237 protein-coding genes, 4 tRNA genes and 4 pseudogenes (2 of these 245 running past the window's edge) are annotated in these 224652 nt (G+C 68.3%); 88 read left to right on the forward strand and 157 right to left on the reverse strand.

The window, feature by feature from the left end; genetic code table 11:
• Both ACWESM_RS17725 and ACWESM_RS17730 read left to right on the forward strand, forming a co-directional pair.
• Window positions 1–1998: the 3' portion of a heavy metal translocating P-type ATPase gene (locus tag ACWESM_RS17725; protein WP_452492638.1), read on the forward strand. The gene continues 249 nt to the left of window position 1, outside the view; only the last 1998 of its 2247 coding nucleotides appear in the window; its start codon lies off the left edge, out of view; it ends in the stop codon at window positions 1996–1998.
• Window positions 1999–2016: 18 nt separating this feature from the next.
• Window positions 2017–3111, forward strand: coding sequence for a threonine aldolase family protein (locus tag ACWESM_RS17730; RefSeq protein WP_452492640.1), 1095 nt, complete (start codon window positions 2017–2019; stop codon window positions 3109–3111).
• 123 nt (window positions 3112–3234) lie between these two features.
• Here the strand turns inward: ACWESM_RS17730 and ACWESM_RS17735 are convergent, their stop codons facing one another.
• Window positions 3235–3579 (reverse strand): hypothetical protein, encoded by a 345-nt coding sequence (locus ACWESM_RS17735; RefSeq protein ID WP_452492642.1) that lies wholly within the window; start codon window positions 3577–3579, stop codon window positions 3235–3237.
• Window positions 3580–3684: 105 nt separating this feature from the next.
• A complete protein-coding gene (locus tag ACWESM_RS17740) occupies window positions 3685–4548 on the reverse strand; it encodes an SDR family NAD(P)-dependent oxidoreductase (RefSeq protein WP_452492644.1) in 864 nt (287 codons plus the stop codon).
• 85 nt (window positions 4549–4633) lie between these two features.
• Here ACWESM_RS17740 and ACWESM_RS17745 point away from each other — a divergent pair, with 85 nt between their 5' ends.
• From ACWESM_RS17745 to ACWESM_RS17755, 3 genes are all read left to right on the forward strand, one after another.
• Window positions 4634–5455 carry a helix-turn-helix domain-containing protein gene (locus tag ACWESM_RS17745; protein WP_452492646.1) on the forward strand — a complete coding sequence of 274 codons (822 nt, stop codon included), beginning with the start codon at window positions 4634–4636 and terminating at the stop codon, window positions 5453–5455.
• Window positions 5456–5607: 152 nt separating this feature from the next.
• Window positions 5608–6132, forward strand: a complete 525-nt coding sequence (locus ACWESM_RS17750; protein WP_452492648.1) for a helix-turn-helix domain-containing protein — start codon at window positions 5608–5610, stop codon at window positions 6130–6132.
• A 12-nt stretch (window positions 6133–6144) separates the two neighbouring features.
• Complete coding sequence (locus ACWESM_RS17755; protein ID WP_364432816.1) at window positions 6145–6717, forward strand: PIN domain-containing protein; 573 nt, start codon at window positions 6145–6147, stop codon at window positions 6715–6717.
• 520 nt (window positions 6718–7237) lie between these two features.
• On the opposite strand, the gene ACWESM_RS17760 is transcribed toward ACWESM_RS17755, so the two are convergent.
• Window positions 7238–7702 (reverse strand): DNA-directed RNA polymerase subunit beta, encoded by a 465-nt coding sequence (locus tag ACWESM_RS17760; RefSeq protein WP_452492650.1) that lies wholly within the window; start codon window positions 7700–7702, stop codon window positions 7238–7240.
• 157 nt (window positions 7703–7859) lie between these two features.
• Between ACWESM_RS17760 and ACWESM_RS17765 the strand changes: the two genes are divergently transcribed.
• Window positions 7860–8972: a helix-turn-helix domain-containing protein gene (locus tag ACWESM_RS17765; RefSeq protein WP_364432810.1), complete on the forward strand. Its 1113-nt coding sequence runs from the start codon at window positions 7860–7862 to the stop codon at window positions 8970–8972.
• Window positions 8973–9011: 39 nt separating this feature from the next.
• Here ACWESM_RS17765 and ACWESM_RS17770 read toward each other — a convergent pair whose 3' ends face one another.
• The 11 genes from ACWESM_RS17770 to ACWESM_RS17820 all read right to left on the reverse strand — a co-directional run bounded on the left by ACWESM_RS17770 (window position 9012) and on the right by ACWESM_RS17820 (window position 23060).
• Entirely contained in the window at window positions 9012–10205 is a 1194-nt protein-coding gene (locus tag ACWESM_RS17770) for a glycosyltransferase (RefSeq protein ID WP_452492653.1), read from the reverse strand.
• A 259-nt stretch (window positions 10206–10464) separates the two neighbouring features.
• A complete protein-coding gene (locus tag ACWESM_RS17775; protein ID WP_355073231.1) occupies window positions 10465–11559 on the reverse strand; it encodes a glycosyltransferase in 1095 nt (364 codons plus the stop codon).
• A complete protein-coding gene (locus tag ACWESM_RS17780; RefSeq protein WP_452492655.1) occupies window positions 11556–12923 on the reverse strand; it encodes a glutamate-1-semialdehyde 2,1-aminomutase in 1368 nt (455 codons plus the stop codon). Before ACWESM_RS17780 ends, ACWESM_RS17775 begins: the two co-directional genes overlap by 4 nt.
• 160 nt (window positions 12924–13083) lie before the next feature.
• Complete coding sequence (locus ACWESM_RS17785) at window positions 13084–14448, reverse strand: GNAT family N-acetyltransferase (RefSeq protein ID WP_452492657.1); 1365 nt, start codon at window positions 14446–14448, stop codon at window positions 13084–13086.
• Window positions 14445–15803 (reverse strand): glycosyl hydrolase family 28-related protein, encoded by a 1359-nt coding sequence (locus ACWESM_RS17790; protein WP_452492659.1) that lies wholly within the window; start codon window positions 15801–15803, stop codon window positions 14445–14447. The genes ACWESM_RS17785 and ACWESM_RS17790 overlap by 4 nt, the downstream gene beginning before the upstream one ends.
• On the reverse strand, window positions 15800–17065 hold the full coding sequence (locus tag ACWESM_RS17795; protein ID WP_452492661.1) for a Wzz/FepE/Etk N-terminal domain-containing protein: 1266 nt from the start codon (window positions 17063–17065) through the stop codon (window positions 15800–15802). The genes ACWESM_RS17790 and ACWESM_RS17795 overlap by 4 nt, the downstream gene beginning before the upstream one ends.
• A gap of 11 nt (window positions 17066–17076) precedes the next feature.
• A complete protein-coding gene (locus ACWESM_RS17800; protein WP_364432790.1) occupies window positions 17077–18342 on the reverse strand; it encodes a hypothetical protein in 1266 nt (421 codons plus the stop codon).
• Between the two features lie 83 nt (window positions 18343–18425).
• Window positions 18426–19442 carry a CgeB family protein gene (locus ACWESM_RS17805; RefSeq protein WP_452492663.1) on the reverse strand — a complete coding sequence of 339 codons (1017 nt, stop codon included), beginning with the start codon at window positions 19440–19442 and terminating at the stop codon, window positions 18426–18428.
• On the reverse strand, window positions 19439–20710 hold the full coding sequence (locus ACWESM_RS17810; protein WP_452492868.1) for a lipopolysaccharide biosynthesis protein: 1272 nt from the start codon (window positions 20708–20710) through the stop codon (window positions 19439–19441). The genes ACWESM_RS17805 and ACWESM_RS17810 overlap by 4 nt, the downstream gene beginning before the upstream one ends.
• A gap of 146 nt (window positions 20711–20856) precedes the next feature.
• Window positions 20857–21987 carry a glycosyltransferase family 4 protein gene (locus ACWESM_RS17815; protein ID WP_452492665.1) on the reverse strand — a complete coding sequence of 377 codons (1131 nt, stop codon included), beginning with the start codon at window positions 21985–21987 and terminating at the stop codon, window positions 20857–20859.
• A complete protein-coding gene (locus ACWESM_RS17820) occupies window positions 21984–23060 on the reverse strand; it encodes a glycosyltransferase family 4 protein (RefSeq protein ID WP_452492870.1) in 1077 nt (358 codons plus the stop codon). Before ACWESM_RS17820 ends, ACWESM_RS17815 begins: the two co-directional genes overlap by 4 nt.
• A gap of 260 nt (window positions 23061–23320) precedes the next feature.
• Here ACWESM_RS17820 and ACWESM_RS17825 point away from each other — a divergent pair, with 260 nt between their 5' ends.
• A complete protein-coding gene (locus ACWESM_RS17825; protein WP_355073243.1) occupies window positions 23321–24139 on the forward strand; it encodes a glycosyltransferase family 2 protein in 819 nt (272 codons plus the stop codon).
• Window positions 24140–24321: 182 nt separating this feature from the next.
• Here ACWESM_RS17825 and ACWESM_RS17830 read toward each other — a convergent pair whose 3' ends face one another.
• Window positions 24322–25488: a class I SAM-dependent methyltransferase gene (locus tag ACWESM_RS17830; protein ID WP_452492666.1), complete on the reverse strand. Its 1167-nt coding sequence runs from the start codon at window positions 25486–25488 to the stop codon at window positions 24322–24324.
• A 14-nt stretch (window positions 25489–25502) separates the two neighbouring features.
• Between ACWESM_RS17830 and rfbC the strand changes: the two genes are divergently transcribed.
• Window positions 25503–26066 (forward strand): dTDP-4-dehydrorhamnose 3,5-epimerase, encoded by a 564-nt coding sequence (gene rfbC / locus ACWESM_RS17835; RefSeq protein ID WP_355073246.1) that lies wholly within the window; start codon window positions 25503–25505, stop codon window positions 26064–26066.
• Here the strand turns inward: rfbC and ACWESM_RS17840 are convergent.
• Genes ACWESM_RS17840 through ACWESM_RS17855 form a run of 4 tightly spaced genes read right to left on the reverse strand, consistent with a single transcriptional unit; the run spans window position 26044 to window position 29784 of the window.
• Entirely contained in the window at window positions 26044–27078 is a 1035-nt protein-coding gene (locus tag ACWESM_RS17840) for an NAD-dependent epimerase/dehydratase family protein (protein WP_364432983.1), read from the reverse strand. The genes rfbC and ACWESM_RS17840 overlap by 23 nt on opposite strands.
• A gap of 5 nt (window positions 27079–27083) precedes the next feature.
• Complete coding sequence (locus ACWESM_RS17845; RefSeq protein ID WP_364432774.1) at window positions 27084–27752, reverse strand: PIG-L deacetylase family protein; 669 nt, start codon at window positions 27750–27752, stop codon at window positions 27084–27086.
• The gene (locus ACWESM_RS17850) at window positions 27731–28504 is read right to left on the reverse strand and encodes a glycosyltransferase family protein (protein WP_355073250.1); all 774 of its coding nucleotides are present in this window, start codon (window positions 28502–28504) and stop codon (window positions 27731–27733) included. Before ACWESM_RS17850 ends, ACWESM_RS17845 begins: the two co-directional genes overlap by 22 nt.
• Window positions 28501–29784 carry a methyltransferase domain-containing protein gene (locus ACWESM_RS17855; RefSeq protein WP_452492668.1) on the reverse strand — a complete coding sequence of 428 codons (1284 nt, stop codon included), beginning with the start codon at window positions 29782–29784 and terminating at the stop codon, window positions 28501–28503. The genes ACWESM_RS17850 and ACWESM_RS17855 overlap by 4 nt, the downstream gene beginning before the upstream one ends.
• 451 nt (window positions 29785–30235) lie before the next feature.
• Between ACWESM_RS17855 and ACWESM_RS17860 the strand changes: the two genes are divergently transcribed.
• The 3 genes from ACWESM_RS17860 to ACWESM_RS17870 all read left to right on the forward strand — a co-directional run bounded on the left by ACWESM_RS17860 (window position 30236) and on the right by ACWESM_RS17870 (window position 33199).
• Window positions 30236–31753, forward strand: a complete 1518-nt coding sequence (locus ACWESM_RS17860; protein ID WP_355073254.1) for a sugar transferase — start codon at window positions 30236–30238, stop codon at window positions 31751–31753.
• A gap of 169 nt (window positions 31754–31922) precedes the next feature.
• Window positions 31923–32750 carry an alpha/beta fold hydrolase gene (locus ACWESM_RS17865; RefSeq protein ID WP_452492670.1) on the forward strand — a complete coding sequence of 276 codons (828 nt, stop codon included), beginning with the start codon at window positions 31923–31925 and terminating at the stop codon, window positions 32748–32750.
• A gap of 41 nt (window positions 32751–32791) precedes the next feature.
• A complete protein-coding gene (locus ACWESM_RS17870; RefSeq protein ID WP_364432763.1) occupies window positions 32792–33199 on the forward strand; it encodes a hypothetical protein in 408 nt (135 codons plus the stop codon).
• A 31-nt stretch (window positions 33200–33230) separates the two neighbouring features.
• Here ACWESM_RS17870 and ACWESM_RS17875 read toward each other — a convergent pair whose 3' ends face one another.
• Together ACWESM_RS17875 and ACWESM_RS17880 are read right to left on the reverse strand one after the other, a co-directional pair.
• Window positions 33231–33974, reverse strand: coding sequence for a lysophospholipid acyltransferase family protein (locus tag ACWESM_RS17875; RefSeq protein ID WP_364432760.1), 744 nt, complete (start codon window positions 33972–33974; stop codon window positions 33231–33233).
• An 11-nt stretch (window positions 33975–33985) separates the two neighbouring features.
• Complete coding sequence (locus tag ACWESM_RS17880) at window positions 33986–34735, reverse strand: lysophospholipid acyltransferase family protein (protein WP_355073260.1); 750 nt, start codon at window positions 34733–34735, stop codon at window positions 33986–33988.
• 76 nt (window positions 34736–34811) lie between these two features.
• Between ACWESM_RS17880 and ACWESM_RS17885 the strand changes: the two genes are divergently transcribed.
• Together ACWESM_RS17885 and ACWESM_RS17890 are read left to right on the forward strand one after the other, a co-directional pair.
• Complete coding sequence (locus ACWESM_RS17885) at window positions 34812–35774, forward strand: hypothetical protein (protein WP_364432757.1); 963 nt, start codon at window positions 34812–34814, stop codon at window positions 35772–35774.
• Window positions 35775–35816: 42 nt separating this feature from the next.
• The gene (locus tag ACWESM_RS17890; RefSeq protein ID WP_452492672.1) at window positions 35817–37355 is read left to right on the forward strand and encodes a Rieske 2Fe-2S domain-containing protein; all 1539 of its coding nucleotides are present in this window, start codon (window positions 35817–35819) and stop codon (window positions 37353–37355) included.
• Between the two features lie 54 nt (window positions 37356–37409).
• Here the strand turns inward: ACWESM_RS17890 and ACWESM_RS17895 are convergent, their stop codons facing one another.
• From ACWESM_RS17895 to serS, 6 genes are all read right to left on the reverse strand, one after another.
• On the reverse strand, window positions 37410–37751 hold the full coding sequence (locus ACWESM_RS17895; RefSeq protein WP_039794242.1) for a BP74-related protein: 342 nt from the start codon (window positions 37749–37751) through the stop codon (window positions 37410–37412).
• 164 nt (window positions 37752–37915) lie between these two features.
• On the reverse strand, window positions 37916–38941 hold the full coding sequence (locus ACWESM_RS17900; RefSeq protein ID WP_452492673.1) for a TlpA family protein disulfide reductase: 1026 nt from the start codon (window positions 38939–38941) through the stop codon (window positions 37916–37918).
• 54 nt (window positions 38942–38995) lie between these two features.
• Window positions 38996–39937, reverse strand: coding sequence for a DMT family transporter (locus tag ACWESM_RS17905; protein ID WP_355073267.1), 942 nt, complete (start codon window positions 39935–39937; stop codon window positions 38996–38998).
• Between the two features lie 81 nt (window positions 39938–40018).
• Window positions 40019–41362: an MFS transporter gene (locus tag ACWESM_RS17910; RefSeq protein ID WP_452492675.1), complete on the reverse strand. Its 1344-nt coding sequence runs from the start codon at window positions 41360–41362 to the stop codon at window positions 40019–40021.
• Window positions 41363–41547: 185 nt separating this feature from the next.
• The gene (locus ACWESM_RS17915; RefSeq protein ID WP_355073270.1) at window positions 41548–43335 is read right to left on the reverse strand and encodes a putative bifunctional diguanylate cyclase/phosphodiesterase; all 1788 of its coding nucleotides are present in this window, start codon (window positions 43333–43335) and stop codon (window positions 41548–41550) included.
• A 175-nt stretch (window positions 43336–43510) separates the two neighbouring features.
• The gene (gene serS, locus ACWESM_RS17920; RefSeq protein WP_355073272.1) at window positions 43511–44773 is read right to left on the reverse strand and encodes a serine--tRNA ligase; all 1263 of its coding nucleotides are present in this window, start codon (window positions 44771–44773) and stop codon (window positions 43511–43513) included.
• A gap of 92 nt (window positions 44774–44865) precedes the next feature.
• Between serS and ACWESM_RS17925 the strand changes: the two genes are divergently transcribed.
• From ACWESM_RS17925 to ACWESM_RS17950, 6 genes are all read left to right on the forward strand, one after another.
• Window positions 44866–46566 carry an aldehyde dehydrogenase family protein gene (locus ACWESM_RS17925; protein ID WP_364432741.1) on the forward strand — a complete coding sequence of 567 codons (1701 nt, stop codon included), beginning with the start codon at window positions 44866–44868 and terminating at the stop codon, window positions 46564–46566.
• A 76-nt stretch (window positions 46567–46642) separates the two neighbouring features.
• Window positions 46643–47782, forward strand: coding sequence for a septum formation family protein (locus ACWESM_RS17930; protein ID WP_452492677.1), 1140 nt, complete (start codon window positions 46643–46645; stop codon window positions 47780–47782).
• Window positions 47783–47792: 10 nt separating this feature from the next.
• Window positions 47793–48143: a metallopeptidase family protein gene (locus ACWESM_RS17935; RefSeq protein ID WP_355073276.1), complete on the forward strand. Its 351-nt coding sequence runs from the start codon at window positions 47793–47795 to the stop codon at window positions 48141–48143.
• Between the two features lie 164 nt (window positions 48144–48307).
• Window positions 48308–48619 carry a PE domain-containing protein gene (locus ACWESM_RS17940; protein WP_159849106.1) on the forward strand — a complete coding sequence of 104 codons (312 nt, stop codon included), beginning with the start codon at window positions 48308–48310 and terminating at the stop codon, window positions 48617–48619.
• Window positions 48620–48671: 52 nt separating this feature from the next.
• Complete coding sequence (locus ACWESM_RS17945; RefSeq protein ID WP_355073278.1) at window positions 48672–49844, forward strand: PPE family protein; 1173 nt, start codon at window positions 48672–48674, stop codon at window positions 49842–49844.
• A complete protein-coding gene (locus ACWESM_RS17950; RefSeq protein ID WP_364432732.1) occupies window positions 49841–50668 on the forward strand; it encodes an ESX secretion-associated protein EspG in 828 nt (275 codons plus the stop codon). Before ACWESM_RS17945 ends, ACWESM_RS17950 begins: the two co-directional genes overlap by 4 nt.
• Before the next feature lie 18 nt (window positions 50669–50686).
• Here ACWESM_RS17950 and ACWESM_RS17955 read toward each other — a convergent pair whose 3' ends face one another.
• From ACWESM_RS17955 to ACWESM_RS17965, 3 genes are all read right to left on the reverse strand, one after another.
• Window positions 50687–51355, reverse strand: a complete 669-nt coding sequence (locus ACWESM_RS17955; protein ID WP_355073282.1) for a histidine phosphatase family protein — start codon at window positions 51353–51355, stop codon at window positions 50687–50689.
• A complete protein-coding gene (gene pheA, locus ACWESM_RS17960) occupies window positions 51352–52266 on the reverse strand; it encodes a prephenate dehydratase (RefSeq protein ID WP_355073283.1) in 915 nt (304 codons plus the stop codon). Before pheA ends, ACWESM_RS17955 begins: the two co-directional genes overlap by 4 nt.
• A gap of 95 nt (window positions 52267–52361) precedes the next feature.
• The gene (locus ACWESM_RS17965) at window positions 52362–52775 is read right to left on the reverse strand and encodes a hypothetical protein (RefSeq protein WP_364432725.1); all 414 of its coding nucleotides are present in this window, start codon (window positions 52773–52775) and stop codon (window positions 52362–52364) included.
• 148 nt (window positions 52776–52923) lie between these two features.
• Between ACWESM_RS17965 and ACWESM_RS17970 the strand changes: the two genes are divergently transcribed.
• Entirely contained in the window at window positions 52924–53691 is a 768-nt protein-coding gene (locus ACWESM_RS17970) for a DUF2470 domain-containing protein (RefSeq protein ID WP_397278754.1), read from the forward strand.
• Here ACWESM_RS17970 and ACWESM_RS17975 read toward each other — a convergent pair.
• Window positions 53669–53947 (reverse strand): hypothetical protein, encoded by a 279-nt coding sequence (locus ACWESM_RS17975; protein ID WP_452492680.1) that lies wholly within the window; start codon window positions 53945–53947, stop codon window positions 53669–53671. The genes ACWESM_RS17970 and ACWESM_RS17975 overlap by 23 nt on opposite strands.
• A gap of 443 nt (window positions 53948–54390) precedes the next feature.
• Between ACWESM_RS17975 and ACWESM_RS17980 the strand changes: the two genes are divergently transcribed.
• From ACWESM_RS17980 to ACWESM_RS17995, 4 genes are all read left to right on the forward strand, one after another.
• Window positions 54391–55185 (forward strand): CPBP family intramembrane glutamic endopeptidase, encoded by a 795-nt coding sequence (locus ACWESM_RS17980; RefSeq protein ID WP_355073288.1) that lies wholly within the window; start codon window positions 54391–54393, stop codon window positions 55183–55185.
• 214 nt (window positions 55186–55399) lie between these two features.
• On the forward strand, window positions 55400–56680 hold the full coding sequence (locus ACWESM_RS17985) for an LCP family protein (RefSeq protein WP_452492872.1): 1281 nt from the start codon (window positions 55400–55402) through the stop codon (window positions 56678–56680).
• 10 nt (window positions 56681–56690) lie between these two features.
• On the forward strand, window positions 56691–57242 hold the full coding sequence (locus ACWESM_RS17990; RefSeq protein WP_355073291.1) for a ferritin: 552 nt from the start codon (window positions 56691–56693) through the stop codon (window positions 57240–57242).
• A gap of 71 nt (window positions 57243–57313) precedes the next feature.
• Complete coding sequence (locus ACWESM_RS17995; RefSeq protein WP_355073293.1) at window positions 57314–57862, forward strand: ferritin; 549 nt, start codon at window positions 57314–57316, stop codon at window positions 57860–57862.
• Between the two features lie 230 nt (window positions 57863–58092).
• Here the strand turns inward: ACWESM_RS17995 and ACWESM_RS18000 are convergent, their stop codons facing one another.
• From ACWESM_RS18000 to ACWESM_RS18015, 4 genes are all read right to left on the reverse strand, one after another.
• Entirely contained in the window at window positions 58093–59013 is a 921-nt protein-coding gene (locus ACWESM_RS18000) for a DUF5926 family protein (protein WP_355073295.1), read from the reverse strand.
• 391 nt (window positions 59014–59404) lie between these two features.
• Window positions 59405–60172 carry a glycerophosphodiester phosphodiesterase gene (locus tag ACWESM_RS18005; RefSeq protein WP_355073296.1) on the reverse strand — a complete coding sequence of 256 codons (768 nt, stop codon included), beginning with the start codon at window positions 60170–60172 and terminating at the stop codon, window positions 59405–59407.
• Window positions 60169–61203 carry a DUF4328 domain-containing protein gene (locus tag ACWESM_RS18010; RefSeq protein ID WP_355073297.1) on the reverse strand — a complete coding sequence of 345 codons (1035 nt, stop codon included), beginning with the start codon at window positions 61201–61203 and terminating at the stop codon, window positions 60169–60171. The genes ACWESM_RS18005 and ACWESM_RS18010 overlap by 4 nt, the downstream gene beginning before the upstream one ends.
• Before the next feature lie 20 nt (window positions 61204–61223).
• The gene (locus ACWESM_RS18015; RefSeq protein WP_379249755.1) at window positions 61224–61595 is read right to left on the reverse strand and encodes a rhodanese-like domain-containing protein; all 372 of its coding nucleotides are present in this window, start codon (window positions 61593–61595) and stop codon (window positions 61224–61226) included.
• A gap of 517 nt (window positions 61596–62112) precedes the next feature.
• Here ACWESM_RS18015 and ACWESM_RS18020 point away from each other — a divergent pair.
• Window positions 62113–62724, forward strand: coding sequence for a hypothetical protein (locus tag ACWESM_RS18020; RefSeq protein WP_364434023.1), 612 nt, complete (start codon window positions 62113–62115; stop codon window positions 62722–62724).
• A gap of 58 nt (window positions 62725–62782) precedes the next feature.
• Here ACWESM_RS18020 and msrA read toward each other — a convergent pair whose 3' ends face one another.
• On the reverse strand, window positions 62783–63463 hold the full coding sequence (msrA, locus tag ACWESM_RS18025) for a peptide-methionine (S)-S-oxide reductase MsrA (RefSeq protein ID WP_364434026.1): 681 nt from the start codon (window positions 63461–63463) through the stop codon (window positions 62783–62785).
• 189 nt (window positions 63464–63652) lie between these two features.
• Here msrA and ACWESM_RS18030 point away from each other — a divergent pair, with 189 nt between their 5' ends.
• The 3 genes from ACWESM_RS18030 (at window position 63653) to ACWESM_RS18040 (ending at window position 66185) form a co-directional block, all read left to right on the forward strand.
• A complete protein-coding gene (locus ACWESM_RS18030) occupies window positions 63653–64276 on the forward strand; it encodes a superoxide dismutase (protein WP_039794275.1) in 624 nt (207 codons plus the stop codon).
• A gap of 310 nt (window positions 64277–64586) precedes the next feature.
• Entirely contained in the window at window positions 64587–65114 is a 528-nt protein-coding gene (locus ACWESM_RS18035; RefSeq protein ID WP_355073302.1) for a peptidase, read from the forward strand.
• 294 nt (window positions 65115–65408) lie between these two features.
• Entirely contained in the window at window positions 65409–66185 is a 777-nt protein-coding gene (locus ACWESM_RS18040) for a TMEM165/GDT1 family protein (RefSeq protein WP_364434031.1), read from the forward strand.
• A gap of 322 nt (window positions 66186–66507) precedes the next feature.
• Here the strand turns inward: ACWESM_RS18040 and ACWESM_RS18045 are convergent.
• Window positions 66508–66936: pseudogene (locus ACWESM_RS18045) on the reverse strand (TetR/AcrR family transcriptional regulator); the annotation flags it as partial.
• Between ACWESM_RS18045 and ACWESM_RS18050 the strand changes: the two are divergent.
• Window positions 66911–67678 (forward strand): SDR family NAD(P)-dependent oxidoreductase, encoded by a 768-nt coding sequence (locus ACWESM_RS18050; protein WP_355073304.1) that lies wholly within the window; start codon window positions 66911–66913, stop codon window positions 67676–67678. The pseudogene ACWESM_RS18045 and the gene ACWESM_RS18050 overlap by 26 nt on opposite strands.
• A 57-nt stretch (window positions 67679–67735) precedes the next feature.
• Here the strand turns inward: ACWESM_RS18050 and ACWESM_RS18055 are convergent, their stop codons facing one another.
• From ACWESM_RS18055 to ACWESM_RS18065, 3 genes are all read right to left on the reverse strand, one after another.
• The gene (locus ACWESM_RS18055; RefSeq protein ID WP_355073305.1) at window positions 67736–68554 is read right to left on the reverse strand and encodes a class I SAM-dependent methyltransferase; all 819 of its coding nucleotides are present in this window, start codon (window positions 68552–68554) and stop codon (window positions 67736–67738) included.
• Window positions 68555–68726: 172 nt separating this feature from the next.
• A complete protein-coding gene (gene htpG / locus ACWESM_RS18060) occupies window positions 68727–70685 on the reverse strand; it encodes a molecular chaperone HtpG (RefSeq protein ID WP_452492685.1) in 1959 nt (652 codons plus the stop codon).
• 27 nt (window positions 70686–70712) lie between these two features.
• Window positions 70713–72320 (reverse strand): TM0106 family RecB-like putative nuclease, encoded by a 1608-nt coding sequence (locus ACWESM_RS18065; protein ID WP_355073760.1) that lies wholly within the window; start codon window positions 72318–72320, stop codon window positions 70713–70715.
• Window positions 72321–73033: 713 nt separating this feature from the next.
• On the opposite strand from ACWESM_RS18065, the gene ACWESM_RS18070 reads away from it, so the two are divergent.
• The 9 genes from ACWESM_RS18070 to rraA all read left to right on the forward strand — a co-directional run bounded on the left by ACWESM_RS18070 (window position 73034) and on the right by rraA (window position 78469).
• On the forward strand, window positions 73034–73678 hold the full coding sequence (locus tag ACWESM_RS18070; RefSeq protein ID WP_355073309.1) for a DUF6474 family protein: 645 nt from the start codon (window positions 73034–73036) through the stop codon (window positions 73676–73678).
• 14 nt (window positions 73679–73692) lie between these two features.
• Window positions 73693–74229 carry a hypothetical protein gene (locus tag ACWESM_RS18075; RefSeq protein ID WP_452492687.1) on the forward strand — a complete coding sequence of 179 codons (537 nt, stop codon included), beginning with the start codon at window positions 73693–73695 and terminating at the stop codon, window positions 74227–74229.
• 39 nt (window positions 74230–74268) lie between these two features.
• Window positions 74269–74925: a YcnI family protein gene (locus tag ACWESM_RS18080; protein WP_364434040.1), complete on the forward strand. Its 657-nt coding sequence runs from the start codon at window positions 74269–74271 to the stop codon at window positions 74923–74925.
• Window positions 74922–75461, forward strand: a complete 540-nt coding sequence (locus ACWESM_RS18085) for a copper resistance CopC family protein (protein ID WP_452492689.1) — start codon at window positions 74922–74924, stop codon at window positions 75459–75461. The genes ACWESM_RS18080 and ACWESM_RS18085 overlap by 4 nt, the downstream gene beginning before the upstream one ends.
• A 50-nt stretch (window positions 75462–75511) precedes the next feature.
• Window positions 75512–76420 (forward strand): CopD family protein, encoded by a 909-nt coding sequence (locus ACWESM_RS18090; RefSeq protein WP_397278865.1) that lies wholly within the window; start codon window positions 75512–75514, stop codon window positions 76418–76420.
• Window positions 76421–76519: 99 nt separating this feature from the next.
• Window positions 76520–76975 carry an SRPBCC family protein gene (locus tag ACWESM_RS18095; RefSeq protein ID WP_355073317.1) on the forward strand — a complete coding sequence of 152 codons (456 nt, stop codon included), beginning with the start codon at window positions 76520–76522 and terminating at the stop codon, window positions 76973–76975.
• Window positions 76976–77049: 74 nt separating this feature from the next.
• On the forward strand, window positions 77050–77424 hold the full coding sequence (locus tag ACWESM_RS18100; RefSeq protein WP_397278776.1) for a DUF5313 family protein: 375 nt from the start codon (window positions 77050–77052) through the stop codon (window positions 77422–77424).
• A 50-nt stretch (window positions 77425–77474) separates the two neighbouring features.
• Window positions 77475–77840, forward strand: coding sequence for a DUF5313 family protein (locus tag ACWESM_RS18105; RefSeq protein ID WP_355073320.1), 366 nt, complete (start codon window positions 77475–77477; stop codon window positions 77838–77840).
• Between the two features lie 140 nt (window positions 77841–77980).
• Window positions 77981–78469, forward strand: coding sequence for a ribonuclease E activity regulator RraA (gene rraA / locus ACWESM_RS18110; protein WP_364434054.1), 489 nt, complete (start codon window positions 77981–77983; stop codon window positions 78467–78469).
• A 52-nt stretch (window positions 78470–78521) separates the two neighbouring features.
• Here rraA and ACWESM_RS18115 read toward each other — a convergent pair whose 3' ends face one another.
• Window positions 78522–78740 (reverse strand): RNA-binding S4 domain-containing protein, encoded by a 219-nt coding sequence (locus tag ACWESM_RS18115; protein ID WP_039794186.1) that lies wholly within the window; start codon window positions 78738–78740, stop codon window positions 78522–78524.
• A gap of 302 nt (window positions 78741–79042) precedes the next feature.
• Between ACWESM_RS18115 and lysX the strand changes: the two genes are divergently transcribed.
• Window positions 79043–82366, forward strand: coding sequence for a bifunctional lysylphosphatidylglycerol synthetase/lysine--tRNA ligase LysX (gene lysX / locus ACWESM_RS18120; RefSeq protein ID WP_364434058.1), 3324 nt, complete (start codon window positions 79043–79045; stop codon window positions 82364–82366).
• A gap of 100 nt (window positions 82367–82466) precedes the next feature.
• Complete coding sequence (locus ACWESM_RS18125) at window positions 82467–82679, forward strand: hypothetical protein (RefSeq protein ID WP_355073325.1); 213 nt, start codon at window positions 82467–82469, stop codon at window positions 82677–82679.
• A gap of 136 nt (window positions 82680–82815) precedes the next feature.
• Here the strand turns inward: ACWESM_RS18125 and ACWESM_RS18130 are convergent, their stop codons facing one another.
• On the reverse strand, window positions 82816–83394 hold the full coding sequence (locus ACWESM_RS18130) for a Uma2 family endonuclease (protein WP_356963275.1): 579 nt from the start codon (window positions 83392–83394) through the stop codon (window positions 82816–82818).
• A gap of 88 nt (window positions 83395–83482) precedes the next feature.
• Between ACWESM_RS18130 and ACWESM_RS18135 the strand changes: the two genes are divergently transcribed.
• Both ACWESM_RS18135 and ACWESM_RS18140 read left to right on the forward strand, forming a co-directional pair.
• A complete protein-coding gene (locus ACWESM_RS18135) occupies window positions 83483–84097 on the forward strand; it encodes a histidine phosphatase family protein (protein WP_364434063.1) in 615 nt (204 codons plus the stop codon).
• Between the two features lie 228 nt (window positions 84098–84325).
• A complete protein-coding gene (locus ACWESM_RS18140) occupies window positions 84326–84679 on the forward strand; it encodes a hypothetical protein (protein ID WP_452492692.1) in 354 nt (117 codons plus the stop codon).
• Between the two features lie 69 nt (window positions 84680–84748).
• On the opposite strand, the gene ACWESM_RS18145 is transcribed toward ACWESM_RS18140, so the two are convergent.
• From ACWESM_RS18145 to aroQ, 4 genes are all read right to left on the reverse strand, one after another.
• On the reverse strand, window positions 84749–85648 hold the full coding sequence (locus ACWESM_RS18145; RefSeq protein ID WP_355073331.1) for a cutinase family protein: 900 nt from the start codon (window positions 85646–85648) through the stop codon (window positions 84749–84751).
• A 319-nt stretch (window positions 85649–85967) separates the two neighbouring features.
• Window positions 85968–87437 (reverse strand): glutamate synthase subunit beta, encoded by a 1470-nt coding sequence (locus ACWESM_RS18150; RefSeq protein WP_355073333.1) that lies wholly within the window; start codon window positions 87435–87437, stop codon window positions 85968–85970.
• Window positions 87430–92082, reverse strand: coding sequence for a glutamate synthase large subunit (gltB, locus tag ACWESM_RS18155; protein ID WP_355073334.1), 4653 nt, complete (start codon window positions 92080–92082; stop codon window positions 87430–87432). The genes ACWESM_RS18150 and gltB overlap by 8 nt, the downstream gene beginning before the upstream one ends.
• A 739-nt stretch (window positions 92083–92821) precedes the next feature.
• The gene (gene aroQ, locus ACWESM_RS18160) at window positions 92822–93397 is read right to left on the reverse strand and encodes a gamma subclass chorismate mutase AroQ (protein WP_452492694.1); all 576 of its coding nucleotides are present in this window, start codon (window positions 93395–93397) and stop codon (window positions 92822–92824) included.
• Window positions 93398–93578: 181 nt separating this feature from the next.
• Between aroQ and ACWESM_RS18165 the strand changes: the two genes are divergently transcribed.
• Window positions 93579–95282 (forward strand): DUF4407 domain-containing protein, encoded by a 1704-nt coding sequence (locus tag ACWESM_RS18165; RefSeq protein ID WP_355073337.1) that lies wholly within the window; start codon window positions 93579–93581, stop codon window positions 95280–95282.
• 91 nt (window positions 95283–95373) lie between these two features.
• On the forward strand, window positions 95374–96924 hold the full coding sequence (locus tag ACWESM_RS18170) for an adenylate/guanylate cyclase domain-containing protein (protein WP_364434078.1): 1551 nt from the start codon (window positions 95374–95376) through the stop codon (window positions 96922–96924).
• A gap of 134 nt (window positions 96925–97058) precedes the next feature.
• On the opposite strand, the gene ACWESM_RS18175 is transcribed toward ACWESM_RS18170, so the two are convergent.
• The 3 genes from ACWESM_RS18175 to ACWESM_RS18185 form a co-directional block, all read right to left on the reverse strand.
• Window positions 97059–97643, reverse strand: a complete 585-nt coding sequence (locus ACWESM_RS18175) for an isochorismatase family protein (RefSeq protein WP_364434081.1) — start codon at window positions 97641–97643, stop codon at window positions 97059–97061.
• Window positions 97640–98929: an MFS transporter gene (locus tag ACWESM_RS18180; RefSeq protein WP_452492697.1), complete on the reverse strand. Its 1290-nt coding sequence runs from the start codon at window positions 98927–98929 to the stop codon at window positions 97640–97642. The genes ACWESM_RS18175 and ACWESM_RS18180 overlap by 4 nt, the downstream gene beginning before the upstream one ends.
• A 383-nt stretch (window positions 98930–99312) precedes the next feature.
• The gene (locus ACWESM_RS18185; protein WP_364434087.1) at window positions 99313–100851 is read right to left on the reverse strand and encodes an MFS transporter; all 1539 of its coding nucleotides are present in this window, start codon (window positions 100849–100851) and stop codon (window positions 99313–99315) included.
• An 84-nt stretch (window positions 100852–100935) separates the two neighbouring features.
• Here ACWESM_RS18185 and ACWESM_RS18190 point away from each other — a divergent pair, with 84 nt between their 5' ends.
• The 6 genes from ACWESM_RS18190 to add all read left to right on the forward strand — a co-directional run bounded on the left by ACWESM_RS18190 (window position 100936) and on the right by add (window position 106846).
• Window positions 100936–101475, forward strand: a complete 540-nt coding sequence (locus ACWESM_RS18190; protein ID WP_452492699.1) for a TetR/AcrR family transcriptional regulator — start codon at window positions 100936–100938, stop codon at window positions 101473–101475.
• A 91-nt stretch (window positions 101476–101566) separates the two neighbouring features.
• Window positions 101567–102364: a hypothetical protein gene (locus tag ACWESM_RS18195; protein ID WP_452492700.1), complete on the forward strand. Its 798-nt coding sequence runs from the start codon at window positions 101567–101569 to the stop codon at window positions 102362–102364.
• Window positions 102361–103410, forward strand: coding sequence for a DUF4129 domain-containing protein (locus ACWESM_RS18200; RefSeq protein WP_452492702.1), 1050 nt, complete (start codon window positions 102361–102363; stop codon window positions 103408–103410). Before ACWESM_RS18195 ends, ACWESM_RS18200 begins: the two co-directional genes overlap by 4 nt.
• Before the next feature lie 67 nt (window positions 103411–103477).
• On the forward strand, window positions 103478–104455 hold the full coding sequence (locus ACWESM_RS18205) for an AAA family ATPase (RefSeq protein WP_397278793.1): 978 nt from the start codon (window positions 103478–103480) through the stop codon (window positions 104453–104455).
• 3 nt (window positions 104456–104458) lie between these two features.
• Window positions 104459–105754: a DUF58 domain-containing protein gene (locus ACWESM_RS18210; protein ID WP_452492703.1), complete on the forward strand. Its 1296-nt coding sequence runs from the start codon at window positions 104459–104461 to the stop codon at window positions 105752–105754.
• Between the two features lie 72 nt (window positions 105755–105826).
• Window positions 105827–106846 carry an adenosine deaminase gene (gene add, locus ACWESM_RS18215; protein ID WP_364434103.1) on the forward strand — a complete coding sequence of 340 codons (1020 nt, stop codon included), beginning with the start codon at window positions 105827–105829 and terminating at the stop codon, window positions 106844–106846.
• Here add and ACWESM_RS18220 read toward each other — a convergent pair.
• Complete coding sequence (locus ACWESM_RS18220) at window positions 106825–107625, reverse strand: RDD family protein (protein WP_397278797.1); 801 nt, start codon at window positions 107623–107625, stop codon at window positions 106825–106827. The genes add and ACWESM_RS18220 overlap by 22 nt on opposite strands.
• Window positions 107626–107668: 43 nt before the next feature.
• Between ACWESM_RS18220 and ACWESM_RS18225 the strand changes: the two genes are divergently transcribed.
• Window positions 107669–108694 (forward strand): stage II sporulation protein M, encoded by a 1026-nt coding sequence (locus ACWESM_RS18225; RefSeq protein WP_364434108.1) that lies wholly within the window; start codon window positions 107669–107671, stop codon window positions 108692–108694.
• A gap of 807 nt (window positions 108695–109501) precedes the next feature.
• Here the strand turns inward: ACWESM_RS18225 and ACWESM_RS18230 are convergent.
• Entirely contained in the window at window positions 109502–110917 is a 1416-nt protein-coding gene (locus tag ACWESM_RS18230; RefSeq protein ID WP_452492706.1) for a hypothetical protein, read from the reverse strand.
• A gap of 109 nt (window positions 110918–111026) precedes the next feature.
• Here ACWESM_RS18230 and ACWESM_RS18235 point away from each other — a divergent pair, with 109 nt between their 5' ends.
• The gene (locus ACWESM_RS18235) at window positions 111027–111665 is read left to right on the forward strand and encodes a class I SAM-dependent methyltransferase (protein ID WP_364434114.1); all 639 of its coding nucleotides are present in this window, start codon (window positions 111027–111029) and stop codon (window positions 111663–111665) included.
• On the opposite strand, the gene ACWESM_RS18240 is transcribed toward ACWESM_RS18235, so the two are convergent.
• From ACWESM_RS18240 to ACWESM_RS18255, 4 genes are read right to left on the reverse strand one after another with little or no spacing between them, the layout of a single operon-like run.
• Window positions 111666–112433: an SDR family NAD(P)-dependent oxidoreductase gene (locus ACWESM_RS18240; RefSeq protein WP_356963256.1), complete on the reverse strand. Its 768-nt coding sequence runs from the start codon at window positions 112431–112433 to the stop codon at window positions 111666–111668. It abuts the gene before it with no gap.
• 31 nt (window positions 112434–112464) lie between these two features.
• Window positions 112465–113439, reverse strand: a complete 975-nt coding sequence (locus ACWESM_RS18245) for a Rossmann-fold NAD(P)-binding domain-containing protein (RefSeq protein WP_364434118.1) — start codon at window positions 113437–113439, stop codon at window positions 112465–112467.
• Window positions 113436–114875 (reverse strand): pyridoxal phosphate-dependent aminotransferase, encoded by a 1440-nt coding sequence (locus ACWESM_RS18250; protein ID WP_397278805.1) that lies wholly within the window; start codon window positions 114873–114875, stop codon window positions 113436–113438. The genes ACWESM_RS18245 and ACWESM_RS18250 overlap by 4 nt, the downstream gene beginning before the upstream one ends.
• Entirely contained in the window at window positions 114872–115921 is a 1050-nt protein-coding gene (locus ACWESM_RS18255) for a helix-turn-helix transcriptional regulator (RefSeq protein WP_355073368.1), read from the reverse strand. The genes ACWESM_RS18250 and ACWESM_RS18255 overlap by 4 nt, the downstream gene beginning before the upstream one ends.
• 664 nt (window positions 115922–116585) lie before the next feature.
• Between ACWESM_RS18255 and ACWESM_RS18260 the strand changes: the two genes are divergently transcribed.
• The 3 genes from ACWESM_RS18260 to ACWESM_RS18270 all read left to right on the forward strand — a co-directional run bounded on the left by ACWESM_RS18260 (window position 116586) and on the right by ACWESM_RS18270 (window position 118479).
• Window positions 116586–116915, forward strand: a complete 330-nt coding sequence (locus tag ACWESM_RS18260) for a hypothetical protein (protein ID WP_397076931.1) — start codon at window positions 116586–116588, stop codon at window positions 116913–116915.
• A gap of 89 nt (window positions 116916–117004) precedes the next feature.
• Window positions 117005–117907, forward strand: a complete 903-nt coding sequence (locus ACWESM_RS18265) for a hypothetical protein (protein ID WP_452492708.1) — start codon at window positions 117005–117007, stop codon at window positions 117905–117907.
• Between the two features lie 143 nt (window positions 117908–118050).
• Complete coding sequence (locus ACWESM_RS18270; protein WP_355073374.1) at window positions 118051–118479, forward strand: ester cyclase; 429 nt, start codon at window positions 118051–118053, stop codon at window positions 118477–118479.
• 234 nt (window positions 118480–118713) lie between these two features.
• Here the strand turns inward: ACWESM_RS18270 and ACWESM_RS18275 are convergent, their stop codons facing one another.
• The 5 genes from ACWESM_RS18275 to ACWESM_RS18295 all read right to left on the reverse strand — a co-directional run bounded on the left by ACWESM_RS18275 (window position 118714) and on the right by ACWESM_RS18295 (window position 121046).
• Window positions 118714–119220 carry a hypothetical protein gene (locus ACWESM_RS18275; RefSeq protein WP_452492710.1) on the reverse strand — a complete coding sequence of 169 codons (507 nt, stop codon included), beginning with the start codon at window positions 119218–119220 and terminating at the stop codon, window positions 118714–118716.
• 341 nt (window positions 119221–119561) lie between these two features.
• Window positions 119562–119771: a hypothetical protein gene (locus ACWESM_RS18280; protein WP_452492712.1), complete on the reverse strand. Its 210-nt coding sequence runs from the start codon at window positions 119769–119771 to the stop codon at window positions 119562–119564.
• A 9-nt stretch (window positions 119772–119780) separates the two neighbouring features.
• On the reverse strand, window positions 119781–119981 hold the full coding sequence (locus tag ACWESM_RS18285; protein WP_452492714.1) for a hypothetical protein: 201 nt from the start codon (window positions 119979–119981) through the stop codon (window positions 119781–119783).
• 17 nt (window positions 119982–119998) lie between these two features.
• Window positions 119999–120850: a hypothetical protein gene (locus ACWESM_RS18290; protein WP_452492716.1), complete on the reverse strand. Its 852-nt coding sequence runs from the start codon at window positions 120848–120850 to the stop codon at window positions 119999–120001.
• Window positions 120851–120963: 113 nt separating this feature from the next.
• Window positions 120964–121046, reverse strand: a tRNA-Leu gene (locus ACWESM_RS18295).
• Window positions 121047–121271: 225 nt separating this feature from the next.
• Here ACWESM_RS18295 and ACWESM_RS18300 point away from each other — a divergent pair.
• From ACWESM_RS18300 to ACWESM_RS18335, 8 genes are all read left to right on the forward strand, one after another.
• Window positions 121272–122672, forward strand: coding sequence for a DUF3662 and FHA domain-containing protein (locus ACWESM_RS18300; protein WP_397278815.1), 1401 nt, complete (start codon window positions 121272–121274; stop codon window positions 122670–122672).
• A 205-nt stretch (window positions 122673–122877) separates the two neighbouring features.
• Window positions 122878–123345 (forward strand): FHA domain-containing protein FhaB/FipA, encoded by a 468-nt coding sequence (locus ACWESM_RS18305; protein WP_014980860.1) that lies wholly within the window; start codon window positions 122878–122880, stop codon window positions 123343–123345.
• Complete coding sequence (locus ACWESM_RS18310; RefSeq protein WP_355073380.1) at window positions 123342–124856, forward strand: PP2C family protein-serine/threonine phosphatase; 1515 nt, start codon at window positions 123342–123344, stop codon at window positions 124854–124856. The genes ACWESM_RS18305 and ACWESM_RS18310 overlap by 4 nt, the downstream gene beginning before the upstream one ends.
• Entirely contained in the window at window positions 124856–126340 is a 1485-nt protein-coding gene (locus ACWESM_RS18315; RefSeq protein WP_355073382.1) for an FtsW/RodA/SpoVE family cell cycle protein, read from the forward strand. Before ACWESM_RS18310 ends, ACWESM_RS18315 begins: the two co-directional genes overlap by 1 nt.
• Window positions 126337–127803, forward strand: a complete 1467-nt coding sequence (locus ACWESM_RS18320; RefSeq protein ID WP_355073384.1) for a peptidoglycan D,D-transpeptidase FtsI family protein — start codon at window positions 126337–126339, stop codon at window positions 127801–127803. Before ACWESM_RS18315 ends, ACWESM_RS18320 begins: the two co-directional genes overlap by 4 nt.
• A gap of 37 nt (window positions 127804–127840) precedes the next feature.
• Window positions 127841–129361, forward strand: coding sequence for a protein kinase domain-containing protein (locus ACWESM_RS18325; protein ID WP_364434152.1), 1521 nt, complete (start codon window positions 127841–127843; stop codon window positions 129359–129361).
• A complete protein-coding gene (pknB, locus tag ACWESM_RS18330) occupies window positions 129358–131259 on the forward strand; it encodes a Stk1 family PASTA domain-containing Ser/Thr kinase (RefSeq protein WP_355073387.1) in 1902 nt (633 codons plus the stop codon). Before ACWESM_RS18325 ends, pknB begins: the two co-directional genes overlap by 4 nt.
• A 107-nt stretch (window positions 131260–131366) precedes the next feature.
• Window positions 131367–131786: a CBS domain-containing protein gene (locus ACWESM_RS18335; protein WP_355073389.1), complete on the forward strand. Its 420-nt coding sequence runs from the start codon at window positions 131367–131369 to the stop codon at window positions 131784–131786.
• Window positions 131787–131996: 210 nt separating this feature from the next.
• Here ACWESM_RS18335 and ACWESM_RS18340 read toward each other — a convergent pair whose 3' ends face one another.
• Entirely contained in the window at window positions 131997–132677 is a 681-nt protein-coding gene (locus ACWESM_RS18340) for a RibD family protein (RefSeq protein ID WP_355073390.1), read from the reverse strand.
• A complete protein-coding gene (locus ACWESM_RS18345) occupies window positions 132674–133318 on the reverse strand; it encodes an aminodeoxychorismate/anthranilate synthase component II (RefSeq protein ID WP_355073392.1) in 645 nt (214 codons plus the stop codon). Before ACWESM_RS18345 ends, ACWESM_RS18340 begins: the two co-directional genes overlap by 4 nt.
• A 97-nt stretch (window positions 133319–133415) precedes the next feature.
• On the opposite strand from ACWESM_RS18345, the gene crgA reads away from it, so the two are divergent.
• Together crgA and ACWESM_RS18355 are read left to right on the forward strand one after the other, a co-directional pair.
• The gene (gene crgA, locus ACWESM_RS18350) at window positions 133416–133679 is read left to right on the forward strand and encodes a cell division protein CrgA (protein WP_039803465.1); all 264 of its coding nucleotides are present in this window, start codon (window positions 133416–133418) and stop codon (window positions 133677–133679) included.
• Window positions 133680–133768: 89 nt separating this feature from the next.
• Entirely contained in the window at window positions 133769–134254 is a 486-nt protein-coding gene (locus ACWESM_RS18355; protein WP_452492719.1) for a PH domain-containing protein, read from the forward strand.
• Between the two features lie 66 nt (window positions 134255–134320).
• On the opposite strand, the gene ACWESM_RS18360 is transcribed toward ACWESM_RS18355, so the two are convergent.
• Entirely contained in the window at window positions 134321–135193 is an 873-nt protein-coding gene (locus tag ACWESM_RS18360) for a rhomboid family intramembrane serine protease (protein ID WP_356963241.1), read from the reverse strand.
• Window positions 135194–135197: 4 nt separating this feature from the next.
• Window positions 135198–135725 (reverse strand): peptidylprolyl isomerase, encoded by a 528-nt coding sequence (locus tag ACWESM_RS18365; RefSeq protein WP_356963240.1) that lies wholly within the window; start codon window positions 135723–135725, stop codon window positions 135198–135200.
• A 106-nt stretch (window positions 135726–135831) separates the two neighbouring features.
• Here ACWESM_RS18365 and ACWESM_RS18370 point away from each other — a divergent pair, with 106 nt between their 5' ends.
• Window positions 135832–136044 carry a hypothetical protein gene (locus ACWESM_RS18370; protein WP_355073399.1) on the forward strand — a complete coding sequence of 71 codons (213 nt, stop codon included), beginning with the start codon at window positions 135832–135834 and terminating at the stop codon, window positions 136042–136044.
• Window positions 136045–136059: 15 nt separating this feature from the next.
• Here ACWESM_RS18370 and ACWESM_RS18375 read toward each other — a convergent pair whose 3' ends face one another.
• From ACWESM_RS18375 to ACWESM_RS18385, 3 genes are all read right to left on the reverse strand, one after another.
• On the reverse strand, window positions 136060–136908 hold the full coding sequence (locus ACWESM_RS18375) for an ABC transporter permease (RefSeq protein WP_355073401.1): 849 nt from the start codon (window positions 136906–136908) through the stop codon (window positions 136060–136062).
• Entirely contained in the window at window positions 136905–137906 is a 1002-nt protein-coding gene (locus ACWESM_RS18380; RefSeq protein ID WP_355073403.1) for an ATP-binding cassette domain-containing protein, read from the reverse strand. The genes ACWESM_RS18375 and ACWESM_RS18380 overlap by 4 nt, the downstream gene beginning before the upstream one ends.
• A gap of 820 nt (window positions 137907–138726) precedes the next feature.
• Window positions 138727–139677, reverse strand: a complete 951-nt coding sequence (locus ACWESM_RS18385) for an acyl-CoA dehydrogenase family protein (RefSeq protein ID WP_452492722.1) — start codon at window positions 139675–139677, stop codon at window positions 138727–138729.
• A gap of 224 nt (window positions 139678–139901) precedes the next feature.
• On the opposite strand from ACWESM_RS18385, the gene ACWESM_RS18390 reads away from it, so the two are divergent.
• Both ACWESM_RS18390 and ACWESM_RS18395 read left to right on the forward strand, forming a co-directional pair.
• Entirely contained in the window at window positions 139902–140606 is a 705-nt protein-coding gene (locus ACWESM_RS18390; RefSeq protein ID WP_397278824.1) for a YoaK family protein, read from the forward strand.
• A 44-nt stretch (window positions 140607–140650) separates the two neighbouring features.
• The gene (locus ACWESM_RS18395; RefSeq protein WP_364434175.1) at window positions 140651–141835 is read left to right on the forward strand and encodes a hypothetical protein; all 1185 of its coding nucleotides are present in this window, start codon (window positions 140651–140653) and stop codon (window positions 141833–141835) included.
• Window positions 141836–141869: 34 nt separating this feature from the next.
• Here ACWESM_RS18395 and ACWESM_RS18400 read toward each other — a convergent pair whose 3' ends face one another.
• The 3 genes from ACWESM_RS18400 to ACWESM_RS18410 form a co-directional block, all read right to left on the reverse strand.
• Window positions 141870–142391, reverse strand: coding sequence for a C40 family peptidase (locus ACWESM_RS18400; protein WP_397077020.1), 522 nt, complete (start codon window positions 142389–142391; stop codon window positions 141870–141872).
• 621 nt (window positions 142392–143012) lie between these two features.
• Window positions 143013–143804: a hypothetical protein gene (locus ACWESM_RS18405; protein WP_355073410.1), complete on the reverse strand. Its 792-nt coding sequence runs from the start codon at window positions 143802–143804 to the stop codon at window positions 143013–143015.
• Complete coding sequence (locus tag ACWESM_RS18410; RefSeq protein ID WP_355073412.1) at window positions 143804–144649, reverse strand: ParA family protein; 846 nt, start codon at window positions 144647–144649, stop codon at window positions 143804–143806. The genes ACWESM_RS18405 and ACWESM_RS18410 overlap by 1 nt, the downstream gene beginning before the upstream one ends.
• Window positions 144650–145084: 435 nt before the next feature.
• Here ACWESM_RS18410 and ACWESM_RS18415 point away from each other — a divergent pair, with 435 nt between their 5' ends.
• From ACWESM_RS18415 to ACWESM_RS18435, 5 genes are all read left to right on the forward strand, one after another.
• The gene (locus ACWESM_RS18415; protein WP_452492724.1) at window positions 145085–146260 is read left to right on the forward strand and encodes a helix-turn-helix domain-containing protein; all 1176 of its coding nucleotides are present in this window, start codon (window positions 145085–145087) and stop codon (window positions 146258–146260) included.
• A 218-nt stretch (window positions 146261–146478) separates the two neighbouring features.
• Window positions 146479–146739 carry a hypothetical protein gene (locus tag ACWESM_RS18420; RefSeq protein WP_452492726.1) on the forward strand — a complete coding sequence of 87 codons (261 nt, stop codon included), beginning with the start codon at window positions 146479–146481 and terminating at the stop codon, window positions 146737–146739.
• Entirely contained in the window at window positions 146736–146987 is a 252-nt protein-coding gene (locus ACWESM_RS18425; protein WP_452492728.1) for a hypothetical protein, read from the forward strand. Before ACWESM_RS18420 ends, ACWESM_RS18425 begins: the two co-directional genes overlap by 4 nt.
• Window positions 146984–147208 (forward strand): hypothetical protein, encoded by a 225-nt coding sequence (locus ACWESM_RS18430; RefSeq protein WP_452492729.1) that lies wholly within the window; start codon window positions 146984–146986, stop codon window positions 147206–147208. The genes ACWESM_RS18425 and ACWESM_RS18430 overlap by 4 nt, the downstream gene beginning before the upstream one ends.
• A gap of 254 nt (window positions 147209–147462) precedes the next feature.
• On the forward strand, window positions 147463–147645 hold the full coding sequence (locus ACWESM_RS18435) for a hypothetical protein (protein ID WP_452492731.1): 183 nt from the start codon (window positions 147463–147465) through the stop codon (window positions 147643–147645).
• Between the two features lie 69 nt (window positions 147646–147714).
• Here the strand turns inward: ACWESM_RS18435 and ACWESM_RS18440 are convergent, their stop codons facing one another.
• From ACWESM_RS18440 to ACWESM_RS18515, 16 genes are read right to left on the reverse strand one after another with little or no spacing between them, the layout of a single operon-like run.
• Window positions 147715–148995: a hypothetical protein gene (locus ACWESM_RS18440; RefSeq protein ID WP_452492733.1), complete on the reverse strand. Its 1281-nt coding sequence runs from the start codon at window positions 148993–148995 to the stop codon at window positions 147715–147717.
• A gap of 3 nt (window positions 148996–148998) precedes the next feature.
• A complete protein-coding gene (locus ACWESM_RS18445) occupies window positions 148999–149340 on the reverse strand; it encodes a phage tail fiber protein (protein ID WP_452492734.1) in 342 nt (113 codons plus the stop codon).
• Window positions 149341–149356: 16 nt separating this feature from the next.
• Window positions 149357–149677: an LtfC-like domain-containing protein gene (locus tag ACWESM_RS18450; protein ID WP_452492736.1), complete on the reverse strand. Its 321-nt coding sequence runs from the start codon at window positions 149675–149677 to the stop codon at window positions 149357–149359.
• A gap of 10 nt (window positions 149678–149687) precedes the next feature.
• Window positions 149688–150512: a hypothetical protein gene (locus tag ACWESM_RS18455; RefSeq protein WP_452492738.1), complete on the reverse strand. Its 825-nt coding sequence runs from the start codon at window positions 150510–150512 to the stop codon at window positions 149688–149690.
• A complete protein-coding gene (locus ACWESM_RS18460) occupies window positions 150509–150883 on the reverse strand; it encodes a putative phage holin (RefSeq protein WP_452492740.1) in 375 nt (124 codons plus the stop codon). The genes ACWESM_RS18455 and ACWESM_RS18460 overlap by 4 nt, the downstream gene beginning before the upstream one ends.
• Window positions 150880–151086: a DUF7620 family protein gene (locus ACWESM_RS18465; protein ID WP_452492741.1), complete on the reverse strand. Its 207-nt coding sequence runs from the start codon at window positions 151084–151086 to the stop codon at window positions 150880–150882. The genes ACWESM_RS18460 and ACWESM_RS18465 overlap by 4 nt, the downstream gene beginning before the upstream one ends.
• Window positions 151064–151372 (reverse strand): hypothetical protein, encoded by a 309-nt coding sequence (locus tag ACWESM_RS18470; protein ID WP_452492743.1) that lies wholly within the window; start codon window positions 151370–151372, stop codon window positions 151064–151066. The genes ACWESM_RS18465 and ACWESM_RS18470 overlap by 23 nt, the downstream gene beginning before the upstream one ends.
• Window positions 151369–151638, reverse strand: coding sequence for a hypothetical protein (locus ACWESM_RS18475; RefSeq protein ID WP_452492745.1), 270 nt, complete (start codon window positions 151636–151638; stop codon window positions 151369–151371). Before ACWESM_RS18475 ends, ACWESM_RS18470 begins: the two co-directional genes overlap by 4 nt.
• Complete coding sequence (locus ACWESM_RS18480) at window positions 151638–151826, reverse strand: hypothetical protein (RefSeq protein WP_452492746.1); 189 nt, start codon at window positions 151824–151826, stop codon at window positions 151638–151640. The genes ACWESM_RS18475 and ACWESM_RS18480 overlap by 1 nt, the downstream gene beginning before the upstream one ends.
• A complete protein-coding gene (locus ACWESM_RS18485; protein WP_452492748.1) occupies window positions 151823–152719 on the reverse strand; it encodes a glycoside hydrolase family 25 protein in 897 nt (298 codons plus the stop codon). Before ACWESM_RS18485 ends, ACWESM_RS18480 begins: the two co-directional genes overlap by 4 nt.
• Entirely contained in the window at window positions 152716–153321 is a 606-nt protein-coding gene (locus ACWESM_RS18490; RefSeq protein ID WP_452492749.1) for a C39 family peptidase, read from the reverse strand. The genes ACWESM_RS18485 and ACWESM_RS18490 overlap by 4 nt, the downstream gene beginning before the upstream one ends.
• Complete coding sequence (locus ACWESM_RS18495; RefSeq protein ID WP_452492751.1) at window positions 153318–154019, reverse strand: phage gene 29 protein family protein; 702 nt, start codon at window positions 154017–154019, stop codon at window positions 153318–153320. The genes ACWESM_RS18490 and ACWESM_RS18495 overlap by 4 nt, the downstream gene beginning before the upstream one ends.
• Window positions 154016–154258, reverse strand: coding sequence for a hypothetical protein (locus ACWESM_RS18500; protein ID WP_452492753.1), 243 nt, complete (start codon window positions 154256–154258; stop codon window positions 154016–154018). The genes ACWESM_RS18495 and ACWESM_RS18500 overlap by 4 nt, the downstream gene beginning before the upstream one ends.
• A gap of 39 nt (window positions 154259–154297) precedes the next feature.
• Complete coding sequence (locus tag ACWESM_RS18505; protein ID WP_452492755.1) at window positions 154298–155986, reverse strand: Gp37-like protein; 1689 nt, start codon at window positions 155984–155986, stop codon at window positions 154298–154300.
• Between the two features lies 1 nt (window position 155987).
• Complete coding sequence (locus ACWESM_RS18510; RefSeq protein ID WP_452492757.1) at window positions 155988–156959, reverse strand: hypothetical protein; 972 nt, start codon at window positions 156957–156959, stop codon at window positions 155988–155990.
• A gap of 7 nt (window positions 156960–156966) precedes the next feature.
• Window positions 156967–160179 (reverse strand): phage tail protein, encoded by a 3213-nt coding sequence (locus ACWESM_RS18515; protein ID WP_452492759.1) that lies wholly within the window; start codon window positions 160177–160179, stop codon window positions 156967–156969.
• Between ACWESM_RS18515 and ACWESM_RS18520 the strand changes: the two genes are divergently transcribed.
• Window positions 160133–160645: a hypothetical protein gene (locus ACWESM_RS18520; protein WP_452492760.1), complete on the forward strand. Its 513-nt coding sequence runs from the start codon at window positions 160133–160135 to the stop codon at window positions 160643–160645. The two genes, ACWESM_RS18515 and ACWESM_RS18520, sit on opposite strands and share 47 nt — an antisense overlap.
• A gap of 405 nt (window positions 160646–161050) precedes the next feature.
• Here the strand turns inward: ACWESM_RS18520 and ACWESM_RS18525 are convergent, their stop codons facing one another.
• The 18 genes from ACWESM_RS18525 to ACWESM_RS18610 form a co-directional block, all read right to left on the reverse strand.
• Window positions 161051–161395, reverse strand: coding sequence for a hypothetical protein (locus tag ACWESM_RS18525; RefSeq protein WP_452492762.1), 345 nt, complete (start codon window positions 161393–161395; stop codon window positions 161051–161053).
• A 35-nt stretch (window positions 161396–161430) separates the two neighbouring features.
• Window positions 161431–161784: a hypothetical protein gene (locus tag ACWESM_RS18530; protein WP_452492764.1), complete on the reverse strand. Its 354-nt coding sequence runs from the start codon at window positions 161782–161784 to the stop codon at window positions 161431–161433.
• Entirely contained in the window at window positions 161781–162140 is a 360-nt protein-coding gene (locus ACWESM_RS18535) for a hypothetical protein (RefSeq protein ID WP_452492766.1), read from the reverse strand. The genes ACWESM_RS18530 and ACWESM_RS18535 overlap by 4 nt, the downstream gene beginning before the upstream one ends.
• An 89-nt stretch (window positions 162141–162229) precedes the next feature.
• Window positions 162230–163036, reverse strand: coding sequence for a hypothetical protein (locus ACWESM_RS18540; RefSeq protein WP_452492767.1), 807 nt, complete (start codon window positions 163034–163036; stop codon window positions 162230–162232).
• Window positions 163037–163106: 70 nt separating this feature from the next.
• On the reverse strand, window positions 163107–163517 hold the full coding sequence (locus ACWESM_RS18545; protein WP_452492769.1) for a hypothetical protein: 411 nt from the start codon (window positions 163515–163517) through the stop codon (window positions 163107–163109).
• Window positions 163514–163777, reverse strand: coding sequence for a hypothetical protein (locus ACWESM_RS18550; protein WP_452492771.1), 264 nt, complete (start codon window positions 163775–163777; stop codon window positions 163514–163516). The genes ACWESM_RS18545 and ACWESM_RS18550 overlap by 4 nt, the downstream gene beginning before the upstream one ends.
• 2 nt (window positions 163778–163779) lie before the next feature.
• Window positions 163780–164091 carry a hypothetical protein gene (locus tag ACWESM_RS18555; protein ID WP_452492773.1) on the reverse strand — a complete coding sequence of 104 codons (312 nt, stop codon included), beginning with the start codon at window positions 164089–164091 and terminating at the stop codon, window positions 163780–163782.
• Window positions 164088–164450, reverse strand: coding sequence for a hypothetical protein (locus ACWESM_RS18560; protein ID WP_452492774.1), 363 nt, complete (start codon window positions 164448–164450; stop codon window positions 164088–164090). The genes ACWESM_RS18555 and ACWESM_RS18560 overlap by 4 nt, the downstream gene beginning before the upstream one ends.
• A complete protein-coding gene (locus ACWESM_RS18565) occupies window positions 164450–164947 on the reverse strand; it encodes a hypothetical protein (RefSeq protein WP_452492776.1) in 498 nt (165 codons plus the stop codon). The genes ACWESM_RS18560 and ACWESM_RS18565 overlap by 1 nt, the downstream gene beginning before the upstream one ends.
• The gene (locus ACWESM_RS18570) at window positions 164944–165876 is read right to left on the reverse strand and encodes a phage major capsid protein (RefSeq protein WP_452492778.1); all 933 of its coding nucleotides are present in this window, start codon (window positions 165874–165876) and stop codon (window positions 164944–164946) included. The genes ACWESM_RS18565 and ACWESM_RS18570 overlap by 4 nt, the downstream gene beginning before the upstream one ends.
• Window positions 165877–165904: 28 nt before the next feature.
• Window positions 165905–166354: a hypothetical protein gene (locus tag ACWESM_RS18575; protein ID WP_452492780.1), complete on the reverse strand. Its 450-nt coding sequence runs from the start codon at window positions 166352–166354 to the stop codon at window positions 165905–165907.
• Complete coding sequence (locus tag ACWESM_RS18580; protein WP_452492782.1) at window positions 166354–167835, reverse strand: phage protease; 1482 nt, start codon at window positions 167833–167835, stop codon at window positions 166354–166356. The genes ACWESM_RS18575 and ACWESM_RS18580 overlap by 1 nt, the downstream gene beginning before the upstream one ends.
• The gene (locus ACWESM_RS18585; protein WP_452492875.1) at window positions 167832–169172 is read right to left on the reverse strand and encodes a phage portal protein family protein; all 1341 of its coding nucleotides are present in this window, start codon (window positions 169170–169172) and stop codon (window positions 167832–167834) included. Before ACWESM_RS18585 ends, ACWESM_RS18580 begins: the two co-directional genes overlap by 4 nt.
• A 43-nt stretch (window positions 169173–169215) precedes the next feature.
• Window positions 169216–170808, reverse strand: a complete 1593-nt coding sequence (locus ACWESM_RS18590) for a hypothetical protein (RefSeq protein WP_452492784.1) — start codon at window positions 170806–170808, stop codon at window positions 169216–169218.
• Window positions 170786–171097, reverse strand: a complete 312-nt coding sequence (locus ACWESM_RS18595) for a hypothetical protein (RefSeq protein ID WP_452492877.1) — start codon at window positions 171095–171097, stop codon at window positions 170786–170788. The genes ACWESM_RS18590 and ACWESM_RS18595 overlap by 23 nt, the downstream gene beginning before the upstream one ends.
• A 127-nt stretch (window positions 171098–171224) precedes the next feature.
• A complete protein-coding gene (locus ACWESM_RS18600; RefSeq protein ID WP_452492786.1) occupies window positions 171225–171461 on the reverse strand; it encodes a hypothetical protein in 237 nt (78 codons plus the stop codon).
• Between the two features lie 122 nt (window positions 171462–171583).
• Complete coding sequence (locus tag ACWESM_RS18605; RefSeq protein ID WP_452492787.1) at window positions 171584–171787, reverse strand: hypothetical protein; 204 nt, start codon at window positions 171785–171787, stop codon at window positions 171584–171586.
• Between the two features lie 599 nt (window positions 171788–172386).
• A complete protein-coding gene (locus tag ACWESM_RS18610; RefSeq protein ID WP_452492789.1) occupies window positions 172387–172569 on the reverse strand; it encodes a hypothetical protein in 183 nt (60 codons plus the stop codon).
• Window positions 172570–172695: 126 nt separating this feature from the next.
• Between ACWESM_RS18610 and ACWESM_RS18615 the strand changes: the two genes are divergently transcribed.
• On the forward strand, window positions 172696–173043 hold the full coding sequence (locus tag ACWESM_RS18615; RefSeq protein ID WP_452492791.1) for a hypothetical protein: 348 nt from the start codon (window positions 172696–172698) through the stop codon (window positions 173041–173043).
• Between the two features lie 54 nt (window positions 173044–173097).
• Here ACWESM_RS18615 and ACWESM_RS18620 read toward each other — a convergent pair whose 3' ends face one another.
• The 33 genes from ACWESM_RS18620 to ACWESM_RS18780 form a co-directional block, all read right to left on the reverse strand.
• Complete coding sequence (locus ACWESM_RS18620) at window positions 173098–173547, reverse strand: hypothetical protein (protein WP_452492793.1); 450 nt, start codon at window positions 173545–173547, stop codon at window positions 173098–173100.
• Window positions 173544–174020, reverse strand: coding sequence for a DUF6221 family protein (locus ACWESM_RS18625; RefSeq protein ID WP_452492795.1), 477 nt, complete (start codon window positions 174018–174020; stop codon window positions 173544–173546). The genes ACWESM_RS18620 and ACWESM_RS18625 overlap by 4 nt, the downstream gene beginning before the upstream one ends.
• Window positions 174017–175063, reverse strand: coding sequence for a hypothetical protein (locus tag ACWESM_RS18630; RefSeq protein ID WP_452492797.1), 1047 nt, complete (start codon window positions 175061–175063; stop codon window positions 174017–174019). The genes ACWESM_RS18625 and ACWESM_RS18630 overlap by 4 nt, the downstream gene beginning before the upstream one ends.
• Window positions 175064–175313: 250 nt before the next feature.
• Window positions 175314–175685, reverse strand: coding sequence for a hypothetical protein (locus ACWESM_RS18635; protein ID WP_452492799.1), 372 nt, complete (start codon window positions 175683–175685; stop codon window positions 175314–175316).
• On the reverse strand, window positions 175682–175975 hold the full coding sequence (locus ACWESM_RS18640; protein ID WP_452492801.1) for a hypothetical protein: 294 nt from the start codon (window positions 175973–175975) through the stop codon (window positions 175682–175684). Before ACWESM_RS18640 ends, ACWESM_RS18635 begins: the two co-directional genes overlap by 4 nt.
• Window positions 175956–176249: a hypothetical protein gene (locus ACWESM_RS18645; protein WP_452492803.1), complete on the reverse strand. Its 294-nt coding sequence runs from the start codon at window positions 176247–176249 to the stop codon at window positions 175956–175958. Before ACWESM_RS18645 ends, ACWESM_RS18640 begins: the two co-directional genes overlap by 20 nt.
• The gene (locus ACWESM_RS18650) at window positions 176242–176982 is read right to left on the reverse strand and encodes a DUF3089 domain-containing protein (protein ID WP_452492804.1); all 741 of its coding nucleotides are present in this window, start codon (window positions 176980–176982) and stop codon (window positions 176242–176244) included. Before ACWESM_RS18650 ends, ACWESM_RS18645 begins: the two co-directional genes overlap by 8 nt.
• A complete protein-coding gene (locus tag ACWESM_RS18655) occupies window positions 176975–177238 on the reverse strand; it encodes a hypothetical protein (protein WP_452492806.1) in 264 nt (87 codons plus the stop codon). The genes ACWESM_RS18650 and ACWESM_RS18655 overlap by 8 nt, the downstream gene beginning before the upstream one ends.
• Window positions 177231–177434 carry a hypothetical protein gene (locus ACWESM_RS18660; RefSeq protein ID WP_452492808.1) on the reverse strand — a complete coding sequence of 68 codons (204 nt, stop codon included), beginning with the start codon at window positions 177432–177434 and terminating at the stop codon, window positions 177231–177233. Before ACWESM_RS18660 ends, ACWESM_RS18655 begins: the two co-directional genes overlap by 8 nt.
• The gene (locus tag ACWESM_RS18665; RefSeq protein WP_452492810.1) at window positions 177427–178212 is read right to left on the reverse strand and encodes a hypothetical protein; all 786 of its coding nucleotides are present in this window, start codon (window positions 178210–178212) and stop codon (window positions 177427–177429) included. Before ACWESM_RS18665 ends, ACWESM_RS18660 begins: the two co-directional genes overlap by 8 nt.
• The gene (locus ACWESM_RS18670; RefSeq protein WP_452492812.1) at window positions 178209–178880 is read right to left on the reverse strand and encodes a hypothetical protein; all 672 of its coding nucleotides are present in this window, start codon (window positions 178878–178880) and stop codon (window positions 178209–178211) included. Before ACWESM_RS18670 ends, ACWESM_RS18665 begins: the two co-directional genes overlap by 4 nt.
• Window positions 178880–179203: a hypothetical protein gene (locus tag ACWESM_RS18675; protein ID WP_452492814.1), complete on the reverse strand. Its 324-nt coding sequence runs from the start codon at window positions 179201–179203 to the stop codon at window positions 178880–178882. Before ACWESM_RS18675 ends, ACWESM_RS18670 begins: the two co-directional genes overlap by 1 nt.
• Window positions 179200–179694, reverse strand: a complete 495-nt coding sequence (locus ACWESM_RS18680) for a hypothetical protein (protein ID WP_452492816.1) — start codon at window positions 179692–179694, stop codon at window positions 179200–179202. Before ACWESM_RS18680 ends, ACWESM_RS18675 begins: the two co-directional genes overlap by 4 nt.
• Window positions 179691–179918: a hypothetical protein gene (locus ACWESM_RS18685; protein WP_452492818.1), complete on the reverse strand. Its 228-nt coding sequence runs from the start codon at window positions 179916–179918 to the stop codon at window positions 179691–179693. The genes ACWESM_RS18680 and ACWESM_RS18685 overlap by 4 nt, the downstream gene beginning before the upstream one ends.
• A 322-nt stretch (window positions 179919–180240) precedes the next feature.
• On the reverse strand, window positions 180241–180591 hold the full coding sequence (locus ACWESM_RS18690; RefSeq protein WP_452492819.1) for a helix-turn-helix domain-containing protein: 351 nt from the start codon (window positions 180589–180591) through the stop codon (window positions 180241–180243).
• 42 nt (window positions 180592–180633) lie between these two features.
• On the reverse strand, window positions 180634–180969 hold the full coding sequence (locus ACWESM_RS18695; protein ID WP_452492821.1) for a hypothetical protein: 336 nt from the start codon (window positions 180967–180969) through the stop codon (window positions 180634–180636).
• Window positions 180966–181226, reverse strand: a complete 261-nt coding sequence (locus tag ACWESM_RS18700) for a hypothetical protein (RefSeq protein ID WP_452492823.1) — start codon at window positions 181224–181226, stop codon at window positions 180966–180968. Before ACWESM_RS18700 ends, ACWESM_RS18695 begins: the two co-directional genes overlap by 4 nt.
• Window positions 181223–181972 carry a hypothetical protein gene (locus tag ACWESM_RS18705; protein ID WP_452492824.1) on the reverse strand — a complete coding sequence of 250 codons (750 nt, stop codon included), beginning with the start codon at window positions 181970–181972 and terminating at the stop codon, window positions 181223–181225. The genes ACWESM_RS18700 and ACWESM_RS18705 overlap by 4 nt, the downstream gene beginning before the upstream one ends.
• A complete protein-coding gene (locus ACWESM_RS18710) occupies window positions 181969–182295 on the reverse strand; it encodes a hypothetical protein (RefSeq protein ID WP_452492826.1) in 327 nt (108 codons plus the stop codon). The genes ACWESM_RS18705 and ACWESM_RS18710 overlap by 4 nt, the downstream gene beginning before the upstream one ends.
• A complete protein-coding gene (locus ACWESM_RS18715) occupies window positions 182292–183473 on the reverse strand; it encodes a hypothetical protein (RefSeq protein ID WP_452492827.1) in 1182 nt (393 codons plus the stop codon). Before ACWESM_RS18715 ends, ACWESM_RS18710 begins: the two co-directional genes overlap by 4 nt.
• Window positions 183470–184285: a PD-(D/E)XK nuclease-like domain-containing protein gene (locus ACWESM_RS18720; RefSeq protein ID WP_452492829.1), complete on the reverse strand. Its 816-nt coding sequence runs from the start codon at window positions 184283–184285 to the stop codon at window positions 183470–183472. Before ACWESM_RS18720 ends, ACWESM_RS18715 begins: the two co-directional genes overlap by 4 nt.
• The gene (locus ACWESM_RS18725) at window positions 184282–184752 is read right to left on the reverse strand and encodes a WhiB family transcriptional regulator (RefSeq protein ID WP_452492879.1); all 471 of its coding nucleotides are present in this window, start codon (window positions 184750–184752) and stop codon (window positions 184282–184284) included. Before ACWESM_RS18725 ends, ACWESM_RS18720 begins: the two co-directional genes overlap by 4 nt.
• Before the next feature lie 68 nt (window positions 184753–184820).
• Complete coding sequence (locus ACWESM_RS18730) at window positions 184821–185096, reverse strand: hypothetical protein (protein WP_452492881.1); 276 nt, start codon at window positions 185094–185096, stop codon at window positions 184821–184823.
• Window positions 185096–185329 carry a hypothetical protein gene (locus ACWESM_RS18735; protein ID WP_452492831.1) on the reverse strand — a complete coding sequence of 78 codons (234 nt, stop codon included), beginning with the start codon at window positions 185327–185329 and terminating at the stop codon, window positions 185096–185098. The genes ACWESM_RS18730 and ACWESM_RS18735 overlap by 1 nt, the downstream gene beginning before the upstream one ends.
• The gene (locus tag ACWESM_RS18740) at window positions 185326–185580 is read right to left on the reverse strand and encodes a hypothetical protein (RefSeq protein WP_452492833.1); all 255 of its coding nucleotides are present in this window, start codon (window positions 185578–185580) and stop codon (window positions 185326–185328) included. The genes ACWESM_RS18735 and ACWESM_RS18740 overlap by 4 nt, the downstream gene beginning before the upstream one ends.
• A complete protein-coding gene (locus tag ACWESM_RS18745) occupies window positions 185577–185849 on the reverse strand; it encodes a hypothetical protein (RefSeq protein WP_452492835.1) in 273 nt (90 codons plus the stop codon). The genes ACWESM_RS18740 and ACWESM_RS18745 overlap by 4 nt, the downstream gene beginning before the upstream one ends.
• Window positions 185846–186079 carry a hypothetical protein gene (locus tag ACWESM_RS18750; RefSeq protein WP_452492837.1) on the reverse strand — a complete coding sequence of 78 codons (234 nt, stop codon included), beginning with the start codon at window positions 186077–186079 and terminating at the stop codon, window positions 185846–185848. Before ACWESM_RS18750 ends, ACWESM_RS18745 begins: the two co-directional genes overlap by 4 nt.
• Window positions 186072–186380 (reverse strand): hypothetical protein, encoded by a 309-nt coding sequence (locus ACWESM_RS18755; protein ID WP_452492838.1) that lies wholly within the window; start codon window positions 186378–186380, stop codon window positions 186072–186074. The genes ACWESM_RS18750 and ACWESM_RS18755 overlap by 8 nt, the downstream gene beginning before the upstream one ends.
• On the reverse strand, window positions 186377–186793 hold the full coding sequence (locus tag ACWESM_RS18760; protein ID WP_452492840.1) for a hypothetical protein: 417 nt from the start codon (window positions 186791–186793) through the stop codon (window positions 186377–186379). Before ACWESM_RS18760 ends, ACWESM_RS18755 begins: the two co-directional genes overlap by 4 nt.
• Window positions 186790–187458, reverse strand: coding sequence for a hypothetical protein (locus tag ACWESM_RS18765; protein ID WP_452492842.1), 669 nt, complete (start codon window positions 187456–187458; stop codon window positions 186790–186792). The genes ACWESM_RS18760 and ACWESM_RS18765 overlap by 4 nt, the downstream gene beginning before the upstream one ends.
• A 186-nt stretch (window positions 187459–187644) precedes the next feature.
• Complete coding sequence (locus ACWESM_RS18770) at window positions 187645–187833, reverse strand: hypothetical protein (protein ID WP_452492844.1); 189 nt, start codon at window positions 187831–187833, stop codon at window positions 187645–187647.
• A gap of 129 nt (window positions 187834–187962) precedes the next feature.
• Window positions 187963–188268: a hypothetical protein gene (locus ACWESM_RS18775; RefSeq protein ID WP_452492846.1), complete on the reverse strand. Its 306-nt coding sequence runs from the start codon at window positions 188266–188268 to the stop codon at window positions 187963–187965.
• On the reverse strand, window positions 188265–188486 hold the full coding sequence (locus ACWESM_RS18780) for a helix-turn-helix domain-containing protein (protein WP_452492847.1): 222 nt from the start codon (window positions 188484–188486) through the stop codon (window positions 188265–188267). The genes ACWESM_RS18775 and ACWESM_RS18780 overlap by 4 nt, the downstream gene beginning before the upstream one ends.
• Before the next feature lie 376 nt (window positions 188487–188862).
• Here ACWESM_RS18780 and ACWESM_RS18785 point away from each other — a divergent pair, with 376 nt between their 5' ends.
• Window positions 188863–189147: a helix-turn-helix domain-containing protein gene (locus tag ACWESM_RS18785; protein ID WP_452492849.1), complete on the forward strand. Its 285-nt coding sequence runs from the start codon at window positions 188863–188865 to the stop codon at window positions 189145–189147.
• A 403-nt stretch (window positions 189148–189550) separates the two neighbouring features.
• On the opposite strand, the gene ACWESM_RS18790 is transcribed toward ACWESM_RS18785, so the two are convergent.
• The 4 genes and pseudogenes from ACWESM_RS18790 to ACWESM_RS18805 all read right to left on the reverse strand — a co-directional run.
• Window positions 189551–190048 (reverse strand): hypothetical protein, encoded by a 498-nt coding sequence (locus tag ACWESM_RS18790; RefSeq protein WP_452492851.1) that lies wholly within the window; start codon window positions 190046–190048, stop codon window positions 189551–189553.
• A 31-nt stretch (window positions 190049–190079) separates the two neighbouring features.
• The gene (locus ACWESM_RS18795) at window positions 190080–191606 is read right to left on the reverse strand and encodes a tyrosine-type recombinase/integrase (protein ID WP_452492853.1); all 1527 of its coding nucleotides are present in this window, start codon (window positions 191604–191606) and stop codon (window positions 190080–190082) included.
• A gap of 143 nt (window positions 191607–191749) precedes the next feature.
• Window positions 191750–191822: transfer RNA gene (locus ACWESM_RS18800), tRNA-Ala, on the reverse strand.
• A gap of 68 nt (window positions 191823–191890) precedes the next feature.
• Window positions 191891–192127 (reverse strand): annotated as a pseudogene (locus ACWESM_RS18805) (hypothetical protein); the annotation flags it as partial.
• Between the two features lie 201 nt (window positions 192128–192328).
• On the opposite strand from ACWESM_RS18805, the gene ACWESM_RS18810 reads away from it, so the two are divergent.
• A tRNA-Ala gene (locus ACWESM_RS18810) sits at window positions 192329–192401 on the forward strand.
• A gap of 62 nt (window positions 192402–192463) precedes the next feature.
• On the opposite strand, the gene ACWESM_RS18815 is transcribed toward ACWESM_RS18810, so the two are convergent.
• Window positions 192464–192724 (reverse strand): LppP/LprE family lipoprotein, encoded by a 261-nt coding sequence (locus ACWESM_RS18815; RefSeq protein ID WP_355073414.1) that lies wholly within the window; start codon window positions 192722–192724, stop codon window positions 192464–192466.
• Between the two features lie 895 nt (window positions 192725–193619).
• Here ACWESM_RS18815 and ACWESM_RS18820 point away from each other — a divergent pair.
• On the forward strand, window positions 193620–193835 hold the full coding sequence (locus ACWESM_RS18820) for a hypothetical protein (RefSeq protein ID WP_355073416.1): 216 nt from the start codon (window positions 193620–193622) through the stop codon (window positions 193833–193835).
• Window positions 193836–193989: 154 nt separating this feature from the next.
• Window positions 193990–194181, forward strand: a complete 192-nt coding sequence (locus ACWESM_RS18825; protein ID WP_452492855.1) for a hypothetical protein — start codon at window positions 193990–193992, stop codon at window positions 194179–194181.
• A 190-nt stretch (window positions 194182–194371) separates the two neighbouring features.
• Here ACWESM_RS18825 and ACWESM_RS18830 read toward each other — a convergent pair.
• The 9 genes and pseudogenes from ACWESM_RS18830 to dnaA form a co-directional block, all read right to left on the reverse strand.
• Window positions 194372–194445: transfer RNA gene (locus ACWESM_RS18830), tRNA-Ile, on the reverse strand.
• A 222-nt stretch (window positions 194446–194667) separates the two neighbouring features.
• The gene (locus ACWESM_RS18835; protein ID WP_364434370.1) at window positions 194668–195852 is read right to left on the reverse strand and encodes a DUF3566 domain-containing protein; all 1185 of its coding nucleotides are present in this window, start codon (window positions 195850–195852) and stop codon (window positions 194668–194670) included.
• A 39-nt stretch (window positions 195853–195891) separates the two neighbouring features.
• On the reverse strand, window positions 195892–198408 hold the full coding sequence (gene gyrA / locus ACWESM_RS18840; RefSeq protein WP_355073421.1) for a DNA gyrase subunit A: 2517 nt from the start codon (window positions 198406–198408) through the stop codon (window positions 195892–195894).
• Window positions 198409–198478: 70 nt separating this feature from the next.
• Window positions 198479–200524, reverse strand: coding sequence for a DNA topoisomerase (ATP-hydrolyzing) subunit B (gene gyrB / locus ACWESM_RS18845; protein ID WP_356963234.1), 2046 nt, complete (start codon window positions 200522–200524; stop codon window positions 198479–198481).
• 311 nt (window positions 200525–200835) lie between these two features.
• A pseudogene (locus ACWESM_RS18850) lies at window positions 200836–201746 on the reverse strand (alpha/beta fold hydrolase).
• A gap of 128 nt (window positions 201747–201874) precedes the next feature.
• Complete coding sequence (locus ACWESM_RS18855; protein ID WP_355073426.1) at window positions 201875–202444, reverse strand: DUF721 family protein; 570 nt, start codon at window positions 202442–202444, stop codon at window positions 201875–201877.
• Window positions 202445–202908: 464 nt separating this feature from the next.
• Window positions 202909–204075, reverse strand: a pseudogene (gene recF / locus ACWESM_RS18860) (DNA replication/repair protein RecF); the annotation flags it as partial.
• 243 nt (window positions 204076–204318) lie between these two features.
• Window positions 204319–205494: a DNA polymerase III subunit beta gene (gene dnaN, locus ACWESM_RS18865; protein ID WP_355073428.1), complete on the reverse strand. Its 1176-nt coding sequence runs from the start codon at window positions 205492–205494 to the stop codon at window positions 204319–204321.
• An 884-nt stretch (window positions 205495–206378) separates the two neighbouring features.
• On the reverse strand, window positions 206379–208307 hold the full coding sequence (gene dnaA, locus ACWESM_RS18870) for a chromosomal replication initiator protein DnaA (protein WP_452492858.1): 1929 nt from the start codon (window positions 208305–208307) through the stop codon (window positions 206379–206381).
• A 635-nt stretch (window positions 208308–208942) separates the two neighbouring features.
• On the opposite strand from dnaA, the gene rpmH reads away from it, so the two are divergent.
• The 9 genes from rpmH (at window position 208943) to ACWESM_RS18915 (ending at window position 216893) form a co-directional block, all read left to right on the forward strand.
• A complete protein-coding gene (rpmH, locus tag ACWESM_RS18875) occupies window positions 208943–209086 on the forward strand; it encodes a 50S ribosomal protein L34 (protein WP_006550910.1) in 144 nt (47 codons plus the stop codon).
• 21 nt (window positions 209087–209107) lie between these two features.
• On the forward strand, window positions 209108–209539 hold the full coding sequence (rnpA, locus tag ACWESM_RS18880) for a ribonuclease P protein component (RefSeq protein WP_355073434.1): 432 nt from the start codon (window positions 209108–209110) through the stop codon (window positions 209537–209539).
• Entirely contained in the window at window positions 209536–209934 is a 399-nt protein-coding gene (yidD, locus tag ACWESM_RS18885) for a membrane protein insertion efficiency factor YidD (protein ID WP_355073436.1), read from the forward strand. Before rnpA ends, yidD begins: the two co-directional genes overlap by 4 nt.
• Before the next feature lie 4 nt (window positions 209935–209938).
• Window positions 209939–211018: a membrane protein insertase YidC gene (gene yidC, locus ACWESM_RS18890; protein WP_355073438.1), complete on the forward strand. Its 1080-nt coding sequence runs from the start codon at window positions 209939–209941 to the stop codon at window positions 211016–211018.
• Between the two features lie 114 nt (window positions 211019–211132).
• The gene (locus ACWESM_RS18895; protein WP_355073440.1) at window positions 211133–211684 is read left to right on the forward strand and encodes a Jag family protein; all 552 of its coding nucleotides are present in this window, start codon (window positions 211133–211135) and stop codon (window positions 211682–211684) included.
• 142 nt (window positions 211685–211826) lie between these two features.
• Window positions 211827–212618 (forward strand): 16S rRNA (guanine(527)-N(7))-methyltransferase RsmG, encoded by a 792-nt coding sequence (gene rsmG, locus ACWESM_RS18900; RefSeq protein WP_355073442.1) that lies wholly within the window; start codon window positions 211827–211829, stop codon window positions 212616–212618.
• A 1254-nt stretch (window positions 212619–213872) separates the two neighbouring features.
• Entirely contained in the window at window positions 213873–214829 is a 957-nt protein-coding gene (locus tag ACWESM_RS18905; RefSeq protein ID WP_379250117.1) for a ParA family protein, read from the forward strand.
• A gap of 70 nt (window positions 214830–214899) precedes the next feature.
• Entirely contained in the window at window positions 214900–215913 is a 1014-nt protein-coding gene (locus ACWESM_RS18910; protein ID WP_355073445.1) for a ParB/RepB/Spo0J family partition protein, read from the forward strand.
• A 251-nt stretch (window positions 215914–216164) separates the two neighbouring features.
• Window positions 216165–216893 carry a GNAT family N-acetyltransferase gene (locus tag ACWESM_RS18915; protein ID WP_355073763.1) on the forward strand — a complete coding sequence of 243 codons (729 nt, stop codon included), beginning with the start codon at window positions 216165–216167 and terminating at the stop codon, window positions 216891–216893.
• Window positions 216894–216964: 71 nt separating this feature from the next.
• Here the strand turns inward: ACWESM_RS18915 and ACWESM_RS18920 are convergent, their stop codons facing one another.
• The 6 genes from ACWESM_RS18920 to ACWESM_RS18945 form a co-directional block, all read right to left on the reverse strand.
• A complete protein-coding gene (locus tag ACWESM_RS18920) occupies window positions 216965–218158 on the reverse strand; it encodes an N-acetylmuramoyl-L-alanine amidase (RefSeq protein ID WP_355073447.1) in 1194 nt (397 codons plus the stop codon).
• Between the two features lie 147 nt (window positions 218159–218305).
• On the reverse strand, window positions 218306–218638 hold the full coding sequence (trxA, locus tag ACWESM_RS18925) for a thioredoxin (RefSeq protein WP_039803419.1): 333 nt from the start codon (window positions 218636–218638) through the stop codon (window positions 218306–218308).
• Between the two features lie 56 nt (window positions 218639–218694).
• Window positions 218695–219705, reverse strand: a complete 1011-nt coding sequence (gene trxB, locus ACWESM_RS18930; protein ID WP_364434350.1) for a thioredoxin-disulfide reductase — start codon at window positions 219703–219705, stop codon at window positions 218695–218697.
• 109 nt (window positions 219706–219814) lie between these two features.
• Window positions 219815–220588, reverse strand: a complete 774-nt coding sequence (locus ACWESM_RS18935) for a hypothetical protein (protein WP_452492862.1) — start codon at window positions 220586–220588, stop codon at window positions 219815–219817.
• Window positions 220589–220690: 102 nt separating this feature from the next.
• The gene (sigM, locus tag ACWESM_RS18940; protein ID WP_355073765.1) at window positions 220691–221272 is read right to left on the reverse strand and encodes an RNA polymerase sigma factor SigM; all 582 of its coding nucleotides are present in this window, start codon (window positions 221270–221272) and stop codon (window positions 220691–220693) included.
• A gap of 291 nt (window positions 221273–221563) precedes the next feature.
• Window positions 221564–224652 carry the 3' portion of a lipid II flippase MurJ gene (locus tag ACWESM_RS18945; protein WP_397281366.1) on the reverse strand. The gene runs 778 nt beyond the window's last position, so only the last 3089 of its 3867 coding nucleotides appear in the window; the start codon falls outside the window, past its right edge — the gene reads right to left on this strand; it ends in the stop codon at window positions 221564–221566.

Raw genomic sequence — 224652 nt, forward strand, 5'->3', positions numbered from 1 at the left:
GAAATCGCCGCCGAGGAAGATCCCGCGGCGAGCCTGCGCACCCGACTGCTGATCTCCGTGGCGCTGTCGGTGCCGGTGATCGCCATGGCGATGATCCCGGCCTTGCAGTTCACCAACTGGCAGTGGCTGTCACTGACCTTGGCCGCGCCGGTCGTGGTGTGGGGCGCGCTGCCGTTCCACCGCGCGGCGTGGACCAATCTGCGCCACGGCGCCGCGACCATGGACACCCTGATCTCGATGGGAACGCTGGCCGCACTGGGCTGGTCGCTGTACGCCTTGTTCTGGGGCACCGCGGGCAGGCCGGGCATGACGCACCCGTTCGAGTTCACCATCTCCCGGATGGACGGCACCGGCAGCATCTACCTGGAGGCCGCGGCGGGAGTCACCACGTTCATCCTGGCCGGACGCTTCTTCGAGGCGCGCGCCAAACGGCGGGCGGGTGCGGCGCTGCGTGCCCTGCTCGAGCTGGGGGCCAAGGAGGTCTCGGTTCTGCGCAACGGAACCGAGCTGCGCATTCCGGTGGAGCAGCTGACGGTCGGCGACCGGTTCGTGGTGCGGCCGGGCGAGAAGATCGCCACCGACGGCGTCGTGGTGGAAGGTTCCTCGGCCGTCGACGCCTCGATGCTCACCGGTGAGTCGGTGCCGGTGGAGGTCGGCACGGATGACGCCGTGGTCGGCGCGACCGTCAACGTGGGCGGCCGGATCGTGGTGCGCGCCACCAGGATCGGTTCCGACACCCAGCTGGCGCAGATGGCGAAGCTCGTCGAGGACGCGCAGACCGGTAAGGCGCAGGCGCAACGGCTGGCCGACCGGATCTCCGGGATCTTCGTGCCGATCGTCATCGCGCTGTCGGTCGCGACGCTCGGATTCTGGCTCGGCACCGGCGGTTCGGTGGCCGCGGCGTTCACCGCCGCGGTGGCGGTGCTGATCATCGCCTGCCCGTGCGCGCTCGGACTGGCCACGCCGACCGCGCTGATGGTCGGCACGGGACGCGGCGCGCAGCTGGGCATCCTGATCAAGGGTCCCGAGGTGCTGGAGTCGACCCGGCGGGTGGACACGATCGTGCTGGACAAGACCGGCACCGTCACCGCGGGCAAGATGACGCTGCTCGATGTCGTCGCGGCCGAGGGTGAGCAGGTCGAACGGATTCTGGAACTGGCCGGGGCGCTGGAGGATTCCTCCGAGCACCCGATCGCCCAGGCCATCGCCAAGGGCGCCCGCGAGCGGGTGGGTGAGCTGAAGCCGGTCGAGGATTTCGCGAACGTCGAGGGCCTGGGCGTGCAGGGCACGATAGACGGGCACGCGGTGGTCGTCGGCCGCGCGCGGCTGCTCGCCGACTGGTCACAGCATCTCGACGACGACCTGACCCGGGCGATGCGCGCGGCCGAAGCCGAAGGAAAGACCGCCGTCGCGGTCGGCTGGGACGGCGAGGCGCGCGGCGTGCTCGTGGTGGCCGACGCGGTGAAACCCACCTCGGCCGAGGCGGTTTCCCAGCTGCGCGCCCTCGGGCTCACCCCGATCATGCTGACCGGCGACAACCGGGCCGCCGCCGACGCGATCGCCGCGCAAGTCGGCATCGACGAGGTGATCGCGGAGGTGCTGCCGCAGGACAAGGTCGACACCGTCAAGCGGTTGCAGGCCGAGGGCAAAGTGGTCGCGATGGTCGGCGACGGTGTGAACGACGCCGCGGCACTGGCCCAGGCCGACCTGGGCCTGGCCATGGGCACCGGCACCGACGTGGCCATCGAGGCAGGCGATCTGACCTTGGTCCGCGGCGACCTGCGGGCGGCGGCGGACGCGATCCGCCTGTCCCGCCGCACCCTCACGACGATCAAAGGCAACCTGTTCTGGGCCTTCGCCTACAACGTGGCCGCGATCCCGCTGGCCATGGCGGGATTGCTGAACCCGATGCTCGCGGGCGCCGCGATGGCGTTCTCCTCGGTCTTCGTGGTCAGCAACAGCCTGCGGTTGCGTGGCTTCCGCTCGACAGCCCGATAACACGGAACCGGAGGACCGGTGAGCGACAACGCTACCGAGAGCGAGCCGCTCCGCGGATTCGCCAGCGACAACAACGCCTCCGTGCACCCGGAGATCATGGCGGCGCTGGCCGCGGCCAACGAGGGACATCAGCCGGCCTACGGCGAGGACGTCCACACCGCCCGGCTACGCGAGCTGATCAAAGGGCATTTCGGCGAGCGTGCCGAGGTCTATCCGGTCTTCAACGGCAGCGGCGCGAATGTGGTCGGGTTGCAGGCGATGTGCGACCGGTGGAGCGCCGTGATCTGCCCGGAGTCCGCGCACATCCACCTGGACGAGTGCGGCGCACCCGAGAAGGTGGCCGGGCTGAAAGTGATTCCGGTGCCCACTCCGGACGGCAAGCTGACGCCGGAGTTGCTCGACCGGTACGCATGGGGCTTCGGCGATCAGCACCATGCCCAGCCCAAGGTCGTCTCCATCACCCAGAGCACCGAACTCGGCACCCTCTACACGCCCGGTGAGATCGCGGCGATCGGCGCGCTGGCGCGTGAGCGCGGCATGCTGCTGCACGTGGACGGCGCCCGGCTGGCCAACGCGGCCGCCGCGCTCGACCTGCCGCCGCGCGCGTTCACCACTGACGCCGGGGTGGACGTGCTGTCGTTCGGCGGCACCAAGAACGGCCTGATGCTCGGTGAGGCGATCGTGGTGCTCGACCCGGACGCGGTGCGCGGCGTGCCGTACCTGCGCAAGGCCGCGTTGCAGCTGGCCTCGAAGATGCGGTACGTGTCGGCGCAGTTCGTCGCGCTGCTGGAAGGTGACCTGTGGCTACGCAACGCGCGGCACGCCAACGCGATGGCGGCCCGGCTGGCCACGGCCGTCGCCCGGGTGCCGGGTGTCGAGATCGTACGGCCGGTCCAGGCCAACGCCGTCTTCGCCATACTGCCTCGGGAGGTCACCGAGCGGCTGCGGAAACGCTTCCGCTTCCACGCCTGGGACGAGCGCACCGGCGAGGTTCGTTGGATGTGTTCGTTCGACACCACCGAGGCCGACGTGGACGCCTTCGCGACGGCGATCGCCCAGGAAATGGCCGCTCAGGACGCGTTCCCGGAAACCGCGGGCAACCGAGCACGATGATGAAACACCGGACGGGACGGCACACGTAGTGTCGTCCCGTCCGGGCATCCGCCAGGAGGTCTCATGCGCATAACGCCATGGGCGAGCATACCTCTGGCACACCGAATTCCGAAACGAAAAAGCTCAGCCGCGCAGCGTGGTGACCGTGACCAGCGACGGTTGGATGAATGCCCCGTAGACCTCGATCGACACCCCGCCGGTCGGGGTTTCGGCGGCCCATTGGGCGTGCTCGGTGATCCCCTCGCCGAGAAGCGCTTTCGCTCCGGGCGACCATGCGACGGCCACCTGGCTCAGCACCGGTCCGAGGTTCAGGTTCGCGATCGCCGCGGATTCACCGTTGTCGAAGTAGACCTCCGTGCCACCGGGGAACGGATTCACCGCGACCGCCGAGGCACTCGCCCCGCCGAACGCCGCTGCCGAACCTCCCGCTACGAGCGCGACCAAGACCGTCATGGCCCGTCGACGCATCCGAATCCCCTTTTCGTGTAAACGCACTGACCATGCGGCCAGTCATGTCACCCTTGCCGAGCAGGCAGCGTTCGGCAATTCGATGTGAGGCCAATCACATATACCCTATGACGTGCGCACCGCGGCATCGAATGCCCGCACATTGTCGGCAGCCCATTCGGCGAAAGTTCGCGCCCGCCCGAGTATCCGCCGCACGTCGTCGGTGACGATCGCGTTGTGTCCCGCACGCACATAGGCTTGCCCCGCGAGCGCACCGTCCGCGAATTCGGCGGACATTCCGGACGCGAGCATGTGTTGCCGCGCTTCGGTTTCCGGAATGTCGGCAACCTCCACCGTTCGGCCGGTCACGGTAGCCAAAGTGGCGGCCAAATCGTGCGTGGTGAGCAATTCCGGCCCGGTGAGGGTGTAGATCCGGCCCGCGTGCTCGGCGGAGACCAGCGCTTCGGCGGCGACACCGGCGACGTCACGAGGATCGATCACACCCTGTGCGGCGGAGCCGGTCATATTCGGCACCGGCTGCCCGGCACGAATCGCGGCGGCCCAGCTCAGGGTGTTGGAGGCAAAAGAGCTGGGGCGCAGAATAGTCCAGTCGACTCCGCTCTCGCGTGCGGCTTGCTCACCGGGCAAATGCCACGTTCCGACCCGGCCGAGTCCGGCATCGCCGGTGCCGATGGCGGAAAGTTTGACGATCCTGGCAACTTTCGCGTCCCGCGCGGTGGCGATGAGTGCCCGGTCGGCCTCCACATATTCCGGGCCCAGCACGCCGACGACGAACGCGGCCTCCGCACCGGCCATCGCGTTCGCCATGGACGCGAGGTCGGTGTAATCGCCGCGCACCACTTCGACGCCTGCGGGAACCTCCGCCCGGTCCGGGTTTCGGGTGACGGCGCGAACCGATATCCCCCGCTCGCTCAACTGCCGGACGATTTCACTGCCGATGGTGCCGGTCGCACCCGTGATCACGATCATGTGGACCACCGTGCCGGGCGTTCGCGCAGGTCTCTAGGAAATTCCGGCACACCTGGCGCGGCAGCGACTGCCTACAGTGGATCCGGTGATCACCCTGCCGCGCGTCGTGACCGCCGATCTGGTCGAGACGTCCGAACCCGCACCGGAGTCGCTGCGGCCGTGGCTGGTCGAACTCGGCCGCATCCCCACCGTGCTCGACCTCTCCGAGCCGTTCGCGCACATTCCACAGACGGCCACCACGATCGTGCTGCGCGCCGAACACGGAGATGCCGGAGCCACCCGCGTCGCGCTCGTCGTCGGCCCGCAGACGAAAGCCAGCTACTCGCGCGCGAGCAAACCCGCAGGTTGCGTGCGCTTACGACTCGCGCCCGGTGCCGTCCCCGCCCTGCTCGGAGTCCCTGCGGCGGACCTCACCGATCGCGTAGCGCGACTGGACGACCTACCCGGCCCGGTCGCGCACCTCGCCGCCGAGCTGATCGAACTCGAGCACGACGAGGTCGTGCCGTACCTGGAGAACGAACTGCCGCGCCGCATTCCCGACGATCCGGCCCAGCGCGCCCACCGCCGACTGCTCGCCACCGCCGTAGCCACCATCGCCGCCGCCCACCCGCTCCCCGTCCCGGAACTCGCCACACGCCTCTCCGTCAGCGAACGCCAGCTCCGCAACCTGTTCACCACCGGAATCGGCGTCTCCCCGAAACACTTCGCCCGCATCGACCGCGTCCGGCGCGTCTTGTCCCGAGCCGAAGACACACCATGGGCCGACCTCGCGGCAGGCACCGGCTACTACGACCAGTCCCACATGACAGCCGATTTCCGCAGCCTGATGGGCGTGCCGCCGACGTCGTTCCTCCGAGGTGAGGTACCCGCCCCGTCCCCGTGCCGCGCACTCACCCGCTTCCGTTGATCGAGGCGGCACCGAACACGGCGGCAGTACGAGCGTTGCCGAGCTGTGTCCATCGCCTCTCTCGACATCGCACGGAAGCCGTGCGATGCTTATTCGAAAGATTCGAAATATCTTGCGGAATTTTCGCTTGATGTGCGAATGGAGGCGCAGACATGACTACGGCGATCGAAGCGCGGACGTTCGTGCCGGAACACACTGAAACATTGCCTTCGCTGCTGGACTTCCTGATCGCGCACGCCATCTCGCAGGGTGCGGATCCCTCGGTGCGCTATGCACTGGTCGGTGCGAGCGAAAGCGATCGGATAGAGCTCCCACCCGAAGTACACGAGGCACTGGTGCAGGTGGTCACGGCGATGCAGGCGGGTAAAGCCGTAACTGTCGCGCCGCGCAGCATGACACTGACCTCGCAGCAAGCAGCCGACCTGCTGGGCGTCAGCCGGCCGACGGTCATCAAGCTGATCGAGCGCGGTGAACTGCCTGCCGAGCGCATCGGTTCCCGTCACCGTCTGCGGCTGGACGACGTACTGGAGTACCAGGAAGCGCGCAAGGTACGGCAGTACGAGGCGATCGCAGCGAGCACCGTCGATATCGACGCCGAGGACGATCCCGACGCGGTGCGAGCGCGGCTGAAGGAGGCACGCCGTGCTGTGGCGGCGCGGCGACGAGCGCAGAGCTGAGAGAATCACCGTGTGTTCGCGGTAGTGCTCGACACCTGTGTGCTCTATCCCAGCTTGCAGCGGGACTTCCTGCTGTCGCTCGCCGTGGAGAGCTTGTACCGGCCGCTATGGTCGGATCGGATCCTCGAAGAGGTCGAGTACACCGAAACGGCCAAACTTGTTGAGCGGGGCGAGGTTCAAGGCGAAGCCGAGCGGCGGGCACAGCGTCTCGTCGAAACGATGCGAGCAGCGTTCGACGATGCCTTGGTGCGGAACTGGGAACCCCATGAGGGAACCTTCGGGCTTCCCGATCCCGACGACGAGCACGTGCTCGCCGCCGCCCTGGTCGGTGGAGCGGGCGCGATCGTCACCAGCAATGTGAAGGATTTCCCGGATACGCGGGTGCCCAGGCATATCCAGGTGATCGAACCAGCGCTCTTCGCGGCAAACACAGTCTCGACTGCTCCCGAGACAGCACTTCGCGCATTGACGAGCCTGAGCCGCCGCTACCGCAACCCGCCCCAATCGATCGATGAGCTGCTGAACATTCTCGAGAAACGCTACGACATGACCGAAGCTGTGGAAATGATGCGCTACGTCGGCTGATCTCACCGGCTCGCGCTCACTCGTTGCCGCTAGCAGGGCACGAACGATCGCAATACAAGCGTTCACAAGGGAGGCGGGGCAAGCCGTGTGCGCCGTCCGGGAGGATCTCCACCGCGTCGGGGTAATGGGTGTGCCGCCATTCCCGTGCGAAGGTGATCGCCGCCGTGGCGCATGCGGCGAAATCCATTCGCAGTCCGTGTAGAAATACGCTCACGTGAACGTCGTTCGATGGGTTCATGGATGAATCGCCACACATCACGCACCTGGTCCCGGTGTGGACGTCGCGCACTCGCTCACGACTCCGGCTGCGTTCGTTTCGGTGCGGCGGAAGTATCGGTAGTCCTCGCGGCTGGCTATCACCGCCGCGACGAGCGTCGCGCACGATGAGTAGTCGCATTCGTAGTGCAGTTCCAGCGCCTTTCTGGCATTCGCGCGACTGGATACCGGCCAGTGTGGGTTGTCATGTGCGCGCCGGAACCGCGACTCATCGACGCGGAGGAGCCGCCTCGTGCGCAATTCGTCATCCGACATGAGTTGTCCCCGACCTGTGCCGAGTACGCGGCATCTGGTCCGCCCAGGCCCGGACGGCTTCGACTACGAACCTGCCTGACGGGCGGAAGGCGGTGCGCGGCGGCACTATCCAGTGCCTGATCGCGCCTACCGCAGCGGTTGGCGAAGGCAGCGCGATCGTCGCTCCCGTCCGCGCGACCGCCACGTCCAGCCGGAACAGTTCGGCGAACAACCGCACGTCATCGGGCAGATCAGGCTGGATGAGGAAGGTCCAGCGCCCCGAACGCGGATGTCCCACAATCGGTCCCAACGGGACGCTTCTGTTGTGCATGTGCGCCTTCACCGCCTGCCCCAGGCGAGTGGGCATCGTCATCGCCCACACCGACCCGGCCCGCACCACGATCCGCCCGAGTTCCGGCGGGTCGACCACAGCGGGCAGACCGCACTCCTGCCGATAGAACAAGCATCGCGACAACGGTGTATCTCCGCGCGTTTCCATTCGGTACCCCCACTCCCATACGATTCGGACCCGCCTCTACCAGGCGGTACGTAGTAGTCTCGGATCGATCGGTGGGGCGCGGAATCGATTTACAGTCCACAAGAGTCCACAGAATCGGGGGTGCGTCGGCTCCATGGAGAATCCTGGATTTTTGCTCCGCACTGCGCGGCTGAGCCGGGGGGTCAGCCTGGCCGCGCTCGCGGCGAAGACCAACTACAGCAAGTCGCTGCTCGGCATGTTGGAGAACGGGCAGCGCGATGTGAAGCAAGAGCACATCATTGGCTACTCACGGGCACTGAATATTCCGATTGGTGCCCTCATGACGCCATCACCGGACCCGATCCGAGTCGCGCACGAATGGCTGGTGGCGGATCCTGTACCCAAGGCGCGTGCCTCGACTGGTCGGCGCGTCGGAGAATCGCTGGCGACCGAAATGGAACACCGTGTGGTCCAGCTTCGGCATCTGGACGACAGTGTCGGTGGCGAGGACTTGTTCCCCTTGGTATTGCAGGAGTTCGAAAGCGCACGGGAAGTCATCACGGAATGCAGCTATTCCGAACGAGTGGGCAAGCGGCTGTTGACAGTCGCGGGTGAGCTCGCACAACTCGCCGGGTGGGTGGCCGGCGACGCAGGTAGATATGACGACGCCCAGCGGCTGTACCTGAGCGGCGCATCGGCCGCCGATGATGCCGGAGACCGCGTATTGACGGCGCAACTTTTATCCAGCCTCAGCTATCAGATCGCCAATATCGGCAATCCCAGTGAGGCCGCGCTGCTCGCACGTACCGCCGTCAAGGGAGCGATAGATGCACCTCCGGTGGTCCGGTCCTTGCTGACCGATCGCTTGGCGTGGGCATGCGCACGGTCGCGTGATCGCGAAGGAGCCGAACGAGCGCTCGATGCGGTCGACGAGTCGTATGAGCGCAGGTCATCGGACATTCCTGAGCCGGAGTGGGTGTATTGGATGGACCGTACCGAGATAGACGTGATGGCAGGCAGGTGCTTCGTCGAGCTGGGCGAACCAGCCAAAGCGAGCCCACTGTTGTCCCGCGCGATCGGGCAACTCTCGGCCGACCGAACCCGCGAAGTGGCCCTCTACCGCACCTGGCTCGCGGAGTCTTTCCTGAGGAAGCGTGAACTGGACGCAGCGCGCGCAACCATCCGGCAGGCGGAGAAGGCTGCCGCCACCGCGCACTCGGCACGGCTGGATCGGCGGATTGCCGAAGTGCGGGGAATGCTGACCTGAATGAGCACTCGCGGAATCGCGCTGGCTACGAGCCGAAACTCAATTGATCCCGTCGATCAGCAGTTTCGCAGCCACCGCCGCCCCGTCCGAGCGGATCATGCCGCCCACTTCGTTCGCGCGCGCTCGGGTGGTAGACGCCAAGGCGATGTCGAGAGCGGCGGACAATGACGCTGCGTCGGGGTCGGCTTCCGCACACGCCGCGCCGATGCCGAGGTCGACCACCCGGCGCGCCCAGTACGGCTGGTCCATCATCTGGGGTACCACCACTTGTGGGACGCCCGCCCGGGCGGCGGCGGTCGTCGTGCCCGCGCCGCCGTGGTGGATGACGGCGGCGACCCGGCCGAACAGCGCTTGATGGTTGACCTCGTCGATGGCCATGCAGTCGGGCAGGTCATCGATCAGGGCCAGCTCGGCCCAGCCACTGGAAAGGAGGACTCGGCGGTCGTGGGCGCGGATCGCTTCGATCGCGGCCCGCGCGATCCCGCCGCGCATCGGCATACTGCCGAACCCGACATACACCGGGGGTGTGCCCGCGTCCAGGAACGCCGACAAGTCGGTGGGCAAGGCGCGTTCGTCGGGGACGATCCAGGCACCCGTCTGCACCACGTTCAGTTGCGGCGATTGCGGCCATGGACCCAGCACCGGGTCCGCGGCCAGCCACGGACTCTCGGTGATGACGTGGTCGCGTACGTCGGTGACCGGCCCTAGCCCGAGCGCCGCCCGGCCGGTATCGAGCGCGTGGCCGAACTGTGCGTTCCAACCGTGGCTGTCGATTTCCCACAGCAGCTGGTTCGCGATCGCCTCGGGCGCGGGTCGATCGCCCGGCAGCGGCATCGGCGGGTGATGTGGCGAGGGCAGACTGGTCGGCTGGTAGCTCACATACTGGTAGTGGATGCCGAGCTTCTCGGCGACGGACCGGGCCGCGACCTGGGTCACGCCGGCCGCGACCACAACGTCGCATTCTGCGGCCGCTGTGGCGATCGTGTCGAATTGGATTCTGGGCCAGGCCGTCACAAATCGCGACAGCTCAGCCCGCGACGGTCTCCCGGCTCGGGAACCGGCCTTCAGCGGCCCCAGCGGCACTATCGGCACCCCCAGGTCAGCGCAACGCGGGGCGATATCCGGTGGCGCGCACACCCGCACCCGCGCTCCGAATTCCCGCAACCACAGCGCGAGCCCCAACATCGGCTCGCTGTCGCCGCGCGACCCACTCGCCGTCAACAGCACCCGCACGGGTCACCGACGCTCTACAGCTGGACGCACACTGATGCGCCTGGCCCGAACGAAGTCGACGATGCCGCCCATACCGACCATCATCGACCCGGAACACGTTGCCCCCCTGCGCTTCCGTTCCCATCCCGGAGAACCTGTGATACGTCACGGCAGCCGTTGCTACGACCGGCTCGACGAGTGAGCAGACGCGCTCGACCATGCGGCCAGGCAGATCACGCTCGCCGAGCAAACAGCGTTCGGCACTTCGCTGGGCGGCCGCTTACTGAGCGACGCACGCGGCCATCCGTGCCCGAAACGCGGTTGGTGCGAACGTTTCCGCGTGGGCGCGGACGATGCGCGGGTCGTAGCGGGCGGCGTCGAAGTCGGCCATCGCCGCGGCCAGGCGGGTGACGACGTCGGGATCGGCGCCCGGAGCGATGTGTTCGCCGGTCGTGCCCGGTCGTACCGTGTCGAGCGCGCCGCCCGCGCCGATGGCGATCACCGGGGTACCGCAGGCCATGGCTTCGACCGGGACGATGCCGAAGTCTTCCACGCCGGGCATGAGCAGGGCGCGGCAGCGTTGGTACATGTCCCGCAGGACGTCGGTAGAGGTGGCGCCCAGAAAAGTTGTCTCGGGTCCGGCGAGGGCTTCGAGCTGAGGCCGGAAACGACCGGCGCCCAGCACGACCAGCCGCACGCCGGCGAGTTGCGCGGCTCGTATGGCGAGATCAGCGCGTTTGTAGGGAACGAGGCGACCGGCGCAGAGAAAGAAGTCCTCCCGGGCACGTGTGGGATCGGGGGTGAAACGGTCGACATCGACGGGGGGATTGATCACGGTGGCGGTCAGGCCCCACCAGTCGCGGATCCGGTCGGCGACGGCGGTCGAGTTGGCGATCACCTGGGTCAGGCGCGGCGCGGCTCGCAGTTCGGTGCGGCGGGCCAGTGCGCCCAGGGCGCCGAGGGCGAACTGGCCGGTCCGTCCGCCGGCTTCGCGGATGCGGAACTCTCGATCCCAGGCCCATCGCGCGGGGCTGTGCACATAGGCGATCACGGGCGCGTCGGTGGCCAACGCGGCCTGAGTGGCGAACGAGTGGTGGCTGACGACCACGGCGTCATAGCCCCGCAACGGCATACGACGCAGGGAACGGGGGACGAACGGCAGCAGAGGGGCGTGCCGACCGCGGGTCACCGTGTGGGCGCGGGAGAGCCAGGTGTCGTGGACATGCCGGACGGGCAGGCGGATTCCGTCCGGCGTGACGATCGGGGCGTAGATGTCCGCACCGGGCCAGGTGCGGGCGAATTCGCCCACGACGGCTTCGGATCCGCCGAATTCGGTGAACCGTTCGTGGACGATGGCGATGCGGGGTGTGGTCATCGAGATGTGCTCGTTTCGATCTGCCGCGGCGCGGCGGTGCGGCGAATCGCGGGAGCGACCGATCGTCCGCGCAGCAGTCCATCGACGGTGCCGCGTTCGAGGGCGGTCCGGTACACCTCGGCCGCGGCCGCGCAAGCCGACAGGGTGGCGGCGATCGCGTCGTGGTCGTGTGCCGCCGAGGTGACGAAGGATTGCCCGAGTACTCCGCGTTGCAGCAGTTCTTGCAGGAACAACGTGCGGAACGCCTGGCATGGGTTCCCGTGGGAATCGAGGGTTTCGAAGATCAGGCAGGAGGAGCGACCGCGGACCCGGAGGTGGTCGCCGATCCCGAGTTCGGTTACCAGCGCGGTGAACCCGGTCGCCAGTGCGGCGCCGGCCGCTTCCATTCGAGCGATCGGATCGCCGGTCCGGTAGGCCGCGGCGACCGCGCGGAAGGCCGCCAGCCCGCTGGTTTCCGGCCCGTGCGTGGTGGACAGCAGAAACACGCGGTCGGCGTCGGTGCGCAGACCGCCCCGTTCCAGGTACTCGCGCCGTCCGGCGAGGGCCGATATGGGGAATCCGTTACCCATGGCCTTGCCCCAGCAGGACAGGTCGGGAGTTACGCCGTAGACGGACTGTGCGCCGCCTGCGGCCCAGCGAAATCCGGTGATCATCTCGTCGAACACCAGCAGGGTGCCGTGCCGATCGCACAGGGCGCGCACGGCTTGGAGATAGCCTGGCTCGGGTTCCGCGGTCGCGGTGGCCGGCTCCATGACGACCGCGGCCACGGTGTCGCCCGCCAGGACCGCGGCGAGGGCGTCGACGTCGTTGTAGGGAAACCGGACGGTTTCGGCGCCGACCTGAGCGGGGATGCCCGCCGACATCGGTGTCGTCGCGATGAACCAGTCGTCGACCGAGAAGAACGGCTGCTCGCAGACGGCGAGCCGCTGGCGACCGGACACGGCCCTGGCCAGCCGGACGGCGGCGGTGGTGGCATCGGAGCCGTTCTTGGCGAACTTGACCATGTCCGCACCGGGGACCAGGTCCAGGAAGTCCTCGGCCGCGAGCAGTTCCAGCTCGGTCGGCCTGCTGAAGTTCACTCCGTCGGCGATCGTGGTCGTCACGGCGTCGAGAACCGGTGCAAAGGCATGGCCGAGGGTGACCGAACGCAGTCCCATCCCGTATTCGACGTACTGGTTGCCGTCGGCATCCCAGACTCGGCATCCGTTGCCACGCACCAATATCGGCGCCATCTGCTCGGGGTATTGATCGGCTCCGCGGGCGTAGGTGTGCGCGCCGCCCGGCACCAGCTCGTGCAGCCGACGCTGCAGCGCATTGCTGCGGGCGAACCCGTGGTGCGGTGGGAGGTCGGGGGGCAGAGTCATCTGGTGCTCCGTATGCGGTGCGGGCAGGATACCGGCGGAAGCCGGCACAGCAGAGCGGTGCCGGTGAAGTGCCGGACGGGGATACGCTCCGGCGGCGAGGAGGTCGCGGGACGGCCGGAGGTGTTGTGGTCGTGCGCCGGGGCGCGCCCGGTCGCCGAACTCACGGGACCGGCTCCTCACGGACCGGCGCGTCATCCGGGACAGCCGTGCGGGCCGGATGACTGTACGCCCAGAGGTCGTGATCGCCGCGAGGTCCGAAGACATCGAGGTGCCCGCGCATCCGCCCCTCCTCGGCGAACCCGGCCGCGGCGACCGCAGCCGCTGCGGCGACGTCGGACACGGGGATCGCGATGGCGACGCGGAGAATCTCGAGCCGTTCGGTCGCATGGCGCACCAGTAGGCGGAGCACGCTCGCGCGGGTTTCCGGGCGAGCCGACGCGTCGGTCCAGACGCTGAGCCGGATATTGCGATCGAACATGTCCAGCCCGTGCAGCCGGGCTTCCCCGACGAAGCGGCCGTCGTCGAGTATCGTCAGCGTCAGCCCAGGCCCGGAACGCAGGCCTGCCCTGGCTCCGGCGAGTTCGGCCAGCCAGTGGCGCAGGGATTGTCGGCGCAGCCACGCGGCGGGTGACATGTGCGGATCGCGTGCCAGCGTCGCCCGGTTGCGGATACGGGCCGCGCGGCGCTGCCGGAAATCGGAGACACGGCGTGACCGCACCAGCACCCCGCCGCGGTCATCGGAGTCGGTGAGGGCGACGGCGGCGCTGCCCCGCAACCACCTGAACACCCGGCGCAATCGGGAAAGCTGGTACCGCAGACGCGCGGCTGCGATGCTCACGCGGGGCGGCCCGTGCGGGACAGCGGGGGCGGCGGGCAGTTGCGTCGTCGTCGGGTGGAGGCGCTGCCGGGCCAGGTAGACGGCGGTGAACCCGAGGTCGGGCCGATCGGGGCGGGTCACCGCCCACAGCTCGTGGTCGCGGCGTGCGCCACCGGCATCGAAATAGGTGGTCATCCGGGCTTCGTACCGCAGGCCCGCCGTGGCCGCGACCTTGGCCGCGGCGACGTTGCCGGGTGCGATCGGTGCGGTGATTCGCATGAGGCCGAGACTGTCGAAACCGAAGTCCGTCATCATGGTCAAGGCAAGAGCGCCGATACCGCCGCGCGCGACGGCGGAGCTGATCCAGATGCCGAGTTCGGCGCTGCCCGCCGCCGCATCGATGGAGGCCAGTTCGATCTGTCCGGCGAACCGCCCGGCCACCTCGATGACCATGCTCACCCGCCGCCCAGCGCGTGCCTCGGCCCAGTTGTCCAGGCATTCCCGCACCCAATGGCGGGCAGTGTGGCGGTCGGGCCAGTCCTGCTCCGAGCTGACCCAGTAGCGCTCCATGATCGCGCGATCATGGAGCCGGATCCGCCGCCACTCAGCGAAATCGTCGAAGCGCGGCGGCCGCAACCGCACCGGCGATCCGGGTGGACCGGTGATGGTCGGCTGCGCTTCGATACGGCGGTACTGTCGTCGGGTCATCCGCCGGGGCGCTTCCTGCCGAGCGCGACCGTGCCCAGCTTTCCGTCGTCGGAGACCGTGAGCCGCCAGTAGCCGCCGTCGGGCGCCTTGAGCACTGGACCGTTGTCGGCGTGCTCGCAAACCCAGGTTCCGTCGGCGGTCACCGCGGCGCGGACGGCCCCGTCGCTGCTCTGTGCCTGGAACACGTCCGCGCCGTGCGGTCCCGCTTGGGACACCACGGTGCCGGTGAACCGCGGAGTGCGCATGCCCTTGCGGCCGATGACATTCCAGCCGCCCGGAAACGTCTCGACGGGAATGTCGTCGGTGATCCCCGAGATCAATCCGAGCGCAGTGCCTTCCGGACAGCCGACCGGATCCACGCGCACCGGGATGCCCGGCGGCTGCGACTCCGCGTCGAAGATCACGTTCGCCAGATACGGCTGTCGGCAGTAGTTCAGTTCCAGCCCGACCGAACGGGCCGCGACCTTCGCGTTGACCATGCCGAACTGCGCGGGCCCGCCGCGCCCGTTCTCGCCGACCGACACGGCGACGTCGGCTCCTTCGAACCACACGTTGGTCAGCCACCAGTCGTTGGCGGCGCCGTCGACCCGCAGGTGCCGGTGGGTGGTGAGCGGGTGCTGGTCGGAGACGAATTCGACGTTGGTGAGCGCCAGCCCGGCGTTGTGGTCGTTGCCGGTGCCGAGGACGCCGGTGTGATTACTGGTGAACTTCGAGGAGGTGACGTAGTTCTGGATACAGGATGTGGTCAGTCCGATCCCGAAGTTGTTGATGTCGCAGTTGATGAAGGCGGTGCCGCCGGTGTTGTCGCGCAACACGACTCCGCGCTGGGTCAGGTATCGGGGATGGTTGCCGCTGAGGTGGTTGCCGCGCAGTACCACCGCGTCGAACGAGCAGCGAAAGCATTCCGACAGGTCGACCGCCGTCGAGCCGGGACCTGTCGTGTAGATGCCCAGCCTGGCGAAACGGACCCGGCTGCGCTTGCGCAGCCGCACCAGAGTGCCCTCGCCCGCGTAGACGATCGTGGTGACGTCGGCGCCGTCACCGAGAATCGTGGCGTAGTCCGGCAGATCGGGCATCGACTCGACCCGGTAGTGCCCGGCGGGCAGGTAGAGCACCAGCGGCTCGTCCGGGTCCTTGGCCACGGCTGCGGCCAAAGCCTTGGTGTCGTCGGCGATACCGTCTCCGACGGCTCCGAAGTCCCGGACGTTACGTGCCGCGGGCGCATCGGTGGTCGGCGACCGGAACTGCGGGTCGTCCGGCTCGGCTGTGGTGCAGGCGGCGGTGATCGGAAGTACCGCCGCCGCACCCAAAGTCGCGGCGAGCAAGCGGCGCCGCCGGAGAATGTCGTCGCTCATACCCTCAACCATCCCACCAGTCGGTCCGCCGCCGATCCGGGCGCGTGGTAGCCGACCACGCCGGTCGGCCCGGACGTGCCGAACGCGGTCAGGGCGGTACGCAGCCGCGGTTCGGTGAGTCTGCCGAGATCGGCGACGCCGAGAATGGCATCGGACAACGGCGCGACGGCGACCGCGTCGGCGGCACGACTGACCGGTGCGGTCTCGATGATCACGCGGTAATAGCGCTCGCGCAGATCGGCGATGAGATGGGCGAAGTGTTCCGAGGCGATCAGGTCGGACGTATCCGGCTCGATGTGCCCGATCGGCAGCACCGCGACCCCGGTCCCGCCCCAGTCCTCGGTGATCGCCCGGTCCAGCGGTACACCGCCGCGCAGCAGCGTCGTCAGGCCTGGACCGGGCACCGTGCCGGAGCTTCCGTCGCCGGAGGTGTCGGCGTCGACGAGGATCACCGGATGACCGGCATCGGCGAAGGCCAGCGCCAGGGTGTTCGCCACCTTTGATAGTGATCGGTCGGTAAGGCTGGTGCATTCGATGATCTGGGCGCCCCGCAGGTGATTACGCAGTCGCCGGGCCGCCTCGGAGGTGGATTCTCCGTGGTCGAAGGCGGCGACCACCGGGACCGGCGCGACCTCGGCGAGGTTGCTACTGGTGCGAATACGCCGGTCGGTGCGTTCGCGCAGAAATGCGGCCGCGAAGCCGAGCAGCAGTCCACCGAACAAGCCCATGGCGACGAACCGGCTCGTGCCGGGGCCTGCCGGAGCGGCCGGTAACCGGGCACGGTCGACGACCGAGACGCGGGCGGCGGGAGCAGCGCCTGTTTCGATCGATTCGAGACTGTCGACCAGAGCCCGGAACTGAGCGACCGTGGCGTCGGTGAGATCACGCGCCCGCTGCGCGGTGGGCGCGGAGACCGCGATCTCCAGGATCGTGCTTGCGGGCGGCGACGAGGCGGTGATCCGCCCGCGGAACTCGTCCGGCGATTCCGTCAGCCCTTGGTCGTGGACGACCCGCTCCGCGACCGCGGCGCTGGTGGCCAGTTCGAGATAGGACCGCACGCGCTGCTGGGCCGCCAGACCGCCCTGGTAGGAGTCGTTGACCGAGGTGCCGGTGGCCATCGAGACGTACATCGTGCTGCTGGCCACGTACGTCACGGCGCGGGAGGAGGCGTACCAGACGCCGGCCACCGTGACGGTCAGCGCGATGGCGGCGATCAGCATCCACCGCCGCCGGACGATATGCCAGATATCGATCAAACCCATGAACTGCGACCTCATGTCTTGGTAACTGCTGAAGCGTGCGCCGGTGACGGGAGCGGCGTCGGACGGCGGCGGAATTCCGTGACGATCAGATGGACGAACCAGGCGAGCACGGCCGACTGGGCGAACTTGCCGAGATTCTCGAAACTGCCGAGAATCCCGCGTTCGAACAGGGTGGAGGCGCCGGTGATCGCGAGCCCCAGCACCAGGACCGGGAAGAACCGCGAATACAGTGAGCGCTCCCACGCGAGCAACAGCCCGAAGGTGAACACGACGGCGACGAGCACGCCGACCTCACCGCCGAGCAGATAGCCTTCGTTCACGTTGCCCTCCGCGAGGGACACCGACACGGTGCTCATATCCACCGACGCGCCACGCACGTCGATCGCCCAGGCCGTACCGGATTGGAGCTTCTCGATACCGAGTACCTGCGCCGGGATCAGGCTCAGGCTCGCGTGGTGGAGAACCTCGCCGGGCGACAGCCAGCCCCCTGGACCGACGAAGTACGCGTCGGTGGCGGCTTCGAGCAGGTCGAAGCGCCGCAGGATACTCAGGAACGGCCGGACGTTCTCCGGGTAGCGGGAGTCGACGAGGGCCGCGTCGAGCGCGGCCGTGCCGGAGTTCTTGAACGACTGCAGCCAGCCGAATCCGGCGACGCCGAGCACGCCGATCAGCACCACGCCGATCGTGGTGCGCCGGTTCCAGCCGAGCATCGAAAACCGCACGGCCAGCGCGAGTGCGGCGGCGAGGATCGGTGTCTTGGACTGCACGGCCGACGACCAGTACAGCTCGCCCGCGAACAGCGCGCCGAGCGCCAGCGCCGTGGTCTGCGGCCGTGCAGGCCGGAGGAAGACGATCATTCCGAGCGCCGCGATCCCGGCGAACGTGGCGACGAAGCTGAGCAGGGGGTTGCCGCTGCTGACCTCACCGGCCGCGCCCAGCGATCCGGTGGCCACCGATGCCGCCCGGCCCAACAGTCCGAGCCCGTAGAGCACGATCAGCGTGGGCATCACGTCGGGGTCTTCGACCGCGGCCGGGACGGTGCTCCGGGGGTGCCGCCGCCGCCAGAGCGCGTAACCGATCACCAGTAGCGCGTAACACCACAAGCCGAACACCACGTGGTCGAGCACCAGACCGATCCCGCGGTCGTATCCCAGTCCGGCCAGCCGGGGGTCGGAGATGTTGTCGCCGTAGTGCGGATCGGGCAGCACCGCGAGCAGCACCAGCGGCCGCGCCACGTAGGACAGCGACCAGAACAGGGCCTGCGCGATGAAGAACACGCGGGCGATGCCGGGAACCCACAGCGCCGCCGCCGCAACCGTGACCAGTGCAGCCGCGACGGCGGCTATATCGGTGTAGGCGTTCAGTTCCCGACCTCCGCGGCGAGGCCGACGATCTGCCGGGCGCGATCCACGTAACGATGCCCCTCGGCGGTGATCCGCCGGTGCCCGGCCGCCGCGACCTCGGCCGCGCGCTCCGGGTGGGCGGCCACCCAATCGAGAATCGAGACCAGTTCGTCAGTGCCGTCGAACAGGAAGCACTCGACGGTGTCGCGCAATAGCGCGGCGTGTTCGCCGGTGCGTTCACCGACGAACAATCCACCGGCCGCGGGCACCTCGAAGGTACGGCAGGTGTGGGTGTCGCGGTTGCCGGAGTTGAGCAGCACCAGATTGGCTGTCACCTCGGCGACCGCCGCGGAGTATTCCGGACCGTACACCGCGCCGCCGACGACGGCGCGGGTGGCGCGCAACTCAGGAACCCGGCGCCAGCCGGGGCCGCGGACCAGCAGGCGCGGTCCGTAGCGGCGTGCCAGCGACACCAGTTCGGCGCGTCGGTCGGGTCGGCACACTCCGATGAAACCGACCAGATGATCACCTGTGCCTCGGCGCGCCGCCGGATGATGCCAGGCCGGGTCGTAGGCGCTGAGCACGAAGCCCGCGGCACGGGCGCCACGCGCCAGCAACTCCGGCACGTTGTGCTGTTTGGTGGTGACGATGAGGTCCCAGCCGGGTTCGGCGGCCAGGTAGGCATCGGTCAGGTTCTCGGGATTGGACACGTCGTCAGGGCTGTAGTGCACATGCAACGCGGCGGGCACGTCGAGCAGTCGCTGCTGGTCCAGATGGATTCCCTTGAACACGAACAGCATCTCGGGCCGGAATGCGGCAGCGTTTCGTTCGATCTCGGCGTGTACCCGTTCGACTGTGCGCCGGTCGCGTCGGCCGGTCGCCTTCGCGTACACCCACGGCGGCGACAGCCTGGCCGGAAGAGTCACCGGTGTGGAGTCGACCACGAGCACGTCGTGGCCGGCCTGACGGAAGCCGTCGGCCAGCGAACGCGCGTTGCTGCCGAGCCAGTCGTCGCCGACGAACAGAATTCTCATGGTCGGATTTCCTTCCGGGGCACGATCGGCAGCGGCACGGTGTCGGCTTCGGCCCGATCCCGGCGCGTCAGGAAGCGCACCCGCAGCAAATGCCAGGTGGCGACGGTGATTTCGGCCACCAGCAGGCCGTAGACCAGGGTGTGCACCGAGCGGGTCCGCACGGTCAGCACCAGTGCGCCCGCGGCGACGAGAGTCCCCAGCAGCGCGCCGATCAGGACGCCGGTGGTGTCCTGGCGCACCGGCAGGATGGCCGTGGTGATGAAGGAGGTGACCGTCGTGGCGGGCAGAATCAGCACCTCGATCCGCAACAGGCCGGTGGACGCGGCGAACTCGGTACCGAAGACCAGCCGGATGAGCAGTGGCGCGGCCAGCCAGATGCCGACCGAAGCGAGTGCGGCGACGGCGACGGTCACGGCCAGCGCTTGCAGGCTGTGCCGCCAGAACCCGTGGTCGTCGCCGCGCCGGGCCATCCGTGGCAGCAGCGCGAAGCCGATGGCGTCGAGCAGGGATTGGACCGCGCGCACCAGGCGGTCGCCCGCCGAGTACAGCCCCAGCGAGATGGCGTCGAGCACGGTCGAATACAGCGTCGCCGCGCCCTGACCGTAGCCGGTGACCAGCAACCGGGAGACGAACACCGGAACGCTGCGGCGCAGCACGACGCCGTAGTAGCGAGGACGAGCAGGCGACCCGTACCGGCGCCAGGCGTCCCACCATGTCAACGCCACCGTCGGCACGGAGGACAGCAGTAAGCACAGCAGGGCGATGTGCGAGTTCGGCAGCTGGGGAAGCAAGCCGACCAGCAGCCCGAGATAGCACAGTCGGCCGACGGTCTGATACGCGGTGGAGGTGCCGAATCGTCCCTCACCGATCAGCAGCCAGTCCTCCGACAGGGACCAGAAGCCACCGACGAACAGCCCGAGCAGCACCATCTGCGCTGCTTCCGGCACGCGCACCGCCGAGGCTACGGCGAGCGCGGCACCGAACAGCGTCGCCGTGGTGAGCCGGATGGCCAGATAGTCGCCGCGCAGCTGGTTGATCTCCCGCAAGCGGGTGTCTTTGCGCGCGTTGATCTCCGGCACGCGGGCGGACAGGAACTGCGTGACTCCCAGATCCACGACAAGCGAACCGATGAAGTAGGCCGACATGCCGATGGCGAGCAGGCCGAGGCCGTTGGCGCCGAGCACCCGGGCGATCAACGGCACGGTCACGACCGTGACGATGTACTGACCGTATCTGCCGAAGCTCACCAGGGCGATATCGCCGAGCACCTCGAACCGGCTCGGCTTGCTGTGCGCGCCACCACCTCCCGGCCCGCGCGCCCCGTCGGCGCGCCGGTGCACCCCGCGGGGGCGCGGGGGCAGTTCGACGCGGGGGAAGACGTCGGTGGTGAGCGTGGCCAGGTAATCGGGTTCGGTCACGGCGGCGCCACCTCGTCGAGGAAGCGGGTGACCACATGTGCCGTGGCGCGGATGTCGAAGTCGCGCGCGCGGTCGGCGCCCGCGGCGGCGATCCGGGCGCGTGCGACCGGATCGCCGAGCAGTTCGGTGAGAGCCGCGGTGAGGGCGGCTTCGTCACCGGCAGGAACCAATCGGCCGGTACGCCCGTTGTCGATGATCTCGGCCGGGCCGCCGGGCACCGTAGCGATCACCGCGCAGCCCGCGGCCATACCCTCCACGACCACCTGCCCGAACGGCTCGGGCAGCACCGAGCAGTGCACGAGCACGTCGGCCTCGGCGAGGTAGCGGTCGGGGTCGTCGACGTGACCGGTGAAGGTCACGGCCAGACCGAGTTCGTCGGCGAGTCGTTCCAAGTACTGCCGAAACGGCTGTTCGTCGAAGAACGTGCCGCCGACGAGGTACACCGCAGCAGGCCGGGTCGGCACCGCCGCCAGGGCCCGCAGGAATACGTCCTGGCCTTTCCAGGGGCTCAACCGTCCCACGACGACAACGACCGCGTCGGCGGCCGCGCGGCCGCGCGGCGACGGCGGCGCGGCAGGCAGGGCGACGCCCGGATAGGCGACGGCCGCCGGGACACGCGCGGGCAGCGTGGCACGGGTGCCGTGACTGTTGGCGAGCAGTCCCCGGCAGACCAGGGCGGCCAGCAGCCGGATCGTGGTGGCCGGGAGCAAGCCGAAGTAGTCCCGGGACACCCGGTCGTGGACCTGCCAGACGAGCGGCACCCGCGCGCGGCGGGCCGCGACCGCCCCCAGCACGAGCGCTTTGCTGCTCTCCGCGACCAATACCCGAGCGCGCAGCTCGCGGACCGCGCCACCGACCGTCCAGCCCAGCCGCAGCAGCGCGAGAAACCCGGTGATCAGCCGCAACGGGCCGGATGCGGTGGTCATCGCCCGGCTGTCGAATCGGCCTGTCACGACACGAGTCTCGATCCCCGCGTCGCGGGCACGAGCCATCACCGGGCCGTCCTCGGTGCACACCAGCGCCACTTCGGTGCCCTGCGTCCGCAGTGTGCGCAGCAGCCGCAGGGTGGCCAATTCGGCTCCGGAGGGCGCGGCGGTATGGCCGAGGAAGACGGCGGGTCCGCTCATACGAGCTCCCGGTACAGCGCCGCGTGCCGCCGGGCGGCGACATGCCAGCTGAAAGTCTCCGCGTGGGCGCGGCATTGCGCCGGTGTGGGCCGACAGCCCGCGATCGCCGCGCTGATCCGAGCCGCGAGCGCGGTGGGGTCGCCGGGCGGCACGATCAGCGACGGATCCAGGCCCTGCACGGCGTCGGGCAAACCACCGCACCGGGTGACCACCGGCGCCCGGCCCGCGGCGAGCGACTCGAGGGCGATCAGGCCGAATCCCTCCAGGGCTACGGTCGGCACCACCGTGAGTGCGGCGGAGGTATAGCGGGCGGCCAACTCATGGTCGGGAATCCGGCCGGTGAACTCGACGCTGCCGTCGAGCCCACCCTCGGTGGCTCCGCGCCGGAGATCCGCCTCGGCGCTGCCGGTTCCGACGATGACCAGACGAGCCTCCGGGTGTTCGGCGAGCACCCCGGGCCAAGCGCGCAGCAACACATCGATCCCCATCCGGCGCTCCAGCCGACGCACACAGAGCACGACCGGCGCAGACGCGGGGACCGGGGCGGGGCGGAACCGGGTGAGATCGACCCCGGGCGCGATCACCTCGATGCGATCGGGCGCGATGCGGTAATCGTCACACAGCACGTTGCGGAAGTGTTCCGAGAGCACAACGAAACGATCCGCGCAAACGTATCGCATACGCTCGATGAGGTATTTGGCGAAGGCTGCGACGGGATGCTGTCCGTGCATTCGACTTTCCGCCGCCCACGGGCCGTGGAAATGAACGACGAGTGGTAGCCGGCGACCACGCCGGTCCCTGGCGGCCGGGCCGTAGAGGCAGAAGTGGCGATCCACCACCGTGCCGGGGTCCAATGCGTCGCGAGCGCAGAACGCGGTGCGAGCGCGGCGCAGGGTCGACCCCCCGACCGGCCCCCAGGATCGCGCCCCGGCATGCGTCCGGTCGGGCAGGCCGAATGCGGCGGCCGACATCGAAATCCCTGGTATATCCGATAAAGCGCCGTGTAAGTCCGTGAAATATCGGCCCAGCCCGCCGGGCGCGGCGCCGAACCATTCCGATCCGGTCATGTGCACCTTCACCGCGTCGGAGGCACTCGTCATGACCCGATCCCTTCGTCCCGTTCGCCGCACCGTGAAGTCGTCTGCCGAACTCGTTCACGGCCGGAAAGTATAAGGCTGCACGCCGGATTCATCCTGGTCGCGCAGAGGTGCGGTAACTGATATCCAGCACTGGGAATTCCGAATGCAGATGCCAACTCGCGGTGAAATGTGGCATAGTTTCGGCAATTACGAGGCAATGTCCGATCGCGATTCTGGCAAAGGGGCGGCTTGGGATGCGGAAACTGTCGGTGTGCGTGCCGGCCTACAACGCGGAACGAACTCTGTCCGCGACCCTGGACTCGGTGCTGGCCCAAGATCTCGATTTCGAAGTCGTGATCCTCGACAACGCGAGCACCGACCGCACCGGTGACATCGCGCGAGCGCGGCGCGATCCGCGCGTGCGTGTGCTGCGCAACGATCGGGTACTGCCGATCGGCGCCAATTGGGATCGGGCGATCCGGGAATCCACCGGGGACCTCGTGAAGGTGGTCTGCGCCGACGACATCCTGCGTCCCGGCGCCCTCACCGCGCAGTCGGCGGAGTTCGACGACGACGCGATCGCGTTGTGCGCGGGCAGGTTCGACGTGATCGACGAGTCCGGCGACATGCTCGAGACGGGACTTGGGCTGCCGCAGCTGGTCGGCAGGCACGGCAGCCGCCATCTGGCCCGGATGATCGTGCGTCGCGGACCGGCCGACTTCGGCCCGACCGCGGCCGCCATGTTCCGGCGTACCGACTACGACGCCGTCGGCGGACTGCGCGGCGACCTGGTGTTTCCGATGGATGTGGACCTGTTCGCCCGCGTCGGCAGCCGCGGCGCTTTCGTCGGGCTCGGCGACATCGTTGCCGCGTGGCGGAACTCCTCGTTCAATCTGTGCAGTCGCACCTCGACCCGTAGCAAGCTCACCGAGCAGCTGCGATTCCATCATCGCCTGGGCGCCGATCACCCGGATCTCGTGCGTCCGGCCGACGTGCTGGCCGGTGATCTGCGTCTGGTCCGGGCGTTGGGGACGCGGCTGCGGGTGCGAGCGCGGGCCACGGTAGGCCGCTGAGCACGATCGCGGTCGCTTCTGTCCGGTAGGGTCCACTGTCGATCACACCGTCGAGCTCGTGCCGTCGACAGCGGCGGTGCCGCCGCACATCGGCAAGTCAGCCACGATCATCAGCGCAGTGGCCGGTGCGACCGAGTCAGCCGGCCAGTGCAGCCGGTGTCGGCGCATCCGAGGGGTGGTGTTCATCGGTACGGCTGTCCTTCGCTCGTGAACTGCTGGCCGGGGGCGGCCCAGGGGGTGTGGCGGTCGTCCACACCCCCTTTTCTGGGTCCGCGGGGATCGTCGAGGAACCAGCGACCGTCGAGTTCCGGAAGTCCGGACGACACTTCACCCAGCAGGTCGGGCAGCGTCAACAGCACCCGGTCGGGTGCTGCCTCGATCAGCTCCCGTGGGCTGATGATCGGGATGTCGGTGCCGGGCATTCGGCGTCCCCGCTTGGCGGGCGCGACGTCGGCGACGCCTGCGACAAGCCCCTGGTGCGCACCAGCCAGCGACAGCAGGGCAACCGCCCGGGACGCCGCCCCGTAGGCATAGACTCGCTGCCCGGCCGCGGCCGCATCGATCAGCCAGGTCCGCAGCGCGCGCACGTGATCGTCCACGAACCGCTGTAGCAGGCGCAGCGATTCCGGGGTGATGATCTCGCGTTCGCGGGACAGGATCTCGCGCACGGTGCGGTCGGGCGCTGCGGGCCCGCGTCGAGCTGCCACCAGCACCGTCCCGCCGTAGAGGTCGAACTCCCACGCGGTGGTCACGCTCATGCCCGCGCCGGTGAGCGCCAGGCTCAGCGCATGCAGGGAGTAGTACGCGAAATGCCCGTGGCGCAACGCGTTCCACTGCCGCTGTGCCACGATGGCGGCGAGCGAGTGGTACTGCAACAGCAACAATCCGCCCGGGGCGACGGCCGCGGCGCGGGCGGCGAAGGCTGCACGCTGGTCGGGTTCGTGCATGATGCCGAAACAGTCCAGGACCAGCTCCGCCTGCGCGGCGTCGGCTTCCGCGCAACCACGCTCGGCCAGCAACGGCAGCCACGAACCACCGTGCGGGCTGCCGAATTCGATGACTGTGTTGCCGCGCAGCAGGCCGGCCGCGTCGACCCGCGCAATCGCGTCAGCGGCCTGATCACGGAGAGCCTGCGGCTCCACTCCGCGGGGTTCGGACCCCACGGTGTCGTCTTCGGCGAGTTGTGCCAGCTCGCATCGCGCACACCGCACCATCCGCAGCTGATGCGTGGTCTCCGCCGGCGTCACCGGTCGTGCCGCGGGCGGGAAATCATCGGCCGCGGGCACCGTCCCGAGATCCAGGACGGTGTGCAGAACGGCGCCGGAGCAGGCGCGGCAGCGACCGGTCATGACACGATGCCGGTGTGCGTATCGAGCAGACCGACCTGGCCGACGTGGTGGTGCTGATCCCAGCGCCCGTCCGGGACGACCGGGGCCTTTTCACCCGGACCTTCGATGCCGCCGAATTCGACTCTCACCTGGGGATTCCAGGAATTTCCGCCAGTTTTGTGCAGGACTCGCAGTCCCGGTCGCGCCGGGGGGTGGTGCGCGGCATGCACGGCCGATCCGGGCGCGGCGAGGCCAAGCTGGTCCGCTGCGCACACGGCGCGGTGCACGACGTCCTGGTCGATATCCGGCCGTCGTCGCCGACGTTCGGCCGGACGCAGGCGTTCCGGCTCGACGACGAGGAGTTCCGGCACCTGTACGTGCCGCCGGGATTCCTGCACGGATTCCAAGCGCTCACCGACACCGCCGACGTGTGCTACCGCATCGATCGGCCGCACGATCCCGCCGAAGATCTCGGCGTCGCCTTCGATGATCCGGACTTGGCGATCGCCTGGCCGCTGCCGGTGACGGTGATGTCGGATCGCGACGCGAACGCGGGACGATGGGAGCATCTGCGGGCTACCCTGTCGCCGGCGCGGTGACCGCACACAGCCGCGGGTCCAGCGCGCCGGACGCGCGCAGCCGCTGGAGCCACGTGAGTCGCGTGAATCGCTGGAAGAAGGCGTCCTGGGTGAGGCCGCGTTCGGTGTACTCACGGTAGAGTTCGGCGGCGCCGTCGGGCACCGACCACCGCGCCTCGAACCCGAGCACCGCGCGAGCGGCGGAGAAGTCGACCCGGTAGGAGCGTGGGTCGGCCCCGGTCTCACCGGTGACCAGCAGCCGCGACCCCGGCACGGTGGCCACCACCGACTCGGCGATCTCGGCAACGGTGAGGTTGTTTCGCTCGGTCCCGATGTTGAACGCCCGGCCGGCGACGGCCGACGCCGGTGCGGTGAGGCAGCGTTCGAAGGCTGCCGCGATGTCGCGGGCGTGGACCAGCGGCCGCCAGGGCGTGCCGTCGGAGAGCACCTTGACCACACCGGTGAGGACGGCGTGACCGACGAGATTGTTGAGCACGATGTCAGCGCGGGGGCGAGGCGAGAATCCGAACGCGGTGGCGTTGCGCAGGAACACCGGAACGAAGTGGTCGTCGGCCAGCGCCGCGACGTCGTCTTCGACCCGCACCTTCGACTCGGCGTACGGGGTGATCGGCCGCAGCGGCGCCGACTCGGTCACCAGCTCGTCTCCGGCGGCCCCGTACACCGAGCAGGTGGAGGCGTACAGGAACCGTGACACACCGGCTTCTTTCGCGAGCCGAGCCAGACGCACCGAGGCGCGATGGTTGATCTCGTGGGTGACTTCCGGCGCGAGCGCGCCCAAAGGATCATTGGACAGCGCGGCGAGATGGACGACCGCATCGATGCCGCGAAGGTCTTCGATCCCCACCGATCGCAGATCGAGGCGCAGGCCCACCGGGTCACCGGCGAACTCGCCGAGCAGGCAGTCGGCGAACCACCCGGTGTCGAGCCCGATGACCTCGTGCCCGGCGGCCCGCAGTATCGGGACCATGACGGTGCCCAGGTATCCCTGATGCCCGGTGACCAGGACTCGCATCGTTGTCACTGCTTCTCCCATCGAATGACGGCCTTGTCCACCACGAAGGCTTCGGCGTACTCGGTGCGGCACTGCACGCCGCGGATCCGCGCGGAGGCGAGGAACGCGGTTTCGTCGAACCAGTCGCGACCGGTCTGGGACGGGTAATGCCGGTGCAGCAGTTGCGATTTCCGCTGGACCAGCTCCGCGTCGACCGGGTGGAACACGGTCGGCGCCGGTGTGTCGACCTCCGCCTTGAGGATCTCGTAGCCGAGGATCAGGTGGTCGCGGAACTCGGTCGGCACCAGCTCCGCGAGCGTGCGGTGATCTTGGTGCGCGTCGCCCGGTTGCGGGGCGAACACCAGGTCCGGTTCACCCGCCCGGCGAAACTCCGCTACGGCCGTCTTGATCCGATCCCAGTGCGCCGGTGCTCGTCCGTCCGGGACGTCGAGCACCGTCAACTCCGGTGTCCGTCCGGCGCAGAAGGCGGTGAGCGCCGCCCGTTCCTCCTCTTCGCGCTCGGTGCCCGCACCGGAGAGGACCAGCGCGCGCACCCGCATACCCGGATGGTCGCGGGTCAGCGACAACAGCGTGGCGCCCATGCCGATCGGGATGTCGTCGCAGTGCGCGCCGAGCAGGGCGATCTCGGCGGGCCGCGGGGGAAGCAGCGCGATCACGGCTCCCACACCATCCATGGCCGGTGTCCGCTGCGGTAGGCCGCGTCGAGTTCGGCGCGCTCCTTGAATGTATCCGCCGGCTTCCAGAATCCGTCGTGGCGGTAACCGAACAACCGGCCCTGGCCTGCGAGCGCTCCGCAAGCGTCCTCCACCAGATCTCCGCCGGGTGGCAGCAGGTCGAAGATCTCCCGGCCGAGCACGAAATAGCCGCCGTTCTCCCACAATGGCATATTCGCCACGGGAACGATGTCCTTGACCTCACCGGTAGGGCTGAGGTCCACGCAGTGGAACGACGATTGCGGCGGCACCACCATGAGAGATGCCGCCGCCCCCGAAGCGTGGAACTGGGTGATCATCTCGTCCAGGGGAGCGTCGGTGAGGACGTCGGCGTAGTTGGCCAGGAAGTGCTCGTCGTCGCCGAGATGCTCGCGCACCCGGCGCAGGCGCTCCCCGATGGCCGACTCCACGCCCGTATCGACCAAGGTGATCGTCCAGTCATCGATGTCGCTGCCGAGCAACTCGACCCGGCCGTTGCGGATCACGAAGTCGTTGGACGCCGACTCCCGGTAGGTGAGGAAGAAATTCTTGATGTGTTCGGCGCCGTATCCGAGGCACAAAATGAATTCGGTGTGGCCGTAGTGCGCGTAGTACCGCATCACATGCCAGAGCAAGGGGCGCGGGCCGACGAGTTGCAGCGGCTTGGGCACCATGTCATCGCTACCTCCGCGCATGCGCATGCCGTAGCCACCGCAGAACAAGACGACTTTCATCGGCGCCGGTTTCCTTTCGACTCGGCTCCGGCCTGCACCGTGCGGGCCGGGAACGCCGGGTCGATCACGTGCAGCTCGGGCAAGGGATAGGCGAGCCGACCGCCCCACTCGGCGACATGCCGCAACTGTGCGGTGATCTCGGACTCGAGATTCCAAGGCAGCACCACGATCACGTCCGGGCGATCGGCGTCGAGCCGGGCCGGCGGGTGGATCGGGATTCGCGTTCCCGGTGTGAATCTGCCGTGTTTGTAGGGGTTGCGGTCGACGGTGTACTCGAGCAGGTCAGGTCGGATCCCGCAGTAGTTGAGCAGTGTGTTGCCCTTGCCCGGTGCACCGTATCCGGCGACGCGTTTGCGCTGGTGCCTGCAGTCGAGCAGGAACCGAAGCAACTCGTGCCGCACCGACTCGGCACGCTCCCGCAGCGATGTGTAGCCGACCACCGAGTGCAGTCCGGCCGCGCGCTCGAGGTCGAGCACCACCCGCACCCGGTCGCTCACCGCCTCCGCGGCGGCATCGGGGCGCACCCACAGCCGGATCGATCCGCCGTGCGTCGGTAGCCGATCGACATCTACCACGGTCAATCCGGCGACAGCGAGCGCACGCTGCGCCGACAGCACGGTGTAGTACTGGAAATGCTCGTGGTAGATGGTGTCGAACTGACCGAACTCGACCAAGTTCAGCGCATGGTGGACTTCGATGGTCAGCATGCCGTCATCCGCCAGCAGGATGCGCAGCGCACGAGTGAACCCGCGCAGATCCGGGATGTGGGCGTAGACGTTGTTCGCGATCACCAGATCCGCGGGGCCGTGTTCGGCACGGACGCGGCGTGCGGAATCCTCGTCGAGGAAGACGGTTTCGGTGGGCACGCCCGACTCGCGAGCCGCCGCTCCGACGTTGGCCGATGGCTCGATGCCCAGGCATCGGATGTCGCGGTCGACGACGTGGCGCAATAGGTAGCCGTCGTTGCTGGCGACCTCTACCACGAAGGAGTTCCTGCCCAGCCCCAGCCGTGCGGTCGCGGTGTCGACGAACTCGCCCGCGTGCCGGACCCAGCTGTCGGAGTAGGAGGAGAAGTAGGCGTATTCGGTGAAGGTGTCCTCCGGCGTGATCAGCGCCGGAATCTGCAGTAGCAGGCAGTCGGCGCACACCCGGAGGTGCAAGGGATAGGTCGGCTCGGGCAGGTCGAGTTGATCGGCGGTGAGGAACGATTCGCACGGCGGTGTGGCGCCGAGGTCCAGAATGCTGGACAGCCTGTCGGAGTCACAGAGTCGACAGCGCACAGATCCGATCCTTTGCTCGAAACGCCCCGGCCCGCCGGAACGCCTGTCGCGGCACACGGAAGCAGAAGCTGCCCGGCGTATCACGAGATGCGCGCGACGAGAACGTCATTCGTGGTACCGACCGCACCTGTTGCGACCTTCAGCGTACCGACGGCAATATCGGCCGGGTTACACATCCGCGTTACTAACTGTGATATAGGGCACATTTCATATTCGCACTCGTGGTGTTATTCCAAACGCGCATCACAATGGGTCGCTGGGCGGATTCGCATCAGTTAACATCCCGATCACGCTGCCTCGCGCACACCTTCTGACCGGCGAGAAATGTTGTGACACTTGCCGATCAAGTGCCGAGGAAGCGCTCGGTAGAGGCGGTCGGGACGCTGCCGGGACAGCCGGTCCTCGGATCGGGTAGCAATTCCACCGTTGCCCCAGGAGGGGTGTTCTCTTGATGAAATCCAAGGCTGTCCCGGAATGGCATGGGACCGCCGAAATCCCACGATCCTTCACGGTTACCCCGGTTACCGTCTCGACCCGTAAGGCCTGGCGATCGGAGTACGTACGCCGCCTCGCCATCACCGATTTCGCCGCCGTATCCATCGCTGTGGGGAGTGCGCAACTGATCCGTTTCAATGAGGGCGGCGCTCCGCCGCTGGCCTGGGAAGGGCCGTACCGGGTCGGCTACACGATGGTATCCGGGGCGCTGGTCGCGGGCTGGTTCGCGATCCTCGGTAGTGCGGGCAGCCGTGCGCCGCAGCTGGTCGGCAGCGGTGTCGAGGAATTCCGGCGGCTGATGTCGGCGACGATGCACCTGTTCGGCGTACTGGCATTCACGTCACTGGCACTCGAAATCAAGTTCGCCCGAGGGTATCTCGCGATCGCCTTTCCGGCGGGCGTACTCGCGGTGGTCGGCGGACGACTGTGGTGGCGCCACCAGCTTGCCAGGGCACGCCGCCGGGGACGCTATCGTTCGGCCGTACTCGTGGTCGGTACGGCCGAAGCGGCCGCGGCGATATCCGCGGCGTTCGCCACAGACCCGGGCGCCGGGTACAACGTTGTCGGCGCCTGCGTGCCGGGTGGGCAATCAGGAGATGCGCCGCTGGCGTTCACCGGCGGCACGGTCGCGGTCGTCGGCGACGACAGCGCCGTGCTGCGGGCGGTCCTGCACACCCACGCCGACACCGTCGCCATCGGTCCGACCCGGCATCTCGGTCCGACCGAGTTGCGCAGGCTCGCCTGGGAACTGGATGCGCTGGGAGTCGAGTTCATGCTGGCGCCAGGGGCGGTCGACATCGCCATATCCCGGCTCACCAATCGGCAGGTCGCGGGAATGCCGATGATGCACATCGCCGAACCGCAGTACGAGCGGGCTCGGTCGGTCAGCAAAACGGCCTTCGACATCGTCTTCGCGACGATGTGCCTGCTACTGCTGCTGCCGGTGTTCCTCGTGATCGCGATCGCGGTGAAGACCACCAGCCGCGGCCCGGTCTTCTACCTGTCCGAACGCATCGGCCGATACGGCCTGCCCTTCCGCATGATCAAGTTTCGCAGTATGCACGACGATGCCGACCGATATGCCGAAGCTTTGATCGCACAGCAAGGTGCAAATCCGGTCTTCTTCAAGATGAAGATCGATCCCCGCGTCACGCCGGTCGGACGATTCCTGCGCAAGTACAGTCTCGACGAGCTGCCGCAGTTCCTCAACGTGCTGCGCGGCGACATGAGCGTGGTCGGGCCGCGACCGCAGGTGCGGCGGGAAGTCGACACCTACGACCACATGATGCGCCGACGCCTGCTCGTGAAGCCGGGGCTGACCGGCTTGTGGCAGGTCAGTGGCCGGTCGGACCTTCCGCTCGAAGACGCCGTGCGACTCGATCTGTCCTACGTGGAGAACGTGTCCATGCGGATGGACCTGCGGCTGATCGCGCGCACGGTCGGTGTGGTGGCCCGGGGTGACGGAGCGTACTGAGGCCCTGCGGACCGGGCGGTAGTCGGATGTTCCGACCGCCGCTCGCGTAGGGCGGTCGAGAACGCGCCCGATCTGGGCTGAGCACAACCGCCGCCGCGAAACACGGTGTCAGTGGCCGTATCAGGCGGGTGTCAGGGTGGTGTCAGGCCGGACACCGAGAGTCGTTGCCATGACGAAGAACAGCAACCAGGCCCCCGCTTCGAAGTGGACCGGCACGGTGCCGGTGGACGATACCGCCCTGGCGGTCACCGACACCGGCGGTCCCGGTATCCCCGTGATCTACTGCAATGGCCAGTTCGCCACTCAGGGCTACTGGCGGCGGGTCATCGCCGAACTCGGCCCCGGCTACCGACACATCACCTTCGACGAGCGCGCCCGCGGCAAATCCCGGCGTTCGGCGGACTATTCCTTCGACGCCGCCGTCCGGGACGTCGATGCGGTCTCGGCGGCCAGAGGGGTGCACCGGGCGCTGTTGGTGGGCTGGTCCTATGGGGCAGTCGTCGCGGCGCACTGGGCCGACCGGAATCCGGACCGTGCGATGGGCGCGGTGCTGGTCGACGGCGCGTTCCCGTACGACTGGCTCGACGAGGCCATGGAGCAGCGGATCCGCAAGCTGTTCAAGCGGCTGAGCTGGTTCACGCCGCTGCTGCGCCCGACCGGTCTGACCCCGCGGATGACCGCCGAACAGATGGCCGAGAGCAACATCGAGCTCGGCAAGCTCTCCCGCGAGCGCGAATTGGGTCCCCTGCTGGACCGCAGCACTGTTCCGGTGCGGTATGTGGTTGCTTCGGGGACGTCGTTCGGAAGCCGTGGCGACGAGCAAGAGCGAATCCGCACCAGCCTCGACGGCGTGTGCGCCCGCAATCCGAACATCCGGATCGGCGCGAAGGTCGCCGGCAACCACGGCGCGATCCTGCGCAAGGACTTCCGCGCCATCGCCGATGCCGTCCGCCAGACCGCACCGGCCGGAGACCAGCACGGCTCGCCGAGCCACTGACCGGCCCGCCGACCCCCCACATTTCGAAGGAGCACACCACCATGTCCATCACCCTGACCGACCAGGACAAGGCCACCGTCCGCACCGCCGCCTACGGCGCCGTATCGCTCATGGCCGCCGCCGACGCCACCGGCTCGCCCCACAAGGCCGCCACGCACGGCAGCATCGCCCTGTCGTCGGCAACCGGCCTGGTCGGGCACGTACTCGCCGCGAAGTCCAAGGACATCACCCTGAACGGCAAGAACGTCGCCGAACTCGCCGACCATGTGCTGCCTGCCCTGACCGCGGCGATGAGGCTGCTCGCGAATCAGGACCCGGCCGAGGCCGACAACTTCCGCAGCACCGTCCTCGTCGCCATCGACGCAGCCGCCGGATCCCACAAGGGCGCGCCCAGCCCCGTCCCGGCCGAGATGGTCCGCAAGATCACCGCAGCGCTCGACGCGGCCTGATCGAGTGCCGCCCTACGACGTGGCGGCGCCGTCACCGCGCCTTCGCGCGCCGCCGCCTCTCCATCTCCTCGCGTTCCAGCACAGCCGCCTCCGCGAGAGTCGGGGCGGTTCCACCGAGCCGTGCGGGGACCCAGCTGGCGCCTTCCACCATCGGATAGTCGCGTTGAGCGAGGTCCAAAAGCTCACCCATCCGCGTCCGCAAGGTGGCGGTGAGTTTCTCGGCCGGTTCATCGGGTGGGATCGGTGCGCCGATCCGGATGGTGACCGGAAAATTATGGCGGCCCAACTGCTTGGGGATGTCCTTGGTCCAGATCCGATGAGCGCCCCAGATGACCAGGGGCACGATCGGGACCCCGGCTTCGACCGCCATGCGCGCCGCACCGGACTTGAATTCCTTCAACTCGAAGCTGCGGCTGATCGTCGCCTCGGGATAGACCACGACCACCTCGCCCTCGCGCAAAGCGGTCACCGCGCGGGCGTACGACTCGGCTCCGGCCGTGCGATCGACGCCGATCGCCTTGCAGTGCTTCATGAGAAAGCCGACGATGCCGTGTTCCAGTTCGGCCTTCATCATGAACCGGACGTTGCGGCCGGACTTGCGCCCGACCAGTCCGACTTCCATGAAATCCAGATAAGCCGTGTGATTCACCGCCAGCACCGCGCCGCCGGAACGCGGAATGTGCTGCCTGCCCTGGATATCGAGGCGCAGACCCTGCGCGAAGAAGATGGCGCGGGCCAATCCGGTGAGAATGTCGTAAACCGGTTCGCGCGCCATCACACCTCCCGCTACTGCCCCGCCGCGTTCTTGCGCGCGGCCTTCGCCTCGGCTTCGGCGGCGTCCATCGCGTCCGCCTCTTCCAGGGTAGGAGCGCTGCCGCCGAGCCGGGCCGGAACCCAGTACGCGCCGGGCTCGTGCACATAGTCCTTCTGCAGGTCGGCCAGCATTTCCCGCATGGTCGAGCGGAGCTTGGCGGTGAGTTCGGCGGCGGGCTCGAACGGCTGGATCGGCTCGCCGACCGCGATCGAGATGGGCGTGTTGGTGCGACCGAGGCGCTTCGGGAACCCCTTCGTCCAGACCCGCTGCGCGCCCCAGATGACGATCGGAATGATCGGCACCTCCGCCTCGATGGCCATGCGCGCCGCGCCGGACTTGAATTCCTTGATCTCGAAACTGCGGCTGATCGTCGCCTCGGGGTACACCCCGACCAGCTCGCCACGGCGCAGATAGTCCACAGCGGCCTTGTAGGAATCCGCCCCCGCCGAACGGTCGACGGGGATGTGCTTGAGCGCGCGCATGATCGGGCCGGAGATCTTGTCGTCGAAGACCTCCTTCTTGGCCATGAACCGGACGTAGCGCTTCGGGGTGCGCACCGGCAGGCCCGCGTAGGTGAAGTCCATGTAGCCGGTGTGGTTCACCGCCAGCACGGCGCCACCTCGGGCGGGAATGTGTTCATCGCCCTTGACGGTGAACTTCAGACCTTCGATGAAGAAGACGGTACGGGCGAGGCCGATGATCGTCCGGTAGACGGGTTCCACAAGTCCGCTAGCGTAGTCGCTGCTCGTCCCCATCGGCAGTTCGCCGCCGCCGCGCGCCGCGCCGGAGCGAGGACGCATGAGCAGCCCCGACCGCACGTCCGGAGAGAAGAGGATCGTCGAAGTGGAACGCGCCCGATCGGTACCGCGCGAGTACGACCGCAGTGCAGCACGCGAGCGGAACCGGGCCGGGCGAGCGACCCGCGCCGCGCTGGCCTGCGGCTCCGCCCTGATCGCTGCGATCGCACTGACCGGATGCGATTCCGTCGTCGGCATTCCGGAGGAGACCCCGCCGCAGGCGGCCGTTCGCACGACACCGCCGGCCGCCGTCCCGGCCACGCCCCCGCCGAGCACCTCCGCGCTTCCGCCGGTTCCCGCCGACGCTCCGCCGGTCGGCGCGGTCGCGGGGGTGCCTGCCGCCGCCCCGGCGATGCGGCGCTGGGCGGCCGACCTGCGCTCGCACACCATCGCCGAGATGCAGGACAAGTGCTGGACCATCGCGCCCAGGAACGTCGCCGAGATGTACGGAGACCAGCAGGCCGTCCTCACCGCGTTGGCCCAGCCCGGCACGGCGGGCGAGGACGCCGTCGTCTGGAAGAGCCCGACCACCACCGTCGCCGTCCAGCGCGCCGAGATCGAGACCGGCTACGCCTGCCCGCGCGTCGCGACGGCCGGTGCGGAGATCGCCTACAACGACGCCGACGCCCGGCACACCGTGCGCCGGTACCTCTCCCGCTTCGTCGGCACTCCGCTCGACCCCGCCGACAAAGAAGGCGACTACCCTCTGATCTGTAAGGCGTCCCCGGCGTCCTGGGATCCCAAGGGCACCGGGCGTCCGAGCCCCGCGCCGCTGGCGAACAACCAGGGCGTGCTCACCGGGGCCGCCGAGTTCGCCGACCAGCAGATCCGGTCGGAGCAGGTGAACACCGACTACATCGCGGTGCTCGTGCCGGTGACGAACTCCTCCGGTGTGACGCAGACCCGCACCTTCACCTTGCGCTCCGGGACGGACGGCTACTGCATCGGCGATGTCTCGCCGTAACTACTACCCTGGTTGGCTGGTAAACAGCAGGAGGAGCAGCTAGTGCAGATCACCAGCGTCGGACACGCCGGATTCCACATCCGCACCGCGGCCGGGTCGATCCTTTGCGATCCCTGGGTGAACCCCGCGTACTTCGGTTCCTGGTTCCCGTTCCCCGACAACACCCAGCTGGACTGGGACGAGCTGGGCGCATGCGACTTCCTCTACGTCTCGCACCTGCACCGCGACCATTTCGACGCGAAGACGCTGGCCGAGCACGTGAACAAGGACGCGACCGTGCTGCTGCCGGACTATCCCGTGCCGGATCTGCGCCGGGAGCTCGAGCAGCTGGGCTTCCACAAGTTCTTCGAGACCGAGGACTCGGTCAAGCACACGGTGACCGGCCCCGGCGGGGACCTGGACGTCATGGTCATCGCGCTGCGCGCGCCCGCCGACGGCCCGATCGGCGACTCCGGGCTCGTGGTCTCCGACGGCGAGACCACCTGCTTCAACATGAACGACGCCCGCCCGGTCGACATGGACGTGCTGCAGGACGCCTTCGGCCATGTCGACATCCACCTGCTGCAGTACTCGGGCGCGATCTGGTACCCGATGGTCTACGACATCCCGGCCCGCACCAAGTCGAACTTCGGCAAGCAGAAGCGTCAGCGCGGCATGGACCGGGCCCGCAGCTACATCGAGCAGGTCGGCGCGACTTGGGTGGTGCCGTCGGCGGGTCCGCCGGTGTTCCTGGACGACGAGTTGCGCTACCTCAACGACGATCGCGGTGACGAAGGCAACATCTTCCCCGACCAGAAGGTGTTCCTGGAGCAGATGGAGATCCACGGCAACGGGGGCGGGATCCTGATGATCCCCGGCTCGGTCGCCGACGTGCGCGGCGCCGAGCTGACCCTGACCCACCCGAGCGACCCCGCCGAGATCTACGACAACAAGGCCGAGTACATCGAACGGATGGCCCAGCGCCTCGCCCCGGTACTGGAGGCCGAGAAGGCGACCTGGGAGCGCGGCGATGGCTCGCTGCTGGAGCCGCTGCGCAAAGTGTTCGAGCCGATCATGGCCCAGAGCGACGTGATCTGCGACGGCATCGGCTACCCGGTCGGCTTGGTGATCGGCGAGGAGACCGTCGTGCTGGACTTCCCCAAGCGCACGGTGCGCGAGCCGATCGAAGGCGAGGGGCGCTACCGCTACGGCTTCCGCATCGCACCGGAGCTGGTGCGCACGGTGCTGCGCGACCGGGAGCCCGACTGGGTGAACACCATCTTCCTGTCCACCCGCTTCCAGGCCTGGCGCATCGGCGGATACAACGAGTTCCTCTACACCTTCTTCAAGTGCCTCACCGACGAGCGGATCGCCTACGCCGACGGCTGGTTCTCCGAGGCGCACGACGACTCCGCCTCCACCGAACTCAGCGGCTGGGAGGTGCAGCGGCGGTGCCCGCACCTGAAGGCGGACCTGTCGAAGTTCGGCGTGGTCGAAGGCAACACGCTGACCTGCAACCTGCACGGCTGGCAGTGGGACCTGGAGTCGGGACGGTGCAAGACGTCCAAGGGCCACGAATTGCGCTCGCGCAAGTTGGACTGAATCCGAGACTTCCGGCCGGCGTTCACACGCCGGCCGGAAGCGTTTGCCAACCGATTACCGGTCGGCGACCTCGCGGGTCAGCTTCGACGACCACGGACACCAGAAGCAGCCCGGCAGAAACGCGCCGCACGCCTCGTCCAGGTGATCGTTCACGTACATGATGCTGGCGTCGCAGACTTCGATCGCCATGGTGAAGAAGGTGATGGTGTCGGGGTCCAGATGGAAGTCCCAACCCGGGTTGTAGGGGGCGGGCATCTTCCGGATCCGGCCCATGACGTGGACGGACATCTGCTCGTCACCCGACAGGATGCGGCGTGCTTCGGCGATCCGCTGCTCGTTGGTGAGCTGGATGATGAACTCTTTGCCGGAGTAGTCGGTGAATGCGAAGAGCGCCATGTCTTCCCCTCTTGTCGATGGGTCGTGTTGGTTGGATGGCGAATTCCGCACCGGTGCGGTTCGATCCTATCGGCGCATCACCGTAGATTTGCTAGAAATTTGCTAACCAGTAGATAACCGGGCTCGGGTCGGTCTCGGCGGCAGAAAAGAGGTACGCCCCGAAACTAACGCGCGGCCCCGGCCGGGATCTTGTCGCGCGCCGGCTTGCGCGGCGCTGCCCGCACCGTGCTGATCAACTCGCGGATCGCGATGCCCCCTCTGGCCACCGGCGCGGCGACACGTCCCTCGGGATCGATCAGCACGGCGGACGGCGTACCGCGCACCCGGTAACGCAGGGCCGCCTCGTTGCCCTGCTGCACGAGCGAGGGAATGTCGCCCAACCCGTGCTCGGCTCCCCACGCGGCCTGCTCGGCGGCATCGCCGTTGCCGACCGCGACGATCGCGAGGGCGTCACCGGTTCGCGCACGCCAGCGGGGCAGTTCCCGGGCCAGCGCCGCGCACAGCTCGCAGCCGGGGTGCACGAAGACCAGCAGCACCGACCTCGCCGAGGCCAAGAGATCCTCGAGCGTGGACTTCGTTCCTTCGGGGCCGAACAGTTCGAACTCCGGCGCCACCGCACCGACGGGCAAGCCCTCAGCACCCAGCGTGGACAACGCCTGCTCGTCCACTCGGCGGCGCAGGACACGCAGCTGGCCGGTCAACCAGGCCAGCACCGCGACCACTGCGGCGACAACCGCGCAGCCGACCGCGTTGTCGGCGGGCAGGCCCATCGGAACGCGCGGATGTGTCTGCGCGCCGATGCCGACAACCACGGCGAGCGCCGCGAGAAGAGCATTGCGCACCAGCGTCCTCGGTCCGATCGGCGCCGCGCTCGCAGCACCGAAACAGGAACAGGAAGGATGCTCGCCTCGCCGCAGCAAGCGCGTGATCGCCACGGTGAACACGGCGAGCAGCAGCAGCGCCGCCAGCGCCGCCGGGCCGCAAACCCATGGAAACAGCACACCGACCGCGATCATCGCCTCGGCGATCGGCAACCCCCAGGCCACCGCGGGCACCCAGCGCAGCGGCACCCCGAAATCGCTCACCGCCTGCCGTGCCGCGCCGCGATCCGTCAGCTTGCCCCAGGCCGACAGCGCGAAGACGACAGTCAGTCCCAGCCGCGAAACCCACACCCCGTATTCGATCAGCATGAGCGCACCCTCCCACATTCATGCACTTCGAACCTGAATGTCGGGCGAGTGTCCTCAGGACTGCGACCGAGTCGCGATGGCGACGGCGACCAACGTCAGCACACAGCCGACGATCGCGGTGGCGGACAAGCCCGCGCTGGTCGGCGTGAGCACGTCGAGGACAACGGAGGCCAGCAACTGTCCCGCCACCGAGGTGAGCCCGAGCAGCAGCACGCCGATCCACCGCACCGCCATGGCGGCGAGGGCGATGAAGGCGACGCCGATGAAACCGCCGGTGTAGAGCCAAGGCTCGGTCGGGAATGCGGCTGGGCCGCCCGAAGTCGCGATGACCACGGCCTCGATGACGAGCAGCGCGGCCAGGCCGACGCAGAAATTGACCATCGCCGCCGACATGGCTCCGCCGACCGCGCCCACCTTGCCGTTCACCGCTTGCTGCCAGGCCAGGCCGATGCCCGCCAGCGCGGGCAGCGCGATCAACAACACGGTCGGCGTGCCGCGCAGCGCGTCGGGCACGGAGAGACCGCCGGTAGCGCGGTGGTGCCCGAATCCGGCTACCAGCACCGCCGCCACCCCGAGCGCCGCACCCACGAGACGCACCACGGTGACGGGCGTCCGCCCACTCGGACCGAGCCCGAGCCGGTCGACGGCCAGGCTGCTGAGCAACTGCCCCGCGACGGTCGCGACGGTGAACGCGGTGACGCCGATCGCGGCGACCGTCAGCCCCTGGCACGCGACGAAGAACGCGCCGCACAGCCCGCCGAGCAACTGCCACGGCCGCAGCCCACCCTCGGCCAGAGCCAGCCGCACCCGCCGCCCACCGTCCCGCAGCCGCCCGCTCACCGCGAACGCCACCCCCAACACAACCAGTCCCACCCCGAAACTGATCGTGGCCGCGGCGATCCCATCCTCCAACCGCGCCCCCAACGCGCCATTGATCCGCCCCTGCACCGCCACCCCGGCACCGATCCCGAACCCCGCAAACAGCCCCAACCGCACTCCCGCACGCTACCCAATCGTCGAGCGGCACATCACCGCGGCATTTCGCGAGAAGCGCTCTCGATCGTGTGCCGCCCGTGGTCAGTGGCGGGGTGGGAGCCAGCCGGGAATGAGGGCGGCGATGGCGAGGATGGAGGCGCCGAGGATGGCCAAGAGGGTGGACATGGCGGCGTGGAGGGTCAGGAGGGCGGCGAATCCGAAGACCGCTAGGGCGATCACCTCGCCCAGGAGACCGGAGACCGAGGTGACGGTCGCTCGGGCGGGACCCTCGATGGCGTCTTGGAGGCGGGCGGCCGCCACGATGCCCGCGTTGTAGACGATGCCGTAGGAGATTCCGATCGACGCGAAGCCGAGGGTGGTCAGCAAGTACACCGCGTTCGGACGACCGGTCGCGAGACCGGCTATCAGCGCGCCGCCGAGGAAGAGCACGCCCGCGACACCCACCGCGAGAGACATCGTCCGGCCCGACATTCCTTCGGTGCGCCCCGCCAGCACCGACCCGGTCAGCGAACCGAGCACAGTGAGGCCGACCAGCAGTGGCACGACGGCCGTCGATACGCCCGCCTCCTCCGCCAGCAAGGCGAAATACTCGTCGAACGCCGTGATCCCGAACAGCAGCGCCTCCAGCAGCACGCCGTAGCGCACCATCCGCACGCGAAGGGCCTCGCCCACACCGGCCTTCAGCATGGTGAGGTAGCGCGCGAACGTTCCCGATCTCCTCGTGACGTCCGCCTGATCATCCCGAGTCTCGTCATAGCCCTCGATCACCGAGACCGACCCGCGTACATCCGCATTCGAACCCGCGGAGCCGCCCGTCTCACCGGCCACCACGGAAGGTGACGCGAAAGATGCCGACTCGTCCTCTTCGAGATCATCGACGTTCGCCGCGGACACCGCCTTCGGCGCGGTGGGCAGCGAGAGCGCGACCAGCGTGTGCACGGCGGCCAGACCGACACTGGCCCAGCCGACCAGGGCATAGCCACCGATGAGATATAGCGGCGTCGCGGCGACGATCGCGATGACGACGGCGGTTTCCGCACCGGCCCGGCTGTAACCGAGGATGCGCGGATATGTCGACGACGCACCGCGGGCGGCGAGATCGTCGTACAGCAACGCTTCGAAGGTGCCGGAGGCCAGAGCGCCCGAGGTACCCCACAGCACGAACCCGGCGGCGAAGCCCGTGAAGGAGGGCGCCGCCGTCCACAGCGCGAAGCCCGCCGTCAGCAGGACACCGCTGAGCACGAGCAGTCCGCGCCGCGAAACCGTGTCGGCCCACGCACCGGAGGGCACTTCGAGCAGGAACGAGGTCATCGACCAGATGGCGAACAGCAAGGAGATCTGCCCGGTGCTCATGCCATGGTCGGCGAACAGCAGGGCATACAGCGCGTACAGCGGAATCAGTTCACCGGTGCTCTTGAAGAGCACCGCCCGAACCGTCAGCGAGCGCAGACTGAAAGTACGCGCGCTACCCGTTCGACGGGCGCGCGGCGATCCAGCGAATCAATAGGCGTAGACGAGCAACCGCATGCCGATCAGCATGGCCATCCCTGCCTCGCGGCGCAAGGGAATTACCGCTCGGGCGCGTCGAAGAGAATCGGCCGCCACGCGAATCAGGGCAACGGCACCCAGCCGTTCGCCGGAACCGAATCTCCGTCGCCCAGCTCCCGGTCGGTGACGCCTTGGCCGATCCGGCCCTTGTTCTCGTTGAGGTCGCTGATCAGCTCCGAGACCGGATGCGAATCGCTGTAGTGATACCCCTGCGCGAGCGCGAAGCCCAGTTCGGTGAGCACGGCGGCCTGATATTCGGTCTCCACGCCCTCGGCGATGACCTGCAGGTCCAGCGCGTTGGAGAGCGCGGCGATCACGCCGAGCAAGGGCGGCGCGGGCGAATCCGAGCGGATCGCGGCGACGAAGGACTGATCGACCTTGAGAATGTCGCTCGGCAGCGTGGCCAGTCGGCTGAGCGAGGAGTATCCCGTGCCGAAGTCGTCGATGGCGATGCGCACGCCACGGTCGCGCAGGGTGTGCAGATTCTCGATCGCGGTCTGGGATTCGGCGGCCAGCTCACTCTCGGTCACTTCGAGCACCAACTGGTCGGCGGGCCACCCCGTGGCGGCGAGGATGCCCGCCACCCGGTCGGCGTAACCGGTCTCGGCCAGCTCCAGCCCGCTGACGTTCACGTTCAGTGTGAGATCCAGTTGGGCGAAGGTTTCCTGCAATCGGGCGGCGTCCGCGCAGGCCCGGCGCAGCACCAGTTCGTCCAGATCGGCGATGAGGTCGTATTCCTCGGCGACGCGGATCAAGCCCTCGGTGGTGACATCCGGTTGCGCGCTCGACGACCAGCGCAGCAGCGCCTCCACACCGACCGCCTTGCCGCCGCCTTCGGTCAGGCTGACGATCGGCTGGTAGTGCACGTCGAGGGCGCCCCGGTCGATCGCCTCGCGCAGTTCCACCGCCAGCGGCAGCTGCCGCGAGGACTCCAGCACCGTCCGGTTGCGTCCGGCCTGCTTGGCCCGGTATAGGCCGACGTCAGCGCGGCTGACCAGCAGCGACCCCGATTCGCCCGGCTGCCAGGAGGTCACGCCGGCCGAGCAGCCGGTGGTCACCGCGGCGCGCAGCTGTTCGGTGAGCAGGATCGCGGCCTGCTCGGTGGTGTTCGGCAGCAGCAAGGCGAACGCGTCCCCGCCGTAACGCGCCAGGCGCTGATCGGGAGCCAAAAGTTTCGACCAGGTGTCGGCCACCCGCTGCAGGACGGCGTCACCGGCGCGGTGCCCGAGATGGTCGTTGATCTTCTGGAAACGGTCCAGGTCGACCAGCACCAGCGCGAGTCCGTGCCCGGACCTGGTGGCCTGCTGGATCGCGGTGTTCAGCGCCCGGTCGAAGCCGCGCCGGTTGAGCAGGCCGGTGAGCACGTCGATGTCGGCTTCGGACGCCATCCTGGTCAGGATCCCGACGACGACGCCGACACCGAAGGTCACGCCGGCCGGGATCAGGCCCGACCACCACGGCAACCCGGGCGTCACCGGCCGCGCGGGCAGCACCCACAGGCACAGCGCCAAGGCGAACGCGATATGGGCGGCGGCCTGCGACCAGGCGAAGAACAGGGCGGCGTCGCACGCGATGAAGACGTAGAACGCCGCGAGGCTGATCGCGCCCACCGTGTTCGGGAACGAATGCACCGCGATCGTCACCAACACCGTCGCGATCGCGACATAGACGTGATGGATCGAATGCGGCAGCCGCGGACCCCATGCGAGCAGCGTGAGACCGAGCACCAGCGCCACCGCTGCCGCCCCGCCTACCAGCGGACGATTACCCTCTTCACCAGGGGCGATGGCGGTGATCAGCAGACCGAGCACCCCGCCCATGACGTAGAACGCCCCGGTGGTCCGAGCCATGACCATAGCCGTCGCCAACGCAGACGCGGCCCGCACCCGGGTTCGGGTATCGCCGCGAGACCCGATTCCTCGCACGACGAATAGCCTAGACATAAGGAATCCCCCTGGTTGCCACATCCCGGGAATACGGCATGGCGAACCAGTAGCTATTTACCTGAACGTCATTCGTCCGTTGTCAATTCGTCGGTCGGAGCACGTCGGTACCGACGAACGGGACCAGGGCGGACGGCACCCGGACCGACCCGTCGGCTTGCTGGTGGTTCTCCAGAATGGCCACGATCCAGCGGGTGGTGGCGAGCGTGCCGTTCAAGGTCGCGGCGATCTGCGGCCTTCCGTTCTCGTCTCGATAGCGGACGGCCAGCCGCCGCGCCTGGTAGGTGGTGCAGTTGGAGGTCGAGGTGAGCTCCCGGTAGGTCTGCTGCGTGGGCACCCACGCCTCGCAGTCGAACTTGCGCGCGGCGGAGCTGCCGAGATCACCGGCCGCGACGTCGATCACCCGGTAGGGCACCTCGATCGCCGCGAGCATCTCCTGTTCCCAGGCGAGCAGACGCTGATGTTCGGCGTCGGCCTGGTCGGGCGTGGTGAAGACGAACATCTCCACCTTGTCGAACTGGTGCACCCGGATGATGCCGCGGGTGTCCTTGCCGTAGCTGCCCGCCTCCCGGCGGAAACACGACGACCAGCCCGCATAGCGCTTGGGGCCGTCGCTCAAGTCGAGGATCTCGTCCGAGTGGTAACCCGCCAGCGGCACCTCCGAGGTGCCGACCAAGTAGAGGTCGTCGTCGGCGAGGTGGTAGACCTCCGCCGCGTGCTGGCCGAGGAACCCCGTGCCCGCCATGACCTCCGGGCGTACCAGCACCGGCGGAATCATCATGGTGAAGCCGTTGGCCACCGCCTTCTGCGCGGCCAGCTGCAGCATTCCCAGCTGGAGCAGCGCGCCGTAGCCGGTCAGGAAGTAGAACCGGGCGCCGGAGACCTTCGCGCCGCGCTCCATGTCGATCAGGCCGAGCGACTCGCCGAGTTCCAGGTGGTCCTTCGGCTCGAAGTCGAACTCCCGCGGCGTGCCGACCGTTTGCAGCACGACGAAATCGGCCTCGCCACCCGCGGGCGCGCCGTCCTGCACCACATTGGAGATGGCGCGGTGCGCGGTGTCCAGATCCACGTCGGCGGCGTGCTGGGCGGCCTCGGCCTCTTTGACCTTGACCGACATCTCCGACGCCTGCGCCAGCAGCGCGGACCGCTCGTCCTTGCTCGCCTTACCGATCAGCTTGCCCATCGCCTTGTGCTCGGCGCGCAGGTTGTCCGCGGTGGCCACCGCGGCACGCCGCGCCGCGTCCGCCTCGAGCAGCGCGTCGACGAGAACGGGGTCTTCGCCGCGGGCGCGCTGCGAGGCGCGGACCGCGTCCGGGTTGTCCCGCAGGAATCGGAGGTCGATCATGGGCCACCAGCCTAGTAGTCGGTGTGTTGCGCTTTCACGCCGATATCCCAGGATGCGGACCATCCACCCCGGATCGCGCGCATAGTGGGTTTGTGGGCACCCCATTCGACGAGACGGCCATCGACAACGCGCTGGCCGATCTCGCGGCGGGCGAGAAAGTGTGGGCCGCGACGTCGCTGCGCCGCCGCCGCTTGCTGCTCGACGAGATCCACGCCAGGACCGGCCGCCTCGCGGAGGACTGGGTGCGCGCGGCGTGCGTCGTCAAGGATCTCGGCGAGCACTCCGCGCTGGTCGGTGAGGAGTGGATGTCCGGGCCGCTCACGCTGCTGCAAGCCACGGCCGCGCTGTCGGCGACCCTGGCCGCGCTGGAGACCGGGCGAAGCCCGCTGGCGGGCATCACGCTGCGGGAGGCGCCGGGCGGGCGGCTGGCGGTGCCGGTATTCCCGTTCGGCGTCTACGATCGCTTGCTGCTCAACGGTTTCCGCGGCGAGGTGTGGCTGCGTCCCGGCGTCGACGCCGACGCCGCCCGTCGGCGAGCCGGACTCGCCCAGCTCGATCCCACCGCGACCGGCGGGATCGGCGCCGTGCTCGGCGCGGGCAACATCACCTCGATTCCGCCGCTGGACGCGCTGTACGAGCTGTTCGCGCACAACCGGGTGGTCGCGCTGAAGCTCAACCCGATCACCGACCCGCTGTTCACCGTGTTCGAGATGGTGTTCGAACCGCTGCTGGAGATCGGCGCGCTGCGAATTCTCACCGGCGGCGCGCAGCAGGGCGGCTACCTGGTGCGTCATCCGGACGTCGCGCACGTGCACATGACCGGCAGCGCGCAGACCCACGACGCCATCGTGTGGGGTCCCGGCGCCGAGGGCGCGGAACGCAAGCAGCACAACCGGCCACTGCTGGACAAGCCGATCAGCAGCGAACTGGGCGGCGTCTCGCCGACCATCGTGGTGCCCGGCGACTGGTCCGACGCCGATCTGCGCTACCAAGCCGAGCACGTGGCCACCCAACGGCTGCACAACGGCGGCTACAACTGCGTGGCCGCGCAGGCGGTGGTGATCGGCGCCGAGTGGGACCGCAAGGACGAGTTCCTCGCCGAACTCCGCCTGGCCATGGAGCGGGCGCCACAGCGCACGGCCTACTACCCGGGCAGCGACGCGCGGGTCGCCGACGCGCTGGCCTCGTACCCGGAGGCCGAGCGTCTCGGCGCGGGGCGGGTGCTGGTCGGCGGACTGCCGCGCACCGGCTCGCCGCTGCTGCGCACGGAGTACTTCTCCCCCGTGCTCGGCGTGGTGGAGTTGCCCTACACGGGCGGCGAGTTCTTGCAACGCGCGGTGGACTTCGCCAACGCCGAGCTGACCGGCACGCTCGGCGCGAACGTGATCGCCGATCCGACGACCATCCGCAGGCTCGGTGTCGCCTTCGACCGCGCGATCGAACGGCTGCGCTACGGCGCGATCGCGGTGAACAGCTGGACCGGTCTGGCCTTCCTCGCGCCGCGTGCCGCCTGGGGAGCCTTCCCTGGGCACACCCTCGACGACGTGCAGAGCGGTATCGGCGTGGTGCACAACGCCCTGCTGCTCGACGATGTGGAGCGCACCGTGGTGCACGGCCCGTTCCGGCCGGTGCCGCGCTCGCTGCTGGGCGGCGAACTCGCCCTCTCTCCGAAGCCGCCGTGGTTCGTCGGCAACGCCACCGCAGCGACCACCGGGCGCAGGCTCACCGAGTTCTACGCCGACGCCAACCCCGCCCGATTGCCCGGCGTCTTCCTCTCGGCCCTGCGCGGCTGAATCGCTCGTGGCCCGTGCCGCGCCGATCGGGGCAGGTCGTGGCACCGCGGCACCGACACTGCCATGATGGACCGCGATGTCCTCCGCACGCATGTCCCGGTCCCCGCAGGCGCCCAAGCGCGGCGCTTCGTCGCGCGCCGACTCGGTACGGCGCTCGTTCGACTCGGCCAGAGCCGCCCTCGCCGACGGCGAGCTGCGCGATCTGCATCTGTCGGCCCACACCTTGCGCTGGGGCCTGCTCGCGGTGGCCGTCGGCGCCGTGGTGGCGGCCCTGGTGACGCTGTTCGTCACCGGCTTCGACAACGAGAAGGGCCTGGAGGCGCACAATCCCGGCGCCCCGGCGCAGCCGGTGCTGGAGAAGGAGTTCGGCACCGCGGCGAAGGGCGACTGCCTGAGCTGGACCAAGCCGGACCGATCGGACCTGGCCAAGGTGAACTGCTCGAGCAAGCACATGTTCGAGGTCGCGGCCGACATCGACATGAGCAGGTATCCGGGCAAGGAGTTCGGTCCCGGCTCGCGGTTCCCGGACTCGCTGCGACTGACCGAGTTGAAAGAGGAGCACTGCGTGCCCGCGGTGCAGAAGTACATGTCGGGCCGGTTCGATCCGCGCGGCAGGTACATCGTCGGGCTGATGTATCCGAGCCCGGACGGCTGGCAGCACGGTGACCGCACCCTGCGCTGCGGCCTGCAGATCGCGGCCAGCGTCGGCACCCCGCCGTCGGTCGGCAGCGCCACCGAGCACGATCAGTCCAAGGTGTACGAGGCGGGCGTGTGCCTCGGCATCAACCAGAACCTGCCCACCGATCCGGTGGACTGCGCCCAGCCGCACGCCGTGGAGATCGTCTCCACCGTCGATCTGGCCGCCCACTTCAACGGAGGCCCGCCCGCGAAGGACGACCAGGACAAGTTCGTCGAGGAGGAGTGCACCCGCACGTCGACCGACTACCTGGGCGGGCCGGACGTCATCCGGAACAAGACGCTCACGCTGTTCTTCGACTACATCGATGCCCGCAGTTGGATGGCGGGCAGCCGCAAGCTGGACTGCATGATCGGCAAGGGAGCCGATCGGGAGGGCTTCGCGCCGATCACCGGGTCGGCCAAGGGCGAGATCCTGATCAACGGCCAGGCTCCGGTGCCGCCGCCGAACAACGGACGTTCCACGCCCGCACCGCTGCCGGGCGCCGCGCCCCTGCCGCCGCAGCCTCAGCCCAGGTAGCCGAGCGCCGATGCCCGTGACGATGTCCGCCGACCGGTTCGAGGAATTGGTCGGCGACGCACTGGATCTCATCCCGCCCGAGCTGACCCGCGCGATCGACAACGTGGTCGTACTGATCGAGCCGCGCGATCCGGAGAATCCACACCTGCTCGGTCTGTATCACGGCATCGCCCTCACCGAGCGTGACAGTCATTACGGCGGAGCGCTTCCCGACACCGTGACCATCTACCGCGAGGCGATCCTCGAACACTGCGCCGACGAATCCGAAGTGGTGGAAGAGGTGGCGATCACCGTGATCCACGAGATCGCACACTATTTCGGCATTGACGAAGACCGCCTGCATCAGCTGGGATGGGGATAGTCTGAACCGAGCTGTATTGCGCACCACCAGCGGTGGGTGTGTAATCGGCACGGAGATCGAAAAATTGGGGATTCGATGGAACCGATCGCGTTGCTGTCGCGTCCTATCACTCGAAGGGGGAATTCTCGTGGTTCCGCCCCACAGCCACTAGAAGGAGTCGAGTCATGGTTGGACATGTACTGATCGCACCCGAAGCCATTCTCGCCGCCGCGGCCGAACTCGACCTCGTCGCCGAACGTCTGGCCGCCGCCGCGGCGATCACCGCGCCCGCGACGCACGTGCTGCCCTCCGGGGCGGAGGAAGTCTCCTTCCTCAGCGCGAGCCATTTCAATCAGGGGGCGATGTCGCACGATCGCGCGATCGCGCAGGCGATTCTGGAGTGCCACCACGCCGCGGCGACGCTGCGCATGCAGCTGGCCCAGCATGTCGCGGGCGACGTGGTCCGCGCCGCCGGCATCAGCGCCATCCAGGTGTAGTTCCGCAAGCGAGATCCATCAGCAACGCTTTTAAGCAGGGGAGAAGTCAGACATGGTTGCAGGAGTCACCGGGGTGATCTGGGCGGCGCGCCCGTCGGAGATCAATTCGGCCACACTTCACGCGGGCGCGCACGCGATTCCGATCTCGGCCGCCGCCACCGCATGGGGCGGGCTCACCGCCGCCTGGATCGACGCGACGACGACGGTCGCCAGGGTTATGGCCGAACTCGGCGTCGGAATGCAGGGCATCAACGGCATCGCCGCGTTGGGCAAGCTCACCGGCTTCCTCGGCTGGTCCGAGCAGCAGGGCGTGCAGGCGGCCGCGATGGGCGCCAAGGCCGCGGCGAACGCCACCGCCTACACCGTCGCCGCGCTGGCGATGCCGAGCCCGCCCGAGATCGCGGCCGTCAACACCGCTTTGGCCGCGTCGGCGAACCCGCCCGGCGTGTTGAGCGGTGCGTTCGAAGCCGCCGAAGTCGCCAGGAACGCGATGGACATCCGTGCCGCGCTGGTCATGGAGACCTATGAGGCCGCGACCAGCGCCATGGTCGCCACGCCCGCCGAATTCCTGTTACCGCCGGCGATCGCCAAGGGCGCGGGGACGGCAAGTCCCGAGCAAGCGGCGGACACGACCACCGAGGTCCCGGCCGATCCGATCCAGGCTGCTGTGGCCGCCACCCAGGCATTCCTGAGCAACCCTGGGGTGGCGAGCGCTGCCACCCAGGCCGCTCAGGCCGTCGGCTCGATCGCCACCACCGGTGTCTCCACCGTCGGAAATGTCGCGGGCAGCGCGATCGCGGCCGCCACCACCAGCTCCGCGCCCTCCTTCTCCGGCATGGCTCCCATGGCCATGGGTATCGGTGCGGCAGCCACCGCTACCGGTGCGGCGACGCGTGCCGTGTCGTTCTCCGGTCTCGGATCGGCGGCGGGCATCAGCAGCGGCTCGCTCAAGCTTCCGGAAGGCTGGGGCTCCAACGGCACGATCGGTGGCAGCACGGCTCCGGTGCAGGAGAGCGTCGCGGTCAAGGGCGTCGAGGCGGCGCCGGTCCGGCCCGCCAACACCGGCAACGGCAACCCCTTGCTCGGTAACCAGGCGCGCAGCGACGAGGACGACGAGACCGAACACGACGGCCGGGACTACCTGCGGTCGACCGAGCACTTCAACGACGGCCGCTTCACCGCCGATGGGGTCATCGGCGGTGACCTCAGCGGGACGGTTAGGTGACCGTACTCGGTGCGGGCCGCAGCCCGTCGACGCTCGACGCGGTCGTCCTGTCGCTCGACGAAATGCAGTTCCTCGTAGAGAAACTGCAGATCGAGGTCCCCGTCGTCCTGAACGCGAGGGCACGGTACGACAATCTGACCGACCACAAAGCGGCGATGGACGCGGCCGCCGAGTCGCTCGCCCAGCGGGAACTCCTGATCGACGATGTGCTGCATCGGGATCTGGAGAATCGGCTGCGCGCGCTGCACCGGCCCCACTGGATCATCGCGCTGCGGTTGGTCGTCGATGGTTGGGTGAGCCGCTTCTGTCTGGCGAAGGGCGTCGACCTCCCGGTCGTCGCCCTTCGGGGACAGGACTCCTACGTCATCGATGAGGCGGGAAACGACTTGCCCGGAACGGTTCTCGCGGCACTCGGCTATGCCGAGCCGCTCGAGCTGTACGGCATGAACGCCCCGACCGAAGAGCTGGCCACGATCTTCGGCGACACCGGCGACGCCGCGGCCACCGCGGAACGGCTGGCGAAGGTGGGCAACCCGGCCCAGGACGCGAAGACCTTGGCCGCGGCTCTGGTCGAGATCCACTCGTATGCCGAGATCGTCGGTGTGATCTACGGCGATGGCACCCGAGACGCGGCCGACAACCACATCGCCGTCTTCAACACGCGCGCGGGCCGATTCATCGCGACCGCGAGCACGTCCGACGACGGCGTGAAGTGGACCTCGCTCAGCAGCGGGACTCCCGCGCGACTGCGCACGGCCGTGCAGGATCTGATCAACTTCCTACCGGAACGAGAAGAGTTCCCGCGGAATCCGAAGCTGTCCTGAAGCACCGAACGAGCGTCGCTAACCCATGGGATCGTCCGAAGTCGGTGCGACCTCGTAGCCGAACGGCGGCGTGAATCGTCCCCACCGAATGCACTCCCACCTGCCGTCCGGCATCGGTACCAGCTCGATGGTCTCGGTGTTGTCCAAGTGGTTGTTCGTGGTGAACGGCGGACGCACGTCCGAAAGCGTGCGGCCGACGAGCCGCATGGCCGCACCGTGACTGACTACCATCACGTCCCCGGGCGCGGCAACGTCCGGTGTCAGATACGTATTCCGCAGCTCCTCGATCGCGGGCAGGAACCGATCCAGCACATCCTGAGCGGATTCGCCGCCGGGCACCCGCAGCGTGAGGTCGCCCTCATGCCAGGCACGGTAGATCCGCTGGAAGGTCTGGTGCGCCTCCTCGCTGTGTTCTCCCTCCAGGTCGCCGGCCTGTACCTCGTGCAGTCCGTCGAGCACCATGGCGGCGACACCGGTCGCCGCCTCGATGTAGCTCGCGGTCTGGCGCGCGCGCAGCGCCGCCGAGGAGAACAGCACCTGCGGCGGGCGGAGCAGGCCCTCACCGAACGTCTTCGCTTGTGCCGCACCGCGTTCGGTCAGGGGCAACCCGGGAATCCGGGTGTCCAGCAGCTTGGCGACATTGCCCTCGGTCTCGCCGTGCCGGACCAGAATCAACCTCCCGGTCATAGGTCGGCCATCCCCTTTCTCAGCTGGATCAACCACTCCGCGGACGCTTCGTCCGACGGTGGTGGCGTACCGGTCGCGGAAGTCGCCGGCCAAGATCCGAGAAAGCGGATCCGCGCGGTGCGGTGCAGCGCCTTGAGCGCCTCGGCCACCGCGGTGTCGTCGATGTGCCCGACGCAGTCCAGATAGAAACGGTAGGTGCCCATGCCCGTTCGGGTGGGCCGGGACTCGATCCTGGTCAGATCGATACCGCGCGTGGCGAACTCGGCGAAGGCGCGCATCAGCGAGCCCGGTACGTTCGGCAGCTCGAGCACGATCGAGGTGCGGTCGGCGCCGGTGGCGGGCGGCGCCGCGGTGGGCCGGGTGCACAGCACGAACCGCGTGATCGCCTGCTCGTGATCGGCGACCCCGGAGGCCAGCGCGATCAATCCCAGCCGCTCTCCGGCCAGGGCGGTCGACACGGCGGCGTCCGCGTGGCCCGCCACCACGTCCTCGGCGGCGGCGGCGTTGGACGCCGAGGTGTAGGGCTGCGCCTGCGGCAGATGCCGCGCCACCCACAACCGGACCTGCGCGGCGGCCACGGGGTAAGCGGCGAGAGTGCGCACGTCGGGTAACGCCGTGCCCGGCTTGCCGAGGATCGTGAAACTCACTTCGAGTTCGGTCTCGGCGACGATCTGCAGGCGCGGACCGATTGCCAGGGAGTCGAGCGTCGCCGAGATCGACCCCTCCACGGAACTCTCGATCGGCACCACCGCGCCATCCACTTCACCGGAACGGATCAGGTCGAGCGCGGCGCCTTGGCTGGGCGCGGCGATCCGCTCGACGGGCCCGGCGAAGGTTCCCGAGGATTCCAATTGAGCGAGGGCCATCTCGGTGAAAGTTCCGGACGGCCCGAAGTACGCGATTCGCGGCACGGTTACGAGATTACTTGCGCGCTCGTTCGGCTCCCCACCAATTGCGAAGGGCCTGCCGGTCCGGGTCATCTGTTCCACGACCGCCTCAGCGGTGTTCAACCTCCGTTGAGCACGCGCAACGCGGCGTTCACCCGGTCCGCGGCCTCGGTTTCGATGGCGAGCAGGACCGAACGGACCGCCTCGACGGCCGGCGGTTTCAGCGAGGTCAGGAAGGCGATGTCGGGGTCGCGCAGGGCCGCGCCGATGTCCTCGCCGCACAGGGCAGCGGCTGTGGCGGCGACGATGGCCAGCGCCCGTTCCCCCGAGGAAGTGCGCGCGACGAAGCCGGTATCGGAGTGGGCCACGTGCGCGAGGAAGTCGGCGATCCCGGTGTCGGGCGCGTCCAGCTCCAGCGTCGGCGCGGCGGGACTTGCGCCGATGTTGCGGACCAGCCCGTCGACCAGACTGCGCCGCGGCGGCGTCGACAACGTCACCAGCACCGGTTCTGCGGATTCCGACCCTTCCGACACGCCCTCACCGTAACAACCCGGTTCGACCGGAACCCATCCAGTTCGCTGCGATCAGCCGGATCGGAACGCTTGCGGAACCCCCGCCTCGTCACTTAGCTTAGGGTAACCTAATCAATAGTCAAGCGCGCCACGCTCCACGGAGGTTTGTATGCCGCGTCCGTCCTCGACCTTCGCACCGTCCACCGCCGAGCGAGTGCGCAGCGCATGCGCGCACGCGGAGCAAGCGGTGCTGGCCATGCCGGGCATCGATCCGACGCCCGCGTCCGTGCACCACGTACGGCAGTGCGGCGATGCCGTGATCGCGGTGCCGACGGCCTCGGTCGCCGCGATCCTGGCAGGCAACTCCGGAGACCACGGCGCGCCCGCGGTGCTGGAGCTCACCGACCACGCCCCGCTACCGCTGCGCGAGCCGGTGCGCGCGTTGGTCTGGCTGCGCGGTTGGGTACGGGCGGTGCCCACCCAGGCGCAGCGCGTGCTGGCCACCGAGGTGGCCAAGGATTACCCGCATCCGGGCCTGCTCGACATCGGCTTCGGCGCCACCCTGCTGCGGCTGGTGATCGACTCCGCGGTGGTGGCCGACTCGACCGGCGCGGAATCGGTGCGCAGCGACGAACTGCGCCTGGCGCAGCCGGATCCGTTCTGCGCCATGGAATCCGCGTGGCTGCAGCACATGCAGGCCGATCACGCCGATGTCGTCGCCCAGCTGGCCAGGCATCTGCCGCCACACCTGCGGCGCGGCATCGTGCACCCGCTGGCCATCGACCGGTACGGGCTCACGCTGCGGGTGGAAGGACACGACGGCGACCACGACTTCCGCTTGCCGTTCAGCGCACCGGCGCACGACATCGAGGGGCTCAGCCGCGCCGTGCGCACACTGGCGGGCTGCCCGTTCCTCAATGGATTGCGCCGGATCTGACCCGCCGCCCGATCAAGCCGATCTTCAGCGGCATCGGGCCGGCGAACGGAAGTACCAAGGCGAAGAACGGGATGACCGGCCCGAGAAGACGGACGAGATAGCGTTCCATGGCCCCTGCCCGCAGAGGTTGTGGACAACCGGCGCAGTTGACCACGATGCGTGGAGCGCCGGACTCGACGACCCGCGCGACGGCCGCGCTGACCTCGTCGTTGCTGGTGACATCGGCGGGAATGAGGGTGAGAGGCGGACGGCGCATCGGCTGGGGCGCACGCACTCCCGACGCGGTTGGCTGCTCGGCTGACACGCACACCGACGCGGCGAATGGCAATCGCACCGATTCGTTCAACGCGGGCGGACGACGGACGTCAACCACACCGATTCGTTCGATCCCGACCTGTGGCGAATCCGCGGTGAGCGGTCCGGCTGCCTCGAGCGCATCGTGCCCGGGCTGATCCAGCGCCGCTTGGTCGCACACTCCTTCGGTGAACCGTCGTTCAGAGGGATGCTCCGGTGAGCCGGAGTGGCGGCTGCTCGCCGCAGCGCGCGCAGACCCGATGTCCGAGCTCGACCGAGTGGCGGGCCGGGTTGGGCCACCAGGCCCGGAAGCATGCGCCGCAGCGGAGACGCCGACGACGCACCAGGCAGTTCACATGCCGACGCGCCGCGCGCCGCGGCGGACGAGCGCAATAGATTCGACCCATGCGTGCGGAGTCCAGAGCCGAGTGGGACGAGGCCGAGCCGACCGATCGGGAGCGGCTGGCGATCAAACTCGAGATCGCCGTGGTGCTGCTGGTCACGTTCGGGCTCAGCGGGCTCAGCGCCGCGCTCTCGCTGGTGGAGAGCGCGCTCGCCCCGGGCGGGATCGGCGGACGGACCGTCGCGCTGAATCCGTCGCGAGCCACGCAGTCCACCATCGACCTGCTCTTCCAGCTGCTCAGCGTGCTGCGGCTGCTCGGCTGGGCCGCGCTCGGCCTCTATCTGCTGTGGCGCGGGGGCATCGGCCCGCGACTGATCGGGCTGGCGAACCGGCTCCGTTGGCGCGCCGACGTGCTACCCGGCTTGACGCTGGCCGCGATCATCGGGTTGCCGGGACTCGGGCTGTATCTCGCCGCGCACGCACTCGGCGTCAGCGTGACGATAGTCCCCGCCTCGCTCGGCGACTACTGGTGGCGACTGCCCGCGCTCGTCCTCTCGGCCTGCGCGAACGCCTTGGCCGAAGAGGTCATCGTGGTCGCGTTCCTGCTCACCCGGCTGCGCAGGCTCGGATGGTCGGCGAACTCGGCTCTGCTGGCCTCGGCTGTGCTGCGGGGCAGCTATCACTTGTACCAAGGAATCGGCGGCGGGCTCGGAAACTTTGTGATGGGCGTCATATTCGGCCGCTATTGGCAGCGCACGAATCGGCTGTGGCCGCTGGTCCTCGCCCATGCGACCATCGATGCGGTCGCCTACATCGGCTACACCGTTCTGCGCGGCCATGTTTCGTGGCTGCCGTGACGCAACTGTGCCCTCGGCAGCGCTAACAACCCGGTGCCGCCTGCGAATTACGGAACAGCGCCGCTTCCGCGTGCGCCCGCGTCCACATGCGGCACGTCACAACCGCCCGATAAGTAGAGTTCCAGTGATGAACGGCGACGACCCCCAGCGCAACGCGCATACGCGCCGGATGCCGCCGCCCGGCAGACCCGGTGAACCTCCGATGCGCCGTCGCATGCCGCCTCCGGGGTCCGGCGGTCCGCCGCCGATCGAGCCCACGCAGGTCGTGCGCCGTGATGGAACCGCCGACCCCCACGCACAGCCGCTGGCGTATTCGCAGGTCCCGCCCGAACAGGCGCGGCGAATGCCGCCGCCTCCCCCGGCCCGCAGGCACGCCCCCACGCAGCGCCCGGTGCCGCATCACGAAGTTCCGTCGCACGCGCCGACACAGCGGCCGGTTCCGTATCACGAAGGTCCGCCGCACACGCCGCCCCGGAAACCGAGGCCGTTCCGCGAAGGCCCCCCACCGGTGCCGCCACGCGGCGAGCGTCCGCCGCGGGCTCCACGACCGCGCCGCAAGCGCCACCCTTTCCGCTGGTTCCTGGTGATCCTGCTGGTCCTGGTGCTCGCCGCCGTCGGCGCCGTCATCAAGTTGGACAACTCGCTCAACCGCATCCCCGCGCTGGCGAACTACGCCAAGCGCGTCGGCGACACACCCGGCACGAACTGGCTGTTGGTCGGGTCCGACGGCCGTGGCGGACTGACTGCCGAGCAGGAGCGGGAACTCGCCACCGGCGGTGAGGTGGGCCCCGAGCGCACCGACACGATCATGCTCGTGCACGTGCCGCAGTCGGGGAAGACCACGCTGGTCAGCCTGCCGCGCGACTCGTATGTCAGCATCCCGGGCCAGGGCAAGGACAAACTGAACGCCGCGTTCGCCATCGGCGGCCCCGCGCTGCTGGTCCAGACCGTGGAGATCGCCACCGGCCTGCGGATCGACCACTACGCGCAGATCGGCTTCGGCGGCTTCGCCAGCGTGGTCGATACGCTCGGCGGCATCGACGTGTGCGTGCCCAAACCGATCGACGACCCGCTCGCCGGCATCGACCTGCCCGCGGGCTGCCAGCGACTCAACGGACCACAGGCGTTGGGTTTCGTCCGCAGTCGCGCGACCGCGCTCGCCGACCTGGACCGGATGAACAACCAGCGGATCTTCATGGCCGCCCTGCTGAAGAAGGCGACCAGTGGAGCCACGCTGGCCAATCCGTTCAAGCTCTGGCCGCTGGCGACCGACACCGCCAAGTCGCTGAAGGTCGACAACGGCGACCACATCTGGGATCTGGGCGGCCTGGGCTGGGCGCTGCGTGGCGACACCATCGCCACGGCGGTACCGGTCGGCGGATTCGAGGACACCGACAGCGGCAACGTCCTGCTGTGGGACAAGGCCAAAGCGAGCCGGTTCTTCGACGCGCTCGCCGGCGACCGTCCGATCCCGGAGGACCTGCTGACGCGGTAGCGTCGATGCCATGCCGGACATCGACGAGGCCGACGAGTCCTTTCCCGACTTGCTGCGCACCCAGATCCGTCACGGATTCACCACTGCCCAGCAGTATCTCGCGGCCGCCGTGTACTTCGACTCACGCAGACTGCCGCAGTTGGCCGGACACGCCTACGACCGGTCACGCGAGCACTACGGCAATTCGCTGCGCATGGTGCAGTACCTGCTGGACCGGGATCTCCCGGTGCAGATCGGCGGCTTGGACGAGATCGAGTCCACCTTCGAAAGCCCGCGCGGCGCGGTCGCTTCGCTGCTGGAGATCGAGCAGGTCCGCAGCGCCCGGATCAGCGATCTGGCCCACACTGCCCGCACCTCCGGCGATTATCTCGGCGAACGCTTCATCGGGTGGTTCCTCGCCGATCAGGTGAAGAACGTCGCCGGGATGAGCACGTTGCTGGCCGTGATCGACCGTGCCGACGGGCAGTTGTTCGACGTCGAGGAGTTCGTCGCCCGGGAGACACGGCCGCGGCCGCGCACCGATATTCCGGCGCCGAAAATGGCTGGAGCGGCGAAGAATTAATTAGGCAACACTAGCCTCAATAAGGCTGCACTTGGATGACACGGGTCTTGACCAGCGCTAATGTCGATGCCATGTCAAGCCATCCGGAATCACCCCGCAGCAAATTTCACAGCCTGTTGCACGATCAGATCCGGCACGAATTCAATGCCGAGCATCAGTACATCGCGATTGCGGTGTGGTTCGACAATGCCGATCTCCCGCAGCTGGCCAAGCGGTTCTACAAGCAGGCCGTCGAAGAGCGCAATCACGCGATGATGATCGTGCAGTACTTCCTGGACCGGGATATCAGCGTCGATATTTCCGGCATCGATGCCGCGAAATCGCGGTTCGAGAACGCCAGGGAGCCGATCGCGCTCGCACTGACCCAGGAGAAGACGGTCACCGAGCAGATCATCCAGCTGGCGAGCACCGCCCGCGAAGAGGGTGACTACCTGGGCGAACAGTTCATGCAGTGGTTCCTCAAGGAGCAGGTCGAGGAAGTCGCGAACATGACCACCCTGCTCACCATCGCCGATCGCGCCGGGTCGAACCTGTTCGACCTGGAGGAATTCGTCGCCCGGGAAATGAGCGGCCCGAGCGACGCCTCCGGCGCGCCTTCGGCGGCGGGCGGCTCCGTCTGACGGCGTTCGCCGAATAGGTGAAACAGGCCCGGTTCCGTATCAGGAACCGGGCCTGTCGCTGTTGGACGTTCTATCGGACGGTGAGTCGGAATGTCGGCGTAAACGACGGTTCCACCACATTTCGCAGTGGTTTGGCGAGTCTTTCCTATATTTCGAGCCGCACCGGCGGCAACCGGAAAACACCGCCGCCGACAAAGGCCGTTTCTGCCCAAGTCTCGCGATATCCGGGCTCAGCGCAAGGTGACCTGACGCGACCGCAGGCCGTCGCGGGAGCGCCGCTCGTCGGAGGTCAACGGGGCGTCGACGGCCAGCGCCTCGGACAGCCGCGCGCCGAATTCGGCTGCGGGCTCGACCCATTCGTCGGGGTGTCGCTCGCGGTCCAGGTCGAAGACCGGGACCAGCACTCCGTGCGTGCGGAACGACCCCGCGAACCGGGAACCCTCGCCGAGGTGCAGACCGCCGGAGGCGTGCACCCGGGCCAGCGCCAGCATGAGCGCGTCCTCGTCCTCCGGCCGCACCCAGCGGATGTGCGCCTTCTCGCCCGCGTCCACCCACCAGGCGGCACCGATCGTGTCGGCGGCGAGCCCGAGCCGCGCCGAGGGCATGATCGCCTGCTTGGCCTGCTCGATGGTGGCGGCGACCTGCGGGTCGGGCTCGACCCCTGCGGGCACCCACCAGTCGAAGTCCTGGTGCACGGTCAAGTCCAGGCTCGCGGCGGGATCGATGACATCGGCCAGCCGCGGGCCTCCCGCGACGCTTTCCACCGAGGTCAGCGAATCACCGGGCTCGGCGGACTGGGTCCATAGGATCGCCGCGGCCAGATCGGCGGCCGGATCCGCGCCCTGGAACTGCACCTGCGCGCCGACGTAACCGCTGGGCTCGTCACCGGCGCGCACCAACGCGGCCACCGCGCCGGGCAGCACCGTTGCGAGCACGACCGGCCGCTCCGCCGCGACCTCGGCCGCCAGCGTCAACCGGGCGGTGGCCGAAGGAACGAATTCGCGCAGCGCGACCAGATCGCACTCCGCGGCCAGGCCCTCGAACGGACGGGTGACGACTTGTGCCGCCTGCTCCTGCGCCGCTCGCCGCTCGGCGAGACGCTGCGCCCGGTTCCCACCGGGCTTAGGACTGTTGCGCTTGCTTTTACCCACGAGGGGTCAACCTACCGTGTTTCTTGGCTGTGTTTGTTTTTCCAGCGCCTGCGGCGCTGGGTGTTCGCGGATGCTCGGTCTCGCTTCGCTCGAAACCGGGGATTGAGGTGGCGTGGTCGCGGCAGGGAGCAATCGCGCAAACTAGTTCACCGGGTGGGCGTGGCGAAAGGCCGCCGAACTCGGCGCGGCGTCGAGCGCCCGCCATCGACCTGGACGCCACAGAGATTCCGCTACGGCACCACCGCACCTGCGACGACCACTTCGATGCGGTCCGACCTGCACCCCCCAACGTTCACCGCACCGTATTCCGCTCTGATCTAGGCGTACGTCGCAGCGACGGACGATCGAGGATTTGTTGGAAGCCACGACAACCCCTTCCGGCGGAACCGGGTCAGGCGGCGGGGAGCAGGGACTTGGTGCGGCCGGGGTGGTTCGTGGCGATCCAGCTGACGCCGAGGTCGGCGCACAATTGGACGTCGTCGGGGTCGTCGACGGTCCAGCAGTAGGTGGCGCGGCCGGCGGCGGCGGCCTTGTCGACCAGGTCGGGGTGCTCGCGCAGTGTTTTCACCGAGGGGCCGACGGCTGTGGCGCCGACGGTGGTGGCCGCCGATCCGCCCAGGTAGCGCGACGATTCGCCGAGCAGGACGGTGGGCAGCAGCGGGGCGGCGCGGCGGATGCGCCACACGGCGGTGGCCGCGAACGACATGACGACCGCGCGGGAATGATCCGCCGAGGCGGGGGTGGCGATGCCGAAGCGCTGGAGCTCGGCGAGCAGCTTGTTCTCCACCAGCGCGCCGTAGCGGACCGGGTGCTTGGTCTCGATGAACAGCTTGGTCGGCCTGCTACGCCAGTCCAGCACCAGGCTGATCAGCTCGCTGAGGGTCAGCACCGAGGCCGGATCGCCGTCGGCGCCGAAATCCAGTGCCCGCAGCTCCTCCAACGTCATCTCGCTGACCAGACCGCTGCCCGAGGAGGTCCGGTCGACGGTGCGGTCGTGCACGCACACCAGATGTCCGTCCCTGGTCAGCCGGACATCGCACTCGACGCCGTCGGCGCCCTCCTGGAGCGCCAACTCGTAGGCGGCGAGCGTGTGCTCGGGGCGCGCCGCCGAGGCGCCTCGATGCGCGACGACGAACGGCGCGCGACTGCCCTGGCTCACTTGGCCATAACCTCCTCCTGCTCACGGTCCTCAGCACCGTTGTCCTCGTGCGCGTCGGCGCCCGCCTGTGCACGTCCGCCGGGATGCACCGGCTCGATCACCGGCACCGCGGGGTCGACCGCGATCAGCCAGCGGCGCGCGGTCCGGCTGCGACCGAGTAGGTCATGCCCCTCGATCGTGCGCAACACCCAGAGGGTCAGCAACGCGACCGCGGCGGCGACCGCGTCGGTGAACGCGGTGAACAGCACCCCGTCCGCCTCGGCTTGCAACGAATCCGCGGTCCGCCACAGTAGCGCGGCCACCGTGACGAGGCCGCCGAAGACCCACGCGGCCCACCAGATCCGGACCGCCCGTCCCGTCCTGGGATCACCCTGCAATGCGGCCACTTCGCTCAGGAAGACCCCCGGCCACAGCAGGTTGACCACCGGAATCAGGCAGCCGAGCGCGAGCGCTCGCGGCGAACGCGGGTCGCGCCTGCCCGTGGCGGCGTAGGCCGAGCGCCTGATCTCGATCAGTCTTCCGACGGTGGCCGCGGCCGCCAGCAGCGCGAGCACGACCGCGAGCACTCCGGCGCCGATCACGAACGCGTCGGAGGCGAAGAGGACGGCGGGGTGGATCAGGCGCGTCCGGTTGCGCAGCAACACCCCGTAGCGCGCCAGTTCCGCGACGGCCGCGAGTCCGAAGACGACGGCGGTCGCGACGAGCAATCTGATCACCGAGTGGGTCAACTTGCCGAACGGGCGACGCGCCGCGCCGCCCGCGTGCGGTGGCGGGTCGATCAGGCCCCAGCGCGGGATCTGCGTGTACCGAGGCGTGCGGCTCGGCGGGGCCGGTCGGACGGCCGACTGCGCTCGCCGACCGCGCTGGTCGGGCTTGCGCGCCACCCAGCGGTAGTTGCGACGGTCGGCGGGCGCGTCGATCGGCCCCGGCGAGAGGAGTACGCCGCGGCAGCGCGGGCACCAGTGCATCGGCGCCCCTTGCACGGCCCAGCGCGCACCGCAGCGCGCACAAGGTTGCACCACCGTACTCACCCGCGCACCTCGTTCTTTCGTCAGTAGATCTTCGCCTCGTGGTCGCCCTCCGCGACCAGCGGGCGGCCGGCGTGCTGCCATGCCACCATGCCCCCGTTGACCTGGATGGCCTCATAGCCGATGTGCGTGAGATATTCGACCACCTGAAGCGACCGACCGCCCTGCCTGCAGATGATGTAGAGATCCGCGTCGTACTCCAGCTCGTCGATCCGGGCGGGAACGTCGACCATCGGGATGTGGATCGCGCCCGGGGCGTGTCCGAGCCGCCACTCGTCGTCCTCACGGACGTCGAGCAGGATCGATCGCGGCGTGTCGGCCGACGCGGGCGCGCTGCTGTCGAATTCGGCAGGCACGTCCTCCACCGTGACCGACGGAACGTGGGGGCTCGTCACAGATTCGATCCTGCCATGCGTGGCGGACCGCCGTGCAGTTCCATGCCAGGGGAGCGACCTCGACAGCGAGCCACGACTTCGGGTATGTTCTCCCCTCCGGAACTCGACCGCGCACCCGCCCGATGCTGGTTGTGCATAACTCGGGCGAAGTTATCCACATAATCCACAGCTCGATCCACAAGGCGCAGGTGTCGAAGGCGTTTCGCCGGATTGAACCGGCTTTCTAGCAACTGATCAGCTATCGACCTGGGGTAGTTGCGAACCCTTGGTCCGTTCTCGGCATGCTTTACCTGATCGAAGTACGGATCAGTCCCTAACGGTCGAGCGATGCGAATGGCCGATCCGGGACTCCCCTCCATACCAATCCCGGAGCGGCCATTCGTCGCCGACATCGGAACCCGCGGCCGAAGAGGGCCCGATATCTACTTGGACGGCGCCGAGGCGCATTCGGTTCCATCGAATCCAGAACGCCGCCGAAATCCCGCGATCCGGCGAAGACGATCGGTAGCCTGGGCGCATGAACGTGAGCAGGGGGCTACGCCACGGAATGGACATCGCAGGGCTCAATATCGCGTTGTCCGAGGCCACGTGCCTCGGCCTCGCGATCGACGAGGCCGCCGCAGAACTGCGACTCGACCTCGAAGTGCTGACTCTTCCCGAACGCGGAACGGCGGCGGAGGACTATCGGGTGCAGGTGACGTTCACCGGCGTGAGCCGGGTCGCCGCGTCACTGCGGACGCAGCATTGGGACGACCTGGAACCCAGGGTGCTGCCGCTGCGACTGGAAGGCCTGGACGAGGCGATCCGGAGTTTCGGCGGCGGGCGGCTGCACGGTTGGGAGTTCATCGATCTCGACGACAGCAGTTGGGCGCTGTGGAGCGAGTTGCTCAGCTTCGACACCCGCATCGGTGATCGCGAATCCGCACACGTTCTGGAGTTCTCCCAGGAGGAGGGCATCGATCCGCGCGAATTGGACGTCCGGGTGTGGTTCGACGGCATCACCGTGTACGACGCGCGGGGCAAGCAGATCCCGCTGGCGGACTTCGTCGCGGGCGGCGCGCGGTGGTGGCGGGCGCACGATGCGGGCGACCCGCGAGCCAGTCGTCCGGGAATCGCGCCGCCGCTCTGAGCGCCGAACCGTCGCGAGTGAACCGCACTTTTGGGTGCGGTTCGTCGCACCTCGGCGCTCAGGCGCCCGTGCCCACCGGGCAACTCACTCCGGTGGCGTGAACGGGGCAGTATCCCCCGGGATTCTTGGCCAGGTACTGCTGGTGATAGCCCTCGGCATAGTAGAAGGCCGCCAGCCCGGGCAGCGGCGTGATCTCCGTGGTGATCTGCCCGTATCCCGCCGCGGCCAGCCGCTTACCGTAGGACTCGGCCGTCGAGCCGACGAGGTCGGCCTGCTCGGCGCCGAAGGTGAAGACGGCCGAACGATATTGGGTGCCGCGGTCGTTTCCCTGCCGCATGCCTTGGGTGGGATCGTGGTTCTCCCAGAAGTGCTCGAGGATGCCCGCGTAGTCGATCACCGCGGGATCGAACACGACGAGCACCGCTTCCGCGTGACCCGTCCGTCCGCTGCATACCTCTTCGTAGGTGGGATTCGGCGTGTACCCGCCGACATAACCGACTGCCGTGGAGTAGACGCCGTCGAGTTCCCAGAAGCCTTTCTCCGCGCCCCAGAAGCAGCCCATCGCGACGACTGCGAGCTGGAGCCCCTCGGGAAACGGCGGGCGGATCGGGTGACCGTTGACGTAGTGGGTATCCGGCACGTCGAGCGGTTCCGCCCGGCCGGGCAGGGCTTGCTCGGGAGCGACCATGACGGGTTCGGGGAGGCTCAGACGCCCCACTAGTTCGTCGTACCACGACATGGTTCGATGCTACGCGTGCGTTTCCAGTGGGGCCGATGTGCGTGATGTGACGGTGCGCGACCCGCTAGGTGTGAGCGGCGTCACCGGAATGCGCGAGCGTGGGCCCGAGTTGGAATCGACCGGGTGTACGAATGATGGTTGGCTGTGTCCGGAACGGGGCACAACCAGCCCGACATAGGAAGGGACAACGTGGCCGAGTACACGCTGCCAGATCTGGATTACGACTACAGCGCCCTGGAGCCCCACATCTCCGGGCAGATCAACGAGCTTCATCATTCCAAGCACCACGCCGCTTACGTCGCGGGCGCGAACACCGCACTGGAGAAGCTGGAAGCCGCTCGCGAGTCGGGCGATCACAGCGCCATCTTCCTGCACGAGAAGAACCTCGCGTTCCACCTGGGTGGGCACGTCAACCACTCCATCTGGTGGAAGAACCTCTCCCCCAACGGCGGCGACAAGCCGGTCGGCGAACTGGCCGCGGCCATCGACGACCAGTTCGGTTCGTTCGACAAGTTCCGCGCGCAGTTCACCGCCGCGGCCAACGGCCTGCAGGGTTCCGGCTGGGCGGTGCTCGGCTTCGACACCCTCGGCCAGAAGCTGCTGACCTTCCAGCTCTACGACCAGCAGGCCAACGTCCCGTTGGGCATCATCCCGCTGCTGCAGGTCGACATGTGGGAGCACGCTTTCTACCTGCAGTACAAGAACGTCAAGGCGGACTACGTCACCGCGTTCTGGAACGTCGTCAACTGGGCCGACGTGCAGGAGCGCTTCGCCAAGGCGACTTCGCAGGCCAAGGGCCTCATCTTCGGCTGAGCCTGTTCGGCACGCCGGAACCGGGTCCGCGAATCCGTCCGCCACGCGCGGCCGGATTCGCGGGCCCGTTCTGTTCTCCGGTGACGCGGACATGTTGCCGGGAACGCCACCCGCCCCGCCTGTATCCGGAGTCCCTGAGGTGGGGCGGGATCCGTCGAGTGCGCAGCCGGATTGCCCTCCTCCACGCCCCCGGCCGCCCGATTGGCACTCTTTGGTACTTGTGTGCCAGGTGACTCGTGGTTCATATTCGGGAAATCCACCCCAAAGGAACGGGCAAGGTCGCCCCCGGGTACGACAACGGGAGGCAGGAATGCGCACGAACGAACCGATCGGCATCACGCCGTTCCATTCGCGCGGGTCGCTGCGCGGCTTCTTGATCTCCGGCCGCTGGCCGGACACCACCAAGGAGTGGGCGCAGGTGCTGGTCCTAGCGGTGCGTGTGGCCACGTTACCCGGGCTGCTGACCACCTCGACGGTGTTCGGAGTCCGTGAGGACCTGCCCGACGACCCCGCCCCGGGCACGGTCGGCTTGGTGCTGGCCGAAGGGCCCGTGCTCGGCGACGAGGCCGTGGAACCCGGCCGTTTCGCCGACCATGTGCCACCGGCGTTGCTGATGCTGCATCCGCCGTCCGAAACCCGCCCGACGCTGCCCGAATGCGCGGGTGCGGCCTCCGGCTGCGTCTTGCTGCCCGGCGTGCCCCACCTGGGGCTGGAACACCGTGCCGCGTGGGTCGAGGCGGAGTCGGACGGAACCGTGACCTCGCTGGTCAGCCGGGTCGGACTGGACCCGATCAGCGATCCCGATACCGCAGTTCTGGCTATGCTGCTGGCCGCGTGAGGGTAACCGAAATTCTGCACGTGGATCGCCAAACTTATTGTGCGCATTGCGATTTCGATTACAGCGGGTTGGCACGAGCGGAACGTGGCGGTAGAGTCGCAAGCAGCGAAGGGGAGTAGCCCCCAATCACACAGTCGACATACTGACCCGCCGAGCCCGCTCGGGCCGGGTCCGGCTGTGTGAACCGGCTTCCGGCCGGTGGGCGAGACCTTCGGCCTGGACAACCATTTCGTTGTCGGCCGGAGCGTCCCCATATCTCCGGTCGGCAGGCCGGAGACCTTGGAGCCGCCACACATGATCGCCACCGTATTGCTCACCATCGGCGTCGTCTTCCTCGCCGAGCTCGGTGACAAGTCCCAGCTGATGGCGCTGACGTTCGCGCTGCGCTACCGCTGGTGGGTGGTGCTCGGCGGCATCGCGACAGCCTCCGCGGCGGTGCACCTGATCTCGGTCGGCATCGGCTATTTCCTCGGTGCGGCGCTGCCCACCACGGCGATCGCGCTGATCGCCGCCGTCACCTTCCTGGCCGTCGGCCTGTGGACGTTGCGCGAGCACTTCGGCACCGGCGAGCAAGACCCGGAGCCGAAGGCGCCGAAAGTGGGCGGTGCGCCGTTCTTCGTGGTGCTGTCCGCGTTCCTGCTCGCCGAGCTGGGCGATCGCACCATGTTCGCGACCGCCGCGCTGGCCACGGACTACGACTGGGTAGGCGTCTGGCTGGGCTCGACCATCGGCATGGTCGCCGCCGACGCGCTCGCCATCGCGGTGGGCATTCTGGTCGGCAAGCATCTGCCGGAGCACACGATCGGCATCGGCTCGGGCCTGCTGTTCCTCTACTTCGGCGCGGCGACCCTGCTCGGCGCGACCGCACCGGCCCTCGGCGGTGTCGCCGTCGCCGGGCTCGCGGCGCTGGTTCCCGCGCTGGCCGGTGCGGCGCTGCTGCTCACGCGGATGGCTCGCCGCTCGAGTCCAGCGCAGCCCCGTACAGTCCGCCACCCTGACGCAACAGCTCCAGCAGTGGTTCCCGCAGCGCCTGCAGACCGCTCGAGTCTCCGGCCGCGATCCGAGCGGTGACCATCGAACCGACCGCCGCGGCCAGGGCCTGACAGGCGAAACGCTGCTGGTCGGTCCGCGCGTCGAGCACGGCGGCGATCAACTCGACGAATCGCTCTTGCAGCTGGGCCCGGCGCGCGATGGCGGCCGACCCCACCGCGAAGACCTCGACCAAGAACAACCGCGCGCTGGCCGGGTAGTCCACCAGATACTGGAGATAGGCGCGCAGGATCCGATCCATCCGAGCCACGGCGTCGGTATCGGCCGCCGCGTCTTCCCTCTCGGTGGCGTCGGCGATCCGGTCGAGCAACAAATGCACCGCGCGCTGATAGGCCGCTTCGAAACAGTCTTCTTTGGAGCGGAACTGCTCGTAGAACGTCTCCCTGGACACGCAAGCCCGCTTGAGGATCGCCGCGACCGACGTTCCGATGTAACCGTTCTCGGCCATGGCCTCCGCCGTCGCGACGAGGATTCGTTCGCGCTGCGAAGCGATCACCTGCTCCCGTGGCAGGCCGTGCCTACCTCGGGGGAGGCGTGCGCTGGTGGCCGATTCGGTCATTCGGTGACTCCGGGTGTTCGGTCGAGCTGACTGGGCTGTTCCATTCTGCTCGGTCGGTTCCGCCGACTTGCCGGAAAGGGCCCGCGCCGGAAACGAGTCGCGGGAGCCGTGCAGGGCCGTTCGCCGCGTACCGGTTAGGGTGCCATTGACGAAGGGCCAACTGGCTGTCACAAACGAGAGGACCATCGTGGAGATTTCGGGTTCCGCCGCCATTGTCACCGGAGGCGCATCGGGCCTCGGCGCCGCCACCGCCAAGCGTCTCGCCGATCTCGGCGCCACCGTCTTCGGGCTGGATGTGCCGCAGTCGATCGAGCGCGCCGGCGACAACGTGCCCGCCGGGGTCACCCTCATTCCCGCCGATGTCACCAGCAACGACGAGGTCGGCGCGGCCGTCGCGCAGGTCGTCGAGTCCGGCGCCCCGCTGCGCATCGTGGTCAACTGCGCCGGTGTCGGCTGGGCGGGCCGCATCCTGTCCAAGAACGGCCCGCACGACCTGGAGCTGTTCCGCACGGTCATCACGGTCAACCTGCTCGGCACCTTCAACGTCATGCGGCTGGCCGCCGACGCGATCGCCAAGACCGACGCCGTGGACGAGTACGGCCAGCGCGGCGTCATCATCAACACCGCCTCGGTCGCCGCGTTCGAGGGGCAGATCGGTCAGATCGCCTACTCGGCGTCCAAGGGCGGCGTGCACGGTATGACGGTTCCGGCAGCGCGCGATCTGGCCCAGTTCGGCATCCGGGTGAACACCATCGCTCCCGGCATCATCGACACCCCGATGCTCGCCGGCGTCACCGAGGAGTACCGCAAAGGCCTCGAGGCGGGCGTGCCCTTCCCGTCCCGCCTCGGCCGTCCGGACGAGTACGCGCAGCTGACGCAGTACATCGTCGAGCACGACTACCTCAACGGCGAGACCATCCGCATGGACGGCGCGCTGCGCATGGCGCCGCGGTAATTCCGCTCCGCAGTCCCGGCAGCGCGTGACCCTTCACCGAAGGGTCGCGCGCTGTTCTCATTCCCCCGATTTGTGGCCGATGCCGAGGTAGGCCGTGGTGGACAACGGGCAGTGCGGCCGGTACTTCTCGGCGAGAAACGCTTTCATGACGGCGGCGCGCCGCGCCCAGACCTCCGCGCTCACGTTGTGGCGCATGAGTTCCAACGGGGCGCTGCTGCGCACCATGGTCTCCCACATCTCCTCGGGGCTGCCGAAGGTGAGCGCGATCGAATGCCGCTGGATGGACACGGCTTCGAAGCCCGCACCGCGCATCTCCGATTCGAAGACCTCCGGGTTCTCCAGGCTCAGGAAGTTCGGTTGCGGCTCCTGGATGTCCGGGTCGGCCGCGGTCAAGGCACCGAACATCATCCGCATCAGCGGCGAGTCCGCGATCGGCGCCCAGCTCGACACCACCGCCGTCCCGCCCGGCCGCAACACTCGGAACAGCTCGGCGAACCCACGAGCGCGGTCCGGGAAGAACATCAGTCCGAACATGGAGAACCCGGCGTCGAAATGGTCGGATTCGTACGGCAGTTCTTGTCCGTCACCCACTTGCGCCCGGATATTCACCAGCCCGGCGGCAGCGGCGTTCTTCGCCAAGCGCGCGATCATCGACTCCGCGAAATCGATGGCGTCGACCTGCGCCACGTGACCCGCGGCCAGCAGGCTGAGCGTGCCCGGCCCCGCCGCGACATCCACGATGCGCGATTCCGGCGAGAGCGATGCGAACTCGAGCGCCCGCGCCGAGAACGGTTGCATTATCGCGGGTGCGAACTCGTCATATCCGTCGGCGACGAGATCCCACGGCTCGGCGACGGCAAGCGGGTTTGCGGACATGTCGTGACGATCCTTTCAGGCATCCACATCTAACCGCGCCACCCGGGGGCGAACTCCCCAGTCCTGCGAATATGCCATCCCGCCCGTCACCGTAACCGAGAAATGGCCGAAACGCCGCCGACCGCACCGGCCGCGACCGGAGGACATTGCTGGTCCTCCGGTCGCGGATGGTTCAGAGAGTGCGAGTGAGCCGATCGGTGAGGATGTGGGCGAAGTGCGCCGGATCCTTGAGTTCACCGCCCTCGGCGAGCACCGCCGTGCCGAACAGCAGTTCGGCGGTTTCCGACAGCTCGGTCGCCGTGCCGGCGTCGGCCTTCTCCCGCTCGGCCGCGTACGCGTCGCGCAGGCCGGTGACCAGCGGGTGGGTCGGGTTGAGTTCCAGAATCCGCTTGCTCTCCGGCAGCGCCTGGCCCGAGGCGCGATACATCCGCTCCAGCATCGGCGTGAAGTCGAACACGTCACCGACCAGGCAAGCCGGAGAGGTGGTGAGCCGGTTGGTCAGGCGCACCTCCTTGACGTTCTCCTCCAGCGTCTTGCCCAGCCACGTGAGGACATCGGCGAAGTCCTTGTCCTGCTGCTCGCGCAGCGCCTCGGAGGCCTTCTTCTCCTCCTCGGTCTCCAGATCGACCTCGCCCTTGGCGATGGACTGGAACGCCTTGCCGTCGAATTCCGGTACGGAACCGACCCACATCTCGTCGACCGGGTCGGTCAGGATCAGCACCTCGCGGCCCTTGGCCTTGAACGCCTCCAGATGCGGGGAGCTCTCGACCTGCTGACGGGTCTCGCCGGTCATGTAGTAGATCGTGTCCTGCCCCTCGGGAATCCGCTCCACGTACTGGGCCAGCGTGGTCAGCTCGGTCTCGGAGTTCGTCGAGGCGAACGAGGAGACCTGGAGGATGGTGTCGCGGTTGTCGAAGTCCGAGAGCAGGCCCTCCTTCAGGACGCGGCCGAACTCCTTCCAGAAGGTCTGGTAGCCGGCCTGGTCCTCGGCGCCCTGCAGATCCTTGACCGTGGACAGCACCTTCTTCACCAGACGCTTGCGGATCATCTGGATCTGCCGGTCCTGCTGGAGAATCTCCCGGGAGACGTTGAGCGACAGATCCTGCGCGTCCACCACGCCCTTGACGAAGCGCAGGTACTCCGGCATCAGCTCTTCGCAGTTGTCCATGATGAACACCCGCTTGACGTAGAGCTGGACGCCGCGCTTGTGCTCGCGGGTGAACAGGTCGAACGGCGCGTGCGAGGGGATGAACAGCAGCGCCTGGTACTCGAACGTGCCCTCGGCCTTCAGCGGGATGATCTCCAGCGGATCGTCCCAGCCGTGACTGACGTGCTTGTAGAACTCCTTGTACTCCTCGTCGGAGACCTCGCTCTTGGGGCGCGTCCACAGCGCCTTCATAGAGTTGAGCGTCTGGTCCTCGAGGATCGTCTTCTCCTCGGCGGCCTCGCCTTCGCCCTCGGTGACGGTCCGCTCCACCTGCATGCGGATCGGCCAGGAGATGAAGTCGGAGTACTTCTTGACGATCTCGCGCAGCTTCCACTCCAGCGTGTAGTCGAAGAGGTGATCCTCCTCGTCCACCGGCTTGAGGTGGAGCGCGACCGACGTGCCCTGCGGGGCCTCGTCGAGTTCGGAGATCGTGTAAGTGGAGCTGCCCGCGTTCGACTCCCACCGGGTGGCGGTGGCCTCGCCCGCGCGGCGGGTGGTCAGGGTGACCTTGTCGGCCACCATGAAGGTCGAATAGAAACCGATGCCGAACTGGCCGATCAGCTCCTCGGCGGCGGCCTCGGACTTGGCCTCGTTCAGCTTCCTGCGCAGCTCGGCGGTACCGGACTTGGCGAGGGTGCCGATCAGATCGACCACCTCGGCGCGCGACATGCCGATGCCGTTGTCCCGGACGGTCAGGATCCGCTCGTCCTTGTCGACCTCCAGTTCGATGTGCAGGTCGGAGGTGTCGACGTGCAGATCCTTGTCTCGGAAGGACTCCAGCCGCAGCTTGTCCAGCGCGTCGGAGGAGTTCGAGATCAGCTCCCGCAGGAAGGTGTCCTTGTTGGAGTAGACGGAATGGATCATCAGCTCGAGCAGCTGATGGGTCTCTGCCTGGAACTCGAGTTGTTCGACGTGCTCTGTCACGGTCGCGATGGTACCGCCGTGCGCTGACTACGGAGCCGAAGGTGGGGCCGCCGCGTAACCCGCGACGGTCCCGGGCGACCGCGCATCGGGAACCTGCCGGAAATCGGCGAGACCGGCAACCTCCGCGTCGGCGCGGGTGGTCATCCATTCGCGCAGCACCTGGGTGGCGCGGACGTCGTCCTCGTTGTACTCCAGCAAACGGGTGCGCTGGGTCGCGTCGGGCGTGGCGCCGTCGTAGCCGACCGCGAGCCGGTACCAGCTCATCGACGCCTCGCCGCTCGCCTCGGGATCACGCCACGAGAACCCGGCGACCGGCGCGATCTTCTTCAACCCCTTGCCGTTCGGGCAGATGAACTGGTCGGAGACGGCTTGGAACATGTCCACCCATTGCGGTCCGTCCACGAACGCGCGCACCTGCTCCACCGTCGGCACGCCGGGCCTGCCCGCGAACCGGCGCGCCGATTCGTACAGCCACTTGTCTTCCGCCGTGCGCGAATAGCAGTACGCGGCAAATGTTCTGCCCGTCGCGGTCGCCTCGGCGCGCACCGTCATCAGCCAGGTCCAGAACTCGCCGAAAGAGCGGCCCTCGTCCTCGGTGGGCAACGGATCCCAGGTGACGAACGGGCGGTACACGCCGTTCAGCAGCGTTCCCCACAGGTACGCGCCGTACTCCTGGAAGCTCTCCAGATCGACGTCGACCTCCACATCCGCCCGCCGCACTTGCACGCTCTCGACCCGCCGCACCAGCGGGGCGCCGACGATCCACGCCCGCGCGGTGACCACGGCCTCGTCGAACGGGCCGTGCTGCCAATCCTCGGGCTCCTCACCCACCCACGCGGCGAGTTCATCGATGGTCTCGACGTTGTGCCTGCGCAGCACCTCGGCGCGGGAGCCGGGCGCCACCAGGCTGACGTCACGATGCTCGATCAGCCAGCCCTCGCAGCTCGGGCCATCGACTCCTCGCGTCCACCACGGGCACTGCCTGCACTCGGGCACCTTCGACGGGATGGTGGGCAGCTCGCCGCGCACCACCGCGATCCGGTCGGCGTAGCGGCGGTCGTAATCGGCCAGCAGCGGCGCCAGGTCGTGGACCAGGATGCGATCGAAATCGAAGCCGATGACGCCGCCGACCAGCGCGGGGCTGGCCAGGCCGTGCCGTTGCAGCATCCGGTGCAGGTGGGCGAGCCGCTGTTGGTCGCGGGGCTGCTGGCGTAGCTTGCGGTGCGGATCCGGTTGCGGGTCCCAGTGATACGGGTCCGAGGTGGTGGGGTGGAAGTCGGCGCGCTCGGGTTGACGCGGGTCGGTCACCTTGTGGTTCACCACGATGATCGGGATGTAGCCGCCGCGTTCGACGTCGCGCAGCAGGATCTCCGAACCTCCGCGCCTGCCGGTGTCCGGCTCCTGCGGTAGCAGTCCGCCCCAGATGTGCCGTGCCCCGATTTCGCACGCGCGCATCGTCGCTTCGGCGCGCTCGGCGGCGCGCAGTCCGGGATCGATCACCACCCAGGCATCGGGGTCCGCGCCGACCAGCGCGTCGCGCACTCGGGCGCGGTGTGCGACGGCGGCGTCCCGGCGCTGGCGTACGCCCGCGTCCTCGACGATCCCCGCCAATGCCTCGGGGTGCGCGGCGTCCATACGCAGGCGATGGCGGCAGCCGATCAGCGCCCTGGCATCGATGAAGGCGGCCGGCACGTCGGTGGCCCGATCCACGGCCGTTCCGTTGCGCTTGCGACCATCCCGGTCACCGATGTCCGAATCCACGCTAAGCAGTATGGTCCCTCCCCCCGACAGTGTTGAATTTCAGCGCTGTGTTGGTCTGGCCGCGACTTCGTCGCGGCGTGTTCGCGGCCCCCTTGTGGCTCACGTCCGAGCGACCGCCGCTGGCGACTGCGTCGCGAACGCGGCGGCCACTCGGACGTGAGCCGGGCCGCGAACGGCGCATGCTCGGTCTCGCTTCGCTCGAAACCGGGGGTACGGTGCGCTGGGCGCGTAGGGCGGTGACCCGCACATACGCGGTACTCACATTGGCGATCGCGTCGACCCCACTGCCGACAACACCACTTCACTTCGAACCACGGAGCGCGCCGCTCGGTACGGACGATGTTCCAGGCGGTGGTGCGGCGTGGCCGCTCGACGTCGACCAGCACGGCACCGGATGGAGAAAGGAAGCCTTGCCGACCAGTCGCTCGGCTGGGATGGGAATTGCCGGGCGCCGTGCGCGCGGGCCGCACTACTCTCGCAGCTGACGGCGTGGACCCGATAGGGTAACGGCAAAGCGTGTGACATGGGCGGACGGGCTTCCCCGGCGTCGTACTGCCATGGCGAACCAGCATGACGGAGGGCCTTCGATGGGGTTGTTCACGAAGCGCAAGCGGCGGCCGAGCCGCAGGGCCGAGGCGAAAGCCCTCAAGCACAAGGCCGTGATGGAGGCCAAGCTCGTCGCGAAGAACGACCGCAAAGCGCGCCGGGCCGAGGCCCGCACCCAGCGCAAGGTCGCCAAGGCGCAGATCGCGACGTTCCAGGCGGAGGAGAAGGCCGCGCTCAAGGTGGCGGCCAAGGCCGAACGCGATCCGTTCAGCGCCGGTCAGGTGAAGAAATACCTCGGGGTGGCCCGTGTGCTCATCCCGGTACTCGCTCCGCTCGCCTACCGCGGCGCGACCTTCCTGCGCGGACAGCTCGACACCCGCCGCGCCCAACAGCTCGGCGTCGGCATCGACCAGCTCGGCGACTTCACCGGACACGGCGCGAAGCTGCAGGCGCGGATCACGAATGCCGAAGCGGCGCTGACGAAGATCGGCTCGCAGGACGGCAAGGACAAGGGCGAGGCGCAGAAGTTCGTCGCCGCCACCAAGGACCGCCTCGGCAGCCTGACGGCCGCCGTGCACACCTCCGACCAGATGCCCGCCAATCGCCGCCGTTCCGTGCACGCGTCGATCTCCCACGAGCTGTCCGGGATCGAGTCGGACATTCTGGCCCGGCTCGGCGTGCGCTGAGTTTCCTCGTCCCGATGTCTCCGCACCCGATCACCGGCCACCTGCGTGGCGGCCTGGTCGGCGTGCTGGTCGGCGTGCTCGCCGTCGCCGCACACGGTGCGGCGGGTGGCGGTGCGCCGGGCTCCACCGAGCTGACGCTGCTGTTGCTGATCGCCGCCGGAGTCGGCTCGGCCGCGGGAACCGCACGAGCGTGCCCGCGCCCGTCCGTCGTGGCCGGGCTGCTCGGCGCGGGCCAGCTGCTGAGCCACGCCGCGCTGTCGGTGCTGGTCGACCACGACCATTCCGGAACCACGGACGCCACAACGATTTCCCCGCTGCCGACCGGATGGATGCTGCTCGCGCACACCGTCGCGACGGTCGCTTGCGCGGCACTGATCATCCTCGCCGAGCGGCTTTCCGCCGCCGCCTCCGGTGCACTGCGCGTGATTCTCGCTCCGCCGCGGCGGATGCGAATCGCCGGCGCGCCGCTCTGGGCTGATCCCGGCCTACCGCCCTATCGCTGTGCTCCGCTGGGTGCGCTCGGTCCTCGCGCGCCGCCGGTGTCGGTCTGATCCTCCGACACCCATTCCTCTCGCACAGGAGACCTCAGCATGCCCAGCTCGATTTCGCGCGCCGTCACGACGACGGTCGCCACAACGGCACTCGTTCTGCTCGCGGGCGGCGCCGCCGCGGCACACGTCACGGTGGACGCGCCCGGCGCGGCGCAAGGCGGATACGCCGTCGCCACCTTCCGGGTGCCCACCGAATCGGACACCGCCAGCACCACCGCGCTCACCGTCACCCTGCCCAACCTGAAATCCGCTCGGAACGAACCGATTCCGGGATGGTCGGCCAAGGTCGAACGCAACGACAAGAAGGAGATCACCGCGATCACCTGGACCGCCGATCCCGGCGCACCGGGCATTCCGCCCGGACAGTTCCAGCGTTTCGCGCTGTCCGTCGGCCCACTGCCCGCCCTGGACTCGGTGAGCTTCCCCGCCAAGCAGACCTATTCCGACGGCAAGGTGGTCAACTGGGATCAACCGGTCCAGCAGAACGGCGACGAACCGGAACATCCGGCCCCGTCGATCACCCTGGCCGCCGCGAAAGACCACGCGGACGGGCACGCGGTGAGCAGCGAAGCCGAAGACGAAGACGCCGACCACGAGGACCAGACGGCCCGCTGGCTCGGCGGGATCGGTCTGGCCCTCGGCTTGCTCGGTGTCGCGCTCGGCGTCGGCAACGTGATCCGCGGGCGGCGCGCATGAGCCGCCGCCTCCTCGCCGCCCTCGTGGCGGGACTGTTTCTGCTCGGGTTCGGCATCGCCGCAACGGGAGTCGCCGCCGCGCACTCCGCCGCGACCGGCAGCGTCCCGGAGGACAACGCGACCGTAGACGCGGGCCCGGACCGCGCCAGCGTCACGTTCAACGAGGAACTCCAGCCCAGCTTCCCGTCGCTCACCGTCGTCGGACCGGACGGCAATCTGTGGTCCAAGGGCGATCCGGTGGTCGAGGGCAAGACGGTAAGCGTCGCCGTAGGCGAGCTGGGCCCGGTCGGCGAATACACCATCGCCTATCGGGTGACCTCGGCCGACGGCCACCCGGTCAGCGGCAAACGGCACTTCATGCTGGGCAAGCCGGGCAACGGCACGCCGGGGCCGAAGCCGAACGCGAAGGCGAACGACAGCTCGGACGGCTCGGACGGGATCCCGCTGTGGGTGTTCGTCGTCGGCGCGGTCGTGTTGTTCGGCGGCGGGCTCGCGTTCGCCTTGTTCGGCGGCAGGAGCCGCGACCAGAAGCGGTGAGCGACGTGAAGACCGGCGGCCGGGACGGCGCTCGGCGCGCCCCCGGCCGGATGCCATGGCCCGCGGTGTTGCTGACCTTCCCGGCGGGGCTGCTTGGCGTCGTACTCGCCTGGGTCCTGATCCTTCCTGGACCGCTGCCGGGGGAGGCCGTGGTCCGGGTGGTCGCCGACGGCATCGGGGCCACCGCGCTCGGGTTGGCCGCGCTGCCCAGGGTGGCGCCGCGCTCGCGGACACCATGGCGGTTGCTCGCGGTACTCGCCGGGGTTTGGGCGGTGGCCGAATTCGCCGTGCTGGTCTTCGAGGCCGCGGAGGTGGTCGGCGTTCCGGTGAGCCGACTCGGCGCCGGAGAGTTCGGCACCTATCTGGTCGACGTCAGCGGCGGGCAGGTCGGGATCGCGATCCTGGTCGGCGTCGCGACGGTGGCAGGTGGATCGGCGCTGGCCTTCCGGCGGCCCGAGTCCGCCTCCGCCGATCTGGTGCTGGTGTTCGCGGCGGTCGCGCTGGCGTTGCGGCCGATCACCGGGCACATGTCGCAACAGGCGTTCGGGTCGGTTCTCGCCGCGGTGCACGCGTTGGCGGCGGGCGCCTGGTTCGGGTTGCTGGTCGCGCTGGCGCTGGTCGTGCGGACCCGCGGCGAGTGGGCGGCCGTGCTGCCCAGGTATTCGGCGGTGGCGCTGCCCCTGGTGGCGGTCGTGGCGGTGACGGGGCTGCTCAACGGGCTGATCCGGGTCGGTGGGGTGGCTCCGTTCGTCAGCACCGGTTACGGCCGGATTCTGCTCGCCAAGACCGTGGTGCTGCTCGGCTTGCTGGCGCTCGGCTGGTGGTGGCGGCGCAGTTGGGTGCCGAAGGCGGCCGACCACCGGATGGACGCGAAGGACTCGCTGCGCCGCGCGGTAGCCGAGGTGGTCGTGATGGCGCTCGCCTTCGGCCTCGCCGCGACTCTCGCGGTAACAGCCTGAGCCGCAGCTCCGCGTCCCGGTTACGTACCTCCGCCGTCGCTCCGGCCATGCGCGGGCCGAGGACGGACTGCGTCCGACCGCACCCGTTAAGGTCTGCGCATGACCGAAGTGAAGATCGTCGAGGATTGCGTGGCCTCGGCGGAGTCCGCGTTCGCCTACGTGAACGACTACCGGAACCTGTCGCGGTTCCTGCACGGTATCCAGTCCTTCACCCCGGTCGGGGAGCAGACCGAAGGCGTCGGCGCCACCTTCGACGGGCACATGAAACTTGGGCCCGCCTCGCTGAAGTCGCGGATCCGAGTGATCCGCTGGGAGAGGGACTTCGCCATCGGCGTCGAGTCCATCAAGGGTTTCGACGTCGAATCCACCTTCTTGTTCCACGCCAAGGGCGACAGGTTGTGCACGGTCGACGCGATCGTGGACTTCCGGGTGCCAGGCGGCTTGGCGGGACGGGCCCTCGGCAAGACCATCGAGCCGTTCGTCAAGATCGCCGTGCAGCACACCACCCACAACCTCGTCACCCAGATAGCGGCGTTCCACGCGCGCTCTGTTTGATTTGCCGCGACTTCGTCGCGCGCTGCCACCGGTTGTCGGACCGTAGGTGAGGCTCGGGCTGTCATGCTGGAGGGGTGAGTGCTACACCCTCGGTCGGACAGCGGATCGGTTATATCTTCGGCAGGACCCTGCCGGAATCGATGTCCGATTGGGTGCGGGAGGATCTGGTCGGGCCGGGCGCTACGCGGCGTTACCTGCTGCGGTTTCTGGTGCCGGTGCTTCCGGTGCTCATGCTGTTCCTGTTGCTGCCCGGCCCCCTGTGGATGGGTCTGGCGATGATGGCGCTGTTGTACATCCCGCTGATCTACTTCACCGTGGCGCTGCTGTACGTCTACCGGCGCCATCGGCTGATCAAGCACGGTCTCGACCCCGCGCTCGCGGATGCCGACGCCCGCCGTCGGGGCGAGCATGAGCGGCTGGAGTACGAGCGCCGACACGGACGTGGATGACCCGCATCGAGACCTGGCGGTGCCTTCTACCACAGGCATAGCCTGGAGGAATGAAAACCCCCACGTTGACGCAGCGGATCGCCTACGATCTCGGCCGCGAGCTCCCCGAGGAGCTGCACGAGTGGGTTACCCACGACCTCGTCGGACACGGGGCCATGGAACGCTATCTCGTCCGCTTCATCGGGCCGATCATCCCGTTCTTCGCCCTGGTACTGCTGTTCCCCGGGCCGATGCCGCTGAAGATCGGCTTGATCGTGATGATGATCGTTCCGCTGATCGTCTTCACGGTCGCGCTGAGTTACGTCTGGCGCCGCTTCCGCTTGGTCCAGCACGGCCTGAACCCCGACCTGGTCGACCACGGAAAGTGCACCGAACACGACCGCGACCTGTACGAACTGCGCTACGGCCACAGATAACACCGCCGCCCCCAGAAGTAACGCGCCGATCGACCACGCGCGAGGGCAGCCGACGCCCATCGACCGAAGCCTGACGCTCGGACGCCAGCCATAGGGGGGCCGCAAACCCCCAGCGCCGCAGGCGCTGGAAAATGAACGCCATGACGGAATCGCAGAATGTAATCGCCACCGCAGATCTGGCCGACGAGATCGGCCCGGAGATCCGCAGCTGCGACACGCAGTTCATCCAGTTCGGCGGGCGGGCGGCATTCTCCGGACGCATCACCACGATCCGTTGCTTCCAGGACAATCTGCTGGTCAAGCAGACGCTCGGCGAGCCGGGCGACGGCAAGGTACTGGTGGTGGACGGCGGTGCGAGCGTGCACACGGCGCTGGTCGGCGACATCATCGCCGGGCGCGGCGTGGAGAACGGCTGGGCGGGCGTCATCGTCAACGGCGCCGTTCGCGACTCCGCCATCCTGCGCACCCTGAACATCGGCATCAAGGCGCTGGGCACCAACCCACGCAAGAGCACCCAGACCGGCAGCGGCGACCGCGATGTACCGGTCGAGTTCGGCGGGGTCACCTTCGTCCCCGGCGACATGCTCTACAGCGACCACGACGGCATCGTGGTACGCGCCGAGGATTGAGCCGGTGCGGCGGCGCGCCCGAATCCGCCCGTTCGCCGCGACCCGGCGGCGATCAGGCGGACACGATCGCCTTGTGACCGGCGAGCGCGACCACATCACCGATGTGCAGTTGCCGCCCGCGCCGCAGTTCCACCTCGTCGTTCACCCGCACCAATCCGGCGGCGATCACCGTCTTCGCCTCCGAACCCGAATCGATCAGGTTGGCCAGCTTCAGAAACTGGCCGAGCCGAATAACGTCGTCATCGATCGGTACTTCGACTGGTTCCGACATGGGGTAAATACTTACTACCCCATCCGAACTCGCCGAACACCGCCCCAGGTCCCCAGCGATCTCCGGGCAACTATGCCGCACTCCCGCTCCGCGCACAAATCGGAACGTCTCGACCGTATGCAACGAATTCACACCGATTTGGTCGGCCGCTCCGCCCAGGTCAGCGCGGAATCACAAAAGTTCGTCGTCGAGCCTTCTCGGCGGCGAACACGCCGCGCTCGAGTCCGGACCGTACAAACACCGCACAAACACGCGCGCCGCAGGCTTGGCAAATCCGACACACTCACGTACACACTGGTTCCGTGACCTCCACGCAAGCCCAGCAACACCTCGACACCGCACCACCGGCGGATAAACCGACTCCGCCGGTTCCACACCGTGGTCATGGCCGACTTTCGGAAGTGCCGCATATCGCGGGTTTGACGCTCGGTGTATTCGCGGTGCTGTGCTTCCTGTGGAGCCTCTCGCCCGCGCTGCGTTTCCTGACCCAGGTGCCGCGCCGCTATATCGATACCTATTACTTCGACGCGCCGGACACGAACCTGATGTGGGCGCTGGTGGTCGGGCTGACGGCCGGCGCGATCACCAGCCGCAAACGGATCGCCTGGTGGTTGCTGATCGGCTATCTCGCGATCTACACGGTGGTCAACGCCATGGCCTTCGCCGAGCGCGGCAGTATTCACGCGCTGGTGGCGATGGTGGTGCACCTAGCCGTGATCGGCGTGCTCATCGCGGCATGGCCGGAGTTCTACACCAAGGTGCGCCGCGGCGCCGGGTGGAAAGCGCTCGGCGTGCTGGTCGGTGGACTGGCGATCGGCGCGCTGCTGGGGTGGGGACTCGTGGAAATGTTCCCCGGCAGTCTTCCGCCGGGCCTGCAGCGGCCTGGGTGGGCGATCTACCGGGTGACCGCGGCGGTGCTGGCGGACAACGAGCATTTCGACGGACATCCACGACCGTTCGTCAACTTCCTGCTCGGCCTGTTCGGCGCTGTCGCGCTGCTGGCCGCGGTGGTCATCCTGCTGCGCTCGCAGCGGGCGGCGAACGCGATGACCGGCACCGACGAGTCGGCGCTGCGCGGACTGCTGGAGCGCTCGGACGTGGAGGATTCGCTCGGCTACTTCGCCACCCGCCGGGACAAGGGGGTGGTGTTCGCGCCGAGCGGCAAGGCGGCGGTGACCTATCGGGTGGAACTGGGCGTCTCTCTGGCCAGTGGTGACCCGATCGGCATCCGCGAGGCATGGCCGCAGGCCATCGATGCCTGGCTGCGGGAGGCCGATCAGTTCGGTTGGGCGCCCGCGGTGATGGGCGCGAGCGAGGTCGGGGCGACGGCGTACCGGCGGGCGGGTCTTTCCGCGCTGCGCCTCGGTGACGAAGCCATTCTGGATACCAGGAACTTCTCGCTGGCCGGACCCGAGATGAAGCCGGTGCGTCAGGCCGCCAACCGGCTGCGCAAGCACGGTGTCGTGGTCCGCATCCGCAGGCATCGCGATATCCCCGCCGAAGAGTTCCGCAGGATCATCGCCCGCGCCGATGCCTGGCGCGACACCGAGACCGAGCGTGGGTTCTCCATGGCGCTGGGCAGGCTGGGCGATGCGCTGGACGGCGACTGCTTGCTGGTCGAGGCCGTCAATCCGCAGGACCGGGTGCTCGGCATGCTGTCGCTGGTGCCGTGGGGCCGCACCGGCGTCTCGCTGGAGCTGATGCGCCGCGACCCCGGGGGTCCCAACGGCGTGATGGAGCTGATGATCTCGCAGCTCGCGCTGCATTCCGAGCTGTACGGCATCACCAAGGTATCGCTGAACTTCGCGGTGTTCCGCTCGGTGTTCGAGGAGGGCGGCCGGATCGGAGCCGGTCCCGTGCTGCGCTTGTGGCGCGGCGTGCTGCTGTTCTTCTCCCGCTGGTGGCAGTTGGAGGCGCTGTATCGCTCGAATGTGAAGTATCAGCCGCACTGGGTGCCCCGGTTCTTCCTGTTCGAAGATCGCAGGCACCTCCCCCGCGTCGCGATGGCCAGCGCGCTGGCGGAGGGCTTCCTGCCCCGGTTCGGCAAGGAGCCGGACACCGCGATCCACACCGGCGAACATGTCGCGGTGCCCGCCACCGTGACGGGCCTGCACACCGACGGCAGCGCGCCGGATATCCCCGAGCACGAGAGTGCGGAGCAGTTGCCACGCAGACCTGAACAGGTTCGCGTGCGCATGGACAAACTGGCGCGGCTGACGGATTCCGGCATAGATCCCTATCCCGTCGCCTACCCGCCGACGCACACCGTCGCCGATGCGCGGCGTTCCCCGCGCGGCACCACGGTCCGGGTCTGCGGCAGGTTGCTGCGCATCCGCGACTACGGCGGCGTGATCTTCGCGGTGGTCCGCGACTGGACCGACGACATCCAACTCGTCATCGATCGCGACCGGGTCGGCGCCGCCCGAAGCGCCGAGTTCGGCGAGTTCTTCGATCTGGGCGACCTGATCGAGGTGAGCGGTCAGATCGGGGCCAGCAGGCGCGGTGAGCTGTCGCTGCTCGCGGCGGACTGGCGGATGCTGGGCAAATGCCTGCACCCGCTACCGGACAAGTGGAAGGGACTGGCCGATCCCGAGGCCAGGGTGCGGCAGCGCTACGTCGACATGGCGATCAACACCGAGATCCGCGAGGTGCTGGCCAAACGGAGCGCGGTGATGCGCTCGCTGCGGGACTCGCTGAACTCCCTGGGTTACCTGGAAGTGGAGACGCCGATCCTGCAACAGGTGCACGGCGGCGCCAACGCCACGCCGTTCCTCACCCACATCAACGCCTACGACCTCGACCTGTACCTGCGCATCGCCCCCGAGCTGTATCTGAAGCGGCTGTGCGTCGGCGGAATGGAGAAGGTGTTCGAGATCGGGCGCACCTTCCGCAACGAGGGCGTCGACTTCAGCCACAATCCCGAGTTCACCATTCTCGAGGCCTATGAGGCGCACAGCGACTACGAGCGCATGATGCACACCTGCCGACGGCTGATCCAGAACGCCGCGATCGCGGCCAACGGCGCCATGGTGGCCCTGCGGCCCCGTGGCGACGGGACCTTCGAGGAGGTGGACATCTCCGGCGAGTGGCGGGTGCGGACGGTGCACGGCGCGGTGTCGGAGGCGATCGGTACGGAGATCACACCCGAGACCCAGGTCGAGGAGTTGCGCCAACTGTGCGAAAAGGCCGAGGTGCCCTGTCAGCACGGCTGGGACGCCGGACAGGTGGTGCTGGAGATGTACGAGCACTTGGTCGAATCCCACACCCAGGAGCCGACTTTCTACATAAACTTCCCGACTTCGGTGTCCCCGTTGACCAGACAGCACCGCAGCATCCCGGGCGTGACCGAGCGCTGGGACCTGGTCGCCTGGGGTGTCGAACTCGGCACCGCCTATAGCGAACTCACCGATCCCGTGGAGCAGCGCCGCAGGCTCACCGAGCAGTCACTGCTCGCGGCCAACGGTGACCCCGAGGCGATGGAGCTCGACGAGGACTTCTTACAGGCGCTCGAGCACGCCATGCCGCCGACCGGCGGGCTCGGCATGGGCGTGGACCGGATCGTCATGCTGATCACCGGACGCAGCATCCGCGAGACACTGCCGTTCCCCTTGGTGAAACCACGCTGACCGAGCCTTCGTCCTGGAAGGATGCTCATCGAACGAATCGGACCGCTACCCTTGGAGATTCGGCCCCGGGAGGAGGCCGCGACACCGAAGGGGTTCGGATATGTACCTTGATCTGCTGACGAACGCGAGTCTGCTGGACCACACCGTATGGGCCAGCCCCGACACCTGGAACTCCGCGCTCGAGTTGGCCGCCAAAAAGAAGAAGAGCAGGGGCGGCGGCGGGCTGATCATCGGCGCACTCTGCTGCCTGCTGGTGGTCGCCCTGATCATCGGCGGCATCTACCTGCTGACCAAGCGCAGGAAGAACAACTAACGGCAGACACCGACGGCCCGGCTTCTCGATACGAACCGGGCCGTCGTCGCTGTGGTCTCAGGCGCGGTCGGATGCCGATTCCGTCGCCACTGGCGGCTCTTGGCCGTGGTCGGCCAACCGAGCCGAACCGACCTTTCTACAACCGATCGATCTCGGTGAGATCGATATCCAGATCGAACGGCACGGTCAGCTTCAGGCGATCGTGGTGAATTCCGGTAAGCGCGTACGTCTTCGTGGCCGGATCCAGTTCGTACACGTAGACGACGGGGCGGCCATCCACGTTCTCCACTCGCCAGAAGTGAGCGATGCCCGCGCGGGCATAGAGTTGCGGCTTCCGCTCGCGATCCCGGGTGCGGGATTCCGCCGACACCACCTCGACTGCCAAGACGACGTCATCGGCGAGATAGGAGGTGAGTTCGGGACCGCCGTCACGGTCGGCGTGGATGACGACCAGGTCGGGTTCCGGACGTTGGTCCCGCCCGAGCGTCACTGTCATTTCCCGCCGCACCCGAAGGTGCGCCGGGGCGAAATGGCGGAGCACGGAGTCGAGCAGCGTGATCACCAACATATGGAACTTCGCCTGCGGACTTACGAAGACGAGACTCCCGTCGATCAGCTCGGTGTGCGGGGGAAGGTCTGGCAGGCGATCGAGATCCTCGGCGACGAACCCGCCCGGCGGCGGGCGCAGCCACTGCGGAAACGGCTCGACGGTCATGGTTCGAGTATGTCACCCCTGGTGGGCCGGACGAAGGGTCGATGGGGCCGGATGGAGTGGGCCAAGGGTATGCGGCAGAGTGGGGTGGGTGCAGTTGATTCTCGTTCGCCATGCCCAGCCGGTCCGGATGCTGACTTCGGGTGGGCCCGCCGATCCGGAGTTGGCCCCGGTAGGGCTGGAGCAGGCCGAGCGGGTGCCCGCGGCTCTCGGCCATCACCGGATCTCCCGGGTGGTGAGCAGCCCGCAGCGCCGGGCTCGGGAGACGGCGGCGCCGACCGCCACGAAACTGGGGCTCGGTGTCGATGTCGTCGACGACCTCGCCGAATACGATCGCGATCTACCGGCCTACATTCCCATCGAGGACGCGAAGGTCGAATTCCGCGACGCCTATGACCGGATCAAGGCCGGGCATCTTCCGGTGCAGGTGGACGGTGCGGCATTCAAGGCCAGGGTGTACGCCGCGGTCGCCGATATCGTCGCGGCCACCGATCCGGCCGACACTGTCGTCGCGTTCGCGCACGGCGGTGTGATCAACGTGCTGCTGCAAGAGGTCCTCGAGCTGGAGAGGCCGCTGACCTTCCCCATCGACTACTGCTCGATCACCCGCATCCTGTTCTCCCGCACGGGGCGCCGCACGGCCGCCACCGTCAACGAGAACGGGCACGTCTGGGACCTGTTGCCCCGCAATATCGCCTCGAGCTGAGCACTCACGAGGATTGCCAGGCCGACCGCACCGGTGTCCCAGTCACGGGAGGGCCCTACGTTTTCGGTGCCTGCTCAGACCATGCCGGCGATCCGCTGATCGCCACGCCCTGAGTTATTCACAGCCGATTGCCAGGCCCGTCGCACCGATGTCCCAGTGACCGAACCTTCGATAGGACCGGTGAGCCGCTGCCGAACGGCGACTCACGGTTCGAGAGAAAGGAATTCCGTGTCGCTCTCCAAAACCGCTACGCCGCTGCGGCGTCTGGCCGGGGTCGCCGCGGCCGGTGCGCTGGTCACCGTCCCCCTCGCGGCCCTCGCGGCGACCGCGTCCGCCGAAACCACCGCCGACCAGGCGCAGATCCAGCTAGTGGACGCGCCGCAGCAGGGCACCGACATCGACGGCGGCCCTCGTCATTTCGAACGTTTCGAACGGCACGACGGGCCGGACAACGGGCCTCGTCTTTTCGAACATTTCGAACGGCACGACGGCCCGGACTGTGGGCCGGACAACGGCCCGTGGCGGGATGGCCCGCGGCAGAAGCACTTCTTCCATGTGCTTCCGCCCACCGGGTCCAGCTAGACCCTCCGGCCGCATCGAAAAGGGCCCACTTCCGAGTTCGGAGGTGGGCCCTGTGGTTTCGGTGCCAGGTCAGGCCATGCCCGCGATCCAGTTGTGCATCCAGGAGATGGCCGTCTGGCCGCCACCCACCGGGTAGCTGCCGTACAGGGTGTGCGCCTGCGACTTGTAGAAACGCTCCAGGTCCTTGACTCGCTGCTCGTTGGCCGAGTCGGTCAGCTGCGCCTGCAGGACCGGGACACCGCCCGAACTCATCAGATCGCCGAAGATGTTGCCCGCCTCGATCTGGTAGCGCCACATGTTGGCCGGATTGGCGTCCGACGCCTGGGCGAGGAAACCGGCGAACCGTGTGACGAAGTCCTCGGTCGCGGTGGCGCAGTAGAGGTCGTCGAGCGCGCAGATGGTGCGGGTGCGGTCACTGATCCAGCCGAAGCCGCCGACACGGGGACCACCGGCGCCCGCTCCCGGCGCGACCGGGCCGACCTGGATGTCGGTGGGCGAACGACGCGGATCGGAGATCAGGCCCACGCCGGCGATGCGGTCGGGCGGCACGACACCGAGGCCGGTGCCGATCTCGGCGGCGAGGTCACCGGCGGCGTCCGCGCCCTGGCTGTAGCCGACCAGCGCGATCTTGGTCGCACCGCACTGCTGCGCCATGTTCGCGATCAGGCCACGCGCGTTGTCGACCGCTTCTTTCTTGGAGTTGCCGTAAACCTCGCCCTCCCAGGGGAAGGCGGTCGCGGCGTAGGTCACGTAATCGACCTCCGCGGAGGACGGCAGGCCACGGGTGACGCCGGACAGCATGCCCGGCTGCGGATTCTTTTCGTGCCCGGTCTCCCAGGTACCCGGGATCGCCACCACGTACAGGCTCGGGCAGCCGGGGGCGGCGTTCGCCGAACCGCTACCGAGAACCAATCCGGACATCACGGTCGCGGACGCACCCAGAGCCGCGACGACCTTCTTCCACTGCATACCGCTCCAAACCTCGCCCTCGTCGACTTCCCGCCGAGTTGCCGCGTCAATGCTGAACGCACTGGATGTCGTTCCAGTGCACGCCGGGTGAACAGAAGTCACCCGACCGGATGAGGTGCGCTCATAACCACATCCCAAGATCAGCAGTACGCCGGAGATCACAATAAGGCCACGCCCGCCGCAATGCCATTCGAACCCCGCAGTGTGTCGGATTTCCGTGGCCGGGGCGACTCGAAGCCGGGAAATCGCACGCGAAAAGGCGCCTGTGGACGAGTTGTCCACAGGCGCCTTTCGTTTCCGCTCCGGTAAGAGAGGGGACCTAGCGCTGAGCCACCATGGTGGGGGTGATCGGCGCAGGGAGGGCGGTCTCGCCTTCCAGGTACCGGTCCACGCCCGCGGCCGCGGCGCGGCCTTCGGCGATGGCCCAGACGATGAGCGACTGGCCGCGGCCCATGTCACCCGCGACGAAGACGCCGGGAACGTTGGTCGCCCAGTTCTTGTCGCGCTGCACGTTGCCGCGCTGGTCGTAGCCGACGCCGAGATCGCTGAGCAGGCCCGGCTTCTCGGGACCGACGAAGCCCATGGCCAGCAGCACCAGGTCGGCCTCGAGCGTGAAGTCGGTGCCCTCCACCTTCTCGAACCGGCCGTTGACCATCTTGACCTCGTGCGCCTCCAGGCCGGTCACCTTGCCGTCCGCGCCGACGAAGCGCTCGGTGTTCACCGAGAACACGCGCTCGCCGCCCTCCTCGTGCGCCGAGGAGACCCGGTACATCAGCGGGTAGGTCGGCCACGGGGTGGACGCGGCCCGCTCCTCCGGGGGACGCGGCATGATCTCGAACTGGTGGATGCTCGCCGCGCCCTGCCGGTGCGAGGTGCCGAGGCAGTCGGCGCCGGTGTCGCCACCGCCGATGATGACGACCTTCTTGTCCTTCGCGTGGATGGGCGGCAGGCCCGCTTCGTCGGTGACGTCGTCGCCGAGCTGCACCCGGTTGGCCCAGGGCAGGAACTCCATGGCCTGGTGGATGCCGTCCAGATCGCGGCCCGGGATCGGCAGGTCACGCGCCAGCGTGGCGCCGCCGGCCAGCACGATCGCGTCGTACTGCTCGCGCAACTGCTCGGCGGTGATGTCGACGCCCACGTTCACACCGGTCTTGAAGATGGTGCCCTCGGCCTCCATCTGCGCGAGACGGCGATCGATGAAGCGCTTCTCCATCTTGAATTCCGGGATGCCGTAGCGCAGCAGACCGCCGATGCGGTCGGCCCGCTCGAACACGGTCACGGTGTGCCCGGCGCGGGTCAGCTGCTGCGCCGCGGCCAGACCGGCCGGACCGGAACCGACGACGGCGACCTTCTTGCCGGTGAGGCGGGTCGGGTAGACCGGGGTCACCCAGCCCTCGTCGAAGGCGTTCTCGATGATCTCGACCTCGACCTGCTTGATCGTGACCGGATCCTGGTTGATGCCGAGCACGCAGGACGCCTCACACGGCGCGGGACACAACCGCCCGGTGAACTCCGGGAAGTTGTTGGTCGCGTGCAGCCGGTCGATGCCTTCGCGCCAGCGGTCCTTGTAGACCAGGTCGTTCCACTCGGGGATCAGGTTCCCCAGCGGACAGCCGTTGTGGCAGAACGGGATACCGCAGTCCATGCACCGGCTGGCCTGGGTCTGCAAGGTCTGGTGGGAGAAGTTCTCCTCGTAGACCTCTTTCCAGTCCATCAGGCGCAGCGGCACCGGGCGCCGCTTGGGCAGTTCCCGTGCGGTGTGCTTCAGAAAACCCTGGGGGTCAGCCACGAGCGGCCTCCATAATCGCTTCGTCCACGTCCTTGCCGCTCTTCTCAGCTTCGGAGATGGCGAGCAAAACCTTCTTGTATTCGCGCGGCATGACCTTCACGAAATGGTTCACCTGCTGCGACCAGTCGCTCAGAATGCGCTCGGCCACCGGGGAACCGGTCTGGTCACGGTGCTGGGTGATGATGTCGTGCAGCCAGGTGAAATCGTCACCGGCCAGCTGCTCGACGGCGTCGGCCTGCTCGGGGTTGAGCTTGGACGCGAAGGTGCCGTTCGGGTCGAAGACGAACGCCACGCCGCCGGACATACCGGCGCCGAAGTTGCGTCCGGTCTCACCCAGGATGACCACCCGGCCGCCGGTCATGTACTCGCAGCCGTGGTCGCCCACGCCCTCGACCACCGCGGTGGCGCCGGAGTTGCGCACGGCGAACCGCTCGCCGACCACACCGCTGAGGAAGACCTGGCCGCTGGTGGCGCCGAACAGGATCACGTTGCCCGCGATGATGTTCTGCTCGGCGACGAACTCGCCGGGCGCGTTCAGCGACGGGCGCACCACCAGGCGGCCGCCGGAAAGACCCTTGCCGACATAGTCGTTCGCGTCACCCTGCACGCGCAGCGTGATGCCGGCGGGCACGAAGGCGCCGAAGCTGTTGCCCGCCGACCCGGTGAAGGTGATGTCGATGGTGTCGTCGGGCAGGCCCGCGCCACCGTAGAGCTTGGTCACCTCGTGGCCGAGCATGGTGCCGACGGTGCGGTTCACGTTCGTGATCTTGGTCTCGAACTTCACCGCCTGACCGCGCTCGAGCGCGTCGCGGCTCTGCACGATCAGCTGCTGGTCCAGCGCCTTGTCCAGGCCGTGGTCCTGCGCCTTGGTGCAGCGGCGGTCCTGGTACATGAACGCCGTCTCGACGTCGTCCAGGATCGGCGAGAGGTCCAGCTTGCTGGCCTTCCAGTGCTGCTTGGCGCGCGAGGTGTCGAGCAGGTCCACCCGGCCGATCGCCTCGTCCAGCGAGCGGAAGCCCAACTGCGCCAGCAGTTCCCTGACCTCTTCCGCGATGAACCGGAAGAAGTTCTCGACGAATTCCGGCTTGCCGGTGAACCGCTCGCGCAGCACCGGGTTCTGCGTCGCGACGCCGACCGGGCAGGTGTCCAGGTGGCAGACGCGCATCATGATGCAGCCCGACACCACCAGCGGTGCGGTGGCGAAGCCGTACTCCTCGGCGCCGAGCAGCGCGGCGATCATCACATCGCGGCCGGTCTTCATCTGGCCGTCGACCTGCACGACGATGCGGTCACGCAGCCCGTTGAGCAGCAGCGTCTGCTGGGTCTCGGCCAAGCCGAGTTCCCAGGGGCCGCCCGCGTGCTTCAGCGAGGTCAGCGGCGAAGCACCGGTGCCGCCGTCGTGGCCCGAGATCAGCACGACATCGGCGTGCGCCTTGGAGACGCCCGCCGCGACGGTGCCGACGCCCGGCTCGGCGACCAGCTTCACGTGGATGCGCGCCTGCGGGTTCGCGTTCTTCAGGTCGTGGATCAGCTGCGCCAGATCCTCGATCGAGTAGATGTCGTGGTGCGGCGGCGGCGAGATCAGGCCGACGCCCGGCGTCGAGTGCCGCACCTCGGCGACCCACGGGTACACCTTGTGCGCCGGAAGCTGGCCGCCCTCACCGGGCTTCGCGCCCTGCGCCATCTTGATCTGGATGTCGGTGCAGTTGGTCAGGTAGTGCGCGGTCACGCCGAAGCGGCCGGAGGCCACCTGCTTGATCGCGCTGCGCCGCCAGTCGCCGTTCTCCTCCGGCTCGAAGCGCGCGGGGGACTCGCCGCCCTCGCCCGAGTTCGACCGGCCGCCGAGACGGTTCATCGCGATCGCCAGGGTTTCGTGCGCCTCCGCCGAGATGGAGCCGTAGCTCATCGCGCCGGTGGAGAACCGCTTCACGATCGCCGATACCGGCTCGACCTCGTCGATGGAGATCGGGGAACGCGCGTTGTGCTTGAACTTGAACAGACCGCGCAGCGATGCCAGCCGCTCGGACTGGTCGTCGACCAGCTTGGTGTACTCCTTGAAGATCGAGTACTGGCCGGACCGGGTGGCGTGCTGCAGTTTGAACACCGTGTCCGGGTTGAACAGGTGGTATTCGCCCTCGCGCCGCCACTGGTACTCGCCGCCGACCTCGAGCTCGCGGTGCGCGCGCTCGTTGCGGTTCTCCAGGAACGCGATGCGGTGCCGCTGCGCGACGTCGTCGGCGATCTCGTCCAGGCCGATGCCGTCCAAGTGCGAGCGCAGGCCGGTGAAGTACTCGTCCACCAGGTCCTGCGACAGGCCGATCACCTGGAACAGCTGGGCGCCGTTGTAGGAGGCCAGCGTGGAGATGCCCATCTTGGACATCACCTTCAGCACACCCTTGCCCGCGGCCTTGTTGTAGTTCGCGACCGCCTTGCGGTAGTCGGCGGCCAGGTCGCCGGTGCTGCCCGGTACCTCGAGCGCGCCGCGCTCGAGCATGTCCTCGATGCTCTCGAAGGCCATGTAGGGGTTGATCGCGGCGGCGCCGAAGCCGACCAGGGTGGCCATGTGGTGCACCTCGCGGGCGTCACCGGCCTCCACGACCAGGCCGACCTTGGTACGGGTGCGCTCGCGCACCAGGTGGTGGTGCACCGACGAGGTCAGCAGCAGCGAAGGGATCGGCGCCAGCTTCTCGTTGGACTCGCGGTCGGACAGGACAATGATCCGCGCGCCGCCGTCGATGGCGGCCGACACCTGGGTGTTGATCGCCTCCAGCGCCCTGCGCAGGCCCTTGCCGCCCTTCTTCACGGGGTACAGGCCGCGCACGACCACCGAGCGCAGCTCGGGGTGCGATCCGTCGTCGTTGATGTGCACGAGCTTGGCCAGCTCGTCGTTGTCCAGGATCGGCTGCTCGAGCGCGATCATGTTGCAGGACTCCGGTCCCGGGTGCAGCAGGTCGGCCTCCGGGCCGATGTTGCGCTTGAGGCTGGTGACCACCTCTTCCCGGATCGCGTCCAGCGGCGGGTTGGTGACCTGCGCGAACAGCTGGGAGAAGTAGTCGAACAGCAGGCGCGGACGGGCCGAGAGCACCGCGATCGGGGTGTCGGTGCCCATCGAGCCGAGCGCTTCGCCTCCGGTCTTGGCCATCGGCGAGATCAGCAGGTTGAGCTCCTCGGTGGTGTATCCGAAGATCTGCTGGCGGATCAGCACGCGGTCGTGCGACATGTGCACGTGCGGGCGGTCGGGCAGGTCGGCCAGGCGGGAGACGCCCGCGTCCAGCCACTCCTGGTAGGGCTGCTCGGCGGCGAGCAGGGACTTGACCTCTTCGTCACCGACGATGCGGCCCTGGGCGGTGTCGACCAGGAACATGCGGCCCGGCTGCAAGCGCGCCTTCTTGACCACCTTGGACGGGTCGATGTCCAGGACGCCGACCTCGGAGGCCATCACGACCAGGCCGTCGTCGGTCACCCAGATGCGGCTCGGCCGCAGGCCGTTGCGGTCGAGCACGGCGCCGACGACGGTGCCGTCGGTGAAGCACACCGACGCGGGGCCGTCCCACGGCTCCATCAGCATCGAGTGGTACTCGTAGAAGGCCCGCTGCTGCGGGTTCATGTTCTCGTTGCGTTCCCAGGCCTCGGGAATCATCATCAGCACGGCGTGGGGCAAGCTGCGGCCGCCGAGGTGCAGCAGTTCCAGCACCTCGTCGAACCGGGCGGTGTCGCTCGCCCCCGGGGTACAGACGGGGAAGATCTTCTCCAGCCGGTTCTTGCCCGCAGAGTCGACGCCGAAGACGTCGCTGCGCAGCAGCGCCTCGCGGGCGCGCATCCAGTTCTCGTTGCCGGTGACGGTGTTGATCTCACCGTTGTGCGCCACCCGGCGGAACGGGTGCGCCAGCGGCCAGGACGGGAAGGTGTTGGTGGAGAACCGGGAGTGCACGATGCCGAGGGCGCTCTCCACCCGGGAGTCCTGCAGATCCAGGTAGAACGCGCGCAGCTGCGGCGTGGTGAACATGCCCTTGTAGACGAAGGTCTGCCCCGACAGGCTCGGGAAGTAGACCGACTCCCTGCCGACCGCACCCTCACCGGCTCCGGCCGACCCCAGCTCACGCTCGACGCGCTTGCGCACCACGTAGGCGCGACGCTCCAGATCCATATCCGACAGCGGATCGGAGGCGTTCTTCGGCGATGCGATGAAGATCTGCCGGAAGCTCGGCATGGCGTCGCGCGCCAGCGCGCCCAGCGACGACTCGTCGATCGGCACCTCGCGCCAGCCGAGGACGTCGAGGCCCTCTTCCTTGACGATCTTCTCCACGCCGTAGGCAGCGCGCGCGGCTTCGCGGCGGGCCTGCGGCAGGAAGGCGATACCGGTGGCGTAGGAACCCTCCGGCGGCAACTCGAAGTCCACGATGGCGCGGAAGAAGCGGTCCGGGACCTGGATCAGGATGCCCGCACCGTCGCCGCTGTTGGGCTCGGCGCCCGCGGCGCCACGGTGCTCCAGGTTCAACAGAGCCGTAATAGCCTTGTCGACGATGTCGCGGCTGCGGCGGCCGTGCATGTCGACGACGAATGCGACGCCGCAGGCGTCGTGCTCGTTCGCCGGGTCGTAGAGCCCGATGGGTCCAGGTGACCGGTGGCCAGGAAGTTGCGTCATGCCTCTGCCTTCAGGAAAGTCGGCCTTCGAAGAAAACGGCCTTTCGTCGAACGCCTCCGTACAAGACTGCGCCCGTACGTTCCGAAGCCAGCCGCGCTGATGGTCTTCGGCGTGCAGTCAGGTCTGCAGTTTTTTCCACCCGCTTCTGTGACGTAGTGGGTGCCCTTCGGTAACGGATCCCTAACAAGATCCTTACCTCCGAGCGGGTGCTCGACCGCTACGCTGAGCACCTGGCTAGGGCTGCCCGAGCGGGCGAGGTAGCCGAACGTTCTGTGTTCGGCGTAAGAGCAAACGATAAGTCAGGTCCAGGGCCCAACCAACTTAGGTTGCGCTAATAACCAGGTTTAGCTGGGCTTCTGCATTGGGTCCTCCACGTGTGCGCGCCGTCCAGTGTAAAGCAGCGAGCGCCATGCGATCGATCCCCATGGCACCCGGTGCCAGCTGGGAAAACCGACGCGCGACACCTACCCGAGACCTTCCTCACAAGACCCGGAAACCGCCCTCACCTGCGTCGAAATGGATTTCCCCCGCTGGACGCCCGGCAAACCAAGTGGCGGCGGCTAACTCGGCGCTGTGACCGATGAGAGATTTCCGACAGCTGCGTGACAAGCAATGAATATGATCCGACCGTCCGGACTCTTTTGCCCACTGTGGGGTTCAGCACATATCCAGCAAATATCAAGAAGTGGTGTTGGACACATCTTTCCGCGCGAGGTCGCCCGGCGGGCCCGGCCGCGGCCTACGCCGCGCAGAGCGACACGGCGGCCCGCACCAGCGCCGCTCGGTGCAGGACATCGGCGCGGTCCGCGACGACCACGCCGAAGACGCTGCGCGCCAACTGTTCCGCGCAATCCGGCGCGGTCAGCTCCGCTCGGTGCCCGGCGAGCTGATCGAGGATCTCGACGTTCACCCGGTCGATGACCGGGCGCACCGAGTCGAGTCCCACCGGCGCGGTGGGCGCCGCGGCCGGGTCGAAGCGCCACCTCGTCATCAGCCCCCGCTGCACCGTCTTACTGGCCTCGATCTGCCCGAGGAAAACCTGCCGCACCCAGTTCTCCGACAGCTCACGGTCGTGGCCGAGCCGGGTCATGACCTCGTAGACCTCCGCCTCACGGACCGGATCGTCGATGGTCGGCTCGATGCCGGGCTCACCCGCGGTCGACCACTTCGCGGCGGCCACCGCGTCGGCGGTGTCCAAGCGCTCGACCACGAGGGCGACCAGCCGGTCGAGCGACCGGTCGGCCGGAGCGGCCCCCGCGCTGACCGGCCAAGTCAGCAGCCCCGCCGCCAAGAGCGTCAACCAGACTCCGCGCACGTTGTGACCTCCTGGAATCGCCCACCCCGGATACGAAGCACCGGATGATCTGTGAGCCTTACCACATCCGACCGTCCCTGCTCGCTGCGAACCGGGCGAGCCTGTCACGCTGTCACAACGAATCCGTGACAGTTTCGTCGCGCCCGTGAAAGCGCCTGGGACGTAGAGGATGTGCATTCCGATGACCGTCACCGGCTTGTTCACCTGGCTCGGCGGCGGCCGGACCAGCGCGATCAGCGATCGTCACGAGCGTGCCGGATACGCCGTCACCGGTGCTGTGGTGCTGTTGTTCGCCACGATCTCCGGTGTGGTCGCCGCCCTGGCCGCGGCCTCGGCGTGGCCGTGGTCGGCCGCGCTGGCCTCGGGCATCGTGGTCGCCGCGCTCACCGGCGCGCTCGCCAGGGCACTGGCGACCGCGCGGCCGAGCGGCGGACCGGATCGGCTCGGGCTGGTCGCGCGCATCGCGGTCGCCGTGCTGGCCGGTGGGCTACTCGCGGAACTGGCCGCGATCGTGCTGTTCAGCGGGTCCGTCGACCGGGTGCTGGCGGAGAAGGCGCAGCGCTCGCTCGATTCCGCGCCGCGGGTCGTCGCGGCGCAGGCGGAACTGGACCGGGCGAAAGCCGACCGGGCCGCGCTCGAACAGGCGATCGCGATGGCCCAGAACGATATCGACCACGCCCTGGTGATCGCACGCTGCGAATTCAATCCGACCCCGGAGTGCCCGCGGACCAGGATCACCGGCGTGCCGGGCCGTGGGCCGGAAGCGCAGACGGCCAACGCCATGCTCGACGACGCCCGCAAGCATCTCGCCACCGCGCAGGACCGAGTGGACGCGGCCGATCGCCGGATCGACGCCGACCAGGCCGCCCTGTCGGCCGCGCGCACCGCCGCCTTCGACGACGCCGACCGTGGGCTCGGCGCGCGCTGGCAGGCGATGAACGACTACACCGTGCACGACGCGCTGCCGCTGCGCATTCTCACCATCCTGGCGTTCGTCGCCTTCGCGCTGCTGCCGCTGGTGCTGCGCTGGTGGCGTGGCGAGACCTCGTTCGACCGGCACAACGCGGCGCGCACCGTGCACGACCGCGCCGAGCGGGAAGCCGACGCGGTGATCGCGGTCAAACAGGCCGAGGTACGCGCCGAGGCCGAGACCCTGCGCGCCGAGCAGCAGCTCACCGCCGCTCGTCTCGCCGTCGAGGCGGACACCGCCATCGATCGGGAACGGCAGCGCACCCGCATCATCGCGGCCATCGGCGGCATCGAGATCGGCATCACCGAGCCGCCGCGACGCCCCGAACTTCCCGCCGCCACGGCGGACGACCGAAAGGACAGCGCCATGCCCGACGAGGCGACGCCGAACCTACCCGCGCCCACCGGCGTGCACCCGCAGGTGCCCGCCGTCGCATCCGCACCGGCAGCGCCGAGTGGCGGCGGTCTCGAGCTGCCGCTGATCGGCACGGTCCCGTTCACCGACACCGCGGCGCGTTTCATCCGGCCGCTCGTTCCGTCCTTCGTCGCCAACGCGATCGATACGGCCACGCATCCGTTGCGCACGGCGCGGCAGGCGTTCGAGGAGGTCGAGGAGATCACCTTCACGCTGCGGCGCACCCGCAAGGTCACCGTCGACGGCCAGACCTCGCATCCGCAGGCGGTCGGCTACCAGTTGCCGCCCGGCGCGCCCGAGATCGCGCATGCCCAGCACATCGCCGCCACCGTCGTGGACGCCGCGTACTCCGCGCCGCACGCCCCGCGCTATTCCTCGCTTCCGCCCACCGGCGCAGCCGGCTACGGTCTGCCCACCGGCGCCCACCGTGACGAACTGCCGGGCCACCACCGCCCCGAACTCCCCGAGCCCGGCCGCCGCGAACTGCCGCCGGGTCGCTGACCGCACCACTGCCACCCACGGCCCACCCGGCGCCGGATCCGGCCGAGTGCGGCCTACGGCGCTGGGGCGCTCCGCGGCTTACGCTGCACCCATGCAACACAGGGAGGTGACGCTCGCGGCGGCGCCGTGGGGGTCGCGATTGCTCGGGTCCGCCGAGGAGTCGTCGGGGCTACGACGCATTCGCGTCCAGCTGTTGCTCACCGTGCCCACGCTGTTGGGCAATCTGACGGGCATGGTCGTGTCGATCGTCCTGGTCGGCTTCGTCTTGCCGGGCCCGTCGGTGTTCACCCGGGATCTCCTGCTGCTCGACGTGCTCGCCGCACCGCTGTACGCGACCTGCGCGCTGTTGCTCGGCCTGTGGTGGGGCACCACCCGCGAATTGCGCGCGCTGCGGTGGGCCACCGATCCGGACCGCGTGCCGACCGAGGAGGAGATGGCCGCGGCCACGGCGGTGCCGCGCAGGCTGGTGCGCGACCAAGCGCTGCTGTGGTTCGGCGGGCTCGTGTTGCTGACCACGCTGTACGGGCTGGCCGAACCGCAACTGATCCCGAAGGTGGCCTTCGGCATCGCGATCAGCGCCATCGTGGTGTGCGCGAACAGCTACCTGATCATCGAGTTCGCGCTGCGGCCCGTCACCGCCCGGGTGCTGGAAGCCGCGGATTCCGGTCGGCGCCGCGGCATCGGCGTCTTCGGACGCTCGCTCGTCGTCTGGGTGGTCGGCTCCGGCGTGCCGGTGGCCGGAATGATGGTGCTCGCGGTGCTGGCGCTCACGATGGATGACGTCACCAAGGCGCGACTGGCGGTCTGCGTGCTGTCGCTCGGCGGCGCGACACTGGTCTTCGGTCTCCTGCTGATGACGCAGACCTTGGCCGCGACCGTCGCGCCCATCCTCGGCGTGCGCCGCGCGATGCGTCAGGTGGAGGACGGCGATCTCGATGTCGCGCTGGCCGTTTACGACGGCACCGAGCTGGGTGAGCTGCAGAGCGGTTTCAACCACATGGTGGAGGGACTGCGCGAGCGCGAGCAGATCAGGGACCTGTTCGGCAGGCATGTCGGCCGTGAGGTCGCCGCGGCCGCGTTGGCGGGCGACCCGGCGCTCGGCGGTGTGGAGACCGACGCCGCGGCCCTGTTCATCGACATCGTCGGCTCGACGACCATGGCCGCGACCATTCCCGCGCCGGAGATGGTCGCCATTCTCAATCGGTTCTTCGGCATCGTGGTCGACGAGGTGGAACACCACGGCGGGCTGGTCAACAAGTTCGAGGGTGACGCGGCCCTGGCCGTCTTCGGCACGCCCGCTCCGCTGGCCGACGCCCCGGGCGCGGCGCTGGCCACCGCCCGCGCGATCCTGGCTCGGCTCGACAGCACCGCGACCGATTTCGTCGCGGCCATCGGCGTGGCCGCGGGCCGGGTGGTCGCGGGCAATGTCGGCGCGCATCAGCGCTACGAGTTCACCGTCATCGGCGACGCCGTCAACGAAGCGGCTCGCCTGTGCGAACTCGCCAAGCAGCAGGGCCTGCTGCTCGCCTCCGGCGCAACCGTCGCGGCGTCCGCCGAGTCCGAAGCCGGACACTGGCGGCTCGGTGAATCCGTCACCCTTCGCGGCCGCCTCGCGCCGACCCGGCTCGCCCGCCCGGCCTGACGCTCCTCGCTACCGCCCGCTGTTCGCGCGCCCCGACTCCACACTCGATCGCCGGACACGGCCCGACCTTGCATCGGGACGAGCTGAGCTGCGGCCGGCGCCACCACCGAGGCCGGATCCACCTTCTGCCGGGGTCAGGCGCGGGTCTTGGCAAGATTTTCGACGATCTCGGCGGTGCAACCGGTTTCGCCGAGGAGGGGGAAGATCCGTTCGATGCTGTTGCGGTGCGCCTCCACGTTCAGATCGGCCATGGCGTCCGTCGCGAGCGTGACGTGGTAGCCGTGTTCGAAGGCGGCGCGAGCGGTCGACTCCACGCCGATGCTGGTGGTGAGCCCGGCCAGCACGATCTGTGTGACGCGGCGGCGGCGCAGTTGCAGATCGAGGTCGGTTCCGTGGAAGGCACCCCAAGTGCGCTTGGTCACCGTGATGTCGTCAGGGTGACCGGCGAGGTCGTCGACGATGACATCCCAGCCGTCGGGCAATGAACCTGGTGGGCTCGAGATGTCGCTGCGACCTGGAGCGGCATCCGCTCCGTCCGCACGGGCCGTCACCCGCACCAGGACGACCGGGGCGCTGTGCTCGTGGAAAGCACGGGCCAGCTCGACCGCCCGGGCGACCACTTCTCGACCGGTATAGGGGACGGTCGGCGCGTCGATGAGGGCGTTCTGCAAGTCGACGAGGACCAGCGCGCTGGACGGGTCGAGTGCGGTGACAGTCATGAATTTTGCCTGGCTTCCTGCGAAACGCTTGCCGTTTGTGGTTGAAGGGTTGTCGCCACCGCAAGGTCGGGTGCAGGTGCGGATTCCTGGCGACGGGGTAGCAGCAGCGGGCTGACGAGGATCAGCAGTCCCGCGACCGTGATAGCCGTGCGCGGGCTGGTCACGTCGGCGAGCAGTCCGCCGAGCGCGCTGAGCACTGCGATGGAAGCGCTGCTGCTGATCGACCAGGCCGACAGGGTGCGGGCGACGCGGTCTTCGGGTGTGTGCTCGAGTCGATAGGTGGCCAGTACCGGGTTGTACAGGCTCATGCTGATGATGATCGCGAGCTCGACAGCGATCACCGTCGCGAGGCCTGCGACACCGGGCTGGACGAACGCGAGGCCGATCAGCCAGATCGCGCGCAGCGTGCCGACGGTGCGCAGGACCCGGTGCCTGCCGTATCGCTCCACGACACGGCCGGCAAGGCGTGAGCCGATGAGTCCGCCGACGCAGGGGGCGGCGAAGGCGAGGCCGTACTGCCAGGGTGGGAATCCGAGCTCGCGGAGCAGCAGTACGGCCAGGAGCGGCTCGGTGGCCATGATCAGTCCGCCCACGAGCAGCTGGTTGAGGTAAAGCGCCCGTAATCCCGGATGAGCCAGCAGGTACCGCCAGCCTTCGAGCAACTCACCGGCCCGCAGCCGGGGCTTGCCGGTCCGCCGCGGAGGTTCTTCCCTGCCGCGAATCGCCATGACCGCCAGCGCGGAGAGCAGGTAACTCAGCGCGTCGGCCACCACGGTGGTGACCGGCCCGAACAAACCGATCGCCGCTCCGCCCAGCGGCGGCCCTACGGCGGTGGAACTCCACGTCGTCGACTCGAATCGCGCGTTGGCCACGAGCAGGTCCTCGGGCCGCACAAGGGCTTTGAGATAGGCGCCGCTCGCCGCGTTGAAGGCGATCTTGGCCGCGGCGACCACGGCCGAGACGACCAGCAGCTGGACGAAACCGAGTCGGCCGAAGGCATAGGCGAGCGGGATCGTCGTCATGACCGCGAACCGGGTGAGGTCCATCGCGATCATCACCGGTCGCTTGCGGCAATATTCCACCCACGGCCCGAGCGGCAACGCGATCAGCGCGCCCACCGCCGGCCCCACCGCCGACAGCGCGGACACTTGTCCGGGGCCTGCGTGCAGCACCAGCACGGCGATCAGCGGCAACGCACCGAACCCAAGACCCGACCCGTAGGCGCTGACCGCGTAGGCCGCCCACAACCATCCGAACTGCCGACCGAGAGATCGTCCGGTCCCCAAGCTTCGCACCTCTCGATCGCACAACTCACTGTTGACCGACATGGATCAAAGCAAGGCGCGGAGGTGTGATCAAACAACCGAATCAGCGATGATCCACAACCAAATGTTGTGCGATTCGAACGCAGCGACTACCTCGACTTCACACGAGCGGACGCGCCCGACACCCAGGTCCGGGTATTGCATGGGCGCAGCGCATCCCGCGCATCACGGCGACGGCCGGCTTGATCGGCACCGCAGTCGGTCCGATGTCGCGCGGTGAACCCTCATGATCGTCTTCAGCGGGCTCACCGCCGCCGACCGGGCAGTGGTGGTTCCGCAGCCGGCGGGTCGGCCGCGGCCTCGAACACCGGCGTGGGCAGCGCCGCGCAATCCGGCCCGCGAAATCACCCGCGCGCATGGCGCAAACGGAACGCCACCGCGGCCGCGATCAACAAGATCGCGGTGGTACCGAGGGCCGCGAAGTGGATGCCCGAGACGAAGGACTCGTGCACCGAGGCGAGGAACGCGCGCCCGGCGGCCTCCGGCAATTCACGTGCGAAAGCCGTGGCGGCGCCCAGGGATTCCGAGGCGGCAGCCATCCGGTCGCCCGGCACGTGCGTCGGATCGAGACCGTCGCGGAAGATCGCCATGACCACGCTGCCGAGGATCGCGACGCCCAGCGCGACGCCGGTCTCGTACGCGGTCTCCGACACGGCGGCGGCCGCGCCCGCGCGCTCCGGCGGCGCCGAGCCGACCACCAGGTCGGAGGACACGGTGAGCGCGACGCCCACGCCTGCCCCGATGAACAGGAAACCGAGTACGAACGGCGTGGTACTGGTGGCCGCGTCGGGGCCGAGCAGGCCGAACAGCGCCGCGCCCACCGCCGCCGTGATCAGCGCGCCGCCCAGCACCGTGCCCGGCCGCAGCCGCCGCACCAGCCAGGCCGCGGCGAGCGAGGCGATCATCCCGGCCGACAAACCGGGCAGCAACAGCAATCCCGCTTGCAGTGGGGAGCGTCCCAGCACCAACTGGAGGTACTGCGAGCCGAAGAAGAGCACACCGGCCAGCGCGAACACCGCGAGCAGATTGGTCAGCACCGCCGTACGGAACTTCGGCAGCGCGAACAGCGCCAGGTCCAGCATCGGTTGCTCCAATCGTCGCTGCCTGCGCACGAACCACGCCCCGGCAAGCAGGCCGATCAGACTGATCACCGCGACCCGGACACTCGGCCCGTGCGCCGCGAATTCCTTCACCGCGTACACCACCGGCACCAGCGCGAGCATCGACAGCACGGCGCTGAGCAGGTCGAAACGACCGGGCCGCGGATCACGCGACTCCGGGATCAGCAGCGGACCGAGCCCGATCAGCACCAGCATGACCGGCAGGTTCACCAGGAAGACCGAACCCCACCAGTAGTGCTCGAGCAGCCAGCCGCCCAGCAGCGGTCCCGCCGCGGCGCCACCGCCCGCCATCGCGCTCCACACCGCGATCGCGACGGTTCGCTGCCGCGGATCGAGGAACATCGACCTGATCAGTGCCAGTGTCGCGGGCATCAGCGTCGCACCGGCGACACCCTGCAGTACGCGCGCCGCGATGAGCATTTCCGGCGTCAGGGACCACGCCGCGAGTATCGATGCGACACCGAATCCCGCCGCGCCGAGCAGCAGCAATTTGCGCCGCCCGATCCGGTCGCCGAGGTTGCCCATGACGACGAGCAATCCGGCGAGCACGAACGAGTAGACGTCGATGATCCACAGCAGTTGCGGCGTGGTCGGCGCGAGATCGGCGCTGATCGCGGGCACGGCCAGATCGAGCACCGTCGCGTCGACGGCCAGCAGCAGTAGCGCGAGCGCCAGCACGGACAACCCCACCCACTCGCGTGTCCCCGCTCGAGGTGGGGCGTTGGTCGATCGTTCGGCGGGTTGCGCGGTCTGGGTGGTCATGACTTTCTCGACTTCCGTCGTCTGTTTCTTACCGTCCAGACGGTATAGTACTCACATAACCGTCCGGACGGTATAGTCAACCGGGTGACGGCTGACACCCGCGACCGAATCCTGGATGCGCTCGAGACCTTGCTCCTGGAGAAAGGCATGTCGCACGTGACTCTGGAGAATGTCGCGGCCACCGCGGGCGTTTCCAAAGGCGGCTTGCTCTATCACTTCAAGAGCAAGGACGCGCTGCTCGCGGGCTTGGTCCGCAGACTGGCCGACCGTGCGGGCCAGCAGTTGGACAACTCGGTCGCCAAAGGCGGCTCGGTAGCCGAGTGGTACCTGCAGACGCCGAACCCGGCCGTCGAGGCGGAGGCGGTGGAGCTGGAACTCTACCGGTCCATGCTCGCGACCATGCGCACCATCGACGCCACGCCCGAGCCGGACGAGGTGCAGCAGGCGTTGGTGGACCTGATGAATTCCTGGTCGGACGGTCTGGACGAGGAGGTCACCGACCCGGTTCAGGCCGACCTCATCCGACTGGTCGGCGACGGCGTGTACCTGCGCGCGCTGCTCGGTCTTCCGCCCATCGATCCCGTTCGCTACCGGCACGTGGTGGACCGCTTACTGCGGCGCTGACGGTTAGACTCGGCCCGTGCTGCCAGCCGCCGAACCGGCCGGCGCCGTCGGGGCGGGAACAGATCCGGTACCGGGGTCTCCTGGAGCGACGGTGCCGATCCGACCGCTGAGTTTCCGCGAACTGCTCGATGTGCCGTTCGCGCTGATCCAGGCGAACATCCGCGCCCTGGCCGGGTTGAGCATGACGGGCCTGCTGCTCGCCGAGGCCGTGGTCGTCGCGGTGACCGCGGGCGCCTCCGCGCTCACCGACGGCTCCGACCCCGGCACCGCCTGGGCGGCGATCCTGTCCACCGCGGCCTGCGCGTGGCTGCTGCGGTTCGCGTTACGCGGCACGACCGTGGCCCTGGGGCTCGCGACCGTCGACGGAGCCCCGATCGGCCGACGGACCGCGCTGCGCCGATTCGGTGGGACGCTCGGTCCGTTGCTGGTCTTCCAACTGCTGTTCACCATGGTGGGCGTCGGCGTGCTCGCGGTGGGCGGCCTGCTGATCGTGACGCTGCCGCTCGCGGCGATCTGGCTGGGCCGGCTGCGCGCCCGCCGCTGGGTCGCGGTGCCGGTGCTGTTGGTCGAACGCACGTCGCACCGTGACGGCGTCGCGCGCGCCGAACTGCTCGCCGAAGGCGCGGAGTGGCCGACCACCGGGCTCTGGATCGCCCAGCGGGCCCTGTTCACGCTGCTCGCCATCCCACTGCTCGGCATCCCGCTGTTCGTCTCGGACTTCTCCGGCACGCACCGGTGGCCGGTGATCGTGCTGACCACGTCGGCGGTGCTGCTGCTGACGGCATTCGGCGAAGTGGTCGAGGCTTCGTCGCGGGTGGTGTGCTACGTCGATCGCCGCTGCCGCAGAGAGGGTTTGGACATTCGCATTCCGAGGCGGGAGGCGCGATGAGCGATCCCGTGCCGATGGAGCCGCGAACGGCCGACCCCGCGCCCGGCACCCCGCGGCTCGGCGCCGCCGCCGATCATCGCGCCGCCGCCGAAACAGCCGCCGCGAAGCGGGATTTCGACCGCGCCCTGCGGGAACGTTTCCGCGCCGTGCTGCGCGGCCTGGAACAAGGCGGTGTGCTGGAGGTGCGGCGGTCGCGGACCGCGCGGGAGACCGCCGACGACGTGACGACCGCGTTGCCGCTCGAGACCGCCACCGAGTTCCAGCCCGCCGCACGAAGCTTCGACGAGGTGGTCTACGGCGGACGCCGCGCCACCGAGGACGAATATCGCAGGCTGGAATACGCCGACCGGTTCTCCGGGTCCGCGCCGCCCCCCGCACCGGAACCGGTCGAGATCGAGGCGGTCGAGCAGGAGCCGCGCACCAGGCGAAAACTGCCGCCGCTGCCGAACCTGATGCGCGATCCCAGGTTCTGGGCGGTGCTCGCCGCGACGGCCGCGTTGTTGCTGCTGGTCTACGGCGTCGCGCAGTCCTGCGGCGCGCCGATCGCGCCTACCGCCCCGCCGCCGCAACCGCCGCCGGATCTGCCCGACGTCCCTCCGCCGGACCGCCCCGGCTTCGGGGCGGGTGACGACGCGATCTGGGACCGGCTGCCCGCACCGGTCTTCTACGGCGGCGTGCAGTTCCTGATCGCCGCCGCGCTGGTGGTGTGGTGGCGTGCCCGCAGACGGGGCGCTCTGGTGCGCGAACCCCGCCCCGTCGAAGTGGCCGCGAACGAACTGCTCGGCGGCCAGGCCGCGCTGTATCGCCGCTCGAAGGATCACGATCACGTCGCCGGAAAGCTGCGGGCGGCCGCGCTGCGCCGCATCCGCACCCCTCTCGGCATCACGGCCGACACCCCGCCGGACCGGATCGTCGCCGTGATCGCCGCGCGCGTCGGCGCCGACCCGGCCCAGATCGGCGCCGCCCTGTTCGGCCCGGTTCCCGATCCCGAGACCCTCCGGGTGGTCGCCGCTCAGCTCGAATGGATCGAATCGGAGGTCGGATGAGAAGCCCTCGCCCGGTCCTCGCCCGGCTCACCGCCCGCGGGAACGCCCGCGAACCACAGGAGATGGAATGACCAGCACCGAGACCACCCCGACGGCCGAGCAGGCGAGCGCCGCGTTCCATGCTCTGCGCGCCGAGATCGGCAAGGCGGTGGTCGGCAACGACAACGCGGTCATGTACCTGGTGCTCGCGCTGCTGTGCCGCGGCCACGTCCTGCTCGAAGGCGTGCCGGGGGTGGCCAAGACGCTGCTGGTGCGGGCGCTGGCCACGGCGCTGGACCTGGAGCACGCGCGGGTGCAGTTCACCCCCGACCTGATGCCCGGCGACGTCACCGGGTCGCAGATCTACGATCCGCACTCCGCCGAGTTCACCTTCCGGCACGGCCCGGTGTTCACCAACCTGCTGCTCGCCGACGAGATCAACCGCACGCCGCCGAAGACCCAGTCGGCCCTGCTCGAGTCGATGGAGGAGCGCCAGGTCTCGGTGGACGGGAAACCACGGCCGCTGCCCGATCCGTTCGTCGTCGTCGCCACCCAGAATCCGATCGAACAGGAGGGCACCTATCCGCTGCCGGAGGCGCAGCTGGACCGGTTCCTGTTCAAGGTGGACATCCACCTGCCCGGTCGCGACGACGAGTTCCGCATCCTGCAACGCCACGCCTCGGGTTTCGATCCGCGCGACCTCACCGCCGCGGGACTGCGTCCGGTCGCGGGCCCGGCGCACATCGCCGCCGCCCGCACCGCGATCGCGCAGACCACGATCAGCCCCGAGGTGCTCGCCTACACCGTCGACGTGTGCCGGGCCACCCGCATCTCGCCCGCCGTACAGCACGGCGCGTCGACCCGTGGCGCGACCGCCCTGATGGCGGCCGCCCGCGCGTTCGCCTGGCTCAACGGGCGCGGGTTCGTCACGCCGGACGATGTGAAGACCGTCGCCGTCGCCGTGCTGCGGCACCGCCTGCACCTGCGCCCGGAGGCCGAACTGGACGGTGTGACCGCCGAAGGCGTGCTGTCGTCGCTGCTGCTCTCGGTCCCGGTCCCGGTGTAGCCGATGGTCGTCACCGGTCGGCTGGCCGCCGCGGCAGGCGTGGCGGCCCTGTTCGTCACCCTGGTCCTGCCCTCGGTGGTCGGCGTGGTCGTGGTGACCTGCGTCCTGGCCGCCGGGCTGCTCGTCGATCTCGGCGCTGTGGGGCGGGCGCGCGACCTGTCGCTGTCCCGCGAGGCATTGACCACGGTGCGGCTCGGCCGCTCCGCCGAGGTGGAACTCGTCGCGGTCAACACCGGAGCCCGCAGGCTGCGCGGGACGGTGTGGGACGACTGGCCCGACAGCGCACGCGCCGAGAACGGCGCGCACGTACTGGATCTCGCCCCTGGTACCAAGGTCCGTTTCCGCACCGTGCTCAGGCCCACCTACCGCGGCGATCGGGTCGCGGGCCGGATCACGGTGCGACTGATCGGCCCGCTCGGACTGGCGGGCAGGCAGACGAGGCGGGACGTGCCCGCCCGGGTGCGGGCGCTGCCCGCGTTCCGCGCCGAACGGCTGCTGCGGTCGAAAGTCAAAAGGTTGCAGCACCTCGACGGCCGCAATCTGGCCAACCTGCGCGGGCAGGGCACCGAATTCGACTCGTTCCGCGAGTACGTCGCCGGTGACGACGTGCGCGCGATCGACTGGCGCGCCACCGCCCGCGCCACCGACGTCCTGGTCCGCACCTGGCGGCCGGAGCGCAACCGGCACGTGCTGATGCTGCTGGACACCGGCCGGGTCAGCGCGGGCCGGGTCGGTGACGGTACGCGCTTGGACGCGAGCATCGAGGCGGCCCTGCTGCTCGGCGGTCTCGCCGCCGCCGCGGGGGATTCGGTCGACCTGCTCGCCTTCGACCGCCGAGCGCGCGCCGAGGTCCGAGGTGTCGGCGGAAAGGGTCTCCAGCTGAAGTTGATGCACGCGATGGCCGGAATCACTCCCGCCCTCGTCGACACCGACAGCGCCGGACTGGTGCGAGCGGCCATTCAGCGCACTCGCAGGCGCAGCCTGGTCGTCTGGTTCACCAGCTTGGACGGCGCCGCGGTGGAGGAGAACCTGTTGCCCGTGCTGCCGGTCCTGGCGCAACGGCACCGCGTGCTCATCGTCTCGGTGACCGACCCCGATGTCGCCGCGGCGGCCACCCGGCGCGACAACCTGTCCGACCTGTACGCCGCGGCCGCGGCCGAATCCGTGCTCGCCGAACGCGCGCTGGTCCAGGAATCGCTGCGGCGCACCGGGATCGCGGTCGTCGCGGCGTCTCCGGAACGACTGCCGGAGGCCCTGGCGGACGAATATCTGGAGCTGAAACAATCCGGAGCCCTTTGAGTCTTTTCCGCCGGGCGCCGCGGTCTCGTCGAAGCGCGTCCTCGCGCGCCCGCCGAGGAGGATCATGACCCCATGGCCTCAGATCTCGCCGCCTTCGTCCGCGGATTGCCCAAAGCGGAACTGCACCTGCATCTGGAAGGGACGCTGGAGCCGGAGCTGAAGTTCCGCCTCGCCCGGCGCAACGGCATCGAGCTGCCGGAGAAGAGCGTGGAAGAGGTCAAGCAGACCTACCGATTCCATGACCTGACGTCATTCCTCCAGGTCTACTACCCCGCGATGCGCGTGCTACAGCGCCCGGAGGACTTCCACGACCTCGCCTTCGACTATCTGCGCCGAGCGCACGGCCAAGGCGTGCGTCACGCCGAGTTGTTCTTCGATCCGCAGGCGCACACCGGGCGCGGAGTCCCGTTCCCCACGGTGATCAGCGGATACCGGTCGGCGATCGCCCGGGCGCGGCGGGAGCTGGGGATATCCGCCGAACTGATTTTGTGCTTCCTGCGCGACCATTCCGCGGAGTACGCCATGGCGACGCTGCTGGAAGCGCTGCCGTACAAGAGCTGGATCCTCGGTGTGGGGCTGGATTCCGACGAGCGGGGCAACCCGCCGAGCAAGTTCGCCGCCGTCTTCGAGCGCGCCCGCGCGGAAGGGTTCCTGCTGACGATGCACTGCGACATCGACCAGCCGGATTCGATCGAGCACATCCGCCAGGCGCTGGAGGACATCGCCGTCGACCGCATCGACCACGGCACCAACATCGTGGAGGACGACCGTCTGGTCGAACTGGCCGGGTCCAAGGGGATCGCGCTCACCTGCTGTCCGGTGTCGAACTCCTTCGTCACGGCGCAGATGAAAGCCGAGGAGATCGTCGGTCTACTGAGCCGTGGGCTGACGGTGACGGTCAACAGCGACGACCCCGCGTACTTCGCCGCCTACGTTGCCGACAACTACCTCGCGCTCGCCGAGCAAGGTGGTCTCGGGACCGAGCAGGTGGTCGAGTTGGCCCGGAACTCCTTCCGTGCCTCGTGGATCACGCCCGCACGGCAGGACGCCTATCTGCGCGAGATCGACGACTACGTGGCGGCGAACGGCTGACCGGCGCGCGGCGGGAAGACCGGGTACAGCGGCCACGGCAGCACTCGGCGCTGCCGTTCGGCGATGACCGCGCCGAGAATCTGCGACGGCGGACAACCGGCCGGTGGCGCGACGCGCAGCCGGCCGCACACCTCGGCAACGAGCGCCGTCCCCAGCCGGTGTTGCGCCGCGGGCGTCAGGGTGCGCAAGCGGGTCAGGTACTGCCGCACCGCCAGCGCCAGATCTTCCGGTAGTCCGGCCAGCTCGAGCTGCGCGCTCCAGCCGGTCAGCCACGGCGGCGCGATCGCGAGCGCGGGCGGCGGCAGCGGGCGCTGCGCGTGCACGACCACGGTGCCGGCGAGCACGTCACCGACCCGCCGCGCATGCGGCGAGCACATCGAGGTGAGCACCGCGATGGCGCCGAACCCGCCCAGCATCCAGAAATCGACGATCGCGCCCGCCAGGCCGCGGGTGAGCGCGTGCCGGAAATCGATCGGCCCGCCGTCCTCGCGCACCACCCGCAGCCCGAGCATCAGCTTGCCCAGTGTTCGTCCCCGCCAAGCGGTCTCACAGGTCACGGGGTACCCGACCAGCACGGTCACGATGGTCACCAGTGCGACCACGTCCAACCAGGCCGAGTCGACGCCCGCGGGCAGCAGCAACGTGACGATCGCGAACAACAGCACGAACCCGAGCGTGCACTGGGCCAGCACGTCGATCAGGAACGCGGTGGCCCTGGTGGGGATGCGGGCGATCGGCAGTTCCAGGGCCACTGCTTCGCCGGTGGTGAACTCAGCCATGTCGATAGCATTCTTGCGACCGGCGGGAGTGGGAGGCAACCGAATGGACGTGGACGCATACAGCCTGGCGCACCGCAGGGCGTGGGACCGGCTCGACTACCTGTCCACCCGGAGCAAGCTCACCGGCGCGGAGGCGGACGAACTCGTCATGCTCTACCGCCGCACCTCCCAGCAGCTGGCGCGGCTGCAGTCACACAGCCCGGACCCGGAGCTGATCGCCGGGCTGAGCGCGCTGCTGGCACGTGCGCGCGGCCGGGTGCTGGGCACGCGAGCCGACACTTGGCAGGAGATCGGACGGTTCTTCAGTCACCGTTTCCCGGCGGCGCTCTATCGGGCATGGCCGTGGTGGGTCGGCGTCGCCGCGGTGTTCCTGTCGGTGTCGGCCGGGTTGGCAGTCTGGGTGGACCGGTTCGATTCGGCCCGCGAGGTGCTCGGAATTCCCGAGGACACAAGGAGCCTCACCGCGCCGGGCGGCGCGTTCGAGACGTACTACTCGGAGCATCCGCAGGAGGCCTTCGCCGCGCAGGTATGGACGAACAACGCATGGGTGACGGCGATCGCCTTGTTCACCGGCGTCTTGATCCTGCCCGCGGTCTACCTGCTGTTCATGAACGCGCTCAACCTGGGTGTCAGCGCGGGCCTGATGGCTGATGCGGGGCGGCTGGATTCGTTCTTCGGCTTCATCCTTCCGCACGGCACGCTGGAGCTGACCGCGGTATTCGTCGCGGGCGGCGTCGGCCTGAAACTCGGTTGGACGCTGATCGATCCGGGTCGGCTCAGCCGGGTGGAGGCGGTGGCCAGGCAGGGCCGGGCGACCGCGACCGTAGCGCTCGGCCTGGTGGGAGTGTTGCTGATCTGTGGCTTCATCGAAGGTTTCGTGACGCCGAGCCCGTTGCCCACACCGATTCGCATCGCGATCGGATTCACTGCCGAGGCGTTGTTCCTGGTGTACGTGTTCGGGGTGGGACGCCGCGCGGTCACGGAGCAGGCGAAGCCGGGTGCCGAGTCATCGGGCGATCATCTGACCACTGTGACGCAGCCAACATTCAGCACACGCTGGGTGAAGTGACTGGGACAATCGGCAGCTAAGCGGCGCCAGATCGGTTCGGAAGTCCCCCATTTGAGTTCCGCTGGCCGCAGCGAGTCGCTGCTCTAGCTGCGGCCAGCGTTACCGTCAACTCTACACAACCGTTATCCCTACGCAACCCTGCCTGTCGAGGTCAAGCGTATAAAGCAGCACCCCAGCAAACCCTTGCGGCAGCACCTTTTCGCCCCGTGCCAGCTAACCGCATGCGACTAGGGCGACCATGATTTCGGCGACAGGGCACCGCTCCGGCGACTCCGCCGGAATAGTCACGGGGAATACGTCACGGCAATGAATCGGAACTCACCTCGGGCGTTAGCGGAGCGTTTCAATAGACCCCTCCATGGTTGCTGACACCCCTTCCCACCTGCACGTTCATTTGCACGAAAGGACAGTTGCTGGTCACCGCCCAATGGAAAGAGACCAGAAGTTTGTTTACGCGGTAATAAACCGGGTAAAGACATAGCGGCACGCCGGGAAGACCGGACAGTTCCCCGACAGGCTCCGTATTAACCAGGGAGTGAAAAGGGTTCAGTTCACCCACTCGGCACGCCCGATTCAGCACCGGAGCCGCAACCATAACGAGGCATGTGATCTTCGCCTCACCTGCCGTTACCGAGCGTCGAGTCGCGCGAAATCGACGCCGTGACACCCGACTTGGAGTGACCCGCGTCACCGTCGACGCACGGCCATGCCGCACTCCAACGCCCGAACCGGACCGCCGCGACGGCAGTCCGCGACTCGAATCACTCCGCGAAAGTGACCTGAATCACCTTGAAGGTGATAGGGGGCTCAACCGACGCGCAGTATCCCGGTGACCGTGCCTTGCAACAGACGGCCGTCGTGTGTGATCAACGGTGCGGTCTCCAGCGGATCGTCGACGATGGTGCCGGGCAGCGGATGCGATGCGGTGACCGCACCGGTTTCGGGGTCGAGAACGGTGAACGCGTACCCGTCCACGGGCGTGGCGTGATCGGAACCGACGCGAGCGACCGTGTAGAGCGCGCCGTCGGCGGTGGACAGCCGCGGAACGGCGGCACTCCGAACCTTGTTCTCCCACATCACGTGGCATCCGTCAGCGGAGACGTCGACTCGCGTCATCCCCCCGGTAAAAGGAGCGTTCGGCGGCGACGCGGGCCCTGCCCCTTCGGGCAGCGCCGGATACGGGTAGCCGTATGTGCTCGCCACGAAGATCGAGCGGCCGATGCCGACGGGTGAATTCTCGCTGCCGGCCCCACCTTCGCCGAGCACCGGAACTGTGCACATCAATTCGCCTGTTCCGGAACGGAATACCAAGGCATGCACCTGCCCGTCGGCGTTGTCGACGATGGTCAGATAGTCCGCACCGGTCTCGGGACCGAAGTAGGTGGGCGTCGACCCGGTGCCCCAGCTGAGCTGTCCCGGCTTGCGCGCCGATCCCCGGTCGTAGGCCGCGCGCCACGCGATCTCCGGAGCGCCGGACGGGCCGACGCGCAGTTCGTACAGCGCGTGCGTCGTCGCCACCGCGACCTGTCCACGCGGAGCCGCCGAGATGCTGTTCGCCACCTGCTCCCCCGCGGGCAGCGTCAACGCGGTGACCAGCCCGGCCGGGGTGACGAATCCGACCACTCCCCGGCCGGTCGCGAACCACACGTTGCCCGACCAGTCCGGAACGAGTCCCGTCACGTTGTCTCCCGACGGGATCACCGACCCGAGGTCGGCGGACTCTTCGCTGATCAGCCGCCACGCTCCCGCCGCGTCACGCTCGTGCCGCACCCGGAGCAACCGGTCGGTGCCGTCCACGACCACCAGACGGTCGTCCCGATCGAGGTAGGCGTACACACCGCCGAGCAGACTGCCCTTGGTCAACGGCAGCGCGGCGAGCGATGGCGCCAACAGGCCCGGCGCCGCCGGATCGAGCAAATACACCGTCGGGGTCTGTCCCGCGATCGCGGTGCACAGGGCGACCACGAGTCGGTCCGATCCCTCCAGCAGGGTGGGGCACGCCGAGGCCAGCGGGTACGCGCCGATCGCCGCGGCGCGGGCGTCCGGACCGGCGAGCGGTGTCGCGTCCGAGGACCCCGCGTCACCGTGCATGGTGGCGGTGCCGGTCGGCCCGATGAAAGGATTCGGCGGCGCGAGCGGACCCCATGGCCCGGCCGCCGACGCGGGCTGAGCGGACAGCAATGCCAGCACGCACGCGGCGAGGAGGGTCATCGGCCGACGCATCGCGGTCCTCTTTCGCTGGGCAACGCGGTATCCGAACGGATACCGGAGAGAACAGTATTCGGGTATTCGCCGCGCCCCCGGCACAGCGGGGGCCGATACGATGACGCGCATGAACTCGGTTCGGGGCCGTCTGTTGTCCACACTCGCCGGTCAACTCGGGAATCCCCACGGCGTGCTCGGCAAAGGTGTCGCCTTCGTGCTCAATCGCAGCAACAAGCCCGCCATTACGGGGGCGGTGGAGGCCGCCGCCGTCGCGCCGGGCGGCACCGTGGCCGACGTCGGGTTCGGTGGTGGAGCGGGGCTTTCCCGGTTGCTCGAGCGGGTCGGCGCGGGAGGCGTCGTGCACGGCGTGGAGATCTCCGCCGACATGCTGGCACGCGCGCGCTCGAGTCATGGCAGCGACATCGATGCCGGTCGCCTGCGGCTGGTGGAGGGCTCGCTCACCGCGCTGCCGCTGCCGGACGACAGCCTCGATGCGGCGATCACCGTCAACACCGTGTACTTCGTGCCGGACCTGGCTGCGGCCTGCGCCGAACTCGCCAGGGTGGTCCGGCCGGGCGGCCGTCTGGTGATCGGCATCGGCGATCCGGACGCGATGGCAAAGCTTCCGTTCACGTCGTACGGGTTCACCCTGCGCCCGGTCCCGGAGGTGGTCGCGGCGCTGGAACAGGCGGGCTGCACCGTCGAGCAACGGAGGCTCGCGAGCACGCCGATTCCGCACCATTTGCTGGTGGCGACGCCCCGCTGACTACATCAGTGCGCCGCCATCGACCCGGATCTCGGTGCCGGTCATGTATTTGCCGTCGTCGGAGGCGACCATCGCGACCACCCCGGCGATGTCCTCCGGGCTGCCCAGCGCTCCCCCGTTGAGCCATCCGGTCATCCGGGAGAACAGCTGCGGATCGAAACCCTCGGGCTGATCCAAGATGGACTTCGTCGTGATACCGCTGGTGATGCCTGCCGGAACGATGTTCACCGCGCGCAAGCCCTGCTTGGCGTACTCCAGGGCGATCGCGTGTGTGAAGGCGTTCACGCCGCCCTTCGACGCCGCGTAGGAGGCGAGGTAGGGCGCCGCGCTGAAGGCCGCGGTAGAGGAGATGTTGACCACCACGCCGCGTCCGGTGTCCAGCAGAGCGGGCAGCGCGGCCTGGGTCATGAGGAAGGTGCCGGTGAGATTCACCCGGATCACCTGGTCCCACACCTCGAGCGGCATCTCGTGGGTGCGCGCGGGCCGCAGGATGCCCGCCGCGTTCACCAGCACGTCCAGTCCACCGAGGAACTCCAGCGCCGCTGCGGTCGCGGTGCGCACCGACTCCGGGTCGGCGGTGTCGACCGCTACCGTTCGCAGTCGTTCCGCGCCGTCGCCCGCCTTCTCCGCGGTGGCCGCCAGGCCCGCCGCGTCGATGTCGGCGGCGACCAACTGCGCCCCCTCGTCCAGCAGCCGCAGGGCGATGCCCTGACCGATGCCGGATCCCGCTCCCGTCACCACCACGCGGCGGCCGTCAAATCTGCGCATGCCAAAAATTAGAACACGTTCTCATCGAGCGTCAAGGGACTTCGCCGCGCTCCCCGGCTATTCGCAGCACCATCGCCGCCGTCGCGGCGCCGTACGCACGGCTGGCCGAGCCCGGCCGATCCGCCGGATAGTTGGAGCGATGCGTGACGACGACGCCGTTGGGCAGGGTGACCGTCTTGTCCGGCACGGTCGCGACGCAGTTGCCGCCCGCCTTGGCCACCAGGTCGACGATCACGGTTCCCGAGCCGAGCAGGTCCAGCGCCGCCGGTCCGAGCAGGCGAGGCGCCGGGGATCCGCGGTGCACGGCCGTGCAGACGACCAGATCGGGCGGCGTCGCGGCGAGCGTGTCCAGCAGTGCCGCGTTGTCGTCCCGGTTCGGCACGAATTTCCCCGCGCCCGCCCCGATCGCGGCCACTCGTTGTTCGATGCGGTTGCCGACCGCCGTCGGCCGCTCGTCGCCGAACGTGCGCGCGGCCGCGATGGCGGCGAGACCGGCGGCCCCGCACCCCAGCACGAAGGCACGGACCGGGCCGGCCAGCCGCCCGGGAGCGAGCAGCCGCCTGCCTTCGGCGTAACCCACCGCGCCCGCGATCCGGCTCATGGTGGACAGCGCGTCGAACTCGGTGGTCGTGTCGTCGCGTGGCACCGCGTCGAAGGCGACCGATTCGATGCCGCGGCGGCGCAACCGGTCGATCTCGTCGCGCCGGTGGTGCGGATCCTGGAAGCCGAGCAGCGTCGTCCCCGCGCGCAGCGGCATCGAGTCGAGTTCGAACGCGGGCGGTTTCACCCAGACGACGATGCCCGCGCGCTCGAACACCGCCGCGCGATCCTCGAGGACGACCGCCCCGGACGCGCTGTAGTCCTCGTCCGCGAAACCCGCGCCTTGTCCCGCGCCTTCCTGCACGAGAACGCGGAGTCCCGCTGCCGACAGCGTGCGCACCTCGTCCGGGGTGAGCGCCACGCGAGTCTCCCGCGACGCGGTCTCGCGCAGCACTCCGACGATCATCGCGCGGCCCCGGGCTCCGCCACCAGAGCGGTCAGGCCGCGATCGGCGAGCGCGTCGCGATAGGTGAGCCCGCCGACGATGTCGCGAATCAATTGCTCCAGCCGGTCGAACAGTTCCTCGATCAAAGCGGGCGACTCGTGTCGCGGCGCCTTACGTGGAGCGAGGACGTTCAACCGGACACCGGGACGCAGCGAGCCGGTCCGGTCCAGCGCGACGCTGTCGACGCCGGCCACGGCGAGCAACAGGTCCTCCACCTGCGCACTCGTGTGCACACCCGCCTTGTCGAGCAGCGCGGGGTCGAAAACCACCGAGACGAACATGCCTTCCGGGTTGCCCAACGGTCGCAGCACGTCGGTTCCCAGCCGGGTGTTGATCGCGGCGATCCGGCCGCATGTCCGATCGATCTGCGCGCGCATCAGCACGTGATTGCGGTCGAAATAGTCCTCAGAGGTGTGCTCCAGGATGGCGCGGGCCAGATGGGTGGTCTCGCGCTGGAACGAAATCGTGAGCCGTTCCCTGATCCGCGCCAGCCACGCGCCGTCGCCGGTGCAGGCGGCACCCATTTTGCACGGGCCGAAGGCGTTGTAGCCCTTCGAGTTCCCCGTGATGGTCAGCACCACGTCGTACAGCCGCCGGATGCCCTGCTCGGTCTCCACGTGCAGTGCCGCGATCGGGATGTGCGAGGCCACCAGCCGGTCGAAGGCCATGTCGCAGATCACCGGAACACCGCAGTCGAGCAGCACCCGCCCGAGTTCCGCCAGCTCCGTGGCCGTGTAATCCGCGACGACGGGGTTGCCCGGCAGCGTGAGCAGCACGCCGCACAGTTCGCCCGTCGCCCGCAGTTCCGCGAGGCAGCGGGCCAGCCGTGCCGGATCGATCTTGAACGCGTCGTCCGGAGCCACCGGGCACGAGACGATTCGCAAGCCGAATTTCTCCACGTGGATGCTGGAACTCTTGTAGAAGCCCTCCGGGCACACGATCACCCCGCCCGGCCTGGCGAGGGTGGCCACCGCCTCCTCGAGCAACATCGTGCTCGAGTACGGGCAGACGATCACCTCCTCCGGGCGCACCCGGACGCCGGGCACCCCTTCCACCGGATGCGACAGGCGCTCGAACAGCTTGCGGGCCGCGAGTTCCCGCAGAATCAGCGGCTGCCGCTTGTCGTAGAGCCTGCCGTCGAGGTAATCCGCCGGGGGTGCGATGTGCAGGCTTTCGCGCCATGCCCGGTCCAGCGCCGCGACCGCATGCGCGTCCGGAGCCCGGCCGGTTTCGCCGTGGTAGGCGTCGATGACGCCCGAGTAGCGGCGGCCACCGGTCCCGGCGAACCAGGTGTCTCTCGAAAGGTGGCCGCGCACTTCACGTTTCCTGGCCTCGGAGCGATTGGTCAGCCTCGCCAGGTCGGCGAGCGGATCGGTGAGCACCTGGCTCTGAGTCACGGAACCTCGCCTTCTGAAGAGTCTCCCGGTGCGGGCATGGTGTTCCATTTCTCCTGGAGTGCGGCGCGGAACAGGCTGCGGCAGTTGCCCTCGGTGAGTCGTTCGAACTCCGCCAGCGGCGGCTGCGCGACGATCTGGTCCACCACGATGGCCGAACCGGCGCGCCGGAGGTCGTAGAGTTTCTCGAACCGCCGGACCGCGAACGCGACATCGTGCTTCAGCGCGGAGAAGCGCGTCGCGACCCGAGCCTGACGCGAGTAGTCGTACTCGCCCACCGCGACGTAGCGATCATCGACTACGAGCATGCTCTGCGCGTTGCGCGCATATTCGCGCTTGACCAGCACGCTTTCCACGCCCGATCGGGCTTGCTTCCACAGTTTGTCGTCGTAGGGCCAGACGTCCGAGATGTCGTCGAGCACATACATCCGCCGTACATCGATCTTCGGTGGATGGGTCGTGTCGGCCAGGCGCAGAATCGCCGCGTGATAGTCGTCGCCGACGTCGCCGCCGATCGTGCCCAGGTCCGCGGTGTGAATCGCGCGCACCGACGTGGTGGCCTGCTCCAGGATCGTCAGCCAGTCGGTGACGGTATTCCATTCCCATACCGTCGCGCTGCGCGAGGGAATCTGCGCGAGGATCTCCTCGGCGCGCTCCAATTGCCGATCGGCGACCAGGCGCAGCGGCTCGATCTCCGCCCGCGCTCCGGAGGCATCGATCAGGCTCTGCGCGATACTCAGTGCGCGCGAGACCAATTGAGGGTCCTTGCCGAGCAGGACGTTGAATCGCATCCGCAGGTCGTAGTAGGCGCTGCTGGTCGGATCGGTCGCGGGATCGGCGCTGCCATCGGTCGGCAACTCCGCGCCGAGCGCCAGACTCAGACGTTCGCGCAGCGCCAGCGGCGGAATCCTGCTGCCGTTCTCGATCTGCTGAATCAGGCTGCGGGAGCAGCCCGCTCTGGTGGCGAGCGACGCTTGGGTGTAACCGCGCTCCAGTCGTAGCCTGCGGACCAGGTTGCCGACCTGCTCGTCCGAGCCCGAGTCAGCCATTCCGCGCCTCCCATTCTGCGCCTTGCATACGCATGCTCACGGAGTATCACGATGCGACATTTTAGTCACCAAGTGTCAAGCGGTGTCGGATGTATCGCGCTCGCCGAATTTCGTTGTCAACCAGCAATCCAGCCGCGCGCTCGTTCGCCCGCCGCCGCACGATCGAAGGTTGCCACATGCGCTCACAAACAGGCTTTTCGGGCTCCAGCCAGCAGAGATAAGGAACATTTCCGTCGATCTTCGACACATATTGGGCTATACGTCTACTTCAAGGCATCAACGCGTATCAAATATCGTCACAAAGCGCTAAAGCTTCGTTGACAGCACGACGTGTCACTACCTAGCCTGGTTCTCGAAGCCACCGCAATTCGACATCGGCGCAAGGGTTTTCCCACTGGCCCGGCTCGGCGGCTCGACAACTCTAGGAGGTGCCGGATACGGATACCTCGTTACCGCGCGAGCCGATTCGAGCAGGCCGCACCCGTGGCCGGACATGACCACCCCGCCCGCAGCGCTCGCGCCTGTTCTCCGAAAGCAATCGGGCACCCAGTAATTCAGGCACGGACGAAACCACCGCGTTCGGGCCGTGGCCGAGCACGGTCACCGCCCTTCAAGCGAGCGGCGCCCCCGCGTCCTCCCGAAACAGAGTGAATGAGAGCGAATCATGGCACTCGACATCACCGATTCGATCATCACCAGCGATATCACTCCGGAAAAAGCGTGGCTGCTTCCCTTGCCCTCCGGCGCCGCCTGGGAACTCAGTTGGCTGCCCTCCGTCAGTCTCACCCGCGAGCAGGCCATGAGCGGGATGGTGCTCGACGAGATGCTCAGCGATCCCGGCACGCTCACCAACGACCTCGCACTCGAACTGGCCGCCATCCACGCGGCCGAACTGGGCGTCACTCTGCGTGACGTGCTGATCCGCTTGTACATCCGCATCACCGAACGCGACGCCGAAGCTTCCTGCCGCGCGCACACGCCCCTGCCCGCCTGACCGCTTCCGGCGACAACTGATTCCATTCTCCGGTCAATTCCCAACTTAGAGAACAGAAGAGACGGTGACGAGGAGGATCCCAGAGGACAATGTTCTCCGGGCAACCGGGGGCTCGCCAGGTCCGGGTACTGGACACGCCGCTCACCGACGAAGAGCGTGCGGCCATCGTGGCCGCGAAGTCGGAATGGGGTCCGCGGATGCTGCCCTGGGTCGGCGTCTTCGAAGGCACCGCACGCGGTGGATCGACGTTGCACGCGCTTCCGGCCGGGCGAGCCGTGTTGTCCGGCGGAGTATGGAATGCGCCGACCTTCGACGCCGTGTACAACGCGGGCGCACCGATGCCGGAGCTGTACGGCGGCGCGCCGGATTGGGTCGCCGACCCGGTTTTGAATCCGCGGGCTGCTTCGGGCCTGCTGCCCTTCTGCTACTGGTGGGAAGCGGGGCGCTGGTACCGCGGGCAGTCACCGTCCGCGCAGGAATGCGCGCCCGCGGTGCCGGGCGTGTGGACGCGGGAAACGACCATCAAGATCGTGGCGGGCCTGCTCCCGGATCAGGACGCGTCGGAGGCCATCGGAGCCTTACTGTCCGCCGCCGAGACGGGAGGGGTGACGCGAGCGGCGCTGATCGCAGTCTTCGGCGATGACAGCCGTTTCGACATCGACGGCGCGCTCTATCAATTCTCGGCCGCAGGACTGCTGTCCACGGCGCCCGAGCCGATGCCCGCCGAACAGGCGATCAGCCGGGTACGGGACTACATCACCGGTCGGCAGCTGGACACCACCGGATACCCGCTGGCGCAGCTGACCGCCGACCGCTTGCGCTTCGGCTGGATGGTGCACGTGCCCGCTCCCGAGAACACACCAGCCCACCGAGCGGTGTTCTATATCGCCGACGACGGCGAATTCGTGCAGTCGTCGTCGGCCATCGATCATGGGCAATTCGTCGCCGCGTTCGAACAGCGCTTCCTCGACCGCCACGGGCTGGTGGTCTGACGCGGCGCACTGCATTTGCTGATAGTTCGCCATAAATCTTGTTGGGTATGCCCATCTCGAATGAGATAGGTTGCTGCCACACGACGCGAGACTCGGCGAACCGCCTCGACGGTTCGCTCGACCCGCGAGGAGGAGGCCCGATCATGTCGCTGGAAACCAACAAGGCACTGGTCCGCAGGTTCTATCGGGAGATCGACGCGGGAAACATCGACGCCATGGACGACCTCGTCGCGGAGGACTACATCGATCACTCGCCGCCGCCGTTTCCCGGCCTCGGCCCCGGCCGAGAAGGCCTGAAGCAGGCCTTTCGCATGTTCTGGGCCGCCACTCCAGGGCGGCACGAGATCGAGGACCAAGTCGCGGAAGGCGACCGGGTCGTCACGCGGCTGACCGCGTACGGGCGTCACACCAGGGACCTGCCCGGCATACCGGCGACCGGGCGCGAACTGACGGTGACGGGTACCGCGATCCACCGGATCGCCGACGGCAAGCTCGCCGAGAAGTGGTCCGACAAGGACGTGCTCGGGTTCTTGCAACAGTTGGGAGTGCTACCCGCGGTGGGAAGACACTGACCGGCCGGGTCGGGACATCCGTCACACGGTCGACGCGGCCTCCCGACTACAAAGAGAAAGCCGCGCATCAACACTTGATGCGCGGCTTTCGTCTGTGGACGAAGGGGGACTTGAACCGCCGTATCGCCCAGCTAGCAGCGTGTGACCTTGGGTTTCATCGGGATTAGTCGGGATTCACGGGGATTGGTCGGGGCAAAGAATAGCCCGATTTGTGGACGTGGTCCACATGGGATTTCACTGAGTTCCGATTGTGACGGTGGCATTCTTGGTACCTGGGGATTGCGACCACCAGTAGTAATATGTATTACCGCTGGTGACATTGATCGTCCCGGAGCCGTAAGCATCGAACGTTCCAAGGGTCGGGCAGGCGATCTGGCCCGCGACCTCGTACTTCTGTGCGCCTGGAGGCACCCCGCTCACGGATATGGTGGATGCGGTATTCGGTATCGAGACGGTCTTTCCTGCGATCTTCGTCGTCAACTGCAAGGCGCACTGGTTTGAGTCGCCTCGGTACTGCAAATAGATCGTCGCCGCTGGATCGGCGTACGCGCCGCCGTATGGGGCGGACGTCGGTGCGGCCGTCGTGGGCGGCTGAGCCGGCGGTGTGGACTTCGTACCGACATAGATGCCGATAATCGCCCCGACGGCCGTAATGACCGCTGCGATTCCGGTGAGGATACCGGGGACTGACGTCCAAAAGCTGTGTTTCGGTTCCCTTGGCGCCGGAGTCACGTTTCCCATGCCGCCTCTTTCGGTGGAGACCACTGGTTGCTGTGCCGGACATCTTCGGCGAAGCTTTCCCTCTCCCGCCTCGCTTCGGTTCTTCCTCGTCGTCGGGTGTCGCCGCTGCTTCTAACGATCAGGTGGTACTCGCTCACGGTCACTGTTACCCCGGCAATTCGCGCGTAAACCGTGCTTTTGGTAGCCCCTCTGTTGGTTACAACTACCACTCGAGGCGCGCAACCTCGACCAGATGGCTCCCCTCCGCCCACGGAGGCGTCGAACACCTGCGACTGCACGAGCCCGCGTGCGTCCATCCACACCGCCTCGAAACCCGTCGCGACGCGCTCGATCTCGCCGATCTAGCCGAGCCGGACGAGACGGCGGTGGCGCGCCTGCTCCATATCGAGGACCCGGCCGCGCAGCCGGGGCAGCCTGTCTGCGACGGCCTGCGCGCTCGCCGCGGATGCCACCGCCGAGATGCGCCCGTACCGCTTATCGGTGATCGCGATCGACGAGTGCCCGCGTCGCGCGATACGACCCAGATCGGCTCGCCGTCCTGCAGACGCCACGAAATCCCCTTATGCCTCGTGCAATACAGGGGTGAGGCGCTTGGACATGAGGCGGCCGACGAGGTGCCCGTAGCGGCGGCGCAGCTCGTCGAACGACAGCCCTTCCCAACCGGCCGCGCCGGTGAACGGTGCGCGGTCGCCCGCGGCGAGCGCCTCGAGGCGGGCGACCGCCGGAGCTCCGGCTTGCTGCCAGAACCGCGCCGAGGTCACCGGTAATCCGCTCGGCGTCAGGAACAGGAAAGGCGTCGGCCGGGCGGTCGAGGTCGAGCTGCGCGACCGTTTCGAGCGGAACGAACGTCGTGCGGACGCCGCGCTCGGTCTTCGGGTCGCCTAGGCGCATCCGGCCGTTGGCCCACTTCCACGCTTTCGTGATCGAGACGCCGCCGGTGTTGCGGTCGATGTCGCCGACGGTGAGCGCGCCCTGCTCGCCGGGCCGGGCAATGCTCAGCACGCCGAACTCCCACCACGGGCGCCAGAACGGCGCGAGCAGCTGCTCGATGAGCTCGTATTCGTCCTCGCTCAGGTGGTCGACCTCGCGCGCCGAAGCACTTCGGCAACTTGGTCTCGGCACACGGATTCCACGGAATAAAAGGAGTCGGCCGCTGCCGGGCCGCCGCACCCATCGCAGCGCACAGCAGGCCGTGCTTATTACGGATGGTCTTCGGCGCATTGTCGAACTCGGTTTCGAGCCACTCGACCCACGCGGCATCGAGCTCGGGGGTCACACCATCAACGGGCAGGTGCTCCCCGTTGAAGAAGGGAACGATGTCGCGGTCGATCATGCGCCGGTATTTGCGCTTGGTCTCCTCGTCCACACTCTTACCGAGGCTGTCGACGTATCGGTGAAGCCATACCTTCAATGTGATGGTGTCGACCACGGCGCCGAGTTGGGCGGCGAGGACGCCCTCGGCCTCGGCCGGGCCGACGCGGTCGAGCAGCCGCGCCCATCGAATAGCGGCAGCATGATCGTCGAAACTCTGGGACGTCTGTACCGCTTTGCTGTCACGGATGATGCGGTAGCGCACCTGCGAGTAGGTAGAGCCATCCTTGCGGACGCGAATGCTGGGTGTTGTCGCCATGAAGCACGGGTCCTTGCACTCAGGCCGAATCCCCTCAGATTCCCTGTGGACCGCTGTGTGGACGCAGAAGGGGCATAACCTGTTGGTTATGCCCCCGACCTGCGTCGAAATTGTGGGCGAAGGGGGACTTGAACCCCCACGTCCCGAAGGACACTGGCACCTGAAGCCAGCGCGTCTGCCATTCCGCCACTCGCCCGAGCGACTGGGAGACAGTATCACGGCCGCGCGCTGGATACGAAATCGCCATTTCAGAGGCCTGACCGGGGGGCTGAACGGGTCCGGGAACCTGGGGCCGTCGCCAAGAGTTACAGGTGTGGACGATCGTGGATATCATGCAATGAACGTGGTCGATTAACGACACGCCATACACGCGTGTCGTTGTTACGAATCAGGAAGAGACGCGCACCGAAGGGAGGCCGAGATGGGCATCGTTTCGCGATTCGAGCGTCGCCTGCAAGGCGCCGTCGGTGACGTGTTCGCCAGAGTCTTCGGCGGCAGTGTCGTACCCCAGGAGGTGGAGGCGGCGCTGCAACGCGAGGCCGCCGATCATGTCCAGGACCTGGGCGGCGGGCACCTGCTGGCACCCAACAGCTATGTGATCACGATCAACACCTCCGATCACCAGCAGTTGGATGCCGACCACGACCTCACCACCCGCGCATTCGCCAAACATCTACAGGACTACATCCGCGAGCAAGGCTGGCAGACCTACGGCGAAGTACACGTGGCGTTCGAGGCATCACCTACGCTGCACACCGGACAGTTCAGGGCGAGTGGCCGCGTCGATCCCGACGCCGGACACAGAGCCAGCGCGGCTCGCGGCCCCGAATCACCGCCACAACGACCTGCACACCCGCAACCAGGAGCTGGCCCCATGACGCAGAACTCAGGCTACGACCCGAGCCGTGAGCCCGCGGAGTCCGATCCACGCAACCGCGGGTACGCTCCACCGCCTGCCGGACGCGGCGGCCCGCAGAACGGCGCGTACCGCGACGACTACGGCCGTGGCGGCGCATACGGGGCGGATTACCAGGCTCCGGACGCGCAGCAGGGTTACGGCGACTATCAGAACGGCTACGACTACCCGCAGGGTGGCCAGGGCTACGGGCAGCAGGGTGGTTACGGCGAGTCCGGCTACGGCGGCCAGCAGGGCGGCTACGGCGAGTCCGGCTACGGCCAGCAGAGCGGCTACGGCGAGCGCGGGTACGGCCAGCAAGGCTACGGCGACCAGGCCTACGGCCAGCCGGGCTACAGCGACCAGGCCTACGGCCAGCCAGGCTACAGCGACCAGGGCTACGGCCAGCAGGGCTACGCCGACCAAGGCTACGGCCAGCAAGGGTACGGTCAGCCCGGCTACGGGCAGTCGGGGTACACCGATCCGAGCTACGGCGATCAGAACTACGCCGACCAAGGCGGCTACGCTCAGGACGACCAGGGCGGCTACGGTCAGGCATACTCGCAGCAACCGGGGTACGGCGCGCAGCAGGGCTACGCGGGCGGGCAAGGCTACGGCGCCGCCCCGCAGGCCGGTTCGGGCTATTCGGCGACGCTTCAGCTGGACGACGGCAGCGGCCGCACTTACCAGCTGCGGGAAGGCAGCAACATCATCGGCCGCGGCCAGGACGCGCACTTCCGGCTGCCCGACACAGGCGTCTCTCGCAGGCACATCGAGGTGCGCTGGGACGGGCAGACCGCGATGTTGTCCGACCTCGGCTCCACCAACGGCACCCTGGTGAACGGCTCCCCCGTGCAGGATTGGCAGCTCGCCGACGGTGACGTCATCCGTGCCGGGCACTCCGAGATCCTGATCCGTATCGTCTGATCCCGTAAGCTCGCGGTGCAGGTCACGACATGGCTCTCGAGGGAATCGTCGGTCGTATCGTGATCGAAATCGACCGACGGCCCTATGATGCTGCCAACACACGCGCGGCGCCGACACCGGGGCCGGCAAGACCAGCAGGCTGGTGGGGGTGGTCGAACCGCACCTACGGCACCGACGTACACGGTCGAACAGGAGGTGGAGCGCCGTGCAGGGACTGATCCTGCAACTGACCCGTGCGGGGTTCCTTCTGCTGTTGTGGTTGTTCGTGTGGGCTGTGCTGCGCACGTTGCGCAGCGACATCTACGCGGCATCCGGCATTCGGATCCAGCCCAGGGCCGCACGCGGTTCCGCGGTGCTGCCTTCCTTCAGCCGGGGCCAGAAGGGCGCCAAATTTCTTGTGGTGACTCAGGGTTCACTCGCCGGCACTCGCATCTCGCTCGGCACCCAACCGGTGCTGATCGGGCGTGCGGACGACTCCACGCTGGTACTCACCGATGACTACGCCTCGACCAGGCATGCGCGACTGTCTCCGCGTGGTGACGACTGGTACGTCGAGGACCTCGGCTCGACGAACGGCACCTACCTCGATCGCGCGAAAGTCACCACCGCCGTCCGTGTTCCACTCGGCACGCCTGTCCGTGTCGGCAAAACAGTGATCGAGCTGCGATCGTGACACTTGTTCTCCGCTACGCAGCGCGCAGCGACCGCGGTCTCGTCCGAGGCAACAACGAAGATTCCGTGTACGCGGGCGCCCGGCTGCTCGCACTCGCCGACGGCATGGGCGGCCATGCCGCGGGAGAAGTCGCGTCCCAGTTGATGATCGCCGCGCTCGCCCACCTCGACGACGACGAGCCCGGCGACGATCTGCTCGGCAAGCTCGACGCGGCCACCCGAGAAGGCAACGCCGCCATCGCCGATCAGGTCGAGGAGGAGCCCGAGCTCGACGGCATGGGCACCACGCTCACCGCGATCCTGTTCGCGGGCAAGAAACTCGGCCTCGTGCACATCGGCGACTCGCGCGCCTACCTGCTGCGCGGCGGCGAGCTCGGCCAGATCACCCGGGACGACACCTTCGTCCAATCGCTGGTCGACGAGGGCAGGATCACACCGGAGCAGGCGCACACGCACCCGCAGCGCTCGCTGATCATGCGCGCGCTCACCGGCAACGAGATCGAGCCGACGCTGATCATGCGCGAAGCGCGCGCCGGTGACCGCTACCTGCTGTGTTCCGACGGTCTCTCCGACGTGGTCAGCGACGAGACCATCGCGAACACGATGCGCGAGGGCAGCACCGACGAGTGCGCCGACCGGCTCATCGAGCTGGCGTTGCGCAGCGGCGGTCCGGACAACGTGACCGTCGTCGTCGCCGATGTCATCGACCTGGACTACGGCCAGAGCCACCCGATCGTCGCGGGCGCCGCCTCCGGCGTCGACGAGGACACGCCGCCGCCGAACACCGCCGCAGGCCGGGCCTCCGCATTGCGCCCGCCGCGCGCCGCGCCGCGCCGGGCCGCCGCCGCGCCCGAGCCGCCCGCGAAGAAGTCGCACCGGTTGCGCTGGATCGTGCTCGCGCTGGCGCTCATCGTCGCGGTCTGCGTCGGGCTCGTGGTCGGCTACAAGATGATCCGCAGCAACTACTACGTCGGCGCCGACGACGGTTCGGTGGTGATCCTGCGCGGGCTGCCCGGTTCGATCCTCGGTTACTCGATCCACGACGTGAATCTCGTCGGATGTGTGACCCGCAACGGGGAACTCACCCTGACCGACCCCGGCGAAAGTCTGCCGTCGGCGTGCAAGCCGCTGAAGGTCACCGATCTGAAGCAGACCGGCCGCGAGCAGGTGGACAAGGGCTTGCCGCCGGGCTCGCTGGACAAGGCCAGGGACTCGATGACCTACCTCGCCCAGCGAGAACTGCTGCCGCCGTGCCCGGTCAAGGAATCGGCGCCGCAGCCGGGTGTCGTCCCGTCGCCTGCCGAAACCCCGGCCCCCGCGCCCAACGGCGCTCAGCCCGCTCCGGCCACCGCCGCGCCCGCGCCCGCGCCCGCGCCGGCTCCGGCGCCGGAACAGGGCGACGCCAGGGGCACCGAAATCAAGACACCGACGAAGTCGGAGGCTCCTGTCCCGCCGTCGAGCGCGTCGCCCGCCCCCCAGACCGCGGGGGAGAACTGCCGGGTGACGGACTGATGTCCGCGCCGGCACCGCCGTCGGCTGGGGCTTTTCCCAGTCCCCCGGGCGGCTTCGCTCCCGCGCCACCGCCGAGCACCAGACGCAACGTCGAACTTCTGCTGCTCGGGGCGGCGGCGGTGATCACCACGGTGTCCCTGTTCCTGGTCGAGGCCAGTCAGGAACAGTCGATCACCTTGGATATCGCCAAATACGGCTTGGCCTACCTGGCGTTGTTCGCGGTGGCGCACCTGGCCGTGCGGCGGTTCGCCCCGTTCGCCGACCCCCTGCTGTTGCCGATCGTGGCGTTGCTCAACGGACTCGGTCTCGTGCTGATCCACCGGCTCGACTTGGCCGACCAGCAGACCGCCGCCTACAACTCGTGGGCGACCCCCTCCCCCGACGCCAATCAGCAGATCCTGTGGACCGCGCTGGGCACGCTCGTGTTCATCACGCTGCTGATCGCGCTGCGCGACTACCGCACCCTGGCCCGCTACAGCTACACCCTCGGCCTCATCGGCCTTGTCGCGCTGGCCATTCCGGCTCTGCTGCCGAGCGCGTTCTCCGAGACCAACGGCGCGAAGATCTGGATCCGGCTGCCCGGGTTCAGTGTCCAGCCGGGTGAGTTCGCGAAGATCCTGCTGATCATCTTCTTCGCCTCGGTCCTGGTGGCCAAGCGCGAGATCTTCACCGCCGCCGGTCGCCATGTGCTCGGCATGGAGTTCCCGCGCGGCCGCGACCTCGGACCGATCCTGGCCGTCTGGGTCGTCTGCATCGGCGTGCTCGTGTTCGAGAAGGATCTCGGCACCTCGCTGCTGATCTTCAGCACGGTGCTCGTGATGCTCTACATCGCCACCGAACGGGTCGGCTGGCTGGTCATCGGCGGCGGACTGCTCGCGCTCGGATTCGTCTTCGCCTATCAATTGTTCGGCCACGTGCGGGTCCGGGTGGAGACCTGGCTGCACCCGTTCGACGACTACAACAACACCGGCTATCAGATCTCGCAGTCGCTGTTCGGCCTGGCCACCGGCGGTCTCGCCGGGACCGGCCTCGGCAGCGGCAGGCCGAACCAGGTGCCGTTCGCCAAGACCGACTTCATCGTCACCACCATCGGCGAGGAACTCGGCCTGATCGGGCTCGCCGCGGTGCTGGCGCTGTTCCTGGTATTCGTCGTGCGCGGGCTGCGCACCGCACTCGCGGTGCGCGACAGCTTCGGCAAATTGCTCGCGGCCGGCCTGTCGTTCACCATCGCGATCCAGCTGTTCGTCGTGGTCGGGGGTGTGACCAAGCTGATTCCGCTGACCGGTCTCACCACCCCGTTCATGTCCTACGGCGGGTCTTCGCTGCTGGCCAACTACGCGTTGCTGGCGTTGCTGATCAAGATCTCCGACGCCGCCCGCGCACCCGCCCCGGTGCGCAAGAAGGAACCGGCGCCGATCGCCGACGCGCAGACCGAACTGCTGCGGCGCGATGGCGGGCGACCGGAGGCGGGGCCGCTGACATGAACACTCCACTACGCCGAGTCGCGATCGCGGTGATGGTGATGGTCGTCGCACTGCTGGCGAACGCCACCTACGTCCAAGTGATCAAGGCCGACGACCTGCGCTCCGATCCGCGCAACTCCCGGGTTCTGCTGGACGAGTACGCCCGCCAGCGCGGGCAGATCTCGGCAGGCGGCACCGTGCTGGCCGGCTCGGTCGCGACCGATGACCGCTACAAGTACTTGCGCACGTACCCGAGCGAGCCGGAGGCGTACGCACCCGCCACCGGTTTCTACTCGATGCAGTACGGCAGCACCGGACTGGAACGTGCTGAGGACTCGGTGCTCAACGGGTCCGACAGTCAACTGTTCGGCAGCCGCCTCGTCGACCTCATCTCCGGCCGCGACCCGCGCGGCGGCAACGTGGTCACCACGCTCAACCCGCTGATGCAGCAGGTGGCCTACGACCAGATGACCAGCAAGGGCTACACCGGTTCGGTGGTGGCGATCGAGCCGAGCACCGGCAAGATCCTGACCATGGTCTCCACGCCCAGCTACGACCCGAACCTGCTGTCCGGGCACGACGGTGCGCGCGGCACCCAGGCGTGGGAAACGCTGAGCGCGGATCCGCGCCACCCCATGCTGAATCGCGCCATCTCGCAGACCTATCCGCCCGGATCCACGTTCAAAGTCGTGGTCACCGCCGCCGCGCTGTCCAACGGCGCCGCGACTCCCGACGACCAGTTCACCGCCGCGCCGAACATCACGCTGCCCGGCACCAGCACCACGCTGGAGAACTACAACGGCTCCACGTGCGGTCCCAACCCGACAGCTTCGCTGTTCGAAGCGTTCCGTCGCTCGTGCAACACCGCGTTCGCCGAACTCGGCGTCAAGGTGGGTGCCGCGAATCTCAAGGACGAGGCGGCCGCGTTCGGCATCGGCCCGCACCGAGGGATCCCGATGCCGGTGGCGGAGAGCACCGTCGGCACCATCTCCGACGACGCCGCCCTGGCCCAGAGCAGCATCGGGCAGCGCGACGTGGCGTTGACCCCGCTGCAGAACGCGGTCGTCGCGGCGACCATCGCCAACGGCGGCGTCCGGATGGAGCCCTACCTGGTGGATCAGTTGCAGGGCCCGGATCTGAGCGAGCTGTCGAAGACCAAGCCGGTCTCGGTCGGCCAAGCCGTCAGCGCCGATGTAGCGTCGACCGTGACCAACCTGATGATCGCGTCGGAGGGCAACACCTCTGGAGGTAACCAGACCCGTTATCAGATCGCGTCCAAGACCGGCACCGCGGAGCACGGGAGCAACCCGCGCAACACGCCGCCGCATGCTTGGTACATCGCGTTCGCCCCCGCGCAGAACCCGAAGATCGCCATCGCGGTGATCGTGGAGAACGGTGGGGACCGGGCGCTTGCCGCGACCGGTGGCTCGGTCGCCGCGCCGGTGGCTCGCGCGGTTCTCGACGCCGGTCTTCGAGGGGGCTGAACGATATGGATGTGCGAGTGAAGGTACGGGGACCTCGATGCTGAACAACGGTGCGATGATCGCCGACCGGTACCGGCTGCAGCGACTGATCGCGACCGGCGGCATGGGCCAGGTCTGGGAAGCGCTGGACACCAGGTTGGACCGCAGGGTCGCGGTCAAGGTGCTGAAGTCGGAGTTCTCGGCCGACCCGACGTTCCGGCATCGATTCCGCACCGAGGCGAAGACCACCGCCCAGCTGAATCACCCCGGCATCGCGGGCATCTACGACTACGGCGAGACGATCGACCCGCAGGGCAGCGAGATCGCCTACCTGGTCATGGAATTCGTCCAGGGTGAGCCGCTGAACACGGTGCTCAACCGCCTGGGCAGGCTATCGGTCGCCCAGGGCCTCGACCTGCTCGAGCAGACCGGCCGTGCCCTGGAGGTGGCGCACCGCGCGGGCGTGGTGCACCGCGACGTGAAGCCGGGCAACATCCTGGTCACCCCGACCGGTCAGGCGAAGATCACCGACTTCGGTATCGCCAAGGCGGTGGACGCCTCCCCGGTGACCAAGACCGGCATGGTGATGGGCACCGCGCAGTACATCGCACCGGAACAGGCGGTCGGCGAGGACGCCACCGCGGCCAGCGACGTCTACTCCCTCGCCGTGGTCGGCTACGAAGTGCTGGCAGGCCAGCGGCCGTTCACCGGCGACGGCGCGCTCACCGTCGCCATGAAGCACGTGCGTGAGACGCCGCCCCCGATGCCGGCCGATCTGCCCGGCAACGTGCGCGAACTGGTCGAGATCACGATGGAGAAGGACCCGGCGCGCCGCTACGCCAGTGGCGGCGAGTTCGCCGACGCGGTCGCCGCGGTGCGCGCGGGCCGGCGTCCGCCGCCGCCGAGTGGTACCCATTCCGCCGCGCCCTTGACCGGCGCCACGCGGGTGCTCCCGCCGGGCCCGACCGCCGTGATCCCCTCCACGCCACCCGACTTCGACGGGGCGACGGTGCGCTACTCGACGCCCGCGGCCGGCGCGGTGGGCGCGGCGAATCGCGGGGGCACGATCGCGGCTCCGGCCACCGTGCTGAGCCGTGGCACGGCGGGCGATCGACCGCCCGGTGGCGACAAGCGGTTCACCACTGCCCAGAAATGGCTGACCGGGCTCGGCATCGGCGCCGTCCTGCTCGCCGCGCTCACGGCCTACCTGCTCTTCGGTGGCGACACCAATCCGGATTCCACGCCGTCGCCGACCGCGACGGTCGCACCGAACCCGAAGCCGGTCCCGCCGGTGGCCACCACGACCACCCCCAAGCCCGCGCCCGCGCCGGTGGAAACCGAGACGTACGAACCGACCACCACCGAGCCGAAGACCACGACACCGGAGCCGACGACGACCACCGCGCCGCCCACCACCACGGCACCGAGCACGACGAAGCCGACGACCACCGCGCCCACTGCCACCGCAACGCGCCCGCGCATCCCGACTCTCGACCTACCATTCCCGGAGATTCCCGGTGCCCGGGGGCCCTCGGCCACTCGCAGCGGATCCGCCACTTCTTCGCAAGGACTGCCATGACGACCCCGAAGAATCTCTCGTCTCGCTACGAGCTGGGCGAGATCATCGGGTTCGGCGGTATGTCCGAGGTGCACAAGGCCCGCGACATCCGGCTGAGCCGCGACGTGGCGATCAAGGTGCTGCGGGCGGACCTCGCCCGCGATCCCACGTTCTACCTGCGGTTCAAGCGCGAAGCGCAGAATGCCGCCGCACTGAATCATCCGGCCATCGTCGCGGTCTACGACACCGGTGAGGCCGAGGTGGACGGCGGCCCGCTGCCGTACATCGTGATGGAGTACGTCGACGGCGACACACTGCGTGACATCGTGCGCGGCAAGGGGCCGCTGCCGCCGCGCCGAGCGATGGAAGTCGTCGCTGACGTCTGCGCCGCCTTGGATTTCAGCCACAAGGCCGGGATCGTGCACCGCGACATGAAGCCCGCCAACATCATGATCAATCGGTCCGGCGCGGTGAAGGTGATGGACTTCGGCATCGCGCGCGCGATCGCCGACAGCTCCAACCCGATGACGCAGACCGCGGCGGTGATCGGCACCGCGCAGTACCTCTCGCCGGAACAGGCGCGCGGAGAGACAGTGGACGCCCGCTCGGACGTCTACTCCGTGGGTTGTGTGCTGTTCGAAATCCTCACCGGGGAGCCGCCTTTCACGGGTGACTCCCCGGTCGCCGTCGCCTACCAGCACGTCCGGGAAGATCCGCGGCTGCCATCGCACGTGCACGCGGGGGTGCCCCGCGAGCTGGACTCGGTCGTGCTCAAGGCGATGAGCAAGAACCCGGCCAACCGGTACCAGTCCGCCGCCGAGATGCGCGCCGACCTGATCCGGGTACTCGGCGGCCAGAAGCCCAGCGCCCCCATGGTGATGACCGACGAGGACCGCACCACCTTCATGAGCGCGGACGAGCCTCCGCCGCGGAACTACCGCACCGTCGAACGCCACGACGACACCGCAGAGCAGGATCCGGCCGAACCGAACGGCCAGCGCCGAACCGCCTACATCGCGCTCGGCGCAGTCGCGGCCGTCGCCGTGGCTTTCGCTTTGTTCTGGGTGCTGCTCGGGCCTGGCAGCAGGCCGGACCAGGTAGCCGTTCCCGATCTGTCCAACAAGTCCTCGCAACAGGCGCAGGACGCGCTGCAGAAGCTCGGCTTCACGGTGGCGATCCAGCAGAAGCCCGACGGCAAGGTCGCCACGGGCAACGTCATCGCGACCCAACCCTTGGGCGGCTCGCGGATCGACGAGGGAAGCACCGTCACGGTTCAGGTGTCCTCCGGGCCCGCCCAAGTGCAGGTGCCGAAGCTCACGGGGCTGACCCAGGAGCAGGCCGAGCAGGTGTTGAATTCCAAAGGCCTGCGGATCAACTCGAACATCGAGCGCAAACCGTCGAGCACCGCCGAGAAGGATCAGGTGATCGAGCAGAATCCGTCGCCGGGTTCGAAGGTCGACGTGGACTGGGAAGTCGTCGTCACGATCGGCACCGGCCCGGAAGCGGTTCGCGTCCCCTACGTCGTCGGCCAGACGATCGACGTGGCTCAGCCGAATATCGAGGGCAACGGTTTCAAGGTCGTCGTGCAAGAGGTGCAGTCCTCGAAGCCGAAGGGCGAGGTGGTCGCCTCCAGCCCGGCCGGCGGCAGCAACGCGGAGAAGGGCTCCACGGTTACCGTCCAGGTGTCCGCGGGCGATCTGAAGATGCCGTCGCTGGTCGGTCTCACCGTCTCGCAGGCGGTGGAGAAGCTGCGCGCGGAAGGTTGGACCGGCAGCACCAGCCAGATCAGCCAGTCACCGCAGGGAACCTTCGACGCGGGCAATGTCGGACGCATACTCAGTCAGCAGCCGTCCGCGGGCAGTTCGATCCAGAAGAACAGCGCCATCCTGGTCGGTGTGGGGGTACTGGGTCCGCCGTGATCGGGCGTGGTCACCGGTATCCAGAAAACGAGACCAACCGGTGTGAATTGCGGGAGAATGATGCTGCTCCATCCCAATCAGCGCAGCTGAGCACGAGGAGGTAGCTCATGACCACTGCCAGGGACATCATGAAACCCGGCGTTCAGTGGATCTCCAAGGACACGACTATCGAGCAGGCCGCGCGCACCATGGCCGAACTCAACGTCGGGTCGCTGATCGTCTCGGACGACAACGAACGGATGTGCGGCATCGTCACCGACCGCGACATCGTGGTGAAGTGCATCGCTCAGGGCAAGATCCCCGCGAACTGCCGGGTCGAGGAACTGTGCGAAGCGACGCCGCGGTGGGTCGATGCCAACGCCGACATCGAGGAAGTCCTCGATGAAATGGAGAGCAACCGGGTCAAGCGCATGCCCGTCATCGAGGACAAGCGGCTGGTCGGCATGATCAGCGAAGCGGACCTGGCCAGGCATCTGGACGATAACCAGCTCGGCGAGTTCGTGACCGCCGTCTACGGGCGTCCGTAGCTTTCGAACCGGTGCGGAGGGCGGTATCCCACCGCCCTCTCGGATCGACCTGTGCACTTCGACAACGGTCTGCCGTCCGGCGATGCGAACTCGAGGGAGTTAGGGCGGGCAGCACAATCCGGTCGAGGTGTGGTGTGAGCCGACGCCCGGCCGCGGACGACGGACCGTCGTCCGCGGTGCGTCGCCCCTTTGTCGTGGCACGACCCGCCGTCAGATCCGGTCGGCCTTCGGCAGATACCGCAGCACGGCGACATCGCCGACTTGCGTCACGCCCGCCAGCCGCATCCTGCGGTGGGGCGCCCCCGGGAAATCGGCCGGGTCGAGGAAGCGCGGAGCCGCGACGTCACCCACCAGGATCGGGGCCACCGCAAGGTGCAGTTCGTCGGCCAGATCGGCGGCGAGGAACGCGGTATGGATGCGGGTGCCGCCCTCCACCATGAGACGGTCGACGCCCCGGCGGCCCAGATCGTCCAACAGCGCACCGAAGTCGAGTTCGGTGCCGAGATCCACCACATCGGCCAGTCCGCTCAGCCGGGTGGTGAGCTTCGCCGCACCCGCCGCGGTGGTGTAGACGAGCTTGCCGCCGCCGTGGTGCCAGAACCGCAGTTCGGGATCGAGCTCGCCGCTCGCGGAGACCGTGACCTTCAACGGATACTCCGGCTTGCCCGCGGCGAGGCGGGCCGCCCTGCGCTCGGCGCTGCCGACGAGCAGTCGCGGATTGTCGCTGCGCAGGGTCTGCGCTCCGATCAGAATGGCGTCGGAGTCTGCGCGGACTTGGTCGACCCGATCGAAGTCCGCCGCGTCGGACAAGTGCAGCCGCTCGGGGCTCGCGTCGTCGATGTACCCGTCGATACTCGTCGCGACCGACAGGAGCACATGCGGACGGGTCACTGCAGCACCAGCGCGGCGACCTCCGCCTCCAGCGTCTGCACCAACCCTTCGGCGGGACGCTCACCGCACACGCCCAACCAGTTCGCCAGCATTCGGTGCCCGCCCTGGGTGAGCACCGATTCCGGGTGGAACTGCACACCGTGGATGGGCAAGGTGCGATGCCGCATCGCCATCACGATCCCGCTCTCGGTGCGCCCGAGCACCTCGATCTCCTCCGGCAGGGTGTCCTCGAGCACGGTGAGGGAGTGGTACCGCGTGGCGGTGAACGGGTCGGAAAGACCGGCCAGCACGCCGGCGCCGATGTGGAAGACCTCGCTCGTCTTCCCGTGCAGCAACTCGGGAGCCCTGGTGACGGTGGCGCCGAAGGCCTCGCCGATCGCCTGATGGCCGAGGCACACGCCCAGCAGCGGGACATTTTCTTCCGCGCAGGCGCGCACCAACGGGATACTGGCGCCCGCACGGTCCGGAGTGCCGGGGCCTGGACTGATCAGAATGCCGTCGAAGTCACGGACCACCGCCGCGACGTCGGCCAGATTCGGATCGTCGTTACGCCAGACGACCGCGTCGACACCCAGTTGACCGAGGTACTGCACCAGGTTGAAGACGAAGCTGTCGTAATTGTCGACGACCAGAACACGCATGGCATCGAGATTACGTGCCCGCACGGCACCGCGTCGCATCCATTACCTGTTGGGATAGCCTAGAGACCACGACCTGCACGCCGAATACGAGGACGTCATGCCCAAGTCGAAGGTCCGTAAGAAGACCGACTATACGATCAACCCCGCCAGCCGGACGCCGGTGAAGGTGAAGGCCGGGCCGTCGCCGGTCTGGTATGTCGCCATCATGCTCGGATTCATGCTCGCTGGGCTGGCCTGGCTGCTCGTCTACTACTTGGCGGCCGAGCAGATCAGCTGGATGAACGATCTCAACGCCTGGAACTTCCTGATCGGCTTCGGTCTGATGGTGGTGGGCCTGATCATGACGATGCGCTGGCGCTGAGCGGCGACATCGCGCAGATTACAGACGTGTCATTCATGCACACCTGTGGATGAGCCTGTGGACAACTCGAGGAGCGATTGGGGAGTGCCGTGAGTTCGGAGTCCGCGGTCCCCGGCTCGCCGGACCATGACGAGCCGGGCCTGGTCTGGACAACGCCTACCTCCGCGCTCGTCGCGGTCGCCGCGGGCGGCGTCGCGTTGGCCGTCGCGGCGGTGGTCACCAACGAGGCGGCGAGCCGCCTGCTCGTAGGACTGGCAGCGGCCGGATTGCTCGCCCTCGCCGCGCTCGGGTTCCGGCAACGCCCGCGACTGTCCGTGGTGCCCGGCACACAACCACGCATGGTCGTCCGCACTCTGACGGGACCTGACGAATACACCCCCGAGCAAATCGTGCGCGCCCGTGTGGTGAGCTACCGCCGTCTCGGGCGGAAGATGCCGATGCTGGAACTCGACGTCCAGCACGACGGAGTGGACCGGCTGCTGATCTTCGGCCGCTGGGATCTGGGCGCCAATCCCGAGTTCGTATATCAAGACCTGGTCGAAGCCCTGCGGCTCACCCAGGACAAGACCCGCTGACGACGCTGCGGCCGGGACATTCGGCAAACCCGGCCGCGAATGTTTCACGTGAAGCGAATCCCGCTGTCAGGCAGTCGAAGTGATCGCGCCCACAGCCACCAGCCCCAGCGCCGCGAACGCGACGAGCGCCACCGCGATCCAGCCGACTGTCCGTGCCGCTTGCGGAGTGCGCACTCGCAGCCAACCCGGCAGGAACAGAATGCCGAGCGTGGCGACGGTGCCCGCGGCCAGACCGCCGAGATGACCCCAGAGCGAGATGCCGGGCAGTGAGAGGCTGATGAAGACGTTGATGCCGATGATGATCAGCATCTGATTCGGGTTCTGCCGCAACCGGAGCAGAATGATCGTGATCGCACCGAACAGGCCGTACACCGCGCCCGACGCACCCGCCGTGAGACTGTTCTGGGACAACAGCATGACCCCGGCGGCCCCGCCGAGCAACGAGACCAGGTACACCGCCAGGTAGCGCAGCCGGCCCAGCACCAATTCGGCATCCCGGCCCACCACATACAGCGCGAACATGTTCAGCAGCAGGTGGATGGGGCCGTAGTGCAGGAACCCGGAACCGAGCACCCGCCACCATTCGCCGTCCGCGACCGCCGGTGCGAACAGCACCCAATCGAAGAACAGCGCGGAGCCACGCTGGTTGTCCATCAGGCTCTTGGCCTGCGCCGCGGTGATCGCGTAGATCACCACGTTGATCGCGATCAGCGCATAGGTCACATAAGGTGCGGACATCCGGGGCGCTGCCGCGCCCGAGACCGTCCGCACCGGCGCGACGTCGCGCTGATCCGCGCGCAGACAGTCGACACAGTGCTGACCGACGGCCGCGGGTCGCAGGCACTCCGCACAGGACGGCCGCCCGCACCGCGTGCAGGCCAGGCCGGTCGGGCGATTCGGATGGCGGACGCAGGTGGGTGCGGGCGGCTGGGGGTTCATAGTCTCATTCGATCGTGATCTTGGTGATGACGACGGGCTCCACGGGCCGGTCGTTGCGATCGGTCCTGGTGGTCGCGATGGCGTCGACGACCTTCCGGGATTCCGGGTCCACGACTTCACCGAAGATGGTGTGCTTGCGGTTGAGGTGCGGCTGCGGTCGAACGGTGATGAAGAACTGGGAGCCGTTGGTGCCGGGCCCCGCGTTGGCCATCGCCAACAGGTAGCCACGGTCGAACCGCAGCTCGGGGTGGAACTCGTCACCGAATTCGTATCCGGGGCCGCCGCGACCGGTCCCGGTGGGATCGCCACCCTGAATCATGAAACCGGCCATCACGCGATGGAACAGGGCGCCGTCATAGAACGGGCCGCTGTTGCCTCCGCTGGCGTTCGCGGTGGTGTAGGGAGCAGAACCGTCGGCGAGACCTAGGAAGTTGCGGACCGTCTTGGGCGCGTGGTTACCGAAAAGCGCGAGCTTGATATCGCCGTGATTCGTGTGCAGCGTTGCCACGGATGTCTGATTCGGTGAGGTCACGCCGCCCATCGTGCCACGGTCGGCGACGCGGCCGCGGAACTGGGCCGGACCGTGCTGTGAGCTGGGCCTCCTGCGCGAATCACCGGGCTGTGCATAGAGTGGTCCAATGACCTCTGGGCGCCTGCATGTCTCGTCGCGTTCACGTAATCGGCTCCTTCTCGCCGCCGCCGTCGCGCTGGCGGGTGGCGTGGCCTATCTGGCCCGCACCCGGCGGCCGCAGCCGCCGGAACCCGCGCCCGCGCCGCCGCGCATCGGATACTCCCGCAACGGCTCCACGCCGACTCCATTGGCGGAGACCGGCGTGGAGACCGAGCACTGACGAGACAGCGGCGGATCAGCGACTGACCGTCTTCTTGTACTGGCGCAGGGCCAGCGGCACGAACACCACCAGGATCACCACCACCCAGGCCAGCGAAGTGATCACCGGGTGCTGCAACGACCAGGCATCCGGCGTCGGCGCGAGCGGACTCGTGTTCCCGAACAGCTCACGCGTCGCCTGGGTCAACGCGGACACCGGGTTCCATTCCGCGATCACCCGCAGGACGGTGGGCAGTTTCTCGCTGGGGACGAACGTGTTGGCGATGAACGTGAGCGGGAAGATCACCATGAAGCTGGCGTTGTTGAACACCTCCGGCGCACGCACCAGCAGCCCGACCACGGCCATGATCCAGGACACCGCGTAGGCGAACAGCAGCAACAGGATGTAGGCCAGCACCGCGTCCAGGAACGAACCGCGGATGCGCCAACCCACGAGCAGACCGGTCAGCGACATGACGGTCAGGCTGACCACGTTGATCACCACATCGCTGATCGTGCGGCCGACCAGCACCGCCGACGAGGCCATCGGCAGCGAGCGGAATCGGTCGATGATGCCCTTCTGCATGTCCTCGGCCAGCCCGGCGCCGGTGAAGGTCGCACCGAACACTACGGTCTGCGCGAAGATGCCCGCGATGAGGAACTCGCGATATCCGCCGGAGAGGCCTGGGACGTCGATGGCCGCGCCGAAGACATAGGCGAACAGCAGCACGAACATGATCGGCGAGAGCGTGGAGAAGATCAGGACGTCGGGGACCCGCTTGATCTTGATGACGTTGCGTTTCGCGATGGTCACACTGTCGCTGACCACAATGGACAGTCGCGCGCCCAGCGAGGGCCTGCCCAGGACCGGGGCGGTGGCGGTCATCGGATCGTTCCTTCCGTAGCTCCCAGCTCGTCGTTCGCCGCGTCACCGGCGGCGATCGCCTCCGCCTCATGACCGGTGAGGGTGAGGAAGACGTCGTCCAGCGACGGGCGGCGCAGACCTACGTCGTGGATCTGCACGCTGTGCTCGGCCAGCCGCCCCACTGCCTCCACCAGTGCCTGCGACCCGTCGGAGACCGGGACGATGATCCGGCGCAACCCTGGTTCCAGATGAATCTCCCCGTCCGCCAAACTCTTCAGCGCGGCCTCGGCCGTCGCGAGATTGTCCACGCGATCGACGGTCAACTCGATGCGGTCGCCGCCGACCATGGTCTTGAGTTCGTCCGCGGTGCCCTTGGCGATCACCTTGCCGTGGTCGATCACCGCGATCGAATCGGCGAGCCGATCCGCCTCCTCCATGTACTGGGTGGTGAGCAGCAACGTTGTCCCACCCGCGACCAATTCCTCGATCACGTCCCAAAGATCCAGGCGCGCACGAGGGTCCAGTCCGGTGGTGGGCTCGTCGAGGAACAGCACGGGAGGGTTCGCGACCAACGCGCCCGCCAGATCGAGGCGACGGCGCATGCCGCCGGAGTAACCCTTGACCGGACGGTCCGCGGCGTCGGTGAGCCGGAATCGTTCGAGCAATTCGCGCGCGCGTTCCTTACTTCGCTGCACCCCCATGTGATAAAGACGTCCCACCATTTCCAAATTCTCGAAACCGGTGAGGTATTCGTCGACCGCGGCATACTGTCCCGACGCCCCGATGCGGGAACGCAACGTCTGCGGATCGCGCAGCACATCGATTCCGGCGACCGTCGCGCGTCCGGCATCCGGCACCAGCAGAGTGGTGAACACGCGGACGGTGGTGGTCTTGCCTGCGCCATTGGGTCCGAGCAGTGCGGTGACGGTGCCTTCCGGGACTCGCAGATCGAGTCCGTCGAGGGCCACCAGCTGGCCGTATCGTTTGACCAGACCCTCGGCGACTATTGCGTCGGGCATGATTCTCCTGAAGTTGACGAGTTCGATGCGAATGAGTGCGACCCCAGGAGCCCCGGGCGCCGATCAATTCGCTGGATCGGATCACCGGCCGATACTCGGCACAGTATCGTCCCGCTCGCCGACAATTTCATCCGATTTGTTTCCGGAGACCTGTCTGCCCCGGAAGGACGACTCGTGCAACGCGAGAAGGCCGCATTCCGATCCGGTCGGTGCTCGGGGGTACCGGATCGGAATGCGACCGGTTCGATGATCCCGCGCGCACGGGTACCGGAGCGCGCGTAGCGGACTACCCGAATCGCCGAGGACCCGTACTCGGATGACGGAAATTCGCATGCGCGTTGTCGCGGCGAGCGGGGGCGCTCCACGCGAACGGTCCAGTCGGTGATCACGAACACATGTTCGCATCGGGGTACGACACATTCGGTCCATGCGCGCGGGCGGCACCACGCCCGGAATGGCGGACACGCCCGAACGTTCTCGTGGATTCCTTTCTTCGGCGACCGGTCGGCATGTTGTGCACAACGCGTATCCGCAGCAGGTCATGCTGCCGTACAGCCATGGAAACGCTTGCTGTACAACACTTTTGGCAAACACTAAGCGAACAGGCGGGAATGGCGTTGGCGACCGAGGGGCCAGGGACAACTGCCATGCGGCATCCAGAAAGTAAGCCCACCCAAAAAAACTTGGAGCGCGGCCGTCCCCCCGCACACACAAACACACATCATCGAGTAGCATCGTTCTCGTCGGCCCCTCCCCCCCGGGCCGACCCTACGCGGGCCTCGGCTAACTCCCCCCCTTCGCCGAGGCCCGCTCCCCATTTTCAGACCAGGTCAGACCCCTGTTCCCGCTTGGTGGTCGCGCCCGGTTCCACCGCCCGCCACGCGGCGGCGAGGCGTTGCGCGCGCACGCGCCCGGCGGTGGCGAGCAGCGGCCGGTCACGCTCCCACCGCTGCCGTGTCACGGGGTCGGCGGACTGCCACAAAGGCTCGAGCTCGGCCAGCACGTCACCGAACGAATCGAAGACCCCGCCGAGGGCGATGTGCACCCCGGCAGCACCCGGCGCATCGATGTCCAGGCCGCGCACGGCGGCCACCAGTGTCAACAGTCGTTGCCGACTCGCGCGCGGCCACTGCGACACCCGAGCCACCCGCACCAGCCAGCCCAGCGTGGCGGCCAGCACGTGGATGTCCTCGATCGTCCGGAACGGCTTGAGGTAGTCCAGATATCCGTCACCGGGAAGCGGCAGCGCCGGCACGCCGGTCAGCACGACCGACGCGTGCGGGACCTCGGGCGCGAACGACAGCGCGGGATGATCGGTCAGGCGCACGCCTGGTTCCCCCGTCTCGACCGTGCAGGCGCGCAACCGGTTCCGCCCGTCCGGCGCCGTGCCGACACTGGCGATCACCACCAGCTGTCGGGCGTAAGAGCCCATGGTCGCGAACGACTTGGTGCCGTCGAGCAGCCAGACACCGTCCCGCTCGGTGAGCTTGGTGCGGATCGCGGCGGGGTGACCGCCGCCTTCCTCGGTGGCGCACATCGCGACCAGTTCGTCGTCCGGCAGGTCGGGAATCAGCGTCCGCAGCGCTTCCTGATAACCGGACAGGAAGGCGAACCCGAGCCGGTCGGCTCCGAAGCCGCCCGCGATCGACACCTCCACCGGCTGCTCGAAACGATTCGCCGCCACACGATGTCGCGTCCACGCCGCGGCGACGTCATCGAGCGGCGCGGCCGCCACCGGCTCGGTCAGCAGGAAGTCGAGCAGAGTATCCACCTCAGCACGGTAACCGAGCAGCGACTCGCTCGAGAGGGCTCGGTGCGGACGACGGCCCGCCGACCAGGGTGAAACGGCGCTTCGATATCGCGTGGGAGCATGCGTCGACGGAACGTGCCCGGAATGCCGGCGATCTATGAGCAACGGTCGGCCCTGCGTGGGCCGATTCCGTCGACGAGCCTGCTTGACTGAACTGCCGCGCCGTACCGGAAGGAGTTCGACCTGTGCCGGAACTGGAAGAAGATCGCAAGAAGGCACTTTTCGACTCCGAAGCCAGACTGTCCTGGGTGCTGGCGGCACTCGCCGGGTTGATCGGTGCGGCGGCGTTCATGCATACCGCCGGCTATTTCGTCACTTTCATGACGGGCAATACCGAACGGGCCGTCCTCGGGTACTTTCACGACGAATCGGACATGGGTTTGGCGGCCGCCGGATTGCTGATGTCCTTCCTGTCCGGTGTCGTGGTGGCCTCATGGTGCCGCAGACGCTACTGGTCCGGGCACCCGCACGGGCCCACTCTGCTCACCACTGTCTGCCTGGCGCTGGCCTCGGCCGTCGACCTGCTCGAATACCAGACGTCCAGCAAGCCGATCGGTCTGCTGCCGATCTTGTTCGTCGCCTTCGGCGTCGGCGCGCTCAACACATCGTTCGTCCGCAACGGTGAGGTCTCCATACCGCTCAGCTACGTCACCGGGACGCTCGTCAAGCTGGGGCAAGGTGTCGAACGCCACCTCAGCGGTGGCGACTACGCGGACTGGCTCGGGTACTTCCTGCTCTATGCCGGTTTCTCGCTCGGCGCGCTGCTCGGCGGACTGCTGAGCCTGGTGGTCGCCGGCTGGGCCATGCTGATCACCGCGACAGTAGTGTGCCTGCTCGTCACCGGCTACACCTATCTGCACCTGGATCGGCACGGTCCCCTCCCGCGGTAAGCCACCGCCGGGTGACCGCGGGACTTCGCGACTACCGTGGCCGCGTGCAGAATATCGAAGACGAAGCCGCCGCCTTCGCCGCGCTCGTCATGCAGCATCTGGCGGCGCTGGGCGAAACCGATGTCGAATACGAACCGGACGAGTTCGCGATACACGTCGGCGATCTGTTTCTCGACCTGCACAACATCTTTCGCGAAACGCGTGAGCTCGATGCCACGGAGCGCGATGCCCGGGTCGCACAGCACTGCGACGCTGTGCGTGAGCTACGCGCCCCCGCGCCGGGTTGGCCTTCGGTGCGGTCCATGCTGCGGCCGGTATTGCGTCCCAACAGCTTCGGCGCAGGCGTCGAACCGGAGTCGCGGCCGATCGCTCGCTCCGCGTTTCCATTCGTGGACGAGATGGTGGCCATCGATTTGCCCCACACCCGATCGATCGTCACCTACGCGTCGTTGCGCGAATGGGATGTGAGTCCCGAGGAGGTTTTCGCGGCGGCGCGCGAGAACCTCGGCGCGATAGTGAGTTTCACCGACATAGAGGAAGACGGCATCCTGCAATTCGTCGACGACGGCGACGGCTACTGCACATCATGGCCGCTGTTCCCCGGCTGGCTAGCCGGTTCCGGCTTCGGAACCCGACCACCTGTCGCCTTCATGCCCGATGTCGACACGCTCATCCTCGCGACCGGTGCGGACGATCTCGAGCCGATCTTCGAGGTGGTGGAAGAGCAGTACCGTGACGCGTCCCGGCCGGTCTCGCCACAGGGGTACACCGTGGACGACAGTGGCGCGGTCATTCCGCTCGATCGTTCGCCCGCGCACCGCCACCTGCCCGCCGTGCAGCGGGCCCGATGCGGTTTGGCGGTCACCGAATACGACGCGCAGGCTCAGATTCTCAATGAGATCGTCGAGCGCGATCTGGAATTCACGCCCTATGACCTCGAGTCCGCCTATGTCGGTTCGGTCATGTACGGCCATGGCGACAACGGTCCCTTCACGATCACCGTCTGGGGGGAGGGTGTCGACTACTTGCTCCCGGAGGCCGACTACGTCGCCTTCTGCCGTGACGACCGAGGTGAATTGGAGCGTCTTTTCGAGGTCCCGTTCGATGCTGTCGTGGGACTGACCGGCCTCACTCCGGTCCCGGATCTCTCACCTCGCCGCTACGAAATCCGCCACTGGCCGGATGCCGAGACGCTGGCCGCACTGGAAGCGGCGGCGGTCTCTCCCTGACCTGCGAACTGCGGTGCGGCTGCACCAAAGGGAATCAGAATCGGCGGGCGCCTGTCACCGGCATCGAGGAGAGGGGGGAAGTGGTCACGCCCGTGCCGTATGTCGATGCGTGGATGACTTTGCCGTCGCCTGCGTAGAGGGCGGAGTGGCTTCCGCCGTAGAACGAGACCATGTCGCCGGGACGCAGTTCGTCGAGCGGTACCGGCGTTCCGGCGGCGAGCTGGTCGTAGCTGGTGCGTGGCAGCTCCACGCCGGCCTGCTCGTAGGACCACTGCACAAGCCCGGAGCAATCGAAGGAGTCTGGGCCGACGGCGCCATAGCTGTAATCGGAACCGAGTTTGGTTCGTGCCGCGTCGACGGCCATCTCACCGGCGGTCCTCTGCGGAATCACCGCGGCGGGCGGAGTGGGCGCCCGAGGCATGATCTGCGGGAGGTCACCGAGGAAAGGGATCTCGATCTCCGGAAGCACGCCGATCAGTGGGATCTCGATCGCGGGCACAGTCGTCGGTAACGGCAGCTCGATTACGGGAATCTTCACCGAAACCGGGGACTCGATCGCCGGGCCGAGCGTGGCAGGCGCGATCTCGATCTGCGGAACCGGGGTACCCGCGATGTTCTCGATATCCGAGAACCCCGCGGTCACCGGAGATTCGGTGACGGGGAGTATGGCGTTGTTCAGGGGAATGTAGTCGGAAATCTCGAACGTTCCCACGCCCGGAATGGTCACCGGCTGGGCCGATGCCTCCCCTGCGTTGCACAACACGCCGATGAATGCGGCCGCTCCGGTGGCGAGTGCCCAGAGCACAGCACGTCGCAGGTAGCGGATATATCGGTCGTCGGTCGATGATGCCATGATGCGGTCCTCCGATGCTCATATCGCCGGCCTCCGGCGGAGCCATACGACGCCGCCATGCGTGGCGCGACGGACTTCACCAAAGACCTCGAATTGATTCGAAAACCATCACGGTGCTTCGTCAGTCCAGCGGATCCGATCCGAGTATTCACCTTTCGGCATAGTTTGCATCACGTAAAGCACAACACACCTTTATTTCCATAACGAAATAATAACTCGTTCCGGCACCCGCAACGATAATTCCGCGTCTCGCAATTCGTTCCCCTATACGCAATGACCCCGCAGGGAAAACATTCCGCTGCGGGGCCGTCGCCGACTGGGATTTCACGCGGTGATCTGTTCCTCGATCTGCTCGGCGATCGTACGGAGCTTGGCCGCGAACTCGCGCGCCGCGCGTGGGTCGTCGCTGGATCCTTTGACCACGCGTTTCGTCAGCGCCGCGAGCCGGGATTCCATGGCGGTGAAGATGTCGGCGGAGCGATCGGTCGGGTCGCCCGGCAGTTCGCCGCGCAGCCACGCTTGGAGACGCTCGACCACCACTTCTTCGTCATAGCGTTCGGGCAGCAGCGCCACCGCCTGCCGGAGCTTTCCCGCGGTGACCTTCACGTCGGCACCCGCCGCCACGGTGGTGTAGATGGTGACCGCAGCGTCTTCCCCGTATTCGGCCGCCACCGGCAGCAGTTCGCGGACCTGGCCCTCGTTGATCGCGGGCGCGACCGGCTGCAGCCGCGCGGCGAGCGGCCAAGCGCGAATCAGCTTGTGCGCGTACGACCGCTGCATATCCCACCGCTGTTCCACGTAGTCGTCGAACGTCTCGTGGCTGTCGCGGTAGAGCCTGCCGTCCCGCACGATCTGCAGCGCACGCCCGGCGGCCCAGAATGCGATCCGCAGCGTGTCGATCGACGACTCGCACGCCGTCAACTGCGCCCGTTCTCGGTCGCTCAGGGGTCCGTCACCCGCGTCCGGCACCGGCATGGTCAAGACATTCGGGCTCACGGCCGGCTTCGACCGCCGCCATTCGGCGTCGCGCAGCGGGGACACCGGTGGCGTGTGCTCGGCGCCGTCGGATAGCGGATTCGCCCCGCCGATCGAACCCTTCCTGCGTTGTGGAGGCATCAGGCAGGCACCTCCAGCAGGGCGCGATACGCGCTCAGCAGCTCGTCGCCCACCTTGCGGTACTCGCCCAAATCCTCGATCGGATTCTCGGCGCCCTCCCCCACCTCCCCGTCGGCCGCCTCCCGATACCATTTCCAGGCGCTCAAATAGGAATCGAATACGTCGTAGCCCGCGCTTTCCAAATGGCCCCGCTGCGCACGGTATTCGGTCGAGACATTGACGCCTTTCTTCATGATCACCGGGACTTTGGTCATCAGCACCCGCACCCGGATTTCCCGGTCGGTGTCGGCCGCCGCCTCCTCAGCGGCTTTGAACGTACTCGGCACGCGTTTGACTTCCGACGGGCTCACACTCGTCAACAGCAACAGCTCGTCGCTCTCCGGAACAGCGGCCTTGAAGATATCGGCCGACTCACCCCCGGCGTCCACGATGATGACGTCGAAATCGGCGGCATTGTCCGTTATGCAGTCGCCGACATGCCGCGACGGGAACGCGACCAGATGGAACGGCACTTCGATGCCCCCCTTGACCAGCCGCCGGTACCAGGAGTAGCCGGTCTGGCTGAGCGGGTCGGCGTCGATCACCAGCACCCGCAGTTCGTGAACAGAAGCGAAGTAGCTCGCCAAGAAGAACGCTGATGTCGTTTTGCCGACACCGCCCTTGAGATTCCCCAGCGTGATGACCAGAGGTTCGGGCAATTCGAGTGGCGCAACAGAATTCGTCATTGACGTTCCTCCGAGGGTGAGGAGTGTATTACTGTGCCGGGCCAGTCTGGCACAGTATCGACGAATATCGTCTGATTGCGGCGCCTTGTCGCGGCTGTGCCGCTGCCGCTCTGTGTCCAATTGGACACAAAGGTTCCGGCTATCCGGCCGGAAATTTCACCACCCCGCCGGGACGGCGAGCCCGTGTTCCCGCTGCTGCCGACTCGAAATTCGTCGGGGGGACGCCCGTTATCCGTATCGGCCTCGAAGCTCGGGTGCGTACACCAACGCACCAGCGGTAGGCCGCCGCACCGGAACGAAGCGTTTCAGGTCATCAGTGGAGCCTAGGGGAATCGAACCCCTTCGGATCACCCTTCCCACCTGCGGCGATGTCGTCCTGTCCTGCGGTTCGTCGGGATTCATCGGGATTCGTCGGGTTTGGTCGGGACTCAGAATAGGCCGATTCGTGGACGCCGTCCACGGGATCTGTCCACCGTCCGGGCGTACCCTTGACAGAAATGTCCCCCGCGGCGGTTGCACCCGCCCGGGGGTCGGACTCCCGACTCGGAGGAATCAGTGTCCGACTCTACTCGCGACATCGGCGACCGCATCGCAGCCACCCGCAAGCGCAGGCACCTCACACAGCCCGAACTCGCCGCCGCGGCCGGGGTCTCCCCGACCCTGATAGCCCGCCTCGAACAGCACGGCTACGACAGCACTCCCCGACTCAGCACCGTGCGCAAGATCGCCGAGGCGCTCGGCACGACCACATCAACCCTGCTCGGCACCGCGGGCGACGCCGAGCCCGCCGACGATGCGACGCTCGATCTGTGGGCGCCGGTCCGGCATGCTCTGGCCGCACCGCCCGAGGCCGACGGCGACGACCCCGTCACGGTCGCCGACGTCCGCGCCGAGCTGCTGCGGCTCCAACAGCTCATGGGCGAGCACGAGTACGCCGCCATGGCGACCGCGATCCCGGCCCTGCTGCGCGACTCCGCGCTCGTCGGTGACCGCGGCCTGCGCAGCCATGCGCTCGGCATGACGGGCTGGCTGCTCGTTCAGAACAGACAGTGGGAGGACGGCGCCCTCGTGCTCGATCAGGCGATCGAGGCGGCGCCGGACGAGGCCACCGCGGCGGCGGCCGTGGCAACACGAGCGTGGGGCGAGCTGCGACAGGGTCACCTCATGGCCGCGCGTGAGCTCGCGATGGGGTGGGCGGACCGGATCGAGCCCAGGTTCTCGCGGGCGCCTCTCGCCGTCCTCGCCGGGTGGGGTCGTTTGTGGCTGCTGGTCGCGACCATCGCGATCCGCGACGCCCGCGTGCACGAGTACGAGGACGCGCTCGGGCTCGCCCGCTCGGCGGCGGCTCGCATCGGCCGCGAGGTGCTCACCGAGGCGTCGACCACGCGCCAGTTCGGGCCGATCACGGTCGAGCATGTCGCCGTCGAGGCCGCCGCGCTCAACGAACAGCCTCGGCTCGCGCTCGCGCTCGCCGAGCGCACCCCGCCGGCGGAATTCCTGCCGCGCGCGGCCGGTCGGCTGCGACACCGCCTCGACGTCGCCAACGCTCATGTTCAGCTCGGAGACTGGGACGAGGCGATGGGAGAGCTGCGCGAGCTCGCCGCGATCGGCCCGGAGTGGCTGCCGCAGCAGCGGTACGCGCGCGACGTCGTCGGCGAGCTCGTCACGCGACGGCGCACACTCACACCCGAGATGCGCGATCTCGCCGATCTCGTCCGGCTCGGTGCCTGAGCTGGCGCGAATTTCATTTCATGTCGGTGCGATGAAATGGATCGGTTGAAAGTACTAGTTCGGGTCGACACGACCCGAAACTGTCAGTGCGGCAAGGCTGCCCGGCGCGGGACCCTCTGAGGGCATTCGGCGTCGGGTAGCTTGCAGGGCCGCCCCCTCGCAACGCCCCGGCGCCGGGTGCCCCGTCCCATCCGACGCACGCACACGGGGGGTGGCCCATGGCCGCATCCAACGGAAACCGAGAACTGCGAGAACTCATCAAGCTCGACGACGAGCTGACCGGGCGCGAAATGCTGCCCCACGCTTGGCCGCACGAGGCGCCCGAGCGGCCGTTCACCATCGAGGGCGCGCACCTCGCGATGCAGCGGCACGCGGGATGCCCCGCCGACAGCTGTGCCCGCAAGCGCGCCGCGCAAAAGATCCTCGTCGAGGCCAAGCACATGGTCCCCGACTACCGCTCGTCGAGGAACCTGCCATGACCGCCGCGTACGTCGCTCGGCGCGACGAGGACGACGCCCCCGTCTGGGAGGACAACGCCCCCGTCGGCTGGTTACAGCGCGACGACGGTTCGTGGTGGACCGTCGACGAGTACGGGATCGCCTACCCGGTGGCCGCATTCCGGCCGGATCCCGATCTCGACGCCGAGGCACAGGCAGCACTCGGCCCGCTCGGCGATCCGATCGACATCACGCCGTCGTCCGTGGTCGACGTCGAGGTGCCACGGTGACCGCGGGCGAGCTGTCCACGCTCGAGGCTCTGGTCGAGCACGGCGGCGAGCATGTGGTGACCGCGGTCGATCTCGGCCGCCGATGCGCCCAGGATCCGGCACGCCTCGAGCGCGATCTCTCCGCGCTGGTCGGCCTCGGCCTGGTCCGCGAGCACGTCGTCGACGGCGCCCGCGCGTGGCGGCCGTCGGTCGCCGGGTACGAGATCGGAACCGCGCTGTGACCGGCGAGCCGCCGGTCGAGCTCGCCGACGGTTCGTGGGCGCGCCCGATCGGGTCGCACGGGCGATGGGTGGTCACGACGGACCGCGAGGGACTCGATCCCTGCCCGATCATGATCGGGCAGACCCTCGACGACTGCCGTCGCGACGCCGAGCGGCGGGCACTCGCCCGCGGGCGGCGTCCTGCCGGATCGTGCGAGCCGGGCGACGCCGCGGTAACGCCTGTCGGGCGGGCCCGATAGAGCCGCATGGGGATCATGAAGGATTTGAAGAACATCGAGGCGTCGGCCGCCGCCGCCGCGGCGCAGTCGAGTGCGGCCGACGCGAAAACGCTGGTCGTCGTCCAGCTCATGCAGATGGGTTGGCCGACGCTGGACAGGCAGGCGGCGAGTGTGTGGGTCGACAGGTGGCTGAAACAGAACGGTCTCGGCGGTCGCTGACATGCGAAACGCGCCCCCCGCCGAATCGGCGGGGGGCGCGGGCGTTTCGGCGGACCTGCGGGAACCGGTCTACAGGTCGTAGCCCTCGATCGAGTCGACGGCCGGACTCCGGTACTCGGCGTTGAAAAGCGGATAGTTGCCCTCGCAGAACCACCCCCACCGGCGGTTAGTCGCGCCGCTGCTCACCACCGCGCCGGAGTCCTCCCAGGTCAGGAACGGCGTCACGTAGTTGCCGTTCCTGTACAGGTTGAACACGTCGGCCGTGCCCGCGACGTTGCGTTCGCGGCGGAAGTCGAACAGATCGGTCAGGGCCGCATTCGTGCTGGTGACCGCACGTTGAGTCTGGCCGGTCTGCCCGGTCGAGATGCCGCTCGTCGGCGGCGATCCCGACTGTGTGTAGATCGCGCAACCGTTGCCGGTGCTCGCGACGAAGTAGCACATGACGCCCGCGCCGAATGTGTCGGCGACCGCCAGGATCGCACCGGTGAAATTGTCCGTGGCGGCGTTACCGGTCGGCGCGATGAACTGGACTTTCACCCCGTACTTGTCGGTCGCGAACCGGCCCGCCTGCGTGCCGCCGCCACCCTGCCAGCTCACCCAGCAACCGGCGCGACCGTCCCCGTTGCTCATCGTCTTCATCTGCGCCCGGTTGGTCGCGATGCGCGGGGACGCGTTCCGATCGACGCGCCAATCGGTTCCGAGCGAGGCGTTGTCGGCCCGGTTGAACGTGTCCGACCAGCGGTAGCCGACCGCGGTCGTCACCGCCGCTGTGCCGCCGCCGGTCGACGCCGCAGCGATGCTGGCGACCGGCTTCACAGTCACAGCCGCTGTGCCGCCGCCGGTCGCCGCTGCCAGGACAACCGGCGTCACCGACACCGTCACCGCGGCCACACCGCCGCCGATCGCTGCCGCGGTGGTGACCGCGGCCGGTGCGGTCGATACCGAGGCCGTGCCGCCGCCCACCGACGCGGCAGCGATCGAGACCGCGGCCAGTACGGTGACCGCCGCGACGCCGCCGCCGACCGCGTCGGCTGCGATCTGCGCGCCGACGATAACCGCCGCTGCCGTGCCGCCGCCGACGGCCGCCGCGGCGATCGAGACGACCGGCGCGACAGCGACAGCGGCGACGCCGGCGCCCACAGACACGGCAGCGAGGACCGGCACGTACACGATCGCCGCCGCCGCGACGCCGCCGCCGACCGCATCAGCGGCGAGCGTGAACACCGGCGTCGGCGACGGCGGGAACCGCACCTCGCGGTCGTCAGCGCCCGGCCAGCGCGCGGCCGGTCGGGTGTCCGGGCCCGGGAACCGGACCTCGCGAGCGTCCGGACCCGGCCAGCGCAGCGACATCGGCTAGTCCGCGCCGCTCGGGTACGTGTACGAGGGGGTGACCTTGACCTCGCCGGCGGGCGAGACGACGACGTCGGGCGAGTCGACGGTGCCGAGGTATGTCGAACCATTCCACCGCGCGACGTGAGTGTAGGTACCCGCGGCAGCGTTGAAGGTCATCTGAGACCCCGTGACGACGCCGCCCGAGGCGCTGCCCCAAGTGGTCGTCTGGCGCGCGTAGCCGCCGCCGGTCGCCTCGTTCGCGGTGCCCGCGCCGCCGGGGTCGCCGGTGTGCAGCGAGTACGTGGCGCCGAGCGACGCCCAGTAATTCGCCATCGAGTTCTTAACGGCCGTGGTGCTCGACATGGTGCACTCCTATCTGTCAGGTCCGACGGGCAACGCCCTCGGCGAACGCGTAGTCGTCGGTCGCGCCGGGACCGGCGGCCGGGTTCGGGTAGTGGATCCACAGCCGGTATGCGGTACCGGTCGGGATGTCTGCGACCTCCTCGGCCTCGACGCGCCACGACAGGGTTGCGCCGTCGACGACCGCGGTCCATGTCTTCGGAGTCGGGCTGGTCTCCCACACGATCTCGGCGGTCGTGCCCGGCGGCAGCGGTATCCCGCCCGGCCGGGTCCGGCTCGCGATGAAGTCGCCGGCGTTCAGGTCGATCGGATCCTGAACCGTGCGCCATCCCATCGGCATACGGGCCTCCCTAGCTGAGTGCGTAGTACGGGACGAACGATGTACCGAACGTCAGCCCGCTGTACGCGATCGTCGACGGCGGCGAGGTGTAGCCACCGCGGTAGGCGTAGAGCGCGGACGGCTTGAAACCGGCGGGCGCCGACATCCCCCAGACCGGCTTAGCGAGCACGCTCTTGCAGGTCTGCGACGAGTTGGTGACCTGTAGTAGCCCGACGGCCCAGATCTCTGATTTGAGCGCGTCGACGGCGGCCGGGAGGTCAAACGTGTACTCCCTGTTGGTGTCGCCGACGCTGGTCGTGATATTCCCCGTCGCGGCCATGAGTGTGAGGTCGCCCGTCGAGGGCGCCATGAGGTACGCGCAGGCGTACATCGCCGTGATGCCGAGCAGGGTCACACTGTTGCCGGTCCCGAACGTGACCCGGCTGTACCGCCGGTCCTTCGTGCACTCGATGAAACCGAGCTCCATCATGTTGGCCGCGTTGCCGGCGGGCTTGTAGTCGGGCGGGTCGTTGTACGGGATCGTGTGCGAGTGCGAGCCGCCCGAGGCGCCTGCCGAGCCGGTCGTGTTGGCGATCGGCTCGAGCATGATCCGCGGAAACGTCGCGTCAGCGTCGCGTGTGAAGGTGTGCCAGAGCCCGCGCCCGGTCGGGATGACGTTGCCGTCGGTCGCGGCGAGATCCTGTTGCGCGCGGGTCGCGCTGCCGGTCGGGCCGACGATCGGCGCCTTGGCCTTGTTGTAGATCGACGCCTCGGTCTCGTGCTGCCACTCGTAGAACGCACCGGGGCGCGTTGGGTTCTTCGCGCCCGCCGGGTTCGAGTTGTTGGGTGAGGTCATCGGGCGTCACCGCCCCGGGCCCGCTGGAGTCGAACGAGGGTCAGCAGCAGATCGAGGATCGCGAGCGCGATCGCGAGCAGCAGCAGGGGGCGGATCACGTCCCGCCCCGGGTACGAGTAGTCGGTGAGGATCGTCGCCATGCCCTGTGTGCAGATCACCGACAGGCACACCATCAGGCGCATGACGCCGCGCCCGGCCGCCGTCGACCGCCAGGCCGACCGCGCATACGCGCCGACGAACAGCCAGCCGAGCGCGGCGATCGCGCCGAGGTAGACCGTCGCCGCGGCCTCACGATCCGGGATGGCGACGAACGCCACCAGCCCGGCCATGGCCGCGGCAACGAGGACGACACGGTTTCGTCGAGTGCTCATGTTCCCCTCCGTAGCTCGATCGCGGCCTCGATCGACTCGCCGAAGTGGTTGCGGGTGATCGCTGCGCCGATCACGTCGGCGAGATGGTCGACCACCGGGCGCCGTCGCCGTACCTCGTCGAGCTCGTGCTCGGCCCGCTGTGCTCGCTCCCGCGCCGCCCGGGTCGGCGCGGATTCGCGGTCACTCCTCGCCCGAAACCGCATTGTGGGTCTCCCTGGGTGTGGTCGGGGCGACTGCCTGTAGCAGCGTGGTCGCGAGCTGTGCGGTGCTCAACAGGCGCGTGTTCTGCGTCGCGAGCTCGGATTTCACGGCTTGCTGTGCGTCGATGTGCCGCTCGAGATACGCGGCCCGGTTCGCGGCGTCGGCGAGCAGCCGCTCGACGGTCGCCCGCGGGACGAGGCGACCGGAGACGACCAGCCCCATCACAATGAGCGCCAGGCCGACAGTGCCGACCGAGTCCCACGGGACGGCCGTCAGATCGGCGATCATTCCTCACCGCCGCCGGTTGCCGATAGCCACGGCGCGTATCGGTCGATCAGGATGTCGACGGCCGGGATCGCCATCACGCGCGTGATCGTCAGCGACACGGCCAGCGCGGTACCGACGCCCCACGCGGTGTCGGGCAGGCCGGAGGACTCGACGAGCTGCGGCATCGCCGCGGCGGTGCCGACGCCAAGCTGAAACGTTGTCCGGATCGCCGCCCGCCACGGAAACCGGACCTGTGTCGGCGCGTCCGGCGCGCTGTGGCGCCCCATCACGGCCGCCGCACGAGGTAGAGGGCGCGGTCCGGGGCCGGGGCCGGGGCGCCCGAGTACGCGGCGTGCGCGAGGGCGACATCGGCGCCGAGGTCGACGAGCAGCTCGTCGACGGCCGGGGCGGTGCCGGGGATGCCGAGTGCCGACTCGACCGCCTCGCCGAACGTCGGCGCGGCGGCGGCGCTCACTTGCCCGCCTTGGTGTCGAATCCGGCGATGCCGAGGTGCTCGCCGATCGCGGCGAGCGCGTCGACGACGGTCCTGCCGCCGAGCTGCGGCCAGCCCTCGAAGTTCGGCCCGCCGCCGAGCTGGACCAGGATCGCGGCGACGGCCTCGGTGAGGTACCGGTACCGCTCGGGGTCGGTCTCGACCGCGCGGCCGAGGATCTCGAACCCCTTGCGATCCCCGCCGAGCAGCTGTGTAGCGACGGCCTGTGCATCGGACATGGTCGGTACCTCCTTGGTCGGTGCTGCGAACAGTGCGTCGAGGGCGGCGAGGTCGCCGCGGAACGCCCATGCGTCGATCTGGAGCCCGGCGACCCGGGCCCGCTGGGTGAATTGCAGGACTATTGGCGCGTTGCCGCCGTAGGGCGCCCATCCGGGCGAGGTGTCACCGGGGTACAGGGCGCTCGCGTAGCCGGGCTGGTCGGCGCCGTAGTGGCTCGCCATGAGCGGCGGCAGACCGGACAGGTCGGGGCGGCCGATGCCGTCCCAGTACCAGCGCGGCAGGTAGATCAAGGCGACCCGGTAGCCGCGGCGCACGAACTCGTCGTGCACCGCGCGCAGCACGCCGGCATCGCCCGAGCGCTGCTCGTGGTCGAGCATCACCGGCACCGAGCGGTCCGGCTCGACGCGCGCGTACCGGTCGACCTGCTCGGCGGGCGAGCTGCTGGCGAGCACGTAGTGATACGCCATAACGCGCAGCCCGGCCGCGCGGGCGGCGTCGCGCTGCTCGACGTAGGCCGGGCTCGTGTATCCGCTGCCCTCGGTGGCCTTGATGATCACCGCGGCGAATCCTTCGCGCTGGACCTGGGCGAGGTCGATCCCGGCTTGCCATCCCGAGATGTCGACGCCCCAGATCATCGGACACCCCCGACGAACTGGCCGAGGATCTCGCCCCACAGCGCCTCGTCGGCACCGGCGGTCGGCGCCGCGGTGTAGCCCTTCGGCGCGATGAGGCTCGCCATCTTGGCGACGGTGAGCCAGTAGTGCTCGATGCCGCCGAACCGGGCCGGGTCGGCGACGTAGACCGTGCGCCGGTCGCTGTCGTACCCGACGATCGAGACATAGTGGTAGATCGTCTGATTCGACGGGTAGCCGGGCGGCTGATTCCCGGGCGGGGCGACGATGTTCGCCACCAGCGCGTTGCCGCCGTCGATCGAGCCGACGACGTCGTCCCACAGCCGGTCGACCTGCGCCGGTGAGGGTGGGTCGTTCGGGATCTGGACCGTGACGTACGGCTGTCCGGTCCGGCGGGCGAGGACGGTCGTCACCTGCGTGATCGAGTCGGTGCCGTCCTGGTCGTCCCACGGCGAGCCCTCGAGTGCCTCGAGCTCGTCGACGAGCTCGCGTTCGGCGACGTCGATGCCGCGCGCCGTGAGCGCGATCTGAGTCGACGCGGGCCCGCACCACCAGCCCGTCTCCTGCACCGAGTACGTGTGGTCGAGGATCTTCTCGGGCATCATGCCTCCCTGTCCCTGTAGCGCTTGAGGATTCCGGCGCGCTTACTGCCCTCGGCCTCGAGCGCGATCACGCGCCGGATCTCAGCCGGGCTGGCGTCGCGGAGGTGGGCGAGGACTTCGGTCACGGTGTGCTCGGCCGGGTCGTAGCGGGTCACCTTGGTGACGTAGCCGCGGATCTCGGTCGGAGTGCGGGCCGCCTCGGCGGCGGTGTCGCGGTTGGCGAGCTGGCGTCGCATTTCCGCTTGCACCACGCCCGACAGCGCGGTGACGTCGATCTCGGTGGTCCAGTCCTCGGGCGGTGGCTCGTTCTTCCACTCCCCCGCGGCGAACGCGGGGTTCAGCTCGCCGGCCTTGGGCGGCCAGTAGAACTCGGTCGGTGCCTCGACCCGGCGCGCGCCGCCATTCCACAGCCGCCGCGACCACAGCTTGAGCCCTGAGATCGGCATCGCCATCGAGGCGCCGCGCATGCCCGGCAGGCCAACCAGGTACGGGAGAAACGCCTCGTCCGGGTTGTTCGGATTGCAGGCATCGACGGTCGGGAATGTGCCCGTCGTCAACCAGGGCGAGTGGTCGATCCCGCACAGTGTGTGGCAGTACTCGCACGGGCACCGGCGGGTCTGGCAGACCGGGCAGACCTGCCGCTGTGGTGGCGGTAGCTCGGCGCCGGGCGCCTGCGGCGGCGCGTCCTCGATGCCGCTCACAGGACCGGCCGGATCTGGGCGAGCGGTGCGGCGGCCACGCGACCGCGGTAGCGCACCGGGACGTGCGTGTACGGGTCGCACTCGTCCTCGCACTCGTCGTACTGGGCGATCTCGCCGATCATGACGACCCACAGCATTCGGGCATCGCGGTCGAGCGCGCCGCCGAGGTCGACCGCGATCGGGTCGCCGGTGCAGCGCGGCCGGTCGGTCGGCACCTGTGCATAGACGAGCTGGGACATGGTCGGTACCTCCAATTGCGTGTTGGCGTGGTCCTTGCCTCAGCCGAAAACGCCGAGGTCATGCAGAGAGCTGAAAACGCCCTCGAGCTTCTCGATCGCCCGCACGGCGGGGTCCTTGTCGTCCGAGTTGTCGCCGATGACGGGGATCCACGACAGCGGCTCGGTGTCGCTGTAGCGCAGGCGCACCGACTTGATGCGGTCGACGTGGATCAGGCCGGTGCGGTCGCTGATCAGCCCGAATCCCACTCGGTCGCCGACCCAGCAGTGCCCCTTACCTTGGTCGCCGATCACCCACGGCGAACCATCGGCAACATTGACCTCGACGCCGAACTTGGTTCTCGTCGCCCAGAATCCAGCGCGCAGGACGAGCAGGCTCTCGATCGTGAACGCTCTGTCGCACCCGTCCTGGAAGTACTCGAAGTACCCCGCCCAACCATCAGTTGTGCTGCGCTCCAACGACTTAACGTTCATCCAGCTGAGCACCGTGTCGCTGTACAGGGGGCTTAACAGCGTGTCAACGCTGCCCCCAACCGCCGGGATGAACAAGGCGGCGGACAAGAGATCAAACGCTAGCTGAATACTCGCTGAGATGGCCTCGTTGACCCCGTACATGCTGTGACCGCCGGTAACGACTTGCACGCCCTTGGACGGCCACCGCTTGTGCTTGCTCGCCTGGATCCCGGTCTCGCGGCCTTGCAGCCACACGACGTACGGCGTGGTCTTGGACGTCGACAGCAGCCCCGGCACCTTGTACGTCGGCTCGTCGATGTCGGCGACTTCCTCGACGACCGGGTCGATGAACGAGCCGACGAACGAGGCGACGGTGCGCGTGAGGCCGTCCCAGAGCGTGCCGCCGTTGCTCGTGCCCTGCGCGTAGTACCCGCTCTTGTCGACGATGTCGATCACGAGCGCGCCGGGGCGCAGCGTCATGCCGGGGATCGGCTGCTCGTCGCCGAGGTCGGGCATGTAGCGCCGCCACACGACCGAGAGTTCGGCGTCGTCGAGGATCGGCCCGGCGATGCTGTGCCAGTTCTTGAACCGCGACGAGAGCAGCGCCCAGAGGATGCCGTCCTCGAGGTCGTCGAGGAAGCTGTGCGGTTTGACGACCACCGACCATGTCGATACGTCGCTCGTATTCCATGAGGACGGATCGAGTGGATCGTCCGGCAAATTCCACCAATTCATCTGCTCGCGCATCACCTGGAGGTGGAGAGCGGTGAGCAGGCACCAGCGGGCGCCGCCGGCCAACATGAAAACCCGGGGAAATTGCAGGGCGCTTGGCAAGGCCGCGTTTGACCAGACGGTGTACCACTTGACCGTCTCGTAGTCCGAAAGCCATTCCACAACAAGGACTTCCGAGCCGTCCTCGCGCTGCTCAGGGCCGACGGAATCGAGCCGCCCGGACCATCTCGCCCCGTTTCTGCATTCGACGACGAGGTGTACTTGCCGTTTCTCGCCGCGCTGGATTCGCCCGTATTCGTCCCACATCCATTGCGCGAGATAGTGATCCCACGGAAGCTCTGTGATTCCGGCCCCGGTGTCGTTGTCCTTCCATTCGAAATCACCCAGATACGCCGCGTCGAGCCAACCCTGTAACCGGAACTCGCCGTCGTAGACCGCGGCGTCCGGCGGCTCGAGGCGACCGGCCGCGCGCTTACGCTCACGCTCCTCGGTGGCCTGCCAGATGGCCTCGCACTCGGCGAGCAGGTCAGCTGTCATCGCGGCCATCTCAGAACCTCTCGAGGCCCCACGGCCGCGACCACAGCCGCGGTTGGCGGAACAGGATTCCGAACGTGGCGCTCGTGACCTCGGACGCGGCGACCGGTAGCGCCGTCCACGGGGTGTACGGCGGGATCACGTAGAGCAAGCGGTTACCGCCGAACAGCCCGGTGACGTTGGTCCCCGTGAAGTCCTCCCACGGAATCCGCATCCGGTCGACGTGCGCGACGAGGCCGTGCCCGTTGACGGCGCCGATCGGGGTCGTGACGAGCATGCGGTCGCTGTCGTCGCGGCCCGACCGGAAATCAATGCCCGGCACGCGCTTGCCCTTGGGGCCGGTCCACGACAGGTCGGGGATGTGCGCGCGGCCGTCGCCGGTGACGACGACGACGTGCGACATCGGCCGATCCGTGGGATTGCACACCCACACCTCGCCGGTGCCCGACGACGCGCCCTCGAGCATCCATCCGGCCGGGTGTTCGTCATCGCCGACCCAGTCGTCCTCGTACCACATCGGCTGTGGCGCGACGAGCTTCACAGGCAACGAGCTGGCGCTGTAGTCCCATGGATCGGTGTCCATTGCCATGATGGGCGACTCGATCATGAGGACGTCGAGCGAGCGGGTGCCGCTGCGCGTGGTGGTGATCGCCAGCCGCGCAGGCTTCGCGGCCGGATCCCATGGGTCGACCTCGTAGTCGAGGGCGAGCCGTAGCGAGCTGTCGATCTCGGCCCAGAGCTCGGGGTCGTGGTCGGGGGTGAACGCGCCGAGCTGTAGGTCGATCTCGCGATACGGCCGGTCCACCTTGCCGGGCTTGCCGCCGATCTCGAACGCGCCCCGCTTCATCATCACCTTGACCGGCGCGTCGTAGAGGCCCTGCGGCCCGGTGTCGAGCACGACGCCTTGCTCGCCGGCGTCCGGGCCGCTGAGGCAGAAATAGGACCCGTCGCAGCCGAACAGCTCGACCGTCGCGTGCACACTCACCGGCGCCTCACTTCCCCGCCGTCTGGCGCTTCTGCTCGCGGCTGAATGCGGAGACGGCCTCGTACACGTCGGCGACGACGATGTTCCAGTTGTTGACCGTCTTCTCGATGTCCTCGACGTAGCCACCGACGCCCGGGATCGCGGACTTCTGGCCGGACAGGGCTGTGTTCCCGGCCGAGGTCATCGCCGTGCTGAACTTGGAAAGCGCCGTGTTGACCGCGCTCGCCTGGTCGTACGCGGTGTCGGTGCTGTCGCTGGTCGTCGTGGTGGTGCCACCGCCACTCGAGGTGGTGGTCGAGGTGTCGGCCGAGGTGCTCGCGCTGGCGCCGCCGAGGTTGCTCGGCCAGTTGTCCACCCACACCGGGACCGCGGTGCCCGACGGCCTCGAGGTGCTGGCGCCCGCCGAGCTCGCATCGCCGGATGCACCGCCGCTGGCGCCGCCGCTGCCGAGGCCGCCGGTCGTGCCGCCGCTGCCGCCGGTGCCGCCGCCGGTCGTGAGCCCGCCCGTGGTCGGGTTGCCGCCGACGGGCCAGTGCCACTGCTGCGCGAAGGACGACGGGTCCTGTGCGCCTGCGCCGACCTCGACGCCGTCGCTGCCGCTCGACTCGAACTTGAGGTCGCCGAGGCGGCCGGACATGTGCCCGCCGGTGCCGCTGCCGCCGTTGGTGCCGATGGTGAGATCGGTCGCGCCGCCCGCGCCCGACTTCCACCCGAGCGCGGCGAAATCGCTGTCGGTGGTGAAGTAGCGCGCGTTCGGGGACTTGCCGGTCACCTTGCCCCACACGCCGCCCGCGATGCCCGAGCAATCCCACGACGGGTTACCGGTGCCGCCGTACTGGTATGGCTTGCCGGCCTCGCCGCGTAGCCAGTTCTGCACGTCGACGAGACCGCCACCGGCGTAGGCGGGTAGCGGCAAGCCGTTGTTGATCGCCTCGAGCAGCGGGAGGTATTGCTTGGCGTACCTCGCCCTCACGATGAACTCGCCGTTCGAGATCGCGGCGAGGATGCTGTCGCTCGTGCCGGTGCCGGGTCCGACGGCGAGGCCGCCGGTGTTGAAGCTCTGGAGTTTCTGCCCCAGTGCCTTGGCTGTGCCCGCGCCGGGGATCTCGATCGGGCCGATCGAGTCCGGCACCCCGGCGAGGATGTTGCCGAGGGCGTGCACGGCGGGCCGCAGGGTGTCGGCGACGCCGGACCACATCGTCTTGATGACGCCACCGGCCGCCCCGAACGCGTCGCCCACGAGCCCGACGCCGCTCTTGAGCTTGTCGAACACCGGGCTGACGACGTTGTCCCACGCGAACGAGATCGCGGTGCCGATCCCGTCGAAAACGGGGTCGACGACGTTGTCCTTGAAGAACGAGAACGCCTCGCCGACGAGTCCGACGCCGCTCTTGAGGTTGTCGAACACCGGCGAGCCGACGTTGTCCCAGAGCCACGACATCACCGCGCCGACGGCCTGGAATGCGGGCACGGCGATCGAATTCCACCACCACGAGATAGCGTCGCCGACGAGCCCGATGATCGCCTTGAAGTTGTTGAAGATCGGCGAGCCGATATCGTTCCAGAACCACGACAGCACGGCACCGGCCGCCGAAAACGCTGGCTGGACGATCGAGGTCCACCACCACGAGATTGCATCGCCCAGGAATCCGAACGCCGCTTTTGCCGCCGTGAATGCGGGGCCGACGATATTCGACCACCACCACGAGATGATGTTCGATACCGCCGTGAAAGCTGGCGTGACGATATTCTGCCACCACCACGAAATTGCGGTGCCGAGCCAGCCGAGCGCGGTCATCATGCCGGAAAAGGCAGGCTGGACGATCGAGGTCCACCACCACGAGATCAGTGAGCCGATTGCCTGGAAGACGGGCTGCATGGCGCCCCACAGCCACGTTGCCTTGTCGCCGATCCAGCCGAGCCCGGCGAGGATCCCGTCCCACGCGACCCGGATGTATTGCCAGGCGACCTGGACCGCGGTCTTGATCGCGGGCCAGATCTTCTCCCACAGCTTCTTACCGGTCTCGGTCTTGGTGAAGAACGCCCACAACGCGACGCCGATCGCGGCGACGGCGGCGATGGTCAACCCGATCGGGCCGGTCGCGAACGCCATCGCGGCACCGAACGCCCGCGCGGCCACGGCCCCCGCGATCAGCGCGATCCGGTGCGCCGTGAGCGCGATCGTGTTGCCGGCGAGGGTGGCCGCGCTGCGCCCGGTCGCCGCAGCGAACACGCCTTGAGCGACCGAGCCCGCGAAGGTGGCCGCGTTCCACAGCAGCATTGCCGCGCCCGCGACCCGGAACGCCGTGGCCGCCATGAGCAGATAGGGCGCGAGCGGCGCCATATGTGCGACGACCGTCGCCAGCGGGGGACCGATGGTAGCCAGCACCGTTGCCCAGGGGGTGAACGCCTGCACCAGCGCGGGGATCAGCGGAGCGAGGCGCTGCATCACCTCGCCGATCGCGGGCATGATCACCCGGGCCATGTTCAGCAGACCGGGCGTCGCGTCGCGGATAGCCTGGCCGATCGCCACGAATCCCGGCGCCATCGCCTTGGCCGAAATCGCACCGAGCTGGCGGAACGCTATAAAGAGCGGGCCGACGACATTTCCGACGTTAGATAGGACCTGCTTAAAACCGCTGAAAGCGCCGGTGATCTGGTCGACGTCTGTGTCCTGTAGGGACTTACCGAAATTGTAGAATACCTGATTGAGGCCCTGCCCGTAATTTGCAAATGTATCCGCAGCGGTGCCGAGGTACGCGAAAATACCCTTGGTCAATTCGGCAATGCCGGATTGATCCTTATTGAATTGCTGAAAGAATTTCTTCGACGCCAATCCCATGGAATCGATGCCGTATACGACCTCATCGGACGCGAATGCCTTGCCCATATCCTGGCCGATTTGACCGAGGATGACCGACATCCATCCGAAATTTCCACGAACTCGGTCGATTGCCACACCAACGGCACTGAACGCCGGTGTGAGCTCGGCCGAGAATCGGTCGACCATTTCCGAGCGCATCGTGTGGAAAGCCTCGAGCATCGGCCCCATACGCTGACCGACCAGTTTGTTCATCGCCTCGTCGGCGTCAGCGAACTTGGAATTGAATTCCGCCGCGCCGTCAGCGAGTCCCTTCATACCGATCTTGAGGGCGATGATCGCGGGGCCTGCAATGCCAGCAGCCGACGCGGCGAAGCCTGCCAGGGCGGGACCCGCCACGCTCAGCGCCGAGGCGAGTCCGCCACCGAGCAACGTCGTGACACCCGAGGCGACGCCGAGGAACGCCGCCGCGCCGACGGTCGCCTTGGCGAGTGTGCGACCGAACGCGGTCAGACCCGACACCACTTTCGTGACCGCCTGTAGCAGCAGGAACGCCGCGGTGATCTGGCCGATCTCGCCCGCAACGCGCGACGCGATGGCGGCGATGATGCGCAGCGCACCGGCGAGCCGGGTGAGGCCGGTCGAGGCGACCGACCGCAGCGCTACCGCGCTGACGAACGTCGCCGCCGAGAACGACCGCACGACGCGAGACGCGATGCCCATCGTCGTGGCGATCGTGCCCGCGTTCACCACGAACAGGCTCAGACCCTTGGTGGCGAGCGTGAGACCGGTCCCGATCCCGCGCATTCCCGTCGTGAAGCCACCGCGCCACCGGTCGGCGGCCGAGCGGCCCGACGACTCGTAGGACTCTTCGCGCGCACCCGCCGACACCGCGGCACCGGCGTCGCGGCCGGTCTTCGCGCTGCCGACGAGGAACCCGGCCCGGAACCGGCCCGCAGCGTCGCGCCCGGCACTCGCGTAGTCCGCGGAGCGGATGCCGGTCGTGATGGCCGCCCCGGCTTCACGACCGGCCTTCGCGCTGGTCGTCTTGAGGCCGGCACCGACCCGGTTGCCCGCGGTGCGGCCCGTGCTCTCCCAGCCCGCCGACTCGATGCCGGTCGTGATCGACGAGCCGGTCTCGCGGCCGACCCGCTTCCCGATCGTGGCGAACGGCCGCTCGATCTGGCGCTCGAGCGAGCCGGTGATACCCCGGACTGTGGGGATGACCTCGAGTGTCGCGTACGCCGTAGACAAGGGATCACCCCCTTCTCTATCCGGTGCCCATCGCCTTGCGGCGGCGTGCGAATCGCGCCTCGACGTTGCGGCGGGCCCGGCGCCGCGCGGCGGTGATCTCGCGCCCTGCGGCGGCTTTCGGGCGCGCGGCGTGTGGATGGCCGGTCAGTGCGCCGTAGATGTCGCCGAGCAAGTACTCCCGGATCCCCCACCGCGGCACTCCCTTGTTGAAGTGGGCGGCGACCGCGGAGTCGGGGGGCGGATCCTGGCAGACGAGGACCCAGATCTCGCGCAGCGTCAGCAACGGGACGCCGCGCTCGTCGACCCTCCACCGGTCGCTGTACCGCCTGTGGTGGTAGCGGGACAGGTCCCGCTCCACCACATTCGGGGCCTCACGGAGCAGCCGCAGCAGGGCGACTAGTTTCCCGCGGTCTCGATCCCGCAGGCTTCGCCCCACGCGTCGAACATCTGGCCGTACTCGGCGTCCCACGGGTCGGTGTCGAGGAACTTCTTGAACTCGACGTCGCCGAGCAGCTTCTCGAGGGCGACCGTGCCGCGGCCACGCTCGAGCTCGCGCGCGACGCCCTTCGTCCGCTCGAGCCCGTTGGGGGCGGTGTAGGTGATCCCGTTGTGCTCGAACTCGACGAACTCGTCGCCGTCGGCCTCGCGCTGCGCGGGCGGCTTGTGGTCCTGCGGCTGCTTGACCCCGGCGGGCCGGTGCGGGGTAGCGCGCTTGGCGGGGGCCTTACGGGGGCTGCGAGGGGTGGTCATGGCGTGGTTCCTTCCTGTCGGGATTCGAGGCGCAGACCTTGCACCTCGAGCACATAGCGGCCGACCTCGGCGAGCAGTGGACCCGTGGCCGCGGGGTCGACGCCGCGGTCGGTCAGATCGCTGTAGACCCGGGCGACGAGGTGCGGCAGCTCGGCGAGCGCGGCGGCGAGCAGGCTCTCGGCCTGCCGCTGAGCGGCGTCGAGCTCGGCTCGATCGACCTCGGCGGCCTTGGCGGCTCGAACGGCGGCGGCGATGCGGCCGCGGTCGCTCTGCCGGTATCGGCCGGTGTCGTCGGCGAGGCCGAGCTCGCGCGCCATGGCGCGGATCTCGTCCTCGCTCGGCATCGGTGCTGGCATGGTGGCGTGGTCCCTACTGGCGCGGTTCGGGTGAGCAGGGAGCGGCCGGGCCCGGCGAACCACGCCAGTGTTCCGGGCCCGACCGCGTCTCAGGCGAGGCCGATCTCGACACCGGCGCTCGGGCCGGTGAGCAGGGCCGCATCAGCCTCGAGCATCGAGTTCGCCTGTCCGGCGAACTCGCCGGTCAGGGTCACCGTGTAGTCGCCCGCGGTGCCGGTGACGGTGACGTTGCCGGTGCCGAGCACGGCCTCGAGCGCGCTCTGTACCGCCGCCGCGAGCGCGTTGTACGCGATGTTGCCGGTCGGCTCGCCGAGGTACAGCAGCCGGAAGGTGCCGCCGGTGCCGGTGACCTCGACGGTCTGCACCTCGTTGATCGGGGTGTACTGCCGGGTGTAGAGCAGACCGTCACCGCGGGCGTAGATGTCCGCGGTGACCTCGTGGCCGGTCGGATCGCTCTCGTTCCGGTCGAGGTTCGGGATCCAGCAGGTCGCCGGGCGCGCGGTGATAAGCCGCTCGGGCACTCCCATGTCGTTGACGAACTCGAACCCCAAGATGAAGTTGCCCGGTCGGGGCACGCGGATCTGTGTCGCGGTCGAGCCGGGGTGCGCGATACGCCTCGTCGTCGAGTTCGACTCGAGGCAGGTGAAGACGCGGCTCTCCTTGTAGTTCTTGAATCCCTTGCGGTACAAGCCGATACCCCAACCGAAATGCTCGGTGGTGTCCCACTCGCGCGCGTTCTTCACGCCGTCGTCGCCGTTGAGGATGCCGAGGTTGTCCCACGTCGCGTCGAACTCGTCCTCGATGGTGGCGGGCATGGTCGGCGACAGCGTCTTGCCGACGAAAATCGCGGCGTCCGAGAAGATCTGGACGGCGTCGGGATTACGGGTCAGAGACATGCGTGTATCCCCTTTCGTGAGGATTCGGTGATTCCCCCACCCGGAAAGGGGCAGGTGGTCGGCGCGGTCGTCAGACCGCGAGAGTGCGAGCGATCGCCCGCACCGTGAACGACGCCATGACGCCGCCGTTGTGGTCGTCGAGATCCTCGACGAGCAAGGTCGGATCGGTGATCGACCCGATCCCGGGAATCCGGTGCGCGAGCAGCACACCGAGGCAGAGCCCGGCGATCCGACGCGAGCGGTCCCGGCCGTCCGACCACACGGTGACCCGCAGGGTCGGCGATGTGCAGACCGGCCACAGCACGGGCCCGCTGTCGTCGAACACCACCACGGCGGGCGCGGCGGCGGGCGTCCACGATGACGGGATCACCATCCCGAACGTCGGCGCCGTGCCACCGGCGAGCGCCGGGATCACGCCGGCGAGGTAGTTCTTGGCGATCCGCGCCGGGTCGGCGGGAACGCGCAACGGATCGCCGGTCACAGCTTCCCGCGCACCCGCAGCCCGGCCGCGGCAGCTCCGCGGGTCAGCGCGCCGTACCGCGCCTGTCGCCAGCTCGGGACCGAGATCTCGGCGACCTGCCGGTCGGTGACATGCCATCGCAGCCGCACGTACCGGTGCCGACCGCGCCATGCCGCCGCCGCGACGACGGCGCCCGCCACCGCGGTGAGCTCGGGGGTGAACGCCGTCTTCAGCAGGACGCCGACCTCGGGCCGGTTGAGGGTGACTTTCACGCGAGCCATCGCTACCCCTCTCTTGCTGTGCAGATCGCGACGGTGCCCGTCCGGGATGCGCGCCCCCGGCGGGGCCGCCACTGGTCCACCTCGAGGCGGTAGCGCCTGCCGTCGACGGTGAGCTCGTCGCGCTCGGTGAGGTCGACGGCCGGGCGGAAGTAGACGACGCGGGCGACGGTCTCGCCGTCGCGGGCCCGGTCGGCGTACGGGCTGCCCGGGCCCGGCGCGACCGCGTCCGCCTCGAGTGGGTGATCCACCCACGGGATCGGGTTGCCGTCGTCGTCGTAGCCGCCGCCGCGGTGGCGGATCACGGGGACGCTCACGCGGGATCGTCTCCGAAATGCCAGCGCGGCGCGGGGCCCGCCGAGATGCCGAGCAGCTCGGCATGCGCGGCGGTGAACACGAGTGTGCCCGCGGGCGTCGCGAGGGTGCCCTCGGCCGACCACGGCCCCATCCTGTCGGCGTAGGACAGGTGCCCGGCGAACTCCGGGGGCGGCGCGATCGCCACCCGGACCACCTCGATGACGACCCGCTTCCCCACCGGGTCGTCCTCGGCGATGTCCGGGCGGCGATCGCGGATCCACTGCTCGGCGGCGTCGATGAGCTGCTCGGCGTCGCCGCGCTGTCCGGCGTCGAGGTCGAGCCAGCCGAGCGCGACGTCGTCGACAGTGGCGAGCGCCATCAGCGACCGAACCGGGCGATGAGCTCGGCGCGGGTGAGTGCCGCGGCCTCAGCCCGCGACAGGCCGTGCGCTCGCACGGCGTAGTCGCGCCAGTCGGCAACACCGGCTGTGCGCATCGGGCGGTCGGCGGCCTCGGTCGCCTCGTCCGCCTCGGTCACCGCGGCGGGGTCGAGCTCACCGGCCGCCTGGTCGTCCTCCTGGTCGTCGGGCCCCTGGTCGTCGGGGCGGCCGTCCGGCTCGGCCCGGTCGGGCGAGTCGGCGTCGGGGTCACCATCCGGGTCGTCGTCGACGGCGTCCTCGTCGAGGTCGTCGAGGACGGACGGCACGTACGGCATGATCGCGCCCGCGATCGACAGGCGCTCGACCTCGGCGTCGGTGAGGCCGGTGACGATGTCGCCGCGGCGGTGCTTGATGGTGCGCAGCGGGGACCGGTCCGGGCGCCGCTCGACGATCTGGTCGAACCGGTCCGCGGTCAGGATGAACTCGGCGTCGCTCACGGGGTCACCAGTCCCGTCAGCCACAACCCGGCCTTGGGCTGGTCGAGGCCGATCGCGCGCTTGTGCGAGGCGTCCGAGCGCCAGGTCTCGCGCGGGCCACCGTTCGGGCCGCCGCCCTCGGGGTACAGCGGCGTGAACTGCAACGGCCGGGTATCGGAGTAGAAACCGATGGTGCCGCGTTCGAGGACGAGCACGCGGTCGATCGGCACGGTGCGCGACTTGATCACGCGCAGACCCATGATCTCGGCGGGCAGCGCGCCGGTGTAGGCGATGGACTCGCCCGCGACGTTGCCGTTGTAGACCTTGAGGATCTGCTCGTTGTCCATCAGCGTGGCGAGCAAGCCGTGATTGATGACGATCGTGTCGGGCTCGAACCCGTACGCCTCGTCGGCGGTCGCCTCGGCCGGTGCCGCGGTCGCGATCTGCTCGATCGCCCGAGCCAAGTCCGTGCGCGGCTTGCCGGCGGGATCATCCCACGGGTCCGACACGGCCAGTGTCGGCACAGCGGCCGAGCCCAGCAGCGCGCGGGCGGCGCGGTCGTTCGCACGGACGAACGTGTTCTTGAGCCCGACCATCTGCTTGTTGACCTGGTCGATCCTGTTCTCGTCGATCATCTCCTTGGAGACGCGCACGCCGAGCGCTCGCTTGGTGGCGAATGCGACTCGGGGCAAGCCGAGCTGCCCGGACGAGACCGGGATCTCGCCGAACTCGGCGACGTCCTGGACGTCGTCGTCGAGGAACGTCGGGTCGCCCTCGCGGTAGGACACGACGCCGCCCTCGTTGCGGCCGCCGTTGCGGAACAGCGCCTCGGAGATGAACTGATTCTCCATCAGTTCCTTGAGCTTGGTCGGGACGAACAACGGGTTCTTGACCAGGTCGGACACGGTGAACCGCGACCCGTCACCGACGCTCACAATCGTGGTGGGCATGGACTCTCTCCTGTCTGTGGTGGGCCGGTCAGACGGTCCGCATGAGGCCGGTGGCCTTGGTGGCGACGACGACGCCCGCGGGCTCGGTGCAGACGCCGACGATGGTGCGGGCGTCGGGGGTCGCACCGGCGGGGGCGACGGTGCCCGCGGCGGTCGCGACGAGCTTGTCGCCGAACGCGGCATTCGCCGAGTACGTGACCTTCACCTCGGCGCCGCCGTAGGCGACAGCGACCGAGGTCGCGATCGGGACCGCCGACACGACCGGGCGGCCGAGCGCGTCCGTTGTGTTCGCCGGCGGGAAGTCCTCGGGCGCGACGGCGTCGGCCAGGGCGACGCCGAGCACCTTCGTCGACGCGGCGGCGGCGACGCCGATCCGGCCGCCCGAGCGGGCCTCGACGAGCTTGCCGCCGAGGATCACCTCGTTGTCGGCCGGGGTGAAGGTCTTCGGGCCGCCCTGGGTGACCTGGGTGCCTGCCATCAGATGCTCCATTCCTTGTAGGCGGCCGAGGCGCGCACGTCGGCGACGTCGGCGGAATCGGTGGCGTGGCCGAGCTCGGCCACGGGGACGGCCGCGTTGGCGGCCATGGACGCGAGCAGCGCGCGGCCCTGGTCGAGGTCGGCCTCGAGGGTCTTGCGCCACGTGGGCACGTTGGCCGGGGTGATGCGGCCCTCGGTGACCGCGGTCGAGAGCGCAGCCTCGATGTCGTTCTTGCGCTGCCGGGCGAGGTGCGCCTTGAACTCGCGCGAGTCCGCCTCGAGCGCGGCCAGGCGGCCACTGTCGATGGCGATCGCGCCGTCGGGCAGTCGCCCGGCGGACACGGCTGCGGCGCCCTCGGCCTGCGCGGCAGCCGCGGCGGCGGCGTCCTCGGCGGCCTTGGCGGCGAGGTCCTGCACGGCGGCGAGGATGGCGGCGAGGTCCGCGTCGTCCGCCAGCCCGAGAGCGGTGCGGAGCGCGGCGAGCTGTTCGTTCGTGATCTCCACGCCCGAACCTCCTTCGGTGGTGGTGTCCCCGGTCGCGGGCGCGGCGGGGGTGGACGCCGCGGCCGGACGGCCGGGGCGAGACTCTGCGCGGCTGGCGTACCGCAGCACCGGCGACGAGGCGGCCACGGGCGCGGCCGGGTCGGCGGCGGCAGGGTCGGCGGCCGGGGTGTCGACGGCGTCGTCGTAGCGGACGACGACCGGCACCGGCGCGCCGAACGTGACGCCGTCGGTGCCGTCGCCTGCCGGGTCGACGGTGACCGGCACACGCTGCCGGGTGCCGGTGTCGTCGTCGAGCACGATGAGTTGCAGCGGCTCGAGGTGGAATTCCTCGATCCACTGCGACCACGGCGCGGAGTCGTAGAACTTCCTGCGGACGTCCTCGGTGGTCACCCCGGCGGCGACCAGACGCGGTGAGGGACTCGGCATGATCGGCCCTTTCAGATGGATGGTGATCGGTGTGCCGCCGGTGCCCGGCGCGGACGCGGCGACGCCGTACAGCGCGGCGACGTCCTGGAGGGATCGCAGGGTGCCGATCGCGGGCTCGGCCACGCCGAGCAGCGCGAGACCGGTCAGCACGAACGGATGCGAGTGGCCGAGCTGACAGACGTAGTCCCACTGCCCCTCGATCGAGCGCTGTGGGTACGCGCTGGCGATCACGGTGTGCCCGTTGGCGTCCGGGGTGGCGAGCCATCCCGGCATGCCGACGAGGTCACCGATCAGCGCGCGACCGTCGACCACCGCGAGGTTGTCGACCCACCCGACGGCTGGCTCGCCGTCGAATCGAGGGTCGGTGTGTCCGAGCTTGATTCGCGGGCGGTGCACGGCCGGGCAGTCCATCGCGGCCACCGCGTACGCGAGGTCGTCGGGGGTGAACGTGTGGACGCCGGTCCCGGCCTCCCACGTGCCGATGTGCATCAGCTCGACCCGCGCCAGGTGTGCGAGCGGGGGCGCGGTCGGCACCGGGATCGGCGCGGTCACCAGAGCGCCCCTTGCCCGGCGGGAACCGGCGCGCGGCGGCGCGCGGCGGCCGGGGCCACGATGTCCGCGCCCGCGGTCGGCCGGGCGGCGGGCTGGTCGGCAGGCTTCGGCGGCAAGCCGATGCGCGAACGGATCGCCTGCTCGACGAGGACGTCGGGCGAGAGCAACCCGGCCTCGACGAGCATCTTGAGCGCCGCCGCGGTGGCATCCTGGTTCGACCCGATCCGGTCAAACACGAGCCGGGGCGCGGGCTCGTCGACGCCGAAATTGATGTCGACGAGATCCTCGATCACGTGGTCGTTGAACACCGCCGCCAGCGCCTCGGCCTCGGTCTGCACGCTGTCGTTGAACGTGTTCTCCTGCACGGACGCCAGCGCGTACGAGCCGCCGCCGGACAGGTTGAGGAAGTGGGCGAGACCCGAGATCGCGATCATCTGGTCGTGGTAGGCGATCGCGGCGCGGATGTCGGGCAAGTTGCCCTGCACGCCGAGCAGCTCGAGTTTGGCGCCGTGCGGCAGACCGGCGCCTGAGTGCTCGCCAACCCGGTACGCCGATGCCATCGCGGCCAGCTTGTCGACGTCGTCCTGTGAGGCGCCCTCGGCCGCGGTACCGACCGGCACGCCGACGCCGTTACGCCGGGCGGCAACGGCCTCGATCCGCATGAGCTCGTCCTTGAGTAGCCAGTGCTTATACGACGGCCGGAGCACCGACTTGCCGATCCACATGCCTGGATCCATCTCGCGGCTGTAGATGACGAGCCGGTTGATCGGGATGGTCGTCGGCGCCGGGCCGTAGATCACGCGCCCGGTCGAGGCCGGTGCCATCTGCTCGATGCTGTCGAGGCCGCCATCGAGCGCGACATTCCACCCCGAGATGGTCCGCTGCGGGCGGGGTGCCAGCTTGCGCAGCCACACGCGGCCGTCCTCGCCCTGGCGATAGATCTGCTCGAACGCGGCGTGTCCGTACGGGAGCGAGCTCAGCGCCCACACCAGGTGCTGAGCGAACGAGAACCGTCCCTTTCGTCGACCCGGTGCGGCAGTCTCGTCAGTCCCGAAGATCGGGAGGCCGACATTCCGAGCGACGAACTCGGTCACCTCGTCGCGCGCGTACCCCGGCGCGATCGCGAATCGGGCTTGCCGGATCGGCAGGCCGATCGCCGACAGCAGCGAGGACACCCGCGAGTCCTCGCTCTGCATGCGGGAGAAGATGCGGACCGAGGCGGGCCACTGGAGCTCGGGCACCTGCTCGAACTCGTTCCACTGCGAGAAATCTCCCGCACCGGTCGCGACCGGTGCCGGCGCGTTGAGGACGTACCCCTTCTCCTTGAACGCGGGGATCGGTGGCTTGACCTGGGTAGACGGCACGACGGCACCCCCTCTCTCAGAACGCCGCGGCGAACACGTCGAGGCCGGTCTCGGCCCGGGTGGTCGCCGGTTCGCGGTGGTGGTGGACGGGCGGGGCCGAGCCGGTCGAGGGCGACGGCGGCGGCGCGGTTTCGATGCCGAACGTCTCGAGCGCCCACAGCGCGAGGGTGGCGGCCTGCAACGGCGGGATCGGTGCCGGTCCGGTCTGCGACCACACCTTGTCGCCGCCCGGTAGCTCGCGCGTGCCCGCCGATTCGAGGGCGTCGGTCAAGATCTGCTGCCCGGTGTGCGAGAGCTCGCCGGCGAGCGCCGCGTCGTAGAAGAGGCCGAACGCGACCGCCAGCTCGGGTGCGCCGATGAGCTCGGGCTCGACCTTGGCGGCGAGCAGTTTCGGGACGATCACCGCCGCGTTGCCCTTGCGGTCGATCGCCAGCGCGCACGGATCCCATGCGGCAATCACCGCGAGCACGTACGAGACCACCTCGGCGTGTGTGGCGGCCTGGAAGAACCCGACCTCGAGGTGCCTGCGGCCGTCGGTGGTGGACTGCGCAGCGGCCAGCGCCCACCACTGCCGGTCTCGGCTCAGCTCGAGGGCGAGCGCGACCTGTCCGCGTAGCACCGGTGCCGGATTCCTCATGTCCGCCCAGACCTCCGAGTCGATCACTTCGGTTGTCTCGTCCGGGTCGGCAGGCCAATCGCCGCGGCCGAGGTACTCGCAGTCGAACGACTTGCGTCCGGCCGGGGTCGAGAACCGCCTCAGCTCGTTCTCGAGCATCGCGAGTTTGGCGATCACGCCGAACGAGGGCATCGCCACCCGCCACGTATCCGGATCGGCCCGGTCCCCATCCGGTGCCGCCCACTCGGCGAAGAACAATCCGACGTCGCGACCCTCTCGGCCGCGCCTGCGCACCGCGGCGAGGACGTGCCCGTTGTGGTGCTGCTCCTGGTTGACCGCGCTCGAGGTGTAGATCGTCTGCGGATCCGGCGCCGCCATCTTGGTGGGCGACAGCGCGGCCATATCCGCCTCGGTGAGGTCGTACGCCTCGTCGTAGATCTCGAGGTCGACCCGGTCGAGGCCGCGACCGGCGTGCGCCGATCGCGTGGTGAACACGACCTCGGCGCCGGTGTCGAGGACGATCGTGCCGCGCCCCTGCGAACATGTCTTCGACTCGACGTGTTTCGCCATCCACGGCGTGGTCTTGACGATCCGCCATGCGCGTTTCCACAGCGACTCGGCGGTGCGCCACTGGTGCGCCGTGAACACGATGATCTCGCCGAGCTTGAACAGGCCATAGAGCACGCGCAGGACGAGGACCGTCGATTTGCCCTGTTGGCGCGGGACGATCAGGCAGCACTCGGGGTGGGTCCATGTGCCGTCCGGGTTCCTCGCGAGGATCTGCTCGAGCGACCACGATTGCCACGGCATCGCCCGTAGCCGTGACGCCGACCGGCGGCCCAGCTCAGCCGCCTTGAGCCCGAGAGTGGTGTCGCCCTCGGTGTAGAGCAGGGCATCCGGAGTTTGGCGGCCGGTGAGCCGCGGCCACTCTGCCTCGATGATCTCGCGGAACTTCTCGTCGAGGTCGACATCACAGATCGTCGAGCGGGTCATCGTCCGTATCCGGTGCAGCGCCTTGGCGGCGGGCGATCTCGGCGAGTAGCTGCCGCAGCACGGTGGCTTGCTGCCGGGCCTCGGTCAGCGCCGAGTCGACTCGTACCGAGATCGCGCCGTCGCGTCCGTCGGCGAGGCGGATCCACGTATCGGTGTCGCCGGAGAGCAGCCGGTCGAGGGTGTCGAGCCGGTCGACGATCCGGCCCGCCTCGGTGATCAGGACGGCCAGCGACGGTGGATCGTCGGGCCCGGTGAGCGAGTCGACGAGCTCGCGGGCACGAGCGCCCATATCGGCCACGCGCACCCCCTCCCCGGCGCCGATTCCCGCCCCGGGTTCCCGGCCCTGCAAAAAAAGGTGACTGGATGGGGAACCGGAGTCACGGTGCCCCCCTCCCAGGAATTTCGGGGGTGGGGGGTCAGCGCGGCCACGGCATCGCGCGGATGCCGAGATCGGGCCTGTCCGGGCTGTTCTGCGGGGTGTACGGCTCGCCGGTGACCGCGGGGCGCAGGTGGTCGCGGCTGCCGTCGCCGCGCTGCCGGTTACAGGTGGAGTGCAACAGCCGGTCAGCCACGCGACCGCCGCGCGATCGGGGCGTGCTGTGGTCGCCCTCGAGGGTCGCACCGTCGGGGTTGCGCCGGGCGTCGCGGTACATCGGGAGCGTGCACCACCAGCACGGCGAGCCGTCTCGGTGCCGCGCAAACAGGCTGGCGACCTGCTGCCGGTGTGCGTGGCCTAGACCTCGCTGTGTGGTGGTGCGGCGGCGCCGGGCGACGGTCACGGTCGGCGGTGTCCGAGTCCGGTGAGGTCGGCGAGCCGGTGTCCGATGCGGACGAGCAGCTCGTCGAGCCAGCCGGGTAGGCGGCGCGGTGGGCGTGGCGCTGCGTATCGGCCGTCGAGCCGAACGCCGCGGTGGCCGGACGGCCCGGCGGTGAGGTGCCAGACCGAGCCGTCGCGGCCGGTGAGCTTCACCAGGACCATGCGCCCGGCGCGGTGGTCAGCGGCGACTCGAGCGTCCGGATCGGTTGGCGCCGCAGATGATCGAACAGCAGTGCCAGGACGTCGAGCACGAGCATCAGATCAGCGCCCGAATCAGGACGCCGGCGAAGATGGCGAGCACGTCGCCCCAGTCGACGGCGCGGGCGGCCTGCGCGGCGGCGGCGGAAAGTGTGTCCATGGTGGGACTCCTCGGGTAGGCGATCGGGACGGACGAGGGTCGCAGCGCGTCTACAGCGTGACCCCCCGGCAGACGCGACACGGGGTTGCGGCGCCCACCGGCCGATCGTCGGCCGGTGCGGGAGATGGCGCGTTGGGGCGCTTGGAGCCGGGCGTGGTGGTCCCAGCCGACGCGCTGCGAGATTGGGGCGGAATGGGCCGCTGACATGGGAAAACCGGCACTGTCGCCGCCTTTTGGGGTCGGTTCGTCAGTACCGGTTTCGAGGTGCCACCCACAATAGCAGCAGGTCAGCGCGTTTTCGATCTTGGCGGCCGGTGCTCGGCGTGGCGAGGAATGCGGACCGCCCTCGCCGGGGGGGAGGGCGAGGGCGGCCGGTGAGCCTCGAGGGGCTCGACTGGCGAGTCTAGGTCGGCCCGATTCCGTGCTCGCGGGCGAGCTGCCGGAAGTGCTCGCGGCTCTTGCCTGTGCGGCGCACGAGATCGGCCTGTACGCCGCGCTTGCCGGTGCGCAGCATGTCGAGGATCACCTCGTCGACGCGCGCCTGTGCGCGGGCGAGGTCGGCTAATGCGGTGTCGAGTTCGTCCATAGCCACCATGTTAGGCCAAATCGGTAGGCCAAACAACTTGCGCTATGCCAACTCATTTGGCATAATTGAGTTGTCGGGGAAACACCGACAACCACATTGAAAACTCCACAGAGATAGGAACTCTCGATGACAGAGAACCGCGCAGACAGGCTGGTCACGGCCTATCAGGCACTCCGAAAGGTGATGCTCACCGCGCTCACTCTCCCGGTCGAACTCCCCGAGATGGCGGGCGATGGGTTCCGAGCGAACGACACCCGCAGGGCCGTCGTCCACGCCCGGAACATCCTGCGGGACATGCCCGCCGACTGGCACCGCCGAGAACTGGTTGATCAGCTCATCCTCGAATGGCTCGAGGCGCTGGTGATGACCAGACTCCACGCCGGACACGGTGAAGCCTGGTACGGCGACATCGCGGACGACGCGCTCACCCGCTTCTGGGCGACGCACGAGGTGATCAGGTTCGACCAGCAGTAAGACGAAATGCCCCCGGCGGGCCGTAACCGCCGGGGGCATCTCTCGTTGGTCATCCTACAGGCGCGGGTCGTGCACGAGCCGGAAGTCGTGCAGCGCCTCGGACTCGCTACCGGCCGCCGTGAACTCCCGGCCGATCACCTCGCCCGCCGGGATCCCCGCGTCGCTGCCGATCTCCTGGGCGGACAAGATCAGCGGCGCATCGTGGGTGTGCCAAGGCGTCACACAGTGCGCCTGGTCGCCGACGGTGAGCATCACCCACACCGGCACGCGGCCGTCGGGCCGCACCGCGTAGTCGTCGCCGGTACCGCGCTGCGCGTCGCCGAGCAGCTCGTCGACATCCACGGACTCGAGGTGTGCATCGAACTCGTCGCGCGACAGCGCGCGCCAGTTCGAGGCGTCCTCGGCGATGGCGAGCGCGAGCAGGGCATCAGTGCGCGTGGTGAACGGCCCGATGCGCTTGCCGGTCCGGCCGTTCACGAGCCAGCTCGTTCCGTTGTCGGTCATGGTTTCCAGTCCTCCTGGTAGTCGGGGTGATCGGACCAGACCGCGGCAATCATGCGCAGTGGGTCGCCCTCGTGAGGCGTGCGGCAGTAGCCCGGCCCGTAATCGTCGTGCGGCAACCACGGCCCCGGGTGCCCGCGGCATTCCTGCCCGGGGCGGGCCAGGTCGAACCACAGCCGCAGTGCCGCCACCTGCCGCAGCACGCGGGCGGGATCGTGACGGGCGATGTGCACGCCCTCGGCCAGCTCGACTGCGGGCGTGAGCCCTTCGCTATCGCAGGTGACATAGCTGTACTCGTGCCCGATGTGGCCGTTCCCATAGCTGTACTCGCGGGTGGAGTCAGGCCGGTAGACCTCTCCGTTCGCTGCCGCGCTGAATGCCGCGCTGGTGTCATACGCCCACCGGTCGCCACCGGCCGCACGGGCGGCGGCCTCGTCCTCGTCGAGCCGAGCCCTGATGAACTCCTCGATGGTCATGTGTTCGATCCTGCCTCGTCGTTGTCGGTACGGCCCGCCAGCTCGAGGGCGTCGCCGACGCGGTAGACGGGCACCGCTCGGGTTTGGTCATCGCGATGGTCGGTGATGCGGACGCCCGCGCGGGTGCGGGTGAGCCATCCCCGGCGCGTGAGCTTGCCCTCGGCCGCCCACCGGTAGCCGGTGCGCTCGGCGATCGGCGTGCCGACAGCGCGGCATGCGCGCAGCAACTCGGGCATCGTGCACAGCATCTCGCGGGCCGCGTCGGCGGCCTGGTCCTCGAGGTCGCAGACCTCGTGCTGTATCCGGCACGCCGGGCAGCGCACCCACGCGTCGCCGGGCTGCGCCCAGAGATTCGCGTGGCAGGTCGACCCGTTCTCGAGGACGCTCGGGCAGCGGCCGAGGTACCGCTCGTCGGCGGGCCGGTCGACCGCGCGCCGCAGCAAGGTGACCGCCCCGACGATGTCGCGGAACATCGCGTCGGCGGCCTCGAGGCGGCGCAGCTCGCGCGGGTAGGTCGCCATCCATATGGCGAGGCGCTCGTCCTCCTGGACCGGGCTCACGAGGTGCGCCGCGGTGCGCCGCATCACCCGCGTGATGCGCGCCGGTTCGCCCTTCCGCATCCGGGACTCGACGCGGAGCGCGGGCGCCTCGCGCGCGCTCGTGGTGTGGCGCGCGTTGATCGCGAGGACGGCCAGGGCCCGGGACTCGAGCGGGATCTCGACGCCGAGGTGATCAGCGACCACCCGGGCCCACCCGTGTAGCGCGGTGGACAGTGCGAGCTCGTCGCGCTCGCCGAGCAGCCGCATACCCCATCCGTGGATCTCGCTCGAGGTGTCCTTGATCGGTAGCGGCGCCTCGGCGGACCGACCGCCGGCGCGCGATCCGCCGACGCGCGCTTGCCCGCTGCGCGCGGTCTCAAGGTCGGCGAGCAGGCTCGGCACCGCGAGCAGCGCCTCGACGAGCGTGTGGTCGCACACCTCGCACAACGCGAGCTTGTCGGCGACGAGGCGGGTGCAGATCCCGCACGGTGTCCCTCCGGTCATCCTTCACCCCATTCCGCGCCGCACCGGCAGGTGCGGACGACCTCGAATGCCGACTCGTCGACGGGGCGCGGTGGTCGGTGCCGAACGATCGGTGACGCCGCGCCGAATGTGTGGATCTCGTACGTCTCGCGGTTCCGTTCCCACGCGTCGAGCTCGGCGGCGGTGGGTGCCGGGTTCGGCGGCCGGATCGCATGGCACTCGACCGTGCCGCAGGACGGGCAGGGTGTGACCGCGGCGAACACGCGCGGCGTCACCGGCGCACCCGTAGCTGTAGGGCGGCGTCGTCGAGGATGCCGCGGGTGAGCTCGCCGATCGGGCGCAGGCGCTCCCGGCGTATCCACTCGGTCGAGTCGAGCGGGTCGTCGGGCAGGGTCCAGAACGCCGCGGACTCAGCGGCGAGGTAGCACCACAGCCGATCGCGCACGGTGAGCCGGTAGACCGGCCGGTCGGGGTGGCATGCGGCGTACACGGCCGCGCCCCACGTGAGCCGGTCCCATGCGGACACCTCGGGTGCGAGGCTTACCCGGCCGGGGCTCGCCCACGGTCCGAGCCTCGGCTCGTCGTCATCGAGCAGGAACGGGTTTGTCCACGCCGGAAGGGCGTAGATCTGAGCCTCGGTCATCGCCTGCCCCTCTCGGTCCACGGGATGATCGTCGTGATCTCGTCGTCGGTGTCGCCCGCGAGGCGGCGCCGGATGAGATCGCGGATCTGCTCGACCGCGGCCGGGTCGCCGATCACGTCGCGCATGACCGCCTGTGTCGCCTCGTCGACGGCCTGCCGCGGCGCGTCCGGCCGGAGCTGTTGCAGCGTCGAGGCGATGCCGGTCCCGAACCCGTCGAGGTAGACGGTCACCACCGACTCGAACGGGACGGTGAAGGCCTCGGCGGCGCGGTCACTCGGGCGATCGGTCACCGTCTCCACCCCCGTCCGCATCGAACCGGACACCCCCGTCCGCACCGAACCGGACACCCCCGTCCGCATCGAACCGGATGTCGAACCGCGGCGGCTCGCCGTGCAGCGGGCCCGCAACGAACGCGAGGTCGTAGGCGACGGTGTTCTCGTCGACCCGGTGTGGCGTGACGGTCATGTGCCCGAGGTACATCGTGCTCGGGTTCGGCCAGAACCGGACGGGGATCCGGTCGGGCTCGCCCCGGCGGGCGGTGAAGATCTGGACGGCGTCAGACATGCTCGGTCACCGCCTCGTTCACGACGTCGGCGAGGGCCTGGACGTGGCCGCGCCTCAGGTAGTCGTCGGTGTGGCGGCCGTCGACGAGGTAGCCGCGGGCGTAGGCCATCGCACCGGCCCAGTCGCGCCAGTTCGAGAGTGACCACCACCGTTGGAACGCCGCGGTCCGGCACTTCTCGACGAGATCCTCTCCCCAGCGCACGACCTCGGCAGGGCCCGCGAGCGACCACCACTCGGTGAGATCGGCGATCGAACGGAGCGGGTTGCCCGCGGGCAGTGCGGTGATCGGGTCGCCGTCGGCCGCTGCCCACCATGTCGGCACGTTCGGCACATCGCGCATCCCGACGATGCCGTAGCCGGACGCCGGCGGGCGGTGCGGGATCCCGGCACCGGCCGGGCGCAGCGGGTCGGCGATGAGCGCGCAGGCGACGAGGTGGTCGGCCATCACGCCGGGCATGTGTTCGACGATCTCGCGAGCGAGGTCACCGGCAATACCGGCGCCCTGCGAGTACCCGGCGAGGATGAATGGCCGGTATCCGACGATGTGGTCGAGCAGCGCCCACCGGCCGATGATGCGCGACTCGGCGTACGGACGCGGGTTGCCGTACTCGGCCGGATACTGCACGATCCTCGGCGCGAAGCGGCTCGGGTCGAGGGCGTCGGCGAACGCCCTCGAGATGCCGTCGCCGCGGCGACCGTGGCCGGTGCCGGGCAGAATCAGGACGTCAATCACGGTCACTCTCCTTGGCGTCGGGCCCGAACAGTCCGGTGAACGGAGCAGCCATCCACGGGCCCGCGGTCGTGGTCTCGGTTCGTTTGACGATCTGCGGGTCGTAGTCCGCCGGGCGGACACCGAACTCGTCCTCGATGGAGTTGCGCAGATGGTTGCGCTTCTTTGCGGCTTCCTCGGCGCTCGCAGCGGTGCGCACCTCGCCGTTCGGGAGCCGCACGCCCCACCGCGTCGCCTTGGCGATCACCTGGTCAGCCACGGTCGACTCCCTCGTCGTCGTCTTCCGCGAGCTCGAATTCGCTTAGGTCGATCTGGCCTGCGCACGAGTGGCACAGCCTTACGTGCTGCTCCTGGTACGCCTGCTCGATCGCCTCGTCGCGTGTCTGGCCGGTGTTCGGGATCTCGACGAAGTTCGACGCGGTGGCCTCGAACGTGAAGCGGTGCGGGTCAGCCACGGTCGGCCCCCTCGGCGTCGAGCTCGTCGCGCACAAGGTCGGCGCGCTCGTCGAGCAGCTCGCCGACGAGTTCGGCAATCTCGCCGATCTTCGCGGCGGCGAGCGCGACCGGGTCGACGGCGGCGGCCAGGCCGACGAGCTCGTCCTGTCGTTCGTGCATGTCGAGCGCGTCGCCGGCGAAGTCGGCGGGCGTGGTCTTCGCGATCGAGGCGAGAACTCGGCCGAGCTCGGTCTGTGGCGGCGGCGCCTGTATCGCGAACGAGTGCGCGCCCCAGGTCGGCGCGGCGCCCTCGACGCGGCGGTCAGCGTCGGCGTCGCACCCTGGGCACGAGTCGCGCATGCCGTAGCCGTGCGCACACGAAGGTCCATCCTCCTCCGCGTCCCGGGTCCGTTGGGCAACGTCGGTCATGATCGGCACCCACACGACCGGCCGGTCGTCGACGGTGTCGGGACGGTCGAACACGATCCGCGGCCCGGCGGCGGCGACCTTCCACGGGAACCGGCGGCCGTCGATGTACAGCTCGCGCGCGGCGTCGTCGATCAGGATGTCTCCGGCGAGGGTCGGCTCGTCGGTCCAGACGACGCGGGTCGCGCCCTCGTGGCCGTGCACCGCCTCGAGGTCGTCGAGCGAGTCCCAACTCGAGGTTGATCGGCGATCGCCCCGCCATCGGAGCGAGGCGTGCCCGTCGGGCCAGAGCACGCCGTCGGCGACGACGCCGGTGCCGCTGACGCCGGTCACGTCGCGCTCGCGCACGAGTTCGAATGTGCGGATGGTCATTCGGTCACCTCGTGGAGTGCGTAAACCCGGAACCGGGTTTCGGGATCTTCGGGCGTGACGGCGGCGAGTGCCGAGTACGCCTCGCCGACGGTCGGATGCGAGTCGAGGTCGCCGTATGCGACCTCGCTGTCGACGACGATGCGCACGCGCCCCGCATCCTCGGAACCGACGACGAACCCGGCGGGCGCGTCGGCGCGGTTGGAGCGCAGCGCCCGCCGGTGTGCCTCGACCTCGCGGGACAGCTCCCGGACGGTGTCGGGGGTGGCGCTGTGCGGGTACAGGTACGCCGCGGCCACATCCTGTGCGCTCACTCCACCATCGGCGCAGGGCCGCGGTAATCCGGTCGCGGCGGGCGACCAGCCGAACCACCGTTCGACGCGGGCGCGCATGTACCCGGCGAGCCACGCCTCGACCTCGGCCCGGGCGTAGCGCGTGGTGTAGAACTCCGCGGCGACGGAGTTCCGCGGCTGGAACGTGATCAGGCGGAATGTCGCGGGCTCGCCCGGCTCGTGGTCCGGGTGGTCCGCGTCGTCGAGCAGCCACGACACGATGACGTTCAGCGTCTCGGGCATCTGCTCGACGCACCGCCGCATCGTGTCGAAGTCGGCGAACTCGAGCGGCCGGTACCGGCCGAGCTTGATCGTGGGAAACATCGCGGGTCCGGGCATCACAACGTCACCTCCGTGATCGCCACCGCGCCGGGGGTGCCCTTGTCGCACCAGTCCCAGAGCGCGGCGAAGTCCGCGCTCGGGTCCTGCCGGAAGTTCACGGCCCACCGCTGCTCGATGACGAGCGGCCCGTCGGCGAGCTGCTCGACGAGTTCCTCGTGCACGCCGAGCTCGGTGGTGAGCTGGGAGATCGCGGCGAGCAGCCGCCACGGATCGGGGTGTCCGTAGGCGGTCCACCCCCAGTCGTCGACGTCCGCGCTTACGTGCACGCCGTAGCGGGCCGGGCCGAAGTGCTGGGGTCCGATCTGGATCGGCGCGCTCATCGGGCACCGTCCCGTCCGGTCGCCTCGGCGATCGCGTCGGCGATGTGTGCGGCCATGAGCTGTTGCACCGCGCCGACCTGGGTCTCGGGCTCGGACGCGAGGGGTCCGGCGATCTCGGCGCCGCACGAGCACTCGACGAGTACCTCGCCGACACCGGCGGCCATGGTGATCGACTCGGCGACGTGGTCGGCCAGGACGCCGGCGAGGTGCTCGCGGTCGTCGACGACGAGCACGAAGTCGCGGCCGGTGAGCCGGTCGACGGCCGGGTTGACGCGGCGCATCGGCTCGGTGATCTCGCCGCGGTAGTCCTCGCGGACCACGGTGCATGCCGCCTTGGAAGTGCCAGCGCGGCCACGGAATCCGTCGACGCGCAGGATGCGGATCGTGTCGTACCGGGTGGGGCGGGCGTCGCGGTAGATCTGACCGACGCGGACCACTCCCCCGCGGCTGCTGACGACTTCGGTTACGCCGGTGTGCATTTGGTCGGTCATCCGTTCTCCTGGTCTGCTGCTGCGTACGCCTGCTGTGCGCGCAGGCTCGGGTGTGGCTCGTCGATGTCGGCTCGTCGGCCGCGGGTGTGGGGCTTGCACACGGGGCACGGGATCGGGCGCCCCTCCTCGTCCTCGCCGAGCCAGCGATTCCGGCATCGGGGGTCGTGCCAGGGCGCCGAGTCGTCCTCGGGCTCGAGCGGTGCGCCGGTGCGATCGAGGGTCATGAATTCCACACCCCCGGGCGCGCGGTGGTGAGGTGCGTTGGGTACTCAGCCACGCGGGTTTGGTTGGTAGTGGTTGGTAATACTTGGTGGGGTCTCATGGGTGAGCCCCAGACCTTCCACCGGTGAGCCCCAGACTTTTCACCGGTGAGCCCTAGACTTTCCGGCCGACGACCCGTACAGGTCTCACCGGTGAGCCCCAGACTCACACCCTGTGGATAACTCTGGGGGTCACTGATGACACCCAGAGTCGCGCCCTGTGGACAACTCTGGGTCGCACCGACGAGCCCCAGACCCGACGGCGACGCGTCGAGTCCGGGACTCATCAGCGATCCCCAGACTCGTCCCGCTCGTCGGGGTCGAGCATCGGCAGATCGAGCACGTCCGACGGGACGGTGAGCCGGTACTCGTCCGCGTCGCCCGTGTGTCGGTTGCCCTGCCGCACGCGCTCGATGAGACCCATCGAGCGCAGCGCCTCGAGGTGCCGCACGATCGTCGCCTTGCTGGTGTCGGTGACCGCCACCAGCCGCACGACGCCGACGATGATGTGCGAGCCGTCCCGATTCGCGTACGTCGACATCAGCAGCGCCACAAGCTTTGTCGTGGTCTGCATCTTGATCCGGCGCACGATCCGTTGCCACTCGAACGAGTCGCAGGGGATCAGTTCGCGCGTCATCTCGCCGGATAGTGGATCCACTCGGTTGCCACCGCCTCTCGATCACGGTCGGCCCCCCTCGATCTCGAACAGGGGTCCGTGGTGCTCGGCCTCGATTCGGGCCTGTAGTGCGGCGTCCTCGGCGGCGCGTGCCTGCGCCGGTGTGGTGTGCTCGGAGCACTCGTATCGGGCGTGCGTGCCGGTCCATTCGGCCGGGGTCTGCTCGCCGAGCAGGGCGAGCAGCAAGAGGGGGCAATCGTCGTTGTCGTCGAGAACGCAACGGCGCGAGTTCTTTCCGCCCCCGCCGCAAACGTTGAACTGCCAGATCTCCCAATCTGTCGAGTTCGAGAACGCCGAGCCCTTGCGGGCATCGGCAGCGATCTCGTCGAACGTCCTCATCTCTGCGACCTCCGAACATGCCGGGCGTCGAGGTGGTCGGCGAAGTCGCGCAGAGCGCGGGCGAGCACGGGGTCCGGGATCGTGCCCACCTCGTCGGGCATGCACTTGCGGACCTCGTGGATCACGACCTCGCCCGCGCGGGTGGGATGCCACCCGGCGAGCAGCGCGACCGCGGTGGACTGGACGGCCGCGCGCAGCAACGGCGCGGCCTCGTCGACCGGGATCCGGGCCGGGTCTAGGTGCTCGTCGCCGGTCATGACTCTTCCCCCGCGTCCTCGTCGACGAGGCGTGCCTCGAACGCCATGCCGGGCAGGCGCGCCGACCAACCCTCGCGGTAGTCCTCGGCGTGCTCGGCGGCTTTGCCGAGCAGCGACCGCGCGGTGAGTATGCCGACGAGGGACTCGCCGACCCGCACGAGCAGCGAGTCGCCGGGGCGGCCCTCGAGCAGCAGCGGCGACCCGTACGTGCGCGACGCCTCGCGGAACCGCACGAGGAGGTCGCCGCTGACCGCCATCTCGTCGATGTGCTCGGGCCGGGCGCCGTGCAGCTGCTCTATCCGGGTGATCACGCCGGCGAGCGGTGATTCCGTCGCCGACAGTCGCGGCACTTGCAGCGAGCGGCCGTCGATCATGCCCGAGCAATCGGTGATCCGGAGCCGGTCGGGCAACACCTCGAGGCGCAACAGGTTCTCCGGGGTCGAGCCGGTGTCGCGGCGGTCCTTCTCGCCACCCTTGAAGACGTTCAGGATCTTGGCGACGTCGTCGAGCAGCAGGTCGACGGCGACCACGGTGTACCCGCCGGGCGGCTCAGTGCCCCACAGGGACACGATCGCGACGGCGCCGGTGTATCGGTCGGTCGCGACCACCGCGAGATGCTGGCGCCCGAAATGCAGGCGCAGGCGGTTGATCGCGGGCTGTTCCTTGTCGGTCGAGGCGTGGCAGCGCACCGCGGTGAGCGCCTGCCGCAGATCGCCCGTGCCGACGGTGACGAACGTGTGCATCATCGGCCGCCCGCCTGCCGCGCAGTGGCGGCCGTGACGGACCGGGCATGGTCGTACACAGCGGCGATGTCCTCGGCCGACAGGCCGTTCGGGTTGGCGATGACCCCGAGCGGTCCGAGGTCGACCGTCCGGGGCCGCAGCAGTCGGGCGATCTCGGCGAGGTGGTCGACCACCTCGCCGAGGCGGGCCTCGACGGCGAGCATGGCCGAGGCGCCCGCCTGCGCAGACAATGCGTTCGCGCCGCCCATCAGGCCGCCTGCGTAGTCCTCCACCGAGTGGCGCAGCAGGTCGATCGCCTCGGCACGGTGCTCGTCGGCGGCGCTCACTGGGCATCCCCGGCGGGCTCGTCGTCGGCCGGGCCGTTGAGGCTCGCCTCGATGAGCTCGATGAGCGTCGTGCACTCCGCGGTGGTGAGGTGCTCGAGCTTCGCGATCGGCCGGTTCGTCTTGATCGACAGGAACTCCCATCGATCCGGAATGTCGGCACCGAGACCGGCCTCGTCGAGCAGTTCACCGAGCCGCTTGAGCTGCGTGTCATTCGCGGGCGGGTCTGCCTCGAGGTGGGCGAGCAGCCGGATCGCCTCGCCGCGCGTGACCTCGGCGGGTGCCGCGAGATCGCGACCGAGGAACGCGCCGACCGCGGACAGGATCGCAGCGTCCTCGGTGATGCCGCGCTCGCCGAACAAGCGGCCGACCTTCTTCTGTTGGACCCGATTCATCGGCGGATCCGTCGGCGGGGCGTCCTCGACGGGCACGGGCGGGGCGGGCTCGCCCGACTCGGCGGGCGTCGCGGTCTCAGCGGGCGGCGGCGTCCACTGCTTCACCTCGGCCGGGCCCGTGGTGACCTCAGCGGCCGACAGCCGCTCGGACTGCACGCGCACCGGCTCGGGCTCGCTCTCGATGTCCTCGACGGTGCGAGAGATGCCGAGCAGGACGTCGGGCGCCAGTCGGCGGCAGACCTCGGCGGCGGCCTTGGCCCACAGCATGTTCTCGGGCTCGGTGATGTACTTCTCGTTGCCGATCAACTTGCCGTACTTGTTCACGGCGTAGACCCCCGTCGCGGGGTCGATCTTGGGGATATAGCCCGCTTCGTCGGCGCGCTCGATCGTCCACGTACTGGTCTCGGTCTCGACGCCGTCGCGCGAGGTGCCGGTGATGACGGCCCGCGTCGGGCCGGACTCGACCGTCTTGAACCGGAACCCCTTGGACTTGAGCAACGCGACCATCGTGCGGGCGTAGATGGCGGGCATCCCGTGCACGGTGAAGATCTGTTGAAGCGACTGCAACGGGTTGAGGCCGAGCTCGGCACCGTGCAAGATCGCGACCGTCGCGTGCTTCGGCTTGCCCTGGTAGATGGTCGGAACCATCGGGGTAACACAGATGTACTCGGCGAATTCCTGCGCCCGCGCGAGCATTTCCGCGTACCGCATGAGCGCGTCGAACGGATCCGGCGTGATGGGGACGAGGGTCGCGTCGACGGTGTCGGCGACAGCGAGAGTGGTCATCGAAACATCTCCTTCTTGTAAACCCAGTCAGGTAGGTCGATTTCGGATCCGGACGGATGCCCCGGCCACTCGCCGGACTCGCGGCACCGGGCGTACTTGGCGAGCGCGCGGCGGCCGATATCGCCGCCGAGTTCGACGAGCCGCGGTTTCAGCCGGTGTACGGCGACGAGGTGCGGCGGGCGCTTGGCGACCGCGACGAATGCGAAGTCGTCGAGCGGGCGACCGGCGGCAGCGAGTACCGCGCGGTACCACCACTCCTGGACGTGGTAGCCGAACCGGTGGACCTCGTCCTCGAAGTCCTCGGGCGACGAGGACTCGCAGGTTTTGAGGTCGGCGGCGCGGGACTTGTCGAGCCAGTCGGTACGGGCGCGCATCAGTACGCCGGTGAGCTCGTCGTACCCGTACGCGCTCAGTTCCGGCAGGCCGTCGGCGAAGATCTCCGCGGCCTCGGGGTGGTCGAACACGGCCTCGGCCATCGCCTCGACGACGGCAACGTCCTTGGTCAGTAGCGGGACCTCGCCGCGGGCGCGGATCTGTTTGCGGCGCTTCTGGTCGGCCGGTCTCTTCCAGTCGGGCGCGCGCACCTCGACGATGCGCGGGCCGACACCGAGCACGAGCGTGTGCGTCGCGGTGCCCTTCTCCATCTCGGGCGTCGGCTCGCGGCGCTCGGGGTGGTCGAGCTCGTACAGCCATTCGGCCGGGGCGAGCTCGAGCAGACGACGGGCGCCGCTGGACGACAGCGAGCCGCGGTCGCCGTGGTACACCCGCTCGTCTACGCCCTCGTACACGCCGGGCTCGGTCGGGGCGGTCATCCGGTCACCGACTCGAAGTCGGAGATCCGGAGCGCGAGCAGCGCCTCGGCGTACTCCCTGGGCACCGGGCCGGTATGGCGCTCGCCCATGATCCGGGCGATCGTCGACTTACCCAGACCGGACGCGGCACCGATCCGGCCGTACCCGATGTCGTAGCTCCGGAGCTCGTTGACGTGCTCGCGCACCGGGGCGCCGTCGACCCGGTCCCCCAAGCGCGCGTTCAAGCACGTTTGGCACCACTGCCTCGCCTGCCGGTGCCGGAACTCGCTCTTGCACTCGCGGCAGGTCCGCATCGGCCAGTGCTGCGGCTCGAGGCCGAGGAACTCGCTCAGATCGTCGCGCTCGGTCGGCAGGAAGAATCCGGCGTGAATCCCGGCCGCGGCCTTGGTCTTGCACGCCATCTCGCCGCATTCGCGCCGCACCGGGCACCTGCGGCAGATCGCCCGCGCATCCCCGGCGTCCTCGATGCGGACCGGGAAAAACGCCTCGGGATCGGGCTCGTTGCGGCACTGCGCTCGGTCTCGCCAATCGCCGGTCACGACTCCACCGCCTCGACGCAGCGCGCGCACAGACCGTCGTGCCCGGGGCGGGTGTGGCCGACGCAATCGACGGTGCTCATCGGCCGGTCGCACAACCGGCACGGCCGAGCGAACCGGGAGCCCTCGGCCGCGAGGCCGAGCATCGCAAGCAGCTCGCCGGCGTCGCGCGCGTCAGTGGCGTAGCGGCAGACGGTGACCGACGCGGCACGCACCTCGTCCGCTGTGATGTGACGGATCGGGATGTCGGCCTCGGTGATCTCGTCGCGCGACATCAGGCCACCCCCCGCCGGTCGACGAGCCGTTCGTCGAGCTCGCTCTCGATGGGGTAGTGCAGCCGGTCGGGCTCGCACTCGTCGCATCCGCCGCCGCCGCACCAGCCGCACACCGCGGTGCGCCGCCTCTTGGTGACGTGGTCGGCGATCGCGGTTCCGATGCCGAGGATGAACACCACGATCAGGGCGCCACCGACGATGGCGCATTGCAGCATGAGCGCGAAAGGACTCATCGGTCGCCGCCCATCAACAGGTCCGCTATCCCCTGCTCCATCTGCTCGGTGCTGGGGTCGGCGGTGCCTTGCAGCGCGTGAAGCCGGATGATCGCCTCGGCGAGCATCGCGGCGGCGGCCTCCGGCGGAACCCGCTGAGCGAGCCCCTGTGTGAGCGCGTCGTACTGCTCGATCGCGACGTGGCGCCGTGAGTCGGCGATCACCGACCACGGCTCGCCCGTGTAGGGCGAGCGGCCCTCGGGGATGCTCACGAGACCACCACCCGATGCTCGAAAGTGAGCCGCTCGAGCCGTCCGACGCCGTCGGTACGGATGGTGACGATCGAGCCGTCGGGCAGGTGTTCGGCGGTGGCGAGCGCCGCCCGCAAATCCTCGAGCAGCAGGTCGGTACCGGCGTCGACGATGTCGTCGAAACTCACGATGACTTCGCGCGTCTCGATCACCCGCTCGTAGGTGTAGCTCTGGATGCGCGGGCGGGGCTGAACCTCGGCGTCGACGATGTCGTCGATCGGGGCGCTCACTGCTCGGCCGCCTTGATCTGGGCGAGGCGGGTGACCGCCGCCGCCAGCATCGTGACCCACATCAAGGGCGGCGCCGAGATGGCGATCTCGCCGGTGATGGTGACCGTGGCGGTTCGCGATCCCAGGTCATCGCGCGCGGCGGCGGCGGCGATCAGCCGGTCGAGGTGATCGCGCACCTTGGCGTGCTCCTGGTCGAACTCGGCGTCGGTGAGGCGGAAGGGCTCAGACATGGCTCGTCTCCGTGTCGGTGCGGGGGGTGGGGTGAGCGAGTTGGGTGCGCAGCCGTTCGAGCTCGTCGGCGGCGATCTCGTGGCGCTGTTCGGCCGCGAGCAGACGCAGCAGCGCGGCGGCGAGCAGGTCGGCCAGGCCGACAGACCGCGAGTTGCGCAGGCGCTCGGCGAGTTCGGTCCAGACGGCGAGGTAGTCCGCGCCGGGGGTGGCGTTGGCGACGACGGCGAGCAGGTGGTCGACCGCCTCGACCGTGCAGGCGTAGGCGGCGCCGACCTGCATCGCGTCCATTTCCGGGCTCATCGCTCACCGCCGAAGGTCTCGCGCACTGCGCCCGCGTCGACGGTGAACGTCACCAGCGCGCGGGTGGATGTGCCGCCTTCGGGCAGCCTCACGCGCGGCCCGGACGATCCGACGAAGTAGGGCACCCGGACCGCGCGCTCGCCGATGACGAGCTCGAGAGTCTGCCGCGCGTGGTCGATTCGCACCTCGTCGACGTCCGGGCCGGTCGGCTCGGGCGCAGCGCCGACGAGAGCCATACGGACGGCGACCTTGTCGACCTGCATCGAGACACCGCGCATCGGCGCGGTGACGCGCTCGCCGATCTGCTGCGCGATCACCACCATGGCGGCCCGCCCGTCGACGACCTGGTCGACGCGCAGATACCGGGCGCGGGAGTCGCGCCAGATCTGGCCGGGCTCGACGAGAGTGCTCATCGCCGATCCCCCGCCTCGTCGAGCTGCACCGCGCCGCAGGCGGCGCACCGGCCGCGCCGGGTCGCGGTGTGAGGGCACATGCCCTGGACGAGGTCGAGCTCGCTCACGGGCGCAGCAGCCGGGGCGAGCGGCCACAGATCGGACGACCCGGCCGGACGAAGGTCGGCGAGGCACACGATCACCGACCCCCGGCAGGTGTAGACCTCGGCATAGTCGGGCTGACTCAGGCGGCAGAAGGATGCGAGCCCGCGGGCGTGGCGCACCGCGCACCCGCAGTCCGGGGCGGCCGTCCAGACGACCGGGTCCCCGGTGCCGTACGACGGGGCGGGGCCGACGCCGTCGGCGTACGCCGCCAGCTCGGCGCGCGAGAGCGGCTTAGTCGGCGCCGGGTCGGCGGGCACCGATGCGGGCGCGGTTCCCGCCGGCGTGATCGCCAGCCCGGGGACGTACGGGATCGCCTGCACGCCGCGGACGATCTCGGCGCGGGTCTGCCAGCGCGGCACGGCCGAGGTTCGCCACGTCTGCGAGATCTCGCGGGCGCGGTCGGTGATCCGCTGCCAGTCGGTGGCGATGCGGGCGGCGATCGCGGCGACGGTGAACGCGACGAACACGCCGAGCGCGTCACGCTCGGGGCGGAGTCTGTGCTTCGGGACGCGGTGCTTCATCGGTAGGATCCCTTTCGATTCCTTGGATGTGGGAGTCGTCGCCCCGGTCCGGGTCACGTCCGGCCGGGGCATCCCCATGTCAGGGGGCTGGAGAGACACCCGGCGCGGGAGCGGTGTCACTCGCGCCGGGCGTCGTCGAGCTCCCCGCGGTGGTCCGCGGGGAAATCTGGGCGGAAGCCGCCGCGGTCACAGGCGGACCGCCGCGATTGCTGCGATCACAGACAGCAGCGCGAGGCCGGTCCACACCGGCGAGGACGCGACGACCGAGATCCAGAGCAGGACGATCGCCGCGAGCGGCACCGAGGCGCGGGCGATCTCGGTGGCGAACGCGAGGCTGTCTGGGATGGACGGGGGCCGCGTGTCGTTCGGTGCCATCGAGGCCCCTTTCGTGGATGGGTGGATGGGTTTGGTGCGGGGCCGACCGATTCGGGTGTGAGGGGGCACCCGGCGGTCCGTCGGTCGGTCCCGCGTCCCCGGTTCGGCGCGGCGCACGCCGATCGGGAGTCAGGCGGCGGCGCGTTTTCGCATGCGCGCGGCGCCGCGCGCACTCAGCCCGGCCGTGGCGGGCGAGGGCGCGGCGGTGGTGGGGGTGGCGGCAGGGCGCTTGGCGAGCTCGGCCGCGGCGGCGGCACGCATGTAGGCGACGACGCGGCTCATGTCGCTGTGGGTCATCCGCCAGCGGCGACCGGCGAGGACGGCGGTCAGCTCGCCCGAGGTGATGCGGCGGTACAGCCAGTCGGCCGACGGCGCGCCGGTGAACTCGCACACGGCGTCAAGGTCGAACGTCTCGAATTCCGGCGTCGGGGTCATTTGGCACCGTCCCGGCTATCGCCCGCAGGAACGGCGAGGAACTCGTGCGCGGCGCGGATGTCCTCGGCAGAGAAACTCCACTTTCGGCCGGTCCTGCGGGCGGGGATCTTGCGCGCGCGTACCCGCTTGGTGAGCCAGTCCTCGGAGACGCGCAGCATCTTGGCGGTGTCCGCGAGGCTGTAGAGCTGGAGCTCGGCAACGGTGTCGACAGTGGTCATCGCATCTTCTCCGTGATCGCGTGGCCGATGTCGGCGATCGGCACGCCGACCTCGGTAGAGATCCGAAACAGCTCGGTCGAGCTGAATGCACTCGCCCCGGCCATACGCCGGGACCACGTCCGCGGTCGGATGCGCGCGGCGTCAGCTATCGATGCCTCGCTGCGGCCCGAGTCGGCAATGAGGTCACGAACGACGCTCGCCGTAGCTGCGTTGACGGGGTGCATGCGGTCCACAATAGGGACCGCTTAGTCCCTTAGCAAGCCTAGACACGCCCCCTCGGCGACCATTCAGGGACCTTTCGGCTACCGATAGGACACGCCAATGACCGGGCCGAGTCACTTGCCGGATGGACAGATCGGACCCCAAGATGGACCACATGAGCACCGAACCCCCCCGATCGCCGGAGGAACTCCGGCTCGACCAGGCGCTCGGCGAGGCAATTCGGCGCCGACGGAGCAACCTCAAATGGTCGCAAGAGCGCCTCGCCGATGAGTCGGCACCGATGTCCAAGAAGACGATCGGCCGCATCGAAAAGGGGACGGTGTCGATGAAGACGCCGCAGATGTACCGCATCTCGAACGCGTTCGAGATCAGCCTCGGCGTCCTCTACCAGGACGCGCGCGACCTACTCGATGAGGGATGGCGGCCCAGCGAGGACTAGGCGGTCGAGCACTTCGGCAGGGTCGTGCCCGCGCGCGGCTACGGCGAGGATGAACCGGCTCGCCGGCATCGTCGCCGCGGCGGCGATCAAGTCCTCAATGTCGTCGGAATGTCGTCCACTCTCGCTCGTCTGGCCCATTGCTGCATCCTCGGATCGTCCACCCGCCACCGGTCACGGCCCGCCCGCCGTTCGAACATGTGTTCGATACTACCGGGCGCGACGGTGCGCGTGGTGGCTGCGAATTCCCCCGCCCGGAAATGGACCAAATGGGTAACGCAAGCGTAGCCAGATCGATGGCGGCCGGTATGTAGCTCTCGCGATTTGTCCCAATCGTTACCCAACCCCAGGTATGGATTGCCTAAACCCTGCGCGTGTCAAGGGATTACGCGCCGGGCGTGTCGAGCTAGCCCGCTCGACGGGGCCGGTGCTCGCCGAGTGTTTGCGCGGTCATGATCCGCCGGATCTCGGCGTCGGCGACCGCAGCGACCGCAGCGACCTCACGGTCGCAGTCCGCCCGCATCCGCGACACCGTCTCGGCCGCGTCGGCGCGCGCCTCGGCGACTTCCTCGCGGGCGAGATCCCGCATCTCGAGGGCAGCGTCGCGCTCGCGCCGCGCGGCGTGTGCGTCGGATTCGGCACGGTGGCGGGCACGTTCGGCCTCGGCAACGAGAGCGCGAGCACGGTCGAGCTCGTCGGCCAGGCGCTCGGCGTCGGTGTGGGCGGGCGGCGCCTCGGCCGCGGCAGCGAAACGCCGTGCGGCACGGTGTGCGCGCACGGCGTTGTGCCCGGGATCCGCGCAGTACGCGGCCGGGCGGCCCGGCCCGGTGCGTGGCGGCACGGGGGCGCCACACACCGAGTCGGGTGTCATGGGGAAACGGCATTGACCTGCGGTGAGTTTCATTTCATTGCACCTGATACGAAATTCAATCGCCTCACGCTGCCACGTCGACCGGGTCGCCGGTCTCGTGGAGCGCGACGTGTTCGACCGCGGCGTCGAGATCGGCGAACACCCGCGAGTGCACCTCGCCCGCGGCGTCCATCCACACCGCCTCGAAACCGTCGGCGGTCTGGTCGACCTCGCCGAGTAGACCGGCCCGCACGAGACGCCGGCGACGCGCCATCTCGAGATCAACGACGGTGTGCCGCAGGGACGGCAGGCGCCCGCTGATTCGCTCGGCCGCGTCGAGGCTCGCGCGGTTGTCGATGTGGCCGTACTTGCGGTCGGTGGTGGTGACGGACTCGTGCCCGGCGTCGCGGGAGACAACCCAGATCGGTACGCCGTCCTGGAGCCGCCACGAGATCCCGGTGTGCCGGGTGATGTACGGCGTGAGCCACTTCCGCGACAGTCGCTCGACCGTAGCGCGGCCGTGGCGGGCGAGCAGCGCGTCGGGCTTCTCGCCCTCCCAATGCGCCATCGGGCCGAACAGGCGCCGCGCGGCGTCGTCGTCGTCGAGGCTGGTCAGCGCCTCGAGGCGGCGCAGCGCGGGCAACCAGATCTGCCGATAGAACGAGGTAACGGTGTGAGCGGCGCCCGCGCCGTTCGGAAACAGCAGCTCGTCGGCGGGGCGGTCGAGGTCGAGGCGGGCGATCGTCTCGCGCGGTACGTACGTGATGCGCACGCCCCGTTCGGATTTCGGCGCGCCGAGGACCCGGCGCCCGTTGGCGTACTTCCACGCCTTGTCGATGCTGACGGCGCCGGTCTGGGGGTCGATGTCGCCGACGGTGAGCGCGAACACCTCGCCGGGGCGGCACATCGACATCACCATGAACTCGAGCATCGGCCGGTGCTTCGGCCACAGAACGGCTTCTACGAGCTCGTACTCGGCGGGGGTGAGGAAATCCCTACGGCGGCCATTCGCGCGCGGCAGGCGCGTGAACTGGCAGGGATTCGACGGCACCAGCGGCTCGGGCCGGTGCCGCGCCGCGGCGGCCATCGCCTCGGACACGAACGCGTGCTTGTTGCGGATTGTCTTCGGCGAGTTGCCCGGCGGACGGCCCGCCTTGTGGCACACCTCGTGTTCGAGCCACAGGACCCACGCCGCGTCGAGCTCCTCGGTGTAGGCGGTGAGCGGGCAGTCCTCGCCGAAGAACGGGGCGACGTCGAGGTCGATGAACCGGTGATAGCGCTTGCGGGTCGCATCCTCGATACCGCGCAGGCGATCGGCGTAGCGGCGCAGCCATTCGACGACGGTCAGTTCGGACTCGGCAGCGGCGGCCAGGCGGGCGAGCAAGATCGCCTCGGCGCGCTCGGCACCGACCTTGTCGAGCAGAGCGGCCCAACGGACCGCCTCGAGCTCGTCGTCGAATACCTGGGACGTGGCGACCGGCGAGCCGCCGCGGGTGATCGTGTAGCGGACCTGCCACCCGATCGAACCGTCGCGTCGCTCTCGCGGCCGGGGGGTGTGGGAGCGCTTACGCGTGGGCGTGGCTTTGGGGGTACGGCGAGTGGATGTGGGCATCACGAGTCCTCGGTGGGTCGGGCGCCGAAATCCCCTCAGATCACGGTGGACCGCTGCCGATCCGCGCCACTTTCGTGGACGCGGCTCGTGGACACGAGCGGGTCAAGATCACGAAAAGGCGTCTTGACCTGCGGTGGAATGCGTGGAGCCTAGGGGAATCGAACCCCTAACCCCTGCCTTGCAAAGGCAGTGCTCTGCCAATTGAGCTAAGGCCCCGCGGGTACATACGCCTGCAAAACGTTACCTTCTCGCCGCTGAGATGGTCAAAACGGCAGGTTGTCGCGTCAACCGAGCGCCGTCGGCCGCGCCCCGGGTGACGCCCGGTCAGGCGGCGCGCTCGAGCACCTCGCGAGGGAAGGCAGGGGGCGTGAGCAGATCTCGTCCGCCTCGTCGGCCAGAACGCCGAACATCCGAAGCAGGTCTTCGATGACCTGATCGGTGGCGGCGGCGTCGTCACGGTCGGGGTGATCGGGCAATAACTGGCCGAGACACAGAGCGGCTCCGGCCACGATCGTCATGGCTCATTGTTCAGTCTTGACGAATCCATCAGAGATCCGGCTCGGGTCTTTCTGGGCGGGCTTCGGGCACCGCAGTAGGGTGGAAACCATGAAACTTCTTCTCACCGCCGGTGTCGTGGTTCTGGTTCTCTTCGGCATCTCCAAGCTGCGCCAGCGCAGCGACGCGGACATGTGGCACGAGGTGACCACCCGCTGATCCCGGGAGGGGCCTTAGCTCAATTGGCAGAGCACTGCCTTTGCAAGGCAGGGGTTAGGGGTTCGATTCCCCTAGGCTCCACTCGTCGAAGGCTCATGCTCGAGGAGCGTGAGCCTTTTTCGTGTGGTTCCGGTGTGGACCGTTCAGTTCTCCGGCGGGAACTGCCCGTTCGCCTGCACGGTGGTGCCGTTCAGGGTGAATGTCACGACGCTCGGTCCTCCTTGCGGGCAGCACAGCGCGTCGTCCTTCAACGGCCAGCGGTACTGCACGGACACGGTGTCGCGGGTCTTGCCCAGAACTGTCGTGTACCCGTATGGCCGCGCGCTCGCGGTCCCGAGATACTTCCCGCCGGTGAAGAAGAGAACGTGTGTGCCGGGATGAATTCCCGGCCATTCCACAGTCATCCACGACAGCACCCCGGAACATCCCGCCGCGATGGGATCCTCGCTCGCCCCTTGGATCGTCCACGACCCGCCACCGGGCGGCGCGGCCAACGTGGCGACCGAGGACGCCGCGAGCGCCGAGTTGACGTCGAAGCACAGGCCGTGGCCGCTACCTTCCGGCGCCGACTGCGTAGCGGGAGACGAGGTCGCCGCAACGGATGGTTCCGGGACCGCGGTGGCCCCGGGAGCCGGTTGTTGCGCCGTCGCCGGCTGTGGCGCCCCTCCCGCTTGTGGTAACCCTCCCGGTTGTGGCGCCGCCCCCGGTTGTTCGCCGATCGCTGTTGTCCGCGTCGCCGCCGGACCCGCCGATGACGCGGTGGTCGTACTTCCCGCCGACGTCGCGGACCCGGCCGATGTGCTCGAGTCGGTCCCGCACGCGGCGGTTGCGACCACAACGGTGGCCGCGATCGACAGCACAGCCGATAGTCTGACGTTCATTGCGCACCCCTCGAAATTGCTGACCGAGCTTCGGTTTCGATATTCGTTCGGGCCGCGATCACCGGCGCGCCGAAGCGACGCGTGCGGCATCGCAGCGCGACGAATGTTCTTGTCCCTCAACTGTTGTCAGAGATGTCGGACCGACCGCCCGCGGTGTTACAGGGGTGCGTCCAGCGGGAGTCTCCGGTCTGAACAGCAAGTGCCGATACGCGGAGACATCTCGGGCACGCGCGAGCCCTCCAGGAAATCGCCCAGGCCCAGAACACCGTCCCGCAGGAGATCATTCTGGGCCGGCGCAGCGTTCGGAGGGCGAACGGTCGTTGGATAACACCGCTGTAACGGCGGAAGTGGAGCCGCCGATGGACTTGGCGGTACGCCTCGGCGGACCGAAAACCCAAGAGAGAAAGGAAGATTCGACATGACTCGAATCACTCGGCTCACCATCGGCGCGCTTTTGACCGTGGCTGTGCTGGCACCTGCCGCAACCGCGCAGGCGGAGACTTCGCAGCCCACTCCGTCTGTGTCCTCGATCGCCGCCGGCGACAGCGGCTCGGCGAGCGGTTCGTCGTCGGGAATCCTTTGCACCATCATCAAGCTGATGCTCATGAACCAGGGCCCCCAGTTCTGCCAGTAGAACCCCGAGAGCGCGACCGGGATTTCGACGACCGACCGGCGTGTGCGCAGGGCACCGGCGATTGCCGGACGACGGTGCCCCCGGCGGTCTCGCCCAGGCGACATGACCCCGCTCTCACATGAATCGCTACCAACCAACGTTTCAGGAGTTTCAGATGTCCACACTGCGTGGAATCCTCGTCGGCGCGCTGATCAGTGCCGCGACCCTTGTCGGCGCCGGCACCGCCACGGCAGAACCCCTTCCGCTCGAGGCCTTCACCCCGGCACCGACCGACTCCGTCGCTGGCGGGCTTTGTGACGCACACCCCGCCCTCGCCTTGTGGTGCTTCATCAGCCAATCGGCGTAGAAGTCCTTGACGCATCAGCGCCGAGTAGGCGGTGCGGTATCGGCCCCTGGAGCGCGGGGTGAGGCAGCGGACGCGCCGGGTCTACAGGGAACGCGGCGAAGTTCGCTGAACGGCGGACGGCCGGTTGATGACGCAACGGTAGATCGGCTCGAGAGGACCGGAATGGCGCCTGACCTGGCACTGAGGGAGGTGGGCCTAGGAGGACTTGAACCTCCGACCTCTTCGTTATCAGCGAAGCGCTCTAACCGCCTGAGCTATAGGCCCGTAGTTTGTGTTGTTTGCATGAACAACGACGTGTAGAGACTACACAACACCTATCCACTGAACCAAAACGGCTGGTAGAAGCCTTAGCGAGGCGCACTTGCGGCGGCAGCGACAGCCGCTGTCCAGCGCCGCCGGTATGACAGTCCGTCAGGCGACAGCATCCACGAAAACGGCCGGCACTCTGCCCGTTGGGCGAGTACCGGCCGTCTGGACGTTCCGGGACTAGTCGGGGTCGGCCAGGGTGACCTGGATGCCGCCGACGAGGTCGCAGCACTGGTTGTAGATGAAGGTGCCGACGGTGCCGAGCGCGGTGAACAGCACGACGTTGATCAAGCCGATCACGCCCGCGTACCCGAACACGGTGCCCGCGTCGATCAGTCCCACCGAACCGCTGTCCTGGGACACCATGTCGGTGAACGTGTTGTTCAGCCGCTCCCACACGCCCATGCCCTCGAGCACGATGTACAGCAGGCCGACCGCCAGCATCCACACGAAGAACATCGCCACACTGATGACCAGCGAGATCTTCAGCGTCGACCAAGGGTCGATGCGACGGATCTGCACGGTGGCCCGCAGCGGCTCGCCGGAGGCGACCGCCGCGACCGCGACCGGAACCGCGGGCGAAACCGGCCCGGACTGCTGGCCCGCGGCTTCGGTCTGCGGCAGCGGATGCCGGATCTCGGACAGGTCCGGCATGTCCTTGATCAGTTCCGGCCGCGCGATGCTGCGGGTGGGGCCGTCGATGCCGACGGACTTCACCATCGCCGCTTCCTTGCGCGCCGCCTTGGCGGCCAAGTCGGCGGTGGTACGCGCGTTGGACGTGCTACCGCCGAGGCCGCCGCCCGCACCGCCCGAGGTCGGGCGGCCGGTGACCGGGGCCTGCCCCGGGCGGTACAGGTTGGACTGCGGCTCCCGCTGCGGCAGCTGCGCCCACCCATCCTGATACGGCGACTGCTGTCCGCCATTGGCGGCGCCCACCGGCTGCTTGTCCTCGCTCTCGGGCGCGGACTGCGGGGCCTGATTGGGGATCCGAGTCGTCTTCTGGTCGAAGCGATCCTGGCCGTCGCCTCCGGGCGCCTGGTCGGGCGCGCCCTGCTGCTGCGCGACCTGCGGATCGCGGATCTCGCGCGGCTGGTTGCCGCCGGGCTGGTTGCCCGGCTGGCCACCCGGATGACCGCCGGACTGCGGCCCGTTCGACTGGCCCTGCGGACCACCCGGCTGCGGCCCACCGGGATGGCCGCCACCAGGGTGACCGCCCGGCTGGCCGCCGCTCTGCTGGCCTTGACCGTTCTCGGCCGAGGCGACCGGCCGTGGGATCGGCCGCGGCGGAATCGGTGACGGTGCGATCCGCTCGGTCACACCGTTCGTCTGGTGCCGCTCGTCATTCGGCTGATTCGGAGTGGTCAATGGGAATCCTTAGATCCGTTCGTTGCCGCCGCTGTTGGGTTACTTCTCGGAGGAGCCGGTGTCGCCGCCACCGGAGACCTGATCGGGATCGGGCTCATCGGCATTGCGCGCGATCGCAAGCAAGGTATCGCCCTCGGCGAGGTTCATCAATCGCACGCCTTTGGTCTGTCGTCCAGCCTTACGAACCTGCTTAGCCGCCGTCCGGATGACGCCGCCCCCGGAGGTGATCGCGTACAACTCATCTTCGTCGTCGACGATGAGCGCCCCGACCAGGGTGCCACGTTTCGCGTCGAACTGGATGGTCAATACACCTTTACCACCGCGGCCCTGCGCGGTGTACTCCTCGATCGCGGTCCGCTTCGCGTAACCGCCGGACGTGGCGACCAGCAGATATGTGCCGGCGCGGACCACGTTGAGCGACAACAACTCATCGCTGTCGTTGAACCGCATGCCCTGCACGCCGGAGGTGGCGCGCCCCATCGGACGCAACGCCTCGTCGGTGGCCGAGAACCGGATCGACTGGCCGAGCGCGGAGACCAGGAGCAGATCGTCGTCGGCCGAGCAGAGCACGGCGCCGACCAATTCGTCCTCGTCGCGCAGATTCACCGCGACGATGCCGCCGCTGCGGTTGGAGTCGAAGTCGGTCAGTTTCGACTTCTTCACCAGGCCGTTCTTGGTGGCGAGCACCAGGTACGGCGCGTCATCGTAGGACTTGATCTGGATGATCTGGGCGATCTTCTCGTCCGGCTGGAAGGCCAGCAGGTTGGCCACGTGCTGGCCGCGCGCGGTGCGGTTGGCCTCGGGCAGTTCATAGGCCTTGGCGCGGTAGACCCGGCCCTTGTTCGTGAAGAACAGCAGCCAGTCGTGCGTCGAGGTGATGAAGAAGTGCTTGACGATGTCGTCCTGCTTGAGGCCCGCGCCCTGCACGCCCTTGCCGCCGCGCTTCTGGCTGCGGTAGAGATCGGTCTTGGTGCGCTTGGCATAGCCGGTCTCGGTGATCGTGACGACCACGTCTTCGCGAGCGATCAGATCCTCGTCGGCCACGTCACCGTCCGCCGAGACGATCTGGGTGCGCCGATCGTCGCCGTACTTCTCCACGATCTCGGCCAGCTCGTCGCGCACGATCGCGCGCTGCCGCTCCGGCTTGTCGAGAATGTCCTTGTAATCGGCGATCTCGGCTTCGATCTTGGCCAGATCGTCGACGATCTTCTGCCGCTCCAGCGCCGAGAGCCGCCGCAGCTGCATGTCCAGGATCGCGGTCGCCTGGATTTCGTCGATGTCGAGCAGCTGCATCAGGCCGGTGCGCGCGGTGTCGGTGTTGGCCGAGCGGCGGATCAGCGCGATGACCTCGTCGAGCGCATCGAGCGCCTTGACCAGGCCGCGCAGGATGTGCGCCCGCTCCTCCGCCTTGCGCAGCAAGTACCTGGTGCGCCGGACGATGACGTCCAACTGGTGGTTGACGTAGAACCGGATCATCTGGTCCAGGCGCAGCGTGCGCGGCACGCCATCGACGATGGACAGCATGTTGGCGCCGAAGCTGGTCTGCAGCTGGGTGTGCTTGTACAGGTTGTTCAGCACGACCTTGGCGACGGCGTCACGCTTGACCGTCACCACGATGCGCAGGCCGACGCGGTCGGAGGACTCGTCGTGGATGTCGGCGATCCCGGCGATCCTGCCGTCCTTGACCTGCTCGGCGATCGCGTTGATGAAGTTGTCGGTGTTGACCTGATAGGGCAGCTCGGTGATGACGATCGTGGTGCGGCCGCGATTGTCCTCCTCGATCTCCACGACACCGCGCATCTTGATCGAACCGCGGCCGGTGGTGTACGCGTCGTGGATGCCCTGGGTGCCTACGATCAGGCCCGCGGTCGGGAAGTCCGGGCCCTTGATCCGCTCCATGCACGCGGCGAGGGTGGCCTCCTCGTCGGCGGCGTGGTTGTCCAGCGCCCAGTAGATGGCGGCGGCGAGCTCGGTCAGGTTGTGCGGCGGGATGTTGGTCGCCATGCCGACCGCGATGCCGTTGCTGCCGTTCATCAGCATGTTCGGCACGCGGCTCGGCAGGACCACCGGTTCCTGCGTCTTGCCGTCGTAGTTGGGGACGAAATCGACCGTCTCGTGGTCGATCTCGCGCAACATCTCCATCGCCAGCGGCGTGAGGCGGCACTCGGTGTAACGCATGGCCGCCGCGCCGTCGTTACCGCGACTGCCGAAATTGCCCTGGCCGTCCACCAGCGGGTAGCGCATCGCCCACGGCTGCGCCATACGCACCAAGGTGTCGTAGATCGCCGAGTCGCCGTGCGGGTGGTAGTTACCCATCGTGTCCGACACCGGGCGCGCGGACTTCACGTATCCGCGATCAGGCCGGTACCCGTTGTCGTACATGGCGTAGAGAATGCGGCGATGTACCGGCTTGAGGCCGTCGCGCACCTCGGGTAGCGCGCGGCCGACGATCACGCTCATCGCGTAATCGATGTAGCTGTTCTGCATCTCCAGCTGGATATCGACCGGTTCGACGCGGTCGCCCGCACCGTCCGGCGGCAGGGTGATGTCGGTCATGAAGTCTCCTTAACGGGCTGACGTGCGAAAACTGCCGGGCGCCACCGCCATCGGCGGCGCCTCGGGCAGGTCACACGTCGAGGAAGCGGACGTCCTTGGCGTTACGGGTGATGAAGCTGCGGCGGGCCTCCACGTCCTCGCCCATCAGCACGCTGAACAACTCGTCGGCCGCGGCCGCGTCGTCCAACGTCACTTGACGAAGCACCCGGACACTGGGATCCATGGTGGTCTCCCAGAGTTCCTTCGGATTCATCTCGCCCAGACCCTTGTAGCGCTGGATGCCGTCGTCCTTGTTGATCTTCTTGCCCGCGGCGAGACCGCGTTCCAGCAGGCCGTCGCGTTCCCGGTCGGAGTAGGCGAACTCCGGCTCGCTGCGCTGCCACTTCAGCTTGTACAACGGCGGCTGCGCCAGGTAGACGTGCCCGTGCTCGACCAGCGGGCGCATGAAGCGGAAGAGCAGAGTCAGCAGCAGCGTGGAGATGTGCTGGCCGTCGACGTCGGCGTCGGCCATCAGCACGATCTTGTGATACCGCAGCTTGCTGATGTCGAACTCGTCGTGGATGCCGGTGCCGAACGCGGTGATGATCGACTGGACCTCGTTGTTCTTGAGGACCTTGTCGATGCGCGCCTTCTCGACGTTGATGATCTTGCCGCGCAGCGGCAGGATCGCCTGGTACATCGAGTCGCGGCCGGACTTGGCCGAGCCGCCCGCGGAGTCGCCCTCCACGATGTAGATCTCGGACTTGCTCGGGTCCTTCGACCGGCAGTCGGCCAGCTTGCCGGGCAGTCCGCCCAGGTCGGTGGCGGACTTGCGGCGCACCAGCTCGCGGGCCTTGCGGGCGGCGACGCGGGCCTGCGCCGAGGACACCGCCTTGTTGACGATGGTCTTCGCGTCGGCCGGGTTGGCCTCGAACCAGTGGGTGAGGTGCTCGTTGCAGGTGCGCTGCACGAACGACTTCACCTCGGTGTTGCCCAGCTTGGTCTTGGTCTGGCCCTCGAACTGCGGCTCGCCGACCTTGACGCTCACGATGGCGGCCAGGCCCTCCCGGATGTCGTCACCGGTGAGGTTGCCGTCCTTCTCCTTGATGAGCTTCTTGTCCTTGGCGTACTTGTTGACCACAGTGGTCAGCGCCGCGCGGAAGCCCTCTTCGTGCGTACCGCCCTCATGGGTGTTGATGGTGTTGGCGAAGGTGTGCACCGACTCCGAGTAACCGGAGTTCCACTGCATCGCTACCTCGAGTTCGTGGCCGGTGCCCTTACCGGTGAACGCGACGACCGAGTTGTGGATCGGCTGCTTGGTCCGGTTGATGTGACGGACGAAGTCCTCCAGACCGCCCGGGTAGTGGTAGGTCCGGGACTTCACCTTGTGCTCGGCGGGCGCTGCGCCCTCTTCGGCGTGCTTGGGCGCCTCGGCGGTTTCGCTGACCACCTCGTCGGTGATCTCGGTGTCGCTGACCCGCTGGTCGGTGAGGACGATGGTGAGACCTTTGTTCAGGAACGCCATCTCCTGCAACCGGCGCGCGACGGTCTCGAAGTTGAAGGTGGTGGTCTCGAAGATGTCCGGATCCGGCCAGAACCGGATGGTGGTACCGGTCCGCTTCGTCGGCTCGCCCTGGATGAGCTTGCCGGGCTTCGCGTCCTTGTATTCCTGGGTCCAGTGATAGCCACCGGTGTCGATCTCGGCCTCCAGCCGCGTCGACAGCGCGTTGACCACGGAGATGCCGACGCCGTGCAGACCACCGGACACCGCGTAGGACTCGGAGTCGAACTTGCCGCCCGCGTGCAGCTGGGTCATGACGACCTCGATGGTCGGGATACCCTGCGCGTGCATCTCCACCGGGATGCCGCGGCCGTCGTCGATCACTTCGACGCCGCCGTCGGCCAGCAGAGTGACCTCGACCTTCGTCGCGTATCCGGCCATCGCCTCGTCGACGGAGTTGTCGACGACCTCCCAGATCAGGTGGTGCAGACCGCGCTCACCGGTGGAGCCGATGTACATGCCCGGACGCTTGCGAACCGCCTCGAGTCCCTCGAGAACCGTGATGGAGGAGGCACCGTAGTCCTGCTTCCCGGTCGCTCTGGTCGAACCCGATGCGTTGGAGTCTTTGGCAGCCACTGGTCGGTAGCTCTCCTTACTTGCTGATCCCGGCATAGAGCGATCGGACAGCACACGTGGGGCCCTGGTGATGCCTGCTGGAGAATTAGGGTCCACGCGCGGACTGTGCGGAACGCGCCGAAGGTATCGCCGCTAGTTACGTCACCATCCTACTGGTACAGCCAACTTACAACCCACCTCCGACACCCCTCACGGCGGCGTGGATGCGAGAAATCGGAATTCGGTGACTCGGTTCCGCCTCCCGCCGGTTTCGATCCATCAGAAGTGGGCTGAGAGATGCGTTGGCAGGGCGACCCTTCGAGCGCCCGGGATCAGCGAGCGGCGTCGACCCGAGCGATGAACGCGGCGGTGTGGCGCGCCAGCTCCGCTGGGTGTGAGATCGGCGACCAGTGCCGCGCCGGGATCTCGACCCGGCTCAGATGCGGCACCCACCGGTCGGCCTCGGCGTTCACCACGGGCCGCACGGCGCGGTCGCCGGTGGCCACGATCAACTGGACGGGCACCTCGATCGGGCGCGGTCGGGGATGACGCAGGTGGGTCCGGATGTTCGCTCGATAGAGCTTCAGGTTGTTGACCATATCTGTGCGCAGCGTCGGCGCCGTCTCTACCAGCGCGGGGTCCAGGCCGTCGAAGAACGCGAGGAATCGCGGCCAGCGGCTGGCCAACACGCGCAGTGCCGGATCCGGCAGCTTGGGGATCTGGAAGGCGACGGTGTAGGCCGAGGCCACGGCTTGGGTCAGCGCGCCGCGCAGCCGCGCCGAGGTGAGCGGTCCACGCAGATAGGCGCCGAGGAAATCCAGATTCGGACCGGACACCGAGGTGAAGGACGCGATGACGGATGCGGCGTCCGTAGCGGCCACCAACTCCCACCCGATCACCGATCCCCAGTCGTGCCCGAGGACGTGCACCCGCTCACCGGGCGCGACCGCGGCGATGACCGCGCGGACATCCGCGCGAGCTCTTCGATCCGGTAGGCCTCGACCGCTTCCGGCGCCGAACTGCTCCCCGCGCCACGGTTGTCGAAGGCGATCACGCGATGACGGCCGCCGAGCAGGCCCGCCACCCGGCTCCACAGCAGATGAGTATCGGGCCAACCATGGATCAGCAGTATCGGAACACCCTCGGGATTGCCGCACTCGTAGACCGCGAGCTCGACGTCGCCTCGGTGAACCGTCCGGGTCGCAGTCGCGGGGAACGGGCCGACCGAGGTGGTGATCGTCATCGAGATTCCTTCTGCGCGGACGCTTCGATCCGACGCCGTGGGCTTCCGATGGGACGTCGAACCGGGGCGTTCCACGTGAAACGCCCCGAATAAACGTAACACTCGGTATCAGATACTGGCCACCGTGGTCATCCGTAGGTGTCGCGCGGTCCGCGACCTTTGATATGACGCTCGCCCTTGCGCCAGCTCGGCGCAGCGGGCCCCGAGATCTTCAGCGAGGTCACCACCCCCTGCCCGACCGCGGCATTGATCTTCGCGAGGATCTGGCTTTGCAGCATCCGCAGCTGCGTCGCCCAGGCGGTCGACTCGGCGGAGATACTCAATACGCCGTCCTTCAGGGTGACCGGTGTGGCGTGCGCGGCGATGTCCTCGCCGACCACGCCCGCCCAGCGACCGAAGACCATGCCCTCGGCGACTCGGTTCGACCAGCCGCGGCTCCTGGCGATGGAGCCGGCCAGCTTGGACAACAACTGTGGATCGCGATCGTCCGGACCCGCGCCCGACCATCCGGTTCGTCTGCGGCCACCCGTTCGCAGCCTGCGCTGAGGCGAGGAACGCCCCTGACCGACGGATTTTCCGCTCGCCCGTGCCGCCGCACGCGCTTCCTCCAGGGCACGCCGGGCCAGGTCGATTCCGCGCAGTTCGGGTTCCGGTCCGGTGGATTCGGCGGATCCGGGCTCCGGAGGCTGATCGCTCATCGCCCCTCTTTCTCCGCGTCCGATGATTTGTCCCCAGCTTCGATCGAGTTGTCCCCAGCCGTCGCACAAGGTTGCCTGCACCGAGAATCCTGCCTACTGCCTGCCGCAGGCAGCGGTTTGAACGCTCTGTTCCCCGCCCAAACTGGCTTTTTCCGGCAAAGTTCGATGACTTGCTCAGCTGTTGCTGGGTGAGGTTTCGGGGAAGCGGGCAAGCGTGACCGGACGAGTTTTCCACAGGTGTTGGGGAATCGGTCTCAACTGTTGAGAACTCGATCGACGATCCCGACGAGAGGTCACTGTAGTGGACCGGGGCGGTGTATGGCGATTCTGTCCACTTCGCCTGTGGATGGCTAGGGCGCCCGCGATTCCGTCGATCCGGTGACCGGATCACGTTCGCCCTCGGCTGCCGGAGGCGTGGCGTGGTCCTGCCGTTGTTTGCCGTCGAAACCTCCGCTGCCGGACCGATCCTCGGCGAGGATCCGCGAAACACGGCCGTCGGGGCCACCCGCCGTCTCGACGCGCAGCGGCAGCGCGGCGAGTTCGCCGGGCACGTCCTCCGGCACGGCCGCTGTGATCAGCACTTGTTCCGCGCTCGCGGCGACGGCCGCCAGCGCGGCGCGGCGACGCCGGTCGAGCTCGGCGAACACGTCGTCGAGCAGCAGGACCGGTTCGGTGCCGGTGGCGCGCAGCAGCTCGAACGCGCCCAAGCGCAATGCCAGCGCGAACGACCAGGACTCGCCGTGACTGGCGAACCCCTTCGCGGGCGAATCGCCCAACACCAGGTCCAGGTCGTCGCGGTGCGGACCGATCAGGCAGACACCACGTTCGAGTTCCCTCGGACGCGCGGCGGCGAGTTCACGCAGCATGATCGCCGCGAGCTCCTCGGTGTCCTCCGGGCGTGGAGGCCTGGCCGGATCCAGGAACTCGGGGGGAAGCGCGGCGCTGCGATACGCGATCGACGCGGGCCGGGATTCGGGGGCGATCGACGCATAGGACTGGGCGAGATAGGGCGCGAGATCGTGCACCAAACGCAGCCGTTGGACGAGCAGGACGGACGCATGCTCGGCGAGGTGCCCGTCCCACACGTCCAGAGTGCTCAGGTCGGCCTTCGACCTGGCCTGCCGCCCAGCGGTTTTCAACAGCGCCGAGCGCTGGCGCAGCACCCGGTCGTAGTCGCTGCGGACCGCGGCCAGCCGGGGTAGGCGACTTGTGCACAACTCGTCCATGAATCGACGGCGTTCCCCGGGATCGCCGCGGACCAGAGCGAGATCCTCCGGGGCGAACAACACCGTCTGCAGGATCCCCAGGATCTCCCGGGTCCGGCGGACCGGCGAGCGGTTGATCTGCGCGCGGTTCGCACTGCCCTGATTCAGCTCGACATCGATGCGCAGCTCGCGGCCGGCGTTGACCACCGTGGCGCCGATCCGGGCGCGCTCGGTCCCGGTCCGGATCAACGGAGCTTCCGTGGCGACGCGATGCGACCCGAGCGTGGCCAGGTAGCCGATCGCTTCCAGCAGGTTCGTCTTGCCGTTGCCGTTCGATCCCAAGAAAACGGTTCGACCTGGGGATAAATCCAGTTCGGCATGCTCCCACGAGCGGAAGTCACGCAGCGACAGAGCTCGGACGAACATCCGCTATCGCGCCCCTGCCTGCGTCGAAGCGGACATTTCCGCCGGTGGAAGCATTGCTGGCGCGTCCTGCGCATGCCGCTCGGCGAGCCATACCCCTGTGGAACACCTGTGGATAAAGTGGATCCTCCGCTTTGCGGCGACCGATTTCTCTGCCGTCGCTGGGAATTCTCCAGCGACGGCACCGCTCACCCGCGCTGGATCACGCGGAGCGGATCCGCCGGGAACCAGATCGTGCACAGGCGATCAGCCCGGGAGCCGGACCGGCATCAGCAGATAGATGTACGGGCTCGACAGCGCCGCGAACGTCCCCGAGTCGAGTACCTCGGGCTCTTCCTCCGACGCGGGCAGCAGCACGGCGGGCCTGCTCGGCGTGGTGAAGCCGAAGGTGACCCGGTCGGCGTGCAGCGCGGACAGGCCGTCGATGAGATAACCGGGATTGAACGCGATGGTCAGGGATTCGCCGCGGAAATCCGCCTCCAGCCACTCCTCGGCCCGGCCGGCATCGTCGCCGCCCGCCGACAGCAGCAGGCCGTCGGCGGAGAACTCCAGCCGCACCTGCGCGCCGCGTTCGGCGACCAACGCGACGCGCTTGATGGCGTCGGTGAGCGCGGCGACGGCCAGGGTGGCGATCGAGGTGTGCTCCTTGGGGAGCAATTGGCGAAACTTGGGGAATTCCGCGTCCAGCAGGCGGGTGGTGGTCCGGCGGCCCGCGTTCACGATGCCGAGCAGGCCGTCCGACCCCGCACCGGTGCCAAGGGACAGCTGGACGGGCGCGTCGGAGGGTCCGAGCGTCTTGGCGGCCTCCGACAGCGTCCTGGCCGGAATGAGTACCGAAGTCTCGATATCTGCGCGTGCGGGCTGCCATTCGATGTGCCGGACGGCGAGGCGGAACCGGTCGGTGGCCGCGAGCACGACCTGCGATCCCTCGATCTCCACCCGGATACCGGTCAGCATGGGCAAGGTGTCGTCGCGGCCGGCGGCGACGGCGACCTGACCGACCGCCTCGGCGAAGACATCCACGCTCAGTGCACCGGTCTGCTGAGGCACCTCGGGAAGTTGGGGATAATCCTCCACCGGCATGGTCGGCAGGGAGAACTTCGCGCTGCCACAGGTGATCAGCACGCGCGTGCCGTCGACGGAGACGTCGACGGGCTTGTTGGACAGCGCCTTGGTGATGTCGGCGAGCAGACGACCGGAGACCAGCACCTGCCCGGGACCCGCGACCTCGGCCGCGACCCGTACCTGTGCGGAGACCTCGTAGTCGAAGCCGGAGACGGTCAAGCCGTCCTCGTCGGCGACCAGCAGCACACCGCCGAGTACCGGAACCGGCGGCCGGGACGGAAGACTGCGCGCCACCCAGGCGACGGACTCGGCGAAATCCTCGCGGGCGACCCGAAACTTCATGCTTGCAAGCTCCATCGCCCGATCTGTCCTCTCCCGGTTCCGTGATCTGTTGTCGGCTCGTCAGTGTCGGTGCTCGAAAGGGTCCTGCCGAATCGGCCGCCTTCGAAGTCTGGCACAGGCGACCGACATCAAACCGTACCCGCGCGAGGGACATGCACCTAGCCCGACCCTCCGGTGCCGCCGATGGCCGAGCCACGAGCGGACGCGAGCGGGGCGGCGAGGGAGATCGGGCCGGGCGTGCGGTGGTCGGGCGGACGCCGCAGGCGATCGGTCGTCGGGACGGGTGATCCCGCTCCGGGTCGGTCCCTCTTCTTTGCCGGAAACCGGGAGCGGACGGCGAAGTGCGTCGCTCGACCGACTTTCCACACACCCTGTTTTGAAGAGAGATCTCTAATGAAAAGAACTGAAGTAGTAGTAGGCGCTGTGGATTCTGTGGACTGCGGCCGAAACCGCTGTTCAGGGGGCGTGGTGCCGTGGGGATGGCCATGGAGTGTCTCGAGGATGAACACGAGGCGTCTGTGGAGGTTCCGTGGTTGTCCCAGATTCATCCTCGAGCGCTCCTCGAGTTGTTCCACCGGATTCACCCGGTTGTTCACACATGTGCACGAGATCGTGGACAGCTCGAGGAATCCTCGAGGACTCCACACGGACTCCTCGAGGATTCCACAAGGCCCGATCCGGACACTCCCCTGGTCAGCGGCTGTGCGCAACTCTGCCTGGGGAAACTGTTGAATTCGCCCTGTGAGTGAACTCGAGGGAGCGGTTGCCCCGACCTGTGCACGGATCCGTGGACAAACCGGTGGATTCCTCGAGGACTCCACAAGGATTCCTCGAGGAATCCACAACCCACAAAAAAGCACCGCCCCAGGTCAGGGGCGGTGCTCAGATGTGGATAGCGCTCAGCGGGAGCGCTGCTTGATCCGGGCTGTGAGTTCTTGCACCTGGTCGTAGACGCGGCGCCGCTCGGTCATCTCCTTGCGTACCTTCTTCTCCGCGTACATCACCGTGGTGTGGTCGCGGCCGAATGCCTGGCCGATCTTCGGCAGGGACAGGTCGGTCAGCTCGCGGCAGAGGTACATGGCGATCTGCCTGGCTTGGGCCAGCGGCCGCGCCTTACCTGGACCGGTGAGTTCTTCGAGTGTGGTGTTGAAGTACTCCGCAGTGACGGCCATGATCGTGGCCGCGTTGATCTCCAGGGCCGCGGTGTCCGGCATCAGATCGCGCAGCACCACTTCCGCCAGCGGAAGGTCCAGCGGCTGGCCGTTCAACGAGGCGAACGCGGTCACCCGGATCAGCGCGCCCTCCAGCTCGCGGATGTTGCGCTCCACCCGGCTTGCGATCAGTTCCAGCACGTCGTGCGGTACGTCGAGCCGGTCCATCCGCGCCTTCTTCCGCAGGATGGCGATGCGTGTCTCCAGCTCCGGCGGCTGTACGTCGGTGATCAGTCCCCATTCGAATCGGGTCCGCAGCCGCTCTTCGAGTGTGGCCAGTTGCTTGGGCGGACGATCCGAGGAGACGACGATCTGCTTGTTGGCGTTGTGCAGGGTGTTGAAGGTGTGGAAGAACTCCTCTTGGATGCCTTCCTTGCCCTCGATGAACTGGATGTCGTCGACCAACAGGATGTCGGTCTCGCGGTAGCGGCGCTTGAACGCGACCTTGCGGTCGTCACGCAGGCTGTTGATGAAGTCGTTGGTGAACTCTTCGGTCGAGACGTACTTGACCCGCATGCCGGGGAAGAGACGCTGTGCGTAATGGCCGGCCGCGTGCAAGAGATGGGTCTTGCCCAACCCCGATGCGCCCCAGACGAACAACGGGTTGTAGGCCCGAGCCGGGGCTTCGGCGATGGCGACGGCCGCGGCATGCGCGAAGCGGTTGGACGCGCCGATGACGAAGGTCTCGAAGGTGTACTTCGCGTTCAGACTTGCCGAGGACGTCGACGGAGCGGGTGCTTCCTGCGACTTGGCGAAGTAAGTGGGCCAGGAGTTGCGGACGTTCACCACGGGCTCGTCGTCCTGGTCGCGGTCACCTACCGGCTCACGCACCGGATCGTGCGCCAAGCCCGTGTCGTCGTCGGTGGTCTCGCGCAGCGGCGCGCGCAGCGGGCCGCGCACACCGCTCGGCGACGGCTCCGGATTGAACAGTGACTCTTGCCCCGGAGGGATGGCGGGCTCTCGCCGCGGCGGAAGCCCGGGTTCGCGGCGCGGCGCGGCGTCGGGCCCGGACATCATGGGCAGCTCGGCCGTCGTGGCGTACTCACCGCGCGGTGGATAGTCGGCGTGCGCGTACTCCGGCTGGCGGTACTCCTCCGGCGGCGCGAAGTCCTGCCCGTATTCGGTGCCCGGGTAGTCGGAGCCGTCGTGGTACGCGGGCGCCGCAGGAAAGTCGGTGGGCTGTGCATAACGTGGCCCCGGGTAGGCATCGCGACCGGGAAACTCCGAACCCGGGTAGGCGGCGGGAGCACGGCCCTCTCGGTTGCGCTCCGGCCTGCTCGTCATCCGCGCGTGCCGCGGCGTGTTGGTCTGCCGGTCGACGGTCGGGGTGGTCGGGGCGGCGATGCGAACGCCGAGCCCTTCCACCTGAGGCCCGAGCCGACGGCCGAGGGAACGGAGGATGGGCTCGCGCAGATCGCGTTCGATGGCCTCCTGGGCCAGCGACGAGGGCACGGAGAGCAGCGCGAACCCCTGTGCGACCGTCAGCGGCTTGACCAGCTTCAGCCAAGCCTGCTGTGCTCGGGTCACCGGAGGAATAGCGCCGTCGGGCGACCCGGTGGTCAGCTCGGTGACAACCTCGGGCCACACCGTGGCCAGCACGTTCTGCTCGTCGTCCATGCAGTTTCCTCCCCGGAGTAGGTCGATAGGAGCAGACGGCCGGGGCACGCGTGGAATGTGATGCTCGGGATGGATCCCGTGATCCTGCGTACGTCCGTAACCGGTTCGGACGCTGCCCGGGTCCCCCATCTGGACAGCGGCGTGGCACCGTCGGCCCTACGAATATGCCACTCCAGGGGTCTTTCCACACAATTATCCACAGATGTGGAGAACCCTCGGGAACTGTGAAACGCGCGTACGCGCGGGAAGGGCAACGCCACGACCTGGGGTTCTGCAGCAATCGCCTGGCTACGTACCTTAGTGGTGCGGGGTGCGCGATGGCTAGGGGTGTGGACGAACTCACGGTCATTGCCAGAATGCCTGAATCCGGCGAGCCGATTCCGCCTGGTCGCTGGGGGCGAGCGAAGCGATGGGGCGAGTTTGACCCGCCCCGAGCCGATCAGTACCCTCGTACAGTCACCCCTTGGTGCGGTGGCGGTCTTGTGCTGACCGCGTTTAGGTCGTGATCGACCGACTGTGCGCCAGGACCGACGCGCGCCGATGATGACCAGACCTGCGATTCATTCGCGCAATATACGTATCACCGACAAGCTTCGGGCACTACCTGGTGCCCGCCTACTCGAGGAGTGTTGACCGTGGCCAAGGGCAAGCGGACGTTCCAGCCGAACAACCGTCGTCGGGCGCGGGTTCACGGCTTCCGCCTCCGGATGCGCACCCGTGCGGGCCGCGCCATCGTGTCGGCGCGTCGCCGTAAGGGCCGCGCCTCCCTCACTGCCTGATCCTCGCTCTCGGACGCTCGGGTGTTGCCTGAGCCGTATCGGTTGCATCATCGTGCCGACTTCTCCCGGACGGTGCGCCGCGGCCAGCGAATCGGGAGGCGTGATCTGGTCGTACATGCGCTCGCGCACGGGTATGACGGAATCGTGGGCGCGAATGGACGACACGATCAGGTCCCGGACGACGTGCTGATCCGCGTGGGCGGACCGCGCTTCGGGCTGATCGTCAGCAAGGCGGTGGGCAACGCGGTGATTCGACATCGCGTCGCCCGCCGCCTGCGTCATATGTGTGCCCAGGTGGTCGACGAATTGCCCGCCGAGACCGATGTCGTCATCCGCGCGCTTCCTGGCGCCGCTACAGCGTCGTCGGACGACCTGCTGCGCCAGCTGCGCACCGCACTGCGCAAGCTCGGCGTCGGCGCTCAGGCGGGTATGTCGACGGGTGGCCTGGCATGAGCCTCTGGGCGAAGATCGCCAGACTGCCCGCGAACGTGCTGATCTTTTCGATCGAGCTGTATCGGACCTACGTCTCCCCCACCCGCATGCCGGTGTGTCGATTCACCCCGACCTGTAGTGAGTACGCGGTGACCGCATTGCGCACTCGGGGCCTGTTCATGGGGCTCTTACTGACGGTCGTGCGCTTGGCCAAATGCGCGCCCTGGCACCCTGGTGGGTGGGACCCCGTCCCGGAGCGGAAGCGGAGTACGCATCGCGCCGAGCCGGCGGAAGGGGCAGCGACCGACGCGACGTCGCAGGAAACGAGCCTGCTCACCGGACCGCGGTCGGAGCCGAAAGCTTGTAAAGGATCGCCGCACGCGGTGATCGGCGACACGAACGACGGGAGTGCATAGAGCCGTGCTCGACTTCATCTATTACCCGGTGTCCTGGATCCTCTGGTTCTGGCATCGGGTCTTCGGGTTCGCGTTCGGCGCGGACAACGGTCTCACCTGGGCGCTGGCCGTGGTGTTCCTGGTGTTCACCTTGCGCCTGGTGCTCTACAAGCCGTTCGTCAAGCAGGTGCGCACCACAAAGCAGATGCAGGAACTGCAGCCGCAGATCAAAGAGCTGCAGAAGAAGTACAAGAACGACCGTCAGAAGATGGCGGTCGAGATGCAGAAGCTTCAGAAGGACAACGGCTTCAACCCGCTGATGGGCTGCCTGCCGATTCTCGCTCAGGTGCCGGTGTTCCTCGGACTCTTCCACGTGCTGCGCTCGTTCAACCGGACCGGGCACGGTATCGGCCAGCTCGGAATGACGCCGGAGCAGAACGCGAACACCGCGAACTACGTCTTCAGCGCCGCCGATGTCCAGTCCTTCCTGAGCGCTCGCATCTTCGGTGCGCCGATCTCGGCGTTCATCACCATTCCGCCCCCCCAGTTGCAGGCCTTCGCCGACTACGGCGGCGTGCCGACCAAGTTGAGCATCGCGCTCGTCGCGATCCCCCTGATGGTCATCGCCGGTATCGCCACGCACTTCAACGCGCGTGCTTCGGTCGCGCGGCAGACGCCGGAAGCCGCGGCCAACCCCCAGGCCGCGATGATGAACAAGCTCGCGTTGTGGGTGTTCCCGCTCGGCGTGCTCGTCGGTGGCCCGTTCCTGCCGATCGCCATCCTGCTGTACTGGGTCTCCAACAACATCTGGACCTACGGGCAGCAGCACCTCGTGTTCGGACGCATGGCGAAAGAAGAAGAGGCCAAGAAGCAGGCGAAGCTCGAGCAGCGCGCGCAGAACGCGCCCAAGCCCGGAGCCAAACCGGTCAACGTGAAGAAGAAGCCGACCGCCGCCGCTGCCGATGCCGCGTCGGACGAGGACACTGCTGTCGCGTCGACGAACGGCACTGCGAAGCCGCCGAAGCAGTCGGCGGGCCAACGGCGTCCGGCCGGGCAGAAACGGCCGGGCAACCGGGGCAGGGCGAACCAGAAGCGCAAGCGCTGATCGCACCATCGGTGGGCCGAGTCGCCCACCTCGATCGCTGAGCAACCCCTTGATCGCGAATACCGCCCGGCGGCGATTGCCCGGCGCGCGCGATGAGCAGATGAAGGAAATCAAATGACTGTTGAGACCGACGGAGGGGACGCCACCGTGGCGACGACGACGGCGAACGCCGGAGCGGACACCGACGATGTCGTGAATGATGCCGAGGAAGCGCTCATCGAAGAAGGCGAGATCGCGGGCGACTATCTCGAACAGTTGCTCGACGTGCTGGACTTCGACGGCGACATCGATCTCGACGTGGAAGGCGATCGCGCCGTGGTGAGCATCGACGGCGGACGTGACCTGACCAAGCTCGTCGGACGTAACGGTGAGGTGCTCGACGCGTTGCAGGAACTGACCCGGCTCGCCGTCCAGCAAGCGACCGGAGTGCGGAGCCGGCTGATGCTGGACGTGGCGGGTTGGCGAGCCAAGCGGCGGTCCGAGCTGAGTGAACTCGGCGCAGCGGCGGCGCAGCGCGTACTGGACTCCGGTGAGCCGGAGTCGCTGGCACCCATGACTCCGTTCGAGCGCAAGATCGTGCACGATGCGGTGGCGGCCGTGGAGGGCGTCAGCAGCGAGAGCGAAGGTGTGGAACCGAACCGGCACGTGGTGGTCGTTCCCGGCTGAGTCGCGACGTCCCCGGAGCGGGCGGCGTGTTTCGCGGCCCGGATGGGTAGTGGTTGGATAGGGCCTCTGGTCTTCGGACCGGGGGCCTTGTTCGTGTCCGGAGCCCGATTGCTCGTTCGTAGATCGACCCGAGTTCGGAAGGATGTTTCACGTGGAACGAGATCTCGGTGGAACCACCGCGGAGCCCGTGGAGTTGGAGCCACCCGCGTCGGCGGCGACCGTCTTCGGCGACCGACTCGATCTCGCGCGTCGATATCACACGGCGCTCGCGACCGCGGGCGTGGAGCGCGGACTGATCGGCCCGCGCGAGGTGCCCCGCCTCTGGGATCGCCACATCCTCAACTGTGCGGTACTCGGCGAGTTGATCGCCGAGGGCGCGTCCGTGGTCGATATCGGCAGCGGTGCGGGCCTGCCGGGCATCCCGCTCGCCATCGCGCGTCCGGATCTCCGGATCACTCTGGTCGAACCACTGCTGCGCCGCACGATCTTCTTGAGCGAGTTCATCGAATCGGTCGGACTGGACGTGACTGTGGTGCGAGGGCGCGCGGAGCAGTCGGGTGTGATGAAGGAGGCCGGTGGCGCGGACGTGGTCACGTCCCGCGCGGTGGCCCCGCTCGGGAAACTCGCCCAATGGTCCCTTCCTCTCCTCCGCGACCACGGGCACATGCTCGCCCTCAAGGGAGCGAGCGCGGCCGAGGAACTCGAACGCGATGGCGACGCGCTGACGAAGGCCGGCGCAGGTAACGCGGTCGTCCTGGAATGTGGCGTCGGTCTGGTGGCGACGCCCACGATGGTGATCAGCGCAGAGCGCCTCCCCCGCGCTGAGCGAGCCACCCGACGGCGCGCCGAACGAGCGGTCGAGCGTGGCGGAAAGGCCGTCCGCGCCGCGACGACGGAGCGTGCGCGTAAGCGTGCGGCACGCAAGGCCAAGTAGAAGCTTCGATCGCGAAGACTCGACCGTCGACCTCGGGCCTGGGATCGTTTCGTCACTCTGACGGAATGGCCCGGTTGAACGCGCGTCGGCACCGGACTCGGCGGGCGATCTATCCGAACTTGATTTGCTTTCTTTCGATCCGTCGGCTGGACGGAGGGGTCCCATGCGGTACGTCCGTCTGGAACGGCGTGGCCGCTTGGTGGCTGAAGTCGAGGCGTGCGTCTGCCGTGGCCGGCACCTGAGCGAGGATCGGCAGGCAGCCCACCAGCGGGTTGAAGCCGTTGTCCTGCGATCAGCGCTTGCGCTTCTGATTCGCCGTAAGGGCCGCGCCTCCCTCACTGCCTGATCCTCGCTCTCGGACGCTCGGGTGTTGCCTGAGCGAAGTTCCATGCGAGCGTGTCCGAGTCACACTCGACTTCATCGGGGTGCGTCTCGAACTACACCTCGAGCATGAGACAGGAGTGGTTGCGGACCTAGCGGGCGCTTCTCGGATCAGGAGGCCGCGGCCCATGTTTCACGTGAATCAAAGTCTCCCCGGAACGAGTCCGCCGGAATCCTGAGCGCGTCTGGAATTGCCGCCCGATGTTTCACGTGAATCGGTCTTGCCCCCGCTGGAGACGCGATCAGTCTCCCAACACAACTGAGGGGCAATACGTGTGGCGCTCTGGCCGCTGCGTCACTCGCGAAGCGCGACAACGCATACCTCGGCGCCGGCAGTTCTGTCGATGCGCGACTGAGCTCAATCCATTCGAAGTAGCGCGGGGCAGTGTGCCGGTCCGAGGTCGTCAGCCGAAGCATCTGAACCAGCTTGGTCGAACAGCCACTGCGAGTAGTCATCCGCGATCCGCGATCGGTCACGCGGCATGCCTGCTGTCCCACGCACCGTCCGGCGGCAATGTTTCATGTGAAACAGCGCGCGCGTCGAGGCGAATTCGTGCGGATTTGCGTGTCGCTTTGCGCCTCGCCGCGATTCAGCTTTCTTAAACCGCTCAGTGCTGGCAAGCTAGTGTGCGTCGGGCGTGAGCGTAGGTGCCACGAGGGATCTGGTTGTCACAGCGGCGCGCAGCTCCGCTCGGTCGATCGGGCGCCGCGGAGCCAGTTGTGCATCGTGTTCGAACCGACAAAGGCTGTTGCAGATACGACGCCGACCCGTCCCGTCGCGCGCACGTGTTCTGAAGTTTCTCGGGTTAGGAGCTGTCTATGTCGAGCGGTCCGGCGAATGTTTCACGGGAAACAACGTCGCGCGTGCCGGGGATGCTGGACTCCAGCAATTTCGACACGGAGGCATTCGGAAGTACGCCGTTCGGGCACATCTCCCCCAGCGAGACCCCGATAGCCGCCGAAGCCCAACGTGCAAGTCAGGTCCTCCATCCAGGAAAGGTGACTGTGCCGAAACCCCACGAGCAACGGATCATCACGATCGCCAATCAGAAAGGCGGCGTCGGGAAGACGACCACCGCCGTGAATCTGGCGGCCGCCTTGGCGCATCAGGGGATGACGGTGCTTGTGATCGACCTCGATCCGCAGGGCAACGCCAGCACCGCCCTGGGTATCGAACACCACTCGGGTGTCCCCTCCAGCTACGAGCTGCTCATCGGCGAGGTCTCGGTCAGAGACGCTATCCAAACGAGTCCGCACAGCGAGCGCCTCCTCTGCATCCCCGCGACCATCGACCTGGCGGGCGCCGAGATCGAACTCGTGTCTATGGTGGCCCGGGAGGGGCGCCTGAAAGCCGCTATCCAAGAGGCGAATATCGCCGGATACGACATCGACTACGTGATGATCGACTGCCCGCCTTCCTTGGGCCTGCTGACGGTCAACGCGCTCGTCGCGGCGAAAGAGGTGCTGATCCCGATTCAGTGCGAGTACTACGCGCTGGAAGGCGTGGGTCAGCTACTTCGCAATATCGGCTTGGTGCAGGCGCATTTGAACCCGGAACTGCACGTCTCGACCGTGATCCTCACGATGTACGACGGGCGCACCAAGTTGGCCGACCAGGTCGCCGAGGAGGTTCGCGGGCACTTCGGCGATGTCGTACTGCGCTCGGTGATTCCACGCAGCGTGAAGGTGTCGGAGGCGCCTGGTTACGGCATGACGGTGCTCGATTATGATCCAGGCTCCCGGGGCGCGATGAGCTACCTGGACGCCGGACGCGAAATGGCGGCCCGCGCGGTGGCCCCGCGTGTCGCCGCGACGAAGTCGGCGGAGTGACTCGGCCGGCCGGGTCGACGCTCGGCACAGTGCGGTTCGGTAGCGGAATGAGGAAGGGGTCGGTAGACCGATGAGTCAGGCGAAGAAGGGTGGTCTCGGGCGCGGTCTCGCCGCGCTGATCCCGACGACACCGACGGCATCACCGGGCCTCAGTAGCGCTGCGGCGAGTGTTATCGGTCTGGATCCGGTCGGGCCGCAGCCCCCCTCGGCCTACCTGCACCGGGTACCGGATCCCGCCGACAACGCCGAACTGGAAGCAGGCGGCGCCGTCTACCGGGAGATCCCGCCGGACCAGATCGAGCCGAATCCCAAGCAGCCGCGTACGGTCTTCGAAGAAGACGCGCTGGCCGAGCTGGTGCATTCGATTCGCGAATTCGGTTTGATGCAGCCGATCGTGGTGCGCCGGACCGAACCGGGTGTGGACCGCTATCAGCTGGTCATGGGCGAGCGGCGGTGGCGGGCCTGTCAGGAGGCGGGCCTGGCCGCGATTCCCGCGATCGTCCGGGAGACCGCGGACGAGTCCATGCTGCGCGACGCCCTGCTGGAGAACATCCACCGGGTGCAACTGAACCCGCTCGAAGAGGCGGCGGCCTACCAGCAGCTGCTGGAGGAATTCGACGTCACTCACGAAGAATTGGCTTCGCGAATCGGTCGCTCTCGCCCCGTCGTGACGAATATGATCCGTCTACTGAAGTTGCCGATCCCGGTGCAGCGCCGGGTCGCGGCGGGCGTACTGTCCGCCGGGCACGCGCGGGCACTGCTCGGTCTCGAAGCGGGTGCGGACGCTCAAGAGGTGCTCGCCGCCCGGATCGTCGCCGAGGGACTCTCGGTCCGGGCTACCGAGGAAGCCGTCATGCTGGCGAACCGAGAGCAGGACGCGGCCGTGCCCTCTCCCGTCGCTCGGCGCAAGCCGATCGAGATGCCAGGCCTACAAGCCGTGGCCGAACGGCTGTCCGGTTCCTTCGACACCCGGGTTCTCGTGAGTATGGGCAAGCGCAAAGGCAAGATCGTCGTCGAGTTCGGGTCGGTCGAAGACCTCGAACGGATCGTCGCCCTGATGGAGCAGAACGCACCCGCAGTGTGACAGAAGTGACGAAATTTAACTTGTGGTTTCGATAGGTGCGAGTACCCGGCCGAAACGTCACTGTGACGGCAGGGGTACGGCACGGCTGCGAGCGTCTATCGCTCCCGGCGGAGCAACACAAGTTCTTCCGACCAACAGCACAGCGACATGGAATGAGGCAGGTTCCCGTTGATCGCTTATTCTTGCTGGCGAGCAAACATTGATGCGACGTGAGCGTGGATGAATCGGACAGCTGGAGGCTGAGCAGAGCGGTGTCGACCAGCGTCACAGCACTAACCCTCGGCGGACTCGAGAAGCTTCCCGCGCATGCGCGGCGCTGTGTCTTCTGGGAGATGGACCCCGCCGTGGCCGAGGACTCGCGCAACTTCAGCGATCCGGTGTTCGAGAAGGAAGCCTGGCTGTCCACGGTCATGCTGGAGTGGGGTTCGTGCGGGCAGGTGGCGAACGTCGACGGCAACGTCGCCGGCTGCGCCTTGTACGCGCCACCGAGCGCCGTGCCGCGCGCCACGCTCTTCCCCACCTCCCCCGTGAGCCCGGACGCGATCCTGTTGACCACGCTGCGGGCCGAATTCCCCTATCAGGATGCCGATGTCGCCCACAGCCTGGTTCAGGCCGTGGTGTCCGATCTGGTGCGTCGCGGCGTGCGCGCCCTGGAGGCTTTCGGTATCCGCACCGACCCGACCACGCAGGCGCTCTCGGAGCGGTCCGGCTCGATGACACTGCTGGAGCGGATCGTCGCGCCGATCAAGAATGCGAACCCGGCGGGCGCGACGACCGAATGCTCACCCGAGAGTTGCATGATCGATGCCGACTTCCTGGAGGATGTCGGCTTCGAGGTCGTGGCCCCGCATCACCGATTCCCGCGCTTGCGGTTGGAGCTCGCCTCCGATCACGGCTGGAAGGAAGACGTTGAACGGGCGCTGGATCAGCTGCTCGCGGCGGCGTCGATGACCGCGCCGACTCGTATCGGAGCGCGTTGAGCTGAACATCGAAGCGCCCCCTGCCGGTCTGGAAAGGGCAGGGGGCGCTTCGACTTACGAAAGACCGATGGCTACATCCGGTCGGCGGCAGCCAGCTCTTCGGCCAGCAGTTCCGCGAAAGTGTATGTGCCGGTGGGCTGGTCGTCCTGACCGAGCAGGTACAGCCGCTTCACCGAGATCAGAATGGCTTCGGCGATCACGTCGCGCATGCGCGGGTTTGTGAGCACCGAGGCATCGTATTCGTTTGTCAGATAACCGATGTCGACCTGCACGGTGGGCATCTTGGTGAGACGCAGCAGATCCCAGGTTCGCGCGTGAGTGCGGCAGTCCTGCAACGACGTTCGGGCGACGACCTCGCGCTGGATGAACCCGGCCAGCACCTGCCCGATCATGGACACCGAGCCGTGTGAGTTGCCGAAGTAGAACCCGGCAACGCCGTTGGCGAGCGGGCTCGGGTTAGCGGCACAGCGCAGGGAGATCATCAGATCGGCGTCGAAGGCGTTGGATGTTTCCGCGCGTTCGGCGTCGGTGGGGTTGGCGCCCCACGGCCGCGACAGGAAGGTCTCCATGCCCGTGGCAGCCATCCGCCCCTCCAGACGGCTGGCGAGATCCCACAGAATCTCCGACTCGTAGACGTCGCCGTACTCGGTGGGCACGGCACCACCCTTGTCCGGACCGCCGAGACCCGGATCGATGACGATCCGCTTGCCGGTCAGCTGCGGCCCAGCCCGGTGCACGACCTCTTCCTCAGCGATCCGGTGTGGATTGCCGCCGGTCACCCTGGCGCCGAGCAGGTCGAGCGAGCGCAGCGTGTCGGGACCGCAGATGCCGTCGGCCGACAGGCCGATCTCCCGCTGGAAGGCGGTCAGCGCGTCGTGGGTGTGCGGACCGAAGTAGCCGTCGACCCGGTGCACGTAGAAGCCGAGGTCCTGCAGCCTGCGCTGGAGCGTGGCCACATCGTCGCCGTACAGCGGCGCGGACAGCTGATAGATCAGCGTGCGCGCGCCGAGTCGGTAGGACGCTTCCTTCAGTGCCCGGTAGGTCGCCGGACCGACCACACCGTCGACGAGTAAACCGCGATGCTGCTGAAACGCGCGAACCGCGGAGTCGAGGTGATGGTCGAAGGACACTTCGGTGTCCTTCCAATATTCGCGTGCGTCCGCGTTGTCGGCAGCGATGTGCGCGTGTAGGAACCCGAGGCTTGCCAGGGTGCTCCGAACCTCTGCAACGGCTGGACCGGAATCGCCGTGACGAAGTCGGTGCATGCGTGAGAGCCCTTTCCTTCCGTCAAACCCGCGGGTACCCACTCATGCGATGGGATACACCTTCGCACGACCGGAGCGTCGGTCGATTGTCTCAGACCCGGACCGGGTTTCGACAATCCCCGGGTCCAGGCATCCTACGGCGCGTCCTCAGATGACGTCTTCGAGTTCGCGCAGAAGAGCCGCTTTGCCCTTCGCTCCGACGATCTGCTTGACCGGCTTACCGCCGCGGAACAGCATCATAGTGGGCAGCGAGAGGATCTGATAATCGCGGGCGGTGCTCGGGTTGGCGTCCACATCCAGCTTCGCGACGGTCAGCTTGTCCGCGTGCGCGCCCGCGATCTCCTCCAGGACGGGCGCGACCATCTTGCACGGGCCGCACCAGTCGGCCCAGAAATCGACGAGGACCGGCTTCTCACTCAGCAGCACGTCGTCGGCGAAGGACGCGTCGGTGACGGTGACCGTGTTGGCGGACTCGGACATGGATGTTCTCCTTGCGATACAGCGAGACGGAAAGGTATGGCTCGTCCAGCGCGAGCTCAGTTGGCGGCCACCGACTCACCCGCGTGGGCGAGGGTGTTCGAGGTGATGTCGCCCTGCTCGGCCAACCAGCGCTCGGCGTCGATGGCCGCACGGCAGCCCGTGCCCGCGGCGGTGATCGCCTGCCGGTAGGTGTGGTCGACGAGATCACCCGCGGCGAAGACGCCGGGGATCTCGGTCGCGGTCGTGGGGTGCTGTACCAGCACGTATCCTTCGTCGTCCAAGGCGACCTGGCCCTTGACGAGTTCGCTGCGCGGATCGTGGCCGATCGCGACGAACAGGCCGGTGGCGGCCAGCTCGGAGGTTTCGCCGGTCCGGGTGTCACGCAGGGTCAGATGGGTGACACTGTTCTCCCCGTGCACCTCGGCCACCTCGGCGTTGAGCACGAACTTGATCTTCTCGTTCGCCTTCGCTCGTTCCAGCATGATGCGGGAGGCTCGGAACTCCTCGCGGCGGTGCACGATGGTGACGCTGGAGGCGAACTTGGTCAGGAAGGTCGCCTCTTCCATCGCGGAGTCGCCGCCGCCGACCACCACGATGTCCTGGCCCTTGAAGAAGAACCCGTCGCAGGTGGCGCAGGCGCTGACACCGCGGCCGAGCAGCCGCTGCTCGCCCGGAACGTTCAAGTAGCGCGCGGCCGAGCCCATGGCGAGAATCACGGCGTAGGCGTGGAAGGTCTCGCCGCCGACGACGACCTTCTTGATCGGGCCGGTCAGGTCGACCGCCTCGACGTCCTCGGTGCGGATGTCCGCGCCGAACCGCTTGGCCTGCTCGCGCATCTCCTCCATGAGGTCCGGGCCCATGATGCCGCCGCGGAAGCCGGGGAAGTTCTCGACCTCGGTGGTGGTCATCAGCGCACCGCCGAACTGGGTCCCCTCGAACTGCAACGGCTGGAGCTCGGCGCGGCCCGCGTAAACGGCGGCCGTGTAGCCGGCGGGGCCGGAGCCGATGATGATCAGGTCGCGAACTGGCGTGCCGGTGTCGCTTTTTTGCTCGCTACGCTCGCTCATGGGGCCCTTCCGGGGAGATTCGATCGGACGTGTCGGTCAACAACAGGGTAATGGCTGTTGTTCCCGCGTCGGCGGGGGTCACACCGCGCGGGTGGCCCAGATCGCAAGGTCAGCCGATGTCCTGCAGCGCCTTGCGCTGAGGATCGCCGGTAGCGCAACCGGTCCCGACGACCAGCGCGGTGATCTGCGGCGGGCGGGGGCCGTTCAGCAGGATGAGCACCGCGTTGCCGCCCTGGAATCGGATGTCGGTCGAGCCGAGGATCGTGCGGTCCAGGCCGTTCGCCCGTACGCAACGCTCGAGCGCTTCCGGGCCGGCCAGGGCTCCGGTGACGTTGTGCCTGCCCAGCGCGCCGAGGGCCACGGTGGCGGTGAGACCGTCACCCCAGTCGTCTTTTCCCGATGTCGGCTGCGCCGTGGGCGCTGGGTCGTCTCCGCTGCGCATCGTCGAAGCCCACACACCCGCGCCGACGACGGCGACGATCGCCGCGGCTGCCGCGGCCAACCAGCGCAACCTGCCGCGGCGACGCTCGTCCAGAGCCACCGGCGCGGATTCGAAATCTTTTGCTTCGCCGACGGATTCGCTTACTTGCGGGGGCGGAAACTCATGAACCGTGGCGCCTTCGGGTGGCTCCAGCTCGCCGACGAACCGCGCGAGCCGGGCCGCCACGTCTTCCGGCATCGGATGGACTATGCGCTCGTCCCCACCCAAGGCACGCAGCTCGGCACTCACGTCATCCAGCGCGCGCAGATACCGCACCGCTTCCGGGTCGCGCGAGACGATCGGCCACAACTGCTCGCGCTGCGCGGGCGTTACGTTGTCGGCATGTAGGTCAGCCAGCAATTCGGACGCGAACGGAGGCTGCGGCACGGACTCGGTAGCCATCGCACCTCCGTCGTTCGCATCGGACATCGCGGGGACCCCCTCGCCTACGGGGCCTGTCTCTGATTCGTTCAGTGGTTCGTCACTGTTAATGACGCATCCCAACTAACCCCGGTTCCCCGGATCACGCAGAAAATCCAATCGCTCTTTCAACCGCTGCCGCGCACGTGCGCACCGGCTCTTGATCGTCCCCTCGGGCACGCCGAGCAACGCCGCCGCTTCGGCAACGCTATACCCCTCCACATCCACCGCCACCAACGCGGTCCGCTGATCCGGCGGCAACGAAAACAACGCTCGATCGATGACCAACGACATCTCCACCTCGGCCATCTCGTCGCGGGTGTCCCTCGGCTCCGGCATCGACTCCGGCGCCAGCGACAATGCCCGCCTGGTCTTGTTCCGCCGGATCCGGTCCAGGCACGCGTTCACCACGATCGCGTGCAACCAACTGCGGACCTCCGCCTCGGCCCGGAACGAGCCCGCGGTGCGATGCGCCGACAAGAGCGCGTCCTGTAGTGAATCGGCCGCATCCTCACGCGTGTAGGAGGTGCGCAGCGCGGTCTGCCACAGATGATCGTTGTGTCTGCGCAGTAACTCCGCGAACGCGTACCGCTCACCGGCGACGTGCGCCCGCAACAACTCCACATCGGTGCGTTCACCGAGTTCGAAGGCGCGCTCGCGACACATCACCGGCTGCGACGCCCCCCTGCCGAGCTCCTCGTTCACTTCGGACGACAAATGCCAACCCCTCGAGCCCTCACGGCGGCAACGGGCATGGTTGACCATCACCGAGACTTCGCAGCATCCAGGATCGAAAACACCGAAACCTGGGAAGCTCCCCTGCTGAGAGCGCGCGAAGATCATATCGCCCGTAACGTTTTGGCAGCAACCAAGTGATCGGGCCGGATACGGAGGAATGCGCGGCGTTCGACGCCGCGTGACGAATGGCCCGCGCGACCGATGCGCGGGCAGGCCGGGCTACGGCGCGGCGTCGAAACGGATGTCGGCGATGGCGGTCTGGAACTGTCCTCCGGAATTCCCCAGTCCGGTGATCCAGACGAGCACGTAGCGGGCGGCCTGGTCGGCGCGCACCGGGATATCGGTGACGCCGCCGTCCAGCCGGGCGGAACCGATCAGCTGGGTCTGATCCAGCGTCGGCGATCCGGTGGGCGACGTGCGGATCTCCACCGATGTGCCCGCGCTGGGCGAGTTGATCGAGACGTTCGTGAGCTTCGCGGGGGCCGGCAGCGTGGCGAGCAGACCGACCCCCTTCTTGAGCGCCGGGAACTGCTGGAAGTACTGATCGGTGCGCCACTGGGTGCCCGGATCGTTGTCCAGCACCGCGTGGACGTTGGCGACGCCGTCGGCGGTGCCCTCCGGCGAGAACACCGACACGCCGGTCACCGGAACCGGCGCACCGGTCGAGGTGAGGCCGGGGCCCGCGGCGGCGGGCGTCGGCACCGGTTGGTTGTTCGTCGTCAGGCCGATATTGCGCTGTTCGTTCAGCGGCGCGTCGGAAGCGCTCGGCGCGAACACGCTTACCATCCACCAGATCACCACGCCGACCACCAGCGCGGCGAGGATGCCGAGGCCGACCATGATCCACATCATGCGTTGCGAGCGTTCGCGTTCGGCCGCGAGCAGTTCCGGATCGGCGAGCGAGTCGTCCATGTTCGCGGGAGCGCGCTGGCCAAGCCGCAGCACCGGGATGAAGTCGGTCTTCTGATCGACCACCGACGCCTGCTCCAGCACGTGCTGGACCGTCGCCGCCGTACGCACGCCCTTGTTCGACTCCAGCGAGCGCACGGCGACCGCGGAGATCTCGAACGGCACTTCGGGACGGATCTGGCGCGGTTCCACCGGCGTGCCGTCTGGTCCGAAATCGGCCAGCCGCAGCCCGCCGACGGTCGCGGCGGTGCCCGTGACACCGCCGGAGCGGATCGGCCAACGGGCGGTGATCAGGGAGTAGAGCATCGCACCGAGACCGCGGACGTCGGACTGCGCGTCGGAGTCCGACAGCGTGCCGGGGAAGGCGAGCACCGCGTCACCGGACGCGCTGATGCGCACCCGGTCGGGATGGTCGATGGACAGCGACCCGCCGCCACGGTGCGCCAGCTCGGCCGCCGAGGCGAGGGCGCGGATGGCCCGCGCCGCGCCGATCGGTGACGGCACCGTCTCGGCCATTTCGCGCAGCGAACGACCCGGCGTCCATTCCGCCACCACGATGCCGCCGGAACTGCCGCGCACGACGTCGAGTACGCGGGCGAGGCCGGGCGAGTTGATCCGGCCGAGGCGCAGCGTCCGGGACAGGATCGCCTGGGGACCGTCCTGCCCGGAGTTCTCCGTCGCTTTCTGGTCGGCGTCGACGAAGGTCAGCGCGACCTCGCGATCGAGTTTGATGTCCAGCGCCTGCCAGAACTTCAGGCCGCGGGCGCCGCCGTGACTTGCCAGCAGGCGGTAACGCCCGCCCGCCACCGACGCGCCCGGAATCAACTTGGGGCCGCGCGGGATTCGCCGGGCGCCCAGGTTCTCGCCACCCATCGGCGGCATCTCCGGCGAGCCGACGGGGATCATCCCGGTGTCGTACATCGGATCCCGCGGCGGCGGCTGGTTCTCCTGCGGTCTCGCCGCGTCCTGCTCCGGTCCGGCCGTGCCCGGCCCGTTGTTCGCGTACGCGGGATCCAACGGCTCCCCCGCGGTCGGCGGTACATCGGTGGACAGTCCGCCGGGCGTGGTCGCAGAAGAATCGGCGGCTGGGACGCCGCCCACCGCGTCGTCGCTCACCCTCGGTCCTCCTTCGCCCTGGTATGTCGAGGTTCCGGCGAATTCGCCACTTGTGCTTCTCTGCCGAACAGGGTACGGGAACTCACCCTTGCCGGTGCGGTCAACGGCATCGGGTCGGATCACAGGAAGCACCATGGTCTGGGCGTCCATGTACGGATCGAACCTCGGGTATGCCAAGTAGGGATCAGGCCTGCGGAGCACCTGCGTGACGTAGGGATCTTCGACCGGGCTCTCCAGGTCGAGTTCCGGCGCGGGCGGTGTCCAGCCGAGGCGCCGCGAGACGGCCACGGTGATGGCGACGATCTCCGGAATACCGGCGAGTCGCATCAAGCCGAAGGCCACCGCGAACATCACGATCGCGGTGATCGCCACCCGGATCAGCGAACCGGGGCCGCCGAAGGACTCGGTCAGCCGATCCAAGCCGAGTACCCGGTCCACGATCCACATCACCGCGCCGCCCGCGAGTGACGCAAGTACGACACGGGTCACTGTTCGGCCCACATTGGCCATTCGGAGGTCGCCCAGACTGCGGTGCAGTAGGAAACCACCCACCACCGCGCCGACCGTGAAGCCGAGGCCGTTCGCGACACCGAGCGCGATAACCACGTGCTCGGAGTCGGTGACCACCGGAGCCAGGGCGGAGAAGACGATCTTGGCGGCGGTGATGCCGAGGATGATCCAAGTGGGAATCCACGCCTGCTCCCTGGCGTAGAACACGCGCAAGTGGATCAGCACCAGCGAGTACGGGATCAGTGCGAACGCCGACCAGCTGACCGCGAGACCGAGACGTTCGGCGTCCGATCCGAAGTTGCCGTAGCCATAGAGGGCTTGTCCGACCTGCGGACCGGCCAACGTCAGGAAGGTGACCACGGGTACCAGAGCGATCATGGTCAACCGGGTGGCCGCGGAGAGATCGTCGACCACCGCGGGCGTGTCGTCGGCGGCGGCGTTGCGGCTCAGCCGGGGCATGATCGCGGTCAGCACCGTGACACCGAGGACGCCGTACGGCAGTTGCAGCAGCAGCCACGCGTTGTTGTAGATCGCCGGGCCTGCCGCGTCGGCATGCGATGAGATCCGGGTGGCGAAGACGAAGCCCGCCTGGCTGATGAGCACGTACAGGATGATCGCCGCGCCCATGCCGCCGAACTGCTTGAGGCGATCATCGATGCCCCACAGCGGGCGCAGGTCGATGCCCGCCCTACGGATCGCCGGAAGGAGGCTGACGGCCTGCACCACAACGCCGACCGTGACGCCGACGCCGAGCACCAGCAGCTTCGGGTCGC

Source organism: Nocardia sp. NPDC003999, assembly GCF_053604885.1.

Coding starts and splice junctions, on each gene's coding strand:
- ACWESM_RS18230 (WP_452492706.1), bottom strand. CDS start 110,917: ATGCGTCGGCCGATGACCCTCCTCGCCGCGTGCGTGCTGGCATTGCTG.
- ACWESM_RS18275 (WP_452492710.1), bottom strand. CDS start 119,220: ATGGGAAACGTGACTCCGGCGCCAAGGGAACCGAAACACAGCTTTTGG.
- ACWESM_RS18695 (WP_452492821.1), bottom strand. CDS start 180,969: ATGAGGACGTTCGACGAGATCGCTGCCGATGCCCGCAAGGGCTCGGCG.
- ACWESM_RS18535 (WP_452492766.1), bottom strand. CDS start 162,140: ATGCCAGCACCGATGCCGAGCGAGGACGAGATCCGCGCCATGGCGCGC.
- rraA (WP_364434054.1), top strand. CDS start 77,981: ATGACGGAATCGCAGAATGTAATCGCCACCGCAGATCTGGCCGACGAG.
- ACWESM_RS18335 (WP_355073389.1), top strand. CDS start 131,367: ATGACCACTGCCAGGGACATCATGAAACCCGGCGTTCAGTGGATCTCC.
- ACWESM_RS18935 (WP_452492862.1), bottom strand. CDS start 220,588: ATGGCTACCGAGTCCGTGCCGCAGCCTCCGTTCGCGTCCGAATTGCTG.
- ACWESM_RS18125 (WP_355073325.1), top strand. CDS start 82,467: ATGTACCTTGATCTGCTGACGAACGCGAGTCTGCTGGACCACACCGTA.
- ACWESM_RS17865 (WP_452492670.1), top strand. CDS start 31,923: ATGACGAAGAACAGCAACCAGGCCCCCGCTTCGAAGTGGACCGGCACG.
- ACWESM_RS18895 (WP_355073440.1), top strand. CDS start 211,133: ATGACTGTTGAGACCGACGGAGGGGACGCCACCGTGGCGACGACGACG.
- ACWESM_RS17990 (WP_355073291.1), top strand. CDS start 56,691: ATGCCGGACATCGACGAGGCCGACGAGTCCTTTCCCGACTTGCTGCGC.
- ACWESM_RS18790 (WP_452492851.1), bottom strand. CDS start 190,048: ATGAAACTCACCGCAGGTCAATGCCGTTTCCCCATGACACCCGACTCG.
- ACWESM_RS18090 (WP_397278865.1), top strand. CDS start 75,512: ATGCCATGGCCCGCGGTGTTGCTGACCTTCCCGGCGGGGCTGCTTGGC.
- ACWESM_RS18920 (WP_355073447.1), bottom strand. CDS start 218,158: ATGCACCGACTTCGTCACGGCGATTCCGGTCCAGCCGTTGCAGAGGTT.
- ACWESM_RS18685 (WP_452492818.1), bottom strand. CDS start 179,918: ATGACCCTCGATCGCACCGGCGCACCGCTCGAGCCCGAGGACGACTCG.
- ACWESM_RS18590 (WP_452492784.1), bottom strand. CDS start 170,808: ATGACCCGCTCGACGATCTGTGATGTCGACCTCGACGAGAAGTTCCGC.
- dnaN (WP_355073428.1), bottom strand. CDS start 205,494: ATGGAGCTTGCAAGCATGAAGTTTCGGGTCGCCCGCGAGGATTTCGCC.
- ACWESM_RS18905 (WP_379250117.1), top strand. CDS start 213,873: ATGCTGGACTCCAGCAATTTCGACACGGAGGCATTCGGAAGTACGCCG.
- dnaA (WP_452492858.1), bottom strand. CDS start 208,307: ATGGACGACGAGCAGAACGTGCTGGCCACGGTGTGGCCCGAGGTTGTC.
- ACWESM_RS18625 (WP_452492795.1), bottom strand. CDS start 174,020: ATGACCATCGAGGAGTTCATCAGGGCTCGGCTCGACGAGGACGAGGCC.
- gyrA (WP_355073421.1), bottom strand. CDS start 198,408: ATGACCGACATCACCCTGCCGCCGGACGGTGCGGGCGACCGCGTCGAA.
- ACWESM_RS18550 (WP_452492771.1), bottom strand. CDS start 163,777: ATGGCTCGCGTGAAAGTCACCCTCAACCGGCCCGAGGTCGGCGTCCTG.
- ACWESM_RS18065 (WP_355073760.1), bottom strand. CDS start 72,320: ATGGACGCCGCGCACCCCGAGGCATTGGCGGGGATCGTCGAGGACGCG.
- ACWESM_RS17740 (WP_452492644.1), bottom strand. CDS start 4,548: ATGATCGTGATCACGGGTGCGACCGGCACCATCGGCAGTGAAATCGTC.
- ACWESM_RS18105 (WP_355073320.1), top strand. CDS start 77,475: ATGAAAACCCCCACGTTGACGCAGCGGATCGCCTACGATCTCGGCCGC.
- ACWESM_RS18425 (WP_452492728.1), top strand. CDS start 146,736: ATGACCGCCGCGTACGTCGCTCGGCGCGACGAGGACGACGCCCCCGTC.
- ACWESM_RS18145 (WP_355073331.1), bottom strand. CDS start 85,648: ATGCAGTGGAAGAAGGTCGTCGCGGCTCTGGGTGCGTCCGCGACCGTG.
- ACWESM_RS17815 (WP_452492665.1), bottom strand. CDS start 21,987: ATGAGCGGACCCGCCGTCTTCCTCGGCCATACCGCCGCGCCCTCCGGA.
- ACWESM_RS18055 (WP_355073305.1), bottom strand. CDS start 68,554: ATGTCCGCAAACCCGCTTGCCGTCGCCGAGCCGTGGGATCTCGTCGCC.
- ACWESM_RS18265 (WP_452492708.1), top strand. CDS start 117,005: ATGTTCTCCGGGCAACCGGGGGCTCGCCAGGTCCGGGTACTGGACACG.
- ACWESM_RS18240 (WP_356963256.1), bottom strand. CDS start 112,433: ATGCGCAGATTTGACGGCCGCCGCGTGGTGGTGACGGGAGCGGGATCC.
- ACWESM_RS18205 (WP_397278793.1), top strand. CDS start 103,478: ATGACCAGCACCGAGACCACCCCGACGGCCGAGCAGGCGAGCGCCGCG.
- ACWESM_RS18440 (WP_452492733.1), bottom strand. CDS start 148,995: ATGTCGCTGCGCTGGCCGGGTCCGGACGCTCGCGAGGTCCGGTTCCCG.
- ACWESM_RS17970 (WP_397278754.1), top strand. CDS start 52,924: ATGCCGCGTCCGTCCTCGACCTTCGCACCGTCCACCGCCGAGCGAGTG.
- crgA (WP_039803465.1), top strand. CDS start 133,416: ATGCCCAAGTCGAAGGTCCGTAAGAAGACCGACTATACGATCAACCCC.
- ACWESM_RS18175 (WP_364434081.1), bottom strand. CDS start 97,643: ATGACTGTCACCGCACTCGACCCGTCCAGCGCGCTGGTCCTCGTCGAC.
- ACWESM_RS18600 (WP_452492786.1), bottom strand. CDS start 171,461: ATGTACCGCGACGCCCGGCGCAACCCCGACGGTGCGACCCTCGAGGGC.
- ACWESM_RS18375 (WP_355073401.1), bottom strand. CDS start 136,908: ATGACCGCCACCGCCCCGGTCCTGGGCAGGCCCTCGCTGGGCGCGCGA.
- ACWESM_RS18620 (WP_452492793.1), bottom strand. CDS start 173,547: ATGACCGACAACGGAACGAGCTGGCTCGTGAACGGCCGGACCGGCAAG.
- ACWESM_RS17985 (WP_452492872.1), top strand. CDS start 55,400: ATGCCGCCTCCGGGGTCCGGCGGTCCGCCGCCGATCGAGCCCACGCAG.
- ACWESM_RS18770 (WP_452492844.1), bottom strand. CDS start 187,833: ATGGCACCGAACGACACGCGGCCCCCGTCCATCCCAGACAGCCTCGCG.
- ACWESM_RS18075 (WP_452492687.1), top strand. CDS start 73,693: ATGTCTCCGCACCCGATCACCGGCCACCTGCGTGGCGGCCTGGTCGGC.
- ACWESM_RS18505 (WP_452492755.1), bottom strand. CDS start 155,986: ATGGCCGCGATGACAGCTGACCTGCTCGCCGAGTGCGAGGCCATCTGG.
- ACWESM_RS18040 (WP_364434031.1), top strand. CDS start 65,409: ATGATCGCCACCGTATTGCTCACCATCGGCGTCGTCTTCCTCGCCGAG.
- ACWESM_RS18775 (WP_452492846.1), bottom strand. CDS start 188,268: ATGACCCCGACGCCGGAATTCGAGACGTTCGACCTTGACGCCGTGTGC.
- ACWESM_RS18575 (WP_452492780.1), bottom strand. CDS start 166,354: ATGGCAGGCACCCAGGTCACCCAGGGCGGCCCGAAGACCTTCACCCCG.
- ACWESM_RS18610 (WP_452492789.1), bottom strand. CDS start 172,569: ATGGACGAACTCGACACCGCATTAGCCGACCTCGCCCGCGCACAGGCG.
- ACWESM_RS18675 (WP_452492814.1), bottom strand. CDS start 179,203: ATGAGCGCGCCGATCCAGATCGGACCCCAGCACTTCGGCCCGGCCCGC.
- ACWESM_RS18560 (WP_452492774.1), bottom strand. CDS start 164,450: ATGGCGCTCGCCACTGTCGACGACGTCGCGCTCGGCTGGCTCGACCTC.
- ACWESM_RS18735 (WP_452492831.1), bottom strand. CDS start 185,329: ATGAGTCCTTTCGCGCTCATGCTGCAATGCGCCATCGTCGGTGGCGCC.
- ACWESM_RS17975 (WP_452492680.1), bottom strand. CDS start 53,947: ATGCGCCGTCCGCCTCTCACCCTCATTCCCGCCGATGTCACCAGCAAC.
- ACWESM_RS17825 (WP_355073243.1), top strand. CDS start 23,321: ATGCGGAAACTGTCGGTGTGCGTGCCGGCCTACAACGCGGAACGAACT.
- ACWESM_RS18185 (WP_364434087.1), bottom strand. CDS start 100,851: ATGACCACCCAGACCGCGCAACCCGCCGAACGATCGACCAACGCCCCA.
- ACWESM_RS18635 (WP_452492799.1), bottom strand. CDS start 175,685: ATGACCGAGGCTCAGATCTACGCCCTTCCGGCGTGGACAAACCCGTTC.
- ACWESM_RS18255 (WP_355073368.1), bottom strand. CDS start 115,921: ATGGCTGACTCGGGCTCGGACGAGCAGGTCGGCAACCTGGTCCGCAGG.
- ACWESM_RS18085 (WP_452492689.1), top strand. CDS start 74,922: ATGAGCCGCCGCCTCCTCGCCGCCCTCGTGGCGGGACTGTTTCTGCTC.
- ACWESM_RS18460 (WP_452492740.1), bottom strand. CDS start 150,883: ATGAGCACTCGACGAAACCGTGTCGTCCTCGTTGCCGCGGCCATGGCC.
- ACWESM_RS18315 (WP_355073382.1), top strand. CDS start 124,856: ATGTCCGCGCCGGCACCGCCGTCGGCTGGGGCTTTTCCCAGTCCCCCG.
- ACWESM_RS18630 (WP_452492797.1), bottom strand. CDS start 175,063: ATGACCGGAGGGACACCGTGCGGGATCTGCACCCGCCTCGTCGCCGAC.
- ACWESM_RS18245 (WP_364434118.1), bottom strand. CDS start 113,439: ATGATCGTCGGAGTGCTGCGCGAGACCGCGTCGCGGGAGACTCGCGTG.
- ACWESM_RS17980 (WP_355073288.1), top strand. CDS start 54,391: ATGCGTGCGGAGTCCAGAGCCGAGTGGGACGAGGCCGAGCCGACCGAT.
- ACWESM_RS17750 (WP_452492648.1), top strand. CDS start 5,608: ATGACTACGGCGATCGAAGCGCGGACGTTCGTGCCGGAACACACTGAA.
- ACWESM_RS17900 (WP_452492673.1), bottom strand. CDS start 38,941: ATGCTGATCGAATACGGGGTGTGGGTTTCGCGGCTGGGACTGACTGTC.
- ACWESM_RS18720 (WP_452492829.1), bottom strand. CDS start 184,285: ATGACCGCCCCGACCGAGCCCGGCGTGTACGAGGGCGTAGACGAGCGG.
- rsmG (WP_355073442.1), top strand. CDS start 211,827: ATGTTTCACGTGGAACGAGATCTCGGTGGAACCACCGCGGAGCCCGTG.
- ACWESM_RS17860 (WP_355073254.1), top strand. CDS start 30,236: ATGAAATCCAAGGCTGTCCCGGAATGGCATGGGACCGCCGAAATCCCA.
- ACWESM_RS18820 (WP_355073416.1), top strand. CDS start 193,620: ATGACTCGAATCACTCGGCTCACCATCGGCGCGCTTTTGACCGTGGCT.
- ACWESM_RS18470 (WP_452492743.1), bottom strand. CDS start 151,372: ATGATCGCCGATCTGACGGCCGTCCCGTGGGACTCGGTCGGCACTGTC.
- ACWESM_RS17935 (WP_355073276.1), top strand. CDS start 47,793: ATGCCCGTGACGATGTCCGCCGACCGGTTCGAGGAATTGGTCGGCGAC.
- ACWESM_RS18540 (WP_452492767.1), bottom strand. CDS start 163,036: ATGTCTCTGACCCGTAATCCCGACGCCGTCCAGATCTTCTCGGACGCC.
- ACWESM_RS17915 (WP_355073270.1), bottom strand. CDS start 43,335: ATGGCTCGGACCACCGGGGCGTTCTACGTCATGGGCGGGGTGCTCGGT.
- ACWESM_RS18420 (WP_452492726.1), top strand. CDS start 146,479: ATGGCCGCATCCAACGGAAACCGAGAACTGCGAGAACTCATCAAGCTC.
- ACWESM_RS18450 (WP_452492736.1), bottom strand. CDS start 149,677: ATGCCGATGGGATGGCGCACGGTTCAGGATCCGATCGACCTGAACGCC.
- ACWESM_RS18755 (WP_452492838.1), bottom strand. CDS start 186,380: ATGAGCCCGGAAATGGACGCGATGCAGGTCGGCGCCGCCTACGCCTGC.
- ACWESM_RS18380 (WP_355073403.1), bottom strand. CDS start 137,906: ATGCCCGACGCAATAGTCGCCGAGGGTCTGGTCAAACGATACGGCCAG.
- ACWESM_RS18080 (WP_364434040.1), top strand. CDS start 74,269: ATGCCCAGCTCGATTTCGCGCGCCGTCACGACGACGGTCGCCACAACG.
- ACWESM_RS18670 (WP_452492812.1), bottom strand. CDS start 178,880: ATGCCCGGACCCGCGATGTTTCCCACGATCAAGCTCGGCCGGTACCGG.
- ACWESM_RS18035 (WP_355073302.1), top strand. CDS start 64,587: ATGCGCACGAACGAACCGATCGGCATCACGCCGTTCCATTCGCGCGGG.
- ACWESM_RS18665 (WP_452492810.1), bottom strand. CDS start 178,212: ATGACCATCCGCACATTCGAACTCGTGCGCGAGCGCGACGTGACCGGC.
- ACWESM_RS18760 (WP_452492840.1), bottom strand. CDS start 186,793: ATGAGCACTCTCGTCGAGCCCGGCCAGATCTGGCGCGACTCCCGCGCC.
- ACWESM_RS18765 (WP_452492842.1), bottom strand. CDS start 187,458: ATGAAGCACCGCGTCCCGAAGCACAGACTCCGCCCCGAGCGTGACGCG.
- ACWESM_RS18715 (WP_452492827.1), bottom strand. CDS start 183,473: ATGACCACTCTCGCTGTCGCCGACACCGTCGACGCGACCCTCGTCCCC.
- ACWESM_RS18730 (WP_452492881.1), bottom strand. CDS start 185,096: ATGTCGCGCGACGAGATCACCGAGGCCGACATCCCGATCCGTCACATC.
- ACWESM_RS17945 (WP_355073278.1), top strand. CDS start 48,672: ATGGTTGCAGGAGTCACCGGGGTGATCTGGGCGGCGCGCCCGTCGGAG.
- ACWESM_RS18200 (WP_452492702.1), top strand. CDS start 102,361: ATGAGCGATCCCGTGCCGATGGAGCCGCGAACGGCCGACCCCGCGCCC.
- ACWESM_RS18165 (WP_355073337.1), top strand. CDS start 93,579: ATGACCGTCACCGGCTTGTTCACCTGGCTCGGCGGCGGCCGGACCAGC.
- trxA (WP_039803419.1), bottom strand. CDS start 218,638: ATGTCCGAGTCCGCCAACACGGTCACCGTCACCGACGCGTCCTTCGCC.
- ACWESM_RS17930 (WP_452492677.1), top strand. CDS start 46,643: ATGTCCTCCGCACGCATGTCCCGGTCCCCGCAGGCGCCCAAGCGCGGC.
- ACWESM_RS18645 (WP_452492803.1), bottom strand. CDS start 176,249: ATGTCTGACGCCGTCCAGATCTTCACCGCCCGCCGGGGCGAGCCCGAC.
- ACWESM_RS18785 (WP_452492849.1), top strand. CDS start 188,863: ATGAGCACCGAACCCCCCCGATCGCCGGAGGAACTCCGGCTCGACCAG.
- ACWESM_RS17870 (WP_364432763.1), top strand. CDS start 32,792: ATGTCCATCACCCTGACCGACCAGGACAAGGCCACCGTCCGCACCGCC.
- ACWESM_RS17795 (WP_452492661.1), bottom strand. CDS start 17,065: ATGGGTTTGATCGATATCTGGCATATCGTCCGGCGGCGGTGGATGCTG.
- ACWESM_RS18595 (WP_452492877.1), bottom strand. CDS start 171,097: ATGGGCGCTCGTGCCCGCGAGCTCGTCGACTCGCTCACCGGGCCCGAC.
- ACWESM_RS18855 (WP_355073426.1), bottom strand. CDS start 202,444: ATGAGCGATCAGCCTCCGGAGCCCGGATCCGCCGAATCCACCGGACCG.
- ACWESM_RS18815 (WP_355073414.1), bottom strand. CDS start 192,724: ATGACTGTGGAATGGCCGGGAATTCATCCCGGCACACACGTTCTCTTC.
- trxB (WP_364434350.1), bottom strand. CDS start 219,705: ATGAGCGAGCGTAGCGAGCAAAAAAGCGACACCGGCACGCCAGTTCGC.
- ACWESM_RS18700 (WP_452492823.1), bottom strand. CDS start 181,226: ATGACCGGCGACGAGCACCTAGACCCGGCCCGGATCCCGGTCGACGAG.
- ACWESM_RS17735 (WP_452492642.1), bottom strand. CDS start 3,579: ATGCGTCGACGGGCCATGACGGTCTTGGTCGCGCTCGTAGCGGGAGGT.
- ACWESM_RS18705 (WP_452492824.1), bottom strand. CDS start 181,972: ATGATGCACACGTTCGTCACCGTCGGCACGGGCGATCTGCGGCAGGCG.
- gltB (WP_355073334.1), bottom strand. CDS start 92,082: ATGACGCAACTTCCTGGCCACCGGTCACCTGGACCCATCGGGCTCTAC.
- ACWESM_RS18115 (WP_039794186.1), bottom strand. CDS start 78,740: ATGTCGGAACCAGTCGAAGTACCGATCGATGACGACGTTATTCGGCTC.
- add (WP_364434103.1), top strand. CDS start 105,827: ATGGCCTCAGATCTCGCCGCCTTCGTCCGCGGATTGCCCAAAGCGGAA.
- ACWESM_RS18490 (WP_452492749.1), bottom strand. CDS start 153,321: ATGATGCCCGAGAAGATCCTCGACCACACGTACTCGGTGCAGGAGACG.
- ACWESM_RS18360 (WP_356963241.1), bottom strand. CDS start 135,193: ATGAACCCCCAGCCGCCCGCACCCACCTGCGTCCGCCATCCGAATCGC.
- ACWESM_RS18235 (WP_364434114.1), top strand. CDS start 111,027: ATGAACTCGGTTCGGGGCCGTCTGTTGTCCACACTCGCCGGTCAACTC.
- ACWESM_RS18020 (WP_364434023.1), top strand. CDS start 62,113: ATGAACGTGAGCAGGGGGCTACGCCACGGAATGGACATCGCAGGGCTC.
- ACWESM_RS18095 (WP_355073317.1), top strand. CDS start 76,520: ATGACCGAAGTGAAGATCGTCGAGGATTGCGTGGCCTCGGCGGAGTCC.
- ACWESM_RS18690 (WP_452492819.1), bottom strand. CDS start 180,591: ATGACGCGCGAACTGATCCCCTGCGACTCGTTCGAGTGGCAACGGATC.
- ACWESM_RS17850 (WP_355073250.1), bottom strand. CDS start 28,504: ATGAAAGTCGTCTTGTTCTGCGGTGGCTACGGCATGCGCATGCGCGGA.
- ACWESM_RS18485 (WP_452492748.1), bottom strand. CDS start 152,719: ATGATCTGGGGCGTCGACATCTCGGGATGGCAAGCCGGGATCGACCTC.
- ACWESM_RS18435 (WP_452492731.1), top strand. CDS start 147,463: ATGAAGGATTTGAAGAACATCGAGGCGTCGGCCGCCGCCGCCGCGGCG.
- ACWESM_RS18520 (WP_452492760.1), top strand. CDS start 160,133: ATGCCAGCAGCCGACGCGGCGAAGCCTGCCAGGGCGGGACCCGCCACG.
- ACWESM_RS17995 (WP_355073293.1), top strand. CDS start 57,314: ATGTCAAGCCATCCGGAATCACCCCGCAGCAAATTTCACAGCCTGTTG.
- ACWESM_RS17895 (WP_039794242.1), bottom strand. CDS start 37,751: ATGGCGCTCTTCGCATTCACCGACTACTCCGGCAAAGAGTTCATCATC.
- ACWESM_RS18270 (WP_355073374.1), top strand. CDS start 118,051: ATGTCGCTGGAAACCAACAAGGCACTGGTCCGCAGGTTCTATCGGGAG.
- ACWESM_RS18345 (WP_355073392.1), bottom strand. CDS start 133,318: ATGCGTGTTCTGGTCGTCGACAATTACGACAGCTTCGTCTTCAACCTG.
- ACWESM_RS18370 (WP_355073399.1), top strand. CDS start 135,832: ATGACCTCTGGGCGCCTGCATGTCTCGTCGCGTTCACGTAATCGGCTC.
- ACWESM_RS18325 (WP_364434152.1), top strand. CDS start 127,841: ATGCTGAACAACGGTGCGATGATCGCCGACCGGTACCGGCTGCAGCGA.
- ACWESM_RS18260 (WP_397076931.1), top strand. CDS start 116,586: ATGGCACTCGACATCACCGATTCGATCATCACCAGCGATATCACTCCG.
- ACWESM_RS18070 (WP_355073309.1), top strand. CDS start 73,034: ATGGGGTTGTTCACGAAGCGCAAGCGGCGGCCGAGCCGCAGGGCCGAG.
- ACWESM_RS18225 (WP_364434108.1), top strand. CDS start 107,669: ATGGACGTGGACGCATACAGCCTGGCGCACCGCAGGGCGTGGGACCGG.
- ACWESM_RS18405 (WP_355073410.1), bottom strand. CDS start 143,804: ATGCCTCCACAACGCAGGAAGGGTTCGATCGGCGGGGCGAATCCGCTA.
- ACWESM_RS17875 (WP_364432760.1), bottom strand. CDS start 33,974: ATGGCGCGCGAACCGGTTTACGACATTCTCACCGGATTGGCCCGCGCC.
- ACWESM_RS18290 (WP_452492716.1), bottom strand. CDS start 120,850: ATGGCGACAACACCCAGCATTCGCGTCCGCAAGGATGGCTCTACCTAC.
- ACWESM_RS17955 (WP_355073282.1), bottom strand. CDS start 51,355: ATGACCGGGAGGTTGATTCTGGTCCGGCACGGCGAGACCGAGGGCAAT.
- sigM (WP_355073765.1), bottom strand. CDS start 221,272: ATGTGTCGCGAGCGCGCCTTCGAACTCGGTGAACGCACCGATGTGGAG.
- ACWESM_RS17775 (WP_355073231.1), bottom strand. CDS start 11,559: ATGACCACACCCCGCATCGCCATCGTCCACGAACGGTTCACCGAATTC.
- ACWESM_RS18170 (WP_364434078.1), top strand. CDS start 95,374: ATGCAACACAGGGAGGTGACGCTCGCGGCGGCGCCGTGGGGGTCGCGA.
- ACWESM_RS18475 (WP_452492745.1), bottom strand. CDS start 151,638: ATGGGGCGCCACAGCGCGCCGGACGCGCCGACACAGGTCCGGTTTCCG.
- ACWESM_RS18795 (WP_452492853.1), bottom strand. CDS start 191,606: ATGCCCACATCCACTCGCCGTACCCCCAAAGCCACGCCCACGCGTAAG.
- ACWESM_RS18910 (WP_355073445.1), top strand. CDS start 214,900: ATGAGTCAGGCGAAGAAGGGTGGTCTCGGGCGCGGTCTCGCCGCGCTG.
- ACWESM_RS18680 (WP_452492816.1), bottom strand. CDS start 179,694: ATGACCGACCAAATGCACACCGGCGTAACCGAAGTCGTCAGCAGCCGC.
- msrA (WP_364434026.1), bottom strand. CDS start 63,463: ATGTCGTGGTACGACGAACTAGTGGGGCGTCTGAGCCTCCCCGAACCC.
- ACWESM_RS18130 (WP_356963275.1), bottom strand. CDS start 83,394: ATGACCGTCGAGCCGTTTCCGCAGTGGCTGCGCCCGCCGCCGGGCGGG.
- ACWESM_RS18210 (WP_452492703.1), top strand. CDS start 104,459: ATGGTCGTCACCGGTCGGCTGGCCGCCGCGGCAGGCGTGGCGGCCCTG.
- ACWESM_RS18465 (WP_452492741.1), bottom strand. CDS start 151,086: ATGCGGTTTCGGGCGAGGAGTGACCGCGAATCCGCGCCGACCCGGGCG.
- ACWESM_RS18570 (WP_452492778.1), bottom strand. CDS start 165,876: ATGCCCACCACGATTGTGAGCGTCGGTGACGGGTCGCGGTTCACCGTG.
- pknB (WP_355073387.1), top strand. CDS start 129,358: ATGACGACCCCGAAGAATCTCTCGTCTCGCTACGAGCTGGGCGAGATC.
- ACWESM_RS17765 (WP_364432810.1), top strand. CDS start 7,860: ATGGAGAATCCTGGATTTTTGCTCCGCACTGCGCGGCTGAGCCGGGGG.
- ACWESM_RS17830 (WP_452492666.1), bottom strand. CDS start 25,488: ATGACCGGTCGCTGCCGCGCCTGCTCCGGCGCCGTTCTGCACACCGTC.
- ACWESM_RS17885 (WP_364432757.1), top strand. CDS start 34,812: ATGAGCAGCCCCGACCGCACGTCCGGAGAGAAGAGGATCGTCGAAGTG.
- ACWESM_RS18320 (WP_355073384.1), top strand. CDS start 126,337: ATGAACACTCCACTACGCCGAGTCGCGATCGCGGTGATGGTGATGGTC.
- ACWESM_RS18605 (WP_452492787.1), bottom strand. CDS start 171,787: ATGGTCCTGGTGAAGCTCACCGGCCGCGACGGCTCGGTCTGGCACCTC.
- ACWESM_RS18300 (WP_397278815.1), top strand. CDS start 121,272: ATGGGCATCGTTTCGCGATTCGAGCGTCGCCTGCAAGGCGCCGTCGGT.
- ACWESM_RS18455 (WP_452492738.1), bottom strand. CDS start 150,512: ATGACCTCACCCAACAACTCGAACCCGGCGGGCGCGAAGAACCCAACG.
- yidD (WP_355073436.1), top strand. CDS start 209,536: ATGAGCCTCTGGGCGAAGATCGCCAGACTGCCCGCGAACGTGCTGATC.
- ACWESM_RS17845 (WP_364432774.1), bottom strand. CDS start 27,752: ATGGATGGTGTGGGAGCCGTGATCGCGCTGCTTCCCCCGCGGCCCGCC.
- ACWESM_RS17785 (WP_452492657.1), bottom strand. CDS start 14,448: ATGACCCGACGACAGTACCGCCGTATCGAAGCGCAGCCGACCATCACC.
- ACWESM_RS17780 (WP_452492655.1), bottom strand. CDS start 12,923: ATGACTCTGCCCCCCGACCTCCCACCGCACCACGGGTTCGCCCGCAGC.
- ACWESM_RS18825 (WP_452492855.1), top strand. CDS start 193,990: ATGTCCACACTGCGTGGAATCCTCGTCGGCGCGCTGATCAGTGCCGCG.
- ACWESM_RS17940 (WP_159849106.1), top strand. CDS start 48,308: ATGGTTGGACATGTACTGATCGCACCCGAAGCCATTCTCGCCGCCGCG.
- ACWESM_RS18445 (WP_452492734.1), bottom strand. CDS start 149,340: ATGTCGAGCACCACGGCCGTTAAGAACTCGATGGCGAATTACTGGGCG.
- ACWESM_RS18750 (WP_452492837.1), bottom strand. CDS start 186,079: ATGTCTGAGCCCTTCCGCCTCACCGACGCCGAGTTCGACCAGGAGCAC.
- serS (WP_355073272.1), bottom strand. CDS start 44,773: ATGATCGACCTCCGATTCCTGCGGGACAACCCGGACGCGGTCCGCGCC.
- ACWESM_RS18220 (WP_397278797.1), bottom strand. CDS start 107,625: ATGGCTGAGTTCACCACCGGCGAAGCAGTGGCCCTGGAACTGCCGATC.
- ACWESM_RS17805 (WP_452492663.1), bottom strand. CDS start 19,442: ATGAGAATTCTGTTCGTCGGCGACGACTGGCTCGGCAGCAACGCGCGT.
- ACWESM_RS18615 (WP_452492791.1), top strand. CDS start 172,696: ATGACAGAGAACCGCGCAGACAGGCTGGTCACGGCCTATCAGGCACTC.
- ACWESM_RS17840 (WP_364432983.1), bottom strand. CDS start 27,078: ATGCGAGTCCTGGTCACCGGGCATCAGGGATACCTGGGCACCGTCATG.
- ACWESM_RS18530 (WP_452492764.1), bottom strand. CDS start 161,784: ATGACCACCCCTCGCAGCCCCCGTAAGGCCCCCGCCAAGCGCGCTACC.
- ACWESM_RS18500 (WP_452492753.1), bottom strand. CDS start 154,258: ATGTCCCAGCTCGTCTATGCACAGGTGCCGACCGACCGGCCGCGCTGC.
- ACWESM_RS17790 (WP_452492659.1), bottom strand. CDS start 15,803: ATGAGCGACGACATTCTCCGGCGGCGCCGCTTGCTCGCCGCGACTTTG.
- ACWESM_RS18780 (WP_452492847.1), bottom strand. CDS start 188,486: ATGACCACTGTCGACACCGTTGCCGAGCTCCAGCTCTACAGCCTCGCG.